Here is a 191,990-nt window from a genome sequence, read left to right on the forward strand (position 1 = left end):
GGCGCTGGCTCAACTTGTGGAAAGCGGCCCAATTCCGGCCATTCATGGCGTGGTGCGCTGGCGGCGCAAGGACCTGGTCCAGTGGCTGTTCGAGGAGTTCCGCATTTCCATCGACGAGACGACGGTGGGCCGCGAACTCAAGGCCCTCGGCTTTGCCAAGCTTTCGGCCCGTCCTCGTCATTATGCGCAGAACGAACTGGAAGGCGACGTTTTTAAAAAGACTTCCCCGCCGCTCTGGCAGCGATCAGGGAAAAATGCCCGCCCGGCACGGATATCGAAATCTGGTGGGCCGACGAAGCCCGAATAGGACAGAAGAACAAGATCACCCGGCGATGGGCACGGCGAGGAACACGACCATCTGCACCTGCCGATCAGCGGACCATGTGGACCTATATCTTCGGCGCGATCTGCCCGAAGAAAGGCAAAGGCGCAGGTCTTGTTCTTCCCTATTGCGATACCGGGGCCATGCAAGAGCATCTCGCCGAAATCAGCCAGGCCGTCGATCCCGGCGCGCATGCAGTGCTCATCCTCGATCAGGCTGGCTGGCACGTCACGCCGAAGCTCAAGGTTCCCGAAAACATCACATTGATGTTCCTGCCCCCGCGATCTCCGGAGTTGAACCCAGTGGAGAACGTCTGGCAGTTCATGCGTGACAACTGGCTCTCGAACCGGGTCTTCCGGGACTATGACGACATCGTCGATCAATGTTGCCGAGCCTGGAACAGGCTCATCGATCAACCTTGGAAGATTATGTCCATCGGCCTACGAGACTGGGCACACAGGTCATGATCAATGCTCGTTGGTATAACCTCCTTGCCGCCGGCTCGGTTCTTCTTTTCGGCAATCGTGGCGATCTGTCGCCTTCCACGCTTAGAAGTCCCGACGTATGGGTCCTCCCCGAGGTCCTTTGTCGGCTGCGCATTCAATCCCGTGTCGATCAAGATAATATGAAATGCGGCATTGAGCGCTTTGGTCGTGGCTTCAATGAAGGATTGGAGGTGTGCGTGACCGCCCGCCCACGCGACGAGCTTTTGAAATTTTTTCAAGCCAAACACAATATCACGACTATTGTGATATACATCTTTGTAATATCTGATGATAACTGAGAATAAATCGCCGTCACTTAGGCCGATTTCGACGCCAAATATCGGATTTCCAATCCGGTCGCCGGGTCTGCGCAATATTATTGCTTCAAACTTATCGATAGACATCTTAGGCTGCTCGCCCAGGAATACCTGACCACGCTGAAAGTTCTCATATTCGGATAGGAATTCTGCAACGTAGCAACTGCGTAGCTCCGCCAGGGCCTTTGCGTTCGTTGCGATGAACTCATTCGAAGCTTCGAGTTCGGTTTTGTTTGTGAGGTCAAGCCGTCCCGCTTTGTAGAGAAGGCTCGCGAGCGAGTCCGTACCGGATTCAGTACTGAATTTTGACGCTGTTCTCTGCCTCATCTGAACGGCGGGGAGAAACCCTGCATCGACCAGCCAATTGAGCGCACTGCGGGCGGCCTCGACATACTTGTCACGTACCTTGCGTTTCGTGGAGATGGTGAGCGATCGGTCGTCGACATCGCCCATCACACGAAGAAACTCGTTAGTGACGTGTTGCCAGTCTTTTTGTGTCGGCGTCCTGCCGCCCTGAAGGGTTTGAAATACCCGCGTGGCGACCTCGTCCTTTCCTAGCGATCCTGCTGCCCCAAGACCCTGCAGGAGAAGACGGAGCTTCTTGAAGTACCCGTGCGCCGTATCACCGGCCTTAAAGGTGGCGGCCCTGCGCCATGCCGCTTCTAAGCCTCTACAAAACTTTTCACCGAACAGATGCAGCACTGTGGTCAAATTATAGCGCTTGCGATGCCCGCTTATCGAGAAGCTATATTCGGTGATCCCGAAGTCTTCAATTTCAATCAACGACGGCTCCCACCAGTCTGAATAAATAGCGATCTGGCGTCTTGATTTTCCGAAATAATTATTAAGTTGAAGTCTTGCTTTTAAGCGCCTTTTCGCCTATCAATTGAACAACAAGACTTTTAACTTCAGAATAATTCAAGACCCTACGAAGTGTGCCAATGCATTATCCTCTGCCTGTTTGTGAGAACTATTGATTCTCTTACATAAACAGAGTCAATTTGTCGATCGTTAAATTTTTGATCGACGAGATGTACTTGTGTTTAGCGATAGGGCGCTGAAGGCAAGTTGCACCGCTCGAGATTTGGCTGAGGAAGACTTTTCTGATCGACTGTACGGCAACGTCGCGGCTATGAGCTTGCGATTGCGACGTCGCCAATCGGCAGGATGCGCAAATGCTCCCAGCCGGCGTCGAGAGACAGTGCCAACAGGCCGTCGGTTAGTGGCCGGCCGCGCAGCGACCTGATGATGGTGGAAGCATGCAGTACGCCATCGCGCTAGGCAGGCAAGCCGAGGGCCCGCGACTGCAGACGACGACAAATTTGCAAAAACAGCCCTGACGGCGATCCTGCAGGCACCGTTACGGATGGTATCGCAAATGGCATCGATCAGCAGGTTCGAACGCTACGAAGCTCACCGACACAAGAGGCTGATTGCGGTATCGGGATGCGGGTCTATGGACATCCGCGGTTCGACCAGCCTCGCGCATCTTCCGCGCTCGGTTACCAATATCCATATTCGTAAAAACAGTGACGATAACGTGTTGTAAAATTTTCTCGATTTACCACGAATATGATCGCCAATGTGGCTTCCAGACTTCTTCCTTCGGCAGATCCGCCGGAGCGAGATTGACCGTCACGCGCTTCGGCGGCAACGAGAGGCCCGACGCGTGCAGGGCGGCCTGCACCCGCTCGCGGCTTTCGGCAACCGCCTTGTCCGGCAGGCCGACGATCTGCATGCCCACCTTGCCGGGTGCGACCATGACCTGCACATCGACGGGCACACCCTCGATGCCCTGAAATGCAATCGTACCGACCCGCGCCACCATGATTGCCCCCGCCCGCTCCCGCCGCGCCGCGCTTCATTTCGCGCAAGGCACCGCGACACGTTTTCGCCGAAAACGATTGCCGCAACCCCTTCTGGTTGCAGGCGCAAATCTGGCATGGAATCCGGAATGAAACAAGAACAATTATAGAACTTGTGAGGGAATTTTCCGCGCATCGGTTGTACTCGGTTGCAAGGACGGAACGAAGGCGGGACGTTCGCGAACGGAACGCCCCGCAACGGTCCTTGCCGCGGGTGGCAAGCGGCTCACCGCTTGCTTTCGATGGCGTCCCAAAGCAGGGCGGAGATGTCTGCGCCGCCGAACTTCCGCACCTCCCGGATGCCTGTCGGAGAGGTCACGTTGATCTCTGTCATATAGTCGCCGATGACGTCGATGCCGACGAAGAGGAAGCCGCGCTCGCGCAGCGCCGGGCCGATCCGGGCGCAGATCTCCTTTTCGCGCGCCGTCAGCTCCGTCGGCTCCGGCCGGCCGCCGGCATGCATGTTGGAGCGGGCGTCGTGTTCGGCAGGCACGCGGTTGATGGCACCGACCGGCTCGCCATCGACGAGCAGGATGCGCTTGTCGCCCTTGCGTACGTCCGGCAGGTACTGCTGGGCGATGAAGGGTTCGCGGAACATCTGGCCGAACATCTCGAGCAGCGAGGAGAGATTGCGGTCGTCCTTGGTAGAATGGAAGACGCCGGCGCCGCCATTGCCATAGAGCGGCTTCAGGATCATGTCGCCCATCTCTTCACGGAAACGGCGGATTTCGGCGGGATCGCGGGTGATGAGCGTTGCCGGCATGAGGTCGGCGAATTCGGTGACGAAGATCTTTTCCGGCGAGTTGCGCACCCAGGCCGGGTCGTTGACGACCAGCGTCTTCGGGTGGATGCGCTCCAGGAGATGCGTCGAGGTGATGTAGGACATGTCGAAGGGCGGGTCCTGGCGCAGCAGCACCACATCCATCGTCGAGAGGTCGATGCGCTCGGGGTCACCGAGCGTATAGTGGTCGCCCTTGACGTCGCGCAATTCCATCGGCTCGGCGGTGGCGTAGACCTTGCCGTCGCGCAGGCTCAGACGGTCTGGCGTATAGTGAAAAAGCCTGTAGCCGCGGTTCTGCGCCTCAAGGCTCATGGCGAACGTGGAATCGCCGGCGATGTTGATGGTCGACACATGGTCCATCTGGACCGCGACGTTCTTGATCTTTGCCATGGAAAGTCCCCTCAGGAATGCCCGACACATTTAGGGTGCGGGCGGCGCGATGGCAACGGGCCTCGCACGGGGTCAGGCGAAGCCATCGATTTGGCAGGTGATGAGGTCGTGGTCGGAAAGCGGGCGTCCGGAGGGGCAGAGCGAGGAGACGATCTCCGTCTGCGAGACGGCGAGGCCGCGTGCAAGAAACCAGTCGAGCTTCATCGCCCGCTCGGGCCAGCGCGTGATGAGGCTCGGGCGTGTCGTCATCCCGTCCAGCGGGCCGCCGTGGCGAATGAAGCCCCGTTCAGCCGCGCGGGCGAAAAGCCCCTCGGCCTCGAAATCGCCGTCGGCGTGGTTGCCCGTGTTGAGGTCGCCGCCGATGAGGACAGGATGGCCGGGGAAAGCGGCGTCGAGCGCGTCGATCAGGCCGATCATCTGGCGCTCGCGATAGGCGGCCGTCGTGGCGCTTTCGAAATGCGTGGAGGCAAGGACGAGTGGGCCGGCCTCCGTGTTGACGACAGCGCCGATCGCCATGCGCTCGCCAAGACGCGGCTGGTCGACCTCGCCCATGAACCACAACCGTTCACCTTCCAGCCGCAGCAGGAAAGGCTGGTGCAGCGGCACGGTGGCCATGAGGCCGTTGCCGTGCAGACCGCGGCGATTGAACGGATCCTTGCAGAATTCCAGCTCCGTGTCGGAGCCGAGGCCGAGTTCGATGAATTCGACGCCGTAGAGATAGGCCATGCCGAGATCGCCGGCGACCTCGGCCGTGGTGTGACGCTGGCGCGTGCGGGCCATGCCATCGTCCATTTCGGAGAGCAGCACGATCTCGGCACCGGTCGCGCCGAGATGCTCGGCGCTTTCGAGCGGAAAGAGGCAACGCTCGAGGTTCCACGCGGCGACGGTGAAGGGAAAGGGCAACGGTTCGGCGCGCTCGGCACGGCCGCCTTTCTCCACGGCGTTCATGCAGGCAAGCTCCGCCATCCGGGCATCGTGCGCCGGAATGGACTTTTCGAGATCGGCTATCGCCGCACGCTCCGCCGGAGTGGGAGCGGTCAACCTGTCGACGACCGTGCGGATCATGACGCGGGCTCCAGCGCCGGGATGCCGGCGGCATGGGTTTCCGACCGCTCCTCGCCCGACCAGTCGATCCGCCGACCACTGGCACTGTCGAAGAAATGCAGCCGGCAGGGTGCGATGGAGAGCGACGCGGTTTCCGGCAGCAGATTTTCCGAGGAGACCGCGGCGACGAGCGGCTGGTCGCCGACGAAACCATGTACAAGACGCTGGGCGCCCAGTTCCTCGACATAATCGATCCGGAAAGGCAGGCTGCCCTCCCCGCCCGGATGGAGACGCAGGTCCTCGGCACGCAGGCCGACGGTCACAGTGCCCTGTGCCGGGACCGTGGCGCCGAGGTCGATGAGGGCCGGGCCGAGGGCGAGTTTGTTGCCATGGATTTCGCCGGAAACGAGATTCATAGCCGGCGAACCGATGAAGCTGGCGACGAAGGTCGTCGCCGGGCGATGATAGACGTCGAGCGGACGACCGATCTGCTCGATCCTGCCGCCGGAGAGCACGACGAGGCGGTCTGCCAGCGTCATGGCTTCGAGCTGGTCGTGGGTGACGTAGATGGAGGTCGTGCCGACGCGGCGTTGCAGGCGCTTGATCTCGCCGCGCATGGAGACGCGCAGTTTCGCGTCGAGGTTGGAGAGCGGCTCGTCGAAGAGGAAGGCGGAGGGTTTGCGCACGATGGCGCGGCCCATGGCGACGCGCTGGCGCTGGCCGCCGGAGAGCGCGCGGGGCTTTCGCTCCAGATAGGGCTGGAGTTCGAGCATGCGGGCGGCTTCCGCCACGCGCGCGTCGATCTCGGCCTTCGGCGTGCGGCGGTTCTTGAGGCCGTAGGCAAGGTTTTCGTAGACCGTCATATGCGGGTAGAGCGCATAGTTCTGAAAGACCATGGCAATGTCGCGGTCGGCCGGATCGACATCGTTGACGACGCGTGAGCCGATCGTCACTTCACCCTCGCTGATCGTCTCCAGCCCCGCGACCATGCGCAAAAGCGTCGACTTTCCGCAGCCGGAGGGACCGACGAGCACGATGAACTCGCCGTCGGCGATGTCGATCGAGACGGAGCTGACGGCGGTCACGCCGCCATTGTAGATCTTGGACACGTCCTTGATACCGATCGATGCCATGGGACGACCCTCCTATTTGTCGCTTTCGGTGAGGCCCTTGATGAACCACCGCTGGAAGATCAGCACGATCATGACCGGCGGCAGCATGGCGAGGATCGCCAGCGCAAAGGCCTCGTTGTAATCGGGAATGTTGGAGCCGACCCAGACGAGCAGGATCTGCTTGATGCCACGCACCAGCGTGAAGAAGCGTTCGTCGGTCGTCATCAGCGTCGGCCAGAGATACTGGTTCCAGCCATAGACGAACATGATGATGAAGATGGCGGCGATCATGGTGCGCGAGAGCGGCACGAGCACATCGATGAAGAATTTTACCGGCCCCGCCCCGTCGATGCGCGCGGCCTCCAGCAATTCCTCCGGCACGGACTTGAAGAACTGGCGGAAGAAGAAGGTGCCGGTGGCCGATGCCAGGAGCGGCACTATGAGACCGGTATAGGTGTTGGTGAGCGAGAGCTTGTTCATTACCTCGTAGGAGGGGACGATGCGCACTTCGAGCGGCAGCAGCAGCGTCGTGAAGATCATCCAGAAGAACAGCGTGCCGAGCCTGAAGCGGAAATAGACGATGGCATAGGCGGCGAGCATGGACAGAATGATCTTGCCTGCGGCGAAACCGACACCAAGGATCAGCGAATTCCAGATCATGCGCGCACCGGTGATCTCGCCGGTAAAGCCGCCTTCGCGCGTCAAAACGGTGTTGTAGGTCTCGGTGAAATTGCCGCCCCAGGTGATGGAGAGGCCGTTCCTGTGGATGTCGGCGGCATCGTGCGTCGAGGTCATGAAGGCGACCACCACGGGCGCTACCATGACGAAGACGCCGAGCATGAGGATGAGATGATCGAACAGACGGGTACGGTTCATGGCGGGCGGCCTCTCAATTGTAGTGCACGCGCCGCTCGATGAAGCGGAACTGGAAGATGGTGAGCACGAAGACGACGATCATCAGGATGACGGACTGGGCGGAGGAACCGCCGAGGTCGTTGCCGCGGAAGCCGTCCATGTAAACCTTGTAGACCAGCGTGATCGGGTTGTTGGCGGCCTTGTCCTTCACCATCACGTCGATGACGCCGAAGGTGTCGAAGAGGGCGTAGGTCATGTTGATGATGAGCAGGAAGAAGGCAGTGGGTGCGAGCAGCGGCAGCGTCATCGTCCAGAAGCGTCGGAAGCCGGAGCGGCAGTCGATGGCGGCCGCCTCGCGCACGGAGGCCGGAATGCTCTGGAGCCCCGAGAGGATGAAGATGAAGTTGTACGGGATCTGCTTCCACACCGACACGATGATCATGGCGATCGCGGTGTCGGTGTAGTTGAGGCCGACCTTCATGTCCCAGCCGAAGAAGGCCGCGAGCTTGACCAGCGGGCCGATATGCTGGTCGAAGAACATCATGCCCATCAGGCCCGCGACCGGCGGGGCGATGGCGTAGACCCAGATCAGCAGCGTCTTGTACGTCGCGCTTCCCTTCAGCACCGCATCCGCCTTGACGGCGAGCAGCATGCCGATGCCGAGCGACAGGAAGGTGACGAGCGCGGTGAAGACCACGGTGAAGCGGGCAATCGCCTGGTATTGTGTGGAGCCGAGCGCATCCGAATAGTTCGCCAGGCCGACGAAGGTAGAACCGAAGCCGAAGGGATCCTCGAGATAGAAGGACGACTGGATCGCCTGGACGGACGGCCAGTAGAAGAAAACGAAGATGATCGCCATCTGCGGCGCGATAAAGAGATAGGGCAGGTAGGGCGACGAGAACTGGACGCGCTTCATGTCGTGGCCTTTGAAAGAGCGGAGGCGGCGGGCGACTGCCCCTCACCCCAACCCTCTCCCTAGTCAAGCGGGGAGAGGGGGAGGAAACGCCGCGGCTTGGTCCCTTCTCCCCGCCTGCGGGGAGAAGGTGGCCGGCAGGCCGGATGAGGGGCCGGCCGGAGCTGAACCTATCAGCCGGCGGTCTTGGCAAAGCGGGCGAGCAGGTCGTTCGCCTCGGTCTCGATCGTCTTCAGGGCGTCTTCGACCGACGTTTCGCCGGCGAAGATACGACCGTATTCACGCTCCATGATCTCGCGGATCTGCGGGTAGAAGCCGAGGCGGTAGCCCTTCGACCAGTCGCCCGAGGGCAGCATGAGCTGCTTGATGCCGACTTCGGCGACCGGGGTCTTTTCATAGTAGCCTTCGGACTTCGCCAGCTCGTAGGCCGCCTTGGTGATGGCGACGTAGCCGGTGGCCTGGTGGTAGAACTTCTGCACTTCCGGCGAGGTCAGGAACTGGAAGAAATCGGCCGTGCACTTGTTCTCTTCGTCCGACTTGCCAGACATGGCAAACAGCGCAGCACCGCCGATGAAGGAGTTGGTGCCGGCGCCCTCGACGCTCTGCCAATAGGGCAGGAAGGTCGCGGTGAACGGCTTCTGCGCGGTCTTCGTCAGGCCACCGAAGGAACCCGAAGAGCCGATCCAGAAGGCGGCCTTGCCCTCTTCGAAAAGCTTCTGGTTGTCGTTCCAGCCGGCGCCGTAGTAGCCGAAGTAACCCTCGTCGGCCCAGGACTTCAGCTTGGTGAACATCATGACGAGGTTCGGGTCCGTCATGTTGATCTTGGTGTCAACGACCGAGTCGTAGCCGTTGTTGTTCGTTGCGAACTGGATGTTGTGGCGCGAGAAGAAGTTTTCGGTGAACTGCCAGGTCAGCTGCGACTGGACGAGCGGCAGGTAGCCGGCCTCCTTCAGCTTCGGCGCGATCGCCTCGAACTCTTCCCAGGTCTTCGGCGCTTCCACACCGACCTTTTCCAGGGCTTCGGTGTTCACGTACATGATCGGCGCTGAAGAGTTGAACGGCATGCCGACGAACTTGCCATCCGGCGCAGCGTAGAAATAGCGCACGCCCTCGATGAAGGCTTCGCGGTCGAACTTGTGGCCGGCGCCGGTGATCAGGTCTTCGGCCGGGATGACGGCGTTCGGAGCGTTGATGATCGTCGCCGCGCCGGCGTCGAAGACCTGCAGGATGTTCGGCTGCTCGCCCGAGCGGAAGGCGGCTATGCCGGAAGCGAGCGCTTCCTCATAGGTGCCCTTCGAAACCGGCGTCAGCGCGCAGGCCGACTGGGCCTCGTTGAACTTCTTGGCAACTTCATTGATGACTTCGCCGTTGCGACCGGCCATGCCGTGCCACCAGGTGATGTTGGTGGCGGCCATCGACGCCGAGGCGGAAAACGCGAGTGCGAAACCTGCGAGGGAAAGCGGCTTGAACATGGGTTGCTCCTCTTCACCGGATTTGGTGTGAGGGGTGCACTAAGGGGCCACCGTGACGGGCGCGTTACGGTTTCGTGTCAGTTTCGTTACATTTTCCTTTTGATCAAAACGCATCCGGCAGATGCCGGGGAAGCCGCCAGGGGCGTACGGCGACGATGTCATATCTGAGGGAAAGGCGGTGGCCGTCGGGTTGCTGCGACAACCAGATTTCGCTTGCCGCACGGATGCGCCGCTGCGCGGTTCCTGTGACGGCAAAGACAGCGCTGTCGACATCACGGCGGGCCTTCACCTCGACACAGACGACCAGATCGCCCCGTCGCGCGATGATGTCGATTTCGCCGAGCTTCGTGCGGTAGCGGATCGCACGGATGCGAAAACCCCTGGCGACAAGGTAGAGCGCGGCGATGTATTCGGAGACGTGCCCGCGGCGAAAGGCCTTCAGCCGGCCCGGATCCGCCGGCCTATTGCCCATCGCCGCCCTTCAGGTCGATGAGGCGCTGGTAGAGATCGCGCCGCGGCAGGCCGGTCTGCCGCGCGGCCTCGGTCGCCGCCTTGCCGGCCGGCATGTCCCTGACGAGCGCGGCGAGCAACCGGTCGACATCCTCCGCCTCCGGTGCGGCGGCCTCACCGGGCGGGCCGATGACGAAGACGATCTCGCCCTTGACGGTGTGGCCGTCGCCGTAAAATACCGAAAGCTCGCCGAGCGTTCCGCGGCGAAACTCCTCGAAGGTCTTGGTCAGTTCACGACAGACGCAGGCCGCCCGCTCCTCCCCGAGCACCTCGGCCGCCGCCGCCACCGTCGCGGCGATGCGATGCGGGGATTCGAAGAACAGCAACGTCGCCGGCACGCCGGCAAGCTCGGCCAGACGATCCCGCCGCGCCTTGTCCTTGGACGGCAGGAAGCCGGCAAAGAAGAAGGCCTCGTTGGAGAGGCCCGAGCCGACGAGCGCAGCAAGCGGGGCGGAGGCGCCGGGAATGGGCACGACACGGTGACCCGCAGCAATGGCGAGCAATGCCAGCCGGTATCCGGGATCGGAAACAAGCGGCGTGCCGGCATCGGAGACGAGAGCAACGGATTTGCCTTGCTCCAGCGCGGCGATGAGGCGTGGACCCGCCTCGTCTGCATTGTGCTCGTGATAGGCGTAGGGCCGGTTTACAATACCGTAGCGGTCGAGCAGGACGCGGGTGACGCGGGTGTCCTCACAGGCCAGCACATCAGCGCCCGCCAGGGTCTCTAGCGCCCGCAGCGTGATATCGGAGAGGTTGCCGATCGGCGTCGCGACGAGATAAAGCGCCGGCTCCAGCGGCCGGGCGGGTATCACGGCATTGTGCAGGCGAAAGGTCTTCGCGCCTCCGCCACCGCCGTTTGCCGCATCGTCATCCCGCATCGCCCGTCGCCTTTCCAGCCGCTGGGCGGCCGCCTGTCCTCATCCTTATGGGCGAGCGGACAGGCCCTCGCAAGGTCCGGGCGTTGACTATCCTGTGTCCTCTGCCGTTAGCACTTGCAAAGTTCCGCATGTTTCTGCCATTTTGCCCGTCCACATCGTCCGGCGCCCGCCGGGATTTCAAGGCAATGCCGCGCCGGCCTCCGGCGTGCTAGCGGTCGAAAGCGGTACAGTTCCATGCGCATTACTCTCGAGCGGTCCAATCTTCTGAAGTCGCTGAATCACGTCCATCGCGTGGTCGAACGGCGCAACACGATCCCGATCCTCTCGAACGTGCTGCTGCGTGCGGACGGCGCGAGCCTCGACATGAAAGCGACCGACCTCGACCTCGAAATCACCGAAGCGACGCCTGCCCAGATCGAGCAGGCCGGCGCGACGACCGTTCCCGCACATCTGCTGTACGACATCGTGCGCAAGCTCTCGGACGGTTCGGAAGTGCTGCTCGCCACCAGCACCGACGGTTCCTCGATGACGGTCACCTCGGGCCGTTCGAAATTCTCGCTGCAGTGCCTGCCGCAGTCCGATTTCCCGGATCTCACCGCCGGCAGCTTCTCGCACACGTTCCGCCTGAAGGCGACGGACCTCAAGATGTTGATCGATCGCACCCAGTTCGCGATCTCGACGGAGGAGACCCGTTACTACCTCAACGGCATCTTCATCCACACGATCGAAAGCAACGGCCAGCTCAAGCTGCGCGCCGTCGCCACCGACGGCCACCGCCTTGCCCGCGCCGACGTGGAAGCGCCCTCGGGTTCCGAGGGCATGCCCGGCATCATCATCCCGCGCAAGACGGTCGGGGAACTGCAGAAGCTGGTCGACAACCCGGAGCTGACCGTCACCGTCGAGGTCTCGGACGCGAAGATCCGCTTCACCATCGGCTCGATCGTTTTGACCTCCAAGCTGATCGACGGCACCTTCCCGGATTACCAGCGCGTGATCCCGACCAACAACGACAAGGAGCTGAAGATCGACTGCCAGTCCTTCGCCCAGGCCGTCGACCGCGTCTCCACCATTTCTTCCGAGCGCGGCCGCGCCGTCAAGCTGGCGCTTGGCGAGGGCCAGCTGACGCTGACCGTCAACAACCCGGATTCGGGCAGCGCGACGGAAGAACTGCCGGTCGGGTATGACAACGATCCGCTCGAAATCGGCTTCAACGCAAAATACCTTCTCGATATCACGTCGCAGCTTTCCGGCACGGAAGCCGTGTTCATGCTGGCCGATCCCGGTTCGCCGACGCTGGTGCGCGATCTCGCCGGTGACGACGCGCTCTACGTGCTCATGCCGATGCGCGTATAGGCCTCCCGTATTGGGGAAACTGTTCTGGAACCCGCCGGCCCGCCGGCGGGTTCTTTTTTAGGAAGTGCTTTCGCCGGCAGGGGAAACTTGCGGGCGGCGGCGCAATCAGACTTGTTTTTGACGCAAACCGCGTCACATATTTGGCGTGGCCGAACGAAGCGGACGGGAATGAAGCCTGCCGCCGGCCGGAAGCGTACCATGAAGGGGGATGGCATGACGTTGCGTGTGAAGGTCAAGGAACGGCTCGGCAAGAAATTCGACGACGAGATCCGCTTCTTCAAGGGCTGGATGAGCAATACGCGGGCCGTCGGCTCGATCATCCCCACCTCCTCGATCACCGCGCGCCGCATGGCGAGCGTCGTCAATCCCGCTTCCGGCCTTCCCGTGCTGGAGCTCGGTCCGGGCACCGGCGTCATCACCAAGGCGATCCTCGAGACCGGCCTTGCGCCGGAAAAGCTGACCTCGGTCGAATTCTCCACGGATTTCTACAACCACCTTGTCGCCCGTTTCGACGGCGTCAATTTCATCAACGGTGATGCCTTCGACCTCGACAAGACGCTTGGCGACCTCCGCGATGCCACCTTCGACAGCGTCGTCTCCGCCGTGCCGCTGCTCAATTTCCCGATGCACAAGCGCGTGTCGCTGATCGAGGACCTGCTCTCCCGCATTCCGGCCGGACGCCCCGTCGTGCAGATCTCCTACGGCCCGCTCTCTCCCGTCGTCGCCATGCCGGATCGCTACCAGATCACCCATCTCGATTTCGTCGTGCGCAACATTCCGCCGGCGCAGCTCTGGACCTACCGCCGCACCCATTGAGGGGCGGCAATGTTCGCGCTCTACATCACCCATCCGCAGGTCGCCATCGACCCGGCCGTACCGGTGCCCGACTGGGGCTTGTCCGAGCGCGGCCGCGAGCGAGCGCTGCTCGCAGCCTCCGCCGGCTGGGCGCGACAGATCGGCCGCTTCGTGGCAAGCGGCGAGCGCAAGGCAATCGAGACGGCGGAGATTCTTGCCGGCGGCCGCCTTGCCATCGAGACCGACCACGCCATGGGCGAGAACGACCGTTCCGCCACAGGCTACCTCGCGCCCGATGCCTTCGAAGCGGCGGCAGACGCGTTCTTCGCCCATCCAGAGACGAGTTTTCGCGGCTGGGAGCGCGCGGTGGATGCGCAGGCGCGCATCGTTGGCGCCATCGAGCGTGCGCTGGCTGGGCATGATCAGAACGTTCCCATCGCCTTTGTCGGCCATGGCGGCGTCGGCACGCTGCTGAAATGCCACCTCAAAGGCACGCCCATCCGCCGGGATGGCGACCAGCCGGCAGGCGGCGGCAATCTTTTCGCATTCCGGCTTGCGGACCGGGCCGTCGCATGCGAGTGGACGCCAATGGAATCTTGGAAAGGGTTTTGACCATGTCCGCGCGCGACCGCCTGATCGTTGGCCTCGATGTTCCGACCATCGCGGAGGCGGAAAAGGTGGTCCGGACACTCGGCAGCACCACCCTGTTCTACAAGATCGGCTACCAGCTCGTCTTCGCCGGCGGCCTGGAATTCGCCCGCGACCTCGCCAAGGACGGCAAGAAGGTCTTCCTCGACATGAAGCTGCTCGACATCGACAACACGGTGGCCAAGGGCGTCGAGAACATCGTGAAGATGGGCATGTCCATGCTGACGCTGCACGCCTATCCGAAGGCTATGGCCGCCGCCGTTTCCGCGGCGAAGGGTTCCGACCTCTGCCTCCTCGGCGTCACGGTGCTGACCTCGATGGACGCCAAGGATGTCATCGATGCCGGCTATGAATACGATCCGCATACGCTGGTGCTGCGCCGCGCCGAACAGGCCCGTATCGCCGGCATGGGCGGCATTGTCTGTTCTGCGGAAGAGTCCAAAGCCGTGCGCAAGATCGTCGGCCCGGACATGGCGATCGTCACGCCCGGCATCCGCCCGGCGGGGGCCGATCTGGGCGACCAGAAGCGCGTCATGACGCCTTCCGATGCGCTGAAGGCCGGCTCCAGCCATCTCGTCGTCGCCCGTCCGATCGTCAACGCGGTCGATCCGCTCGCCTCAGCCAAGGCGATCCTTGCCGAAATGGACGGCGCGCTCACAGCATAAACACCAAAGAGGGAGAGATACATGCCCAAGGGCTACTGGATCGCACAGGTCGACGTGCGCGACACCGAGCGCTACAAGGACTACGTTGCCGCCGCCAAGCCGGCCTTCGAAAAGTACGGCGCGAATTTCATTGCCCGCGGCGGCGCCTTCGAACGGCTGGAAGGTCGCGTGCGTGCGCGCAACGTGATCATCGAGTTCCCCTCCCTGCAGGCGGCCGTCGACTGTTACAATTCGCCGGAATACCAGATCGCCGCGGCCATCCGCCAGGAAGTGGCGGATGCGGAAATGGTGGTTGTCGAAGGCTTTTGAGCCGACCGATCCAGACCGCGGAAAAACCCGGCGCTAGAGACGCTTCGCCGCGCTTCACCTTGCGAACGGTTTGGGCTATGTAGGCGCTACCTACCTACAATGTTCTTCAGGAGCAGCCTCATGACCTTGTCCAACCTTCCGCCGCTCGTCACCGTTTTCGGCGGCTCGGGCTTCGTCGGACGTCATGTGGTGCGCGCGCTGGCGCGTCGCGGCTACCGCATCCGCGTCGCCGTGCGCCGGCCGGATCTCGCCGGCTTCCTCCAGCCTATCGGCGGCGTCGGCCAGATCTCCTTCGTGCAGGCGAACCTGCGCTATCGCCAGTCGGTCGATCGCGCCGTCGAAGGCTCCGACCACGTCATCAACTGCGTCGGCATCCTCTTTGAGAGCGGCCGCAACAACTTTGACGCCGTGCAGGATTTTGGCGCCCGCGCCGTCGCCGAGGCGACCCGCGCCATCGGCGCCAAGCTGACGCACATTTCCGCGATCGGCGCCGACGAGGCTTCCGGCTCGTCCTATGCCCGCACCAAGGCCCGCGGCGAAGCGGCGGTTCTGCGCACCGTTCCCGACGCCGTCATCCTGCGCCCCTCCATCGTCTTTGGCCCGGAAGACGGCTTCTTCAACAAGTTCGCCACCATGGCGCGCTATGCACCCGTCCTGCCGCTGATCGGCGGCGGCCATACGAAGTTCCAGCCGGTCTATGTCGCCGACGTCGCGGAAGCCGTCGCCCGCTCGGTGGACGGCACGATCGAGCGCGGCCGCGTCTACGAACTCGGTGGCCCGGAAGTGCTGACCTTCCGCCAGTGTCTCGAGCTGATGCTGCGCATCGTCGACCGCAAGAACCCGCTCGTCTCGCTGCCCTTCGGCATCGCATCGCTGATGGGCTCCGTCGCGTCGCTGGTGCCCTTCATCAAGCCGCCGCTGACGGCCGACCAGGTGACGCTGCTGCGATCCGACAACATCGTCTCGGATGCGGCCCGCAATGAAGGCCGCACGCTGGAAGCGATCGGCATCGAGCCCATTCTTGCCGAAGCGATCCTGCCGAGCTACCTCGTGCGCTACCGCCCGCAGGGCCAGTTCACGCGGATCGACCGTACGGCCTGAGCCATTTTTCGTGAACGAAGCCGGCCGCCGCAGGGGCTTTCCCGCGGCGACCGGTCGCGTTTTGTGAAAGCGCTTTGGGCTGGCTGTTGCACTTATGCAGCGGTTAAAAAAATCGCTGCGGCATTTACGCGCGATTCAGCATGTCGCGATATTGATTGTCTTCGGGCCAGCGAATAAACACCGCCCCCGTCGCGTCGTACTGATGACAGTTCTGCGGCGTATTTTCAGGACTTTGAGAGGCTTTCGGCGCAATGGGCAAGGCAATTGCAATCTTCTTCGGATTTTCGGCTCTGATCATCGTGGCCGGATCCTTTGCCGCGCCGTCGACGGTCTCCGCCGGCAAGCATGGCTGTTCGCCGGCCTACGGCGTCGATCCCTGCACGACCGCCTCGGTCAAGTAAGGCCGGCCGGCTCGAGAGCCGGCCAAGAACGTTCATCCAAAGATCAGAAGGCCGATCAGGCCCAGTGTTCCCACGACGATGCGCCAGATGGCGAACAGCGTGAAGCCGCGGCGCGACACGAAATCGAGCAGCGAGCGCACGACGAAGAGACCCGCCACGAAAGCTGCGGCAAAGCCGACACCGATGACGAGAAGATCATCGGACGAGAGCGCATCGCGGTTCTTGTAGAGGTCCAGCGTGAAGGCGCCGACCATGGTCGGCATGGCGAGGAAGAACGAGAATTCTGCCGCCGAACGCTTGTCCGTGCCCATCAGCAAGGCGCCGGCGATCGTCGCGCCCGAGCGCGAGGTGCCGGGGATCATGGCAAGGCACTGGCAGAGGCCGATCTTGAAGGCCAGCGACGGCGGATACTGCATGGCATCCGTATAACGCGGCTGCAGCGGCAGGCGGTCGATTACATAGAGGATGACGCCGCCGACGATCAGCACGATGCAGATCAGCATGGGCGTTTCGAACAGCACCGTCTTGATGAAGTCATGCGCCAGCGCGCCGATGACGGCCGCCGGCAGGAAGGCAATGAGCACGCTGATGACGAAACGGCGCGCCTCCGGGCTCGACGGCAGCGCGAAGGCGATCTTCAGCAGCTTGGCCGCATAAACCGAGAGGATGGCGAGGATCGCACCCAGCTGAATGAGCACGGCGAAGGTGTTGCCCGGCGACTTGAAGCCAAGAAAGTGCCCGGCAAGCAGGATATGACCGGTGGAGGATACCGGGATGAATTCGGTCAGGCCCTCGATCAATCCGAGAATGAGGGCGCTGACAATGGACTGGTCTGCCATGTAGGTTCCTTGGGGAAAAGGGGAAGAAAGCCACGAAATGAAGCGGACATACGGCAAAAAGCCCGATTCGCTTGTGTTTGTACCACCAAATTTCTATAGGTTCGTCAAATCAGCCATGGTCAAATCAGCCCGCATGCGCGCTCGACCCGGCCACAGCCCCTTCCGCAAGACCAGCAAAGCAGCCTGATGCCCACACTCTACCATCACCCGATGTCCGCCGCCTCCCGCTTCGTCCGCCTAATCCTGGCGGAATACGGGTTTCAGACGGAGCTTGCCGAGGAGCAGCCCTGGGAGAACCGGCGTGATTTCCTCGCCCTCAACCCGGCCGGTACGCTGCCCGTCTATGTCGATGACAGCATGCGGGCGCTCTGTGGCGCGAGCATCATCTCCGAATATCTCGACGAGACGCATGGCGTTCTGAAGCGCGACCGCCGGCTGCTCGCCGAAGACCCGTTCCAGCGCGCGGAAATCCGCCGCCTGACGGAGTGGTTCCTGCAGAAGATGGAGCAGGACGTGACGCGCCCGCTGGTGCGCGAGCGCATCTTCAAGCTGCAGATGACACCGGACCAGGGCGGCGGCCCGCCGGACAGCAAGATCCTGCGCAATTCGCGCGCCAATATCCGCCAGCACATGAAGTATCTCTCCTGGCTCGCGGGCTCGCGCACCTATCTTGCCGGCGACCGCCTCTCCTATGCCGACCTTGCCGCGGCGGCCTGTCTTTCCGTGCTCGACTATATGGGCGAGATCAACTGGACGGATGCACCGCAGGCCAAGGAATGGTACCAGCGGCTGAAATCCCGCCCCTCCTTCCGCCCGCTGCTCGCCGAGCGCGTGCGCGGCGTCACCCCGGTTTCGCACTACGCGGACCTCGATTTCTGAGGACGAGACGATGTCGGGCGACGACAGGATCCGGCGCCGCCTGACCGACTTCCTCAAGACGGAAGCGGCGGACAAGGGGTTCGACCTCTGCCGCATCACCGGCCCCGATTCCATTCCGGAGGCGCCGCCCCGGCTCGCTGATTTCCTTGCCGCCGGCTATCACGGCACCATGGATTGGATGGCGGAGACCGAGGCGCGACGGGCCGATCCGCGCGTCCTGTGGAGTGAAGTGCGCTCCGTCGTTCTCTTCGGCATGAACTACGGCCCGGCGCACGATCCGCGCGCCGTGCTCGCCATGCCGGATCGGGCGGCGATCTCCGTCTATGCACAGAACCGCGACTATCACGACCTCATCAAGGGCAAGCTGAAGGAAGTGGCGACACGCTTTGCCGCCCGCGGCGGGGTGGATGTGAAGGTTTTCGTCGATACGGCTCCCGTGATGGAAAAGCCGCTCGCGGCCGCCGCCGGGCTCGGTTGGCAGGGAAAACACACCAATCTCGTCAGCCGCACGCACGGCTCCTGGCTCTTCCTCGGCAGCCTCTTCACCACGGCCGAGCTTGTCCGCGACGAACCGGAGCGCGACCATTGTGGCTCCTGCCGCGCCTGTCTCGACGCCTGTCCGACCGACGCCTTCCCGGCACCGTACAAGCTCGATGCGCGGCGCTGCATCTCCTACCTCACCATCGAGCACAAGGGGCCGATCGACCCGGACATCCGCGAAAGGATCGGCAACCGCATCTATGGCTGTGACGATTGTCTTGCCGCCTGTCCCTGGAACAAGTTCGCCGCTGCCGCTTCGCAGATGAAGCTCATCGCCCGCGAAGACCTGAAGGCCCCGGCGATTGGCGATCTTCTGACCTTCGACGATGCCGCCTTTCGTGCGCATTTCTCCGGCTCGCCGGTCAAGCGCATCGGCCGCGACCGCTTTATCCGCAACGTGCTGATTGCCGCCGGCAATTCCGGCGACCGCAGCCTGATCGCCGAATGCGTTCACCTTGCCGACGATGCGTCAGCCGTGGTGCGTGGCATGGCCGCATGGGCGCTTTCCCGGCTGATGACGGCTTCCGAATTCGGGAAATTTGCGGCAGGAAGGACGGACGACGCGGACACGGATGTGCGCGCGGAATATGAAAGAGCGAAGGCAGACTGTCGATGACGCACCTCCTGATCCTCGGTGCCGGTTTTTCCGGCAAGGCCATCGGCCAGACCTTCAAGGCGGCCGGCTTTTCCGTTTCCGGCACGACGCGCTCGGCGGAGAAGGCGGACGACCTTCGCGCGCTCGGCATCGCACCGATCCTCTATGACGGTGGCCCGGTTCCCGAAGCCCTCGCCGCCGACATGGCACGCGCCACCCATGTCGTGCAGTCCATCGCGCCCGGCAAGGATGGCGATCCGCTGTTCCGCGCGGGCATGCCCTCCCTCTCTGCCCTGATGCCGAAGCTTGCCTGGGCCGGCTATCTTTCCACCGTCGGCGTCTACGGCGACCACAAGGGCGGCTGGGTGGACGAGGACACCGCGCTGAACCCGGTTTCCGCCCGTTCCATCGAGCGGGTGGAGGCGGAGAACCACTGGCTCGACTTCGGCAGGATCTCGGACCTGCCCGTCGCCGTATTGCGCCTTGCCGGCATCTACGGCCCGGGCCGAAATGCGCTGCGCAACATGGACGAGGGCACCGCACGGCGCCTCGTCAAGAAGGACCAGGTGTTCAACCGCATCCGCGTCGAGGATATCGGTCGCTCGGCTCTCTTCCTTGCGGAGAAATCCCTTGGCGGCGTCTGGAACATCACCGACAACGAGCCCGGCCCGCCACAGGACGTGGTGGCGGAAGCTGCCCGGCTGATGGGCCTGCCGGTGCCGCCGGATATTCCTTTCGAGACGGCGGAACTTTCCTCCATGGCACGGTCTTTCTATGGGGAGAACAAGCGCGTCTCGAATGCCAGGCTGCGCGCTGCCGGCTTCGAATTCCGCTTCCCGGACTATCGCCAGTCGCTCGCCGAACTCCACGCGACTGGCCGCTGGCGAGGCTGAGAGGCCGGGCCTTGCCGGCCGGCTTTTGCGATTTTGCACAACCTTGAATTTATCTGCCTCATTTTTGCCGCCGAATTCCTGCGCACAAATTGCTAATATTGAAAGTTTTTTCCGAAAATTTGCGCGATTACCGGATGACTATTCCAGTCCGCAAGTCGATCCAGTTTAGTGACTGATTCGCAAGACTCTTTCCTGTCACGTTAACGAAGATTAAAACTCCATCGCTGGCGATGGACTGTATATCCTGCCGGCCCCCGACAGCAATTGCGGCGGGTTGAGGCACGTTTTTGCCATTTTTGCTTCCTCATACGGCGATCAACACAGTGGAAATTCACAACTTTCCCGGAAGGTCATCCGATACATGATGCTCAAGCTCTCCAGCCTCGCGCTTGCTTCGCTCGTTGCCGCCTCTTCATCCTTCGTTACGTTCTCGGAGGCTCAGGCCGCCGGTTGCGGTCGCGCCTCCTGGTATGCGCTGCACTCGCGCACCGCCTCCGGTGAGCGCATGAACCCGAACCTCATGACGGCCGCCCATCGCAGCCTGCGCTTCGGCACCAAGGTGAAGGTCACCAACGCCAACAACGGCAAGAGTGTCGTGGTACGCATCAATGATCGCGGTCCGTTCATCCGCGGCCGGGTGCTCGACCTCTCCAAGGCTGCCGCCTCCAACATCGGCATGATCCGCTCCGGCCACGCCAAGATCTGTTACGAAGTCATCGGCTGACGACCGCTATTCTGCGGCTCCCGGCTTGCCCTTCGCGCATTCCGCCGCTACCACGACGCAAAACGGAGTATGCGGATGCGATTGGGTGGGCGGCTCTCGGGAGCCATCGAGGTTCTGACGGATATCGAGACGCGGCGGCGCCCCGTCGCCGATGCGCTCAAGGACTGGGGCCTTTCCCACCGGTTCGCCGGTTCCGGCGACCGCGCCGCGATCGGCAATATCGTCTATGACGCGCTGCGCATGAAACTGTCGCATGCCTATCTCATGGACGATGACAGCCCCGCCGCACTCGGCTATGCTGTACTGCTGCGCCAGTGGGGCCTCGCCCCCGAGGCGCTTGCCGCCGAGTTCGACGGCGACCGCTTTGCGCCCGAAGCCTTTTCAGACGAGAAGCTCGCCGCTTTGCGCACCCGCAATCTCGACGACGCCGCGCCGCATGTGCAGGGCGACATTCCCGAATGGATCCAGCCCGCCTTCGAGGCCAATTTCGGCGAAGCATGGCTGGCGGAAGCGAAAGCGCTTGCCGGACGGCCGACGCTGGACCTGCGCGCCAACACGCTGAAGGCCGGCCGCGACAAGGTGCTGAAGGCACTGGAACGCAACGCCGCCGTCGCCTCTACTATCGCCCGCGAGGGCATCCGCATTCCCGCGGGCGAAGGCCCCTCGCGCCTGCCGAACGTCACCGCGGACCTCGCCTTCCAGAAGGGCTGGTTCGAGGTGCAGGACGAAGGTTCGCAGATCGTCGCCGATCTCGTCGTCCCGCAGGAGGGCGAGCAGGTATTGGACTTTTGCGCTGGCGGTGGCGGAAAGACGCTCGCCATGGCGGCCGCCATGCATAACAAGGGCCAGGTCCACGCCTACGACACCGACCGCAAGCGCCTCGCCCCGATCATCGAGCGGCTGAAGCGCGCCGGCACCCGAAACGTGCAGGTCCACGAGAGCATTTCCAGCCTCTCGCCGCTGAACGGCCGCTTCGACCGCGTGCTGGTCGATGCCCCCTGCACGGGCACCGGCACCTGGCGGCGCCGGCCGGACACCAAATGGCGCCTTACCGAAAAGAACCTCGAGGAGCGCCTCACCCAGCAGCAGGAAGCGCTCGCCAATGCCAGCGCCTTCGTGCGCCCGGGTGGCTTCCTGCTCTATGTGACCTGTTCGATCCTGCCGCAGGAGAACGAGGAGCAGGTTCACAGCTTCTGCGCAGCCAATCCGGATTTCGAGATCCTGTCCGCGACCGACACCTGGAAGGCGCTGTTCGGTGCTGAGAAGCCCCAGCCGTGGTCACGCGACGGCAAGACCGTCACCCTGACGCCGGCCTCGACCGATACGGACGGTTTCTTCTTCTGCGCGATGGGCCGTAGGGCCTGAGGCGATTGCGCTCTGTCAAATGTGCCGGAACAGCTTGAAACCATTCTAAACTATACACTTTGACACCAGTTTTTATTTGGTCCATGACAGCAATGCCTGAATAATCCCGGGCCCGGCGGTACGCCGGACCATCCGGGCGGCGGCGGCCAAGGGAGGCAAGCCGTGACGTCCGGTGTCGGGGGACACATCGAACAGGACACCAGGAGACGTCATGACCACTTTCTTCCTCCGCACGGCCGCCTTTGCGCTCGCTGCCGCGACTTCGGGGCTTGCCATTGGCTCCGCCCATGCGGCGGCCGACCCGGCGGCGATCGTCAAGCACTATGCTGAAATCGCGCATGCCAAATTCTCCGACTCGCTCGACGCCGCAAAGGCACTCGACGCGGCGGTCGACGCCCTCATCGCCAAGCCGAGCGACGAAACGCTGAAGGCCGCGCGCGAGGCGTGGCTGAAATCCCGTGTGCCCTACCAGCAGACGGAAGCCTACCGCTTCGGCAACCCACTGGTCGACGACTGGGAAGGCAAGGTCAACGCCTGGCCGCTCGACGAAGGTCTGATCGACTATGTCGATGCCAGCTACGGCACGGAAAGCGACGAGAACGCACTCTTCGTCGGCAATGTCATCGCCAACCCGAAGCTGGAGATCGGCGGCAAGACGATCGACGCCACCACCATCACGCCGGCGGTCCTGCAGGAACTGCACGAGGCGGGCGAAGTGGAAGCCAACGTCGCGACCGGTTACCACGCCATCGAATTCCTGCTGTGGGGCCAGGACCTCAACGGGACCGGCAAGGGGGCCGGCAACCGCCCGGCGACGGACTATGACAAGGCCGCCTGCACCAACGGCAACTGCGACCGCCGCGCCGCTTACCTGAAGGCCGCCTCCTCGCTGCTGGTCACCGACCTCGAAGAAATGGTGAAGGCCTGGGCCGCCGACGGCGACGCCACCAAGAACGTGACGTCAGATCCGAAGGCCGGCATCACCGCCATGCTGACCGGCATGGGCTCGCTTTCCTATGGCGAACTGGCCGGCGAACGCATGAAGCTCGGCCTCCTGCTGCACGATCCGGAAGAAGAGCACGATTGCTTCTCCGACAACACGCACAACTCGCACTACTACGACGTCGTCGGCATCCAGACGGTCTATACGGGCGAATATACCCGCCCGGACGGGTCGAAGCTGACCGGCCCGTCGCTCTCCGAACTCGTCGCCGAGAAGGACGCCGCGCTTGACACCGAGATGAAGGCCAAGCTCGACGCCAGCCATACCGCCTTCAAGGCGCTGGTGGACCGTGCGGAAGGTGGCGAAGCCTATGACCAGATGATCGGCGAAGGCAACGCGGAGGGCAACAAGGTCGTCCAGACCGCCGTCGACAGCCTGATCGACCAGACCAAGACGATCGAGCGCGTCATCGGGTCGCTGGACCTCGGCAAGATCGAGCTTGAAGGCTCAGACAGCCTGGATAATCCTAACGCTGTCTTCCAATGATAGAAGGCGGGCCGCCTCCCCGTGGGACGGCGGCCCGATCCCAGCAATGACAGAACGCCCCGCCCGTCGCCTGCTCGCGGTCTCTGCCGCGATTTCCGTCGCGGCGGGCGTTTTCGTTCTGGGAAATGCGCATTCCACCGACCGCAGGCGCGACGATCTCTCCGAAAAGGATCGCAAGCGCGTCGCCGCGGTGACGGCGCTCGCGACGGATTTTTCCAAGGCCGAGCAATATGAGGCGATGTCCGGCGGGGCGGCGACCTCGCTCGCATCGGTCAACATCAACAGCTTCTCCCACTTTTCCGAGAACATCACCTTCGAGGAAGAAGAGACGTTCAAACTCGGCAACGCGCTCTTCCAGAAACTCTGGGTCTCCTCACCCTCCTCCACCCAGGCCTCCGACGGGCTAGGGCCGCTCTACAATGCGCGCTCCTGCCAGACCTGCCACATCAAGGACGGCCGTGGCCATCCGCCGGAAGGCGCCGCCGAGGCGACATCGATGTTCCTGCGGCTCGCCCGTGCGGCCAGGACGCCGGAGGACGAGACGGCGCTGAAAGATTTGCGCGAGATGAGCCTGCCGGACCCGATCTATGGCCGGCAGCTCCAGGATCTCGCCATACCCGGCCTCAAGGCCGAGGGCCGCATGGTGATCGACTATACCGAGGAGCCGGTAACGCTTGCCGGAGGCGAGGTCGTCACGCTGCGCCGCCCAAGATATTCCGTCGCCGGTCTCGCATATGGCGATCTCGACGCGACGACGACGCTTTCTCCGCGCGTCACCCAGCCGATGCTCGGCCTTGGCCTTATCCAGGCAATCCACGAAGCAGACATCCTCGCCCTTGCCGACCCCGACGACGCGGATGGCGACGGCATCAGTGGCAAGGCCGCCGTCGCCATCAATCCGGCAACGGGCAAGAAGGCGCTCGGCCGCTTCGGCTGGAAGGCGCAATCGGCCACCGTGCGCCAGCAGAGCGCCGACGCCTTCGCCTTCGACATCGGCCTTTCGACGCCGGAAGTGCCGCTGCACCAGGGCGACTGTACGCCTGCCCAGACCGCCTGCCTGGAACGTCCGAATGGCGTGCAGACGCGGCTTGGCGATGCCGAGGCACCGCCACCGGTGATGGACCTCGTCACCTTCTACGCGGAGAACCTTGCCGTGCCGGCCCGGCGCAAGGCGAGTTTCGCCGAAACGCTGAACGGCAAGCGCGTCTTCTACGAGACGGGCTGCACACGCTGCCACCAGCCGAAATTCGTCACCCGGCGCGATGCCGGCAACAAGGCCCATGCCTTCCAGCTCATCTGGCCCTATTCCGATTTCCTGCTGCACGACATGGGCGAAGGCCTTGCGGACGGACAGGCGGTCGGCGTGGCGACCGGGCGGGAATGGCGCACGCCGCCGCTGTGGGGTATCGGCCTTACAAAAACCGTCAACGGTCATACGTTCTTCCTGCATGACGGGCGCGCTCGCAACCTGACCGAGGCCATTCTGTGGCACGGCGGGGAGGCTCAGGCGGCCCGAGACCGCTTCGCCGCGCTGGAAAAACAGGACCGCGACGCCCTTCTGACCTTCCTGGAGAGCCTCTGATGCCAAGCCGGCCCCGTCCCTTCTTTCGCTTTCCCGTCGTTCTCACGGCCTTCGCGATGCTTTCCGCCACCCTGCCGGCGCTGGCACAGGAGGGCGAGGCGCCCGTGCCGCCCGCGCTGACGGACGAGAGCGTGGTCGGCGTCATGACGCGCGCGGTCGACGAGGTCATCCGTCCTGGCTACCGTCGTTTCCAGGCATCCGCCGGCATGCTCGCCGAAACAACCGCCGCCTTCTGCAAGGCGCCCTCCGAAGGCAGCCGGACAGCCGTCGACGATGCCTTCCGGCAGGCGGTCGCCGACTGGGGCCGCATCGAGATCGTCCGTATCGGCCCCGTCATCGACGACAACCGCTTCGAGCGCATCCTCTTCTATCCCGACCGCAAGAGCACCGGCCTGAAACAGGTGCAGGCCCTGCTGCAAAAAGCCGACGAAGCCGATACGAACGCAGCGGCCATGGCCGGCAAGAGCGTTGCGATCCAGGGTTTTGGCGCGCTCGAATTCGCGCTCTACGGCACCGGCGCGGAAACCCTGATGCAAGCACCGAACGGTTTCCGCTGCCGCTATGCCGCCGCCGTCGCCCGCCACATCGAGACGACGGCCGGCCAGCTCGTTGCCGCGTGGGACGCCCCCGGCGGTGTGCAGCAGGACTGGAAACATCCCGGCCCGCGGAACCCGGTGTTCCGCACCGGCAAGGAGGCGGTCACCGCCCTCCTCGGCATTCTCGTGCACGGGGCGGAGGCGGTGCGCGACCAGCGCATCGAGACCTTCTACCGCAATGGCGGCACGGCGCGGCCGAAATCGGCGGTCTTCTGGCGCTCGGGCAACAGCTGGACCTCGATCAACGCCAATATCGAAGGCCTGCAGGCGCTGTTCGACACATCCGGCATGGCCGACCTCATCGATCCCAACTTCATGTCCATCGCCGGCAATATCGATTTCGTGCTGAAATCACTGCACCGCGTTGCACCGACCATCGATCCCGACATCGAAAAGGCCGTCTCGACGCCGGAGGAACAAGAGAAGATCGCTTTCCTCCTCGTCAACACGCGCGACCTCATCCTGCGCCTCAACACCGAATATGGCGGGGCAATCGGGCTCGGCGCCGGCTTCTCCTTCGCGGACGGCGACTGATGCGGGCCGCGGGCGCCGCAAGCACGCTTGTCGACCGTCGCGCCTTCCTGCGCATGGCGGGTGCCGCCTGGGTTGCGGCGCTTGGACCTCGACCGTCCTTCGCACTGTCGCAGACCGACGCCGTTTTCGCCTCCGGCTATATGGAACGCGATGGAAGCTTCGGCATCGCAGTCCTGGCTGAAGACGGCACGCTCATCGACAGGACGCCGCTGCCGGCCCGCAGCCACGGCATGGCCTTTTCACCCGCAACCGGCCATCTCGTCGCCTTTGCGCGGCGCCCCGGAACCTTCGCCCTGATCGCCGACCGCAACGGCCGGGCTGCACCCGTGACCATCGCCGCCGCCGAGGACCGGCACTTCTTCGGCCACGGCTGCTTTTCCCCGGACGGCAGGATCCTTTATGCCAGCGAGAACGACTTCGACGCCAATCGCGGCGTGATCGGCCTCTATGACGCCGGCGACCGCTACCGCCGCATCGGAGAATATTCGACCTACGGTATCGGCACGCACGATCTCTCCGTCAGCGATGACGGCCGCCTGCTGATCGCCGCGAACGGCGGTATCGAAACCCATCCGGATTTCGGCCGCACCAAGCTGAACCTCGACCACATGGAGCCCTCGCTCGCCCTGATCGACGCCACGTCGGGCGCGCTTGTCGAGCGTCATGCGCTGCCGGAAAAGCTGCGCCAGCTTTCCACCCGCCATATCGACCTCGACGTCACGGGACGTATCTGGTTCGCCTGCCAGTATGAGGGGCCGCGTGACGACCTGCCGCCGCTCGTCGGCCATTTCGGCCGAGGGGAAGACCTGACCTTCCTCTCGCTGCCGGAGGAGACCACGATCGGCCTTGCCAATTATGTCGGCGCCATCGCCGTCAACCGGCGCGAAGGCCTTGTCGGCCTCACCTCGCCGAATGGCGGACGTTTTGTCGTTCTGGAGGCCAAAAGCGGCCAGGTGCTGCGGGAGGAAACGGTCGCCGACGCCGCGGGCATCGCCGCAGCGCCGCGGGGCTTTGCTGTCTCCTCCTATGACGGCCGCTTCGCAGGCAGCCGGGAGGCTGTCGCCTGGGACCAGCATATTGCCAGCCTGATGCCGCGCCGCTGAACGTGCCCAGGGCGGTCATGGGCGCCGCAATCTTCCCTGGGAACGGAAAGGCGCTTGCAGTGCAGCATGCCCCGTGCAAACGTTCGGCCATCTTCGCCAATCCCGCCGGCGCGCCGGCAGACCTGTGTGCACCATGACCGATTTTCCACCGGCCGATTTCGCCGATCGCATCACCCGAAGCTTCGCCCGGCAGCCGGCAATGCGGCTCATCGGCGCCGAGCTCACCCGTATCGAGCATGGCACGGTGGAAATCGAGCTGCCCTTCGACGAGAAGCTGACGCAGCAGCACGGCTTCCTCCATGCCGGCGTCATCTCCGCCGCGCTCGACACCGCCTGCGGCTATGCTGCCTATTCGGTGATCGACGCGGATGCCGCGATCCTCACCATCGAGTTCAAGGTCAACCTCATGTCGCCGGGGCGCGGCGAGCGCTTCCTCTTCCGCGGCGAGGTCACCAAGCCGGGCTCCAACATCATCGTCGCCGACGGGCGCGGCTATGCCATCTCGGACGGCCCGGCAAAGCTCATCGCCTCGATGACGGGCACGATGATGGTGGTGCGCGGGCGCGAGGACATTGCCGGATGAGCGTTTCCCTCAAGACCGTCGGCCCGCACCGCATCCTCTATGTGATGGCCGTCGATGCCGAATACGGCCCCCACCTGAAAACCCGCATCACGCCCTTCATGACGGGTGTTGGCCCCGTGGAGGCAGCCGTGCAGCTGACGCTCGCGCTTTGTCGCCTGAAAGCGGAGGGCGATCTTCCTGATCTCGTCGTCTCGCTGGGCTCGGCCGGATCGGCGGTGCTGGAGCAGACCGGGGTCTACCAGGCGACCTCCGTCTCCTATCGTGACATGGATGCCTCGCCGTTGGGCTTCACCCGCGGCGCGACGCCCTTCCTCGACCTGCCGGTGGAGGTGCAGCTTCCCGTACGCATTCCTGGCATATCCGAGGCACGGCTTTCGACCGGCGCCAACATCGTCTCCGGCACCGCCTATGCCGATATCGACGCGGACATGGTGGAGATGGAGACCTTTGCGGAACTGCGCGCCTGCCAGGCCTTCGGCGTCAAGCTGGTCGGCCTGCGCGGCATATCCGACGGCAAGGCCGAACTCAGCCATATCGGCGACTGGACGGAGTATCTCCACGTCATCGACGAGAAGCTCGCCGAGGCCGTCGACCGGCTGGAAGCGGCCATCGCCGACGGGACCGTCGTGCTGAAGGGCTGAAAATCAGGCATTTCCCCGTTGCGCGGCGACAGGATTTTCATTAAAGGCTCGCCATGACCCAGACAGCTCATCCCGACAGCGTTCTCATCATCGATTTCGGCAGCCAGGTGACCCAGCTCATCGGGCGGCGCGTGCGCGAAGCAGGCGTCTATTGCGAGATCATTCCCTTCCAGTCGGCGGAAGAAGCCTTCCACCGCATGCAGCCGAAGGCGATCATCTTCTCCGGTGGCCCGGCATCGGTCCTCGACCAGGGCAGCCCGCGCGCACCGCAGGTCGTCTTCGATTCGGGCCTGCCGATCCTCGGCATCTGCTATGGCCAGCAGACGCTCGCCACCCAGCTCGGCGGCACCGTCGAGGGCGGGCACGCCCGCGAATTCGGCCGCGCCGATGTCGAGATCCTGAAGTCGAGCCCGCTTTTCGAGGGTTTCTGGGAAGTTGGCCAAAAATATCCGGTCTGGATGAGCCACGGCGACCGCGTCACCGTCGCGCCCGAGGGTTTCGAGATCATCGGCGTTTCCGAAAACGCCCCCTTCGCCATCTGCGTCGACGAGGCGAAGCGCTACTACACGACGATGTTCCATCCGGAAGTGGTGCACACGCCCGACGGCGCGAAGCTGCTCTCCAACTTCGTGCACAAAATCGCCGGCATCAAGGGCGACTGGTCGATGTCGGCCTACCGCGCCCGCGCCGTGGAAGCGATCCGCGAGCAGGTCGGCGACAAGCGCGTCATCTGCGCCCTCTCGGGCGGCGTCGACAGTTCCGTCGCGGCGCTCCTCATCCATGAGGCGGTCGGCGCGCAGCTCACCTGCATCCTCGTCGACCACGGCCTGATGCGCAAGAACGAGGCGGCCGATGTCGTCGCCATGTTCCGCGAGCACTACAACCTGCACCTCATCCATGTCGATGCGGTCGATCGGTTCGTCGGAGAGCTGGAAGGCGTCTCCGACCCGGAGACCAAGCGCAAGATCATCGGCCGCCTGTTCATCGAAGTGTTCGAGGACGAAGCCAAGAAGCTCGGCGGCGCGGAATTCCTCGCCCAGGGCACGCTTTACCCCGACGTCATCGAAAGCGTCTCCTTCACCGGCGGTCCTTCGGTCACCATCAAGTCGCACCACAATGTCGGCGGCCTGCCCGACCGTATGAACATGAAGCTCGTCGAGCCGCTGCGCGAACTCTTCAAGGACGAGGTGCGCGTGCTCGGCCGCGAACTGGGCCTGCCCGATAGCTTCATCGGCCGCCACCCCTTCCCGGGGCCGGGCCTTGCCATCCGTTGCCCGGGCGGCATCACCCGCGACAAGCTGGAGATCTTGCGCGAAGCCGACGCCATCTATCTCGACGAGATCCGCAAGGCAGGCCTCTACGACAAGATCTGGCAGGCCTTCGCCGTTCTGCTTCCGGTCCAGACCGTCGGTGTGATGGGCGACGGGCGCACCTACGAGTTCGTCTGCGCGCTGCGCGCCGTCACGTCGGTCGACGGTATGACCGCCGATTTCTACCACTACGACATGAACTTCCTCGGCCGCGCCGCCACCCGTATCATCAACGAGGTGCGTGGCATCAACCGTGTCGTCTACGACGTGACGTCGAAGCCGCCGGGCACGATCGAGTGGGAATAGGAGACCGCATGCGGGGATCCAAGACAGCAGTGAAGTAGGCCGCAACGACACCTTGGTTGTTGCGGCGTTCTGCTGGCGCATCTTTTTCGACAGCGCAGACGCCGCCGAATGTTTTCATTTAGCGGATGAACAGTCATGCGTATTCAAGATCCACGCCCGTGGACCAAAAGCCTTCCGGCGGCACTCCTGCTGCTGGCCCCCTTCAACATTCTTGCCTCGCTCGGCATGGACATCTACCTGCCGGTGGTGCCCGCCATGCCCGCGATCCTGCACACGACGCCGGAAATGGTGCAGCTGACGTTGACGGTCTACATGATCGTGCTCGGCGTCGGGCAGGTGCTCTTCGGCCCGCTTTCCGACCGGATCGGCCGGCGGCCGGTGCTGATTGCGGGGGCGGCAATCTTCGCTGCGGCCTCCTTCGGCCTTGCGGCAACCACCTCCGCGCCTCTCTTCCTGTCGCTCAGGCTGCTGCAGGCGGTGGGCGCTTCGGCGACGCTGGTGGCGCTCTTCGCCACGATTCGCGACGTCTATGCCGAGCGGCCGGAAAACGCCGTCATCTACGGCCTGATGAACGCCATGCTGGCCTTCGTTCCCGCCCTCGGACCGATTGCCGGCGCCCTCATCGCGGGTGCCTTCGGCTGGCGGGCACTCTTCGTCACGCTCGGCATTCCCGCCGTGATCATGCTGCTCTGGGCGTTGCCGCAATGGCATGAAACCCGGCCAGCCGCGGCGATGGCACAGGCACGCACCTTCCGCCCCGTGCTGGCAAGCGGCGCCTTCTGGACTTACACGCTCGCCTTCAGCGCCGCCATGGGAACGTTCTTCGTCTTCTTTTCGACGGCGCCGCGTATCCTGATGGATGAGGCCGGGTTTTCCGAGTTCGGCTTCAGCCTGGCCTTTGCCAGCGCGGCGCTGGTGATGATCGCGACGGCCCGGTTTGCGGAGGGTATTGTCGGCCGCTGGGGTATCCCCGGCTGCATGGTGCGCGGCATGACCTTGCTGCTGGCCGGTGCCGGCCTGCTGGCGCTCGGGCAGATGCTGGCGGCACCGTCCTTCTGGACCGTCCTGCCGCCCGTGTGGGTGATGGCCGTCGGTATCGTGCTGACGGCCTCGGTCGCCGCCAATGGTGCGCTCCGAGCCTTTGGCAAGACGGCGGGCACGGCGGTTGCCCTGCATTTCTGCATCCAGAGCCTGATCACCGGCCTTGCAGGCACCGCCTTCGTCATCCTGCTCGATGGCACGACGGCCTGGCCCCTGGTCGGCTATGCCACCTCAATGGCCACGATCACGCTTGGCGTCCATGCCCGCTTGAAAAACCGGGCGGCCTGACGCCTGAAATGAGCACGGGCGAGCGTTGCTGGCCCGTGCTCAGAACCCGAAGGATTGCTGCGCCGGCTCCGGTGGGGCAAAGGAAACCCCTTCGAGCGCCAGCATCTTCAGCTTGGACACCGAACCGCCCGGTGCAGAAAAGCCACCGACCTTGCCGCCCGCGGCAAGAACGCGGTGGCAGGGGATGATGAGCGCGACCGGGTTCTTCGCCATGGCCTGACCGACCTCACGCGCGGCTTCCGGCCCGGCGCCGAGTTCGCGGGCAAGCGCGCCGTAGGTCGTCGTCTCGCCCCAATGCACCCGGCGGGCGGCATCGTAGACCGCGAGGAAGAAATCGCTCTGGCCGGCAAGATCGAGCGGCACGTCGGAAAAATCCGCTTCCTCGCCGGCAAAATAGTGCCGCGCGGCGGCAATCGCCCCGGCGACGGCCGATGGCGGCTCGGCCGCTTCCGCCTCAGGCAGATGGCGCAGAAGCAAGCGGCGCGTCGTATCCGCATCCGCGCCCGGAAGCTGGAAGCGCACGACGCCGGACGCGGTCCAGGCAATACCACAGGGGCCACCCGCGGTGTCGAAGATCAGATAGTGGGTTTTGCCGGTCATATGCGGCTCCTGTTCCCGTTTGTCACAAGATCGGGCTTTGCCCGACTGCTTTCAACCCGTTTCCTGCGCGACGGCGGGTTTGTCACCGGGGACTTGCGCCCGTCTGCGCCAATTCGCATAACCCGTTCCCAAAAGCGAAGCAGCGAGGAGACGACGTGGAACATTCGCAGATCATCATCGGCGGCGATACGGCAGGCATCGAATGGCGCATTCCCGTTTACCGCTTCAAGGGCAACGATGCCGCGGCGCCCTCCGTCTATATCCAGGCCGCCCTGCATGCCAACGAACTGCCGGGCACCGCGCTCCTGCACTTCCTCCTGGAGCGGCTGCGCAAGGCAGAGGAAGACGGGGCAATCCGCGGCGACATCACCGTCATCCCGCAGGCCAATCCGATCGGTCTTGCGCAATCGCATTTCGGCGAGATGGAAGGCCGGTTCGATCTCGGCACGCGCACCAACTTCAACCGTGACTTTCCGCTGGTGGCGCTTGGCGAGCGGGAGACGCTGCTCGAGGATATCGACCGCCGCAGCGCCGTCGACCGCCTGAAGCGTACGCTGCTGCACACCGCGCTCGACGCAGACCTCGTGCTGGACCTGCACTGCGACGACGAATCCCTGCAATACGCCTATATCGACGAAGCCTTCTGGCCGGAGGCGGCCGATCTCGCGGCGGCGCTCGACATGGCAGCCGTGTTCCTTTCCGATGGCGAGAGCACCGCCTTCGAGGAGGCGGTCGGCTACGCCTTCAAACGCCAGGGCGGAGAAAAGCTGAGCAGCGTGCCCGGCCGCCTCTCGGTGACCGTGGAGCTGCGCGGCAAGCGCGATGTCTTTCCCGACATGGCGAAGGCGGATGCGGCTGGCCTGTGGCGCTTCCTTGCCGGCCGCGGCGTCGTCGCCGACCCCACCCACGCAGCGGAAGCCTATGCCGGCTCCGCCGTGCCGCTCGACAATATCGAGATGGTACGGGCGCCGGAGCCCGGCACCGTGCTCTTCCACCGCGATATCGGCGAGACGGTAAAAGCCGGCGATCTGCTTGCGACGCTGATCACCCGGCCCGGCGCGCCGGATGGCACGCTGGCGGTGACCGCCGGCCACGACGGGCTGATCGCCACCCGCAGCTCCGCCCGCTATGCGCGGCGCGGCGACGACCTGATGAAGATCGCCTGCCACGAGGCGACCCGCAGGAACCGCAAGCCCGGCACGCTGGAGGACTGAACCGCAGGCCCGGAAAGAAACCTGCGAAGGGCGGGTCCCGCCCCTCGCAATCACCTCACCCGAAGCAATATATAGGTGCGAAACCAGCGTGACGCGCAACCGCCGCAAGCGGGTGTGACATCTGCACACGCGAAGACGAAGCCGCCTTGGGATGATCCGCACGCATCATGTTTGAGACGCTCTCCGCCTATTGGCCGCACATCCTCGTCGCCCTGTCGATCGTTCTCGGCGTGCCCGCCGCCATCCATGCCACGATGACGAAGGAAGAGGTACGTGCGGCGATCGGCTGGGTCGGCGTCATCATGCTGTCGCCAGTCGTCGGCCCGCTCATCTACGCCATCGGCGGGGTGAACCGCATCCGGCGCAAGACGCTGAATCTCAGCCGCGAGGGACTGCTTGCCGCCGGCTGGCACCATATGGCGGAATATGACGTTTCCAATGCCTATATGCAGGTGGCCTACGGTCGGGCCCTCGCCGCCATGCAGCACCTTGGCGATACGGTCGGCCGCTGCAAGCTGACATCCGGCAACCGCATCCATCTGCTGTCGACCGGCGACGAGGCCTATGCGGCCATGCTGGCCGCCATCGCCACCGCCGAACGCTCCATCCTGCTCGAAACCTACATCTTCGACCGCGATCCCGCCGGCGAGCGTTTCGTTGCCGCGCTGTCGGGCGCGGTGGCGCGCGGCGTACAGGTGCGCGTGCTGATCGATGCGGTCGGCGCGCGCTATTCGATCCCGTCGATCGTCTCCGATCTGCAGCGGGCGAACGTGCCTGTGGACGTGTTCAACGGCAATATCGTCATGGGCCTGCGGCTGCCCTATGCGAACCTGCGCACCCACCGCAAGATCCTCATCGTCGACGGCAGCGTCGCCTTTACCGGCGGGCTCAACATCCGCGCCGGCTTCTGCGCCGAATTCTCCGGCGAGGCGGCAGCGCTCGACACGCATTTCCGGCTGACCGGCCCCGCCGTCAGCGATCTCTTCCGCATCGCCTACGAGGACTGGCGCTTTTCCGGCGGCGACGAGCTGGCGGGCGAGGCCTGGCAGATCGCCCCGCCGCCGGACGCACCGGAAAGCGGCATGCTCGCCCGCGTCGTGCCGTCAGGCCCGGACAAGAGCCTTGAAACCAACCACCGCATGCTGATGGGCGCACTTTCCATCGCCAAGCGGCACATCCGCATCATGTCGCCCTATTTCCTGCCGGACCGCGAGCTGATCAGCGCGATCGTCACGGCGGCGCGGCGCGGTGTGGAAATCGACATCGTCGTGCCATCGACCAACAACCTGAAGCTCGTCGATCTCGCCATGACGGCGCAATTCGACCAGATGCTGAAACACGGCTGCCGCATCTGGCGGGCCTCCGGCGCGTTCAACCATTCCAAGCTCACGGTCATCGATGGCGCCTGGTCCTATATCGGCTCGTCGAACATCGACCCGCGCTCGCTGCGGCTGAATTTCGAGGTGGATATCGAGGTGATCGATGCGGACTTCGCCGATCTCATCGGCCAGCGCATCGCCGCCGCCCTGTCCGAAGCCGAGGAGGTCAAGCTCGATGAGCTCCGGGCGCGTCCCTTCGCCCAGCGCCTCGTCGAGCGCATCACATGGCTTGGCTCACCCTATCTGTAGGGTCGAACGAGCGCTCCCAGACGACCTTGAGGTCGATATGCGCCTTGATCGGCAGGTGATCGGACGCAACGCGCGCAAGCGGTGTGTCGTGCACCTCGACGGACGTGACGAGATCGTGCGGATGGCCGAGCGCGCGGTCGAGCGCGAGGACCGGAAAACGGGAAGGAAAGCTCGGCACCGCGCCGGACGCGGGGTCGAAGGTCGGCTGCAGGCGCGAGAGCGAGGACCTACGGCCGATGCGCCATTCATTCAGGTCGCCGACGAGCAGGGTTGGCATCTCCTCCTCCTCTGCGACGGACGCGAGGATCGCCATGGCCTGCTGCTCGCGCGAGCGTTTCAGGAGACCGAAATGGGCGGCGACCAACCGCAGCTTGCCCACCGGCAGGTCGAGCGTCACGACCAGCGCACCGCGCGGCTCGACGCCCGGCAGCTTCAGCTGGCGCACCCCGCCGACAGCGCCCTTGCGGATCAGGATCATGTTGCCGTGCCAGCCATGGCCGGTCGACGACAGCGCGGTGATCGGCACCGGAAGGAGACCACAGTCCCGTTCGAGGACATCGAGATTGAGCAGGCCGGAGCGCTCGCCAAAACGCTTGTCCGCCTCCTGGATGGCAATGATGTCGGCGTCGATCTCGGCGATCACGCTTGCCGTGCGCTCCGGATCGAAGCGCCGGTCGACGCCCACGCACTTGTGCACGTTGTAGGACGCGATCACGGTATCGCCGGGGCGATTGTTTTCCGGCGGCCGATGGCCGCGGCGGTTGCGGATAGCCGACAGCAATGCGGTCGACATCATCTTGTCGTTCAGTTTCCTGTCCACGTGTCCTTCCTTGTGGCGCCTCCATCATATGGGCGCTTCGCCCCGATCGGCAACCTTTCACGACCAAGAAGGTTCCGTGAAAATGGCTAGGGAAGCGCACTCACCTGCATTTTCGGGCTGTCGAGCAGGATGGTCGAACGCAGCGTCTTGATCTCGCCGATCCGCTCGAACTCGCTCCAAAGCAGCCGACGATAGTCGGCGACGTCCTTCACGGCGATCTTCAGGAGGAAATCGAAATCGCCGGCGACCGTGTGGCACTCCACCACTTCAGGCATGCGCCGCACGAGATCGATGAAGCGCTCGCCGACGCGCGGGGCCGTGCGCTCCAGCGTCACCTCCAGAAAGGCCTGAAAACCGATGCCGGCGGCGCGCGGATCGACGATCACCGTGTGGCGGATGACGCCGTTCGCCTCCAGCCGCGCCAGCCGTCGCGACAGCGGGGCCGGCGAGAGGCCGACCCTCTCGGCGAGCTGGTTGTTGGAGAGCCCCGCATCTTCGACGAGCAGGCGGATGATGCGCCGATCCGTCTGGTCCAGCGTCAGCTCATCGTCCGGCTTCCTGCCCATGTCCCGCTCCACGCAAAAACCTGCACCAATCTAGCAGCGGAAAGCAAGAAGACAAAAGCTTCTTGCGCTTTCTCCGCAATATCATGGTCGATTTTGCGGCAGCTTTGGCCTACACCGCTTGCAGACCCACCGCACAAGGAACCCGGCCATGTTCGACGCCCTCACCCGCCAGCCCGACGACCCGTTGCTTGCCCTGATCGGCCTTTTCCGGGCAGACGAGCGCGCCGGCAAGGTGGACCTCGGCGTCGGCGTCTATCGCGACGAAACGGGTGCGACGCCGATCTTCCGTGCGGTTAAGGCAGCGGAGCGGCGCCTGGTCGAGACGCAGCCGACCAAGGCCTATGTCGGCCCGGAGGGCGATCCGGTCTTCCTGGAGCGCCTGTGGGCACTGACGACGGGCGAAGCCGGCCGCGGGCGCGCCACCGCCGCGCTGCAGACGCCGGGCGGATCCGGCGCGCTGCGCCTTGCCGCCGACCTGATGGCCCGCATGGGCGTCAAGGGCATCTGGCTCGGCCTGCCGAGCTGGCCGAACCATGCCAGCATCTTCAAGGCGGCCGGCCTCGAGGTCGTCACCTATCCCTTCTTCGACATCCCCTCGCAGACGGTGCTCTTCGACCGCATGATGGAGGCGCTTTCGGGCGCCGCGCCGGGCGATGCGGTGCTGCTGCATGCCAGCTGCCACAACCCGACGGGCGCCAATCTTTCCGCAGAACAGTGGCGCGCCGTCTCCGAGCTCATCGCCGCACGCGGCCTGCTGCCGCTCGTCGACATCGCCTATCAGGGCTATGGCCGCGGCCTTGACGAGGATGCCGCCGGGCTGCGCACGCTGCTTGCCGCCGTGCCGGAAGCGCTGGTCGCAGTCTCCTGCTCGAAGTCCTTCGGCCTCTACCGCGAGCGCACCGGGGCGGTCTATGCCGCCTGCAGCAGCGCGGAGACGGCGCTGTCCGTGCGCACCAACCTCGCGGCCCTCGCCCGCACCAGCTATTCCATGCCGCCGGACCACGGCGCGGCCATCGTCGCGACGATCCTCGGCGACGACGCGCTGAAGGCCGACTGGATGGCGGAAATCGAGACCATGCGGCTGCGCATCACCGCGATCCGCGAACGCCTCGCTGCCGGCCTCTCCGGCCGCTGGCAGGTGCTGACGGCCGTCCGCGAGCAGGAGGGCATGTTCTCCCTGCTGCCGCTGGAGGAGGCGGACGTCCTGAAGCTGCGCGCCGAACACGCGATCTACATGCCGACCTCCGGCCGCATCAACATTGCCGGCCTCAAATCGGCCGAGGTCGATGCAGTGATCGAGAAGTTCCTGAGCCTCTGAGGAAACGATGTCTGTCGAAACAGCAGCCCGGCCCGAGCGCCATTCCGCCTACGAGGATGCCATCGCCATCGTCGTCGGCACGATGTTCATGGCGCTCGGCGTGGTGATTTATACCAAGGCCGTGCTGCTCGCCGGCAGCACGGCGGGCCTCGCCCTGCTCCTGCAATACGCCAGTGGGGTCGGCTTCTGGTGGCTGTTCTTCGCCATCAACCTGCCCTTTTATGTCCTCGCGGTCAAAAAGCTCGGCTGGGCCTTCACGCTGCGCACCTTCGCGGCCGTCACGCTCGTCTCGATCTTTACCCGGCTAACTTCTGACCTCATTTCCTTCTCCCACCTCGACCCGCTCTATGCGGCCGTCATGGGCGGAGCGCTGTCCGGAACAGGCCTGCTCATCCTCTTCCGCCACCGCACCGGCCTCGGCGGCATCAATGTGCTGGCGATCTATCTGCAGGACCGTTTCGGCATCCGGGCCGGCTACTTCCAGCTCGCCGTGGATCTCGCCATCCTTACCACCGCCGCCTTCGTCATCCCGCCCGATCGCCTCGCGCTCTCCGTGCTCGGTGCCGTCGTCGTCAACATGACGCTCGCCATCAACCATCGTCCGGGCCGCTATCTCGGAGTGACGTGACGTCCGGACGCAAAACCGCTGCGCAGTTTTGCCGGAATCGCTCTATGAAGGCGGCGACCATAAAACGAAGGAGACCGGCGTGACCGTCACGATCTACGGCATCAAGAACTGCGACACGATGAAGAAGGCCCGGACCTGGCTCGACACCAAGGGCGTCGCCTATCGCTTCCACGACTACAAGGCGGAAGGCATCGATGCCGCGAGCCTGACGCGCTTCGTCGATGCGCTCGGCTGGGAGACGGTGCTGAACCGTGCCGGCACCACCTTCCGCGCCCTGCCGGATGCCGACAAGCAGGCCCTTGACGCCGGGAAGGCGATCGCACTCATGCTCGCCCAGCCCTCGATGATCAAGCGCCCCATGCTCGACCGCGACGGCGCCCTGACAGCGGGCTTCAAGCCGGAAATCTACGAAACCTTGTTCTGAGATCTACGGCCAGGCGGCATAGGAGGTTTCCGCGCGCACCTGCCGGCTGGCAAGCCCCGCCCGCCGGGCGCGCGGCGAGACCCCGGCCAGTCGCTTGAAGAACCGGCTGAAATAGGCCGCATCGCGAAAGCCGAGTGCTTCGGCGACCTCGGCGATCTGCAGGCTCGACCCATCGAGCAGCATCTCCGCCTCCATCATCAACCGGGCATGGATCAGCTCCATCGGCGAACGCCCCGTGGCGCGCCGCACCGCCGTGTTCAGCCGGTCCGGCGTCACGCCCAGGACGGCGGCATAGTCGGCGAGCGACCATTGCTCGCGCATATGCAGCTCCACGAGATGCAGGAAGCTGCGCACGGTGGCGCGCGGCGAGGGTTTCGGCTTTTCCGTCGCCGGATTGGCGCGGCGCCAGATGGCGATCAGCAAGAGGGCAAGGTGATGACGCACCACCTCCTGCATGCCCGCCGCGTTCTCGCGCAGCTCCGCCTCGATCGTCTCCACCGTCTGGAGCATCTTTCTCGCATCCGCCAGCGCCAGCTTGGCGCCGAGGATCGGCCGGGCGATGGCGTCGCGCACCTCGGCGAAGATCGCTCCCGTCGGCATGGCGGGGCCAAGCGCCAGCTCCGGGATCGCCAGCGCCGCCCCCTCCGCGCCGGCATCGAAGAGCACCGTGCCCCGCTCGCCGGCCGGCGCCCAGACGATGGAGGGACCGGAGAGCCCGAGATCGGCCGGACCGAGCGACACCCGGCCGCTGCCGGAGAGGAGCAGGAAGACGCGGTTGCGCCCGCCGCGGAAGGTCCAGCCGGACTGCGACAGCGCACCACGGAAGAGCCGCGCCTCCGTCGGCAGCGGCGGCATATTGCCGGCGGCGCGATGCTGCTGCGCAAGAGCATCCTGGAAGGGCATGGCGACGGTCTCCTTGCCGTGAAAAGTACAAGTATCTCTTGTAAAAGTCTATTCCGCCCCGCCCCGCGTCCGGCTAACCTTTCATTCGTCAAGAGGCGACAGAAGGCCCGGAGGAGAATGCGGCCGCTGCCCGCCTTGGCGCGACGCCTGCCGGAAGAGCAGGCCTTTTGGGAGGAATCGACGATGAAATCTCTGCAACGCAGGCACGTCCTGCGCGTGATGGCGGCTGCCTCCGCCCTCCTGGCGACGGGCATCGCGCCGGGCGCGCTGGCACAGGACCGCAGCTCGGTGAAGATCGGCTACGCCATTTCCAAGACCGGCCCCAATGCCGGCGGCGCCGGCATCACGACGCTGCCGAACTACCAGCTCTGGGTGAAGGACGTGAACGACGCCGGCGGGCTCGAACTGCCCGACGGCAAGAAACTGCCGATCGAGGTGATCGAATATGACGACCGGTCCACCTCGGAAGAGCTGGTACGCGCCGTCGAACGCCTGGCGACGCAGGACGAAGCGGACTTCATCCTCGCGCCCTGGGGCACCGGCTTCAACCTTGCCGCCGCGCCGCTCTTCGACCGCTACGGCTACCCCCAGCTCGCCGTCTCCTCCGTTACCGACAAGGCGCCGGATTTCGTCAAGCGCTGGAAGAAGAGCTTCTGGATGCTCGGCGGCGGTCACGACTATGCCGGCGCGCTCGCCGGCCTCATCAAGAAGGCCGTCACCGACGGCACGCTCAACAACAAGGTCGCCATGGTCTCGGTCGCCGACGGCTTCGGCATCGATCTCGTGAACGCCGCACGGCCGGCCTTCGCGGAAGCCGGCATCGAACTCGTCTACGACAAGACCTATCCGGTCGGCACGTCGGACTTTTCGCCGATGATCAACGAGGCGAAGGCGAGCGGCGCCGACAGCTTCGTCGCCTTCTCCTACCCGCCGGATACGTTCGCGCTGACCCAGCAGTCGCAGGTCGCCGATTTCAATCCGAAGCTGCTCTATCTCGGCGTCGGCACGGGCTTTCCGGTCTATGGCAAGAACAACGGCGACAATGCCACCGGCATCATGAGCCTGGGCGGCATCGATCCGGCAAACGAGGCGAATGCCGCCTATCGCAAGCGCCACGAGGAGGTGACCGGCCAAGGTCCCGACTATTGGGGCAGCGTCATCACCTATGCCTCGCTGCAGATGCTGCAGGAGGCGATCAAGCGCAAGGGCCTCGACCGCGAGGCCGTGTCCGCGGAGCTGTCGACCGGTACATTCCAGACCGTGCTCGGCGAGACGAAGATGGAAGACAACCAGCTTCGCACGCTCTGGTGGACCGGCCAGTGGCAGAACGGCCAGTTCGTTGGCATCGCCCCTGCAGACCGTACCGGCGCCAGCCAGCCGATCCTGCCGCGGCAAGCGTGGAAGAAGTAGCGGCCTTCGTCACGCGGGATCGAAGGGCGCTTTGGCGGACCGGCGCTTTCCCTCGCTCACGACCGGAACGGGCACGACTGCCCCTCACCCCGGCCCTCTCCCCGCAAGCGGGAGAGGGGGATGGCAACGGTATAGCCAGGTTTCCTTCCCCCCGTTCACGGGGAGAAGGTGGCCGGCAGGCCGGATGAGGGGCATTCTGTCATCGACTGAAAACGGCGCGGTGCATGCCATCGGCCGGCAAATGTAAGGAGCGGCCATGCTCGTCACGGCCTTGTTGTCCGGGCTCATGCTCGGCGGAACCTATGCGCTGGTCGCGATGGGGCTGACGCTCCAGTACGGCATCGCGCGCATCATGAACCTTGCCTATGGCGAGACGATCATCGCGGCAGCCTTCCTTGCCTATGTGCTGTTCAACGGTCTCGGCATCAATCCGGTGCTCGGTCTTCTAGCCGCCGTGCCGCTCGGCTTTGTCTTCGGCTACCTCGTCTACGGCCTGATGATGCGCCCGCTGGTGCGCCGTGCGAAGAACCGGGAGACGCTGGAGATCGACTCCATCCTCGCCACCTTCGGCCTGCTCTTCGTCATCCAGGGCGGCATGCTGGTGCTCTTCGGCAGCAATTATACGAGCTACAGCTATCTCAACATCGGCGTCAGCGTGTTCGGGGCCACCATCGCGGCCAACCGTCTGATCGCCTTCGCGCTCGCCATCGTCCTCGGCAGCGGGCTGTACCTGCTCCTCACCCGCACCCTCTGGGGCACGGCACTGCGCGCCGTCGCCGTCTCGCCGACCTCCGCGCCACTCGTCGGCATCGATGTCGAGCGTGCCGCCCGCACGGCCTTCGCCATCGGCGGAGCGCTGGCGGCCGCCGGCGGTGTGGTCATCTCCATGTACCAGACCTTCACCGCCACGGCCGGTGTCGTCTTCACCATGAAGGCGCTGATCGTCGTCATCATGGGCGGGGTCGGCAATATTCTCGGCGCGCTGTTCTCCGGCCTGCTGCTCGGCCTCGTCGAGACCTTCGTTGCGACCTATGTGGATCCGGGCCTGACGCTCGCCGCCACCTACCTCATCTTCCTCGCCATCCTGCTCTGGCGCCCCGCCGGCCTCTTCGGGAGGAGCGCACGATGACGGCACGCACGCTTTTCGGCCTCCTCGTCGCCGGCCTCGTTCTCGCCGCGCTCGCCGCCCTGCTCTTCTTCGCCGGACCCTATGCGGTGACATTGATGATCGGCATGACCGGCTATGTGGTGCTCGCCACCGCCTGGGGCCTGTTCTCCGGCCCGACGCGCTATGTCTCGCTCGCCACCGTCGCTTTCTTCGGCATCGGCGCCTATACGGTCGGCGTCTTCAGCGAGACCCTGCCCTATCCGCTCGTCCTTTTCGTCGCGGCGATGATCGGCCTTGCGGTGGCGCTGGTCGTCGGTCTCTCGACGCTCCGCCTTGCCGGCGTCTATTTCGTGATCTTCACCTTCGGTCTTGCGGAGCTCATCCGCCAGCTCGTCACCTGGTACGAGGTCAACGTGACGGGCACGCTTGGTCGCTACATCTTCCTGCCCGTGACGCCGGAGGGGATCTACTGGCAACTGCTGGCGCTCGCCGCCGCCACCTTCCTCTTCTCCTGGGGCATCGGCCGCACGCGCTGGGGCCTCGCCTTGAAGGTCATCGGTGACGACGAGGTGGTGGCGAGCCATTGCGGCATCGACATTACCAAGCTCAAGCTCGCGCTCTTTGCCGTCAGTGCCGTGATCATCACGCTCGTCGGGGCCATCCAGGCGCCGCGCTGGACCTATATCGAGCCGAGCATCGTCTTCAACCCGACCATCTCCTTCCTGACGCTGATCATGGCGCTGCTCGGCGGGGCGGACCGACTGTGGGGCCCGCTGCTCGGCGCCATTCCGCTCTTCCTGCTCTTCGAGTGGCTTTCCGCCAACTTTCCGAACCATTATCCGATCATCCTTGGCCTTGTCTTCATCGCCATCGTGTTCCTCCTGCCGAAGGGCGTGCTGGCAGCCGTTGAAAGCCGGCTAAGGAAAGGCGGTGCACGATGAGCGAACTTCTTGCGCTGAGCGGCCTTACCAAGCGCTTCGGCGGGCTTACCGCCGTCAACGCCGTCTCCTTCTCGCTGGAGCGCGGCGAGGTCGTCGGCCTGCTTGGCCCGAACGGCTCCGGCAAGACGACGGTGCTCAACATGATCTCCGGCTTCCTGCCGCCGACCGGCGGGCGGATCGCCCTCAACGGCGAGGCGATTTCCGGCCTTGGCCCGAACCGCATTGCGAGGAAAGGTGTCGCTCGCACCTTCCAGCTGGTGCGCGCGCTTCCCTCGCTGACGGTGGCCGAAAACGTCGTGACCGCACTAGCCTTCGGCCGCCGAACGCTCTGGGGCAAGGCAGCCCACGAGGCAGCCCAGGCCCATCTTGCCGCCGTCGGCCTTGCCGGACGCGCCGACCAGCCGGCCGGCTCTCTCACCTATATCGACCAGAAGCGCATGGAGCTTGCCCGGGCGCTCGCCGCCGAGCCGGAACTGCTTTTGCTCGACGAATGGCTCGCCGGCCTCAATCCGACGGAGCTTCGCACCGGCATCGACCTCATCCTGTCGCTGAGGGAGCGCGGCATCACGGTGCTCCTTGTCGAGCATGTCATGGATGCCATCCGGGCGCTCTGCGGGCGGGCCATCGTGATGAATGCCGGCCGCAAGATCGCCGACGGCCCGACCGCCGAGACGCTGCGGGATCCGGAGGTCGTGCGCGCCTATCTCGGAGACGGCCATGCTTGAGATCCGCGACCTCTCCCTCCACTACGGCCCGCACCTTGCCCTCGACCGGATCTCCGTCACCGTTGGCAAAGGCGAAACCGTCGTCATGCTCGGCGCCAACGGTGCGGGCAAGTCATCGCTGCTCAAGGCCGCCGCCGGCCTCGTCCGGCCCGATCCCGGCGCCGATATCCGCTTTGTCGGCGCGGACATTGCCGGCCGGCCCGCGCATCTGGTGCTCGAAGCCGGCATCGCGCTGGTGCCGGAGGGCCGCGGCGTCTTCGGCGACCTGACGGTCGAGGAGAACCTTGCCCTCGGCGCCTATGCCAGGCGCGCCCGCGCCCATGGCAAGGCGAGCCGCGAGCTGGTCTACGGCCTCTTCCCGAAACTCGCGGACCGGCGCCGGCAGTTCGTCAACACCATGTCGGGCGGCGAGCAGCAGATGGTGGCGATCGGCCGCGCGCTGATGTCGAAGCCCGACCTCCTGATGCTCGACGAGCCGAGCCTCGGCCTTGCCCCCGTCGTCGTCGGCGAGCTCTTCGCCGCGCTCGGCCGGGTGCGCGAGAGCGGGCTGGCGCTCTTGATCGTCGAACAGAACGTCAAGATGAGCCTTTCGATCGCCGACCGCGGCTACCTTCTGGAGGCAGGCCGCATCGTCGGCGAGGATACCGCAACAGGACTGATGAACGACGACGCGGTAAAACGCGCGTTCCTCGGCGCAACCGTCTGAATGTCAAGCAGGGAGCAAACCATGTCCGTCCTTGGACTGAAGATCAACAATCTCGACCAGGCCGCCTCTGACGGGCGCACCTTCACCCGCATCAACCCGATTTCCGGCGAAGTCGCTTCGGAGGTCGCCGCCGCCTCGCTGGAGGATGCACGCCAGGCCGTCAATGCCGCGGCGAAGGCCTTCCCTGCCTGGGCGGCGACCGGGCCCGGCCAGCGCCGAAAGCTGCTTCTTGCCGCCGCCGACAAGCTGCAGGCGAGAACCGCCGATTTCGTCGCCGCCATGGCCGCCGAAACGGGCGCGACGGCCGGCTGGGCAATGTTCAATGTCGGCCTTGCCGCCGACATGCTGCGCGAGGCCGCATCGCTGACGACGCAGATCACCGGCGAGATCATCCCCTCCAACCGCCCCGGCTCGCTCGCCATGGGCGTGCGCCAGGCGGCCGGCGTCGTCCTCTCCATGGCGCCGTGGAACGCGCCGATCATCCTCGGCGTGCGCTCGCTCGCCACCCCGCTTGCCTGCGGCAACACGGTGGTGATGAAGACTTCCGAAATCTGCCCGCGCACCCACCGGCTGATCGTCGACGCGCTGCACGAGGCCGGTCTGCCGGAAGGCGTGCTCAACGCCATCTCCAATGCGCCTGACGATGCCGCCGCCATCGTCGAGGCGATGATCGCCCATCCCGCCGTGCGCCGCGTCAACTTCACCGGCTCCACCCGCGTCGGCCGCATCATCGCCGAGACCGCCGGGCGCTACCTGAAGCCGGCGCTGCTGGAACTCGGCGGCAAGGCGCCCTTCGTGGTGCTCGACGATGCCGATATCGACGCGGCCGTCGCCGCCGCGGCCTTCGGCGCCTACATGAACCAGGGCCAGATCTGCATGTCGACCGAACGCATCGTCGTCGACGAGACGGTCGCCGACCGCTTCGTCGCGGCGCTCGCCGAGAAGGCGGCAACCCTCGTCGCCGGCGATCCGCGCGAGGGCAACACACCGCTTGGCTCGGTCGTCGATGCCCATGCGGCCCAGAGGCTGGAACAGCTCATCCGCGACGCCGTCGGCAAGGGCGCGGCGCTCTCGGCCGGCGGCAGCGTGCGGGGCACGATCGTCGACGCCACCCTGCTTGACCGGGTGACGCCCGCCATGCGCATCTACGGCGAGGAGAGCTTCGGCCCGGTCGTCAGCGTCATCCGCGTCGGCTCGATCGACGAGGCGGTGCGCGTCGCCAACGACACGGAATACGGCCTTTCCGCCGCCGTCTTCGGCAGGGACGTCAACCGCGCCATGCAGGTCGCCCGCCGTATCGAATCCGGCATCTGCCACATCAACGGCCCGACCGTGCATGACGAGGCGCAGATGCCCTTCGGCGGCGTCAAGGAATCCGGCTACGGACGTTTCGGCGGCAAGGCCGGCATTGCCGAATTCACCGAGTTGCGCTGGATCACCGTGCAGGACGGCGCCATCCATTATCCGATCTGACCCATGGCGCTCCTCCACAACAAGACCGCCATCGTGACGGGCGGGGCCGGCAGCATCGGCCTTGCCGTCGCCCGGCTTTTCCTTGCCGAGGGTGCCAATATCGTGCTCGTCGACAACGACCGCGCGGCGCTTGAACGGGCCGTTGCGGGCCTGCCGAAGGAGCGTGTGGCCTGCGCGGCAGCCGATGTCACCGACAGTACTTCGACGCAGGCCTATATCGGCCTTGCCGTCGAGCGCTTCGGCGGCATCGACGTGCTGTTTTCCAATGCCGGCACTTTCGGCACGGTCGCACCCATCGCCGACTATCCGCTCGACATCTTCGACGCCGTGCAGGCGGTGCACGTGCGCGGCGCCTTCCTTGCCGCCAAACACGCCGTGCCGCATATGCGCGATGGCGGCAGCATCATCATCACGTCGAGCGTGGCGGCGACGCGCGGCGATCCCGGCGTCTATGCCTATATCACCGCCAAGCACGCCCAGACCGGCCTGATGCGCTGCCTTGCCAAGGAGCTTGCCCCACGTGGCATCCGCGTCAACACGGTCAATCCCGGGCCTGTCGACAACGGCTTCCAGCTTGCCGTGGAACAGGGCCTCGGCGCCGCGACCGGCATGGACGGCACGGATTTCTTCAACAGGCTCATCCCGATGGGCCGCCATGCCAGCGCCGAGGAAATCGCCCGCTCGGTGCTCTATCTCGCCTCTGACCAGGCAAGCTTCATCACCGGCACGATGCTGATGGTCGATGGCGGCATGAGCATCTGACCGCAGCACGGCAAAAGACCCGGATGCAGGGAACATCCGGGCCTTCGGGGAGGTCAATGGGGAGGTGCTTACTTGCAGACCTTGATCTTCTTGATGATGACGTTGCCGTAGTAGTCGTAGGACTTTACCTTCTTGATGAAGCAATGCGGCTTGTAGCCGTAGCTGTAGTAGCCGGCCTGCGAGGGGGCGGCGAAGGAGACGGCAGCGACGGCGGCGATGGCAGCGGAAACGATGATCTTGCGCATGGGGTCTCTCCTGATTTCTTTGGGATGAGCCTCTCTCATCCGGTGACCAGAAGGTCGCACATCGCCGCGCCCGTCGCTGTTCCGCAGGAAACAGGCCCTTTTACCTGACGCCGAAGCGATTTCGCTTCGGCTGGAGCAGCTCTAGCGAAAAAGCCGCTCCACATAATCCCGCCCGAGCCCGACCTTCTCATAGTGGTCACGACAGAGGGCAATGTAGTTGTGCACGTCGAAGAAGCCGTCGGGCTCTCCCTTGTCGTCGAGCCAGATCAGCGGCCCCTTGACCTGGAAGAACACCTTCATCGGTTGCTCGTGCTCATAGGCGACGAGCGTGTGGCCCTCGCCGGGCGTCTCGTAGACGAAGTCGCCGGCCGTCGCCGTCCAGTCGTGCTCCAGATAGCCCCACTTGCCGGAGATCGTATAGGCGAAGACCTCGTGCGGGTGGTAGTGGCGGTTCACCAGCCCCGCCTTCTTCGCCATCAGGATGTCGCACCACTTGTTCTGCGTCGGGGAGATCCACAGCGGACGGGAGGAGACGGTCTCGGTGAAGGGCACGTAGTAGCGCTCGTCGTCGGTCGGCGCGTTCTGGAGATAGACTTCCGGCAGGGCATCCGGCTGGAACACCTTGTCGATGGGCTTCAGATCCTTCCAGAATTCGTTCTTTGCAAGCTCGGGCATGGATTTCCTCCTCGTATGATGGTTCAGGCGCGGACGGCGATGTCGAGCAGCGCGAGCGTCCGCTTCGTCTCGATATGGTCGATCGCCTCGGCAAGTGCACCGGAAAGGGCGGCGCCGTCGGTGACACGTCTTGCATAGGCCCGGCTCGCCTCGGCGACCTTCACGAAATCCGGCACCGGCGAAAGCGCGGTCAGCGGCATGCGGTTGGTCTTCGCCGCATACCCGTCCGGATAGAGGCCGAGCACCGACTGGCGCACCGCACCCCATTCGGCATTGTTGACGATAAGGACAAGGATCGGCAGTTCCAGCGCCTCGGCGATCTGATGGCAGGCGACGGGATTGGCGAACATGTACGAGCCGTCGCCCATGGTGGCGACGATGAGCCGCTCTCGCCGCGCCAGCTGCATGCCGAGCGCGGCGGGAAAGGACCAGCCGAGGCCGCCGGAATGCGGCTCCTGATACCAGGCCTGATGATGAGAAAGCGTCATCGGTGCCAGCGGGCAGCCGAGTTCGGAAAGCACGGTGGCATTCCGGCCCGCCAGCGCCTCGGAGAGCGTCAGGCTGACGAAATCCTTCGTCATCGGCGAGCCGCCGCCGCGCCGGGCCGCATCAAGAACGCCGGCGCGGGCCATGCGGTTGCGTTCCGCAACCGCCGTGGCACGACGTTCCGCCGTGGCGCGATGGGCGGGCAGCAGCAGGTCCATCGCCGCCTTCAGGGCCAGCAGGCCGGTATCGACATCGCCGGCGAGCGTCACGTCGGAGCGGAAGTAGCGTACCGGCTGGCGCTGGCAGAGCGGATCCTGGGCGAGCTGGATGACCTTGCAGCCGGGCCGGAGCAGATGGACATCCGGCGACCAGGGCGCCAGCGCATCGAGGACGAGCACCACGTCGGCGGCCTCCAGCAGGGGCCCCGGATCGGCCTGTGCGGCCATCGGATGGTCCGTCGCCATGGCAAGCTGCACCGCCCAGTACTGGCAGACGGGAATGCCCCAGTCACCCGCCAGCGCCGCAAGGGCGGCAAACCCCTCGGCCGACCCGGCGCCGTGCTGCGCGAAGATAACCGGGTTCTCCGCCGCTGCCAGAAGACGCGCGGCCTCCGCAACCGCTTCGGCCGATGGCGTGGAGACGGCAGGCATCATGGTTGCCGGCGCCGCAAGGTCCTCTGTCGGGCAAGGCTGGCAGAGCACCTCGCGCGGCAGGCTCATATAGACCGGCCCGCGCGGCGTGGAATTGGCGATGGCATGCGCCCGGTCGACCATCTGCGGGATATGCTCGGGGAAGCGCAGCTCGTCGTCCCACTTGCAGGCCTCGCGCACCAGCGCCGCCTGGTCGCGCATCTCCTGCCCCCAGCCGATCGGCACGGTGCGTGACCCCTTTCTTCCGCGCTCGGTGACCGGCGTGCGGCCAGAGAACAGGAGAACCGGGATATGCTCCATCGCGGCGTTGATGGCGCCGATGGCGCAATTGGCGAGGCCGACATTGGTATGCGCCATCACCGCCTGGGCACGGCCGGTGGCGAGATAATAGCCGTGCGCCATGCCCATCGCCGCCGATTCATGCGGCATGACGAGCGCTTGCGGCAGGGCGATGCCCTTCGCCTCCGCCTCGGCCAGGCCCTCGATGATTGGCGGAAAATCCGTGCCGGAATTGGCGAAGATAAAGTCGATGCCGACCGCCTTCAGTCGGGCGAGCAGCGCACCGCCCGCCGTCATTGCCGGCGCCCCGGCAAGATCGTCTTCGCCCATCGGAACCTCCCCGTCGTGCGGCAGCCTGCCCGCGGCCGCCGGTTTCCTCGAACCGGACGGCACAGGTCTCAGGCAGCACTCTGACAGGCAGGACAGTGATGTAAAATGAAATGCCGGCCGCGATACATAACGAAAGCCGTATGAATTGCTCTCAGTGCAGCCCGCCGACGCCGAGCAGCGCCTCAACCGCGTGCCGGTCGGCAGCGAGCGCCGCCGGAGTGCCGGTCCAGGCGATGCGGCCGCGCTCGAGGATGATCACGTCGTCGGCGAAATCGAGCGCGCTCTGGATGCGCTGTTCGACAAGCAGGATGGTCATCTCGCCGGAGGCCGCAAGCGTACCGAACGCCGCCATCAGTTCCTCGCAGATAACAGGGGCAAGGCCCTCCAGCGGCTCGTCGAGCAGGAGCACGGAGGGTTGGCCGAGAATGGTGCGCGCCGTCGTGAGCATCTGCTGCTCGCCGCCGGAAAGCTGCGAGCCGAGGTTCCTGCGCCGCTCCTTGAGCCGAGGGAACATGGCATAGGCCTCATCGATAGCCGTGCGCGGGCGGCCCTTCAGCCCGACGAAGAGGTTTTCCTCCACCGTCAGCGTCGGGAAGACGTCGCGAGACTGCGGCACGTAGCCGAGCCCCTTCAGCGCGCGGGCGGAGCTGCCCATACCCTCGATCGCCTCTCCGCCGAGGCGGATAGCGCCGCCATAACGCTTCGTCTGGCCGGCGAGCGTGGCGAAGAGCGTGGATTTTCCCATGCCGTTGCGGCCGAGCACGGCGAGCCTGCGGCCGGCATCCGCGGCAAAGGAGATATCCTCCAGAACCCGCGTCGGGCCGTAGCCGGCGGAAAGACCGGCGATTTCAAGCGACGCTGCGGGCATCGGCATAACTCCCGAGATAGGCCTGTCGAACACGGGCGTCCTTCGTCACCGCGTCTGGCGATCCGTCGAAGATGATCTCGCCCGCCGCCAGCACGATGACGCGCTTTGCGAAGCGGAAGACAAGGTCCATGTCGTGCTCGATCATCAGAACGGCAAGATCCGCCGGCAGATCGGCAATCGCCTGCTCGATGCGCGCCGTATCGCTCTGCGGCACGCCGGCGGCGGGCTCGTCGAGCAGCAGGACCCTGGGTTTGAGCGCAAGCGCAAGCGCGAGTTCCAGCAATCTTTGCTGGCCGTAGGCGATCTCGCTGACGCGGCGGCCGGCAAGCTGGGCGATGCCGAGCCGGGCAAGCAGCGCATGCACCTCGTCCATCACGTCAGGCATGGCGCGGTGGCTGGCGAACATGCGGCCGGACCGGCCTTGGCGCTGCAGGATGGCGAGCGCGACATGTTCCTCCGGCGTCATCTCGGAGAAGAGCCGCGTCACCTGGAAGGACCGCACGAGGCCGCGGCGCACGCGCTCCGTCGGCCCGAGGCGGGTGACATCCTCGCCGCCGAGCGTGACCGTGCCGGAATTCGGCAGGAGATTGCCGGTGACGAGGTTGACGAAGGTCGTCTTGCCGGCACCGTTCGGGCCGATCAGCGCAACCCGGTCGCCCGGTGCCATCGACAGGGACACATCGTTGGTGACGGCGAGGCCGCCGAAGCTCCGCTTCAGGTTGCGGACATCGAAAATCGCGTTCATCGGTCCTTCCTCCCGCGGCGTTCGAGGAGGGCGGCGAGCGAGCCGTAGAGCCCCTTCGGCGCGAAGAGCACCACGGCGATCAGCAGCGCGCCGACGATGGTGAGCCAGTGGAACGGATTGGCCGCCGAGACGACGTCCTCGAACCACAGGAAGGAGAGCGTGCCGATCAGCGCGCCATAGAGCGAGCCGGTGCCGCCGAGCACGAGCATGACGAGGGCTTCCGCCGAAAGCGTGAAGGACAGGCTGTCGAGGCCGACGACCTGGGTCGAGATGGCGTTGAGTGCCCCGCCCGCCCCGGCGACGGCGCCCGAGATGGCGTACATCCGGATCAGCGTGCCGTGCACCGAGGCGCCCATGGCGCGCACGCGCAGCGGGTCCTGCTTGATGCCGCGGCAGAGCATGCCGAAGGGCGAGCGCACGATCTGGCGCAGAACGACGAAGACGGCGACCAGCAGCACGATGCCGAAGACATAGGCCGTGCGGCCCCACAGGTCGAATTGCCAGAGGCCGAAGACGGCATCCGGCATGATGCCGGCAAGACCGTCGCTGCCGCCGGTCCAGCCGGACGCCTTGTTGGCCGCCTCGTGGGCCAGATGGACGGTGGCGATGGACAGCACAAGCTGCGGCAGGCCATGCGCCCGCAGAACGACGGCACCGGAGACAAGGCCGGCGAGCGCACCCGCGACCACGCCGACGGCGAGCATGGCGATCGGATCGGTAATGCCGAAATGGGCCGCCGCGATGCCCGCCCCATAGGCCCCTGCACCAAACAGCGCGGCATGGCCGAGCGTTGCCACGCCGCAGTAGCCGGTGACGAGATCGAGCGAGAGGACCAAGAGCGCGATCGCCGTGATGCGTGTCAGCAGCGCGAGGTTGTTGGGAAAGAGGAGATAGCCGAGGACGGCGACCACAAGGATAACGAGGACCCCGATCGCATCGCGCGTCAGGCGGGCGCGGCGGTCGTGGGTGGTGGAGAGGTTGTCGGTGTTCATGGTGAGCGCCATCACTTCATCCTTCCGGCAAGGCCGCGCGGGAAAATCCAGACGATGGCGATGACCGCGAGATAGAAGAAGAATTCGCCGAATTCCGGCATCAGGTAGCGCCCCGTCGTATCGATGGCGCCAAGCAGCAGGCAGGCGGCGAGCGCACCCGGAATGGAGCCCGCCCCACCGACCGAGACGACGACGAGGAAGGTCACCATGTAGCGCAGCGCATAGTAGGGCTCGATCGGCAACAGCTCGGCGCCGACGACGCCCCCGAAGGCGGCAAGGCCGACCGCGACGGCGAAGCTGACGGCATAGACGACCTCGGTCTTCACTCCGAGGGCGGCGGCCATGGCCGCGTTGTCGACGCTCGCGCGCAACTTCACGCCGAAGGCCGTGCGCTCGATGAAATACCAGAGGCCGAGCGCGACCGCGGCACCGCAGGCAATGACGAAGAGGCGATGCGCCGAAACAGTACGGAAGCCAAGGCTGACCGGCTCGCGCAGGCTTTCCGGCGTCGGAATGGTCTTCAGCGTCGGCCCGAAGACATAGTTGGCGATGCCGATGACGCAGAAGGTGATGCCGATGGTCATCAGCACCTGCGTCAGCTCCGGCTGGCCATAGATGCGGCGATAGAGCAGGCGCTCGACGGGAATGGCGATCAGGATGGTGCCGAAGACGGCAAGCATGACGGCAACGGCATAGGCAAGGCCGAGGTCGCGCGCGGCATAGGAGGCGATGTAGCCGCCGATCATCGCGAAGGCGCCATGCGCGAGGTTGACGACCCGCATCAGCCCCATCGTCACCGACAGGCCGATCGAGATGACGAAGAGCACCATGCCGTAGGCGAGGGCGTCGACGCCGATGCTGAAGACCGTTTGCATCCAACTATCCTGCTGTGGTGGAGGAACAGCCCCTCATCCGGCCTGCCGGCCACCTTCTCCCCGCGAGCGGGGCGAAGGGACATGCTGCACCGTTCTCCTCAAATCTACACCGTGGTGCGGGGCACGTCCCCTCTCCCCGTCTGCGGGGAGAGGGTTAGGAACAAGCCATTTGCCAGGCAGCAACGATTGTTATTTCGCCGCCGCAAGGCCGGGGTCGCCCTGCTTTTCGAAGGTCTGCACCTCCTTGTTGTAGTAGGTCCCGTCATCGGCCTTGGCCACTTCGCGCAGGTAGATGTTCTGCGTGATATGACGGCTTGCCGGATCGATCGAAACCGGTCCGCGCGGGCTTTCCCAGGAAAGACCCTTCACGGCCTCGACCGCCTTGGCCGCATCCTGCGCGCCGCCCGTCGCCTCGATCATCTTGTAGATGACATGCATGCCGTCATACGCGCCAACCGCGGGGAAGGAGAGCTCCGCCGGATTGCCGATCGCCTTGCCGGCGGCCTCGACGAATGTCTTGTTCTCCGCTGAATCGTGTGAGACGGCATAGTGGAAGGTGGTCGTGAGACCCAGCGCCGCCTCGCCGAGCGCCGGCAGGTCGGATTCCTGCGTCAGGTCGCCGGGCGCGAAGAACTTGATGCCGCCGGCTTTCAGACCGTTCTCGTTGAAGGCCTTGACGAAGCCGAGCGTCGTCGGACCCGAGGGCAGGAAGGCAAAGACGCCTTCGGCGCCGGAATCCTTGATGCGCTGCATGATCGGCGAGAAGTCGTTGGTCTGGAGCGGCATGCGGATCGCCTCGACAATCTCGCCGCCCGCCGCCTCGAAGCCCGCCTTGAAGGCAGCTTCCGCATCCACGCCCGGACCATAGTCGCTGACGACGGAAATGACCTTCTTGGTGCCACCGTCGAAGGCGACCTTGGCGATCGGCGTCGAAGTCTGCCAGGTGGTGAAAGAGGTGCGCACCACATAGGGGCTCTTGGTGACGATGGCTGACGTCGCCGCGTTCATCACCACCATCGGCACATTGGCCTGTTCGAGCAGCGGGGTCGCGGCCATCGCATCCGGCGTGAAGTAGAATCCGGCCAGGTACTGCACGCCTTCCTTGACGACGAGCTCCTGCGACAGCGCCTTGGACTGGGCCGGATCGGCGGTCGGGATGTCGCGGTAGATCACCTCGATCGTGTCGTCGCCAACCGTGTTGCCGTTCAGCGCCATATAGGCGTCGATGCCTGCCTTGAAGTTCTTGCCCTGGAGCGCGAAGGGGCCGGAGAACGGCCCGACGACGCCGACCTTGATTACATCGGCATGGGCAGCACTTCCCATCAGCACAGCCGCCAGCGCGGCGATCGCGACATGTTTCATGTTTTCCTCCCTGAAAGGCCGGTCTCCCACCGGTGCTCGATCCTGTCCAAAACTGGATTTTTGTCAGATTGACAGATGAAACGGTAATGTAAAATGAAAAAATCTGGCTATTTCATAACTTAGGAATTATGAAAATACATCAGGCCGCACCTAGATGCCGAACGGACGACAGCAGCGTATCGGCCAGGCGAAGGGCGGCGCCGGTGGCGACCACCATCTGTGGCAGGATCATCCATTCCAGCGTCCAGGCCGCCCCGGAACGCTCCTGTTCATGCACCATCGCCTGCGCCAGACCGCCGAGCTGTGCCGCATTGAACCGGGCGAGCGCGACCAGCCCTTCGGCGGCGACCGGGTTCTGCTTGTGCGGCATGGCGGAGGAAGAACCGCCGCCGGCAAGCGCGATCTCGTCGCCACGGTCGGCCATCAGGACGACATCCTGCCCGATCTTTCCAAGGCTGCCGGTGATGCCGGAAAGGAGGGCGGCAAGGTCCATGATGCGGTCCCGCTGGCTATGCCACTGCGGGACATCCACAAGACCGAGATTGCGGGCAAGCGCGGCACGCACGGACGGTGCTTTCTCGCCCAGTTTCTCCAGCGTGCCCGCCGCGCCGCCGAACTGCACGACAAGCCCCTCCTCCATCAGACCCTTCAGGCGCGTATGATGGCGCTCAAGGGGCGCACGCCAGGCGCCGACGCGGTCCGCCACGGCAATGGGGATGGCAGCCTGCATGCGGGTGCGCCCCATCAACACCCGGTCGCCGAAGGTGACGGCGAGACCATCGAGCACGCCGGTCAGCGCTTCCACCCGGTTTTCAAGAACAGGCAAGACGCGTGAGAGGCGCAGCATCAGTCCGCTGTCGACGACATCCTGGCTGGTCGCGCCGACATGTACATGCCGGCCATGCGGCTCGCCGACGGCGGCGCGGAGTTGGCGAACGAAATCGGGCACCACCACACCGTCGCGGGCGGTGGCGGCCCTGAGGCTTGCGACATCCGGCGAGAAGCGGTGCGCGGCAGCCTCGATCGCCCCGGCGGCTTCTGCCGGGATCACACCCGCCTCTACTTCGGCCCTTGCCAGCGCCACCTCGAACGCGAGCATGGCCTCAAGCTCAGCAGCGACGGAAAACAGCGCAGCCACCGCCTCGTCGCCGAGTAGGCCGGAAAGATAGGGATGGTCGAAGGGAGAAACGGTCATGGGTCGCTCTTTTCCGGTCGGAAGCGCGTGGATCCTCCGGTCAAGCCCGAGGATGACGGAGAGGAGGAGAGGTCACGGACCTCATGAACGATGCGGCATGCGGCGCCGTCAATCTGACTGCAAACCTCGCTTCTTTCGTCATCCTCGGGCTTGATCCGAGGATCCATGTAGCCGGTGCCGAGCTTAGCACACAGCCTAGATATCGAAGAACACCGTTTCCTTCTCGCCCTGCAGATGAATGTCGAAGCGGTAGCTGTCCCCGTCCACCGCTGCGATCAACGTCGACACGCGCACCCGGTGTTCGATGCGGGCGAGCACCGGGTCCTCGGCATTGGCCGCCTCTTCATCGGCGAAGTAGAGACGCGTGTTGAGGCCGAGATTGATACCGCGGGCGACGATCCAGAATGAAATGTGCGGCGCCATCGGGCGGCCGTCCTTGAAGGGGGCGCGGCCAGGCTTGATGGTCTCGAAGCGGTACTCGCCGGTCTCTCCGTCGGTGGCGGCACGACCCCAGCCGGTAAAATTGGGATCGGCGCTGCCGCGCAGCTCCGAGGGGCTGTTGTAGAGACCTGCCGCATCCGCCTGCCAGATCTCGATCAGCGCATCCTTCAGTGGCGTGCCGGTGCCGTCAAGCACCCGCCCGGTGATGGTGATGCGTCGCCCGAGCGTCCTGTCGTTCACCATGGTGGCACCGAGATCGCTCTCATAGACGCCGGCAATGCCGGAAAAATTCGGCGTGAGACCGATATGGACATAGGGGCCTGCCGTCTGCGAGGCGCTTTCCTTGAGATAACCGAGCGGCTGCACCATCAGTTGCCCTCCATCCGGTTTTCGAAGAGCGTCGAGCGACGGCCACGCAGCACGATGTCGAACTTGTAGGCGCGCGCATCCATGGGGATCGTGTTGCCCCAATCGAGCGCGGCGACCAGCTGCTCGATGGCCGCCTTGTCCGGAATCGTCTGCACGATGGGACATTTCCAGATCATCGGATCGCCCTCGAAATACATCTGCGTGATCAGCCGCTGGGCGAAACCGTGGCCAAAGACGGAGAAATGAATATGCGCCGGGCGCCAGTCGTTGACGCCGTTCGGCCAGGGATAGGGCCCGGGCTTGACGGTGCGGAAGGCATAATAGCCATCCTCGTCGGTGATGGTGCGCCCGCAGCCGCCGAAATTCGGATCAAGCGGCGCGAGGTAGCTTTCCTTCTTGTGGCGGTAGCGCCCGCCGGCATTGGCCTGCCAGAACTCAAGCAGCGCGCCCGCCACCGGCCGCGCCCGCTCGTCGAGCACCCGGCCGTGCACGATGATGCGCTCGCCGATCGCGCTTTCGCCCGGTTTTGCGAAATTGTGAATCAGGTCGTTGTCGAGCTCGCCCAGCATCGCGTGACCGAAGACCGGGCCGGTGATTTCCGAAACCGTGCCGTCGAGCGACAGAAGGGCCTTCTGCGGCGAGCGCAGCACGGAGGTCTTGTAGCCTGGCGTCAGGCCCGGCGGATGCCACAGGCGATCACGGGAGAAGAAGGCGCCTGTTTCGGGCTTGCGATTGGAAAGGTCCGTCATGGTTTCCTCAGGCCGCCTTTTCGGCGTCCATATCCTCGAAGACGTGCTTGGCGATCTTGATCGCCCGGTTGGCCGCCGGCACGCCGGCATAGATCGCGACATGCAGAAGCGCCTCGGCGATATCCTCGCGGCTGGCGCCGGTGTTGACGGTGGCGCGCACATGCATCGCCACCTCCTCATCGTGACCGAGCGCGGCGAGCAGCGCGATCGTCACCATCGAGCGCTCGCGCATCGTCCAGCCGGGCCGCGACCAGACCGTGCCCCACGCCGCTTCGGTGATCAGCTCCTGGAAGGGCTGGTCGAAGGCGGTGGCGCCGGAGGAGGCGCGGTCGACATGACTGTCGCCGAGCACCGCGCGCCGGGTCACCATGCCCTGGCGGTAGCGGTCGGAAAAGGTATGCGCATCAGCCATGGGGCTCGTCTCCGGCAGGTAGGGTGGCGATGAAGGCGCGGATCATCTCCGACAGCATTTCCGGCTGCTCGACGCAGGGAATGTGCCCGGCATCCTTGATGACCTCGTAGCGGGCGCCGGCAATGAGCTTTGCCATGGACAGCACCACATCCGGCGGGGTCGAGCCGTCCTGGTCTCCGACGACGCAGAGCGTCGGTACGGCAAGGCGTTCCGTCGAACGGGTGAGGTCGGCGTCGCGCAGCGCGGCGCAGGTGGCGGCATAACCGACCGCGGACTGGCGGGTGAGCATGTTGCGGTAGCCGTGATAGGCGGCGTTCTCCGGACGACGGAAGGCCGGCGTGAACCAGCGCTCCATGACGGCGTCGACGAGACCTTCGATACCCTTCGTCTCGACGCTTTCGATACGCGCATTCCACATCTCGGCCGTGCCGATCTTGTGCGCCGTGTCGCAGAGCACCAGCGCCCGGACGAGGTCCGGCCGCTTCGCCGCAAGGCCCTGCGCGATCATGCCCCCGACGGAAAGGCCGCAGATGACGGCGCCCTTCACATCCAGCCGGTCGAGCAGTGCGGCGAGATCAAGGACATGGTCGTCGATCGAATAGGGCACCTGGCCGAGATCGGACAGGCCATGGCCGCGCTTATCATAGGTAACGATGGGGAAGTCGCCAGCAAGGCGCACGACGACGTCACGCCAGATGCGGAAGTCGGTGCCGAGCGAATTGGCAAAGACGATCACCGGGCGGCCCGCCGGCCCGCCGATCAGCTGGTGGTGCAAGATGACGTCGTTGACGGTTGCGAACTGCACTTCTGTCTCCTCCCGGACCCTCAGATTGGCCCCTTGATCTGGTTAGGTAAAATGATATTTCATGCCGTTTCGTTAACTTGAGGGTTATGGAAACCATGGTCGACAGCCGTATCAAGTTCCGCCATCTGCAGACCTTTGTCGAGGTGGCCCGCCAGAGAAGCGTGATGAAGGCAGCGGAAATCCTGCATGTCAGCCAGCCTGCCGTGACGAAGACGATCCGTGAACTGGAGGAGGTTCTCGGCGTCGCCGTCTTCGAGCGCGAGGGGCGCGGCATCAAGATCACCCGGCATGGCGAGGTCTTCCTCAAGCATGCCGGCGCAGTGCTGGCGGCGCTCCGGCAAGGCTTCGATTCGGTCTCACAGGCGCTTTCCGGCGATGCCCCGCCGATCCGAATCGGCGCATTGCCCACCGTCTCGACGCGCATCATGCCGAAGGCGATGGCGCTGTTTCTCGCGGAAGAGACGGGCGCGCGCTTAAAGATCGTCACGGGCGAAAACGCGGTTCTGCTGGAGCAGCTGCGCGTCGGCGACCTCGATCTCGTCGTCGGGCGCCTTGCCGCACCGGAGAAGATGACGGGCTTCTCCTTCGAGCACCTCTATTCGGAAAAGGTGGTCTTCTGCGTGCGCGCCGGCCATCCGCTGCTTGCCGGCGGATCGGCCTTTGCCGGGCTCGACGCCTATCCCGTGCTGATGCCGACGCGCGCCTCGATCATCCGCCCCTTCGTCGAAAGCTTCCTGATCACCAACGGTATTGCCGGCCTTCCGAACCAGATCGAGACCGTGTCCGACGCCTTCGGCCGCGCCTTCGTGCGCGAAAGCGATGCGATCTGGATCATCTCCGAAGGGGTGGTGGCAGCGGATATCGCGGATGGTGCGCTCGCGGCGCTGCCGATCGATACGAGCGGCACGAAGGGGCCCGTCGGCCTCACCATGCGCACCGACGCCGTACCGTCCATGCCACTGTCCATCCTCATCCAGACGATCCGCGAAGTGGCAGGCAAGGTATCGCCCGCGGCTTGAGCCCTTCGCCCCTCAGCCAGAGGGTTCGCCACAATTGCGGGCGCAAAGCCGCTTCGCGCTTTTGCTGGAATTGCTCTAGGAAGGGTGCATGACAAGCGAACTTATCTCTTTCCGCACCGCGATCGTCGCGCTTCATCCCGATCTGGCAGATGCCGCCTTCCGGCTACTGCCGGGCGGTTGGCATTCGCGTGCGGTGGCGGTGGACGAACGTCGCGTCTTCAAGTTCCCACAGGGCGAGGAGGCGGAACAGGCGCTGCGCCGCGAAGCCTCCATCCTCGCGACCATCCGCCCGCATCTTGCGATGCCCGTTCCGGACCTTCACCTCCACGAGGGCGCACCGCTCTTTTCCGAACACGCAATCATCCCCGGCGACCATTTGGAAACCGCTCACTACGAGACGCTGCCGGAGCCGGCGCGAAGGGCCTTGGGTGAGACGCTCGCCCGATTCTACACGCAGCTGCATGCCCTCCCCCGCCCGTTGATGGAGGCCGCCGGCGCGCGGCCCATCGAGCGCTGGCTGGATGCCGATGGCATCGCGGCAAGGGCCCTGCCGCTGCTGCCGGAAGACCTGCATGGCTTTGCGAGCGAAACCCTTTCCGGCTGGCGCACGCTGGCGCCGGATCCTCATGGCGAAACCTACGGGTTCTTCGATGGCCACGGCTGGAACATGGCCTTCGACCATGCCGCCGGGCGGCTCAATGGCATCTACGATTTCGCCGATTCCGGTTTCGGCCCACTGCACCAGGATTTCATCTACACGAACTTCATCAGCCCCGACCTCACCGCGCGGGTTGCGGACAGCTATGAACAGCTGACGGGCCGGGCGCTCGATCGTGCCCGCATCCATCTCCTGACCGGCGTGCACCGGCTCTGGGAACTTGCAGCCCTCGCCGAAGCGTCGGAGCACCACGCGACGATGATCGCCTCCATCGCCGCCTGGGCGGCGCGTCAGTAGGGCAGGCCGACGTAGTTTTCCGCCAACACCATTTCGGCCGCGCGGGAATGGGTGAGATAGTCGAGCTCGGCTTCCTGGATCTTCTGGTCGAAATCGCCGGCCCCGGGAAAACGGTGCAGCATGCTCGTCATCGACCAGGAGAAACGCACAGCCTTCCAGACCCGGGCGAGCGCCCTTGCCGAATAGGCGTCGAGGCCGGCCTCGGAGCGCTCCCGATAGTGTTCCACAAGACCGGAGAAAAGGTAGTGTACATCGCTTGCGGCAAGGTTCAGCCCCTTGGCGCCCGTCGGCGGCACGATATGGGCGGCGTCGCCGACGAGGAACAGCCGGCCGAAGCGCATCGGCTCGGCGACGAAGGAACGCAGCGGCGCGATCGATTTCTCGAAGCTCGGTCCGGTGACCAGTGCCTCGCCATGATGGGCGGGAAGGCGGCGGCGCAGCTCGTCCCAGAAGCGCGCATCGGACCAGGCTTCGATCTTCTCGTCGAGCGCGCACTGGAAATAATACCGGCTGCGGGTGCGCGAGCGCATGGAACAGAGGGCGAAACCGCGCGGATGGTTGGCATAGACCAGCTCGTCGCTGACCGGCGGCACCTCTGCGAGGATACCCAGCCAGCCGAAAGGATAGACCTTTTCGAAGGTGCGGATCGCCTTCTCCGGCACGGCCTTGCGGCTGGCGCCGTGGAAACCGTCGCAGCCGGCGATGAAATCGCAGTCGATCCGGTGCGTGATACCGTCCTTCTCGTAGGTGACGTAGGGCGTGGCGCCGTCGAAGCCATGCGGCGTGACATTTACCGCCTCGTGGATCGTCAGCCGGCCGTCGGCTTCCCGCTGTTCGATGAGATCACGGGTCAGCTCCGTCTGGCCATAGACCATGACGCGCTTGCCGCCGGTGAGATCGAAGAGGTCGATGCGGTGATCGCGACCGTCGAAGGCGAGCGAAAAACCGTCATGCGGCAAGCCTTCGGCATGCATGCGCGCGCCGACGCCGGCCTGGTCGAGCAGTGCAGTCGTACCCTCCTCCAGCACCCCGGCCCGCACGCGGCCAAGGATATGCGCGCGGCTCGACCGGTCGAGGATCACCGTCTCAATGCCGGCATTGCCGAGCAGCTGGCCGAGCAGCAGGCCCGAAGGCCCCGAACCGATGATGACGACCTGAACGCGCATAGTGTCCTCCCGAACTGGCATTTCGCAAATTGTCGGCGGGAAGGGTGGTGCCGAGCAATGGACGGATCGGCCACAAAATTGTACAAATCGAACATCGCGAAATAGTGGCAGAACGATGAAGCGACCGGCCCCGACCTACGATCTCTACGGCGAAAGAGCCGGAAACGGTCCGGATTTCTGGCTGCACTGCGAAACGATCCCTTCGCGCAGCAGCCTGCACCGCTACGAGATCGGCCTGCATCGGCACGAGAGCTTCTTCCAGATCCTGTATATTTCCGCTGGTTCGGGCGATGCGCTGTTCGAAGACCGGCGGTTGACGCTGACCCCGCCCGCCATCGCCACGGTGCCGCCGGCGCTTGAGCACGGCTTCCGGTTTTCCCGCGATGTCGACGGCTATGTTTTCACCCTGCTCGCCTCACATCTGCGCCTTGCCGGCGAGGCAGGACGCTTCGTTTCCGAGCCGCGCGTGACACCGCTCGATCCCGGCGATGCGGACGGCGCCTTCGTGCTTTCGACGCTCGGGCGGCTTGCCGCCGAATGGACGACGCGGCGAAGCGGGCGCACCGACCTGATGCAGGCCTATCTGGTCTCGGTCCTGACGCTTTCCGCGCGGCTCTGGAGCCGGGACGAAACAGCAGGCGACGCCGGTGAGACGGCACGGCGCATGGAACATCTCAACGGTCTGATCCAGCAGCATTTCCGCGGCCAGAAGCCGGCCGGCTTCTACGCCGGCGAGCTCGGCATCTCGCCGACGCATCTCAACCGTATCGTCAAGGCCGCGACGGGCCTGACGGCCCATGCCTATATCGGTCGAAAGCTGATCGACGAGGCGAAACGCGAACTCGTCTTCACCGAGGCGCCAGCGCAGGAGATCTCGCTTGGCCTCGGTTTTGCCGACCCCGCGTATTTTTCCCGCTACTTCCTGCGCCAGACGGGCGAGACACCGCGCGCCTGGCGGCTGCGGGAACGGGAGCGGCTTTCCGCTCAGTCGTCGGAATAGCGCTCCTCGGCCCAGGGGTCCCCGCGCATATGATAGCCGTTACGCTCCCAGAACCCCGCCTGGTCGCCGGGCAGGAAATCGATGCGCGTCAACCATTTGGCGCTTTTCCAGAAATAGAGATGCGGCACGACGAGGCGCATCGGCCCGCCATGCTCCGCCGAGAGCGGCTGGCCCTCCCAATGGGTGGCGAGGATAGCGTCCCCGACAGCGAAATCGGCGAGCGGCAGGTTTGTCGTATAGCCGTCATAGCTCGTCAACATGACGAAACTCGCCTCCGACCGCGGCATGACACGGTCGAGCAGATCACGGGTGGCGACACCCTCCCAGCGGTTGTCGTAGCGCGACCAGGTGGTCACGCAATGGATGTCCGAAAGTCTTTGGCTCTGCGGCAGTGCCAGGAACTCCGTCCAGCTGAAGGATTGCGGGTTTTCCGCGCCACCCTTCACGTCGAGCCGCCAGCTTTCCCGGCGGATGGCCGGCTGCTGGCCGAGATCGAGCACCGGCCAGTTCTTTACGAGATGCTGGCCGGGCGGCAGGCGGTCGGTCTCGGGCCGGGAAATGCGCCCCGTGAGGAACCTGCCCTCGTCCGCCCAGCGGCGTTTCGTGCGGGTGAGCTTGCTGTCGTCGTCGCTCATGGTGGCCTCCTGCTGCGGTGCAAAAGGTGGGGCCGCGACCTTGCTTCTGTCAAGATCGGCACCCGGCGGGGCCGGAATTGCCTTTAGGCGAGCACCGGCCGCAGTGCCGCCTGCACCTCGCGCATCGCCGGCAGGTAGCGGGTCACCATCTCCTCCGCCGAGGCGAGGGCGGCCGGCGCACCGATATTGAGCGCGGCGACAACGCGGCCGCGGGCGTTTTCGAGCGGCACGGCGATGGAGCGAAGCCCGATCTCCAGCTCCTGGTCGATCAGGGCAAAGCCGTTCCGCCTCACGCCGGCCAACTCCTCCATCAGCGCCTCCGGCGCCGTCTTGGTATAAGGGGTGTTCGCCTTGCGATCGGAAGCTTCCACAATCGCCCGCGCCTCCGCTTCCGGGAGAGCGGCCAGGAGAACGCGACCCATCGAGGCGCAGTAGGCCGGCAGGCGCGAACCCGGCGTGAGGTTGATCGACATCACCCGCTTCTGTGCAGCCCGCGCCACATAGACGATTTCGACCCCGTCCAGTACCGAAGCGGACGCGCTCTGGCCGACCCTTTCCGAGAGCTGGTCGAGATAGGGCTGCACCAGCCGCGGCAGGGGTGTCGCCGAGAGATAGGCATGACCGAGGCGCAAAATCTTCGGCGTCAGTTCGAAGAACTTGCCGTCATAGGCGGCATAACCAAGTTCGGCCAGCGTCAGCAGGCAGCGCCGCGAAGTCGCCCGGTCGAGGCCCGTTTCCTTTGAAACATCCGTGATGGTGAGGCGGGGTTTTGCCTCACCGAAGGCCTCGATGACCATCAGCCCCTTGGCAAATCCGCCGATGAAATCCGTTTCCCGCACCTTTGTCTCCTCATCGGCTGGCCGGACGGCATAGTAGCATGCAGGGGCGCCGCCGCCTGCCCCTTCTGTCTCCGCCCTCTCCTTTGTCACTTCGGGTCTGGCCCGAGGATGACGTCGAGAGCGGGGTCGGCGCCGCAGCTGATCCCACCACGGCGTTCAATCCATTTTGTGCGATTATTGAACAAATGTCAAATATCGCACAAAGTGGATTGCCGGTTTACCGGTTTGGATTTACCTCTGTTGGCGACAACGGGAGATTTTGCATGGACAAGACAATTCCCAGCCTTGCGGAGGCCGTATCGGGCATCGGAGACGGCGCGGTTGTGATGATCGGCGGCTTCGGTGGCTCCGGCGCCCCGATCGAACTGATCCACGCCCTCATCGACAAGGGCCCGAAGGGCCTGACAGTCATCAACAACAATGCCGGCAACGGGCGCATCGGCATCGCCGCGATGATCGATGCCGGCATGGTGAAGAAGATGATCTGCTCCTTCCCCCGCTCCACCGATCCGCGCGCCTTCACCGACCGCTATCTCGCCGGCGAGATCGAGCTGGAGCTGGTGCCGCAGGGCACGCTCGCCGAGCGCATCCGGGCCGGCGGCGCCGGCATTCCCGCCTTCTACACACCGACGAGCTACGGCACGGAGCTTGCCAAGGGCAAGCCGGTCGCCGAATTCGACGGCCGCATGTATGTGCAGGAGCGCTGGCTGAAAGCGGACTTCGCGCTGATCAAGGCGCATGTCGGCGATACCAACGGCAACCTCACCTACAACAAAGCCGCCCGCAATTTCAGCCCGCTGATGTGCATGGCGGCGACAAAAACCGTCGTGCAGGTCAGCAAGCTGGTCAAGCCCGGCGGCATCGATCCGGAACAGGTCATCACGCCCGGCATCTTCGTCGACCAGCTCGTCGAGGTTTCCGACCCGAAGCAGGAAGAAGATCTCATCCGTGCAGGAGTGACCTACGCATGACCGTCGATACACGTGAAGACATCAAGCTTTCCAACGCCCAGATCGCCTGGCGCGCCGCGCAGGACATCTTTGACGGCGCTTATGTGAACCTCGGCATCGGCTTTCCCGAAATGGTCGCCCGCTACCAGCCGGAAGGCCGCGCGGCGATCTTCCATACGGAGAACGGCATCCTCGATTTCGGCGAGGCCCCACCCGCCGGAGAAGAGGACTGGGACCTGATCAACGCCGGCAAAAAGGCCGTGACGCTGAAGCCGGGTTCGGCCTTCTTCCATCATGCCGACAGCTTCGCCATGGTGCGCGGCGGCCATCTCGACGTGGCGATCCTCGGCGCCTACCAGGTGGCCGAGAACGGCGACCTCGCCAACTGGCGTGTCGGCTCCAAGGGTGTGCCGGCGGTCGGCGGGGCAATGGACCTCGTGCATGGGGCCAAATCAGTCGTCGTCATCACCGAGCACGTCACCAAGAACGGCGAGCCGAAGCTCGTCGAGCGCTGCACCTTTCCGCTGACGGGCGTCGGCTGCATCACCCGCATCTATACCAGCCATGCCGTCATCGACGTTTCGGGCGGCCGCTTCGTGCTGCGCGAAAAGCTTGCCGGCATGAGCTTTGACGAATTGCAGGCGATGACCGGCGCGAAGCTGCATGTCGATGGCCCCGTCGCCGATCTCGTCGTGCCGGAACTCTAGGGAAAACCCGAAGCCGGTTTCGCCCCGGGATACTGTTTTTGACGCATTCCCCAACACCGAAGGGCGACCCGTTTCGGCCGGGAATGCTTGAGAGGAACATCATGTCTGACGCCTATATCTGCGACTATATCCGCACGCCCATCGGCCGTTTCGGCGGTTCGCTCTCCTCCGTCCGCGCCGACGATCTCGGCGCCATCCCGCTGAAAGCCCTGATGGCGCGGAATGCGGGCATCGACTGGGAAGCGGTCGACGACGTGATCTTCGGCTGCGCCAACCAGGCGGGCGAGGACAACCGCAATGTCGCGCGCATGTCCTCGCTTCTCGCCGGGCTGCCGGTCGCCGCGTCCGGCACGACGATCAACCGGCTCTGCGGCTCGGGCATGGATGCCGTCATCGCCGCCGCCCGCGCCATCAAGTCCGGCGAAGCGGAACTCATCGTCGCCGGCGGCGTCGAGAGCATGAGCCGCGCGCCCTTCGTGATGCCCAAGGCGGAGACGGCCTTTTCCCGCCATGCGGAGATCCACGACACGACGATCGGCTGGCGCTTCGTCAATCCGCTGATGAAGAAACAGTACGGTGTCGATTCCATGCCGGAGACCGGCGAAAACGTCGCCGAGGATTTCAAAGTCTCCCGCGAGGATCAGGATGCCTTCGCCGTGCGCTCGCAGGCCAAGGCCGCCGCGGCGCAGGCGAACGGCCGGCTGGCGAAGGAGATCACGTCCGTCACCATCGCGCAGCGGAAGGGCGATCCGGTCGTGGTGGAGAAGGACGAGCACCCGCGCGCCACGACGCTTGAAGCCCTCGCCAAGCTGGGCACGCCCTTCAGGAAGGACGGCGGCACGGTGACGGCGGGCAATGCCTCCGGCGTCAACGACGGTGCCGCAGCGCTCGTCATCGCCTCGGAGGCGGCGGTCAAGAAATACGGCCTGACGCCCATCGCCCGCATTCTCGGCGGCGCCATGGCTGGCGTTCCACCGCGCATCATGGGGATCGGCCCGGTCTATGCCACGCAGCGCCTGTGCGCCCGGCTCGGCCTAAAGCCTGCCGATTTCGACGTGATCGAACTCAACGAGGCCTTCGCCTCGCAGGGCCTTGCGACGCTGCGCGCGCTCGGCATCGCCGATGATGCGGATCACGTCAATCCGAACGGCGGCGCCATCGCACTCGGCCATCCCCTCGGCATGTCCGGCGCCCGCATCACCGGCACGGCGGCGCTCGAATTGCAGCTCACCGGCAAGAAGCGTTCGCTCTCCACCATGTGCATCGGCGTCGGGCAAGGCATCGCGGTGGCACTCGAGCGCGTCTGAGGCTTCGCCCTGCTCCTCTCCCTGCAAGCGGAGAGAGGGAATGTGCCCCACGCCGCAAACTGGCAGGAAAGCCGTTACGACATCCCCTTCTTCCCGCCCGCGGGGAGAAGGTAGCGAAAACCGGATAAGGGCTGCGCGCAAAAACGGCGCCTCGGAAGTATCGTCGCATCCCGTCGGCACAGCGCTTTGGCGCTGGCAAAGTCCGCCGCCGCCTCTCCCTCGGCAATCGAACGTTGACAGCGCCCCCGCGCTCCTGCACCCATGCGGGTCATCCTTCTCGCATCGATGACGGATCCGCCATGTCCAAGACCACCCGCGCCACCCAGGCCCTTGCCAAAGCCGGCGTTTCCTTCACCGTCCATACCTACGAGTACGATCCGAATGCCGACCGCGTCGGCATCCAGGCAGCCGCGGCGCTGGGAGAGGATCCGGGCCGGGTGCTGAAGACGCTCATGGCGGAGGTGGACGGCAAACCGGTCTGCGTCATCGTGCCCTCGGACCAGGAGGTCAGCATGAAGAAGCTGGCAAGCGCCTTCAGCGGCAAGTCGGCCAACATGATGAAGCCGGCAGATGCCGAACGGCTGACGGGCTTCGTCGTCGGCGGCATCAGCCCCTTCGGCCAGAAGAAGCAGGTACCGACCGCAATCGAGGAGGCGGCGCTGGCCTATGACCTGGTCTATATGAACGGCGGGCAGCGCGGCCTTCAGGTGCGTCTTGCCCCGCGCGACGTTCTGGCGGCGGTGAAGGCGATCGCCGCGCCCGTGATTGCCTGATTGCGCCTTCTCTTTCGGCGCCGGGCACACTAAGTTTCCTTCATCCGAGTAAAACAGACAGGCATGCCATGACCTATCCCGCCAATTCCGCCTCCGCCGTCGATCCGCAAAAGCTCGACAAGCTCGCCGAAGTCGCCGTGCGTGTCGGCCTTCAGCTTCAGAAGGGGCAGGATCTCGTGATGACGGCACCCATCGCCGCCCTGCCGCTTGCCCGGCTCATCACCAAGCACGCCTATATGGCCGGGGCCGGTCTCGTCAGCACCTTCTATGCCGACGAAGAGGCAACGCTCGCCCGCTACCACCACGCGCCGGACGAAAGCTTCGACCGGGCGAGTGACTGGCTCTACGAGGGCATGGCCAAGGCCTATGCCAACGGCGCCGCACGCCTTGCCATTGCCGGCGACAATCCGATGCTGCTCTCGGGTGAAGATCCGGGCAAGGTCGCCCGCGCCAACAAGGCGAATTCCATGGCCTACAAGCCGGCGCTGGAAAAGATCGCCAATTTCGACATCAACTGGAACATCGTCTCCTATCCGAACCCGTCCTGGGCCAAGCAGGTGTTCCCGAACGACCCGGAAGAGGTGGCGGTCGAAAAGCTCGCCAATGCCATCTTCGCCGCCTCGCGCGTCGATGTCGCCGACCCCGTCGCCGCCTGGGCGGCGCACAATGCTGGCCTTGCCAAGCGCTCGGCCTGGCTGAACGGCGAGCGCTTCGCCGCGCTGCACTTCAAGGGGCCGGGCACGGACCTGACCGTGGGACTGGCGGACGGCCACGAATGGCACGGCGGCGCATCGATGGCCAAGAACGGCATCACCTGCAATCCGAACATCCCGACGGAAGAGGTCTTCACCACGCCGCACGCGCTGCGCGTCGAGGGCCATGTCTCCTCCACCAAGCCGCTCTCCCACCAGGGCACGCTGATCGACGATATCCAGGTACGCTTCGAGGGCGGCCGGATCGTCGAGGCGAAGGCGTCGAAGGGCGAGGCAGTGCTGAACAAGGTGCTGGACACCGACGAGGGCGCGCGCCGGCTCGGCGAAGTGGCCCTCGTGCCGCATTCCTCGCCGATCTCGGCGAGCGGCATCCTGTTCTACAACACGCTGTTCGACGAGAACGCCTCCTGCCACATCGCGCTCGGCCAGTGCTATTCGAAGTGCTTCCTCGACGGCGCGAGCCTGACGCCGGATCAGATCCGCGCACAGGGCGGCAATGAAAGCCTCATCCATATCGACTGGATGATCGGCTCGGACAAGGTGGACATCGACGGTATCCGCGCCGATGGCAGCCGTGCGCCCGTCATGCGCGGCGGCGAGTGGGCATGAACCATCTCGGCGTGATCGGCGGCGGCGGATGGCTGGCCGGGGCCTTGCTCCGGCCGGTGCTGACCGACCGCCTCATCAAGCCGGCCGACCTTGTGCTTTCTTCCCGCTCGGGCAACATTTCAGGCTACGAAGCCTGGCCGGGCGTGCATATGACGACGGACAACGCGATCCTCGTCGATGCCTGCGACACCATCGTCCTGTCCGTCCGAGCCGGCGATCTCGACGAGATCGATATCGACCTGCGCGGGCGGTTCGTCATCTCCGTCATGGCGGGGGTGACGGTGGAGGAGATCAGCGACCGCTTCGGCGCGCGGCGTATCGTGCGGGCGATGCCGAATGCCTGCGCCGAGCAGCGGCTGTCCTTCACGCCCTGGTGCATGACCGACGACGTGCGCGACCCGGAAGCGGATTTCGCGCGGCGCTTCTTTGCAGCCTCGGGCCGTCAGCACTTCATCACCGACGAGCACGAGCTCGACTATTTCACAGCACTGACAGGATCGGGCGCGGCCTTTCCGGCGCTGATGGCCGATGCGATGATCCGCCATGCGATCGAAGCGGGCATCGGCCCGGAGACGGCGGTCCTTGCGGTCCGCCAGCTCTTCCTCGGCGCCGCCACGCAGATGGCCAGTGTCAGCGATACGCCGGCCGATATCGTGGAACTGTTCATGGAATACCATGGCACCACGGCGGCCGGCCTTTCCGCGATGATCGACGCCGATCTCGCCCATGCGATCTTCACCGGGTTGACGGCTGCACGCCGGCGGGCGCAGGACGGCGCGGACTGATCCCGTCGGATACCGGACGCGCAGCCTGCGCCCGCTGGCTAAGCCAGACGCTCCCGAGCACCACGAGCATTCCTGCGATCTGCAACAGGCCGAGATCCTGCCCGAGCAGCGCCCATCCGAGCACGACGGCAACGAGCGGGCTGAGGAAACCGAGCGGCGAGATCGTCGCCGGGTCGAGCCGCGCAAGACCGCGGAACCAGACGATGTAGGTGAGCGCAGCGCCGATCACGCCGAGATAGAGGAACCCGAGCAGGTTTTCCGTCGTCGGCACCGGCAGGGCCGGCTCGAACCAGAGCGCGACAGGCACGAGCAGCAGGCCGCCCGCGGTGAGCTGCCAGGCAGTGAAGGTAAGCGGTGGCACCGGCGGCTTCCAGTGGTGCGACAGCACGGTCCCGAAGGCCATGGCAACCGCGCCGGCAAGACCAGCGGCGACACCGACCGGGTCGAGGGCCGCCGAGGGCGTCAGCACCAGCAACGCTACCCCGCCTATACCGGCAAGACCGGCGAAGACGGCGAGTGGCCGCACCGTCGTGCCGATGACGGCGCGCGAAAGCCCGAGCACGATCAGCGGCTGGATGGCGCCGACCGTTGCCGCAACGCCGCCCGGCAGACGATAGGCCGAGACGAACAGCATCGCCCAGAAGAACGAGAAGTTCAGCGCGCCGAGCAGGAAGGTCCGCGGCCACCAGACACCCTGCGGCAGGCGCCGGACGAGGAGCAGAAGAAGGAGCCCCGCGGGCAGCGCGCGCAACATGGCGACGGTGAGCGGATAGCCGGCCGGCAGAAGCTCTGTCGTCACGACATAGGTACTGCCCCAGACGGCCGGAGCGGTTGCAGTGAGGAGGACATCGGTGGTGCGAGACATGATTATCTCCAATAAAAGAATCTTGAAATCAAGATATATCATTTTATCTTGACGTCAAGACGATGGGGCCGCTAAATCCGGCCATGGATCACGTCGACAGAATTCTTATGCAATGGAGGCAGGAGCGGCCCGACCTCGATATCGCGCCGATGGGCCTGCTCGGCCGCCTCGCGCGGCTGCGCACCCATCTTGCGCGGGAAATCGAGAAGGCGATGGCTGCGCACGGGCTGAACTCGGCAAGCTTCGACGTGCTGGCGACCCTGCGCCGTGCCGGCCCGCCCTACCGGCTTTCGCCGGGCGATCTGCTCGCCACCACCATGGTCAGCTCGGGCACGATGACCAACCGGCTCGACCAGCTTGAAAAGGCAGGCCTTATCGAACGCTCGCATAACCCCGAAGACCGGCGCAGCGTCATCATCGCGCTGACGCCGACGGGATTTGCACTGGTCGATGTGGCGGTCACGGCCCATGTGGAAAACCAGCACCGCCTGCTGGAGACGCTGAGCGCGGACGAGCGCGTGGCACTGGACGACCTTTTGCGAAAGTTCCTCGCCGCGTTCGAGTAGAGCATCTCCGCTTTTCCTCGACGCGGAACCGTTTCGCGGTTTTTCCGGATTTCTCCCGATCAGAGACTGCCGGCGAGCCGCTCGACGCGTGCTAAATGCGCCTTGCGTTTCTCCTCGCTCGCACGGTCCATGTCGTGCAGGCTCACCATCCTGAAATCGAGGCCCTTGGCGCAGAAGGCGGCGATGCCGCGCTTCAGGAGCCGCTTCACCGGGTTGCCCATATAGAGATGCACCACCCACCAGGGTGAGCCGGTCGTGGTGAAGGCCCAGAAGAGACGGATATTGCCGAGCCGCGGCTGGATGCGCCCCCCGGCCGGATCGTTCTCGAAGGCGACGCCAGGGGCGAACACCCGGTCGAAGAACCCCTTCAGGATGGCCGGGAAATTGAACCACCATTGCGGAAAGACGAGCACGAGCCCTTCCGCCGCTTTCAGGCGGGAGACGAAGGGTTCGGCATCGGACGGATCATAGCCCGGTTCGAAATAGCGCGACCGCTCGGAGGGCGTCAGACGCGGATCGAAGCCCTCGCGGTAGAGGTCGAGCAGATCGACCACATGGCCGTTTGCCTCCAGCCTCCGCCGCACCGTTCCGGCGATGCCGGCGGCAAAACTCTCTTCCAGCGGATGGGCGAGCACGAGCAGGATGCGCATGCCGGCCTCAGAACAGCGAGCCCTGGCGGGGCGCGGGCTTTTCCTCCACCTCGCCCTTCATGCCCTTCTTGCGTGGCGGCACGCCGCCGCCGGCTCCGGTGACGGCATCCACCGTGCCGTCGGCGAACTCGATGGCAATGGCGCGGCCGGAGCCAAGGCTGGCGGCGCCCTTCACCGGCGCCCCCTCCTCGTCGCGCACCAGCGCATAGCCACGCTTCAGGACATTCCGGTAGGAAAGCGATTGCAGCATGCGGTCCTGCGCCTGCAGAAGGGCGCGGCGGCGGGCAAGGTCGCCGGCAAGCGCGCTTTCGGCACGCAGCGCAAGACCCGACAGGCGGTCACGCGCGCGACCGGTTTGCGCGGCGATACGGGCGGGTGTTGCGCGCAGCGAAACATCGAAAGCGGAAAGGCGCGCACGGACCTGGTCGAGCCGGCGCTCGACGATGCGGTCGGCGCGCTGCAGGCGGTCGGCGACGCGCTGGCGCCGCTCGGCGATGCGCGTCAGCAGCATGTCGGGCCGCAAATGCGCTGCCGTACGCTCGAAGGCGCGGCGCTTGCCCACGGTGTTCATCTGCAGGCCGCGGCCAAGGCCCGCCGCCGCCTCGTCGAACCGGCGGCGCGGCAAGGCGAGAAGCTGGTCGAGCGAGGGCAGCGCCCGGGCGAGTGCGCGAACGCCCTGCCGACGGCTGTCCATCTGGCGCGCCGTGGCGCCGCGCAGGCGCGCGGTGAGCGAAGCGATTTCCGCATCGAGATCGGCCTTGACCGGCACTGCCATTTCGGCCGCCCCCGTCGGCGTCGGGGCACGGCGATCGGCGGCGTGGTCGATCAGCGTCCAGTCCGTCTCGTGGCCAACGGCGGAGATCAGCGGGATTTTCGAGGCCGCGGCAGCGCGCACGACGATCTCGTCGTTGAAGCTCCAGAGGTCTTCGAGACTGCCGCCGCCCCGGGCAACGATCAACACGTCCGGTCGCGGGATCGGGCCGGCCGGCTCGAAGGCGTTGAAGCCCTCGATAGCCGCGGCAACCTCCTGCCCCGACCCTTCGCCCTGGACCTTGACCGGCCAGACGACGACATGGACCGGGAAGCGGTCGGCGATGCGGTGCAGGATATCGCGGATGACGGCGCCAGTCGGCGAGGTGACGACACCGATCACCTTGGGCAGGAACGGCAGCGGCTTCTTGCGTTCGGCATCGAAAAGGCCTTCAGCGGCGAGCTTGCGGCGACGCTCCTCAAGCAATGCCATCAGCGCACCGGCACCGGCCGGCTCCAGTGCCTCGATGACGATCTGGTATTTCGAGGAGCCCGGGAAGGTGGTGATCTTGCCGGTCGCGATCACCTCCATGCCCTCTTCCGGCTTGAAGCGCAGGCGCGAAAAGCTGCCCTTCCAGATCACCGCATCGATGCGCGCGCGATCGTCCTTCAGCGAGAAATAGGCATGGCCCGAAGAATGCGGGCCGCGATAACCCGATATCTCGCCGCGCACGCGCACCTGGTCGAAGGCCTGCTCGACCGTGCGCTTGATGGAGCCGGAAAGCTCCGACACCGAATATTCGGCAAGATTGCTGGGCGAATCAGTCTCGGGGAAAAAGCTCATGCGGCAAAGTGTAGTGCGTTTGCCGGCGGATGACAGGGTGCTGCCGCCAGCATCCCCAGCCCACTTTGCGCTTTCCCACCCTATTCCGGCTTCACCCGGTAGAGGCGCAGCACAGCCCCTCCGGCCCCTTCGACCGGTTCGAGATACGCCGGGACCTCCCCTTTCAGAAGGTCGGCATAGAGCCCTTCCGGCTCCGCATCCGCAAGAAGCAGCGTTTCGGTGTTGCCGGGGCAGAAGGCAAGCAGCGTCACGCCGGCACCGCGCAGGAAAGCCTCGGCCTGGCGGGGATTGGACAGGCCGATATGCAGCTGCGTCAGCATGCCGCCCTGATTGCGATGGTAGGGCGCCGAGAGCACGCGATGACCGCTGAAACGCAAGATCGACGTGCCGATATCCGAAACGGCAGCCACCACACCGGCCGGCTCACGGGCGAGCGGCGCCAGAACGGCCTCGTCGGTGCAGGCCGGCGGCTTCGCTCCGCCTGCAAGCTCGGCGCGCAACACATTGCCGGAATAGCCCGGCACCAGGGCACCGGCGAGCGCCCAGGTTGCGGGCGTCGAGGCAAGCGTCAGACCGGCGAAGGCAAGGCCCAGCCTCAGGTTCTTCGGCTGCGCATTGGCGGCCGTGCGCAGCTCGGCGATCATTCGGCCAAGTGGAATGGCGGCGAGCACATGGACGAAGATCGAGCCACGGACCTGGAGGAGGGAAACGGCAAAGGCGACGGCCAGCAGCGCTAGCAGGATAAGATGCGCCTCGGTGGCCTCGCGGCGATAGACGCTTCTGACGCAGACGGCGATGGCGAGAAGACCCGTCGCATAGAAACTGCCGATCGATGTGGGATCGAGACGGAATTGCGCCAGCGCCGATTGGGCCTCGATGACCATGTCGAGCCAGAAGGTCTTCAGCAACGGATCAAGCGCGGCGAGCGGATTGGCGAGGCACCCGGGCGCGACGAGCAGCACCGCGACGGCAACGATGCCCCCTGCAGCCGCAAGGGCAGCCAATCGGCCGCGGAAAGACCAGGTGCTCGCCAGCGAAGCCGTGAGAAACAGCGTGCCGCCGCCGAACGTCGCCAAGGCATAAAAGCCATAGGAGAGGCTGTCGCAGGTCACCTGCGTGTAGCGCGACGGCGCGACGGTGGCAAAGAAGGCGGCGGTCACCGTCAGGGCGAGCGAGAGGCCGAAGGCGGTGGCCGCATCACGGAAAGCACGGCCATGCCAGACCCAGCGCAAGGCGACGACGAGGCAGACCGCGCCGATGAGCGGCGTCGTCTCCACGCCGATGGCAATGGCAAAACCGGCAAGCACGCCGGCAATGGCGTGATCGCGCGCCCGCATGGCGGGGGCGAGCAGCATCGCGGCAATACCGACGATGAGCGCGACCTGGACGTTGTGGTGGTCGATCGAACCGGGCTGGAAGCGGTTGAGCGAGACGACAAGAATGACCGTCAGGACCAGCGTCGCGTGCATCGCCATGGTGCCGCCGAGCCGATAACCGGCAAGCCCCGCACTGAAAAGCACGGGCAGGACGAGGAACGACGGCCAGACGGCAAGCGCCAGCGCCTCGGCCTGTCGCTGCCCGGCGAAGAGCGAGAAGAAGCTGATCAGGTTGGCGATCGGCAGATCGACGAAGCGCGACCAGTGCATGAGCGTACCGCCGGCAAGACCAAGGCGATACTGGGTCGTATCGAACCAGCTCTGCCCGGCCAGGAGATCCCGCACCACGACGAGGCGCATCCTGTCGTCGTTGTCGACCCCGACGTAATCGGTCGCGAAGGGCAGCGACAGTGCGAGCAGAAGCGCAATCGTCAGGAGACTGTAGAGAGCAAGCACACGCCATGTCATCCCGAAGCGCCCCGTGGACGCATCCCGGGTTGCAAACGACAGGGCAGCAGGCATGGATTTCGACACGTTTCGCCCCTTCGTCCACCATTGGAAGCCTGCCGAAACCTAGCCTTAACCTTCTCAAGAAATAGTAAAACCGTGGGTCGCATGAAGGGGCCCGCGCCGGGAGAACGCACCGCCATGACGGAAAACCTGATGGAAGACCTGGAGATCGCCGTGCTGCTGCCCTGCTACAACGAGGCGCAGACGATCGGCGACGTCGTTCACGGCTTTCGCGCCGCCCTGCCGTCCGCCCGCATCTATGTCTACGACAACAACTCCACCGATTCGACCGCATTGCGCGCGGCGCTGGCCGGTGCGACGGTCGTGCGCGAGCGCCGCCAGGGCAAGGGCAACGTAGTGCGCCGCATGTTCTCCGACATCGAGGCCGACATCTACATCATGGCCGACGGCGACGGCACCTACGCCGCGTCCGATGCGGCCGAACTCATCCGCACACTGATCACCGAAGGCGCCGACATGGTCGTCGGCACGCGCCGCGGTGTGCATGCGGATGCCGGCCGACAGGGCCACGCCTTCGGCAACCGCATCTTCAACACCCTGTTCCGCTCGCTCTTCGGCAACGATTTCTCCGATATCTTCTCCGGCTACCGCGCCTTCTCGCGTCGCTTCGCGAAGAGCTTTCCCGCCGTCTCCGGCGGCTTCGAGATCGAGACCGAAATGTCCGTGCACGCCTCTCGGCTGCGCATGCCGATCGCCGAGCTGGAACTCGACTACGGCCGCCGGCCGGAAGGCTCGCATTCCAAGCTCTCCACCTTCAAGGACGGCGCGAAGATCCTCTGGATGTTCGCCATGCTGATGAAAGAGACACGACCCTTCGTGTTCTTCAGCGCCATCAGCGGCGTCTTCATGGCGGCGAGCCTCACCTTCATGGCGCCGGTTCTGGCCGCCTATTTCCACACCGGCCTCGTCGAGCGCATGCCGACCTGGGTTTTCTCGCTCGCCCTGATGATGATCTCGTTCCTCGTCTTCTCCGCCGGCCTCATCCTCGATTCCCTCGCCCGCGCCCGCGCCGAGCAGTTGCGCATCCACTACATGAACCAGTCCGCAGGCCGGCATATCCGCAGCGTCCGCAAGGCGGACAAGGCCACGCGGCATCTTGCGGCCTGATCGAACGGAAGACGAGCATGAACAGGGAAACCACCAACCGCATTCGTTTCGTCATCGAGGACGTGCTGCCGCCGATCCTGCGCGATTCCGCGCTCTTCCGGCAGGCGGCAAGCCTCGTATGGGGCAAGCACATCGGCAAGCTCGCAAAATTCCGTGAGCGAGCGCCGTTTCTGACTGCCGCGGAATATGAAGACCTCTATCGCGAACATCCACGCGTCCATGCCGGTACGGACAATTCGCAGGCCTGCATCGACCGCATCGTCGGCTCCATCGCCGGGGAAAGCATCTGCGACGTCGGTTGCGGCACCGGCGCGCTGCTCAGCTACATCAAGGCCGGCAACCCTGATCTCAAACGGCTGACCGGCGTCGATTTCGTCGTTGACGACGCAGCCCATATCACAGGCGTCGAATATGTCGCGGCGATGATCGAATCCCTGCCCTTCGCCGATGGCGAGTTCGATACGGTCGTCTGCACCCATGTCATCGAACATGTGCTGGAATACCGCCAGGCGATCGCGGAACTTCGCCGCATCGCGCGCCGGCGTCTGATCATCGTCGTGCCGCGCGAGCGAGAGTACCGCTATAGCTTCAACCCGCATTTCAACTTCTTCCCCTACACGCATTCCTTCCTGCGCGCCGTGCATCCTGTGCCGCCCCGCCACGTCTGCGTCGATATCGGCCGTGACATCTTCTACATGGAAGACCGTGCGGAGGCCGATGCGTGACGGCGAGCGCCTATAGCCCTGCGGTCTGGGCCGGTCTGCTCGGCACGCCGCTCCTGATCGCCACGGGACAGGTGCTGTTCAAGCTGACGAGCGGCACGACCGGCGATTTCGGCCTCAAGGGGCTGGCAGCGCTGGCGTTCAATCCGCTTCTTCTTCTCGCCCTCGCAATCTACGGGGCAGGCACCATCATCTGGATCTTCGTGCTGAAAGCGGTGCCTCTGACGATCGGCTATTCGTTCATGGCGCTGACCTTCTGCTTCGTGCCGCTCTTCGCCAGCCTTTTCCTCGGCGAAGCGCTGACGCTGCGCTACGCGGTTGGGGCCTTCCTCATCATCGGCGGCATGCTCGTCATCAACACCTGACTTTCATCACTCCTCGAAATGTGCCCGCGTCCCGGCATCCGCCGGGAAGAAGCTCTCGATCAGCACGCCCTGGACCAGCGCATCCTGCACGGAGCCGAAGGAGGTAAGCGTGGTGATCCAGTTGAAATGTTTTGTCCCGATCTTCATCTCGATCGGCAGGATCGGCAGCCGGCCCGTCTCCGGAAAGGCTTGCAGCGCGGCCTGGATGTCAGCCGCGGCGGCCAGCCGCTCGATGCGCTTCAGGAGCGGGCTGCGCGGCCCCTGCAGCCAGGCCTCGGCACGGATGCGGTGCACGAGATCGGCGGCCGATTGCGCCCAGTTGACGACGATCGAGCGCAGCGGCGTCGGCCCGAGATAGGCATCGAGGAAGTTGTCGCCCGGCGAGACGGCGATGCCCGCCATGCCGGCAAGGCCAAGAAAGGCCTGGTTGGCAGTCAGCACGTTGTATTCGTGGTCGAAGACAACGCCCGGATAGGGATCGTGGCGGGCGAGGATGAGGCCGATCGCCTCCGCCACGGCAGGCGGGAAGGCGGCAAGGCTCGTGGCCGGCGCCGTTGCGAAGCGTGGGCGAAAGCCGGCGGCGGAAAACAGCAGGCCCTGATCGCGCGCCGGAATATCCAGCACCGCGGAGAGGCGCAGGATCATGCCTTCCGAGGGGCGCGAGCGACCAGTCTCGAGAAAAGACAGGTGGCGGGCGGAAATGCCGGCCTCGCTTGCCAGCTCCAGCTGGCTCATACGGCGATGGCCGCGCCACTCCTTGAGATGCTCACCGAATTCCATGCGGTCCTCCCTTTTCATCTCCCGCACTAAACAGGAGGCCCGGCATGATTTCCATTACCTCCAAGGTAATTGGTTTACATCACCGGCCCCGGCAGGATCAGCACATCGAAACCGAAAGGAGCCCACAATGTTCGCTGCCATCAACCGCAACCTGCTGAAGTCCATCATGCTTGCCGACGGTGTCTTCTCGCTTGCCGCTGCCGTCCTTCTCTTTGCCCTGTCGGGCCCGATCGGCACCCTCGTCGGTCCGCTCGCAACACCGGCTGTCCTCAATGGTTTTGCCGCTTTCTTCGCCCTCTGGGGCGCCTTCCACCTCGCTGTCGGGCGGCAGGAGCAGCCCTCGGTCTCGGCCGTCCGCTTCGCCATTGCGGGTGATGCAGCCTGGATCGTCGGCAGCATCGCCGTCCTCGCCCTCGCCGGCAGCGGGCTGACGCTTGCCGGCATGGGGCTGATTGCGCTTGCCGCCGTGGTCGCCGCCGATGTGCTGCTCCTCAAGAAGATCGGCCTTGGCCGCCGGCAGCGCGCCGCGCTTGCCTGACCGCGCCGATGCCCCCACCACGTGCCCTCGCCATTGGCGGGGGCACGTGCCGTTTCAGGGCCGACACAATGCAGCCGCCTACCGCGCAAGGGAGATTCCCCTTCTCTGGAAAATGCACTACCGTCGCGCCCGAATGAAAACGGGGAACCCTTCATGCGTGTTATTTTTTCCGAGGACCACAAGCTCAGGAACGCTCGTAGCGAGCTTTACGGCGGCGAGCTCGTGCCGCCCTTCGAGGCGCCGTTCCGGGCGGAGTGGATCCTCGCCGCGGTCAAGGATGCCGGTTTCACCGACGTTTCCGCGCCGGTACGCCACGGGCTGGAAACCGCACTGAAGGTGCATGATGCCGGCTACCTTTCCTTCCTGGAAGGCGCCTGGGAGAAATGGAAGGCCGCCGGCTACAAGGGTGAGGCCATTGCGACCTCCTTCCCGGTGCGCCGCACCTCGTCGCGCATCCCGAGCCAGATCGACGGCCTGCTTGGCTACTATTGCAATGCGACAGAAACGGCGATCACCTCCGGCACCTGGCAGGCCGCCGTCTCCTCCATGCAGAGCGCGGTGACAGCGGCCGATATCGTGGCTGACGGCGCGAAGGCGGCCTTCGCGCTTTGCCGCCCGCCGGGCCATCATGCGTGCATCGACAGTTTCGGCGGCTACTGCTTCATCAACAACGCCGCCGTCGCCGCCCAGCGCTTCCTCGACAAGGGCGCCAGGAAGGTTGCCGTGCTCGATGTCGACTTCCATCACGGCAACGGCACGCAGGATATTTTCTACGAGCGCGGCGACGTCTATTTCGCCTCGCTGCATGGCGACCCGACCGAAGCCTTCCCGCATTTCCTCGGCTATGCGGAAGAGACCGGCAAGGGCGCAGGGGAAGGCACGACACAGAACTATCCGATGCCGCCCGGCACTCCCTTCTCCGTCTGGGAGGCGGCACTCGCCGATGCCCTGAAGCGCATTTCAGCCTTCGGCGCTGAGGTGATCGTGCTCTCGCTCGGCGTCGACACCTTCGAGAAGGACCCGATCTCCTTCTTCAAACTGACTTCGCCGGACTACATCACGATGGGGCGGGCGGTCGCGGCCAGCGGCGTGCCTGTCCTCGTCGTCATGGAAGGCGGCTACGGCGTGCCGGAAATCGGCCCCAATGTCGCCAACACGCTGAAGGGCGTTGCCGGCTGAGGCCAGCATCAATTTTCCTGAAGCAAGGCGTCACGATTATCCATTTGCCGCGTGACGCCCCCTCCACTAATGCATGTCCCGCTAAAGTGCGCTGAGGTTCTTCAAACCCGGTGCTTTCAGCGGGCAGCCGGGAGGGCATTTCATGGCCGATCAACAGACAGCGACAGGCGGCGGGCTTTCGGGCTCCGGCAATGCAGGTCTTCTCACCGGGGTCATCCTCTGCCTTGCGTCCATGTCGAGCGTGCAGTTCGGCGCGGCCTTTTCGGCCACCGCGATTGCCGACTACGGGCCCTTTGCCACGACCTTCCTGCGCCTCGTGATGGCAGCGTCCGTGCTGGCGCTGATCGTGCGGCCCCCCATGCGCTCCTACAGCCGCGAACAGTGGAAAAGCGCGCTGGCGCTGGGCACCACGATGGCGGCGATGACGCTCTGCTTCTTCGCGGCCATCGGGCGCATCCCGCTCGGCCTTGCCGTGGCGATCGAGTTCCTCGGGCCGCTCGCCGTGGCGACATGGGGACTCGGCGGCGGCTGGCGGCTGATCTGGCCCCTCGCGGCCTTCCTCGGCGTGGTGCTGCTCTCCCATGACGGCGACGGCTGGGTCGGCGATCCCGTCGGCCTGCTCTTTGCCTGCGGTTCCGGCATCGGCTGGGGCACCTACATCGTGCTGATGAAGAAGGCCGGCCGGGTCTTTCCGGGCCTCGAAGGCCTTGCCATGTCGCTGATCATAGCCGCGGTCGTCGCCGCGCCCTTCGGCCTGGTGCGGGCGCATGAGGCGATGAGCCCGGAAGGCCTCGGCATGATGCTCGGCCTTGCGCTTCTGGTGCCACTCATCCCCTATGCGCTGGAAATGATTGCGCTGCGCCGCATGCCGGTGGCCGCCTTCGGCATTCTGATGAGCCTCGAGCCCGCCCTTGGCGCGCTTGCCGGCTTCCTCGTGCTCAGCCAGCCGATGACGCCTTTGCAGATGCTCGGCACGGGCCTTGTGGTCGCCGCAAGCGCCGGCGTCACCTCCAGCGGGGGCGGCGAAACCTAGGCAAATGCGCGCCTCTTTCATGTTCCTGCCGCAATCGGTAGGTTGAAGCAGAATCATCGAAGTCTCGGGGATGCCTGCATGTACAAGAAATGCGCTGTTGTCGCGGTTGCCGCGGTCTATCTTTCTGCCTGCACGACCACCGACCCCTATACGGGCGAACAGAAGGTTTCCAACACGGCCGGCGGTGCGGCGATCGGCGCGGGTGTCGGCGCGGTCGCCGGTCTCCTGATCGGCAACAACCCGGTGCAACGTCGCAATGCCGCGCTGATCGGTGCCGGCGTCGGGGCACTGGCCGGTGGCGCCATCGGCAACTACATGGACAACCAGGAAGCCGAGCTGCGCGCCCAGCTTCAGGGCACCGGTGTTTCCGTCACGCGCATGGGGGATCGCATCATCCTCAACATGCCGTCGAACGTCACCTTCGCCACGGATCAGGACCAGGTGATCCCGCCGTTCTATCCGACGCTCGATTCGGTCGCGCTCGTCTTGCGCAAGTTCAACAAGACGCTGATCGACGTCGACGGCCACACCGATTCGGTCGGCAATGCCGGCTACAACATGGACCTCTCCAACCGCCGCGCCAATTCGGTCGCCAATTACCTGGCCGGCCGCGGTGTCGACCCGCGCCGCATGTCGGCGATGGGTTACGGCCTGGAACGTCCGATCGCCTCCAACGCCTCGGAAATGGGTCGCGCGCAGAACCGTCGCGTCGAAATCGCGATCTCGCCGCTCAAGCAGTAAGATACCGCAGATTTTCGCGGGGGGCCATCAGGGCCCTTCGCGACCCGGCGCCCATTCCAGCCGCTTGTAATCGAAACCGTATTTCAAGGTCGGCTTGACGATCTCGAAATAGGGCGAGAGATCGAAGTCGCGCGGCGTATAGAGCGAATGATGGCGGATGTGCAGGATTTCTTCGCGCGAATAGGTCGACGTCGCCGCGGCATGGCCGGGCGCTCGCGTGATGTCGGGCAGGATCGGATAGCGGATCGCCTCGAAGGCTTCCGCAATCAGCGTCGAGCAGATCGCCCGCGTCGGATCGCCTGAACCGAAGGCGATCATGCGGCGGCGCCAGCGGACGGGCACCGGCGGCGTGGGCATGAAATAGCGCAGCATGTCCGTGATGTTCTTCAGATCGTATTTCAGCCCGAGGCGCGAGATCATGAAGGCGACGAGCGTGTCGCGATCCTCCGGCGTCAGCCCCACCGGGCGGCAGATGCGCGTATTGTAGGTGCGGTACTTGGTGAGCGGCACGGCAACGCAGCCCTCGCCGAGATTGACCTCGATAAGCTGCGGGCGCTGCGCCGCCGGCAGCGTTGCCTGATCCAACGTCAGCGGCACCTCATCACCGACGAAGAGCGCCGCATGGGACCAGGTGGACTGCGTCAGGTACTTGATCGCGGCCGAGACCTTCTGGTTGCCCTCCACCAGCAATACGTCGCCGGGCCGCAACGTGCGCGCCAGCGTTTCAGGATCGGAAGGCGTGTAGGGCTCATAGCCGGAGGTCTGGCCTTGCAGCTTGTCGGCAAAACGGCGGCCGAGGCGATCGAGCAGCGTGTCGCGGCTTGCGGTAAGCGGCTTCAGTCCGGCGGTCACATCACGTCCTTCGCAGTCTCCACTACGGCCACACTAAAGCATGTCGCGCAAAAGTGTGCAGCGGTTTTACGAGAACGGCGCGCGGAAAATCAGGCCCCCCAGCGGAACGAGCGAGCAAGGATATCGGATGCGCCTTGGCCCGCAGGCGCGACATCCTGTCGAGGTTGACCAAGGCATGCTCGATCCTATATTTAGAATTATTCTAAACTGGATTGTTACCGATGTTCTCCCGCCTTTTCCGCCCCGGCAAACGCAGCCTCGAATCCCTAAGCGAACAGGAGATCCTCGCCCTTGCCATCTCCTCGGAAGAGGACGACGGGCGCATCTACCTTGCCTATGCCGATGCGCTGCGCGACGCCTATCCGCATTCCGCCCGCATCTTCGAGGAGATGGCCGAGGAGGAGAGCCATCACCGCCAGATGCTCATCGATCGCCATGTGGCGCGCTTCGGCGACCGCATCCCGCTGGTGCGGCGCGAACATGTGCGCGACTTCCCGGAACGCAAGCCGGACTGGCTGATCCAGAACATGCCTCTCGAGGCGATCCGCGCGCAGGCCGAGGCGATGGAGGACGCTGCGCACCGCTTCTACCTTGCCGCCGCCTCCCGCACCGAGGACGCCGCAACGCGAAAACTGCTCGGCGACCTGGCGCTCGCGGAGAAATCCCATGAATCGCTCGCCCGCCGGCTTGGCAAACAGCACACACCTGAAGATGTGAAGGCGGAGGAAGACCAGACGGCACAGCGGCAATTCGTGCTGACCTATGTGCAGCCGGGCCTTGCCGGCCTGATGGACGGCTCCGTCTCGACGCTCGCGCCAATCTTCGCCGCCGCCTTCGCCACGCAGGACACCTGGCAGACCTTCCTCGTCGGTCTCTCGGCCTCGGTCGGCGCGGGCATCTCGATGGGTTTCACGGAAGCGGCCCATGACGACGGGAAACTCTCCGGCCGCGGTTCGCCGGTCAAGCGCGGCCTTGCCTCGGGCATCATGACCGCCGTCGGCGGTCTCGGCCATGCCCTGCCCTATCTGATCCCGAACTTCATGCTGGCGACGACCATCGCCGTCTTCGTCGTCTTCGTGGAACTCTGGGCGATCGCCTTCATCCAGAACCGCTACATGGAAACGCCGTTCTTCCGCGCGGTTCTCCAGGTCGTGTTCGGTGGCAGTCTCGTGCTGGCTGCTGGCGTGCTGATCGGCAATGCATAGGGAGACGGAGAGGCCTAGCGGCCTGTCGGGCGGTCCATGTCGCGCACCACCCAGCGGAAGAAGAGATAGACGCCGATACCCATGATGGCGAGCGGCAGGAGATTGGCAGCAGAATCCATTTCGACCTCGATAACCTCCCGGGGAGGGAATTAAGGCCTTGCTAACCAATGTTCAATCCACAAGCCGGCAACGGTCCGTTCACAAAATGCGACCGGTGCTCACGAATTGGAAAGCGGGGCGTGACCGCCCCGCTCCGGTCCCGGTCAGGCGCGCAGCGTGCCGCCCGTGGTCTTGACGACATTGCCGACGATCTTGGCGGTGAGTGCCTCGAAGTCCTCATCCGTCAAGGTCTTGTCGGTCGGCTGGAAGACGACTTCGATGGCGATCGACTTCTTGCCTTCGCCGAGCGATGCGCCCTCGAAGACGTCGAAGACGTTGACGGCGGCGATCAGCTTGCGGTCTGCCCCCGTCGCAGCGCGCACGATGGCGCCGGCTTCCACCGTCTTGTCGACGACGAAGGCGAAGTCGCGCTTGACGGCCTGGAAGGGCGAGAGATCGAGTGCCGGCTTGGTGCGGGTCGCCTTCTTCTTCGGGTCCGGCATGGCATCGACAAAGATCTCGAAACCGCAGAGGGCGCCGGATACGTCGAGCGCGCCGAGCGCCTTCGGGTGGAACTCGCCGAAATATCCAAGCACGATCTTCGGGCCCATCTTGATCGTGCCGGACCGGCCCGGATGATACCAGCCGGGCGCACCGGGCTCGATCTGCACATTGCACATCGGCAAGCCGCAGGCCTCGATCACGGCCAGCGCATCGGCCTTGGCGTCATAGACGTCAACCGGCTTGCCGCCACCCTTGGCGGCATTCGACCAGAGGCGGCCGGAACCGGCAAGCGAGGCCGTGCCGCGGCGCACACCGCCGGCAACGCGGCGCTGGCCCTCGGGCCTGTCGTTCTCATAGGTGCCGGAGACCTCGAAGAGCGCGACATCGCCATAGCCCTTGTCGGCATTGCGCTGTGCGGCGGCAAGCAGGCCCGGCAGCAGCGACGGGCGCATGTCCGACATATCCGATGCAATCGGATTGGAGAGCGCCAGCGAGGCAGCACCGCCGCCGAAGAGTTCGGCATGGGCCTTCGGGATGAAGGACCAGGTGACGGCCTCCAGCATGCCGCGTGAAGCAAGCGCCCGCTTGGCTAGGCGCGAGCGGATCTGCAGCGTGGTCAGGATGCGGCCATTGACGGCACCATGGCTTTCGAGCGGCGCCGGCTTGATGTTGTCGACGCCGTGGATGCGCATGACCTCTTCCACGAGATCCGCCTTGCCATCGACGTCGGGACGCCAGGAGGGGACCGCGACGGAGACCCGCTCGCCCGAGCCGGTGACGGTGAAGCCGAGACGGGTCAGGATATCAACGCTCTCTTGCGACGACACTTCAAGGCCGGTCAGGCGCTTGACCTCGGAGAAGGGGAAATCGACGACCTTGGCGTCAAAACCCTTGTAGCCGACGACATCCGTCTTCGCGGCCACGCCGCCGCAGAGTTCCAGCACCAGCGCTGTGGCGCGCTCGATGCCGGGAACCATGTATTGCGGATCGACGCCGCGCTCGAAGCGGTAGCGCGCATCGGTGATGATACCGTGCGCACGGCCGGACTTGGCGATGTTCATCGGGTCCCAAAGCGCCGATTCGATCAGCACGTCGATCGTGTTCTCGTCGCAGCCTGAATGTTCGCCGCCCATGATGCCGCCGATCGATTCGATGCCGTTGTCATCGGCGATGACGACGTTGGCCGGGTTCAGCGTGTATTCGCGCGTGTCGAGCGCCAGCACCTTTTCCCCCTCGGCCGCGCGGCGCACGACGAGGTTGCCCTTCACCTTGGCCGCGTCGAAGACGTGCAGCGGGCGGCCCTGGTCGAAGGTCATGTAGTTGGTGATGTCGACGAGCGCGTTGATCGGGCGAAGACCTATGGCGAGAAGCCGCTGCTGCATCCAGCGCGGGCTCGGGCCATTCTTCACGCCGCGCACAAGCCGGAGCGCGAAACCGGGGCAGAGATGCTCCTCCCCGCCAAGTTCCAGCTTCACCTTGACCGGCGTCTCGCCCTCGACCGGGAAAGACGGGGCCTTTGGGGCCTTCAGCGTACCGAGGCCGGAGGCGGCAAGATCGCGGGCGATACCGAAAATGCTCGTGCAGTCCGGGCGGTTCGGCGTCAGGTTGATCTCGATGACCGGATCGTCGAGGCCGGCATAGGCCGCATAGCTCGTGCCGACAGGCGCATCGGCCGGCAGATCGATGATGCCGTCATGGTTGTCGGAAATTTCCAGTTCCTTTTCCGAGCACATCATGCCGCGGCTCTCGACGCCGCGGATGGTGCCGACGGCAAGCGTCACGTCGATGCCGGGCACATAGGTGCCGGGCGCGGCGAAGGCGCCGACAAGCCCCGTACGCGCATTGGGCGCGCCGCAGACGACCTGGATCGGGTCGCCCTTGCCGGTATCGACCATCAGCACGCGCAACTTGTCGGCGTTCGGATGCTGCTCGGCGGAAACGACCTTGGCGATGACGAAGGGCTTGAAGGCCGCCTTGTCGTCAACGTCTTCCACTTCAAGGCCGATCGCCGTCAGCTTCACGCAGATCTCTTCGAGCGTGGCGTCGGTCTCAAGGTGATCCTTCAGCCAGGAGAGGGTGAATTTCATGAAAATGTCTCCTTGGATGCCGGTTACGCGCTGAGGCCGCCGAACAATGTGGGCATGTCGAGCGGGCGGAAGCCGTAGTGGCTGAGCCAGCGGACATCGGCGTTGAAGAAGTCGCGCAGGTCAGGCATGCCGTATTTCAGCATGGCGATGCGGTCGAGGCCCATGCCCCAGGCAAAGCCCTGATATTCATCGGGGTCGAGCCCACCGGCGCGCAGGACGTTCGGATGGACCATGCCGCAGCCGAGGATTTCCATCCAGTCGGTGCCTTCGCCGAACTTGACGATCGGGCCCGAGCGATCGCACTGGATATCGACCTCGAAGGACGGCTCGGTGAACGGGAAGAAGGACGGGCGGAAGCGCATCGTGACGCTGTCGACCTCGAAGAAGGCCTTGCAGAACTCTTCCAGCACCCAGCGCATGTTGGCGACATTGGCGGTCTTGTCGACCACGAGGCCTTCGACCTGATGGAACATGGGTGAATGGGTCGCGTCACTGTCCTGACGGTAGGTCTTGCCGGGAATGATGATGCGGATCGGCGGCTTCTGCGCTTCCATGGTGCGGATCTGCACCGGCGAGGTGTGCGTGCGCAGCACCTTGCGCTCGCCGTTCTCGTCCGCGGGGAAGAAGAACGTGTCGTGCATCTCGCGGGCCGGATGGCCTTCCGGGAAGTTCAGCGCCGTGAAGTTGTAGTAGTCCGTCTCGACGTCGGGACCTTCAGCGATGGAAAAGCCCATGTCGCCGAAGATCGCGGTGATCTCGTCGACGATCTGGCTGATCGGATGGATGCGGCCGCGCTCGGCGGGCGAGGAGCGCACCGGCAGGCTGACATCCACCGTCTCGGCGGCAAGGCGCGCCTCGATGGCAGCATCGCGCAGCGCTGTCTTGCGCTCGGTGATCGCATCGGTGACGCGGGTCTTCAACGCGTTGATCGCCGCGCCGCGCGTCTGGCGCTCTTCCGGCGACATGGTGCCGAGCGTCTTGAGGAGTTCGGAGACGGAACCCTTCTTGCCGAGGGCGCCGACGCGCACGGCTTCGATCGCCGCCTCGTCAGAGGCTTCGGCGACGGCGGAAAGGAGGCCATGTTCCAGTGTATCGAGTTCAGTCATCTTTACCTGCTTTGCTTGCGTCGGCCGGGCGGGGCGGCAGGAGAACCTGCGACAGATAGCGGGTTGCGGCGAGGAAACGCCGCAGATCACTACCCATGTGCACGCGCCCGATCAATCGGGTGAGCCATAAAAACTTGGCGAGAAACGCCACGAGAAGACAGAGTTCGGAAAGCGCATCACCGGGCGCGCTCTCCATCCAGGCGGAAAGCGCCCGGCCCGCGGTCGTTTCGCCATCGAGCGCGCTCGGCACGAGCTGGAGAAACAGGAGCCAGAGGTCGCGCGCCTGGGCGGCGGGCAGCGGCATGGCGGCTTCCGGTTCCTCCTCGAAATCCATGTAGCCGACACGGCCGTTTTCGAGAAAGAGATCACGCGGATGCGGGCGTCCGTGACAGAGGTTCAGCGCATGCACGGACCCGAGATCGGCAGCACAGGCAACGAGCAGCGCATCATGGCGCGCCGGATCGGCTGATTTCAGCGTTCCCAGCTGCATGCCGATCGTCGGTCCGGCATCGGACAGGACAAGCGCACTGTCCGAGCGATAGAGCACCTTCGGCACCGGCAAGCCCTCGGCGGCGAAGGCCTCGAGCCGCCGCACCTCGCGATCCACCATAGCCTTGCGGTCCAGACGCGGAGAGGCGCGCAGGAAGGGTTTGCGGAACAGCCGGGCGAGAGCGTTTTGCGCATGCGTCCAGACGATCGGCTTTTCCGTGCCGTAGCGCTTCACCCAGACGGTGCCGAACGACATTTCCACGCGCTCGATACGGCGCGCACCACAGGCAAGAACAGCGAGAAGCGTCTCGATGTCCCTGGGGGTCGCGTCCGGGATCGCGGATAGATCGTTCAGCCTGCCATCCATCTCCAGTCCTCCGATGAGGCCGGTCCACAAAGCAAAAACCCGCACCGGTTCCCCGGCGCGGGTTTCACAACGAAACGATGTTTTGGTTGTGGAAGCGCCGGTTAGTTTACGGCGGCTTCAAACTCATTCTTCGTGCCGGCGTCCTTGAGGTATTCCAGCGCCTTCTTGGCGGCTGCGACGAGCGCGCCGAAAGCTGCGGTCTCATGGATCGCCATGTCGGACAGAACCTTGCGGTCGACTTCGATGCCAGCCTTGTTCAGGCCATCGATGAAGCGGCCATAGGTCAGGCCGTGCTCGCGGACGGCAGCGTTGATGCGCTGGATCCAGAGCGCGCGGAAATTGCGCTTGTTGACCTTGCGGTCGCGGTAGGCGAACTGCTTGGAACGATCAACCGCGGCCTTGGCGGCGCGGATGGTGTTCTTGCGGCGGCCGTAGAAGCCCTTGGCTGCCTTCAGCGTCTTCTTGTGCTTGGCGTGGGAAGTTACGCCGCGTTTTACACGTGCCATGTCATGATCTCCTTAACGTATCAAATCGCGCGACTAGTCTCAGAGACCGTTCGGCAGGTAGTTCTTGATGACCTTCTTGCCATCGGGCTCGGCCAGCACCATGGTGCCGCGCGCGTCGCGAATGAACTTGTTGGTACGCTTGATCATGCCGTGGCGCTTGCCGGCGGCAGCTGCAACGACCTTGCCGGTCGCGGTGATCTTGAACCGCTTCTTGGCAGAGGACTTCGTCTTCATCTTGGGCATTTTGCTACTCCATTCTTCTTGAATTCGAGACACACTGACGAGGTGCATCTCCAGCGTAAAGAACGGCCACGGCATGCCCTGCCGGACCGTTCGGACGGCGGCTTGTAACCGATGTCCCTCAAAAGCGCAACCGGAATCCTCGAACCTCGACATCCGGCAGGCAGAAACGGAAAAGCCGCCCCGAAAGGCGGCTTCAATCCGGTGGTCATGGGGTCGCGATCACCGCGGCGCGAGCACCATCATCATCTGGCGGCCTTCGAGCTTCGGCTCGGCTTCCACCTTGGCGATGGTCTGCGTGTCTTCCTTGACCTGCATCAGGAGCTTCATGCCAAGCTCCTGGTGGGCCATTTCGCGGCCGCGGAACTTCAGGGTCACCTTGACCTTGTCGCCTTCGTCGAAGAAGCGGTTCATCGCCTTCATCTTCACGTCATAATCATGCGTGTCGATGTTCGGGCGCATCTTGATTTCCTTGATCTCGACGATCTTCTGCTTCTTGCGCGCTTCGGCCGCCTTCTTCTGGTTGGCGTATTTCAGCTTGCCCAGGTCAAGGATCTTGCAGACGGGCGGCTCGGAGTTCGGCGAAATCTCCACGAGATCGAGGCCGGCTTCTTCGGCCATGCGGAGTGCCTGATCAGTCGGGACGGTGCCGTGGTTGTTACCGTCGGCATCGATAAGCTGAACCCGGGGAATCCGGATTTCCTTGTTGGAGCGCGGGCCGTCCTTGACGGGGGCTTCCGCTTTAAAGGGTCTGCGAATGGTCGTGTTCTCCTCGAACTGTTTCGATAGATATGGGCCTGCGTCGACCGGGCCGTTTGCCCGCCTGACGGCGTTTTCCGGCAATGTGTTGATCGCGCTTGCGAAGTCAATAGCATGCCGCGTGGAAAAAATCACCACCTGTCCTTGCACGCGCGAATCTGGTCTAGCTCTCGGCAAAAGACCGGCCGGCGAGCGCTTTGCCGCGGTCGGGGCACAGGACAAGGAGATAGGCATGACGGCGTCGAACGGCAACGGGGTCCCTGCGGAATTCATCACCGTGGGCGCGGGTGACGACGCCCGCAAGATCGCGATGGCGCTTCAGCCGGCCGCAGCCGGCAACGATCTGTCGCACGTCATTTGGCTCGGCGGCTACCGGTCCGACATGACCGGCACCAAGGCGGTGGAGCTTGCCGGGCTTGCCGCCCGCCTCGGCACCGGCTGCGTACGCTTCGACTATTCGGGCCACGGCGCCTCCGGCGGCGCCTTCGTCGACGGCACGATCTCACGCTGGCTGGAGGAGACGCTCGCGGTGATCGACCACGCGGCAAAGACGCTCGGCTCGCGCCGCGCGGTGCTCGTCGGCTCCTCGATGGGCGGGTGGATCGCACTGCGTGCCGTGGCCGAACTTGCCGGGCGCGGCGGCATCGACATCGCTGGCCTCGTGCTCATCGCGCCGGCGCCGGATTTCACCTCGGACCTGATCGAGCCGAACCTGACGGAGGCCGAGCGCACGGCGCTGGCCGAGCGCGGCCAGTTCGAGGAGCCGACGCCCTACGGCCCCGACCCGAACATCTATACGCGCAAACTCATCGAGGACGGCCGCGACAACCGCGTTCTGACCGGCGCCATCGAGACCGGCTGCCCCGTGCACATCCTGCAGGGCATGGCCGATCCCGATGTACCCTATGGCCATGCGGTGCGCCTGATGGAGCACCTTTCCGGCGACGACGTCGTGCTGACCATGATCCGTGACGGGGACCATCGCCTGTCGCGCCCGCAGGATATCGCCAAGATCCTCGAGGCAACAGAAGCCCTCGTCCGCGGGCAATGAGGCCCCGGCCCGATCACATTTTAACCATATTCCCGCATCGCCAAATCTCATGATTGACGAAGTGCCCGCCTGACCGTTAACTCTTTGTTAACGATTAGGGGACGTTTCATGGCACGAATGATTGGTGCGAAGGCTGGGGTTGCGGCGGTTCTCGCTCTCCTCGTTTCTTCTTCCTCGGCTTTCACGGCGCCGGCCTCGGCGCTGACCATGCAGACCGGCGGCATCACGTCCCAGCCGATCGGCCATTATGAATTCTGTCAGACCAACGCTTCCGAGTGCCGCACGGGCGTGCGCGGCCAGGCGCCTGCCAAGGTGACAGCCTTCGGCTGGACGGTGGTGCGCGAGATCAACGCCAGCACCAACCGTGCCGTCACGCCGATGACCGACAAGGACCTCTACGGCAAGGACGAAGTCTGGGCCTATCCGGACGGCGCAGGCGACTGCGAGGATTATGTTCTGCTCAAGCGCAAAAAGCTGATCGAAAAGGGCTTTGCTGCCGGCGATCTGCTGATCACCGTCGTGCGCAAGCCGGATGGCGAAGGCCATGCCGTGCTGACGCTGCGCACCACGGAGGGCGACTTCATCCTCGACAACCTCAACAACGAGGTCAAGCTCTGGACGGAAACGCCCTATCGCTACCTGAAGCGCCAGGCTTCCTTCCACGCCGGCCGCTGGGTCTCGATCGAAAACGGCGATGCCGTCATGGTGTCGTCGGTCGGCCAGTAAGACACATTTCGCAGGGGGACTGCGAAGGCCGCGGAGCAATCCGCGGCTTTTGTCTTTTCAGGAACCGGCCCCAACGTTACACCGCCAGGGCCGCCTCGCCGATCCGCTTGTAGAAGAAGGTCGTCGCGCAGAAACGGCCATCCGGGTAGAGCGCATAGTCAGGAATAACCCCGGCGCGTTGCCAGCCGAGGCGTTCGTAGACGGTTTCCGCGGGGCTGCCGGTGGCGGTATCGAGCACCAGCACAGTCTTGCCGCGCTGCGCGGCCTCCGCCTCGGCAGCGGCCATCAGCCTGCGGGCGACGCCGCGGCCGCGCTCGCTCTCCTTGACGAGCAGCTTCTTCACATCCGCCCGGTGCGGCTGGTTCGGCATCTGGCGGATGCCGACCTGCACCGTGCCGACGATTCGCCCTTCCCGTTCGGCGGCAAAGAGCAACGTCGCGCCCTCACCCACCGCCGCCGCCACATCCTGCCAGAAGGGCAGCGCATCGGCCGGCCCATAGGGCGCCATGAAGCCGACGGAGGCCCCGCCGGTCACGCAATCGGTCAGCACATCCGCCAGCTCGCCCAGCCGGGCCCGGGTTTCATCGGCATCGAGCAGCCTGATCTCGCTCATCTCGTCCTCCTGGCTCAGGATCGACCGCGGTCCAGCACCACGGCATAATGCGCCGGCTCCACGCCGGAATTCTCGAAGACATGCCCTTCGGTGATGCTCATATAGAGGCAGTCCCCGGGGTAAAGCTCATGCACGGCCGTGCCGACCGTCATGCGCAGACTGCCGGCAAACAGCCAGACGTGCTGCGTCATGCCGGCCTTGGCCGTTTCCGGCGGATAGGCGATGCGCGCGCCCGGCGGAAACGCCACGTCGATCACCTCGACGCGCGAGGCCGTGTTCGGCGCCGAGACGGCACGGCGCTGGTAGCCCGTTTCGGGATCCCGCCAGACCACCTGGTCCTCAAGCCGCGACAAGGGATCGCCCGCCGCCTCGGAGAAGGCGAAGAAGGCGGAGAGCGTGAGATCGAGCGCCGCACAGAGCCGCGAGAGCAATTGTGCCGTCGGGCTCGCCTCGCCGCGCTCGATGCGCGAGATCATCGCCCGGCTGACGCCGGAGGCGCCTGCAAGGTCTTCCAGCGTCTGGCCGCGCGCCATGCGCAACAGCCGCACGCGCTCGCCGATGGCACTTTCCAGAGGGTCGATTGCTTCTTCCATTATCATGGAATACTTATCTCTTATAGTAGATTCAATAGGCTGAGCCTTTCCAAAAAATATTTTCCGGCGATGCCGCTCCGGCGACAATGCGACATCCGCCCGCCGGATAAGGTGCCGCAGCAAGAATCGGAGGGCGGGCGGATGACAGGTGAAGCACAGCGGGCGTCCTCGCTCTTTTCCATCACCGCCATCGTCGTTTCGATGACCTTCGTCGCCATCGGCAACGGGGTGATGCTGGCCTATGTGCCCTACGTGCTGTCGCGCGCCGATGCGCCCTCCTGGACGCCGGGGGCAGCCGTCACGGCGATCGCCTTCGGCGGGCTTGTCGGCTGCGTCATCGCCGGCCCCGTCATCCGCCGCGTCGGCCATGCCCGCGCCTTTTCCTGCTCGCTGGCGCTGGTCATCATCGCGGCCTTCCTCGTCGCGCTCGGCGTCAACCCGGTCGTCTGGATCCTCGCCCGCGGCATCTACGGCGTGGCCGGCAATGCGAATTTCATCATCGCCCAGAGCTGGCTCAACCATGCCAGCGACAATCGCTGGCGCGGCAAGGCCATGTCCTTCTTCTACATGGCCTATGTGCTGGGGCTCGGCGTTGGCGCCTGGCTGTTCGGCCGCATGCCGGCGGATGGCAACCTCGCACCACTCGTCACCATCTTCGTCACCACGATCGCGCTGCTGCCCATCGGCCTCACCCGACTGCCCACGCCACCGGCACCCGCCCGGGTCAGCGTCGATTTCGCCATGGCCTGGCGCAACTCGCCTGTCGCGCTGATCGGCGTCCTGGCCGCCGGCGGCCTCTCCATGGTCGTACAGGGCTTTACGCCGATCTATGCCGCCACGAACAAGGTCGGCCAGACGGATGTGGCGCTCCTGATGTTCGTCATGCAGTTCGGCCTCATCTTCGTACAGTACCCGCTCGGCACGCTCTCCGACCGTATCGACCGGCGCATCGTGCTGATCGCCACCTGCCTTCTGATCGCAAGCACTGCGGTCGCGGCCCTTTTCGTCTCCTTCCAGGCCTTCGTCATCCTCATGATCGTCTTCGCGCTCTGGGCGGGCGCCGTCGAAAGTGTCTATTCGATCGCCAATGCGCACGCCAACGACCGGACCGACCCCGAGGATTTCGTGCCGCTCGCCTCGACCCTCCTCGTCGCCTGGTCGACGTCTGCGACACTGGTTCCACTGGCCGTGACGGCGCTGACCCCGGTCTTCGGCCCGAAGACTTTCATCTATGCCGCCATGGCCGTGGCGCTGCTCTATGCCGGCTTCGTTGCCCAGCGGCTGCGGCTGCGCGAGACCGTGCCGCCGGAGGCGCGGGAGAACTTCGAGATCAGGAGCGCCCAGCTGCCGAATGCCGGCGCGCTCGTCGAAGGCGAAAAAGCCCCGGAATAGCGGCGTTCGCACGCACGAAACCCTTCATTTACCGCTTTGCGGGAATCTCCCCCGCTGCTATATGGCGCGCATGAGCACCAACAATTCGACGCCCCTCGACCATATCCGCAACTTCTCGATCGTGGCCCATATCGACCACGGCAAGTCGACGCTTGCCGACCGGCTGATCCAGTCGACCGGCGGCCTTGCCGACCGCGAGATGTCGGAGCAGGTCCTCGACAATATGGATATCGAGCGCGAGCGCGGCATCACCATCAAGGCCCAGACCGTACGCCTGCACTACAAGGCGAACGACGGCGAGACCTATGTGCTGAACCTCATCGACACGCCCGGCCACGTCGACTTCGCCTACGAAGTCTCGCGCTCGCTGTCGGCCTGCGAGGGCTCGCTGCTCGTCGTCGATGCCTCCCAGGGGGTCGAGGCCCAGACGCTCGCCAACGTCTACCAGGCGATCGACAACAATCACGAGCTCGTCACCGTGCTCAACAAGATCGACCTGCCGGCCGCCGAGCCCGACCGCATCAAGGAACAGATCGAGGAGGTCATCGGCATCGACGCGTCGGAAGCCGTGCTGATCTCCGCCAAGACCGGCCTCGGCATTCCGGATGTGCTCGAAGCCATCGTCCAGCGATTGCCCGCGCCGAAGAGCGAGGGCGGCGAGAAGGCCCCCCTGAAGGCGCTGCTGGTCGACAGCTGGTACGATACCTATCTTGGCGTCATGGTTCTCGTGCGCGTCATCGAAGGTCGCATCAGCAAGGGCCAGACCATCCGCATGATGGGCACGGATGCGAAATACACGATCGAGCGCGTCGGCGTGCTGACGCCGAAGATGGTGGCGATGGATTCGCTCGGCCCGGGCGAGATTGGCTTTATCACCGCCTCGATCAAGGAAGTGGCCGACACGCGCGTCGGCGACACGATCACCGAAGACAAGCGCCCGACGGCAAAGGCCCTGCCCGGCTTCAAGCCGGCCCAGCCTGTCGTCTTCTGCGGCCTCTTCCCGGTCGATGCCGCCGATTTCGAGGACCTGCGCTCGGCAATGGGCAAGCTGCGTCTCAACGACGCCTCGTTCTCCTTCGAAATGGAAAGCTCGGCCGCGCTCGGCTTCGGCTTCCGTTGCGGCTTCCTCGGCCTTCTGCACCTCGAAATCATCCAGGAACGCCTGGAGCGCGAGTTCGATCTGGACCTGATCGCGACGGCCCCCTCGGTCGTCTACAAGCTGTTCATGACCGACGGGTCCGAACGCGAGCTGCACAACCCGGCAGACATGCCGGACGTCGTGAAGATCTCGGAAATCCATGAACCGTGGATCCGCGCGACGATCCTCACGCCCGACGATTATCTCGGCGGCATCCTGAAGCTCTGCCAGGACCGCCGCGGCATCCAGATCGAGCTGACCTATGTCGGCACCCGCGCCATGCTGACCTACGACCTGCCGCTCAACGAAGTCGTCTTCGACTTCTACGACCGCCTGAAGTCGATCTCCAAGGGCTACGCCTCGTTCGACTACCAGATCACCGACCACAAGGAAGGCCATCTGGTGAAGATGTCGATCCTCGTCAACGGCGAGCCGGTCGATGCGCTGTCCATGATGGTGCACCGCATGGCGGCGGAAAAGCGCGGTCGCGACATGTGCGAGAAGCTCAAGGAGCTGATCCCGAAGCACATGTTCAAGATCCCGATCCAGGCCGCCATCGGCGGCAACGTGATCGCCCGCGAGACGATCTCGGCGCTGCGTAAGGACGTCACCGCCAAGTGCTACGGGGGCGACGCCACCCGCAAGCGCAAGCTGCTCGACAAGCAGAAGGCCGGTAAGAAGCGTATGCGCCAGTTCGGCAAGGTGGAGATTCCGCAGGAAGCCTTCATCGCCGCGCTCAAAATGGGCGACGAATAAGACAAAAAGGGAGGCTCCGGCCTCCCTTTTCTTTTCTCAATCCCGCTTGATCGTCGCCAGGACCTCCCAGAGGTCGGCTCCCGTTTCGAAGACCGCCGCATTGGCACGAAAACCGGTTTCGGCAAAGACAAGGTCCAGCACATCCTGCGCCGGATCGCTCGCGGCCGGAGAAGCGGCGCCCGCGATGTTGCGTGCGGCTCTCTCGATGCGCGCAGTTTCCGTCGCCATGCCCTCGCGGGCCGTGTTCATGATGCCGGCAATCTGCATGAGAGGCGCCCCTTTTAAACCGGTGCTTTTCTACACGACCGCCCTTTCCATACCGTGAATGCAGGAATCGCGGCCCTGTGCCGAAACCGCACAGGGCCGCCGGCCTCAGTGACCGGGATGCAGTGCGTCGTTCAGGTACATGCAGGTCAGCATGGTGAAGACATAGGCCTGGATGACCGCCATCAGCAGTTCCAGTGCGGTCAGGGCGACGGTCATACCGAAGGGCAGGATGGCGCCGATGACGCCGAGCGTGCCGAGGCTGCCCATCGAAACGACGAAGCCGGCGAAGACTTTCAGCGTGATATGGCCGGCGAGCATGACGGCGAACAGACGGACCGAATGGCTGACGGGACGCGAGAGGTAGGAGATCACCTCGATCGGCACGATGATCGGCGTCAGGATCAACGGCACGCCATCAGGCACGAACAGCCGGAAGAAGCGGGTGCCGTGCTTGAAGAGGCCGTAAAGCGTGACCGTGGAGAAGACCAGCATGGCCAGCGCGAAAGTGACGATCAGGTGGCTCGTCACCGTGAAGGCATAGGGGAACATGCCGACGAGGTTGGCGACAAGGATAAACATGAAGAGCGAAAAGACCAGCGGGAAGAAACGCATGCCCTGCTCACCCGCATTGGCCCTGAGTGTCGTCGCGACGAATTCGTAGACCATTTCGGCGCTCGACTGCCAGCGGCCGGGCACCAGGCCGCGCCGGCGCGTGGCGAAAAGCAGGAAGCCGCTCGCGGCGGCAATGGTCAGCACCATATAGGCAGAGGAATTGGTGAAGCTGAGGTCAAGTCCGCCGACCTCGAACGGGACAAGCGGCTTGATCTCGAATTGCTCAATGGGTCCGGCCATCGGATATCCTCGGGAAGGCTTCAGGGCGCACGACAGGCGTGCGCGCCGCGACTGCGGCACGCGAAAACCGCGCGGCTGATTTCGAAAAGGGAGGGTGTGAAGGGTTCACGCGGGGCTTTCTCTCTCGATTGCGAGATGAGGGGCCGTCCCCGGAACGAACAAGGCGCAGGTCGTCCAGCGCGAGAGCTGTTTAGCCGCTCGACCGCATCATGGCAAGGGCCGCGATCGCACCCCACTCCATTCAAAAACCATCCAGGTCCAGTCCACGCCGAGCGCACGGTTGCCCGCCTGGTGTGATTCGGCCTTGCGGCTTCGAAGCAGCGTCAGGTCGCAGCGCGCCGCGGCGTCGATCGTCTCCTCGTCCGAGAGCCGGAAGGCCGGCCTTCCCGGTGCGCCGGGCCCGTGGCGCAAGGCAAATACCAGCCGGCCGCCAGGTCGCAGCATATTGGCCAGAACCGGCAGGGCAACGGCGCGCGCAGGCGCATCGAGATGGTGCCAGACGCCGTTAAGGGTGACGAGATCGAAGAGACCGTGATCCCGCACCCTTGCAAGATGGGGCAAGTCATCGTCGAGAAAGACGATGCCGACATCGCCGTGCCGCGCCAAGCCGGCCTCGCGGAGCGGCTGTACGGGCTCGACCGCCAGAACCGCATGCCCCTGCCGGACGAACCATGCCGCATCCCGCCCCGTTCCCGCACCGATATCGGCGACACGGCCCGGCGCCCGCGGCAGCAGGTCGAGCACGGGCGCATAGAGCGCTGCCGGATCGAAGGCCTCGTAGCGCTCGATCAGCGCCGGCGTCGCCGCGGCGGTGTAGCCTTTCAGAATATCGTTCATCTGCCCTCCGGTGTTCCGCTTCACCGGAGAGCTGTTCGGCGCCGCTGTCAACTGCGTTGACACGCGGTGTGAAAACCTCACACGCCCTCATAGATCCGCTGGCCGGTGAGGAGCGCCGCATCCAGTGGCCCGCCCTCCGGGAAGATCGACAGCGTGTCGGGCATGTCGATGCCCTCGACCAGCCGGTGGCAGGTCTGCACAGGGCCGAGCACCGTCGTGACTGGAATAACACCGGCCCAGATCGGCAGGGCGAAATCCTCCTCGTCGTCACCGACACCCTTGGCACGCACCTTGGCCGCCGCCTCGTCGATCGGCATGGCGATGATCGTCGTCGCCTTGGCTTCCTGTGGCGTGATGGGACGCAACAGCATGCTGCGGTCCGGATAGAAGCGGTCGACGACATCGCGCATCGCCTCGATCTTCTCCTCCGGGTCCTCGACGAGCCGCGCCGTGCCGAAGCACATGGCAGAGCGATAATTGGCCGAATGGTTGAAGCCGGACCGGGCGAGTACCAGCCCGTCGAGATGGGCGACGGTGAGACAGGCGGGCGTCCCGGTCTTCAGGTGGCGCAGCATGCGGCTGGCGGAGGAACCGTGCCAGTAGAGCGTATCGCCCTTGCGCCAGAAAAGCGTCGGCGTCGCGTAGGGCTGGCCTTCGATGACATAGGCGACGTGACAGAGCATGGCCGCATCGAGAATGGCATAGACGCTTTCACGGTCGTAGCGGCCGCGCTCGTGCATGCGCTTGACGCGGTTGCGCGGGGTGACGGGATAGGCGACGGTCTCGGTGCTCATGTGCAGGGCTTGCCTTTCAAAGGAGAGGCCGCCATGGTGCGCCATGGCATTGGATCGAAAAAGCACCAATTCTGATCAAAAAATCAGGACCACTTTACCAGACTGGTCCTCGCTCGTTCCTGTTCTTCCCGCAGCAGGCAGGCGGACGCCGTCGCTTTACCGCGAGCTGCGCCGGCTGATCGAGGCCGGGGACATTCCGCCCGGCAGCAAGCTGCCGCCGACGCGGGATCTCGCGCACCGCCTGAAAACCTCGCGCGGCAGCGTGGTCGCCGCCTTCGAAACGTTGATCGCCGAGGGCTTTGCCGTCGCCCGTACCGGGGCCGGCACCTTCGTTGCCGACCGGGTGCCAACCCTGAAACCCTCGGCCCCCATCGAGCGGGAAAGCAGCGCCCCGAAAATGCCGTTGCCAGGCACGCTCGGCGTCGCCATGGCCGATGCACGCACGCTGAAACAGTTCCGCACGCTGCTCGGGCGCCATCTCGCCCGGCCGGGGCCGGAGCATTTCTATTATGGCGATCCACGTGGCGGCGAGACGCTGCGCCAGGCGGTCGCCGCCTATCTCCGGCAAGCGCGCGGCGTGCGCTGCGAGGCACGTTCGATCATCATCACGACCGGCACGCAGCAAGGCATAGATCTCGTCATCCGCAGCGCGCTGTCGTCGGGCGACCGGGTGATGATCGAGGATCCCTGTTATCCGAGCGCCCGGGCGGCCTTTTCCGGCAACGGTCTGGTCCTCTCCGGCCTTGCCGTGGATGGCGAGGGGGCGGATATCGCGCTGGCTGCACCGGGCGCCCGCGCGATCTACGTCACGCCGTCGCACCAGTTCCCGCTCGGCGTTACCATGAGCATGCGCCGGCGGCTCGCCCTCATCGACTGGGCGCGGGAGACCGGCGGCTGGATCATCGAGGACGACTATGACAGCGAGTTCCGCTTTGCCGGGCCGCCGCTCGCTGCCATGCAGGGCATGGACGACAGCGGACGTGTGATCTATCTTGGCACCTTCTCCAAGGTGCTCTTCCCGGGCCTCCGGCTCGGCTATGCCGTCATTCCCGATCCGCTGCTGGAGACGGTCGTGGCCTTGCGCAGCCGCAGCGACCGCAGTCCGCCGACGCTGGCCGAAGCCGCCCTCACCGACCTTCTTCGCGAAGGCCATTTCGCCGCGCACCTGCGCCGCGCCCGGCGACAGGCGCAGGCGGCGCGCGATGCGCTGGTGGCGGGGCTTTCAGCGACCGGCGCGCTTTCAGTCGGCGTGCCCGACCAGGGCCTGCACCTCGTCGCCGGCCTGCCGGCTGGACTTGCCGATACGGAGGCTGTGGAAATTGCCGCGCGCGCAGGGCTGGGTGCCCGGGCGCTCTCGACCATGGCCGTCACCAATCCGCCACGGCAGGGCCTTGTCATCGGCTTTTCCGGCTTTGCCCCCGAAACCCTTGATGCCGCTGCCGCGCGTTTTGCAGCAGCGATATCCGCGATCTGACGCCCTATCCGAAGCCGCGTCAGGCGACCCGGCGCGTTGCGACGGGGGCAATCGTCGCCACCCAGGCCCGTGCGATGGCAAGGCCCGTCGCGTCGGCGCTCGGGCCGTTCTCATCGGCCAGCGCGGCGCGCTTTTCGAGCCAGCCGGGCTGGAGCGTTTCGATGAGCTGCGGGAAGGTGTCGACCCAACCGTCCACCACGGTGCGGCTCGCCTCGAAATGAAACTGCGTGCCGTAGGTGGCGCGGCCGATACGGAAAGCCTGGTTCTCGGCAGCACCATTGGTGGCGAGGCGCACGGCATTGTCCGGCAGGGTGAACGTATCGCTGTGCCACTGGAAGATCGGAAACGCACCAGCCGCCGCCGATAGAACCGGATCACCGGCACCGTCCTTCGTCAGCGCGACCGTACACCAGCCGAATTCCGGCGTCGCACCGATCAGGTTTTCCGCACCATAGGCCCGGGCGAGAAGCTGGCTGCCGAGGCAGACGCCGAGCACGGACTTGTCCGCATCGCCGAAGCGCCGCATCAGCGCGGCGAGCGCAGGGAGGTAAGCGTGGCGATCGTCGTCGCGGGCGTTCTGCGGACCGCCCATCACGACGATGGCATCGTGGGCCGCATCATCCGCCGGAATGGCATCGCCCGCATGGGGGCGGCAGAGGTCTAGTTCGGCACCCGCCTCTTCCAGCGCGACGCCGATCTGCCCGAGCAGCGTTACCTTATCGTTCTCAACCACCAGAACCCGCATGCCAAACTCCTGCTTCCCGATTCTCGCGCGAGACAAACACGAGCCTCCGCTTCATTCAAGGGCATTGAAGAGCCGAAACAGAAAGAACCCGGCTCCTACGAGCCGGGCAAGTCGGGGAGGATCGGCAGAAGGAAGGGATCAGTGGCAGACGCGGATCTTCTTGATGATGACGTTGCCGTAGTAGTCGTAGGACTTCACCTTCTTGATGAAGCAGGACGGCTCGTAGCCGTAGCTGTAGTAGCCGGCCTGGGAAGGCGCTGCAAAAGAGATGGCGGCAACGAGGGCGACGGTGGCGGAAACGATGATCTTGCGCATGGGGGTCTCTCCTGATCTCTGGTAAGGATGAGCCTCTCTCATCCGGTGATCAGAAGGTCGCACATCGCCCCGCCGCCCGCTGTTCCGCGGGAAACAGGCGTCACGGATAGATGACGCCCTTGCGCAGGATGACGTTGGCGTAGAGCCGCGGCTCGCTGGTCTGCACCAATGTATGGGCAGCGCGCACACGGCCGTAGAAGTCGGCACCGACCAGCGGCACCACCGCGCGATCCGGCTCGTGGCCGGCGCAGCAGTCGATGATTTCGCGGTGCACGGGCTCCAGCGTGTCGCGGTCCTGGCGGAAGGTGGAGCGGAAGATGGCCTCCTCGACGAAATCATCGATCGGCATCACCGAGAGCACGGCATTCAGCACGGGAATGAGCGGCACGCCGTCGAGGCGGATGAGACGACGGGCGTGCTCGACGCCCGGATAGTTGCCGTCGACGATCGCAATCTCGTCGCCGTGGCCCATGGCACGCAGCGTGGCGAGCAGCTCCGGGCTCAGGATGGGATCAAGACCTTTCAGCATTCAGGCAAGCTCCTTGAAGAGGACGTTGTGGTCCGGCAGATAGCGGGAGAAGAGCGGCAGGCTCGCCCCGCCGATCGAGCGCGCGGCACTGCCGACCGCACCCTCGACGATCTCCGGCAGGGTGACGCCCTGGAGATCGAGGCGGGCGACGGCGGCCTGCGTCGCCGCGACCACGCGTTCGCGCACCCAGGCGGGAAAACCGCCGTCGATGATGACGGCAGAGAAGTCGATGACGGAGGCGGAGGCGACGACGGCCTGCGCAAGCGCGGCCGCCATGTCCTCGATCCAGATTGCAAGCGGCGCGCCGAAATCGATCCAGCCATCCGTCGAATACCACAGCGGCTTCGGATCGATGCCGTGCTCGCGCAACAGGTTTTCCAGACGATAGACCGAAGCGATCTTCAGGAGCTGCACCGTCTCGCCGTTGCGACCCTGCACGGGAAGGGGGCCGATGGCGCCCGCCGTGCCGGTGCGGCCGGTGAACAGCGCCGAGTTCAGCACCACACCGCCGCCGATGAAGGAGCCGATGAAGAGATAGAGGAAATCCGGATATTGCGGGCCGAGGCCGAAGACGAGCTCGGCGGCGCAGGCGCTCGTCGCATCGTTCTGGAGCACCACAGGATGGGACACGCGGCTGGCGATCTCCGCCTCGAGGTCGACACCGCGCCACTGGTCCATGTCGGCCTGCGGCGCCCCGACTTCGCTCGCCCAGCTCCAGAGTTCGAACGGCGCGGCGACACCGAAACCGGCAATGCGGGCGCGTTCTTCCGGCGTGATGGCGGCTTCGAGTTCCGCAAGGCCCTCCTCGACGAAGGCGAGCAGCGGACCGGGCATGGGATAGGGATAAGTCCGCCGCGCCTGCCGGCGGATGCCGCCGACGAAATCCATCATGACGAGATCGGCGCTGCGGCGACCGATCTTCAGGCCGAAGGAATAGACGGCATCGGGATTGAGCCGCATCGGCACGGAAGGCTGGCCGACCTTGCCGCGCATCGGCTCGCCGCGCATCAGGAGCCCCTCGGCCTCCAGCGCGCGCATGATGACGGTGACGGTCTGGGCGGAAAGGCCGCTGCGCCGGGCGATCTCGGCCTTGGACAGGCTGCCGTGCCGCCGCACCAGCGACATGACCAGGCGTTCGTTGTAGGCCCGGACGCGCACCTGGTTTGCACCGCCGCTCGGATCGAGGATTTCGGCCGGCACGGCATGTGCCGTCGCGTCCTTTCTGATCATCGTCTCCTCCCGTTCCGGACCGGGCGTCGCGCACCCTTTCCGGTCCTCTTATCGGCTGGCGTTCCGCTCTTCCACCGGAAACGCACAGCGGGGCTTTTCGCCCGATCTTTCCTGCAGCATGCCACAACGAATTAATAATTCAATTCGATTTATTTATTGACAGCCATTTCTTTTGGTGTTCTCTTGAGGACGGAAGCGAGGATCGGCCGGCAGAAGACCTGCCCGCCCACCCTGCGACCGGATCGCCCCAGGAGAGGGGCGCATCCCGTTTCGTCCTTGGGAGGATACCATGAAGAAAACCATCATTTCCGCCGCTCTCGGCGCGCTTGCACTCGGCGTCGCCTTCTCCTCGCCGGCAGCCGCCGAAACCACGGCCTGCCTGATCACCAAGACCGACACCAATCCCTTCTTCGTCAAGATGAAGGAAGGCGCGGAAGCCAAGGCCAAGGAACTCGGCGTGACGCTGAAGGCCTATGCCGGCAAGATCGACGGCGACTCGGAAAGCCAGGTTGCGGCCATCGAGACCTGCATTGCCGACGGCGCAAAGGGCATCCTGATCGCGGCCTCGGACACGAAGGGCATCGTTCCCTCCGTGCAGAAGGCGCGTGAGGCAGGCCTGCTCGTCATCGCGCTCGACACGCCGCTCGAGCCACTCGACAGCGCCGACATGACGTTTGCCACCGACAACCTGCTCGCCGGCGAACTGATCGGAAAATGGGCTGCCGCCACGCTCGGCGACGCCGCAAAGGACGCAAAGATCGCCTTCCTGAACCTCACGCCGTCGCAGCCTTCGGTCGATGTGCTGCGTAACCAGGGCTTCATGAAGGGCTTCGGCATCGACGTGAAGGACATTTCCAAGATCGGCGACGAGGACGATGCCCGCATCGTCGGCCATGACGTGACCAACGGCAACGAGGAAGGCGGCCGCACCGCCATGGAAAACCTTCTCCAGAAGGATCCGTCCATCAACGTCGTGCACACGATCAACGAACCGGCCGCTGCCGGCGCCTATGAAGCGCTGAAGGCCGTTGGCAAGGAGAAGGACGTGCTGATCGTTTCCGTCGACGGCGGTTGCCCGGGCGTGCAGAACGTCGCAGACGGCGTCATCGGCGCGACCTCGCAGCAGTATCCGCTGATGATGGCCGCCCTCGGCATCGAGGCCATCAAAAAGTTTGCCGACACCGGCGAAAAGCCGAAGGCGACCGAAGGCAAGGACTTCTTCGACACGGGCGTGACGCTCGTCACCGACAAGCCGGCAGCAGGCGTCGAATCCATCGACACCAAGGCCGGCAAGGACAAGTGCTGGGGCTAAGGCCCCCGCCGGCCCGGCTTGACCGGGCCGGCTTTCCGCTACGGACGCGGTCTGGGTCGCGGGAAATACCGACCCTGCTTTGACAACAGCAACAAGACATGGGCACCTTTCTTCCCGGGCGACGGCACGAGCCGGTTCACCTTGGGGAGGAGACCGCCCGCAGATGGCGGCAGGTGCGCGAAGCGCCCTACCGATGCGTCCACGCACCATTTCATCCGGCACGCCGCGACGGTCGGCACCGGAAGGGGAGGAAAATCATGAGTGAGACATCGACGGCCTCACAGCCTTCGCAGGAATTCGAGAAGGTGCTATCCGGCAGCGCGACGCAGGTCGCCTCCTTCGATACGCACGACAAGACACCCATCCAGAAATTCCAGCATTTCCTGCACGGCAGCCCCTCCGCGGTGCCGCTGATCGTGCTCGTGATCTCGGTCGCGGTGTTCGGCGCGGTGCTCGGCGGCAAGTTCTTCTCCGCCTTCACGATGACGCTGATCCTTCAACAGGTGGCGATCGTCGGCATCGTCGGCGCGGCGCAGACGCTGGTGATCCTCACCGCCGGCATCGATCTTTCGGTCGGCGCGATCATGGTGCTCTCCTCCGTCGTGATGGGCCAGTTCACCTTCCGCTACGGCCTGCCGCCCTCGCTTGCCGTGCTTTGCGGCCTCGCCTGCGGTGCCCTCTGCGGTTACATCAATGGCCTGCTGGTCGCCCGCATGAAGCTGCCGCCCTTCATTGTCACGCTCGGCATGTGGCAGATCATCCTCGCCTCGAATTTCCTCTATTCGGCCAACGAGACGATCCGCTCGCAGGATATTTCCTCGCAGGCGCCGCTCCTCCAGTTCTTCGGCAACAACATCAAGCTCGGCAGTGCCGTCTTCACCTACGGCGTCATCGCCATGGTGCTACTGGTGGCGCTGCTCTGGTACGTCTTGAACCACACCGCCTGGGGCCGCCATGTCTACGCGGTCGGCGACGACCCCGACGCGGCGGAGCTCGCCGGCGTCAATGTCAAGCGCATGCTGGTCTCGGTCTATACGCTGTCCGGCCTCATCTGCGCGCTGGCTGGCTGGGCCCTCATCGGCCGCATCGGCTCGGTCTCTCCGACCGCCGGCCAGTTCGCCAACATCGAATCGATCACGGCCGTTGTCATCGGCGGCCTCTCGCTCTTCGGCGGACGCGGCTCGATCCTCGGCATGATCTTCGGGGCGCTCATCGTCGGCGTCTTCTCGCTCGGCCTTCGCCTCATCGGCACGGACCCGCAATGGACCTATCTCCTGATCGGCGTCCTCATCATCTCGGCTGTCGCAATCGACCAGTGGATCAGAAAGGTAGCAGGCTGATGGCACTCGAACCCATTCTCACCGCCCGCGGTCTCGTCAAGCGCTACGGCCGCGTCACCGCCCTCGACCATGCCGATTTCGATCTCTATCCCGGCGAGATCCTTGCGGTGATCGGCGACAACGGCGCCGGCAAGTCCTCGATGATCAAGGCGATCTCCGGCGCCGTCACGCCGGACGAGGGTGAAATCCGCCTCGAAGGCAAACCGGTGCATTTCCGCTCGCCGATCGAGGCCCGCGGCGCCGGCATCGAAACGGTCTACCAGAACCTCGCGCTTTCCCCGGCCCTCTCGATCGCCGACAACATGTTCCTCGGCCGCGAGATCCGCAAACCGGGCGTCATGGGCCAGTGGTTCCGCAAGCTTGACCGCACGGCGATGGAGAAGTTCGCCCGCGACAAGCTCTCGGAGCTCGGGCTGATGACCATCCAGAACATCAACCAGGCGGTGGAGACGCTTTCGGGCGGCCAGCGCCAGGGCGTTGCGGTGGCGCGCGCTGCCGCCTTCGGCTCGAAGGTCATCATCCTCGACGAGCCGACGGCGGCGCTCGGCGTCAAGGAAAGCCGGCGCGTGCTGGAACTCATCCTGGACGTCCGCCGTCGTGGCATTCCGATCGTGCTGATCTCGCACAACATGCCGCATGTCTTCGAGGTGGCGGACCGCATCCACATCCACCGGCTCGGCCGGCGGCTCACGGTCATCAACCCGAAGGACTACACCATGTCCGACGCCGTCGCCTTCATGACCGGTGCCAAGCTGCCTGCGGAGGCCATCGCGGCATGACAACGGTCGAAACGATCGTGGACGACCTTCTGCGGCGCGCTGAAAACGCGCGCCGCTTCCTGCTCGGCATTGCCGGTCCGCCGGGTGCCGGAAAGTCGACGCTGGTCGAAGCCGTCAAGGAGCGGCTTCTCGCCCGCGGCGAGACGGCAGAGATCCTGCCGATGGATGGCTTTCATATGGACAATGGCATTCTTTCCGAACGCGGCCTCCTGCCGCGCAAGGGGGCGCCCGAAACCTTCGACGCCCGCGGCTTCATCGATATCGTCACAGCCCTGAAAAGAGCCGAGGACGAAGTGCTCGTGCCGGTCTTCGACCGCACGCGCGAGATCGCCATCAACGCCGCCCGGGCCATTCCGGCCGAAACGCGCTTCGTGCTCGCCGAGGGCAACTATCTGCTGCTGACCGAAACGCCCTGGGATCGGCTGGAAGAAAAATTCGACTTCACCATCTTCGTCGGGCCGCCCTATGCGGTGCTGGAGGAGCGGTTGCGCCGGCGCTGGCTCGGCTACGACCTGCCGGAAGACGAAATCCAGCGCAAGCTCTACGGCAACGACCTGCCGAACGGAAAGCGCATCCTTGAAAATTCCCGCCCGGCGGACCTCACCATCGACATCTTCTGAAACGATTGTCGTTCCGCTCCACGGATGCTATCGCAGCCGCCAGAGAAATCCCGGCAGGAATGCGAGAGCGTTTCACATCCGGGATCGCTGCAAAGCCAAGGGCGGGAGCTACGCCGATGACCACAGAACTCACCATCCGCCGACCGGACGACTGGCATCTGCACCTGCGCGACGGCGCCATGCTCGAAGGCGTGATCGGCGACACCAGCCGCCATTTCGCCCGCGCGATCATCATGCCGAACCTCGTGCCGCCGGTCGTCACCACCGCGGATGCGAGCGCCTATCGCGACCGCATCCTCGCCGCCCTTCCGAAGGGCGACCGGTTCGAACCGCTGATGACGCTCTACCTCACCGAGCACACCGACCCCGACGACGTCGAAGCCGGCTACAGGAGCGGCCTGATCCGTGCCGTCAAACTCTATCCGGCCGGTGCGACGACCAATTCGCATGGCGGCGTGCGCGACATGGACAAGGCCATGCCCGCCCTGGAGCGCATGGCGAAGATCGGTCTGACGCTCTGCGTGCACGGCGAGGTGACGACGCCCGAAGTCGACATCTTCGACCGCGAGGCCGTGTTCATCGAGACCGTGCTTGATTCGCTGCGCACGCGCCTGCCGGAACTGCGTGTCACCATGGAACATGTCACGACGAAGAACGGCATCGACTACATCACGTCCTCCAAGGCAAACCTTGCCGGCTCGATCACCACGCACCACCTGATCATCAACCGCAACGCCATCCTCGTTGGCGGCATCAAGCCGCACTACTACTGCCTGCCCGTCGCAAAACGCGAGGAGCACCGGCTGGCGCTGCGCAAGGCCGCGACGTCGGGCGACAAGCGCTTCTTCCTCGGCACCGATTCGGCGCCGCATGTCGATCCGCTGAAGGAGTGCGCCTGCGGCTGTGCCGGCATCTACACCTCGATCAACACGATGAGCTGCCTTGCCCACGTCTTCGAGGAGGACGGCGCTCTCCCCATGCTCGAAGCCTTCGCCTCGCTGAACGGTCCCGCCTGGTATGGCCTGCCGGTCAACGAGGAGACGATCCGCCTCGTCAAGCGTGCGGAGCCGGTGGCTTTCCCGGCAAAGATCGAAACGGGCGCCGGGCCTGTAACGGTGTTCGACCCGATGTTCCCGCTGCACTGGGACGTCGCCTGAACGGTTCAAAAGGTCGAAGCGGTTCTGCCAGCCGGAACCGCACCGGTCAAAAAGATCAGATGAAGGGGCGGGCCTGCTTGTTCAGTCCCTCCCAGCCGGCCAGCGCCAGAAGACCGTCGCCGTCAAGGATTTCGCATCCCTTGTCCTGCCAGCGCATCAGCTTGCGGTCGGCGAGCTTGCGCAACGTCTTGTTGGTGTGAACGAGCGAGAGGCCGAGCGTATCGGCGACATGCTGCTGGGTGATCGGAATGACCCGCCGCCCGCCGTTGACGCCGGCAGAATGGGCGCGCTGGTGGATGAATGAGAGCAGATAGGCCGTGCGCTCCAGCGCCGAGCGACGGCCGATGCTGAGCAAATGCTCGTCGAGGATGCGCTCCTCATGCGCCGCGATCCAGGTAAGATCATAGGCGAGTGACGCGTGACGCTCGAACAGCCGCTCCAGCTTGGAGCGCTCGAAGACGCAGAGCGTGACCGGCGTGAGCGCCTCGACGGAATGATCCATCTCGCCCATCAGGCTTCCCTGCAGGCCGATGAGATCGCCGGGCAGGAGATAGTTCATGATCTGCCGGCGCCCGTCCGGCAAAAGCTTGTAGCGGAAGGCCCAGCCTGAAAGCACGGTAAAGAGATGGGCGCTGTGCATGCCCTCGACGAGGATCGTGGCGCCGCGCTCGCTGGAAAGCTCGCCGCTCTTGAATTGCGAGACGAAGTCCAGCTCCTTTGCCGAAAAGTCCCGGAAGGTCGAAAGACCGCGCAGGGGACATTGCTGACAGGGCGTGCGCCATCTGGATTGCTGATTGACCGCCGTACCACCCGCCATCACGCCTCCGCCGCGTTTGATCCTGCCCAAACCCATAGGCTGGCCCGGAAAACGTGGCGCATGCGCCGTTGTTCCATCGCACAGGTGCTATGTCTTTTTTAAATGACACTCCCGGGGGGCAAGCCCAAAGTCCGCCTCCCGAACCGCCCCCTCCGGCGGTTTCACATGGACGAGGAGTGCGGCGCCATGAACCATTCACTTCCGCACATCTTGATCGCCGAACGCGAATTCCTGATTGCGCTCGACGCGGAATATCTGATCAAGGCGGCATTGAACTGCCGGACCACCCTGCTGCGGCCGGAACAGCTCGACCAGTGGGATACGGCAGCGCTGGCCGATGTCGACCTCTGCCTGCTCGACATACCGCTGGATGCCACACTGATCACGGAGCGTATCGAACGGCTCGTGGCCAAAGGCGTTCCGCTGCTCTTCACGACCGTCGGTGACATCCATCGCGATGGCGTCGAGGGTTTTGAGGTCATTCCCGTCGTCATGAAGCCGCATGACGCCGAAACGCTGGTCGTCAATGTCAGGAAACGGCTGCGGCCGAGGCCGCAACCATCACAGGAGACAGATCAGAACTGACGGCCAAGTTTGGCATCGACCGAATGGGTGTTGGCACCGCGGATCACGAAATAGAACATGATAAGCGTCCAGAGGATCGATTTTTCCGCACCCATCAGGCCCTCGGCCTGCACGATGCCGTGGAAGTAGACGGTGACGGCGAGCACGATCATTGCCGCGAAGGCGGCAGGACGTGTGAACAGGCCGATCGCGATCAGGATTCCGCCGAAGAATTCAGTCGCGGCGAGCAGCGGCGACCAGAAGGTGCCGGGATAAAAGCCGAGGCTTTCCACCATGCCGCTGGCACCGAAGGGATTGAGGATCTTTCCATAGCCGTGCGTCACGAGAAGCACGCCGGCGGCAACGCGCAGGATCGTTTCCGCGCTTTCGCCGAGCGCGGCATAGATGCTGCCGAGCGAGGGAATGATAAGGCGGGAGCGGGTGGTGGCAAGCTCTGTCATAGGGTCTCCGGTTGATCTGTTGCGGTGCACCACGTCTCCTCCAGGAATCCGGCTGCGACAAGATGTCCGCCAACAAAACATGATAAATTGAGTTGACAATTCTGTGAGGGGACCGCGAGTGGGCGCGTGCCAAGAGGACGCCGCTGCTATATGCTTTTCGCATCGATCAGGAGGTGACCATGACCGGGGAAAAGCCGCGCGTTTCCATTCTCTACTGTACCCAGTGCAACTGGCTGCTGCGCGCCGGCTGGATGGCGCAGGAGCTGCTTTCGACCTTTTCCGATGGACTCGGCGAGGTGGCGCTCATTCCCGGCACCGGCGGCAATTTCGAGATCCGCGTCGGCGAGACCCTGGTCTGGGAGCGCAAGCGCGATGGCGGCTTTCCCGGGCCGAAGGAGCTGAAACAGCGCGTGCGCGACATTATCGAGCCGGGCCGTGACCTTGGCCACACGGACCGTGCCACGAACAGCGGTCAGGGCTGAAACGAAAACGGCGGGCCGAAGCCCGCCGTCCGTGTGACGATCCCCGCCGTGCTCAGCGATAAGGCGAGTAGCACAGACGGTAGACACCGCCGCCGGCATGGTAACGGTTGGTGTAGGGGTCGTAGGTGCGATAGCGATTGGCGCACCAGTTCACATGCGCCCGGCGCCCGCCATAGTAGCGCGGCCGCTCATAGCGTGGTCGTTCATAGCGCGGCCGATAGTAACGGCGCTCGTAACCGCCGTAATAGGGCTCATAGTGGCGGCGATAGTAACGGCGGTCGCAGCCGTCGCCATAGCAGAATTCCACCTGTGCCTTGGTGACGTCGCTTTTCGTCTCCACCTTCATGTCCGGCACGGCAAGCGGAACGGCCTGCGCCGCCCCGATGGGCGCGATCGCGGAGGCAATCCCCATCGCGCAACCGAAAACAAGATTTCGAATCTTCGACATGTGATCCTCACTGTTCTGGCGGGATTTTTCCCTGACACGTCCCTGCTTTGCATTACGTTCACGCATTTTGTTTTATTCATGTCGCGTCCTCCGCAGGATCGGACCGCAAGAAGACATGAGGTGACTGCATGAGCCTGAAATTCGGAACCAGCGGCCTGCGCGGCCTTTCCGCGGATCTCGAAGGGCCGGCCACAGCACTGTATGCCACCGCCTTCGCCCGCCACCTTCTGGCCGCCGGAATCGCCCGGCAGGGCGACGAGATCCTGATCGGCCGTGATTTCCGCGCCTCCAGCCCCGCCATCTCGGCCATCGCCATCGCCGCCCTCGGCAAGGCCGGCTTCTCCCCGCGCGACTGCGGCACGCTACCGACGCCAGCGCTCGCCCTGCTCGGCCTTGCCCGCAAGGCGGCCTGCCTGATGGTGACGGGCTCCCACATTCCCGCCGACCGCAACGGCATCAAGTTCTACCGGCCGGACGGCGAGATCGACAAGGCGGACGAGGCCGCCATCACCGCGGCCGCCGAAACGATTCGCGCCGAGGGGCTCACCTTCGACGCCGCAAGGGAGACCGCCGACGATCTTCATGAGGCCGCGATGGCCCTCTATACCGCACGCAGCCGCACGCTGCTGCCCGAGCAGGCGCTTGCCGGCCTTCGCATCGGGGTCTACCAGCATTCGACGGTCGCACGCGATCTCTTCGTTTCGGTGCTTGCCCATTATGGCGCGGACGTCGTCGCGCTCGGCCGGTCGGAGAGCTTCATTCCCGTCGACACGGAGGCGGTTTCCGCCGAGACGATCGGCCTCCTGCAAGGCTGGGCGGGGGAGCACGGGCTCGCCGCCATCATTTCTGCAGATGGCGATGGGGACCGGCCGCTTGTCACCGACGAGACCGGAACGCCGCTGCGCGGCGACCTCGTCGGCCTCATCGCCTGTCGCTTCCTCGGCGCGACTGCCGTCGCGACACCGGTCACCTCCAATTCTGGAATCGAGGCCGCCGTTTCCGGCACGGTGCTGCGCACCCGGGTCGGCTCGCCCTTCGTGATCGCCGCCATGAACGAGGCAGTCGTGGCCGGTAAAGCCGCTGTCGCCGGCTTCGAGGCCAATGGCGGCACGCTGACGGCAACGCCCCTTGCCGTGAACGGCCACATGCTCAGTGCGCTGCCCACCCGCGACAGCCTGATGCCGGTTCTCGCCGTGCTCGCCCTCGCGGCGGCGGAAAGCCGGCCGCTCTCCGAAATCGCCGCCGGCTTTGCCCTGCCGGCCGCGGCCAGCGACCGGCTGGAAAACATGCCGGTGGAGGCCAGCGCCGCCCTGATGGCGGAACTGCGCGCGGGCGCCGGCCCGCTTGCCGCCTTCCTCGCGCCGATCGGCGTGCCGGCAGCGGTAAGCGACATCGACGGGCTGCGCGTCACCTTGGAGGACGGCAGCGTCATCCACTTCCGCCCCTCCGGCAACGCGCCGGAAATGCGCTGCTATGTCGAAGCGGAGAGCGATGCCGCCGCCGCACGGCTGCTTGCAGCCGGGCTGGAACGGATCCGCGCCTGGGTCACGAACCACTGAGCATTTCGCCTGTCCGGACGTTCTCCACGAAACCGTCGAGGCCATTTGTGGAAAAGACAATTTTTGCCAAGCTGTTGCGAAAACTTCAAAAAGCCTGTTGACACCAGCGAGCGGTCCTTCTACATGCCTCTCCGTCGCCCAGATGGCGGAATTGGTAGACGCGCCAGCTTCAGGTGCTGGTACTCGAAAGGGTGTGGAGGTTCGAGTCCTCTTCTGGGCACCAAATTCCCATTCCGGATTTTCCGGAATATGCAAAAAAGCCCGGCTCCGCCGGGCTTTTTTGTTGTTCGCACCCGGCACCGTTTCGCTTCCTTTCCGGCAAAACAGAATCTTCCGGTTGCGCCCTTGCGTCATGCGCGCGATAGGCACATAAGCCTGCAAAATAATCATCTGCCTTTTTAAGATCAGGATCATCGTGGCCCCGCCTCAACACGATGCCCAAAAACCGGGCAACCTGTCCAAATTTCGGCTGTTCGCACCGATTCTTGCCGGCGCCACCCTCAAGGAGCGCCTGATCGGTTGCGTTGGAGCTCTGGTCGGCATCTGCCTCACCGGCCTCGTCTGCGGCTTCGTGATGGGCCAGGACCCGCATCTGCCCCTGATCGTCGCGCCCATCGGCGCCTCCGCGGTTCTGCTCTTCGCCGTGCCTGCCAGCCCCCTCGCCCAACCCTGGTCGATCGTCGGCGGCAACACGATTTCCGCCTTTGTCGGCGTCACCGTGACCACACTGGTCAGGGATCCGGCCATCGCCATCGGCCTTGCCGTGGCACTGGCGATCCTCGCCATGTCGCTGACCCGCTCGCTGCACCCGCCGGGCGGAGCGGCCGCGCTGACCGCCGTTATCGGCGGGGCGGCGGTCAGCCGGTCGGGCTTCTGGTTTCCGCTCGTGCCGATCGCGATCAACTCTTTGATCCTCGTAGCCCTCGGCATGATCTTCCACCGGCTGGCCGGGCGGCAATATCCACACCGCCAGACTATTGCGCCCGTCAACACGCACAAGACCGCCGATCCGCCCGCCGCCTTCCGCGTCGGCTTCAACAGCGAGGATATCGATACGGCGATCGCCAACCTCAACGAGACGCTGGATGTCAGCCGTGCCGACATCGACACGCTGCTGCGTCAGGTCGAGCTGCAGGCCTTGTTGCGCCAGCGCGGCGAGTTGAGCGCCGCCGACATCATGTCGCGCGATGTGGTGACGGTGACCCGTGATGCCACGGCCGACGAGGCCCGCAGCCTCCTGCTCGACCACGACATCCGCACGCTGCCCGTGCTCGACGCCGACCGGCAGCTTCTCGGCACCGTGGGGCTGCGGGAACTGGCCGCCATGGCGCCGGACGCCCATCTGCCCATTTCCGAGGCGGCGACCGCCCGCCCGTCCGATCCGGCCATCGGCCTGCTGCCGCGGCTGACGGACGGCTCCATCCATGCCGTCGTCGTCGTGGACGACGAGCGCCATGTGGTGGGTATCATTTCCCAGACAGATCTTCTGGCCACACTCGCGAAAAGCCTCTCCCAGACCGGTCCCACGGGCCTGATGGGCGGCCACGGGCAGGGCATCTGACCATGCCCGGACGATGTCAATCGGGCCTGCCGGCACCAGACCGGCGGCCCTTCCAAGAAATGTGAGACCGAGACGAAAGGAGTGTCGCCATGGCGACCGTCGACGAAAAGCTTGAACCGATCCTTGCCCAGGTACTGCAGCGCAATCCTGCCGAACCGGAATTCCACCAGGCTGTGCGCGAGGTCCTGGAAAGCCTCGGGCTCGTCGTCTCCAAACATCCCGGCTACCTGACGGACGCGCTGATCGAGCGCATCTGCGAGCCGGAGCGCCAGATCATCTTCCGCGTACCGTGGGTCGACGACAAGGGTCAGGTACAAATCAACCGCGGCTTCCGCGTGCAGTTCAATTCGGCGCTGGGACCCTACAAGGGAGGCCTGCGCTTCCATCCCTCCGTCAATCTCGGCATCATCAAGTTCCTCGGCTTCGAGCAGATCTTCAAGAACGCGCTGACGGGCCTGCCCATCGGTGGCGGCAAGGGCGGCTCGGACTTCGACCCGAAGGGCCGCTCGGACGGCGAGATCATGCGCTTCTGCCAGTCCTTCATGACGGAACTCTACCGCCATCTCGGCGAGCACACCGACGTGCCGGCAGGCGATATCGGCGTCAGCGGCCGCGAGATCGGCTGGATGTTCGGTCAGTACAAGCGCCTGACCAACCGCTTCGAGGCCGGCGTCTTCACCGGCAAGGGCCTGAGCTACGGCGGCTCGCTGGTGCGCAAGGAGGCGACCGGTTACGGCGCGGTCTATTTCACCCGCGCCATGCTCTCCACCAAGGGTACCGATTTCGAAGGCAAGCGGGTCACCGTCTCGGGCTCGGGCAATGTGGCGATCTACGCCATGGAGCAGGCCATCAAGTATGGCGCCAAGGTCGTGGCCTGCTCGGACAGCAGCGGCTACATCCTCGACGAGGAAGGCATCGACCTCGCACTGGTCAAGGAAATCAAGGAAGTGCGCCGCGAGCGCCTGTCGGAATACGCCCGCGCCAAGACGACCGGCGTGCATTTCATCCCGGCCGGCAAGGGCTCGATCTGGGACGTGCCCTGCGACGTGGCGTTGCCCTGCGCCACGCAGAACGAACTGTCCGGCAAGGACGCCAAGACGCTGATCAAGAACGGTGTCATCGCCGTCGCCGAGGGCGCCAACATGCCCTCGACGCCGGAAGCCGTGCGGGCCTTCCAGGAATCGGGCGTGCTCTTCGGCCCCGGCAAGGCGGCGAATGCCGGCGGCGTTGCCACCTCGGCACTGGAAATGCAGCAGAATGCCAGCCGTGACAGCTGGAGCTTCGAGACGGCCCGCGAGCGCCTCGGCCAGATCATGCAGGGCATCCACGACCGCTGCGCCGAGACGGCGGAAGAATATGGCGCCAAGGGCAACTATGTGCTCGGCGCCAACATTGCCGGCTTCACGCGCGTCGCCGAAGCCATGCGCGCGCAGGGCGTGATCTGATCACCTCTCGCTGAATCTCAGGCAGCCGACGGCCCCGGACCCTGTCCGGGGCCGTTTTCGTTGGCGGGCGTGAAGGCCCGGTCGGCAAGGCCGCCGGCGATGACCCGGAAAGGCGATCGGGCCGCCTCTGCCGGTGCCTCTGGCGCGAGGCCACCGGCTGCCGGCTGGAACAGCACCTTTTCCAGGACGATCCAGTCGCGCCGGCCTTCCGGCCGGTCAAAGGTCATCGCCTGGCCCTCGCGCAGGCCAAGCAGGGCAAGGCCATAGAAGGTCGTGATCGGCAGGAAGGCGCTGCCCGGCGCGTAGGTGCCCGGCAGACACAGGGTTCGGGTATCGGTGAGCCCGCTTTCGCAGCGGAACGTCACCCGTGCATCGATCATCGCGAGATCGGCGGGGATGCACCCGCCGGCAGGCAGGCACCCGCTTGCCAGCTTGCGGTTCAACAGCACCAGCCATTCCTCCGTCAGCGGCGGCCAGTCGCGCAGCATCTTTTCCAGCACATATCCATCTCTTGCCGTGAGCATAGCGGGATTCCGTCCCATAACCATTCTCCATCCTGCCTGCGCGAGCGCGCGGCCTGAAAACCCGTGGTGGAGAAGCCCCCTGGCCGCAGCTGCGGCACAGGGGGTCACGATCCTGCGACGAGGCAGCCTCCGATGCGCCCGGACTGGAGGAAGGACAGGAATTTCACGGCGGAATATCCTCAGGAGGCCTCGGCCGCATCCGGCACCGCGGCATGCACGGCGATGATGCTGAGGCGCCGCACCTTTCCGTCGCGTGCCGCCCATTCGATCGACTGGCCGGCCGAAAGGCCGAGCAAAGCAGCACCGACCGGCGTCAGCACGGAAATGCGATGGCGGGAAATATCGGCGTCCTTCGGAAAGACCAGCTCGGCGGTCTGCGGCGGTTCATCGTCGATACGGAACTCGGCAACCGAGCCCATGCGAATGATGCCGGGCGCCATGCGAGCGTCATCGACGACTTTAGCGCGGTCGAGCTCGGCGGCAAGCTGTTCGGCCGCATGCGGGTCGCGCTCGGCCAGCATGTCGGCAAGGTTCGACAGGCGCGCATGTTCGGAGCGGGCAATGGTGATGGCAGGCGGGCGGATGGCCTTGGTCTTGGCGGTCATGGAAACCTCACGGCACGGGTCTTCGCGGCCCGGCGGGCACGCGGAAAATCGAAGATCTAGGGGGGAATGTCGCGCTTTCCGGTGCAGTTTTCGTGCAGAAACGAAACCGCTATTGCCCCACGGCCGGGGCGCGACGCGACCAAGCCGAGGGGCTAGTGTCCTGCGAGAGGAAACAACCGTTTCAAGAACCGGGCGATGGATTGCGTCATGGTCATGCCACCATGATGGCTTGAGGGCGCGGAGAAAGTCAAGCCGGGCCACGACGGCGCGGCCGAACGCCACCCCTGCGGCGGTCTGCCGGTTTGACAGAAGTCAGGTTCGGGCGGAGAACGCACTATCCCCCACAAGCCGGAGCCATGTCATGATCGAGGACCTTTTCGCCAGGAACAAAGTCTGGTCCGCCGAGCGCAAGGCTGAGAAGGCCGATTATTTCGACCGCCTCGCCAACCTCCAGCAGCCGGACTATCTGTGGATCGGCTGTTCCGACAGCCGCGTGCCGGCCAATGTGATCGCCGGGCTGGAACCGGGCGAGGTCTTCGTGCACCGCAACGTCGCCAACCTTATCCATCCGGCCGACCTCAACATGCTCTCCGTGGTCGAATATGCCGTGCACCAGCTTGGGGTGAAGCACATCATCATCTGCGGGCACTATGGCTGTGGTGGCATCCGCGCTGCCGTCAGCGGCGAGCGTTTCGGCCTGATCGACCATTGGCTTCAACCGATCCGCGATGTGGCGGACCGGCGTTTCGAATGCCGGGAATGTGCGCCCTGGAGAGATGCCGACCTCGACCGGCTCTGCGAGGCCTCGGTCGCTTCGCAGGTGGAGCGGCTGGCCCGCACGCCCACCCTCCAGACGGCCTGGCAGGCCGGCCGCGTGGTTTCCATCCACGGCTGGGTCTACGGCTTGAAGGACGGGCTGCTTTCTGATCTCAAATGTACGATTGGCAGTGGCCAGGGAGGCAAAACCCATGCCGGTGGAGACCAAACGCATCTATGACGACCCCGAACCCACGGACGGGACACGCATCCTCGTCGACCGGCTCTGGCCACGCGGCCTTTCCAAGGAAAAGGCCGGTTTCGACCTCTGGATGAAGGATGTGGCGCCCTCCACGGCGCTGCGCAAATGGTTCGATCACAAGCCGGAGCGCTGGCCGGAATTCCAGGCGCGCTACCGGGAGGAACTGCAGGGCAACCCGGCGCTGGAGGATCTGCGCGAGCGCATTGCGGCTGGCACGGTCACGCTGCTTTACGGCTCGCGCAACCGTGAATTCAACCATGCGGCCGTGCTTGCCGACATTTTGCAGAACGGGATCTAAGGTTCCGCACCGCCCGGCAATGACTGCAAAATTGTTGCTGGCTGACTGCAAGAGAATTCATTTGTCAGAGACCGGTGGGCCGGCCATTTTCTTCTCGTAACATGAGGAGCAGGCATCGATGCCCGAGCGAACGGCGATCGAAGTTCAACCGGAAACCATTGCCGCGGCGCATGGGGTGGCAAGCGATACCGCCTTCGGCGCGGTGGCACCGCCGCTCTACCTTTCCACCACCTACGAGTTTGCGGATTTCGACACCCCGCGCGCCTATGACTACGGCCGCGTCGGCAATCCGACGCGTGATCTGCTGGCGGATGCGATCAGCAAGCTGGAGGGCGGCGCCGGCGCGGTGATGGCGCCGAGCGGCATGGCCGCCGTCGATCTTCTCGTCGGGCGACTTCCCGCCGGCAGCCTGGTCCTTGCACCGCACGACTGCTACGGCGGCACGATGCGCCTGCTCAAGGCGCGCGCCGCGCTCGGCCACCTCTCGCTGCGGTTGGTCGACCAGTCGGATCTCAACGCCTTCAAGGTGACGCTCTGGGACAATCCGGCGCTAGTGCTGATCGAGAGCCCGAGCAACCCGCTGATGCGGGTGGTGGATATCGCCGCCCTCTCCGCGCTGGCGAAGGCCGCCGGTGCGCGCGTCGCCGTCGACAACACCTTCCTCTCGCCCGCCCTGCAAAAACCGCTGTCGCTCGGCGCCGACTATGTGCTGCATTCGACGACGAAGTTCCTCAACGGTCATTCGGACGTCATTGCCGGGGCGGTGATCGCCGCCGATGCGGAGGATGCCCGCGCCCTGAAGCACTGGGCCAACGTGACAGGCGCGACGGCTGCGCCCTTCGATTCCTGGCTGACGCTACGCGGGCTGCGGACCCTCTTTGCCCGTATGGCCGGGCAGGAGCGCAACGCCATGGCGATCGCCGAGCGGCTTTGCGCGCATCCTGCCATTTCCCGGGTGCACTATCCGGGCCTTGCCGACCATCCCGACCATGCGCTCGCCGCCCGCCAGCAACAGGGGTTCGGCGCGATGATGAGCTTCGAGCTTGCCGGCGGCGTCCCGGCGGTACAGGCCTTCGTGAAGAGGGTGCGCTGCTTCACCTTTGCCGAATCGCTCGGCGGCGTCGAAAGCCTCGTCGCCCACCCCGCCACCATGACCCATGTCGACATGGGCGTGGAGGCGCGCGGCAAGGCGGGCATCGGCGACGGGCTGCTCAGGCTTTCCGTCGGGCTCGAACATGTCGATGACCTGCTCACAGGGCTCGAGGCCGGCCTTTCAGGTTGCTGACGCGTTTTCATTCGCAATCGCCCGCGCACACTCTACACTGTCGAAAGGGAGGGCACGATGGAGGCCGATGACGACATTCCCGCGACTTTCGCCTCGCCGGCCTGCTTCATGCACGAAGTCGACCCGACCTATATGGGCCTGCCCGGCCCGCTCGACCGGCAAGCCTGGACGGACGTCAATCGCTGGCGCCGAAACGAACGCGAACGCCTGATCGCCGAGCGCCTCACCGTGCCGGCCGAGCGGCGCGCGCAACAGGGCGAAGCCATCGCTGAAGGCATTCTCGCCGAGATTGGCGATGTCGAGGGGCTCATCGTCAGCGCCTACTGGCCCTTCCGCGGTGAGCCGGACCTGCGGCCGCTGCTTGCCGAGGTCGCAAGACGCGGCGGGCGCACGGCGCTACCCGTCGTCGTCGAGAAGGCGAGGCCGCTGGAATTCCATCTCTGGCAGGCGGGCGATCCGCTTTCCCGTGGCGTCTGGAACATCCCGATACCGGCCGAGCAGAACCGCGTCCTGCCCGATATCGTGCTTTCGCCCGTCGTCGGCTACGATGCCGCCTGCTACCGGCTCGGCTATGGTGGCGGCTTCTTCGACCGGACACTGGCGGCCATGCCGGCACGGCCGCGCGTCATCGGTCTCGGCTACAGCGCGGCACGACTTCCAACGATCTATCCGCAGCTGCACGACATTCCGATGGACCTGATCGTGACGGAAACCGGCATCGTGCGCCCCGCGCCTCAGGCGGGCGTTTCCACCGTGCGTGCATTGACATAGAGCGCCCGGCCGGCAAACCAGCCGTTGACCGCCGCACCGAGGCCGAGCAGCACGAAGAGCACGGCACTCCAGGCAAAGCTGCCGGTCCAGCTGCGGATGAGGCCGACGACCAGTGGGCCGATGGCGGCAAGCAGATAGCCGACGCATTGCGCCATGCCGGACAGATGCGCCGCCACATGCGGATCGCGCGTGCGCAGCACGATGACGGTGAGCGCCACCGCGATCAGCCCGCCCTGCCCGATGCCCTGCAGCACCGCCCAGACCCAGACCGTGGACAGCGGCGCGAAAAGCAGGCCGAGAAGGGCGACGACGGCGAAGCCGCAAAGCACGACGTTGATCAGCCGCTGATCCTTGCCGCGCACGGCGATATGCGGCGCGACGAGGCAGGACGCGGCCTGCACCATGACGGAGACGGACACGATGGCCCCGGCGGTGACGCCATCGAGCCCGCGCTCGCGCAGGATCGGCACCAGCCAGCCGAAGACACAATAGGCGAGCGCCGATTGCAGCCCCATGAAGAGCGTGACCTGCCAGGCGAGCCTGTCGCGCCACAGTCCCTCGACCCGGAAGCCCGAGCGTTTGACTTGCGAGCGCGTCGCCAGCACCTGCGGCAGCCACAGGAAGCCGACGACCAGCGCCGGCAGCGCCCAGACCGCAAGTGCCCCATCGAGCGAACCGCCCAGCGCGTGCTCGATCGGCAAGGTCAGGCCGGCAGCGCTCGCCGCGCCGGCGCAGAGCGCCATCGTGTACCAGCCGGTCATCAGCGCCGCCTTGTCGGGAAAATCGCGCTTGACGAGGCCCGGCAGCAGCACGTTGCCGACTGCGATACAGGCGCCGGCAAGCGCCGTGCCGAGGAAGAGCAGCGGGATCGAGGAGAGGCCGCGCAGCGCCGTGCCGAGCGCCAGCAGGAAGACGACCAGGAGCAGCGTGCGCTCCGTGCCGATGCGCTGGGCAAGGCGCGGCGCCAGCGGCGAGAACAGGCCGAGGCAGACGACCGGCAGCGTCGTCAGGAGGCTGGCACCCGTGGCCGAAAGGCCGAGCGTGTCACGGATTTCCGGCAACAGCGCCGAGGCGCTGGAAAAGACCGGTCGCAGGTTGAAGGCGATGAGCACGAGGCTGGCGCCGAGCAGGAAGCGCGTGACGGCAGCCTTCGGACGCTGCGGCTCGGGCGTCGGCACGCTGTCGGCTTCGGCATCGATCAGGTCGATCGAGCCGGGATCGTTCTTGGCAAGATAGGTCATGACATCAGCAACCGGTCGAGGGCGGAAAGGACGGGTGCCATGAAGCGGCGGACGGCGGCATCGGCAGCGTCCGGACTGCCGCTCTCGATGGCATCGACGATGGCGACATGGGCGGCCATGTCGGGTTCCGGTAACTCCTGGCCAAGGGTCGCATCGATGGTTTCAGCAATCAGCGTCGAGAAGAAATCGTACATGCCGATCAGCACCACGTTCTGCGAGGCGGCGACCACAGCCTGATGGAAGGCGAAATCGCGCGCAATGAAACCGGCCTTGTCACCACTGCCGTAGTCGCCGCGGGCGGCCAGCAAGGCCCGAAGTCCCGCAATGACGGCAGGCGTGTGGCGCAGCGCCGCAAGCCGCGCGGCCTCCGCATCCAGCGCCAGCCGCGCCTCGAACTGGTCGCGTAGCCCCGCGCGCCGGGCCATACCGAGCGGGCGCACGCTATCGGCCGTCGAGAGCACATAAGTTCCCGAGCCCTGCCGGGTTTCGAGATACCCCTGCGAGACGAGCACGCGCACGGCCTCGCGCACCGTGCCGCGGCTGACGGAGAGCATGGCCGAGAGTGCCGCTTCGTTCGGCAGCTTCTCGCCCACCGTCCAGCGATGCTCCAGGATTTCGGTACGGATCGCCTCGACGGCGGTGTCGGCGAGATTGGTCTTGCTGAGGGCACGCATGGATTCAATCACAAAGTCATCAGATGACTTTGTGATTATCTCTCTTTCCTCGGGCCGTCAAAGGGAATCGGCCAGCCCATCTATGAGCCGGCCGATGATGCGTGGCAGATAAAATCCTTAGCCGGCTATAATGGGCGTTGTACGGGCCGCCAGCCAGTCGGCGACCTCCGGCTCCAGCAAGCCATCCATCGCCGCGGCGACCTCGGCGTGGTAGACATCGAGCCAATGGCGCTCGGCCTCCGTCAGGCTGCCGAGATCGGCAAGGCGCAGATCGATCGGCACCAGCGTCAGCGTCCGGAAACGCAGGAAACCGTCCGTATCGGCGACGACTTCCACCTGGTTTTCGATGCGGATGCCGTATTCGCCGGCCTTGTAGTAGCCGGGCTCGATCGTCGTCACCATGCCGGGGGCGAGCACGATCTCGTTGATGCGGCGGTCGAAACGCTGCGGCTGCTCGTGAACCGAAAGGAAATGGCCGACACCGTGGCCGGTCCCATGGTCGTAGTCGAGACCGAGATCCCAGAGCGGACGCCGGGCAAAAGCATCGACCTGATGACCGCAGGTGCCGACGGGGAATTTCAACGACATCATCGAGATGAAACCCTTCAGCACGGCGGTGTAGCTGCGCCGGACATCCTCGCCGACAGGCGCGAATGCGGTGGTGCGCGTGGCGTCTGTCGTGCCGGAAAGATACTGGCCGCCGGAATCGAGCAGATAGACACTCTTGGCGGAGATCGGCGCGCTGCTCACGGCGCTCGCCGCATAGTGGCACATGGCGGCATGGCCGGCGGCCGCCGAGATGGAGCGGAAGCTCGGCTCGACGAAGATCTCGGACATCTGCCGGAAGGCGAGGATGCGCTCTTCCGCCTCCAGCTCGGTTATCGGCCGGCCGCCCGCTTCACGCTCGACTGCATGCCGTTCCAGCCAGGCGAAGAAGCGGATCCAGGCCGCGCCATCGAGGCGGTGGCAGTCGCGGAAGCCGGCAAGCTCGACCGGGTTCTTGACCATCTTGGCGAGCGTGACGGGGCTGCGGGCAAGCCGCACCGTGCCGCCTGCCGACCGCACCGCGTGGGCGACGGCCGATGGCGCGAAGGCCGGATCGAGCAGCAGGGTGCGGCCGGGCGCAGCGGCGCGAGCGCGCTCGATCAACGTTTCCGGCGCAGCCATGGTCACGCCATCGAGCTCGAAATCAGCAAGATCGTTCGGCAGCTTGCGGTGATCGACCAGCCATTCGGCCGTGCCCGCCCGGTCGAAGATCAGGAAGGACTGCGGCATGGGATTGAAGGCGACATCGCTGCCGCGCACGTTGAGGAACCAGGCAATGTTGTCCGGCTGGGTTTCGACGAGGAAGTCCGCGCCCTCCTTCGCCAGCATGGCGGCGATGCGCCCCTTCTTCTCAGCCACCGTCTCACCGGCATGGGAAAGCGGAAAGGCCATGATCTTGCCGAGCGGGCGTTCCGGCTGGTCGGCCCAGATCGCATCGACGAGATCGCCCGAGACCGGCACCCAGTGGCCGCCCGCGGCCTCGACGGAGATACGGCAATCCGCATCCCAGGTGGAGGGCAGCAGCATGGCGTTGAAACCGACGCGCTCGCCGGAGCGCAGGTTCTTCGCCAGCCAGTCCTTCAACGGCGCATCGTAAAAATGCTCGATGGAGAACAGGTCCTGGTCGATCTCCTCGCGCACCTGCACCTGATAGCGGCCATCGACGAAGATCGCCGCGCGGTCGCGCATGACGATGGCAACACCCGCCGAGCCGGAAAAGCCGGTGACATGGGCAAGGCGATTGTCATGGGCGGCGCAATATTCGCCCTGGTGCTCGTCGAAGCGCGGAATGACATAGCCGTCGAGCCCTTCCTCCGCGAGTCTTGCGCGAAGGGCGGCGACGGGGCCGGCGGTCTGCGGCCGGGTTTTCGGGGTCATGGCAGTGTCCTTGGATTGCAACGGAGAGGGATTTCAGGTGCCCGGCAGCGCGTCCGCGAAGTGGCAGGCCGCAAGGCCCGCACCGGCCGGCCGGAGCGCCGGCTTCTCACGCCGGCAGATCTCACCGGCATGCGGGCAGCGCAGATGGAAGGGGCAGCCCGGCGGCACATTGAGCGGCGATGGCAATTCGCCGGCGATGGCAGGCTTGCGCCGGCGTTTTCCGGGATCGAGCGAGGGGGCGGCGGCAAGCAGCGCGCGGGAATAGGGATGCACGGGATTGGCGAAGAGCGGACCGGACGGGCCGATCTCGACGATGGCGCCGAGATAGATGACGGCGACGCGGTGCGAGACGTGGCGGACGAGCCGGAGGTCATGCGCGACGAAGAGCACTGTCAGGCCGAGCGTATCCTGCAGCTCCATCAGAAGGTTGACGACCTGCGCCTGGACGGAGACGTCGAGCGCGGAGACCAGCTCGTCGGCGACGAGGCAGGCGGGCTCCAGCGAAAGCGCGCGGGCAATGCCGATGCGCTGGCGCTGGCCGCCGGAAAACTCGTGCGGGTACTTGTCCGCCGCCCCCTCGGGCAGGCGCACGAGATCCAGCAGCTCCTCGACACGCCGGCCGACCGCCGCGCCGCTGCGCATGCCGTGTACGGTGATCGCCTCCTCCAGCGTGTCGCGCACCGTCATGCGGGGATTGAGCGAGGTATAGGGGTCCTGGAACATCATCTGGACACGGCGGTTGTAGGCGCGCCGCTTTGCGCCCCGGAGGCCGACGACGCTTTCGCCCTCGAAGAGGATGTCGCCCGAGGTCGGCCGGTTGAGGCCGGCGATGCAGCGGGCGAGCGTGGACTTGCCGCACCCCGATTCGCCGACGATGCCGAGCGTCTCGCCGGGCATGACATCGAGCTCGACGCCGTTCAGCGCCGAGACGACCTTTCGCGGCCGGCGCGCGACGGTATCGGCGAGCGAGCGGGGTTTTGCGAATGTCATCGACAGATCGCGGATGGAGAGAAGTGGGGCAAGGCTCATTGGGCTGCCCCCCGTGCCGAGAAAAAGGCCGCGGCTTCGGGGAGCCGGTGGCAGGCGACGAGCCTCCCACCCGAAAGCGCGGCAAGCGGGGGCCGGACATTCCGGCAATCAGGCCCGGCGACCGGGCAACGCGCCGTGAAGGCACAGCCCGCCGGCATGGCGGAGAGCGCAGGCGGCGCGCCGGGAATGGAATAGAGCGGCGTGCGCGGCGGCACGTCGCGCGGGATGGAGCGCAGGAGGCCGAGCGTGTAGGGGTGTCGGGCATGCCCGATCACCGCCGCCGTCTCGCCGGTCTCGCAAAGCCGTCCGCCATACATGACCGCGACGCGGTCGCAGGTCTCCGCCACCACCGCCATGTCATGGGTAACGAGGATCATCGCCATGCCGAGTTCTTCGGCGAGCGACTGGATGAGGCGAAGGATCTGGTCCTGGATCGTCACGTCGAGCGCCGTCGTCGGCTCGTCGGCAAGAAGCAGGCGCGGATTGGAGGCGAGCGCGATGGCGATCATCACCCGCTGGCGCATGCCGCCGGAAAATTCGTGCGGATAGTCGCCGAGCCGGCTGCGCGCGGCAGGAATACCGACCATGTCGAGCAATTCGACGGCGCGGGCCTTGCGGGCACGGGCGTCGAGATCCGTATGGGCGACGAGGTTTTCCTCGATCTGCAGGCCGACCGTCAAAAGCGGGTTGAGCGAGGACATCGGCTCCTGGAAGATCATGGCGATCTCTCGCCCGCGCACGGCCCGCAGACGCGCCTCGTCCAGTGCGGCAAGATCGCGGCCCTTCCAGAGGATTTCCCCGAAGACCCGGCCGCGGGGCTGCACGATGCCGAGGATCGAGCGCAGCGTGATGCTCTTGCCCGAGCCGGATTCGCCGACGAGGCCGAGGATCTCGCCTTCGCGGACCTCGAAGGAAACTCCATCGACGGCGACGAGGGGATGCGCGGCGGGACCGAATTCGGTGCGCAGGTTCCGCACCGCAAGAACGACCGGTTTTTCCATGTCAGCGTCCCTTCGGGCGAAGCAGGTCCGCCAGTGCATCGCCGAGCAGGCTGAAGCCGAGGCCGGTGACGACGATGGCGATGCCGGGCATGAGGCTCATCCACCAGGCGGTCATCAGGAAGTTGCGGCCCTCCGCAATCAGCACGCCCCATTCGGCGGCGGGCGGCTGGGCGCCGAGGCCGAGATAGCCGAGCGAAGAGCCGAGCAGGATGGCGAGCGCCATGTCGGTCATCCAGTAGACGATGACGGGGGAGATGGCGTTGGGCAAAAGATGGCGAAAGATGATGCGGGTATCGGAATAGCCGAGAACGCGGCCGGCGGCGGCATAGTCGTTCGCCTTCTGCGCCATGATTTCCGCCCGCGTCAGCCGGGCATAATAGACCCAGTTCACGGCGGTGATTGCCACATACATGTTGACGAGGCCGGGGCCGAGCACGGCGACGATGGCGATGACCAGAACGAGAAAGGGAAAGGTGATGATGGCATCGACACAGCGGCCGAAGATCATGTCCGCGACACCGCCGTAATAGCCGACGAAGGCGCCGACGGTGACCCCGATGAGAAGTGCGAAAATGGTGGCGAAGAAAGCCATCTGCATATCGACCGAATAGGCCCAGATGACGCGCGAGAGCATGTCGCGGCCGAAATTATCGGTGCCGAAGGGATGGGCAAGGCTCGGCCCCTGCTGGATCGCGTTGAGATCGAAGGCCAGCGGGTCGTAGGGCGCAAGCACCCCGGGGAAGAGGGCGAGCGCCAGCGACAGGACGAGGATGGCAAAGCCGGTAACGAAGGCGGGCTTGGCGAAGGCGCGGGCAAGGAAGGCCTTGAGCCGCGAGGGTCTTGCCGCGGAAAGGGTGACGGTGCTCATGACTGGCGAAGCCTCGGATCGAGCCAGGACTGCACGACATCCGTCAGGAGGAAGACGACGGAGACGAGCACGGCGAAGGTGAGCGTCAGCCCCTGGATCAGCGGATAATCGCGCGCGAAGATCGCCTCCAGCATCAGCCGGCCGACGCCCGGTACGGCAAAGACCGTCTCGGTCACCAGCGTGCCGCTCATCAGGTTGCCGATGGAAAGGCCGAGCAGGGTCACGGTGGAAACCATGGCGTTGCGCAGCACATGGCGCGTCATGATGATGCGCGGGGAAAGACCCTTTGCGCGGGCGAACTGGACGTAGTCGGCATCCAGCACCTCGATCAGCGAGGCGCGCAGGTTTCGAAGGATGACCGCCGACGTGTAGAGCGCAACGGAAAGCGCCGGCAGGATGAGGTGGTAGAGATTGTCGAGGAAGCTCGTGCCGTAGCCGCCGACCGGAAAGAGGCGGAGCTTTGCGGCAAGCACCGTCAGCAGGAGGAGGCCGATATAGAAGACCGGCGTCGACAGGCCCACCTGGAAGATGCTGCGGATCGCGATATCGGTCGCACCGTTGGCACGGGCGGCGGCAAGGAAGGCGAGCGGCCCGGCAAGACAGATGGCGAGCACGATGGAATAGAGCGCCAGGAAGATCGTCGTCGGCAGGCGGGCGAGGATGACCTCGGTGACCGGCGCCTTCAGCATGATCGAGCGGCCGAGATCGCCCGTCAGCGTGTTCTTGACGAACACGCCGAACTGCACCGGCAACGGCTGGTCGAGGCCGAGATTGCGGCGGATCTGCTCGATCTGCGCGTCGGTCGCCTTGGCCTCGGCCATGGCGATGGCCGGATCGCCCGGCAGGAGGCGCACGAGAAGGAAGATGAAGATCATCACCAGGAGGAAGGTGGGGATGATCTGCACCAGCCGCGCCAGAAGATAGGAAAGCGAAGGCATGGATGGAACCTCAATGCCACCTGCCGCAGGCAACAAGGCATACGGCAGGCAACGTTCGAGCTGGTGTCGTCGGGTCTGGCACTACTTGGCGCGCCAGGCCTCGGAGAAGTCGTTCGCACCGAGCGGGGTCTGCACATACCCCTCGATAGAGCGCGAGACGGCAACGGCGAAGGGCGTCTCGAAGAGGAAGAGCAGTGGCGCCTCCTGCGCATAAATCTCCTGCATGCGCTTGTATTCGCCCTTGCGCTTTTCCGGATCGACCTCGGAGTTCGACGCCTCGAAGAGCGTGTTGAATTCCGCATTGTTCCAGCCGGTGCCGACGGCCTGGCGCTGCTTGTAGTAGCCGAGCCAGCCGGTGACCTGCGCCGGGTCGTTCACGTCGTTGGCCCAGCCGTAGGTGTGGATGTCGAAGGCGCCGGAGCGGTTCTTCTCGCCGCGCGTCGGGTTGTCGACCTGCTCGACGGTGAGATTGACGCCGAGCGGCGCCCACATCTGCTGGAGCGCGGTGAAGAGCGTGGCGTCGTCGGCGCTGCCGGCAAGCGTCGTCAGCTTCACCTCGAAGCCGCCGGAAAGGCCGGCTTCGCCGAGCAGGGCCTTGGCCTTCTCCGGATCATAGGGGTAGAGCGGCGCGGGGCCGTCGTGCAGCTGGGTCGCGGCCGACATCAGCGAGGTCATCGGCTTGCCGGTGTCGAAGGTGACGAGCTTGATCAGCACGTCCTTGTTCGTCGCATAGTTCAGCGCCTGGCGCACCTTCACGTCGGCCAGCGGGTTCTTCGCCCCGTCGGCGCGCGTCTCGCGCGTGTTGATCGGCGCATAGACGATGCGCGTCGAGGGGAACAGCTCCATCTTGAGGTTCGGATCGGCACCGAGCTCCCCGACGCGGGCGAAGGGGATGAACTCGGCCGCATCGACCTCGCCGGCCTGCAGCTTCAGGATACGCGTCGCGTCGTCGGGAATGACGGCGAAGGTGACCTCGTCGAGATAGGGCAGCGGCTTGCCGTCCTCGCCGGGGCGCCAATAGTTCGGGTTGCGGGCAAAGCTCATGCTGGCGCCCTGCACGCGGCTCTTCAGCATGAAGGGGCCTGACGTGACAGGGCCGCCCGCGAAGAAGGCCTGCGCCTTCTCCTGGTCCGTCGCGCCCGCCGCCTTCTCGAAGGCCGCTTTCGGCATGATGCCGGTGTTGAAGGTCGCAAGGATCGAGAGAATGGTCGGATCGGGCTGCTTCAGCGCGAGCGTGACGGTGTCGCCCTCGGCCGTCACGTTTTCAACCGAACCGAGCAAGCCGGCCCAAGGGCCGAGATCGGGATTGCGCGCCCGGTCGAGCGAGAAGATGACATCCTCTCCGGTGATCGGCGAGCCATCGGAGAACTTGAGGCCGGACCGCAGGGTCAGCGTGATCGCCTTTCCATCGGCGGAAACCGCATGGCTTTCGGCAAGACCGGGCGCGATGGAGCCGTCAGGACCGTTGCGCAGCAGCGTATCGTAGAAGGCGTTGATCATCCACAGATCGGGATTCCGGTCGGCATAGACGGGGTCGATGATCGCCGAATCGTCATAACGGGCAAAGGCCATCGACCCGCCGCGCTCGATGGCGAGCGCCGAAGTCGCGGCGGTAAGGCCAAGGGCCGCGCCCAGGAAAAGTGGCAGCAAAGGCTTCATGTCATTCCTCCTCGATGGTCCGGCAAGGCCGGCATCTGCCTTTTTGGATATTGGATCCAATTTTTCCGGACAGGGCTTGCCCTTTCCGGCGTGAAAACGCAGACGTTCGTGTTGATCCCCCTTAAAAACCGGCGGCAGGCACGATAGGCTCGCGAGCTTGCGCAACCGACTTTAGTCAAACTAAAGTCCATCACGCGATGCAAGTCAAGCGGAAAGCCACGATGACCCTCGACGACGACAAGATGCCCGCCAGCGACGCCGGAGGAACCGGCAGCGACATGCCCGCGCCCGCCGCCCTCGGCCGGATGCTGCGCCAGCGCCGCAAGGCGATCGGCAAGACGATGAAGCAGGTGGCGCTTGAGGCGGGCCTCACGGAGGGCTTCATCAGCCAGATCGAACGCGGGCTTTCCACGCCCTCGCTGATCTCGCTCTACAACGTCGCCAACGCGCTCGGCACCAGCGTCGATACCTTCCTGTCGCAGCCGCCGCGGCATGAGCACTCGATGGTCTCCCATGCCGGCGAGCGGCCCGGCTACAATGTGGCGACGAAGGACCGGGTCTATGAACTGCTCGAACGCGGCTTTCCCGGCGCCATGCTGAACGGCTGCATCACCCAGATTCCGGAAGGCTATGTCTCCGAGCTGACGAACCATGAGGGCGAGGACTTCATCTACCTGATCGAGGGTGAAATCCTCTACGAGGTGGACGGCAAGGACTATCACCTGAAGGCCGGCGACACGCTGCACTTCCCCTCGAAACTGCCGCACCGGGCCCGCAACATAGGCAAGGGCCCGGCGCGTGAGCTCTGGGTCGGCACGACCCGGATCATCACTGAAGACTGACCGCGTTACTGCTTGCGCGGCCAGGTGTCGGCAAGGCGGTAACCCGCCGGCCACGGGTCATCCGGATCGAGCATGACCTGGCTGGTGCCGGTGACCCAGGCGCGGCCGGAGATTTCCGGCACGATGGCCGGACGGCCACCGACCGTGGTTTCGCCGACGATACGGCAATCGAAGCGCGAATCGAGGATCGAATAGCCGGAAAAGCTCTGGCCGACCTTGATCTGGCCGCGGGCATGCAGCACGGCCATGCGGGCCGAGCAGCCGGTGCCGGTCGGCGAGCGGTCGAGCTTGGCCGGCTGGATGACGACCGTGTTGCGGCCATGCAGCGCCCCGTCGCGCTCTTCCACCGGCAGCGTCAGCTGGCAGAAGGAGATGTGGCTCCATTCCGGGTTTTCGGGATGGGTGAAGCCGAGCTGCTCGTTGGCCGCCTTGGTGATGCGGATACCGGTCTCCGCCAGCTCGCGCGCCTCGTCCGGTGTCACGGCGAAACCGAGCGCGCGCGCATCGGTGAGGACGAAGCTGTCGCCGCCATAGGCAGTGTCGACGGTGAGCGTGCCGAGGCCCTCCACTTCCAGCTTCGCATCCAGCTTGTCGGCGAAGGAGGGGACGTTGGTGACGGTGATGCGCTCGGCCTTGCCGTTGCGGCACGCGGCGACGACATTCACCAGCCCGCCCGGCGCTTCCAGCACCATGTGGGTTTCAGGTTCAACCATCGGCACGATGCCGCTGTCGAGCAGCACGGTGGAGACGCAGATCGAATTGGAGCCGGACATCGGCGGTGTGTCCTCCGGCTCCATGATGATGAAGCCCATCGTGGCGCGCGGATCCTTCGGCGGCACGAGCAGGTTGATGTGGCGGAACACGCCGCCGCGCGGCTCGTTCAGCACGAAATTGCGCAGGGCCTTGTCCTCGGCGATGAACTTGCGCTGCTCCCACAGCGTCTTGCCGGGCGGCGGGGCGACGCCCCCGACGATGACGTCGCCCACCTCGCCCTCGGCGTGGCAGGAAACGATGTGGATGACCTTGCTGCTGCGCATGGCTCTTTCTCCGATTTCAGGCTGTTTCGGCGCGGTCGGCCTTGCCTTGCCGACGCGGTTCCGCTTTCATAGAAAAATTGGATCCAATATACAATCGTGTTTTTCATGGGGCTGCTCCAGCAGGGTTCTGTTGCCCCGCCTCTGGTTTCGACCTATGACCGATCGCTTCATTCCACCGGGGTTCGACGTGATGAAATTTGCTGCCGTCGATGTCAGGCAGGCCGCTTCGGCGGCGGACATCGTCTACGAGGCCCTGCGCAAGGCGATCATCGAGGGCGACCTTGCCGAGGGCGAGAACCTTCGGCAGGACCAGATCGCGCAGATGTTCAACATCAGCCGCATCCCGGTGCGCGAGGCCCTGTCACGGCTGGAGCAGCACGGCCTCATCACGACCCAGCGCTACAAGGGCGCCGTCGTGGCCGGCCTTTCGGTCGAGGAGATCGAGGAGATCTTCGAGTTCCGCGCACTGATCGAGGCGGAGGTCATCCGCCTCGCCGTGCCCAACCTCGACCGGGAGACGCTGGAAAAGGCACGGCGTTACTGCAACGAATTCGATCGGGAGACCGATCCGCACCGCTGGGGCGAGGTCAACCGCAACTTCCACTACAGTCTCTATGAGGCTTCGCGCCGGCCGTATTATCTGCAGAACGTGCGCTCCTCGCTCGACCGCATCGACCGGTATCTGCGTGCCCAGCTGACCTTCACCAACGGGGTGCCGCGTGCCGGACGCGAACATGAGGCGATCCTTGCCGCCTGCGAACAGGGTGATGCGGATCTCGCCTCGCGGCTCACCCGCGCCCACATCCTCGATGCCGGCCGATCTCTGATGACGTTCTTGCGGGAGCAGCGAGGCTGAGCATGGCGCCTCAAGGCCCGAACACAGGTTCGGCCGCCGCGCCGGCTCTGCTGAAGGGATGATCTATCTCGCGAAAGAGCCTGCCGGGTCGAAGCGCCCCGCTGATCACCCGGTTTTCGTCAAAACTCTTCCCAGTCCCCGTCATTCCCCTTGTCCTGCCGCACGCCAAGGGCGCCTGCCAGCTTTTCGCTGAGCGCGAGGGCCGGAGAGGTGACGGGGCGCGATACGCTGTTGGCGGGCTTGACGTTCCATTGGCCGGGCGACTTGCGGGCGAGTTTCGGGGCCGTGGTGGACGCCATGATCGGCGAAACCGGGGGCGATGCCGGCGTGGACGACGGCACGACATGCAGATGCGGGGCATGCACGGTGCGGCCGGCGGCGGCGCTGCCGCCGACATTGAAACGGCCGATCAGCGCGTTGAGCGCCTGCACCTCGGAGGCGAGGCCATGGCTTGCGGCGGTCGTCTCCTCCACCATGGCGGCGTTCTTCTGTGTGCCCTGGTCCATCGCATTGACGGCGGTATTGATCTCCTGAAGGCCGGACGACTGTTCACGCGCCGCCTCGACGATCGCCTGGACGTGGCCGTTGATCTCCTGCACCTCGGTGACGATCGCCTGCAGTGCGCGGCCCGTATCGCCGACGAGGGAGACGCCGGAGCGCACCTGCTCGCCCGAAGTCGTGATCAGTGCCTTGATCTCCTTGGCGGCCTTGGCCGAGCGCTGGGCGAGTTCACGCACTTCCTGCGCAACGACGGCAAAGCCCTTGCCCGCCTCGCCTGCCCGGGCCGCTTCCACACCCGCATTGAGGGCAAGGAGATTGGTCTGGAAGGCGATCTCGTCGATGACACCGATGATGCTGGTGATCTCGCTGGAGGACTTTTCGATCTCCTGCATGGCCGAAACGGCGCGGCGCACAATGTCGCCGGATTTTTCAGCGCCCGTGCGGGTGCGTGCGACGAGCTGGCCCGCCTCCTCCGCCCGCCGGGTGGAATCCTTCACGGTGGTGGTGATCTCTTCGAGCGCGGCGGCGGTTTCCTCGACGGAGGCAGCCTGCTGCTCGGTGCGGCGCGACAGATCGTCAGCGGCGACGCGGATCTGGCTGGCGCCGGCGTCGATCGCGCGGGCATTCTCGCCGACCTCGCGCAGCGCATCGCTGAGGCGCGAGACGGAGGCGTTGAAATCCTCGCGCAGCCGGTCGAGATCGCCGTCGAAGGGTTTTTCGATACGGCAGGTCATGTCGCCGCCCGCAAGCCTGCCGAGCGCTTCGGCAAGGCTGGCGACGACCTCCTGCACACGGCCGCTGTCGCGGGTGCGCTCTGCCTCACGCGCCTGGCGCTCGCCCTCGGCGCGGCGACGATCGTCGTCGCCCTGACGTTCGAGGCGCTGGCGCTCGGCCGCATTGTCGCGGAAGACGGCGACGGTGCCGGCCATCTCGCCGATCTCGTCCCTGCGGTCGGCATGCGGGATGGTGACGGCGGCGTCACCGGCCGCCAGCTTCTTCATTGCGCCGGCAAGACCGTTGAGCGGTCTGACGACGCGGCGGTTGACGAGGACGATCGCGGCAAGCGCCAGGCCCATGGAGATGACAAGCGAAGCCCAGGTGAGCGCGAAGGCCGAGCCTTCCTCGCCGCGCGCCGAAAGGATCGTCTCGTCCATCACCTTCTGGGTGCTGGCGACGAGGTCGTTCAACGAAGCGCTGATCGCATCGGCGCTCGCCTGCATCGGCCCCTTGTAGACTTCCAGCGCCGGACCCTTGGCGGCAATGGCAGAGAACTGGATGAGCTTTGCCGCATCGTCGAGATAGGTTTTCAAGGTCGCCTTGATGCCGTCGATTTCCGCGACGGCGGCCGCATCGCCGCTGTTGGCCGCGCCATAACTATCCACCATGCCGGCAAAGGCATCGGCGCGCTCCTTGATGCGCGCCTCGATACGGCCGATCTCGTCGGGATCCATCGAGAGCAAGTGTTCGGAATAGGTCGCGTTGAGCTCGGAGAAGGCGTGGCTGAGCTGGAGGATGCGGCTCATCTCGGGCATGCGCTCGGCGCCGATACGCTCGATATGGCCGGTCATCGCCGAAAGGGAGCGGAAAGCGACGACGCCTTGCAGGGCGCCCAGCACGACCATGAGGACGAAGAGCGCGGGCAGGAGCCTGCTGATCCGGACATTACGCATGACACTTCCCTGATAGTCTTCGGCGGCACGGCTTCGTGCGGGTGCGCAAAAGTTTAGGAGCGGTCGTTTAACGCAGGCTTAATGGACGGACCCGACCTCCTGCCTTGCCGGCTGCTTTTCCACACCCTACATGCGGGGCGAACAGGAGTTTTCGATGATCCTCGACGCCGCCCGCCTTTCGCTTGCCAATCTCTTCGCTCCCGAGACGCGGGGCGTCTTCTGGAAAGTCATCGGGCTCACCCTGCTCGCGCTCATCGTCCTGTGGTTCGGCCTCAGGGAGACCTTCATCGCCTTCGCCTGGCCCTTTCTGCAGGGCATGATGATGCCCGACCTGCCGGAATGGGCGGGCTGGCTCACCTTCGTCTTCGGCATCCTCGCCAGCATCGGCCTGGCGCTCGGCCTTGCTCTTCTGCTTGCGCCGGTGACGGCGATCATCGCCGGCTTCTTCCTCGACGACGTCGCCGAGGTGATCGAGAAACGCGACTATCCCGGACAGCCGCCCGGGCAGGCACTGCCGCTCGGCCAGGCGATTGCCGGCTCGATCAAGTTCCTCGGCATCGTCATCCTCGGCAACCTTTTCGCGCTTTTCCTGCTGTTCATCCCGGGCATCAACCTCGTCGCCTTCTTCCTGGTCAACGGCTACCTGCTCGGCCGGGAGTTCTTCGAATTCGCGGCCATGCGCCACCGGACACCGGCAGAGGCGCGCCTGTTCCGGGCCAAGCACGCCTCGACGGTGTTGATCGCCGGCCTCCTGATCGCCGCGTTCCTGGCGATCCCGATCGTCAATCTCCTGACGCCCCTCTTTGCCGCCGGCCTCATGGTGCACCTCCACAAGGCGCTGAGCGGCAAGGATCCGGGCTTCTCACTGCGGCAGGGCTGACGTCTCGTACAGCGCGACATAATCGCCCTTCGGCGGGATCGGCTTGATCACGTCGATGAGCATGCCGTTGGGATCGGCAGTGATGAAGTGGCGTTGGCCGAAATCCTCATCGCGAATATCGAGCAGGATGGGCAGCCCGGCGGCGCGCAGGTCCGCATAGACCGCATCGACATCCTCCACTTCGAAGTTCAGCAGCATGCCCGAAACCCTGCCGCGGCCGATGGCCGGGATCGTCTCATGGCTGCCGTCGAGTACCGCAAGCGTAACCTTCTCATCCTCGCGCGACTGGAGATGGACATACCAGCCGCTGTCGAAGAGGGCTTCGAAGCGGAAGTGCTTTTCATAGAAGGCGGCCGTGCCGGCGACGTCGTTGGTCATGATCACCGGATAGTAACTGATCGTTTTCATCGGGCTTCTCCTGGTTCCGTTTTTCGTGTCGCGACGGCCAACCGCCTTATGGATTTCGCTGGATTCACCGTCTAATTAAACATACAATCTGTATGTTTCTGTCAGTTAACATACATTCTGTTTGCATGTAAAGGAGAAAAAATGGCGCGTAGCAACAAAGAGCGCACCGAGGCGACGCGCCTAGCGCTGATCGAAGCAGCCCGGCGGCTTTTCGTGGAGAAGGGTTATGCGGAGACCGCGACGCCCGACATCGTGGCGGAGGCCGGAGTGACGCGCGGCGCGCTCTACCACCATTTCGAGGACAAGAAGGCCCTGCTCCGCGCGACGCTGGAGCGGGAAGCGGAGGCAGTTGCCGCTCATATCGAAAGGGTCTCGCTACCCTCCGGCTCGCCGCGCGACGCGCTGCTATCAGGCGCGACCGCCTATTTCGACGCCATGGCGGAGCCCGGCCGCACGCGCCTTCTGCTGCTCGAGGCGCCCGCCGTACTCGGCTTCGAAAGCACCGGCGCGATCGACAGGGACAATGCGGAGAGCACATTGAGGGTCGGGCTTTCCGACCTGCTCGGCAAGGATGTGGACGCAGCAAGGCTTCAGGCCCTGACCGACCTCATCTCCGCCGCCTTCGACCGGGCGGCGATCGCCATCGAGACGGGTGCCGACCGAAAAACCTATGAGGCGGCGATCGCCAGCCTGCTGGACGGGCTCAGGGCGTAGGACCGAAGAGCTGCGGCGGCAGCTCCACGAGGGGCGCCGGCACGTCGCAGGTCTTTTCTAGCGAGCGACAGAGATCTGCAATCACGCAGTGCTCGCATTCCGGCTTGCGCGCCTTGCAACAGTATCGCCCGTGCAGGATCAGCCAGTGATGCGCGTGGTAGAGATACTCGTCCGGAATGAGGCGGATCAGCTTGTCCTCCACCTCGTCGGGTGTTTTTCCCGGTGCCAGCCGAAGGCGATTGGCGATGCGGAAGATATGCGTATCGACCGCCATCGTCGCCTGGCCGAACGCCATGGACAGCACCACATTCGCCGTCTTGCGCCCGACGCCGGGCAACATGATCAGCTCCTCGCGGGTGCGCGGAACCTCGCTGCCAAACCGGTCGACAAGCATCTGGCTGAGCGCGATGACGTTCTTCGCCTTGTTGCGATAGAGCCCGATCGTCTTGATGTAGTCGCGGACCTTTTCCTCGCCGAGCGCCAGCATCTTTTCCGGCGTGTCGGCGACCTTGAAGAGCGCGCGCGTCGCCTTGTTCACGCCGGCATCCGTCGCCTGGGCGGACAGCGCCACGGCAACGACCAGCGTGAAGGGATTGACGTGCTCCAGCTCACCCTTCGGCTCCGGCCGCTGGATGGAGAAGCGGCGAAAGATCTCCTTCAGCTCATCCTGCGAATAGAGGCTCTTCGGCCGGGCCGGCGTCTTGCGGCGCGGCGCCGCTTTCTTCTTGATCGTTCCGTTTTCCATGGTGCTCCCGCAGGACGCATGCCGTCCGGCAAAACCGCTACACAGTTCCGCGCGACTTGCTTATAGTCATGCCCCATGACGCAAGGCAACGCCGACCTCACGATGAACGACCTGCCGGTCTTTTCCGCCGAACTGCACCCCTACCGGTCGCTCGGGCGCAACGGTCACCGCATCTTCTTCATCATCGCCGGCGCACTCAGCTTCGCCCACATGGCCGTTTTCATGATCTCCGGCGCCTGGCCGGTTGTCCTGTTCTTCGGCCTCGACTTTCTCGTGCTCTTCGGCGCCTTCTGGCTGAACAACCGGGCGGCGAAGGCCCGCGAAGTGGTCTCGCTCTCGCGCACCAACATCTCGATCCGCAAGATAAGCCCGTCAGGCCGCGAGACCGAACATGCCTTCAATCCGCTCTGGGCGCGCTTCCTCGTCTCGCGCAAGGCGAAGATCGGCATCACCGCGATGCATGTGCGCGGCAACGGCCGCGAGACGGACGTCGGCACCTTCCTGCCGCTCGACGACCGCGAGCGTTTTGCCTCGGCCTTTTCCGGCGCGCTCGCCCGCGTCAAGCGCGGCTACTGACCATAACGTTCCAACCGGTTGCGGGCGCAAACCGCCCGCATGTCTTCACTCCAGCCGTCTGGTCGCAGGAATCGGGTGGCGGGCACGCCAAGGGCGTGCTTTTCTGGCGATACAGGAGAAGAACGATGAACATTGCCGCAAGCCTGCAGACCGACATCACGCCCGAGGGCGATGACTATTCGACCGTGCGCCGGGTCATCGAGCTCATTACCGAGGATTACCGCGAACAGCCGGGCCTCGAGGAGATCGCCGGCCGGCTCGACCAGTCGCCGACGCAGCTGCAGAAGACCTTTACCCGCTGGGCCGGCCTTTCGCCAAAGGCCTTCCTGCAAGCGGTGACGCTCGACCATGCCAAGCGACTGCTCCGCCAGGAGGAGCTTCCGCTGCTGGAGACGAGTTTCGAGGTCGGTCTTTCCGGCCCAGGCCGCCTGCACGACCTCTTCGTCACGCATGAGGCGATGTCGCCGGGCGAATGGAAGGCGCGCGGCGCTGGTCTGACAATCCGCTACGGCCTGCACGCCTCGCCCTTCGGCGGAGCGCTCGTCATGATCACCGATCGCGGTCTTGCCGGCCTTGCCTTCACCGACGAGGCCGACGGCATGGACGCCTTCGAGGACATGTCCTCGCGCTGGCCGAATGCGCACTATGTGGAAGACTGCGAAGCGACCGCCGCCTATGCGGAACGCATATTCGATCCGAAGCGCTGGGATCCGAAGGCGCCGCTCCGCGTCGTGCTGATCGGCTCGGATTTCCAGGTGCGCGTCTGGGAAGCCCTGCTGCGCATCCCGATGGGCTGCGCCGTCACCTATTCGTCGATCGCCGAAAAGCTCGGCCAGCCGACCGCCTCACGCGCCGTCGGCGCCGCCGTCGGCCGCAACCCCATCTCCTTCGTCGTGCCCTGCCACCGGGCACTTGGCAAGAGCGGGGCGCTGACGGGCTACCACTGGGGCCTGACGCGCAAGCGCGCAATGCTCGGCTGGGAATCGGGCAAGGCCTGAATGGCGGGGCGACTGCCCCTCATCCCGCTGCCGCGACCTTCTCCCCGCTTGCGGGGAGAAGGTGCCGGTAGGCGGATAAGGGGCTTGGGCCACACCCGCTTAGGTTCGCGCTCAATGCGCGCCGGACATGTCTCCGAGCACGTCCTTCGACTTCACCGTCGAATCCGCGTTCAGCACGTAGACCATCGGCACACCGGTGGCGAGGTTGAGCTTCAGGATCTCTTCCTTGGAAAGCTTGTCGAGCACCATCACCAGCGAACGCAGCGAGTTGCCGTGCGCGGCGACGAGCACCTTTTCACCGCGCAGCACGCGGGGCAGGATTTCCGTGAGGTAGTAAGGCCAGACGCGGGCGCCGGTGTCGCGCAGGCTTTCGCCGCCCGGCGGCGGCACGTCATAGGAACGGCGCCAGATATGCACCTGCTCCTCACCCCATTTTTCGCGCGCATCGTCCTTGTTGAGGCCGGACAGGTCTCCATAGTCGCGCTCGTTCAGCGCCTGGTCGCGAATCGTTTCCAGACCCTGCTGGCCGATCTCGTCGAGGATGAGCGACAGCGTCTTCTGGGCGCGGGTAAGATCGGACGTGAACGCGATATCGAACTTGATGCCCGTCTCGGCAATCGCCTTGCCGCCGGCCTTGGCTTCCTCGATGCCAAGTGCCGTCAGGTCCGGATCGCGCCAGCCGGTGAAGAGGTTCTTCAGGTTCCATTCGCTCTGGCCGTGGCGAACGAGGACAAGGGTTCCGCTCATATGTCTGTCTCCTGAGGGTTAGCAACGCTTCGAAACGTGGATACCGGCGTCCGGAACGATGCGAAAACGAAAGAAAGGATCAGTTGAGCCCGAGCACGTCGAGCATGGAATAGAGGCCGGGCTTTCTGTCACGCGCCCAGAGCGCCGCCTGCACGGCACCGCGTGCGAAGATCGAGCGGTCCGTCGCGCTGTGCGACAGGGTCACGATCTCACCCTCGCCGGCCAGCATCACCGAATGCTCGCCGATGACCGAGCCGCCGCGGAGCGTGGCAAAGCCGATCGAGCCGGCGGGGCGCGGGCCGGTGTGGCCATCGCGCACGCGCACCGAATGGTCGGCAAGCGCGATGCCGCGTCCCTTGGCGGCGGCATCGCCGAGCAGCAGCGCGGTGCCCGAGGGCGCATCGACCTTGTGCTTGTGGTGCATTTCCAGCACCTCGATGTCCCAGTCGGCAGGGCCGAGCGCCCGCGCAGCCGTTTCGGTGAGCACGCCGAGCAGGTTGACGCCGAGGCTCATATTGCCCGACTTGACAATGCGGGCGTGGCGAGCGGCGGCCTTGATCTTCTCGTCGTCGGCCGGCGAGCAACCGGTCGTGCCGACGACATGCACGATGCGCGCCTGCGCGGCGAGGCCGGCAAATTCGATCGTTGCGGCGGGCGCCGTGAAATCCAGCACGCCCTCTGCCGCGACGAAGGCTTCAAGCGGCTTGTCGGTGACGGGAACGCCGATCGGCCCGAGGCCGGCCAGTTCCCCCGCATCACGGCCGACGAAGGGCGAGCCTTCGCGCTCGACCGCCGCAAAGACCTCGGCCCCCTCGATCGCATGGATCGTGCGGATCAGCGTCTGGCCCATGCGGCCCGCAGCCCCCACGACGACCAGCTTCATTGCGTTGCCGCTCATGTCCCGTTCCGTCCCTTCTGCGAAGTGCCGGCGCACTCCGGTTTCCTGTCTTTCCGCACGGTCGCCCGCCGTAGAGCCACCTATTTGCCCGTGCTGCCGGCGGCGGGCGCCTGGAGGCTGTTGAGACGAGCGTAGAGGCCGTTCTCCCGGCTCGCAAGCGCCTCATGCGTGCCCTCTTCGGCAACCGTGCCGGCCTGCATCACGATGATCTTGTCCGCCCGCACGACGGTGGAGAGCCGGTGCGCGATGACGACGACGGTACGTCCGCTCATCGCCTCGTCGAGCGCCTTCTGCACGGCCTGCTCGGATTCCGTATCGAGCGCCGAGGTCGCCTCGTCGAGCAGGAGAATCGGTGCACCCCGCACCAGCGCGCGGGCGATCGACAGCCGCTGGCGCTGGCCGCCGGACAACGTCACGCCGTTCTCGCCGACGGGCGTATCATAGCCGAGCGGCTGGGCGAGGATGAAGTCATGCGCATAGGCATGGCGCGCCGCCTCCTCGATCTCCGCATCCGTCGCATCGGGGCGGCCATAGCGGATATTGTCGCGGATCGTGCCCTCGAAGAGATAGGGCTGCTGCGAGACATAGGCGATGGCGTTGCGCAGCGACTGTTTCGTCACATGGGCGATGTCCTGCCCGTCGATGAGGATCTCACCCACTTCCGGATCGTAGAAGCGCGGAATGAGGTTGATGACCGTCGACTTGCCGGCGCCCGACGGCCCGACAAGCGCCGTCGTGCGGCCGCCCTCGGCGGTGAAGCTGACATCCTTGAGGATCGCCTCGTTTTCCGAATAGCCGAAACGCACGCCCCGGAAGGTGATCGTGGCATTGGAAACGGCGAGCGGCTTTGCATCCGGCCGGTCGGCCTGCCGCGGCTTCAGGTCGAGCACCTCGTAGATCATGCGCGCATTGACGACCGCGCGCTCCAGCGAGACCTGCAGGCGGGCGAGGCGCTTTGCCGGGTCGTAGGCCATCAGCAACGCCGTGACGAAGGAGAAGAAGGCGCCCGGCAGCACGCCGCCGTAGATCGAGCGGTAGGCCGCATAGGCGAGCACGCCGGCAATCGCTGCACCCGCAAAGGTTTCGGTCATCGGCGCGGTGCGCTCGGTCAGCCGCGCGATGCGGTTGGAGCGGCTTTCGGCCCTCTCGATGATGCCCTCGACCTTGGTCTTCAGCTGCGCCTCCATGGTGAAGGCCTTGACGATGGCGATGCCCTGGATGGTCTCCTGCATGGCGCCGAGCACATGGCTGTTGAGCTCGACGGATTCGCGCGTGGCACTGCGCAGGCGCCTGGAAACGTAGCGCAGGCCGATCAGGAGCGGCGGGGCGACGACGAAGACGATCAGCGTCAGCAGCCAGTCCTTGGAGATCATCACGCCGATGAGGGCGACGAGCGTCAGGAAATCACGCGCGACCGAGGTCACCGTCATGTTCAGGACGTCGCGGATGCCGGTAACGTTCTGGCTGATCTGGGCGGCGAGATAGGCCGAGCGCGATTCGTTGAAATAGCCGACGCTCAGCGCCATCAGGTGCGAATAGAGCCGCCGCTGGTAGCGGGCGACGATATTGTTGCCGATCTTCGACAGGATGACGGCCTGGTAGTAGGTGGCAAAGCCGCGCAGCACGAAGGCGATGAAGATCGAGCCGCAGATGAGGGCGACGAGGTCGGCGCGCTTGTTCGCGAAGGCCTCGTTGACCACCGATTCCATGATCCAGGCGGTAAAGCCCGTCGTACCGGCGACGATGGCGAGGCAGAGGATGGCCAGGACATAGCCGCGGACGTGCTCGCGGCCGTTTTCGGCGATGATGCGCTTGAGCACGGTGGCGACGGTGTCGGAGCTGACGTGTGGGCGCTCGGTTCGACTCTTATCGGCCAATAAACTGACTTTCCTGCACGATCCTGCGGCACCGGGAGGATGTGCCGCGCTGGACCCGCTCTATAGGGGCTCGGTCCCTCTTTGGCGAGTCCGCGGCGCAGCGAAGCGCCGGCGGAGGCTTCACCTTTTCCAGTGGCGTCCCTCGGTTGCAACACCAAAGCGGTCGGGCATGCGCGCAAAGGCGGCAAGACCGGCAAGGGCTGCGACCGGATGGGTGACCACATAGGTCGGGATCGTCTTCAGAAGCGCGCTGTGCGGCGCCTTGTCCTCGAAAGCGGCGCGGAACTCCGATCCACGCAGCGCCGGCAGGATCTTCTGCGAGATGCCGCCGGCGAGGAACACGCCGCCCTTGGCCATGAAGATCATCGCCATGTCACCGGCGACGCGGCCGAGATAGGTGGAAAACAGCGAGACGGTCTCGATCGCCGCGCGATCCTCCTGCGCCAGCGCCCTGGACGTGACGTCCGCCGGGGTTTCGAGCGGAGCATCGACGCCGTCGGCCGCCGAGACGGCGCGGTAGATGTTCATGATGCCGCGGCCGCACAGGAGCTGCTCGGCGGAAATGCGGCCTTCGATGGGCTCGAGAAAGGGCCAGATCTGGTGGTCGCGCTCGCTGCGCGGGCCGACATCGACATGGCCACCCTCTCCCGGCACCGGGATCCAGCTGTGGCGCGCATAGACGAGCCCGGCAACGCCGAGCCCCGTGCCGGGACCGAGTACGGCGCGTGAGGCGGCCTGCCGCTCGACGCCGGGGCCGATCTTCTCGCGGTCCCCCTCACCGAGCGAGGCGATGGCAAGCGCCTGCGCCTCGAAATCGTTGACGAGCAGCACGTCGTCGAAGCCGAGATTGGCGATCATGTCGCGCGGGCGCACCACCCAGGGGCAATTGGTCAGCGGCACTTCGTCGCCCTCGATGGGGCCGGCAAGCGCCAGAATGGCCGAACGCGGCTGCACCGAACTCGTGTCGAGGATGCATTGCTGGAGTGCATCATCGATATTCTTGAAATTGGCCGTCTGGACGATCGGAAACTGCTTCGGCTCGGCGAAGGCATCGACCAGCAACGCAAAACGCGCATTGGTGCCGCCGATATCCCCGATCAGGATGGGAAAGGGGAAGTTCGTTTCGGTATCGTTCGGCCGCACCATCAGGCTGTCCCGTTCATTTCGCGTGGAGGTCGTTTCCGGTGAACGTGCCGTCAAACGGCGGCAAAGTCGAGCAGATGTTCCGCCGTCGCACGGTTCAGCGCCATCGGAATGTCGTAGACGATGGCGAGCCGCATCAGCGCCTTGACATCGACGTCGTGCGGCATGGGGGTCAATGGATCGACGAAGAAGATGAGCAGATCGACCTCGCCCGTCGCGATCAGCGCACCGATCTGCTGATCGCCGCCGAGCGGGCCGCTCTTGAGACGGGTGACGTCGAGACCCGGGCAAGCCTCCAGCACCCTGCCGCCCGTCGTACCGGTCGCGACGATTTTCGCCTGCGCCAGCACCCTCTCGTTCTGCAGCGCAAAGGCTGCCATGTCGTCCTTCTTTTCGTCATGCGCGATGAGCGCGATGCATTTCTGGCGCGACATGGGCGTTCCCTGCGATTTTAAATCGATTTGAACGCCTTATACAAAAGCGGCAGCGGATTGAAAAGCCCCGACCAGACACGCCCCTCATCCGCCTGCCGGCACCCTACTGAAGCGGCCGCGGGATCGGGATCGGCACGATGGCCGGAAGCATCGTGTCGGCGGCGATCACCGATTCGATCGTGCGGCCGGCACTCTCGCCACCGCCGGAGAAGGCGAGTGCGGTGGAGGAAACGCCGCCATTGCCTCGATAGGTCACCTCCTGCTCGGAGGTCGGTGAAGCGCTGGCCAGCACCGTGCTGCAGGCATTCGGCAGGTCGGAGAGCTTGACATAGCGTGGCTTGACGGGCTTGGCGTCCTTCTTCGGCGTCGGCTTTGCCCACGGCTCCTTGGTGAACCACCAGGCGAGCGACTGGTCGCAGCCATCGCCGGCCGGAACGCGCGCCTGCGGCTTGCAGCCGGCAGCCCCCTCCGGGCATTTGATGCGGATGTGAAAGTGCTCGTCATGGCCGTAGATCGGCCGCACCTTGCCGAGCAGGGAACGATCGCCCTGCCAGGTCTCGCACAGCTTCTTCTTGATGGCCGGGTTGACGAAGACGCGATCGACCTGCGGGTAGCTTGCCGCCTTCATGACGAGGCGGGCATGGGTCGAGGTCCAGCGACGCGAATCGACCGTCAGGAACTTGCTCTTGTCGAGCATGGAGGTGAAGGGCAGCTTTTCACGCTCTTCGGCCGAAAGCCGTTGGTCCGGCATGGGCGTGAACCAGATGTCGGCATCCAGCCCGACCTGGTGGGAGGCATGGCCCGACAGCATCGGCCCGCCGCGCGGCTGGGAGATATCGCCAAGCAGCAGTCCCGGCCAGCCGAGCTTCTGCGCATCCTGCGAAAACTGCTCGATGAGCGCAATCATGTCGGGATGACCCCAGCGCCGGTTGCGTGACAGGCGCATGGCCTGCCAGGACGGGCCGTCCGTCGGAATCGCCACCGCACCGGCGATGCAGCCCTTGGCATAGGAACCATAGGGGCTCGCCGCCATCTTGGCCGGCAGGCGCTTTGCGCCGAACAGTTCCTTGGCCGGCCGCTCCTCGGCGGCAAGCGGCCCGGCAAGCGCGGTCAGCGCAAGGCCGGCGGCGAGGAGGCAGGTGGTCAATCGGGAAAGCATGGAATGCACAGGCGTCGTCCGGTCTGAAAATCGCAATCGCTGACGAAAGGTTAAAGGATCATCCTTTCGCGGAAGTGAATCGTTGCCCGGAATAGGCACGCCAAAAACCGCCGCTTTCATGGCAGGCCTGTCATTTGCCCGGATTTTGCCTATTCTCTGGTTCACGCTTCGGCAAACGAAACGAAAGGGATTTTGGCATGCAGGCAGCCTCCGGGAAAATCGTGTTCACCATCGCCCTCGCCCTGTCGCTGGCGGCCGCGACCGGTGCAAGGGCCCAGGAGGCAAAGGAGCCCGTCTGGCGCACGGGTATCTCGACGATCGGCGAATTGAAGCGTCCGAACGGCTTTGAACGCTTCGACTATGTCAATCCGGATGCGCCGAAGGGCGGCGAGCTGAAAATGTCCGAAACCGGCACATTCGACACCTTCAATCCCGTTCTCTCGAAGGGCGAGGCCGCGACAGGCGTCACCTCCCTCGTCTTCGACACGTTGCTGAAATCCGCCGACGACGAGATCACCGCCTCCTACGGCCTGCTCGCCGAGGCGGTCTCCTATCCTGACGACATCGCCTACACCACCTTCCGCCTGCGCCCGGAGGCGAAGTGGGCCGATGGCCAGCCGGTAACGCCCGAGGACGTGATCTTCTCCTTCGACAAGTCGAAGGAACACAATCCGCTTCTTTCCAACTACTACCGCCATGTGGTTTCCGCGGAAAAGACCGGCGAGCGCGATGTCACCTTCCGCTTCGACGAGAAGAACAACAAGGAGCTCCCCAACATTCTCGGCCAGTTCCCGATCGTGCCGAAGCACTGGTGGGAAGGAACCGATCCCAAGGGCAACAAGCGCGACATCAGCCGCACGACGCTGGAGCCGGTCATGGGCTCGGGCCCCTACAGGATCGCATCCTTCCAGGCAGGCGGCTCGATCCGCTTCGAACTGCGCGACGACTATTGGGCCAAGGACCTCAACGTGAATGTCGGCCAGAACAATTTCGGCGTGATCAGCTATACGTTCTTCGGCGACCGGAATGTCGAGTTCGAGGCCTTTCGCGCCGGCAATGTCGACTTCTATCGCGACAACAGCTCCAGCCACTGGATGACGGCCTATGATTTTCCGGCCGTGAAGGATGGCCGCATCGTGCGCGAGGAGATCGAAAATCCGCTGCGCGCCGTCGGCATCATGCAGGCCTACGTGCCGAACCTGCGCCGGGAACGGTTCAAGGACCAGCGTGTGCGCGAGGCGCTGAACTACGCCTATGATTTCGAGACGCTCAACCGCAATCTCTCCTTCGGCAGGCTCAACCGCATCGACAGCTACTTTTGGGGCACCGAGCTTGCCTCCTCCGGCCTGCCGGAAGGGCGCGAGAAGGAGATTCTCGAAGAGCTGAAGGACAAGGTCCCCGCTTCCGTCTTCACCACGCCCTACACCAATCCCGTCGCCGGCGACCCGAAGAAAACGCGCGAGAACCTGCGCAAGGCCATGACGCTCTTCAAGGAGGCAGGTTACGAGCTCAAGAACCGGAAGATGACGAACATCAAGACGGGCGAGCCGTTCGGCATCGAGATCCTGCTCTCCAACCCCTCGCAGGAACGCACGGTCCTGCCCTACGTCAAGAGCCTCAACGACATCGGCATCGACGCCCGCATCCGCACGGTGGACGCCTCGCAATACACCAACCGCGTGCGTGCCTTCGACTATGACATGATCTACGGCATCTGGGCGCAGACGCTGGTGCCGGGCAACGAGCAGAGCGACTACTGGGGCTCTGCCTCCGTCGATCAGCAGGGCTCGAAAAACTATGCCGGCATCGCCGATCCCGCGATCGACGAACTGATCCGCCGCATCATCTTCGCACCGAACCGTGCGGAGCTCGTGGCGACGACCCATGCGCTCGACCGCGTCCTGCTCGCCCATCACTATCTGGTGCCGATGTTCTATTCGAAATCCCAACAAGTCGCCTATTGGAACCACCTCGCCCGTCCGGCGGAGCTGCCCTATTACAGCCTTGGTTTCCCGGATGTCTGGTGGTCGAAGAATGCCGTGAAATGAGCCGGGGCTTGCGCCATGCGGCGTCCTCGGCTCCATATAGCGATGACGAATCACCGCCGCGGACAGCGGCGGCAGAACGGAAGGGTTGGGCTTGACCGACTGGACTGCGCCAAAACAAGAAGACGGACGACAGGCTGCGATGGGTAGCTGCTGATGGGCGCGTATATCCTTCGCCGCCTCCTGCTGATGATCCCGACGATCTTCGGCATCATGGCGATTTCCTTCGCGATCGTGCAGTTCGCCCCGGGCGGCCCTGTCGAGCAGGTGATTTCCGACCTCACCAGCCAGAGTTCCGGCGACCGCCTCTCCGGCAGCGGCGGCGACCTGCAGAATATCGGTCAGGACAGCGCCTATCGCGGTGCACGCGGCCTCGATCCGGAATTCATCGCCAAGCTGGAGAAGCAGTTCGGTTTCGACAAGCCGCCGCTCGAACGCTTCTTCACCATGATGTGGGACTATCTGCGCTTCGATTTCGGCGAGAGCTTCTTCCGCAACACCTCGGTGATCGATCTGATCGCCCAGAAGATGCCGGTCTCCATCTCGCTCGGCGTGTGGATCCTCGTCTTCTCCTATGCCATCTCCATTCCGCTCGGCATCCACAAGGCCGTGAAGGACGGTTCGGCCTTCGACGTCTGGACCTCCGGCATTATCATCGTCGGTTACGCCGTGCCGAGCTTCCTCTTCGGCATCCTCCTGATCGTGGTCTTTGCCGGCGGCTCGTTCCTCGACTGGTTTCCGTTGCGCGGCATCGTCTCGGACAATTTCGACAGCCTCGCCTGGTGGCAGAAGCCGCTCGATTACATGTGGCACATGACGCTGCCGCTGATCACGCTGTTGCTCTCCGCCTTCGCCACGACGACGCTTCTGACGAAGAATTCGTTCATCGACGAGATCAAGAAGCAATACGTCACCACTGCGCGCGCCAAGGGCCTGACCGAGCGGCAAGTGCTCTACGGCCACGTCTTCCGCAATGCCATGCTGATCATCATCGCCGGCTTTCCGGGAGCCTTCATCTCGGCCTTCTTCACCGGCTCGCTGCTCATCGAATACATCTTCTCGCTCGATGGCCTCGGTCGCCTCGGCTATGATTCCATCGTCCGGCGCGACTATCCGATCGTCTTCGCAACGCTCTTCATCTTCTCGCTGATGGGTCTCCTCGTCAGCCTCGTCTCCGACCTCATCTATACCTGGGTCGATCCGCGCATCGATTTCGAGCGGAGGGACGTGTGATGAGCGCCGTCACGGAGACAGCACCGGTCGCCCCGCCGAAGAAGGGCCTGTTGAACCCGACGAACCTGCGTCGCTGGGAGAATTTCAAGGCGAACCGCCGCGGCTACTGGTCGCTGTGGATCTTCCTCGTCATCTTCGTGCTCAGCCTGTTCGCCGAGTTCATCGCCAACGACCGGCCGGTCCTCGCCTCCTATAAGGGCGAGATCCTCGTTCCCGTCCTCGTCGACTATCCGGAGGAGAAGTTCGGCGGGTTCCTCGCCGAGACGGACTATCGCTCGGATTTCATCACGGAAGAGATCAACGCCAACGGCTGGATGATCTGGCCGCCGATCCGCTATTCCTACAACACGACGAACTCCAACATCCCCCATTCCGCGCCGACGAAACCCTTCTGGCTGATGTCCGGCGAGGAGCGCTGCGCCGGTTATCCGGGTGGCGCCGGCGACCCGAACTGTACGCTCGCCAACCTCAACTGGCTCGGCACCGACGATCAGGCGCGCGACGTGCTCGCCCGCGTCATCTACGGTTTCCGCATCTCCGTGCTGTTCGGCCTGGCTCTCACCATCGCCTCTGCCATCGTCGGCGTGACGGCCGGTGCGGTGCAGGGCTATTTCGGCGGCTGGACGGACCTTCTGATGCAGCGCTTCATCGAGATCTGGTCCTCGATGCCGGTGCTCTATATCCTGCTCATCATCGCCGCGATCCTGCCGCCCGGCTTCTGGATCCTGCTCGGCATCATGCTGCTCTTCTCCTGGGTCGGCTTCGTCGGCGTGGTGCGCGCGGAGTTCCTGCGCGCCCGCAACTTCGAATATGTGCGGGCCGCCCGCGCGCTCGGCGTCGGCAATGCTACGATCATGTACCGGCACCTCCTGCCGAACGCGATGGTGGCGACGCTGACCTTCCTGCCCTTCATTCTATCGGGGTCGATCACCACGCTCACCTCGCTCGACTTCCTGGGCTTCGGCATGCCGCCGGGTTCACCCTCGCTCGGTGAACTGGTCGCGCAGGGCAAAAACAATCTCCAGGCGCCGTGGCTCGGCCTGACCGCCTTCGTCGTCATGTCCCTCATGCTGTCGCTGCTGATCTTCGTCGGCGAAGCGACGCGTGACGCCTTTGATCCGAGGAAGACCTTCCGGTGAGCGCTCCCGAACCCCTCCTGTCCGTCCGCGACCTCTCCGTCGCCTTCCACCAGGGTGGCAACACTTCGCTTGCCGTCGACCGCGTTTCCTTCGACATCCGTCGCGGCGAGGTCGTGGCGCTTGTCGGCGAGTCCGGCTCCGGCAAGTCCGTGACCGCCAATTCGATCCTGAAGCTGCTGCCCTACCCGGCCGCCAGCCACCCCTCGGGCGAGATCCATTTCAACGGCAAGAACCTGCTAAAGGCCGACGATGCCGCGCTGCGCACGGTGCGCGGCAACGACATCACGATGATCTTCCAGGAGCCGATGACCTCGCTCAATCCGCTGCACTCCATCGAGCGGCAGATCGGCGAGATCCTGAAGCTGCACCAGGAGATCGAAGGCCCGGCCGCCCGCGCAAAAACGCTCGAGCTGCTCAACCAGGTCGGCATCCGCGAGCCGGAAAAGCGCCTCGCCGCCTATCCACATGAGCTTTCCGGCGGCCAGCGCCAGCGCGTGATGATCGCCATGGCGCTCGCCAATCGCCCGGAGCTGCTGATCGCCGACGAGCCGACCACCGCGCTCGACGTCACCGTCCAGGCGCAGATCCTGGAACTCCTGAAATCGCTGAAGGTCGAGCACGGCATGTCCATGCTCTTCATCACCCACGACCTCGGCATCGTCCGAAAATTCGCCGACCGGGTCTGCGTGATGACCAAGGGCAGGATCGTCGAGACCGGCCCCGTCGAGGAGATCTTCTCCAACCCGCAGCACGCCTATACCCGCCACCTGCTCGCCGCCGAGCCGAAGGGCGAGCCCCGCCCGGGCGACGACAGCCAGCCCGTCGTCATCGAGGCGGAGGACGTCAAGGTCTGGTTCCCGATCAAGGCAGGCTTCCTGCGCCGGGTCGTCGATCACGTAAAGGCGGTCGACGGCATCGACGTCACGCTGCGTGCCGGCCACACGCTCGGCGTGGTGGGCGAGTCCGGTTCCGGCAAGACGACGCTTGGCCTCGCCCTGACGCGGCTCATCGCCTCGAAGGGCCGCATCGCCTTTGCCGGACAGGATATTGCCGGACACTCCTTCAGCGAGATGCGCCCCCTGCGCCGCCGCATGCAGATCGTCTTCCAGGATCCTTTCGGCTCGCTCTCGCCGCGCATGTCGGTCGCCGATATCGTTGCAGAGGGCCTGAAGGTTCACGAACCCTCGCTTTCCGAGGCCGAGCGCGACCACCGCGTCGCCTTCGCGCTGGAAGAGACCGGCCTCGACCCGGCCACCCGCTGGCGTTACCCGCACGAATTCTCCGGCGGCCAGCGCCAGCGCATCGCGATCGCCCGCGCCATGGTGCTGAAGCCGGAATTCGTCATGCTCGACGAGCCGACCTCGGCGCTCGACATGAGCGTGCAGGCGCAGGTGGTGGAGCTCCTGCGTGACCTGCAGGCAAAACACAATCTCGCCTATCTCTTCATCAGCCATGACCTCAAGGTCGTGCGCGCGCTCGCCAACGACATCATTGTCATGCGCGGCGGGCAGGTGGTGGAGAAGGGACCGGCGAAGGATATCATCGAACGGCCAAGCGAGGCCTATACCAGGGCGCTGATGGCCGCCGCCTTCAATCTCGAAGCGGTCCGCAACGAAAGCATCCGTCAGTAGAGCCTTTGTTTTTACGCATTGTCCGACGCCGAAGCGATTTTGCTTCGGCTGAAATGCTTCAGCAGGAACCAGCATGCAGACGAAAAGCCCCGTCATCATCGATCTGAAATTCGACCAGGAACAGGTCGCCACTGCGCTGAAAGGCGCCTTTGCGGACCGCGAGGTGATCAACCTCCAGCATCCGGCAAACCGCAACCGCGACCTCTCCGGCATCGACTATGCCGTGGTTTGGAAGCCCGGCGCCGATCTCTTTTCGCGGGCGAAGGACCTGAAGGTGGTGTTTTCCGGCGGCGCGGGCGTCGATCATGTGCTGACGCTGCCAGGCCTGCCCGCGGTGCCGCTCGTGCGCTTCGTCGACGAGACGCTGACGACGCGCATGAGCGAGTGGGTGGTCATGCAATGCCTCCTGCATTTGCGCCAGCACCAGGCCTATGAGGCACAGCGGGAAAAGCGCGTCTGGCGCGAACTCGCCCAGCCGGAAGCTAAGGACATGACGATCGGCATCATGGGCTTCGGCGTTCTCGGGCAGGATTCCGCCGCCAAGCTGAAGACGCTCGGCTTCAACGCCATCGGCTGGTCGAAGAGCGGCCGCAAGATCGACGGCTTCGAGATCTTCGACGAGGCCGGGCTCGACACCTTCCTCGGCAGGACCGACATCCTCGTCGGCCTGCTGCCGCTGACGCCGGAGACGAAGGGCATCTACAATACCGGGCTCTTCACCCGCCTCAGCCGCAAGGGACCGTTCGGCGCGCCGGTCTTCATCAATGCTGGCCGCGGCGGCAGCCAGGTGGAGGCCGATATCGTCGCTTCCCTCAACGACGGCACGCTGCACGGCGCCTCGCTGGATGTCTTCCAGCAGGAGCCGCTGCCGCTCGAAAGCCCATTCTGGGCGATGGACAAGGTGTTCATGACGCCGCACGCCTCGGCGGCATCGGATGTCGCAGCACTCTTCCGCCATGTCGCAACACAGATCGAACGGCTTGAAAGCGGGAAACCGCTGGAGCATCTGGTTGATCGCAGCGCAGGGTATTGAGGCCCGCCGAAGCCGGCCCGATATGCGTCAGGGCCGGCGGTAGCCGGTCGGCTGCTCGTAGAGCCAGCCGATGCGCTCGATGGCTGCATCCAGCCCCTCACGCGCCACGCTCATCGTATGGCCGTTGGCGTGGATGATGGTCGCGTCGTCTTCCATGATCGCGACATGGCCCTTCCAGAAGACGAGGTCGCCACGACGAAGCGCGGCACGCTCGATCGGCGAACCGAGGCCGGCGGCCTGCATGTCGCTGTCGCGCGGCGCGGTGCGGCCCGTCATCATCATCGAAAGCTGCACCAGGGCGGAGCAGTCGAGGCCGAAGCCCGAGCGGCCGCCCCACAGATAGGGCGTCTCAAGGAAACGTCCGGCGATGGCGACATAGTCGTCCCCCGCCCTCTCCCCGACGGCAAGGCAGTGGCTGGCAACGACGGACTGACCGCTTGCGAGCGTGAGATAGCGGGTACCGCGCGTTTCGCTTTCCCCGACAGCCGTTATCCGGCTACCGATCGACAGGGCAAAGGCGGCGGGTGTGCGCAGGTCCGGCCCGGAATAGGCAAAGGTGCGTGGCACGGCGACGACATGGGTCGCCGCAGGCGCGTCCGCATCGAGCGCCATCTCCGGTAAATACCCGACATATCCGTCGAAATCGGATTTCACCCAGGCCCAGCCTTCCGCCCGGTCGAGCACGCGCACGCCTTCACCGAAGAGGAGTTCCGTATCAATGCCGGCGGCGGCATCCGGCCGGGGACGCAGCGCGACGACGGGCTGCACCACGAGGGCCGGCGTACCCGTGACATAGTGTTCGGCCGGAACGGTGCCGCGCAGCGCTTCCTCGGCAAGATCCGGACGGAAGGCGTTGAGGCGGCGGTCGGGAAGGGCGTTCATGGATCTGATCTCGCGGTGCCGGTTCAGGGGGTCTGTGCTCGGCCCCGGGCGATGATGAGGTCGCCGAGGCGTTCGAGATAGAGCGCACCATCCACGGTGCGCTTGATGATGACATTGCGGCGATCGCGGTCGTCGCGCATGCGGGTAACGAGGCCCTGCTCGCCCATCGTGTCGAGCGCGCGGGTAATCACCGGCTTGGTGACGCCAAGCTTCGCCGCCAGCCCCCGCACCGTATGCGGCGGGGGCACCAGATAGATTTCCAGCAGGATCGCCAGCTGGCGCAATGTCAGGTCGCGCCCGTCCTCATGGACCTGTTGCAGCGTCACCTCGTGCCAGAGGCCGAGCGCCTGCGATGGGGTCAGATCTAGCGGCACGGCGTCTCCGGGCACGACGGCATTTTCGTTACGATACCGTATCGTTTCCCGGAAGAAAAGCCGTGGCTCAGGCCGTCGCCTTGCGCAGGTGATGATAGAGCGCGCGGATGGCCTGCGCCTCGCCGCCGACAGGCGAATGCGGCCGCTCGGCCTGTGCCCAGCCATAGATGTCGAAATGCGCCCAATGCTTGTTGCGGGTGACGAAGCGCTTGAGGAACAGTGCCGCGGTGATCGACCCCGCCATGCCGCCGGCGGGAGCGTTGGTGAGATCGGCGATGCGGGCGGAGACGTCCTTGTCGTAGCCCATATAGAGCGGCATGCGCCACATCGGATCATCCACCGTCAGGCTCGCCTCGGTGAGGTCGTGGGCAAGGTCCTCGTCGTCGGTGAAGAAGGGCGGCAGGTCCGGGCCAAGCGCGACACGGGCGGCGCCCGTCAGCGTCGCCATGTCGACGATGAGGTCGGCCTCGGCCTCGTCGGCATAGGCAAGCGCGTCGGCAAGGATCAGCCGGCCCTCGGCATCGGTGTTGTCGATCTGCACGGTGAGGCCCTTGCGGCTCTTGTAGATATCGCCAGGGCGGAAGGCGTTGGCCGAGATCGAGTTCTCGACGACCGGCAGGAGCACGCGCAGGTCCACCTTCAGCTTGGCGTCCATGATCATCAGGGCAAGGCCCATGACATTGGCCGCGCCACCCATGTCCTTCTTCATCAGCAGCATGGACGCGGCCGGCTTGATGTCGAGGCCGCCGGTGTCGAAGCAGACGCCCTTGCCGACCAGCGTCACGCGCTTGTGGCCCTTCTTGCCCCAGGTGAGCTCGAGCAGACGCGGGGCCTGTGCGGAGGCGCGGCCGACCGTGTGGATGAGCGGGAAATTCTCCTTGAGGAGATCATCCCCCGTGATGACAGAGACCTTGGCCTTGTAATGCTCGCCGAGCGCGCGAAAAACGTCTTCCAGCGCTTCCGGGCCCATGTCGTTGGTCGGCGTGTTGATGAGGTCGCGGGCAAGGAAGACACCGGCGAGCTGACGCTTGATGTCTGTCGCATCGGCATCGCTGGGGATGAGCAAGGTCGGGGCTTCCGAGGCGGAGGCCTTGTAGCGCTCGAAACGGTAACTGCCGAGGCCGTAGCCGAGCGCCAGGCGATTGGCCGTCAGCGGAGCGGTCTCGATATGCCAGTCACCGGCCGGCAGCGCACGGGCGAGCTTGCCCGTCAGGAAGGGTGCGTCGGACGGATTCTTGCCGAGGCCGAAAAGTGCGCCGCCGAGATGGCCATCCGCCGTCGGCACCATCAGCAACGCCCCGGACTCCGCCTTGAAACCGGCCTTCTTCGCCCAGTCCAGCGCGATGGGATCGATCGTGCCCGTCTCGATATGGGCCGGGGTGATCGCGAAGATCGGCAGCGTCTTGCCGTTCTTGGTGTTGAAGGGAGAGGGCCGGTCGATGTACTGGAAGGGGGCCATGGCGGAACCTTTGGGCAGGGCTTGAGAATCAGGCGATTAACACTCTGTTAGGGTTAACAGATTATTGCTGGAGCGGAGATTGCGGCGTGATTCCTTGACCGCCGCGACCTGCGGAAATCGCTTCGGGGACTTGTCATGGCCGCTTCGCTCACACGTTTGTCATTCCGTTCCGGGCTTCTGAGAGGCGCAGCCCTCGTCGTCATCGCCACTGCCGTGGCGGGTTGTGCGGGCAAGAGCAACCTCACGACCGGCTCCATTCCGAAAATGTCGAAGCCGGTTTCCGAGATGAATGCGACGGAACTGCGGGGGGCCGCCGAGACGATCGGCCGGGCCTACGAGAAGAACCCGAAGGACCGCACGGTCGGCATAAACTATGCCAATGTACTGCGCATGAACGGGCGCAACGATCAGGCGCTCGCCGTCATGCAGCAAGTCGCCATCAACAATCCGAGCGACCGCGACGTGCTCGCCGCCTACGGCAAGGCACAGGCCGCCGCCGGCCAACTCGAACAGGCGCTGAACACGATCCTGCGCGCGCAGACACCGGACCGGCCGGACTGGCGGCTGAAATCGGCCGAGGGTGCGATCCTCGACCAGCTCGGCCGTGCCGGCGAGGCACGCGGGCGTTATCGCGAGGCGCTCGACATCAATCCGAACGAACCTTCGGTCCTGTCCAATCTCGGCATGTCCTACCTCCTGGCAAAAGACCTGAAGACCGCGGAAACCTACCTGCGCTCCGCCGCCTCGCAGCCCGGTGCCGACAGCGGCGTGCGCCAGAACCTGGCGCTGGCCGTCGGCCTCCAGGGCCGCTTCCAGGAGGCCGAGACCATCGCCCGCCGCGAGCTGACCACCGAACAAGCCGAGGCGAATGTCGCCTATCTGCGCTCGATGATGACCCAGCAGAACGCCTGGAAGAAGCTCGCTGCCGACGACAGCGGCAACACCAACTGATCTCCTCGACCGGGATGCGCCCACGGACGCAAAACCGCCGCACAGTTTTGTTGCAATAGCCTTGATACTTGCTCCCAAGCACGACCTCGCCCCGGCCGACATCTCGACCGGGGCTTTTTTTGATCTGGGCTCCGTCCGTCTTTCTAGAAGCGATCGGCGACCTGGATGCCGGCGGGGCCGAGGATGACGGCGACGAGCACGGGCAGGAAGAACAGGATCATCGGCACAGTGAGCTTCGGCGGCAGGGCAGCGGCCTTCTTTTCCGCCTCGTTCATGCGCTGGTCGCGGCATTCCTGGGCGAGGACACGCAACGCCTGGGCAAGCGGCGTGCCGTAACGCTCGGCCTGGATGAGGGCCTGCGTCACGGATTTCACCGTATCGAGACCAGTGCGTACGCCGAGGTTTTCATAAGCCGCGCGGCGTTCCTGGAGGAAAGAGAGCTCGGCCGTGGTCAGCACCAGTTCCTCGGCCAGTTCCGGCGAGGCCATGGCGATTTCATCGGCCACGCGCCTGAAGGCGACCTCGATGGAAATACCGGACTCGACGCAGATCAGCATGAGGTCGAGCGCATCCGGCCAGGCCCGCTTGATGGACAGCTGGCGCTTCGACACGCGGTTGGAGATGTAGAGATTGGGCAGGTAGAAGCCGATATAGGCGGCGACGACTGTCGCCAGGATACGCATCGGCAACGGCTTTTCGCCAAGGAAGCCGAGGAAGAAAATGTAGAAGATGGCGACAGCGGCGACGACGAAGGGCAGCACGAAGCGCGCAAAAAGGAAGACATTGAGCGCATTCTGCGAGCGGTAGCCGGCCTGACGCAGGCGGTTCATCGTGTTGGCGTCGACCAGCGCCTCACGCAGGTTGAGCCGCTCGACGACCTGGCGGACGGGAGCATTGTGCTGGGCGCGCAGCGAGGCCTTGCTCTGGCTGGCTTCAGCGCTCATGCGGACACGTTCGCGCGCGCGCATCTGCTCGCGCTCCAGTGCCACGGACTTCATGCGCTTGTCGAGGTCGCCGCGGTCGAGATAGGGCGCGGCAAGCGTGTAGACGGTCGCGAGCACCGCAATCATCACGAAGGCCGGCAGCAGCACGGCCGGATCGGTAAGGGTGGTGACTAATCCCGACATGCCCCTGCCCCTCAGATATCGAAGTTGATCATGTTGCGCATCACGAAAATGCCGATGGACATCCAGACGGCCGAAATGCCGAGAATGAGATGGCCGCGCGAATCCTGGAACAGGATCATGATGTAGTCGGGTGAGGTCAGGTAGACGAGGAAGGCGACGATGAACGGCAGGGCGCCGATGATGGCGGCCGAGGCCTTCGCCTCCATCGACAGCGCGCTCACCTTGGCTTTCATCTTGCGCCGTTCGCGCAGGACGCGGGAGAGGTTGCCGAGCGCTTCGGACAGGTTGCCGCCGGCCTGGCTCTGGATCGCGATGACGATGGCGAAGAAGTTGACTTCCTGCAGCGGAATATTGGTGAACATGCGCGCGCAGGCTTCCGACACGCTGAGGCCCACCTGCTGCGCTTCGACCAGCCGGCGGAATTCGGTGCGCACCGGCTCCTGGCCTTCGGCCGCGATCAGGCGCAGCGCGTCGGTCAGCGGCAGGCCGGACTTGATCGAACGCGTCATCACGTCGAGCGAATTGGGAAACTCCTCTAGGAATTTGTTGAGGCGCCGCTTGACGAGATAGCCGACGACCCAGCGCGGCAGGCCGGCACCGGCGATGAAGGCCGCACCCAGGCTGAGGAGCAGGCCGGAGCCCGCAATGAAGGCGAGCAGGAAGATGAAGATGCCGGCGGCGACGCTGAGAAGGTAGAACTGCGTCATGCTGATCGAAAGCCCAGCCTGGACCAGCTTGGCCTTGAGGGTGGTGGCAATGCGCTTGGTCTGCTCCTGCTGCTTCTTTTCCAGGTCCTTCAGCGAATCCTGCACCGACTTGCGGCGCTTGGACAGTTCCTGCATGCGGTCGCGCGCCGCCTTGGCCTTGCCCTGGTCGGTTTCGGCAGCCTGGACGCGGCGCACGCGGCTTTCCGTCTTCTTCGCCGCCTCGATGCGCGAGAAGAGCAGGCCATAGGCAAGCCCCGCGGTGGAAAGGGCCGCAAGGGCGAAGATCGCAACGATGGTGATATCCAGTCCGAACATCCCTGCCCCTTACGGCTTTTCCATCGCGTCGAGCGTTGCCGCCAGGCGCTTGTCCTCGTTGAAATAGCGGGCGCGATCCCAGAAATGCGGCTTGCCGATGCCGGTGCCGGTGTGCTTGCCGATCAGGCGGCCATTGGCATCCTCGCCCTGGATATCGAAGCGCATCAGGTCCTGCGTGACGATGACGTCGCCTTCCATGCCCACCACCTCGGTGATGTGGGTGATGCGGCGCGAACCGTCGCGCAGGCGCGAGGCCTGGATGATGATATCGATCGAACCGGCGATAATCTCGCGCACGGTCTTGGCTGGCAGCGTGTAACCGCCCATGGCGATCATCGATTCCATACGGGAGAGGCATTCGCGCGGCGTGTTGGCGTGGATCGTGCCCATCGAACCATCGTGGCCGGTGTTCATGGCCTGGAGGAGATCGAAGACCTCCGGGCCACGCACTTCGCCGACGATGATGCGTTCAGGCCGCATGCGCAGGCAGTTCTTGATGAGGTCGCGCATGGTGATCTCGCCCTCGCCCTCGATGTTCGGCGGGCGGGTTTCGAGACGCACCACATGCGGCTGCTGGAGCTGGAGTTCGGCCGAGTCCTCGCAGGTGATGACGCGTTCGTCGCGGTCGATGTAGTTCGTCAGGCAGTTGAGCAGCGTCGTCTTGCCCGAGCCGGTACCACCGGAGATGACAAGGTTGCAGCGCACGCGACCGATGATCTGCAGCAACGTCGCGCCTTCGAGCGTGATCGAGCCGAACTTGACGAGCTGGTCGAGCGTCAGCTTGTCCTTCTTGAACTTACGGATGGTGAGCGCGGTGCCGTCGATGGCAAGGGGCGGGGCGATGACGTTGACGCGCGAACCGTCCGGCAGGCGCGCGTCGCAAATCGGGCTCGATTCGTCGACACGACGGCCGACCTGGCTGACGATGCGCTGGCAGATCGACAGGAGCTGGGCATTGTCGCGGAAGCGGATCTCCGATTCCTGCACCTTGCCGGCGACTTCGATATAGGTCTTGCCCGCGCCGTTGACCATGATGTCGGCAATGTCGTCACGCGCGAGCAGCGGCTCCAGCGGACCATAGCCCAGAACGTCGTTGCAGATGTCGTCGAGCAGTTCCTCCTGCTCGGAGATCGACATCGCGAAATTCTTGATGGTGATGATGTCGTTGACGATGTCGCGAATTTCCTCGCGCGCGCTCTCGGTATCGAGCTTGGCGAGCTGCGACAGGTCGATCGTGTCGATGAGCGCGGAGAAAACCTGGCTCTTCGTGTCGTAGTAGTCTTCCGTGCGCGGCGCGCGGCGGCGGGCGGCAGCAGCCGGCGCAGGCACCGGGGCGGGGGCCGGCTCGAAGACGGGTTGCGGCGGCGCGGCCATGGCCGGGCGCTCTGCCGTCACCGTCGTGACGGCAGCCGGCGTGGCCTGGACCGCCTGGCCCGCCGCCCCGCTCTTGCCGAAACCTTCATTGCCGCGTTTGCCGAACATGCCACTTCATCCAGTCTGTTGCGCCGCCCGTCGGGCCTATTTCTTGCCGAGCAGGCCGAGCAGATTGCCAAGGCCTGCCTTCTTGGGTTTCTTGATCGTCGCGCGGCCCGTCACGAGATGGGCGATCTGCGAGAATGTCTCCGCCGTCGGTGACTTGCGGTCCATCTCCGCGATCATGCGGCCGCTGTTGGCGGCAGTGCCGAAGAGCTGCGCATCGAAGGGAATGACCGCGACCGGCTGGATGCCGAGCGGCTCGCAGAAATCGGCCGTGGCGATCTCCGGCCGCTTCGGCAGACCGACCTGGTTGAGGATCAGGTGCGGCGGCTTGTCGTTCGGCCGAAGCTTCTTCAAGGCATCGAGCATGTTCTTGGTGTTGCGCAGGTTGGCGAGATCCGGCACCGCCGTGATCACCAGCTCGTCGACCTCCGAGAGCAGCGTGCGTGTCCATTCCGACCAGGCATGCGGCACGTCGAGCACGGTTACCGGGGCACTGCGCTGCAACACCTCGATGATCGGCTGGAAAGAGCCGCGCTCCAGGTCATAGGCACGGTCGAGCATGGAGGGAGCGGCGAGCAGCGACAGGCGCTCCGAGCATTTCGTCAACAGGCGATCGAGGAACACTTCATCCAGCCGGTCCGGTGCGTAGATCGCTTCGGAAATGCCCTGCGGCGGATCCTGATCGAAATCGATATTGGCCGTCCCATAGGGCAGGTCGAGATCGGCGAGGATCACTTCCGTCTGGAAGAGGCTCGAAATGTCGAAGGCGCAATTGTGCGCGATCGTCGACGCCCCCACCCCGCCCTTGGCGCCGATGAAGGCGATGGTGCGACCGAGCGGCTCGGCGTCCGGATCGACGAAGATTGCCGACATGGCGTTGAGGATGTCGGCCATGCCGACCGGGCCGACCATATACTCGGAAATACCGTTGCGGATGAGGTCGCGATAAAGCGGAATATCGTTGTAGCTGCCGACGATGATGACCTTGGTGCTGGGATCGCAGACCTCGGCAAGCGGGGCGAGCTCGTCCATGATGCCGCGCGGTTCCGTCGAGGTCTCGAGGATAAGCAGGTTCGGCGTCGGGGCCGAGCCGAACATATTGGCCGCCGCCGCAATGCTGGCGCTGGAAACCTTGAGGCTCACCTTGGCCATACGCCGGTCCTGGCCGCACCGCTCCATGGTGCGCAGCATGGCCTCGCTTTCGCAGAAGGCATGAACCGAGATGCGCGGCAGCGGGCGAACGCCCTCCAGTTCGGTGGAGCGGACCGTCTCTTCCGCCTCAAATGCGTCCGCGCGCTCGATGGTGTAGTCTACTGTGCTCATCGTCATGCCCGTTCCTGGTGTCCGGCGGACCGGATGGATATGTGCCTGGCCCTAGCCGGCGATTACAGCAGCGGCTGGCCGAACTCGCGATAGTCCTGAATCACCACGTTGCGCTGCTCGGCGTCGATCGGGGTCATGCCACGCGGCTGCACGAGATCCATCGGATTGGCGATCTGGGCGGCCAGATTGGCCTGCGATGCACAGCCGAAGTTCTGGTAGTTCTTGTTTTCCATCGTGTTGACGACAAGGTCTTCCGGCCATTGGCCGCAGGGGCCCGTCTGCGCGGTGATGGCGAAGAAGGCAAGCCGGATCGGCGCGTTGGCGCCGTAGCCGCTCGCATCGTAGCTCGTCTCGATCAGCTGGTCGCGCTTCAGGCCCGCTCCCGTCAGCGTGGTGCGGATATCCTTGCGCAGATAGTTGGCCGTTGCCGCATTGGCCGAGCCGCGCGGCAGCATGATCTGCACGGCACTGCGTGACTTCGCGGCATGGTCGGCGGCAAAACCGCGGATGTTGTCGCGCATGGCCATCGTCAGCGAACGGTCGCCGGTGGCGATCGGGATGTCCATCGTCTGCGCGGATTCAGCCAGCACGATCGGGTGGCGCGTGCGGTAGTCGTCCGGGATCGACGCCGTCGTGGAGCGATCCGGTCGCGCACCGCAGCTGGCGAGCACGGTGGCGGACAGGATGAGGGTCGCCGCGAACACGGCGCGCATCGGCAGGGGCTGGTGCATGGTGCGGTTCCTCGCGGAAAGCCAAGTCTTGCTGGTCGTGTCGCGCATGTCCCGTCCCGTCACTTGTAGATGAAGCCGATGGAGCCGTGGTAGTTGCCCGCCGGCATGGCGTCTTCCTTGCGGCCGTAGACCTTGTTCACCTTGCCGAGGAAGAAGCTCGCCGCATCGTTGGTCGCGTTGAAATTGTCATCAGGACGCTGGAGCGCGCTGCGCGCGACAGGCCGCACGAGATAAGGCGTGGCGATGATGACCATTTCCGTCTCGTTGCGCACGAAGTCCTTGGAGCGGAACAGCGTGCCGAAAATCGGAATCTTCGAAAGACCCGGCAGGCCGGAAACCGCCTGGCGGATATCGTCCTTGACGAGGCCGGCAATGACGATCGAGCCGCCAGACGGCAGTTCGACGCTCGTCGTGGCCTCGCGGCGCCGGATGCCGAGCACCGTCATGCCGGGAATGCTGTGGACGCCGCCATAGGTTGCCGAGCCCTCGAAGGTCGGTTCGGATACCTCCGTCTCGACACGCAGGCTGATACGGCCGGGCGAGAGCACGACCGGGCGGAAGTTCAAGCGGATGCCGTATTCGACCTCGGTGAGGCTGCGGGTGACCGTAGGGGGTTTGCTTTCGTCGCCACCGTCGATCGTCTGTTCCGTCGGGAGACGGAAATCACCGCCGACATAGAAGCGCGCCTCTTCGCCCGAGATCGCCGTCAGGCTCGGTTCGGCAAGGGTTCTCATCACGCCGGCCTGTTCCATGGCGCTCATGCTGCTGGCAAGAGCAAGGCCGCCGATCGTGCCGGAGGCTGCGCCGTTGGAAACCCAGTCCGCCGCACCACCGAGATTGGTCGGGTTGCGGAAGGAGATACCGCCGTTCGATCCCTTGACAGAACCGTTGAAACCAAGCTGCTTGAGCACCTGGCGGCTGACTTCCGCCACGGTGATCTTCAGCGTCACCTGGTCCTCGCCGTCGATCTTGAGCATGTTGACGACCTGCGAACGCTGGCGCACTTCGCCGAAGATCGCTGCATCGCCGTTGTTGCCCTGAGCCGTGATGTTGCGGGTCGTTGCTTCACCGCCCCTCAGGAAGATCTCGGCAAGACGCGTCGCCTGGGCGGCGTCCTGCGGGGTCCGCACCGTGCCGTTGAGCACGATGTTGTCCGAGATGATCTCGACCTGGATGTCGGAGTCCGGGATGAAGCGGCGCAGGTTCGCCTGCAGGCCATCGATGTCACGCTCGACGGTAAGATCGATGCTGACAATCTCCTCGCCGCCCGGTCCGAAGATGAAGATGTTGGTCTGGCCCACTTCCTTGCCGAACAGATAGATGCGGCGTGACGTACGCGTGACGGCATCCGCCTTGCCGGGGTCGGCGACGAGGATGTCGTGCGCGTCTGTCGGAAGGTCGACCACGATCGCCTTGTTGAGGCCCAGCTTGACAGCCTTGCGAGCACCGGGCCCGGCATCGTTGATGCGGATGACGGAGGCCGTCGCCGCCTCGGCGACACGTGCCGGCGTGCCGGTCAACACGATCTCCGGCAGGCCGGAAAGCGCCAGGCAGAGGCTCATTCCACCGGCGACAGAAGCCCGAAAAGTCCTTGTGATTCCAAACACGGGTCAGCTCCTGGTCACTTCTGGGCTGCGGGCTCGCCGCCGTTTACGATTTCACCGGTCTTGATCACCTGTATGATCGGCATGCCATCGCCACCGCTGAGAAGGTAGTCGGCCGCGCCGGTATCGGATTCCTGGGCATCGGCGATGCTGCGCAGCGCCAGCGACAGACGCTCGGCCATCTGCTGGGCGACGGCGATCACCTTGGTCTGGTCGGGTGTAAGCTCCAGTGTCGCAGTGGTGCCGACGGCGGATTTCGAACCGTCCTCGTTTTCCTGGATCTGCTGGTCGATGGCGAGCACGCGCACATTCGACAGGACAGTCTCGGTTATGTAGGAGCCTTCCGAGCTCTTGCGCACCATGATGACGTCAACGCGGTCGTTCGGAAGGATGAAACCACCGGCGCCCGTCGCGACCGAGATTTCGGTCGCGACCGCCCGTTTGCCCGACGGCAGCAGCGACGACATGATGCGGTTGCTCGAATCGGCGATCTTCTCCTGGCGGATCGGCTCGCCGTTGAAGATCGGCATGCGGGCAATGGCACCGTTGAGGTTTTCCATCGCGTCCGGCTGGTTCTGGTCGGTAATGAAACCCTCGGCGACCGAGCCTTCCGGCCAGGCCGTCCAGGCGATCGTTTCCGGATTGAGCCGCGCACCGACCGGCAGGCTTTCCCTTGCAACCAGCACGTTGACGGTCGGCTCCCGTTCGACGACAGCCTCCGGCTGGACAGGCGTGCCCCCACCGGCGACCTTCAGGGCCAGAAGCCCTGCGACGCCGGCCGAAACGACGGCCACTGCCAGAATGATGATTCGCGCCGGTCTCATGTGGTTTCCCTGGGCTGCGGACTTTTCTATCCGCCCACATTGACCGGCAATGGTGTAATTATGGTTAATGGCTGACTTACGGGTATGGTTAACCGTAGCCTAACGACCCGTCACTGGCCGAGCGCCGCCAGCATCAGCGGCGAGGAGGGATAGGCCGCGAAGGCGCCGATACCGATGGCGATACCATAGGGCACCTTCTTGGCTTTCAGCAGATGATCGGGCACCGGCAGACCGGTGGCGAGGATCAGGTCGGAGCTGGCGCGCAAAGACAGGATCGCCATGGTGAGCAGACCGCCGAAGAAAGAGACGTAGACGAGGTATTCAACGAGAGAATGGGTGAGCCCGAACCAGACCGCGCTGGCCGTCAGGAGTTTCGCATCGCCGCCGCCCATCACGTTAAGAGCAAAGAGCGTGAAGCAGACAGCAAAGACCACGAGGCCGGCAGCAAAGTGCGTGGCGATCTCCGCCGGGCTGAGGCCGGCCAAAGGCGCCACGACGACGAATGAGGCGAGCAGGATCGCCGAGACCCGGTTGGGTATCAGCATCGTCAGGAAATCCGAGAAGGCCGCGACCGCAAGGCAGAGCGGGAAAACCACGAAGATGATGGCCTGGGTCATGTGCTTCGTCTCTTTGGCAACGCAAAACCGCTTCATGCTTTTGCTAGAATTACCCCGGGGCAGGATGCGCCCGATCCCTTTAGGAAAGGATAATGCCGCAAAAACAGAAAGCCGCCTCTGCAGGCGGCTTTCCGTATAAGGGCGATGCCCATCTACCAATCAGGGGCCGACGGCGGTCGTCAGCTTGCCGCCCAGCTTGCTGAACGTCGTGTCCAACGAGTTGCCGAGGGCGGTTGCGCCGGTGATGAGGGCAACGGAAATCAGGGCAGCGATCAGGCCGTATTCGATGGCGGTGGCGCCCGATTCATCCTTCATAAGGCGAGCGAAAATCTTGGTCATGGTATTCTCCTAGCTCCACGATGTTGGTTCAGCACGTCCGCCAACTGTTTCCGTTGTTCGGATGACTGCAACCTACAGGCAAGCCATTTCCATCGACTTAAGGAAACCGGTTAACAAGACCTTGCCGATCGATTGCCGAATTTATGGTAACCATTTGGTAAAACTCCCTACGCGCGCGAATCTTTGTCTACTGTTAAACCCGCTTGCGGAGCAGAGCAGTCAAAATGTGCGACAGATAATTCTACAAGGTTAGCGAGTAGCTTAAAGCTTCATTCACCATTCACGGCGATGCTGTCGGTGTTTTATCGCCGGGATGACTGTTTATGGGACGCGACTGGATTTTCACGGCGGTAGCCGCAAGGCTTGCAACAGCCGCCTTTGTCATGGTGGCGGCGGTTTTCCCCGCTCTTGCCGAAGAGCCGCTGATGCGCGTCTACATGGACCACGCCCGCGTGCTTAAACTCGACCGCCCCGTCAGCAAGGTGATCATCGGCAATGCCGACGTCGCCGATGCGACCGTGGCCGATGCCCAGACGATCGTGTTGACTGGTCGTAATTTCGGAACCACCAACCTGGTTCTGCTCGATGCGGACGGCAATGCTATCGTTGATGAGCGTATTCTCGTGTCGATCGACGAAGGCAACACGGTGCGCGTCTTCCGGCAGACGGACCGCTCTGTCCTCTCCTGCACGCCCAATTGCGAAGAGCATGTCGCCCGCAACAAGAGCGGAGGCTGACACCACGTCCCGCTTCGGGCGTCCGAATGCGGGAAACCCTTCAACTCTTCCGCATCACGCATACGAAATATAAACGTTCCCTGGCCTATTGTCGCCCGTGTCCAGCATTTGGGAACGGATCGCGATGTCGCTCGATCATGATGCACCTGTACGCCGGAGGCCAATGAAGGGTCTTTTCGGTCGCCTTCTTGCCCGGCGCGACGGCGCGACGGCTATTGAGGTTGCGCTTCTCAGCCTGCCCTTCTTCCTGATCGTCTTCGCTTCGATCGAGACCTTCGTCGCCTTTTCCGCAGAGCAGCTTCTCGCCAACGCCACGGAAACCATCGCACGCAAGATCAGGACAGGGGAAATCCGTTCCAACATCAAGGAAGAGGATTTCCGGAAGGCCTTCTGCGACGAGATTGCCATTCTGATGCCATGCTCCCCCGAAGAAATCAAAAAGGCCAACAAACTGTTTCTCGACGTTCGAAGCTTCGCAAAGTTCTCGGATATCCCCAAAACCATTCCGCTCGTCGGCACAGATCTCGATACCGCGTCCTTCACGATCGCCCCGGGCGGCAAGCGAACCATCAATATCGTACGCGCCTACTATCGTTGGGACATCGTGACGGACCTCGTCCGCCCCTACATCTCCAACATCCGCGCAGCCGACGGTTCCCGGCAGAACTATCTGATGATGGCGACGACCGTGGTCCAGAATGAGGACTATCCGTGATGCGAATGGTTCTTTCCCCTTCGGATGCCGTGAAAACCTTGCAGGCCACCGGACACGGCGTACTGCTGCGCCTGCGCCATTTTATCCAGGATCGCCGCGGCGTCGGCGCCATCGAGTTCGCGATTGTCGCACCGCTGCTGATAATGGCCTATGTAAGCGCCTTCGAGGTGACCGTCGCCATCACGGCCTCGCGCAAGGTGAGCCGCGCGTCGGCAACCGTTTCCGACCTCCTGACGCAGAGCGAAACGACCAACAAGGCGACGCTCGACACGATGAAGGATCTTGTCGCCAAGATCGTGGCGCCGTTCCCCGTCAACAGCGCTTATACGCTGAAGATCACCGGTGTCGCGGTTGCAGCTGACGGCAAGGCAACAGTGGCCTGGTCCCGCGACCAGGCCGGAAACGTCCCCTATGCCAAGGGTAGTGCGGTTCCGCTGCCAAGCGACATCGGCGCCATGGAGACCTTCATCGTGCGCACGGAACTGTCCGTGCCCTATTCGATCCTGCTGCTCGCGCCGAATCTCGATTCGAATCTCAACAAGATCAATCTCGGCCGGACAAGCTACTTCCGCCTGCGTGTCGGCAAGAAGATCGATTGCTCCGACTGCTGAGCCAACGTCTCGTTCATCCGGCGATTTCGCTTGAACCGCGTACAAGCGCCATGCCATGTCTGGCGGTTCATCCACCCATCCGACCGGCAGGCCGGATACGGGCAGACGGCAGGTGATCCATGGCACGAGCCTTTCTCTTCGTTCTCGATTCCTTCGGCATCGGCGGCGGCCCGGATGCGGCCGCCTTCGGGGATCTCGGTGCCGATACGCTCGGCCATATCGCGGAATTCTGCGCGGCTGGCGTCGCCGACCGGCCGGGTCTCCGCCAGGGACCACTGAAACTTCCGAACATGTCGGCACTCGGCCTCCTGCACGCCGCCCGTGCCGCGACCGGCCGTTTCCCGCAGGGCATGGACGTGCCGCAGCGCGTCTTCGGCTACCACGGCGCCGCCAGCGAGGTTTCCAACGGCAAGGACACACCTTCCGGCCACTGGGAGATCGCCGGCACGCCCGTCACCTTCGACTGGGGGTATTTTCCGACCGAAGGGGACGCCTTCGAGCCTGAACTCGTCGAGGCCATCTGCAGTGCCGGCAAGGTCTCCGGCATTCTCGGCAATTGCCACGCCTCGGGCACCGACATCATCGCCCGCCACGGGCTGGAACATATCCGCAGCGGCAAGCCGATCTGCTACACCTCCTCAGACTCCGTCTTCCAGATCGCCGCACACGAGCGCATCTTCGGCCTCGACCGGCTGCTCGCCTTCTGCGAAACGGTGCGGCAGATTCTCGATGAGCGGCCGGGCGGGCGCATCGGCCGGGTCATTGCACGGCCTTTCGTCGGCGAAACGCCGGAAACCTTCGAGCGCACCGGCAACCGCCGCGACTATTCCGTGCTGCCGCCCGAACCGACCCTGCTCGACCGGCTGACCGAGGCCGGCCGCACCGTACATGCCGTCGGCAAGATCGGCGACATCTTCGCCCATCAGGGCATCGGCAGGCTGACCAAGGCAAACGGCAACATGGCGCTGTTCGACGCGACGCTCCACGTCATGGACGAAGCCGCGGACGGCGATCTCGTTTTCACCAATTTCGTCGATTTCGACATGCTTTACGGCCATCGCCGCGACGTGGCGGGATACGCCGCCGCACTCGAAGCCTTCGACCGGCGCCTGCCGGAGGTGGACCGCAAGCTGAAGCCCGGTGATATCGTCATCCTCACTGCCGATCATGGCTGCGACCCGACCTGGCGCGGCACGGACCACACGCGCGAACGCGTGCCGATCATGAGCTTCGGCCCGGGCCTGCGCTCACGCCTGCTTGAAACCCGCACCACCTTCGCCGATATCGGCGAAAGCATCGCCCGCCATCTCGGCATTCCGCCGGGCCCGCATGGAAGGAGCTTTCTGTGACCAGACGCATGCCCAAGGCGGAACTGCACTGCCATATCGAGGGCGCGACCCCGCCGTCCCTCGCCCTTTCCCAGGCGAAACGCTACGGCATCGACACCTCGGCCTTCATCCGCGACGGCGAATATGCCTGGCAGGATTTCACCAGCTTCGTTGCAAGCTACGATGCGACGGCAAACCTCTTCCGCACGGAGGAGGATTACGCGCTGCTCGCCGAGACCTATCTCATCGAGATCGCCGAAGCCGGCGCCATCTACAGCGAGCTGATCGTCTCGCCCGACCAGGGTGACACCATCGGTATCGGCGCCGATGCCTATATACGCGGCCTGGCCGAAGGGGCCGAGCGGGCCAGGGCGAAGACCGGCATCGAAACGCGCCTCCTCATCGTCGGAATCCGCCATTTCGGCCCGGAACGGGTGGTGAAGGCGGCGGAATATGCCGCCCGCCGGCCGCACCCGCTGATTTCCGGCTTCAACCTTGCCGGCGAGGAGCGCATGCATCACGTCGCCGATTTCACCCGCGCCTTCGACATCGCCCGCGATGCCGACCTCGGCATCACCATCCATGCCGGCGAGCTTTCGGGTGCCTTCAGCGTGCGCGATGCGCTCGACCATGTTCGCCCCACCCGCATCAGCCACGGCGTGCGCGCCATCGAGGACGGCGACCTTGTAAAGCGGCTGGCAGACGAGGGCGTGGTGCTGGAAGTCTGCCCCGGCTCGAACGTGGCGCTGAAAGTCTTCCCGGACTTTGAGCGCCACCCGCTGCGCGCCCTCCACGAGGCTGGCGTGCGCGTCACGCTCAATTCCGACGACCCGCCTTTCTTCCACACCTCGCTTGCCCGGGAATACGAGATCGCGTCCTCCGTCATGGGTTTCAGTGATGGTGAACTTCTCGGCATGACGCGAACCGCAATCGAGGCTGCCTTCGTCGATGAACCGACGCGCCAGCTGCTGCTTTCCCGGCTTTGAGGGGTAAGCCGGCTGGGGATGTTTCCGGCCGGGTGTTCTCCACTCTTGCGGCCTTGCGCCGTTCCGTGGAAAAAGAAGCGTTTACTCATTCTCGGAAGGTTGGCCATGGACGGCGTCACAGTCATCGATCACCCGCTCGTGCAGCACAAGCTGACCATCATGCGCAAGAAGGAGACCTCGACCGGGAGCTTCCGCCGCTTGCTGCGCGAAATCTCCACCCTGCTCTGCTACGAGGTCACGCGCGACCTGGAGCTGACCACGCAGCGCATCGAGACGCCGCTCGAAGAGATCGACGCACCGGTGCTCGAAGGCAAGAAGCTGGTCTTCGCCTCGATCCTTCGCGCCGGCAACGGACTGCTCGAAGGCATGCTGGAACTGGTGCCGTCCGCCCGCGTCTCCCATATCGGCGTTTACCGCGACCACGAGACGCTTGAAGCGGTCGAGTATTTCTTCAAGGCGCCCGACAGCATCGACGAGCGCCTCGTGATCGTCGTTGACCCAATGCTGGCGACGGGAAATTCGGCAATTGCCGCCATCGACACGCTGAAGAGCCGTGGCGCGACGAACATCCGCTTCCTCTGCCTGCTCGCCGCACCAGAGGGCATCAAGAGCTTCCGCGCGCACCATCCGGATGTACCGGTCTACACCGCCTCCATCGACCGCCAGCTCAACGAGAAGGGCTACATCGTGCCCGGCCTCGGCGATGCCGGCGACCGCATGTACGGCACGAAGTGAGCGGTTAACCCATCCTTTACCAAGCCCATCGAAGTTCGTGGAGAGGGGCGCCGACGGGTGCCCCTTTTGCCGTCCGTTAGCCGGATGCGTGCTATTTCGGGACAGATCCTCCCGGAGACTGTCCCATGTTCGTTCGCAGCCTTGTCTTTCTCGTCGGTTCCGTCGTCGCAGCCGCGGCCTTCGTGCCCGGCGTCGCGACCCGTTATCTCGACGCGACCGCCAAGGCGCCCGAAGCGAAGGTGGAACAGGCGGCCCTGGAGACCGGAAAGAATGCGGCGCGCTACACCGGCAACCGCAGTGCCGTCATCAGCGCCGATCCGAGCGGCCATTTCACCGGCCTCTTCGCCATCAACGGTCGCAAGGAAGAGGGCATGGTCGATACCGGCGCCAGCATGGTCGCCATCAACATCTCGACGGCGCAACGCCTCGGCATCGCCAAGGCGGATCTTGATTTCCGCTATGCCGTCGATACGGCGAACGGCAAGGCGCGCGCCGCCTATGTCCGCCTCGACCGCGTCGAGATCGGCCCGGTGCGCATGGAGAATGTCGGCGCCATGGTGCTCGACGACAAGGCGTTGTCGGGCACGCTGATCGGCATGAGCTTCCTGAAGGGGCTGTCGTCCTACCGTGTCGAGGACGGCCGGATGCACCTCACCCGCTGATGCGGGTCAGGATATCCGGCGACGGCAGGGGTGCATCCGGTGCGATCCGGTAGAGCCCGGCAAGCCGCGCCACGCCATGCGCAGCGCTCTCCGCATCCGACGCATGCACGCGGCCGATCTCCTCGCCCTTCTCCACCTTCGTGCCGAGCGGCAGCAGCCGGTCGAAACCGACGCGATGGTCGATCCCCTCGTCCGGGCGGCTGCGCCCGCCGCCGAGCTCGATGACGGCAAGGCCGACGCCGCGTGTGTCGCAGGCCGCAAGATAACCGGATTGCCGGGCGAGGACCGGCCGTGTGACCGGGGCCGGCACAAGATAGGCCTCCGGCCGCTCCATGAGGTCGGCCGGGCCGCCGAGCGCCTGCACCATGCGCCCGAACGCCTCGGCCGCCGCGCCGCCGGCTAGAGCCGCGGCAGCCCGGCCTTCGGCCGCGGCGATATCCTGTTCCAGCCCCGACAGAACCAGCATTTCCGCTGCGAAGGCGAGCACGATGCGTTCGAGCCGCGTCCCGGCCTTCCCACCCTTCAGGAAGGCGATGCAGTTGGCGATCTCGACGGCATTGCCGGCGGCATCCGCGAGCGGCTGGTTCATGTCCGTAATGAGGGCGGCGGTCGTGACTCCGGCCCCGTTCGCGACCGCGACCAGCGAGCGCGCCAGCGTCTCCGCCTCGCCCGTATCCGCCATGAAGGCGCCGTTGCCGACCTTCACGTCGAGCACCAGCGACTGGAGGCCGGCGGCGAGTTTCTTCGACAGGATGGAGGCCGTGATCAGCGGTACCGAATCGACCGTCGCGGTGACGTCGCGGATGGCATAGAGGCGCTTGTCGGCCGGCGCGAGATCGGCTGTCTGGCCGATGATGGCGCAGCCGACCTCTCGGACCGTGCGGCGGAAGCGGTCGGCGGAGGGCATGATCGTATAGCCGGGGATCGCTTCCAGCTTGTCGAGCGTGCCGCCGGTATGGCCGAGCCCGCGGCCGGAAATCATCGGCACGGCAAGCCCGCACGCGGCAGCGATCGGCGCCAGCATGAGGGAGACATTGTCGCCCACCCCGCCGGTCGAATGTTTGTCGGCGACCGGCCGGTCGATATCCGACCAGTCGAGCACATCGCCCGAATCGCGCATGGCGAGCGTCAGCGCCACGGTCTCCTCACGCGCCATGCCGTTGAACCAGACCGCCATGGCGAAGGCCGCCACCTGCCCTTCCGAGACGGTGCCATCCGTGAGGCCGGCGATGAAGCGGGCGAGCTCCTCCGCGGTGAGAGCCTCGCCGTTCCGCTTGCGGCGGATCGTCTCCTGCGGGAGCATGCTAGTAGCTCGCGGGCGGCGGGGGCGGTGCGGACTGCCCGCCGAGCACGGAGAGGATGTCGCCGAGAAGGCCGGAGGCGCCGAAGCGGAAGGTTTGCGGTGTCGCCCAGTCCGCGCCGAGGATCGAGGCGGCGAGCGCGAGATATGCGTCGGCATCCGCAACAGTGCGCACGCCGCCCGCCGGCTTGAAGCCGGCCGGCTTGCCGCTGTCCTTTATCGCCGTCAGCATGATTTCGGCGGCCGACAGTGTCGCGTTGACGGAGACCTTGCCGGTCGATGTCTTGATGAAATCGCTGCCGGCGGCAATGGCAAGGTCCGACGCCTTGCGGATGAGCGCCGCATCCTTGATCTCGCCGGTTTCCAGGATCGTCTTGAGGCGCACCGGCGGCGTGCAGGCGGCCTTGATCGCCGTCACCATCTCGCTCACCGCCGCCTCGTTGCCTGAAAGGAAGGGGCGGTAGGGGATGACAAGGTCGATCTCGTCGGCGCCATCAGCGATCGCCTGTTTCGTCTCCGCCAGCACGTCGGCAACAGCAAGGTCGCCGGAGGGGAAGTTGACGACGGTCGCGATCTTCACCGCATGGCCCGCGCCGAGGATGCCCCGTGCCTGCGCCACGAACCGCGGCCAGATGCAGATTGCGGCCGTGTTTCCAAAGCGCGTCTGCGCCTGGGCGCAGAGCTTGTCGATGGCGGCGGCATCGCAGGTGTCGCTGAGGTCCGTCAAGTCGAGCAGCGAGAGCGCCTTTTGCGCAGTGGCCTTGATACTGTCTTCATGCATGGTCTTCATCTCCACCCGCGATCATTTCGGCAAGGATCGCGGCAAGCCGCTTCCCACCGACCGGGGCCATGTCCTTGGTTTCGTGGTGGCTGAGCTCGCCGCCCGTCATGCCGGCACCGAAATTGGTGATGACCGAGGCGGCGGCGACGTCAAGGCCAAGATGGCGGGCGATCAATACTTCCGGCACCGTCGACATGCCGACGGCATCGGCACCGAGGACGCGCGCCATGCGGATCTCCGCCGGCGTTTCGAAATTCGGGCCGGAGAACCACATGTAGACGCCTGAGGACAGCGGGATCCCCAGTTTCCCGGCCGCCCTCTCCATGCGCGCGGCAAGCGCCGTGTCATAGGCATTGGTCATGCCGACGAAGCGATCGTCGCTGTCGATGCCGATCAGCGGATTGGCGCCGGAAAAATTGATGTGGTCGGAAATCCGCATCACCGAGCCGGGCGGCATGTCCTCACGCAGCGAGCCTGCCGAATTGGTGAGAATCAGCGACGTGACGCCGAGCCCCTTCAGCACCTCGATGGGCGGGCGCATGGCGTTGGCATCGCCACGCTCGTAATAGTGCACGCGGCCGGAGAGCATGATGACCGGCACCGCGCCGAGCGTGCCGATGACCATTTCGCCGGCATGGCCGGAAACGGAACTGACGGGAAAGCTCGGCAGGTCCGAGTACGCGATGCGCAGGGGGTTCTCGACTGCTTCGACGAGCGATCCGAGGCCGGAGCCGAGCACGATGCCGTAACGCGGCAGCACGCCGCCGAGGCGGGCGCGCAGCAGTTCCGTGGTTTCGGCGCTCATCCGATTACATCCGTCGCAAAGCTGTACGGCAGAAGCTCGTCCATGGTCATGGTCTTCTTCACACCCGCCTCGTCACAGAGATAGATCGGTGTCCTGGCGGTGGCGAACTCCGCGATCTTCTGCCGGCAGCCGCCACAGGGCGGGCAGAGCGGCAGCTTTTCGGCGATGACGGCCATTTCGACGATCTTCTTGTTGCCGGCCATGATCATGTGGCTGATCGCGGTCGGCTCGGCGCACCACCCCTGGGGGAAGGAAAGGTTCTCGATATTGGCGCCGGCGTAGATCTTTCCGTCCTCGGCGCGGATCGCCGCGCCGACGGGGAATTTCGAATAGGGCGCATGGGCGAAGGCCATCGCGGCGCGCGCCGCCTCGAAGAGGTCGTGGGACATTTTTTATCGCTCCTTGACGTAGGGCACCCCGCCGGCCTTCGGCGGAATGGCCTTGCCGATGAAGCCTGCGAGCAGGATCACGGTCAGGATATAGGGCAGCGCCTGCATGAACTGTACCGGCACCTTGCCGATCAGCGGGAAGGCATAGCCCTGGTAGCGGATGGCGAAGGCATCCAGAAAACCGAAGAGCAAGCAGGCGAAGAGGATGCTCTTCGGCCGCCACTTGGCGAAGATGAGGGCGGCAAGCGCGATATAGCCCTTGCCCGCCGTCATGCCCTTGGTGAAGCCGGCATTGGCGGAAAGCGAGAGATAGGCCCCGGCGATGCCGCACAGGATGCCGCAGCAGATGACGGCACGGTAGCGCAGCCAGATCACCGAGATACCGGCCGTATCGACCGCACCCGGGTTTTCGCCGACAGCGCGAAGGCGAAGGCCGAAGCGCGTGCGGTAAAGGATCCACCAGCTGGCCGGCACCATCAGGAAGGCGAAATAGGTCAGCGGCGAATGGCCGGAAAGCAGGCCCGAATAGATCTGCCCGAGGACCGGCACGTCGCGCACCGCATCCGCGAAGGGCAGCGTGATCCGCCCGAAGCGCCCGTCCTCCGTCAAAGCCGGCGTACGCCCGCCCTGGCGGAACCAGGCTTCGCCGAGGATGACTGTGGAGCCGGCGACGACGAAATTGATCGCGACGCCCGAGACGATCTGGCTGCCGCGCTGGGTGATCGAGGCATAGCCATGGACCAGCGAGAGCAGCACGGAGACGAGCACGGCGGCAAGAAGCCCCATCGTCACGGACTGCGTGATGTAGGCAACGGAGCCCGCCGCGAAGGCGGCGCCCAGCATCTTGCCTTCGAGGCCGATGTCGAAGATGCCCGCCCGTTCGGTGAAAAGACCGGCAAGCGCGGCAAGGATCAGTGGCGTGGAGACGCGGACGGTCGACTGGGCCAGCTCGATGAAGACCTGAAAGAAGTCCATGGCTCAGGCTCCCTTGGTGGCGGCGACATCGCGGGTCTTCGGCGAGAACCCGAGGACGATGCGCGTGATGGCGGGACGGAACATGTGCTCGAGCGCGCCGGCGAAGAGGATGACGAGACCCTGGATGATGACGATCATGTCGCGCGAGATGGAGGGCATCTCGAAGGAGATTTCCGCCCCGCCCTGGTAGAGCATGCCGAAGAGCAGCGCGGCGGGAATGATGCCTGCCGGATGGGACCGGCCCATCAGCGCCACCGCGATGCCGACGAAGCCCGCGCCCTGCACGAAGTCGAGCTGCATGCGGAACTGCTCGCCCATGATCGGGTTCAGTGCCATCATGCCAGCAAGCCCGCCCGAGATCATCATGGTGATGACGATGATCTTCGCCTCCTTGATGCCGGCATAGCGCGCAGCGGCGGGGCTGTGGCCCATCGTGCGCATCTCGTAGCCGAGCTTCGTGCGCCAGATCAGCACCCAGACGCCGAAAGCCGCAAGAAGCGCCAGCAGGAAGGAAATGTTGAACGGCGCCGTGCCGACGGAAAGGCCGAAGATCGACATCAGCCAGTCGAGCTTGGGCAGCTGGCCGCCGGCATCGAAGGTGCGGGTTTCCAGCGACATCGAGCCGAGCGGCTTGAACACCTTGTTGAGCAGGTAGTTCATCAGGCTGGCGGCGATGAAATTGAACATGATCGTCGTGATGACGATATGGCTGCCGCGCTTGGCCAGCAGCCAGCCGGGGATCAGCGCCCAGAGCGCGCCGAAGAAGGCGGCGCCGAGGATGGCGATCGGGAAGACGAGATACCAGGGCAGCGTCTGGTCGAAGGACAGGCAGGCGAGCGCCACACCGATGCCGCCGATATAGGCCTGCCCTTCGCCGCCGATGTTGAACAGGCCGCAATGGAAGGCGACGGCCACGGCAAGGCCGGTGAAGATGAAGGTCGTGGTATAATAGAGTGTGAAGCCGATATATTCGCCGCGGCCGAAGGCGCCATTGATCATGTGGTAGGCGGCTTCCAGCGGGCTTTCGCCGACGATGAGAACGACGAGACCGGAAATCAGGAAGGCGACGGCGAGGTTGACGAGCGGGATCAGGCCATATTCGGCCCAGGCCGGCAGTTTCGCATGGGGAACACTCATTCCGCGGCCTCCTTCCGGCCTTCCACCCCGGCCATCAGCAGGCCAAGCTCTCCTTCGGTGGCATCCGGCGTACGCTCGCCGACGACACGACCGGCGAACATGACCAGGATACGGTCGGACAAGGCACGGATCTCGTCGAGCTCGACCGAGACGAGCAGCACCGCCTTGCCTTGGTCGCGCATCTCGATGATACGCTTGTGAATGAACTCGATGGCCCCGACATCGACGCCGCGCGTCGGCTGGCCGATGACCAGCACGTCCGGTCCGCGCTCCATCTCGCGCGCCAGCACGATCTTCTGCTGGTTACCACCGGAGAAATTGGCAGTCTTCAGCCGCGGGTTCGGCGGGCGGATGTCGTAGGCGGCAATCTTCTCCTCCGCATCGGCGCGGATGGCGTCGATGTCGAGCAGCATGCCCTTCCGGTATTTCGGATCGTCGTGATAGCCGAGGATGGCGTTTTCACTTTCCTCGAACTTCAGGACCAGGCCGACATGGTGCCGGTCTTCAGGCACATGGGCGAGACCGCGCTTGCGCAGGTCTGCCGGGTCGGCATGGCCGGTGACGTCGATGGGGCTGCCCTTGAGCAGCACGGTGCCAGATTTGGCGCGGCGGATGCCGGAGATCGCCTCCAGCAGTTCCGACTGGCCGTTGCCGGCAACACCGGCGATACCGACGATCTCGCCGGCGCGGATGTCGAAGGAGACGTCATCGACCATCGTCACGCCCCGGCTGTCGCACACGGTGAGGTTCTTCACCGAAAGCTTGACGTCGGCAGGCTTCGCCTCGCCCTTTTCGACGCGCAGCAGCACGCGGCGGCCGACCATCAGCTCGGCCAGCTCCTCCACCGAGGTATCCTTCGTCATGCGTGTCGCCACCATCTCGCCGCGGCGCATGACGGAGACCTCGTCGGTGATCGCCATGATCTCGCGCAGCTTGTGCGTGATGAGCAGCACCGTCTTGCCCTCGGCCTTCAGCTGCTCGAGGATGCGGAAGAGGTGATCGGCTTCCGCCGGTGTCAGAACGCCCGTCGGCTCGTCGAGGATGAGGATGTCGGCCCTGCGGTAGAGCGCTTTGAGGATTTCCACGCGCTGCTGGATACCGACGGGCAACTCCTCGATGACGGCATCCGGATCGACCTCCAGCGCATATTCCTTTTCCAGCCGCTTCAGCTCGGCACGGGCCTTGGTGATGCCGGCATTGAGGATCTGGCTCTCTTCCGCGCCGAGCATGATGTTTTCCAGCACGGTGAAATTCTCGACCAGCATGAAATGCTGGTGCACCATGCCGATGCCGGCGGCGATCGCCGCATTCGGGTCACGGATACTGACCTTGCGGCCACCGACCAGGATGTCGCCATGGTCGGCCTGGTAGAAGCCGTAGAGGATCGACATGAGGGTGGATTTTCCGGCACCGTTTTCACCGATAATGCCGTGAATGGTACCCTTGCGGACCTTCAGGTTGATGTTCCGGTTGGCGTGGACGAGGCCGAAGCTCTTGTCGATGCCCTGCAGTTCGATTGCCAATTCGCTCATGACGATCCACTCTTACGGGGATTTGAGGCCAACGGGCCTTTCGGCCGATCGGTCTTAGTCTTGTTGCTTCCGCCGTGCTTGTCCAGCCTGATTGCGGGTTGATGCGGCCCTCGCTATAGCTCGTGCCGCCGGCAGCGAGCGACGAGGACCGCCCCATGACACCGCCTGAGATCACGCCCGACCTTCCCGAAGATGACCGCATCGCCCGCCTGGAAGAGCATATCGCCCACCAGGCGAAAACGATCGAGGAGCTTTCCGACCAGCTCGCCGAACAATGGCGCGTGATCGAACAGCTGCGGTCGAAGCTCGACCGGCTGACGGAGCGGTTCCTCGTGCTGGAAGAGGGCTCTCTCGATGCCCCGGCCATCACCCGCCCGCCGCATTATTGAGATCCAGGACGGGGAGACGGAATCGGCCCGTCCGCCTTCCGGCAAACGGGCCGTCACTGCCGCTTAGTAGGGGCAGGTCTCGTCCGACATGTAGTCGTGCGGCTTCACCGTACCGGCGATGATATCGGCGCGCGCCTTGTCGACGGCAGCCTTCATTTCGGGGGTGATGAGCGGCGCATTGTTCTCGTCCATGGCGACGTCGACGCCATTTTCCTTGAGGCCGAGCACGTTGACGCCAGGCTTGAACGTGTCGTTCTTGGCGGTGATGAAGGCGTCATAGACGGCCACGTCCACACGCTTGACCATCGAGGTCAGAACCTTGCCCGGATGCAGGCCGTTCTGGTTGGAATCGACGCCGATGCCGAGCTTGCCGGCATCGACTGCCGCCTGGAGAACGCCCACGCCCGTGCCGCCGGCCGCATGGTAGACCACGTCGGAGCCCTGGTCGAACTGGGACTTGGCGATTTCACCGCCCTTGACCGGGTCGTTCCAGGCATCCGGCGTCGTGCCCGTATAGGCTTCAAGCACCTTCATGTCCGGGCCGAGCGACTTGGCACCGCCGATGTAACCGCAGGCAAACTTGTGGATGAGCGGGATATCCATGCCGCCGACGAACGAGACGGTCTTCGTCTTGGACGCCATGCCGGCGAGGATGCCGGCGAGCCAGCCGCCTTCCTCTTCCTTGAAGACGACCGAGCGGACGTTCGGCTTGTCCACGACCATGTCGATGATGGCGAACTTGGTGTCCGGATATTCGGCAGCGACCTTCTCGAGCTGGGCCGCCCAGGAGAAGCCTGCCATGACGATCGGGTTGTTGCCGTCGCTGGCGAAGCGGCGGAGCGCCTGCTCACGCTGCGCGTCGTTGGCGATTTCGAAGTCGCGATATTCGATGCCGGTCTCGGCCTTGAACTTTTCCGCGCCGTTATAGGCTGCCTCGTTGAACGACTTGTCGAACTTGCCGCCGAGGTCGTAGATGATCGCCGGCTTGATGTCCGCGGCAAGCGCGCTTGCCGACATGGCGGCCGTGGCAAGAAGAGTGAGAAGGGTTTTTTTCATTGTGCAGCCCTGTTCGCTATTGATCTTATAGGGACCTTCCGCGTGGGCGCCCGAAAGGCGCGCAACGGAGCCACCGACCCGTTCCCTTGGGTCAGGCTGGCGGCATCCTTGCATGGCTCAAGGAAAAATTCACCAGAAATTTTTCAACTGGTAAAAAATAGAAGCCGCCACGAAAGTCTTTTCGCAGCGGCTCGCATGCTTCTGAAAATTTTACGAAATCAGCCGATGGCGCAGGAGACGCCCGTGCCCCGCAGGCCGCAATAGCCGCCCGGATTCTTGGCAAGATATTGCTGGTGTACATCCTCGGCAAAGTAGAACGGCCCTGCCTCGGCGATCTCCGTGGTGATCTTGTCCGTGCGCCCGGCCGCGATCAGCACCGCCTGGTAGAGGTCGCGTGCGCGGCGCGCGATCGCAAGGTCCGCCGGGTCGTCGAGATAGATCGCCGAGCGATAGGTCGTGCCGATATCGTTGCCCTGCCGCATGCCCTGCGTCGGGTCATGGGCTTCGAAGAACGCCTTCAGCAGCGTCTCGAGGCTCACCACGGCCGGATCATAGACCACCCGCACGACCTCGGTATGGCCGGTCAGGCCCGTCGTCGTCTCGTGATAGGTCGGGTTGGGCGTGAGACCGCCGGAATAGCCTGCCGCCGTCACATGGACGCCCGGGATCTTCCACAGCAGCCGCTCGGCACCCCAGAAGCACCCCATGCCAAGCAGCACGGTCTTGAAACCATCGGGATAAGGCCCCTTCAGCGGACGCCCGCTCACGAAGTGGGTCTCGGATGTGGGAATGGGCTCGGCGCGCCCGGGCAGAGCTGCGCCGGGGGCGGGCATGACGGTCTTCTTGTTGAACATGTCGATCAGGAACATTTTTGGCCTCCTGGCCGGTTGGGCGATTCCAGCAACGGTGCCCGGCGACCTGCCTGGCGAGAGTTGCGTGAAAAGGCATCTTTCAGGCGGTAAAGCGACCCGCGACGGGCGGACGCCGGTAGGCGATCAGCCAGAAGAACAGCGAGACGGCGAGCAGGACGGCAAAGGCCGGCTGCGAGAGCACCCACATGGCCGCCGGATCCCAGACATAAGGATGGAGGTTGCGCATGATGCCGTCGGCAACGAGTGCAATCGTGTCCGGGCTTGCCGTGCTCCAGGCCACGGCGAGTGGCGTCAACACCGGCTCGGAGGCCGAAACCGACTGGATCGCATCGATCGTGCCCGCCATGACGGCGACGACCAGCGCGAGAAGGCTGATGGCCTTCAGGATGAACCGTATCATCGCACACCCTCCATGTACCGCCTGCGCAAGCCTAAATCCGCTCCGCTTCCTTCGTGCCTATAGATAGGAAGACGGCCGGCATTTCGCAATCCTTCGCCCGAAGCCGAACATCCTTCAAAAATCTGTCAGAAAGCGGTTGATCCCGCCGCAAACCTCGGTATATATCGCGCCGTCCCGCCGAAATGGAAACAGGAAAGCGGTCCGCGCCGGATTGACCATCGGCTGCGAGCGGACGGACAGGTGGCCGAGTGGTTGAAGGCGCACGCCTGGAACGCGTGTATAGGGGAAACTCTATCGAGGGTTCGAATCCCTCTCTGTCCGCCATTTTCTCAAATCGCCTCCTCATGCTAGATTTCCGTTCATCTGGTGCCCGGCGCCTTTCGTCGTCGGATCATTGCAAACGCTGCCTGCGTATTCGGGCGCAATGCCTGGCACGCCCTTGAAGACTTTTGCCGAACCCGGGGTTCGACAACACCCCCTCACGAAGAGGCGCCACAGCAACGCTGCAGTTTTCGAACTGGCCAGCCTTGGCAGAAATGGTTTAACGGCTTCCACCTGCGGGCAAAATGCTGAGTATCCGCTCGATCCTGTTTCGCTGTACTGGCTCTGAGATAGCCGGAAAACTTCAACTTATCGCTTCCTCAGAAAATTTATCCCACAAGTCAACATCTGTTCTTCGACAAGAAACCAGCCATTTCACCCGACCGAGCAAGGGTTTGATTGGCCGGCGCATTTGTCGAGCGTATTGATTTCAAAATTTCCATCCTGAGTGGAACCATTGTCGACCTACAACAGTTTACCGAAGAACAACCGGTGATGGTGGGGTCCGGCATGCACGATATTGTTGTTCGGGTCTTCAGCAGGAATGGCCATGAGCTTCTCGCCATGATTCCTCTAAACAGCATGGCCTTCGTTCGTCAGGACGGCATTCCCGGCTCGGACAGTGAAATCATAGCGGGCGCCATGCTGTTGCTTCGCGACCAGAGGCGGTTTTCAGATACGGAGATCGAGTCCTTTCGCTACCGGGTGGAGCACCCGCGACGCCCTGACGTCTCGGCCTTCAACGCTGACGGCGCCTAGCTTCGTTTGACATCTGAATTTCCGGACATCCAGGACCATTGATGGCGGGGCGCAAGACGTCACGCGACGCGTTTTGAACCTGCCGACCTCGACCCGCGCCACACGGTGCTGCACGCAGGCGTTCTGGGTGGATTCGGCATGCCCATCTGACGGCCGCTCCTTGGCACGCGCCCCGCTTCAGGAGCCGATCCTTGCCAGTGCGATCGGCATCGCATGAAACGCGCCGTTTCCCATTCGCTCTCCTGCACGTCCCCGGCGCGGCCTTTGCAAGCACCGCCAAGATTTTAGATTGAATTTTCCACGAACCCCATCCATCACGAAAAGTTTTCATGGGATTTCTGGATATATCGAAAGAGCCGCCCTACAATCCTTTGAATCAATAGAAAGGTTGCATAGATCGCTCCGCACAATCTTCAAAAATGAGCGGTCAGATATACCACAAACCGGGAAAAGCTCGTTGGTCGTTACGATAGAAAAACTAAAGGTTGCATATTTTCCGGTGCCGAAGGCTGCGAATACCTCGATGAAGCATCTGCTTCACGGCATCAAGACTGGGAAGAGATTTACAACGACTACGGATCAGGCAACCGGCGCTGTCCGCCACATCCACAGGGAGTACAGAACGCCGAAATTTTCGTCCATCAAATCCGAGGATTATCGCGGGTTCTTCAAAATCGCGATCGTCCGGGACCCGGTCGAAAGAGTGGTTTCCGCCTGGCGGAACAGGGTCATGCATCACAAGGAGCTGGAAGATGGAAGTACAGCGGAAAAAATCCATCATGTCGGCCTCCCCCAAAAGCCGACACTGCCGCAGTTTGTCGAGTGCCTGGAAGAATACCGGGGAGTGAACAAGTCCATTGCCGTTCATACGGCACCGCTTGTTGATTTTCTGGGCCCGTCCCGAAATTACTACGACTTGATCTTCGACATTTCCGAATCCCGCCAGATCGAAGTTTTCTTCTCGACCCTCACCGGTGAAGACAGGAAGCTGCCGGTCAAGCAGATTGGCGGGCCACCGGCGAACCGGGATCAACTGCCTGACGAACTCGTTCAAAAACTGGAAGGCATCTACAAGGACGACTACCGGCTTTTTGGAGATGTTTTCGGCAGGCAGACCGATCTGCAGCTGATCGCCAAGCGCGCCAAAAGGCACAAGGCTTCCCTGAATGGTTTTCTTGCCCGCCTGAAATCAAGGCTGCTGAAATAGAAACACACACCGGGTGGGCCGCTTGCTTCATGCGAGAACACCCGAGATGCGGTCCACACATACTCTCCTTGCCGACGCCCGCCGGGGCATTGTTTTCCGGTCAGGAGAGCCAGGATGGCAGGCGAGGCGGCACGCGGGCGGTCAGAGCCGCCTCGATACAGTCGGAAAGATTGCCGAAGCGAACGGTGCGGCCGGAAAGGCCCGGGCCGTAATGGGCGTACTTGCCGGAATTGGTGAGAAGTGTGCGGGTCCTCGGCGGGAAGACCGGCTCAGAGATCGAGCACCAGCAGAGGTCGGGCAGGACCTGGGCGCCGCTTTCCCTTAGCCGGGCAACAATCGGGCCGGCTTCCGCCATGACATCACAGCCGGCGGTGACGATCACGGCGACGTCCGCGTGGCAGCTGCGGCCGGCAAGGGCATCGGCAAGGGCCTGGCATTCCGAGAGCGAGGCATGCGGGCTGCCGATGGCGACGAGCTCGACCTCGGCTGGCCCCTCGTTGAACATCGTCCAGACCTCGGCCATCTCGGCGCGGGTGATCGTCACGAAGTCGGCGGCAAGCGATGCCGCACCGTGCGCTTCGGGCGTGACACCCTCGATATGCAGCATGGGGGCGGCGGAGGTGGTGCCGAAGGCGGCGCAGAGGGCCTTGAGATCGTCCCGCGTCGGCTTTGCGGCGGCAAGGCCGCGCAGGAGCGGGATGCGGTCGGGCGCGGCACGGCCGGCGAGATAGCCGATGAGCGGCCAGAAGGCATCGTCGATCCCATCGGGCAGATCGACATCGACAATCCGCCTGGGTTTGCGGTGTTCGTCGAGATAGACGCCGGACAGCGGCGCGCGGCCGGTGAGCGCGATGCAGAGGTCGAGGAAATCGGGGTGCTTTGCCGTGCGGGCGCCGAGCACGGTGTTGGCGAAGATCACCGCATTGGATTCGGCCCAGGCGATGGCTTCGCCGGCCTTCGGCGCGCTGTCGAGCAGGTAGGGCGAACAGGTAAAGGTTGGGCGACAGCCCATGCGGACATAGGCATCGGCGAGGCGAGCGGCAGGGTCGCCGAAGGACGGCGGCACGCCCTGGGCCTGCCAGTTGGCACGGTCGACGGAGATGGCGTTCATCGTGGTCGGCACGCGGACCGTCGCACCCATCTCGGCCATCTTTTCCGCAAAGGTAAGATTGGCGGGGCTGGCATAGATGCAGCCGTCGATATGGCCCTGCACGACATCGACGAGTTTCAGGGCACCCTGCTGGGCCGCCATGGCGGTGGTGATGCGCATGGCGAGCGCAACGGCGATGCCGTCGCGGCCCTCAAGCATGGCGCGATCGTCTTCCGTAAGGTCGAGCGCGGCGGTGGCGGGCGGAGCGACGGGGATGGTGAGACCGTCGGCCTCGATCATGGTTTCACCGATCCGGGCGCTCTTGGCACGACAGAGTGCCTCAAAGGCCGCTGGGGAGAGGCGCAGGACCGGCAGGGATTTGCCGAACATTTCCGCAGCGATCAGCGCGCCAAGGGTCAGAACGTCCTCCGCCTCGCTGAAGACGAGGGCTGCGGGGGCACGGCCTGTGAGGGCGAGATCGAGCAGCACGCCGGAGCCGGTGCACGAGCCGCGGCTCGACGGCATCATCAGGATGCCGCCGGTGATCGTCACGCCATGCAGCGGGTGGTGCACGTCGATGACGCTTCCGGTGGCGGGATCGACACCGCCCCAGAAGCTCAAGGCCTCGCCGGTTGCGATGACCGGACCGGAGGCGGTGCCGGAAAGGATGCTGCGGGCAGAAAGGTCGGCCATGGGACGGTTCCTCTATTGCTGGGGCTACTCCATCAAAGCGACGATGCAGCGCTACCGGAAACCCGGAGAATGCAGCCTGCCCGCGCCCCGAGGAGCGCGGGCGTGGCCTAGAAGCGCTGCGGCGAAAAGGACACGATGTCGATCGCCGGCGGATGGCCGGCCACGAGATCGGCGACGAGCCGCGCCGTGCCGGCGGACTGGGTGAGACCGAGATGGCCGTGGCCGAAGGCATAGACGACATTGGGGGTGGCGCGGGCGCGGCCGATGGCGGGCAGGCTGTCGGGCAGCGAAGGGCGGAAACCCATCCACTGCACGCCGCCCGCCGGCTTCAGGCCGGGCAGGAAGGCTTTTGCCTTCTCCAGCATCGCCTCGGACCTGCGGAAATTCGGCGGCAACTTCAGCCCGCCGAGCTCCACCGCACCCCCGACGCGGATGCCGGTCGATAGCCGGGTAACGACAAAGCCATGGCCACCGAAGGTGACCTGTGTCTTGAGGTCGAAGGCGTCGGCTGGCAGGGTCGTGTTGTAGCCGCGTTCGGTTTCGAGCGGGATGGCTTCGCCAAGCGTACGGGCGACCTGGTGCGAGAAGGCGCCGGCCGCGAGCACGACCTTTTCCACCCGGCGCGTGCGGCCGTCCGTCGTCGTGATCTCGACACCGCCTTCGACGGGCCTGAGGCCGGACACCTCGGCCCGCTCGATCCTGCCGCCCCTGGCACAAAAATGATCGGCAAGCGCCAGCGTATAGAGCTTCGGGTCGGCGATGGAATACCAGCCGGGCGTGAAGGTGCCGTGCGTGAAGCGCGGTGCGAGGCCGGGTTGGATCGCGGCCATCTCGGCCGCGTTCATGTGGCGGAACTCGATGCCGTGCGCCTCGCGCGCCTTCCAGCCGGGCAGCGATGCATTGAGTTCGGCCTGGCTTTCATAGACTTGGAGGTTGCCCTCCTTGCGCAGCATGGGAAGCGTGCCGGTCTCGGCGAGGAAGGGTTCCAGCTCGGCCCTCGAAAGGTCCATCAGCGCAGTCTGCGCGGTCGTGGAATGGGCGACGCGGCCTGCCGAGCAGGCGCGCCAGAAGCGGAACATCCAGGGCGCGATCTGCAGCGCGTAGGACGGCGGCACGCTGAGCGGCCCGAGCGGGTCGAGCAGCCATTTCGGCGCTTTCTTCAGGATGCCGGGCGAGGCCAGCGGCAGGATGTCGGTGAAGGCGAAGGCGCCGGCATTGCCCGCAGAGGCGCCGGCGGCGGGGGCTTCACGCTCGATGACGGTAACGGCAAGGCCACGGGCCTGGGCGGCAATCGCCGCGGAAAGGCCGACCACGCCGGCGCCGATGACGACGACGCCGGGTTCGATTCCAATCTGCATCATGGCCTCAGTGCGTCGCGGCGAGGAAGGTCTTGAGGTCGGCATCCTTCGGGGCGCCGAACAGCTCTTCCGGCGGCGCGATTTCGGCCATCACACCCTTGTGGAAGAAGGCGACGCGATCGGAGACCTCGCGGGCGAACTTCATTTCGTGCGTGACGCAGATCATCGTCATGCCCTCGGAGGCGAGCATGCGCAGCGTGTCGAGCACTTCGCCGACGAGCTGCGGGTCGAGTGCCGAGGTCACCTCGTCGAACAGCATGTAGGCCGGCGACATGGCAAGCGCGCGGGCGATCGCCATGCGCTGCTGCTGGCCGCCCGACATGCGGCTCGGATAGACCTTCAGCTTGTCGCCGAGGCCGACATGGGTGAGCTGCTTGACGGCCATGGCCTCGGCCTCGGCCTTGGACTGGCCGAGCACCTTGACCGGCGCCAGCATGACGTTTTCGAGCACGGTGAGGTGCGGGAAGGCGTTGAACTGCTGGAAGACGATGCCCAGCTTGCGGCGCAGCTTGTTGAGATCCGTGCCCTTGGCATGCACGTCCGTGCCGTCGACGACGATGCGGCCGCCGTCGATGGTCTCAAGGCCGTTGATGCAGGTGAGCAGCGTGGATTTTCCCGAGCCCGAGCCGCCGATGATGGTCAGGACCTCGCCCTTCTGGACGGTCAGGTTGATCCCCTTCAGGACTTCCAGCGAGCCGAAGGATTTGCGGACGTTTTCGATCTCAATCATTGGACCACCGTCTTTCGAGATAACCGCCGAGCCGGGCGATGGGGAAGCTGATGATGAAGTAGATGGCGCCGCAGATGAGCAAGATGAACAGCGGCTCCTGCAGGCGCGTGACGAGGATCTGCGAGGCGCGCAGAAGCTCGATGAGGCCGAGCCAGAGCACGAGGGCCGAATCCTTCATGACGCCGAGCGTCAGGCCGATCCAGGCGGGCAGCGAGACGCGGGTGGCGAGCGGGGCGACGATGTAGCGCATGTCCTGCCACCAGGTCATGCCGAGCGACCGCGCCGCGCGGCGCGTGGTGGCCGGTACGGAGGAAATGCCGCCGCGCACGATCTCGGTGCAATAGGCCGCCGTATAGAGCGACAGCACAACGCAGGAGGTGGTGAAGGGCGCCCAGCCGAGCTTCATGATCGATTGCAGCGCATTGCCGAGCACGAGCTGGATGAGCAGCGGAACGGAACGGAAGATATCGAGCACGAAGGTGAGCGGCATCGACCAATAGGGACCGGCCTGGTTGCGGATGACGCCGCACAGGATGCCGAGAACCGTGCCGGCAAGGACGGAGACGGCGGTGACGGCAAGCGTCATGGCCGCGCCCTTGGCGAGGAAGCCGAGATCAGCGAGGGTGAGAGCGGTGTCGAACATGGTGTTTCCCCCTCTCAGTAGCGGAACATGCGCGCGGCAGCGAGGCGTGCTGCCAGCGTCACAGCCTTGGCGATCAGGTAGTAGATGACCGCGGCAAGGGCGAAGAATTCGAATGTGCGGAAGGAGACCGCGTTCAGCGCCTGGGTGATGCCGGCCAGATCCGTGTTCATGCCGACGGTGACGCCGAGCGAGGTCATCAGGATCGCCCAGACCATCTGGTTTGTGGCGGGCAGGAAAGCGATGCGCAGCATCTGCGGCATGACGATATAGCGGAAGGCCTGCAGCGGCGTCATGCCGAGCGAGCGGCCGGCGCGGGTCTGCGTCTCCGGGATCGCCTTCAGGGCGCCGCGGAAGTTTTCCGCGAGATAACCGGCATTGTTGAAGGCGATGCCGACGAGCAGCGCCGTATAGGGGCTGAGGTGGATGCCGAAGCTGCCGAGGCCGAAATGCGCCATGTAGATCTGGAAGAGGGCTGGCGTGTTGCGCGCGATCTCGACCCAGGCCGTGGCGAAGCCGCTGAGAATGCGATTGCCGGACAGCCGGAAGAGCGTCAGTGCCAAAGCGACCACGAGGCCGATGGCCATGGAGAGAAGCGCGATCTGAAGCGTGACCAGCGCGCCGTCCAGCATCTGGGGCAACGCCTTCAGCGCCTGGTTCCAATGGAAAGTGTAACTGAACATTGCCGTCTCACCCTTCGGAAACGATGAACGGCGCGGGACGCATGTCCCGCGCCGCCAGGGAAGCGGCAGATTAGCGATAAACGCCGTTCACGGACAGGTCCGGCACGTCGCCGCCGACCCACTTTTCGTAGAGTTCGTTGTAGCGGCCGGTGCGAACCTGCTGGTTGACGAAGAGGTTCAGGTAATTGATCAGGCCATATTCTTCGCGGTTGGTGAAGAGCGCGACATAGTCGATGTCATAGGGCGCCTTGCCGACGACGGAGATGCCGGCGAACTTGCCGCTCTTGACGTTGGACTGGGCGACCGTCGAGGTGGAGACCGTGGCGTCGATCTGGCCCTGGCTCAGTGCCAGGAAGACGTCGGCCTGGGTCTGGTACGGGCGGAATTCACCGGCGCCCCATTCCTTGACCGACTTTTCGAGCGCGATGGCCTCGAACGTGCCGGCGGTAGCGCCGACCGTTTTGCCCTTCATGTCCTCGAAGGACTTGACGCCCGACTTGTCATTGGCCGTGACGGCCATTTCGAAGGCGAAGTAGGGGATCGACATGCCGACAGTCTTGGCGCGCTCCAGCGTGTCGGAGGTCGAGGCGACGCCGACGTCGACGCGGCCGGACATCAGGGCCGGGATGCGCTCCGGGAAGGGCGTTTCAACGATCTCGGCGGTGACACCGAGGGCCTTGGCCAGATCGTTGCAATAGTCGACGTCGAAACCGATCGGGTTGTTGCTCTCGTCGCGCGCGCCCATCGGCGGGAAGTCGAGAACGACGGCGCAGCGCAGCGTGCCGGACGAGATGATGTCGTCCAGCTTGTCGGCCTTGGCCGGGCTGGTCAGAGCGGTGGCGGCCACGAGGCCGAAGGCGAGGACCGAGGTCTTCTTCATAACTCTCTCCCTGGGTTGGTCTGTCGATTCACGCGGCGAAGGTCCGTCCTGCGCCAGAACTGTAAACCGCCACTAAAATACAACTAATATACAAAAAGTATATACCCGGAAGGAGAAAATATGCGGGCCGGGCTTCCCTCACGGAAAACCCGGCCCACAGGACGCATACGCTATTGAATCAGTTGATAAAATCTTCCGGCAGAAGACCTTCCGGCATGTTCTGGTAGGAGACCGGGCGCAGGAATCGGCGGATTGCCATCGTGCCGACGCTGGTGGCACCGAAATTCGTGGAGGCCGGATACGGGCCGCCATGCACCATGGAATCCACCACCTCGACGCCCGTCGGGAAGCCGTTGACGAGCACGCGACCAGCCTTGCGCTCGAGCGCCGGGCGCAGGCGCTTTGCGTCTGCAAGATCGCCGTCATCCATGTGGATGGTCGCCGTCAGCTGGCCTTCGAAATTGCGGGCGAGCTTTTCCATCTCGTCGACCGAAGAGACGCGCACGACGAGGCCGAGCGGACCGAAGACTTCTTCCGACAGAGCATGGTCGGCGAGGAACTGTTCGCCCGAGATTTCGAAGAGGTTCGGCAGCACCGTGCGGCCGGTGGATGCGGTCGTCAACAGCGGCTTGACGGTGTTGCGGCTTTCAAAGCGCGCCTGACCGTCCTGATAGGCCTTGGCGATGCCGTCGGTCAGCATGGTCTGCGGAGCGACCTTGCCGAGGGCCTCCACGGCGGCTGCCGTGAAGCGATCGGCATCTGCGCCGTCCTGGACGATGGCAATGCCCGGATTGGTGCAAAACTGGCCGGCGCCCATGGTGAGCGAACCCGCCCACCCCTGGCCGAGGCCTTCCGCCCGGGCCTTCATGGCCTCCGGGAGCAGGAACATCGGGTTGACCGAGCCGAGTTCACCGAAGAACGGGATCGGCTCCGGGCGCGCGGCGCACAGGTTAAAGAGGGCGCGGCCGCCGGCGAGCGAACCGGTGAAGCCGACAGCCTTGATCAGCGGATGCTGTACCAGAGCCTCGCCGACCTGGCGGTTGCCGCCCTGGATGAGCGAGAAGACGCCCGGATGCACACCGGTCTTGCGGATGGCGGCCTCAATCGCCTCGGCGATGATCTCGCCCGTACCCGGATGGGCGGAATGCCCCTTGACGACAACGGGGCAACCGGCGGCCAGCGCGGCCGCCGTGTCGCCGCCGGCCGTGGAGAAGGCGAGCGGGAAGTTGGAGGCACCGAAGACGGCAACCGGGCCGATCGGCCGCTGGATCAGGCGGATCTCCGGGCGCGGCGCCGGCTGGCGATCGGGAAGAGCCGCATCGAAGCGGCGGTCGAGATAGTCGCCCTTCTCGATATGGTCGGCGAAGAGGCGGAGCTGGCCGGTGGTGCGGCCGCGCTCGCCCTGAAGGCGGGCGACCGGCAGGCCGGTTTCCTGCGTGCCGATCTCGGTGATGGCCTCTGCACGCGCCTCGATCTCGTCGGCGATGGCGCGCAGGAACGCGGCCCGCTCGGCGCGCGAGGAGTAGCCGTAGCTGAGGAAGGCCACTTCCGCGGCTTCCGCGGCCTTGTTCACCAGCTCCACCGTGCCGACGGCGAAATCATGCGCCGGGCCATGGGCGGGCGAGGAGGTGAAGGCGCCGTTTCCGTCAAGCCATTGCCCGGCGACGAGATGTTTACCGTTGGGGGTGAAAGCCATTAGACGTACCTTTCTCACGGGAAGAGGGATTCGCCCCCGACATAGACTCTTGCGGGGTGAATTGCACTTGTCGAAATCTTGTATACTCTATGTATGCAAATGATCAATCGCCAACCTGACCCGGTCGGCAAAAGTGGAAGAGACCAGAGATGACGCAGACCTCCACCCTGACGATTGCCGCCCTTCACGAACGGGTAGAAGCGATCTTCCGCAAGGCCGGCCTCAACGCCGTGCAGGCCGGCGCGCTTGCCCGCGTCATCGTCGCCGGGGAGCGGGATGCCTGCAAGTCGCACGGCATCTACCGGATCGAGGGTGCACTGCGCACCGTCAAGGCCGGCAAGGTGAAGCCGGACGCCGTGCCGGTGCTGGACGCCAACGAGGGCTCGGCGATCGTCAAGGTCAATGCCAGCGGCGGCTTCGCCAACCCGGCCTTCGAACTCGGCGTGCCGGTACTTGCCGAGCGCGCCCGCAAGCTCGGGATTGCCGCGCTCGTCATCAACGACTGCACGCATTTCTCCGCCCTCTGGCCGGAGGTCGAGGCTGTCACCAATGAAGGGCTTGCTGGCCTCGTCATGTGCCCGAGCTATGCCACCGTCGCGCCTACCGGCGGCAACAAGCCGCTGCTCGGCACCAATCCCTTCGCCTTCGGCTGGCCGCGCAAGGGCGATGCGCCCTATGTCTTCGACTTCGCCACCTCGGTCGCCGCCCGCGGCGAGATCGAGCTGCACCGCCGCGCCGGCAAACAGCTGCCCGAAGGCTGGGCGATCGACGCAGACGGCAACCCGACCACCGATCCGGAAGCCGCGCTCGCCGGCGCCATGCTGCCCTTCGGCGGCCACAAGGGGTCGGCCATCGGCACGATGATCGAACTGCTCGCCGGCATCATGATTGGCGACCTCACGAGCCCTGAGGTTCTCGACTATCTCGGTACCACGACGCTTGCTCCCTTCCACGGCGAGCTGATCATCGCCATGTCGCCGGAAGCCTTCTCCGCCGGTCGCCCTGGCGATCCCTTCGCCCGCGCCGAAGTGCTGTTCGAGGCCATCGTCGGCCAGGGTGCCCGCCTGCCCTCGCAGCGCCGCTTCGTGGCGCGCAGGACGTCCGAAACGGACGGCGTCACGCTCACGGCTGCCGAACTGGAACAGCTCGACCGCCTGCTGGAAAAGGGCCTCGACGCCATCGCATAAGGGGTTCAGCCCCGCCGCCGCGGCAAGACATTGCCGCGGCTTCAGCCCTTCTGCAGGGCGAGATGGGCACCGAGGCCGATGAGGATCGTCCCGCCTGCCCGGCGCACCAGCGCCTGCACCCCGCTCGACCGCTTCAGCCGCGCCAGGATGACATCAGCCAGGAGCACGGTGACGATATCGGCGAAGGTGAAGATGAGGTTCACCATCGTTCCGAGAATGGCAAGCTGTACCCAGACCGGCAGGCTGGCGCCGCTGTCGACGAACTGCGGCAGGAAGGCGAGGAAGAAGATCGCCGTCTTGGGATTGGGGTCCGGACTCACTAGCCGCCTTAATGCATAGCACCGGACGTTTTGGCGACGAGAGGCAGGCTTTTGCTGGCTGCGCGACACCGCAGGCAAGT

Annotated in this window: 197 protein-coding genes, 2 tRNA genes and 2 pseudogenes; 94 read left to right on the forward strand and 107 right to left on the reverse strand. The window is 64.7% G+C overall.

From position 1 onward, the window contains the following. Nucleotides 1-789 (forward strand): annotated as a pseudogene (locus EXZ48_RS19955) (IS630 family transposase); the annotation flags it as partial. Here EXZ48_RS19955 and EXZ48_RS19960 read toward each other — a convergent pair. From EXZ48_RS19960 to rsmI, 10 genes and pseudogenes are all read right to left on the reverse strand, one after another. Next, entirely contained in the window at nt 735-1,907 is a 1,173-nt protein-coding gene (locus EXZ48_RS19960; RefSeq protein WP_130517804.1) for a hypothetical protein, read from the reverse strand. The pseudogene EXZ48_RS19955 and the gene EXZ48_RS19960 overlap by 55 nt on opposite strands. Nucleotides 1,908-2,724: 817 nt before the next feature. Continuing rightward, nucleotides 2,725-2,952 (reverse strand): annotated as a pseudogene (locus tag EXZ48_RS19965) (magnesium chelatase domain-containing protein); the annotation flags it as partial. 263 nt (nt 2,953-3,215) lie between these two features. Then, nucleotides 3,216-4,160, reverse strand: a complete 945-nt coding sequence (gshB, locus tag EXZ48_RS19970) for a glutathione synthase (RefSeq protein WP_023511937.1) — start codon at nt 4,158-4,160, stop codon at nt 3,216-3,218. Nucleotides 4,161-4,232: 72 nt separating this feature from the next. Next, a complete protein-coding gene (locus tag EXZ48_RS19975) occupies nt 4,233-5,225 on the reverse strand; it encodes an endonuclease/exonuclease/phosphatase family protein (RefSeq protein ID WP_130517806.1) in 993 nt (330 codons plus the stop codon). Beyond that, complete coding sequence (locus tag EXZ48_RS19980) at nt 5,222-6,337, reverse strand: sn-glycerol-3-phosphate import ATP-binding protein UgpC (RefSeq protein ID WP_130517807.1); 1,116 nt, start codon at nt 6,335-6,337, stop codon at nt 5,222-5,224. Before EXZ48_RS19980 ends, EXZ48_RS19975 begins: the two co-directional genes overlap by 4 nt. 12 nt (nt 6,338-6,349) lie before the next feature. After that, a complete protein-coding gene (gene ugpE / locus EXZ48_RS19985) occupies nt 6,350-7,192 on the reverse strand; it encodes a sn-glycerol-3-phosphate ABC transporter permease UgpE (protein WP_130517809.1) in 843 nt (280 codons plus the stop codon). Nucleotides 7,193-7,205: 13 nt separating this feature from the next. Further along, nucleotides 7,206-8,087, reverse strand: a complete 882-nt coding sequence (locus EXZ48_RS19990; RefSeq protein WP_130517812.1) for an ABC transporter permease subunit — start codon at nt 8,085-8,087, stop codon at nt 7,206-7,208. A 170-nt stretch (nt 8,088-8,257) separates the two neighbouring features. Further along, nucleotides 8,258-9,556, reverse strand: a complete 1,299-nt coding sequence (locus EXZ48_RS19995; protein WP_050742676.1) for an extracellular solute-binding protein — start codon at nt 9,554-9,556, stop codon at nt 8,258-8,260. Nucleotides 9,557-9,659: 103 nt separating this feature from the next. Further along, a complete protein-coding gene (locus tag EXZ48_RS20000; RefSeq protein WP_050742677.1) occupies nt 9,660-10,028 on the reverse strand; it encodes a YraN family protein in 369 nt (122 codons plus the stop codon). Then, nucleotides 10,018-10,944, reverse strand: coding sequence for a 16S rRNA (cytidine(1402)-2'-O)-methyltransferase (gene rsmI, locus EXZ48_RS20005; protein ID WP_130517814.1), 927 nt, complete (start codon nt 10,942-10,944; stop codon nt 10,018-10,020). The genes EXZ48_RS20000 and rsmI overlap by 11 nt, the downstream gene beginning before the upstream one ends. A 234-nt stretch (nt 10,945-11,178) precedes the next feature. Between rsmI and dnaN the strand changes: the two genes are divergently transcribed. From dnaN to EXZ48_RS20035, 6 genes are all read left to right on the forward strand, one after another. Then, the gene (gene dnaN, locus EXZ48_RS20010) at nt 11,179-12,297 is read left to right on the forward strand and encodes a DNA polymerase III subunit beta (RefSeq protein WP_130517816.1); all 1,119 of its coding nucleotides are present in this window, start codon (nt 11,179-11,181) and stop codon (nt 12,295-12,297) included. Between the two features lie 213 nt (nt 12,298-12,510). Further along, entirely contained in the window at nt 12,511-13,113 is a 603-nt protein-coding gene (pmtA, locus tag EXZ48_RS20015; protein ID WP_037405986.1) for a phospholipid N-methyltransferase PmtA, read from the forward strand. A 9-nt stretch (nt 13,114-13,122) separates the two neighbouring features. Then, on the forward strand, nt 13,123-13,704 hold the full coding sequence (locus EXZ48_RS20020; protein ID WP_130517818.1) for a histidine phosphatase family protein: 582 nt from the start codon (nt 13,123-13,125) through the stop codon (nt 13,702-13,704). A 2-nt stretch (nt 13,705-13,706) separates the two neighbouring features. Further along, nucleotides 13,707-14,405, forward strand: coding sequence for an orotidine-5'-phosphate decarboxylase (gene pyrF, locus EXZ48_RS20025; protein WP_165909379.1), 699 nt, complete (start codon nt 13,707-13,709; stop codon nt 14,403-14,405). Between the two features lie 21 nt (nt 14,406-14,426). Next, nucleotides 14,427-14,714 (forward strand): DUF1330 domain-containing protein, encoded by a 288-nt coding sequence (locus tag EXZ48_RS20030; protein ID WP_023512752.1) that lies wholly within the window; start codon nt 14,427-14,429, stop codon nt 14,712-14,714. A 120-nt stretch (nt 14,715-14,834) separates the two neighbouring features. After that, nucleotides 14,835-15,815, forward strand: coding sequence for a complex I NDUFA9 subunit family protein (locus EXZ48_RS20035; protein ID WP_023512751.1), 981 nt, complete (start codon nt 14,835-14,837; stop codon nt 15,813-15,815). 124 nt (nt 15,816-15,939) lie between these two features. Here the strand turns inward: EXZ48_RS20035 and EXZ48_RS34945 are convergent, their stop codons facing one another. Next, entirely contained in the window at nt 15,940-16,113 is a 174-nt protein-coding gene (locus EXZ48_RS34945) for a hypothetical protein (protein ID WP_156334046.1), read from the reverse strand. A 135-nt stretch (nt 16,114-16,248) separates the two neighbouring features. After that, on the reverse strand, nt 16,249-17,055 hold the full coding sequence (locus EXZ48_RS20040; protein ID WP_023515689.1) for an undecaprenyl-diphosphate phosphatase: 807 nt from the start codon (nt 17,053-17,055) through the stop codon (nt 16,249-16,251). Nucleotides 17,056-17,241: 186 nt separating this feature from the next. Between EXZ48_RS20040 and EXZ48_RS20045 the strand changes: the two genes are divergently transcribed. From EXZ48_RS20045 to cml, 13 genes are all read left to right on the forward strand, one after another. Then, nucleotides 17,242-17,934 carry a glutathione S-transferase family protein gene (locus EXZ48_RS20045; protein WP_023516760.1) on the forward strand — a complete coding sequence of 231 codons (693 nt, stop codon included), beginning with the start codon at nt 17,242-17,244 and terminating at the stop codon, nt 17,932-17,934. Between the two features lie 10 nt (nt 17,935-17,944). Then, nucleotides 17,945-19,090, forward strand: a complete 1,146-nt coding sequence (gene queG, locus EXZ48_RS20050) for a tRNA epoxyqueuosine(34) reductase QueG (RefSeq protein WP_130517822.1) — start codon at nt 17,945-17,947, stop codon at nt 19,088-19,090. Further along, the gene (locus EXZ48_RS20055) at nt 19,087-19,962 is read left to right on the forward strand and encodes an SDR family NAD(P)-dependent oxidoreductase (RefSeq protein WP_130517824.1); all 876 of its coding nucleotides are present in this window, start codon (nt 19,087-19,089) and stop codon (nt 19,960-19,962) included. The genes queG and EXZ48_RS20055 overlap by 4 nt, the downstream gene beginning before the upstream one ends. A 364-nt stretch (nt 19,963-20,326) precedes the next feature. Then, nucleotides 20,327-20,686: a septal ring lytic transglycosylase RlpA family protein gene (locus EXZ48_RS20060; RefSeq protein ID WP_037405988.1), complete on the forward strand. Its 360-nt coding sequence runs from the start codon at nt 20,327-20,329 to the stop codon at nt 20,684-20,686. Nucleotides 20,687-20,761: 75 nt separating this feature from the next. After that, a complete protein-coding gene (locus tag EXZ48_RS20065) occupies nt 20,762-22,051 on the forward strand; it encodes an RsmB/NOP family class I SAM-dependent RNA methyltransferase (protein ID WP_130517826.1) in 1,290 nt (429 codons plus the stop codon). A gap of 211 nt (nt 22,052-22,262) precedes the next feature. Beyond that, on the forward strand, nt 22,263-23,540 hold the full coding sequence (locus EXZ48_RS20070) for an imelysin family protein (RefSeq protein WP_050742684.1): 1,278 nt from the start codon (nt 22,263-22,265) through the stop codon (nt 23,538-23,540). Nucleotides 23,541-23,586: 46 nt separating this feature from the next. Continuing rightward, nucleotides 23,587-25,122 carry a di-heme oxidoredictase family protein gene (locus tag EXZ48_RS20075; RefSeq protein ID WP_130517828.1) on the forward strand — a complete coding sequence of 512 codons (1,536 nt, stop codon included), beginning with the start codon at nt 23,587-23,589 and terminating at the stop codon, nt 25,120-25,122. Next, nucleotides 25,122-26,252 carry an imelysin family protein gene (locus EXZ48_RS20080; protein ID WP_371687667.1) on the forward strand — a complete coding sequence of 377 codons (1,131 nt, stop codon included), beginning with the start codon at nt 25,122-25,124 and terminating at the stop codon, nt 26,250-26,252. The genes EXZ48_RS20075 and EXZ48_RS20080 overlap by 1 nt, the downstream gene beginning before the upstream one ends. Further along, a complete protein-coding gene (locus tag EXZ48_RS20085) occupies nt 26,252-27,355 on the forward strand; it encodes a DUF1513 domain-containing protein (protein WP_130517830.1) in 1,104 nt (367 codons plus the stop codon). The genes EXZ48_RS20080 and EXZ48_RS20085 overlap by 1 nt, the downstream gene beginning before the upstream one ends. 133 nt (nt 27,356-27,488) lie before the next feature. After that, a complete protein-coding gene (locus tag EXZ48_RS20090; RefSeq protein ID WP_023512217.1) occupies nt 27,489-27,938 on the forward strand; it encodes a PaaI family thioesterase in 450 nt (149 codons plus the stop codon). Continuing rightward, nucleotides 27,935-28,579 (forward strand): 5'-methylthioadenosine/S-adenosylhomocysteine nucleosidase, encoded by a 645-nt coding sequence (locus EXZ48_RS20095; RefSeq protein WP_130517832.1) that lies wholly within the window; start codon nt 27,935-27,937, stop codon nt 28,577-28,579. Before EXZ48_RS20090 ends, EXZ48_RS20095 begins: the two co-directional genes overlap by 4 nt. A gap of 53 nt (nt 28,580-28,632) precedes the next feature. Then, nucleotides 28,633-30,195, forward strand: a complete 1,563-nt coding sequence (gene guaA, locus EXZ48_RS20100; RefSeq protein ID WP_023512219.1) for a glutamine-hydrolyzing GMP synthase — start codon at nt 28,633-28,635, stop codon at nt 30,193-30,195. A gap of 141 nt (nt 30,196-30,336) precedes the next feature. Further along, the gene (gene cml / locus EXZ48_RS20105; RefSeq protein WP_371687668.1) at nt 30,337-31,524 is read left to right on the forward strand and encodes a CmlA/FloR family chloramphenicol efflux MFS transporter; all 1,188 of its coding nucleotides are present in this window, start codon (nt 30,337-30,339) and stop codon (nt 31,522-31,524) included. 39 nt (nt 31,525-31,563) lie between these two features. On the opposite strand, the gene EXZ48_RS20110 is transcribed toward cml, so the two are convergent. Continuing rightward, nucleotides 31,564-32,124 carry a methylated-DNA--[protein]-cysteine S-methyltransferase gene (locus tag EXZ48_RS20110; RefSeq protein ID WP_023513949.1) on the reverse strand — a complete coding sequence of 187 codons (561 nt, stop codon included), beginning with the start codon at nt 32,122-32,124 and terminating at the stop codon, nt 31,564-31,566. A gap of 155 nt (nt 32,125-32,279) precedes the next feature. On the opposite strand from EXZ48_RS20110, the gene EXZ48_RS20115 reads away from it, so the two are divergent. Next, complete coding sequence (locus tag EXZ48_RS20115; protein ID WP_130517836.1) at nt 32,280-33,338, forward strand: succinylglutamate desuccinylase/aspartoacylase family protein; 1,059 nt, start codon at nt 32,280-32,282, stop codon at nt 33,336-33,338. A 167-nt stretch (nt 33,339-33,505) separates the two neighbouring features. Further along, complete coding sequence (locus EXZ48_RS20120) at nt 33,506-34,966, forward strand: phosphatidylserine/phosphatidylglycerophosphate/cardiolipin synthase family protein (protein WP_130517838.1); 1,461 nt, start codon at nt 33,506-33,508, stop codon at nt 34,964-34,966. Here EXZ48_RS20120 and EXZ48_RS20125 read toward each other — a convergent pair. Then, nucleotides 34,938-35,762, reverse strand: coding sequence for an endonuclease/exonuclease/phosphatase family protein (locus tag EXZ48_RS20125; protein ID WP_037405651.1), 825 nt, complete (start codon nt 35,760-35,762; stop codon nt 34,938-34,940). The genes EXZ48_RS20120 and EXZ48_RS20125 overlap by 29 nt on opposite strands. 110 nt (nt 35,763-35,872) lie before the next feature. Further along, nucleotides 35,873-36,352, reverse strand: coding sequence for an Lrp/AsnC family transcriptional regulator (locus EXZ48_RS20130; RefSeq protein ID WP_130517840.1), 480 nt, complete (start codon nt 36,350-36,352; stop codon nt 35,873-35,875). A 148-nt stretch (nt 36,353-36,500) separates the two neighbouring features. On the opposite strand from EXZ48_RS20130, the gene EXZ48_RS20135 reads away from it, so the two are divergent. From EXZ48_RS20135 to EXZ48_RS20145, 3 genes are all read left to right on the forward strand, one after another. Continuing rightward, nucleotides 36,501-37,670, forward strand: a complete 1,170-nt coding sequence (locus EXZ48_RS20135; RefSeq protein ID WP_130517842.1) for an amino acid aminotransferase — start codon at nt 36,501-36,503, stop codon at nt 37,668-37,670. 7 nt (nt 37,671-37,677) lie between these two features. Then, nucleotides 37,678-38,298, forward strand: a complete 621-nt coding sequence (locus EXZ48_RS20140; RefSeq protein WP_130517844.1) for a YitT family protein — start codon at nt 37,678-37,680, stop codon at nt 38,296-38,298. Between the two features lie 79 nt (nt 38,299-38,377). Beyond that, nucleotides 38,378-38,722 (forward strand): ArsC family reductase, encoded by a 345-nt coding sequence (locus tag EXZ48_RS20145; protein WP_023513942.1) that lies wholly within the window; start codon nt 38,378-38,380, stop codon nt 38,720-38,722. 3 nt (nt 38,723-38,725) lie between these two features. Here the strand turns inward: EXZ48_RS20145 and EXZ48_RS20150 are convergent, their stop codons facing one another. Further along, entirely contained in the window at nt 38,726-39,625 is a 900-nt protein-coding gene (locus tag EXZ48_RS20150) for a helix-turn-helix domain-containing protein (RefSeq protein ID WP_130517846.1), read from the reverse strand. Between the two features lie 183 nt (nt 39,626-39,808). Here EXZ48_RS20150 and EXZ48_RS20155 point away from each other — a divergent pair, with 183 nt between their 5' ends. From EXZ48_RS20155 to EXZ48_RS20185, 7 genes are all read left to right on the forward strand, one after another. Beyond that, nucleotides 39,809-41,035 (forward strand): amino acid ABC transporter substrate-binding protein, encoded by a 1,227-nt coding sequence (locus EXZ48_RS20155; protein WP_130517848.1) that lies wholly within the window; start codon nt 39,809-39,811, stop codon nt 41,033-41,035. Nucleotides 41,036-41,291: 256 nt separating this feature from the next. Further along, a complete protein-coding gene (locus tag EXZ48_RS20160) occupies nt 41,292-42,164 on the forward strand; it encodes a branched-chain amino acid ABC transporter permease (RefSeq protein WP_130517850.1) in 873 nt (290 codons plus the stop codon). Continuing rightward, the gene (locus EXZ48_RS20165; protein WP_130517852.1) at nt 42,161-43,084 is read left to right on the forward strand and encodes a branched-chain amino acid ABC transporter permease; all 924 of its coding nucleotides are present in this window, start codon (nt 42,161-42,163) and stop codon (nt 43,082-43,084) included. The genes EXZ48_RS20160 and EXZ48_RS20165 overlap by 4 nt, the downstream gene beginning before the upstream one ends. Further along, on the forward strand, nt 43,081-43,809 hold the full coding sequence (locus EXZ48_RS20170; protein WP_130517854.1) for an ABC transporter ATP-binding protein: 729 nt from the start codon (nt 43,081-43,083) through the stop codon (nt 43,807-43,809). Before EXZ48_RS20165 ends, EXZ48_RS20170 begins: the two co-directional genes overlap by 4 nt. Beyond that, nucleotides 43,802-44,515 carry an ABC transporter ATP-binding protein gene (locus EXZ48_RS20175; protein ID WP_050742699.1) on the forward strand — a complete coding sequence of 238 codons (714 nt, stop codon included), beginning with the start codon at nt 43,802-43,804 and terminating at the stop codon, nt 44,513-44,515. The genes EXZ48_RS20170 and EXZ48_RS20175 overlap by 8 nt, the downstream gene beginning before the upstream one ends. A gap of 21 nt (nt 44,516-44,536) precedes the next feature. Beyond that, entirely contained in the window at nt 44,537-45,988 is a 1,452-nt protein-coding gene (locus tag EXZ48_RS20180; RefSeq protein ID WP_130517855.1) for an aldehyde dehydrogenase, read from the forward strand. Nucleotides 45,989-45,991: 3 nt separating this feature from the next. Then, the gene (locus tag EXZ48_RS20185; protein WP_130517857.1) at nt 45,992-46,750 is read left to right on the forward strand and encodes an SDR family NAD(P)-dependent oxidoreductase; all 759 of its coding nucleotides are present in this window, start codon (nt 45,992-45,994) and stop codon (nt 46,748-46,750) included. Nucleotides 46,751-46,818: 68 nt separating this feature from the next. Here EXZ48_RS20185 and EXZ48_RS34950 read toward each other — a convergent pair whose 3' ends face one another. The 13 genes from EXZ48_RS34950 to pcaD all read right to left on the reverse strand — a co-directional run bounded on the left by EXZ48_RS34950 (nt 46,819) and on the right by pcaD (nt 58,228). Beyond that, nucleotides 46,819-46,995 (reverse strand): hypothetical protein, encoded by a 177-nt coding sequence (locus EXZ48_RS34950; protein WP_156334047.1) that lies wholly within the window; start codon nt 46,993-46,995, stop codon nt 46,819-46,821. Between the two features lie 141 nt (nt 46,996-47,136). Further along, nucleotides 47,137-47,670, reverse strand: a complete 534-nt coding sequence (locus tag EXZ48_RS20190) for a 2,4'-dihydroxyacetophenone dioxygenase family protein (RefSeq protein ID WP_130517859.1) — start codon at nt 47,668-47,670, stop codon at nt 47,137-47,139. A 23-nt stretch (nt 47,671-47,693) separates the two neighbouring features. Continuing rightward, on the reverse strand, nt 47,694-49,415 hold the full coding sequence (locus tag EXZ48_RS20195) for a thiamine pyrophosphate-requiring protein (protein WP_130517861.1): 1,722 nt from the start codon (nt 49,413-49,415) through the stop codon (nt 47,694-47,696). 151 nt (nt 49,416-49,566) lie between these two features. After that, the gene (locus EXZ48_RS20200) at nt 49,567-50,283 is read right to left on the reverse strand and encodes an ABC transporter ATP-binding protein (protein ID WP_130517863.1); all 717 of its coding nucleotides are present in this window, start codon (nt 50,281-50,283) and stop codon (nt 49,567-49,569) included. Then, nucleotides 50,264-51,028: an ABC transporter ATP-binding protein gene (locus tag EXZ48_RS20205; RefSeq protein WP_130517865.1), complete on the reverse strand. Its 765-nt coding sequence runs from the start codon at nt 51,026-51,028 to the stop codon at nt 50,264-50,266. Before EXZ48_RS20205 ends, EXZ48_RS20200 begins: the two co-directional genes overlap by 20 nt. Next, nucleotides 51,025-52,032, reverse strand: a complete 1,008-nt coding sequence (locus tag EXZ48_RS20210; RefSeq protein WP_165909380.1) for a branched-chain amino acid ABC transporter permease — start codon at nt 52,030-52,032, stop codon at nt 51,025-51,027. Before EXZ48_RS20210 ends, EXZ48_RS20205 begins: the two co-directional genes overlap by 4 nt. Continuing rightward, the gene (locus EXZ48_RS20215) at nt 52,032-52,895 is read right to left on the reverse strand and encodes a branched-chain amino acid ABC transporter permease (protein WP_130517867.1); all 864 of its coding nucleotides are present in this window, start codon (nt 52,893-52,895) and stop codon (nt 52,032-52,034) included. The genes EXZ48_RS20210 and EXZ48_RS20215 overlap by 1 nt, the downstream gene beginning before the upstream one ends. Before the next feature lie 189 nt (nt 52,896-53,084). Further along, entirely contained in the window at nt 53,085-54,257 is a 1,173-nt protein-coding gene (locus EXZ48_RS20220; RefSeq protein WP_130517869.1) for an ABC transporter substrate-binding protein, read from the reverse strand. A gap of 139 nt (nt 54,258-54,396) precedes the next feature. Then, nucleotides 54,397-55,452 carry a 3-carboxy-cis,cis-muconate cycloisomerase gene (locus EXZ48_RS20225; protein ID WP_130517871.1) on the reverse strand — a complete coding sequence of 352 codons (1,056 nt, stop codon included), beginning with the start codon at nt 55,450-55,452 and terminating at the stop codon, nt 54,397-54,399. Nucleotides 55,453-55,647: 195 nt separating this feature from the next. Continuing rightward, a complete protein-coding gene (pcaG, locus tag EXZ48_RS20230; protein WP_130517872.1) occupies nt 55,648-56,262 on the reverse strand; it encodes a protocatechuate 3,4-dioxygenase subunit alpha in 615 nt (204 codons plus the stop codon). Further along, entirely contained in the window at nt 56,262-57,011 is a 750-nt protein-coding gene (pcaH, locus tag EXZ48_RS20235; RefSeq protein ID WP_023516212.1) for a protocatechuate 3,4-dioxygenase subunit beta, read from the reverse strand. Before pcaH ends, pcaG begins: the two co-directional genes overlap by 1 nt. Before the next feature lie 7 nt (nt 57,012-57,018). Further along, nucleotides 57,019-57,423: a 4-carboxymuconolactone decarboxylase gene (gene pcaC, locus EXZ48_RS20240; protein ID WP_023516211.1), complete on the reverse strand. Its 405-nt coding sequence runs from the start codon at nt 57,421-57,423 to the stop codon at nt 57,019-57,021. Further along, complete coding sequence (gene pcaD, locus EXZ48_RS20245) at nt 57,416-58,228, reverse strand: 3-oxoadipate enol-lactonase (protein WP_130517874.1); 813 nt, start codon at nt 58,226-58,228, stop codon at nt 57,416-57,418. Before pcaD ends, pcaC begins: the two co-directional genes overlap by 8 nt. A 95-nt stretch (nt 58,229-58,323) precedes the next feature. Between pcaD and pcaQ the strand changes: the two genes are divergently transcribed. Together pcaQ and EXZ48_RS20255 are read left to right on the forward strand one after the other, a co-directional pair. Next, nucleotides 58,324-59,247, forward strand: coding sequence for a pca operon transcription factor PcaQ (gene pcaQ, locus EXZ48_RS20250; protein ID WP_023512545.1), 924 nt, complete (start codon nt 58,324-58,326; stop codon nt 59,245-59,247). Nucleotides 59,248-59,335: 88 nt separating this feature from the next. Then, entirely contained in the window at nt 59,336-60,202 is an 867-nt protein-coding gene (locus EXZ48_RS20255; RefSeq protein ID WP_130517875.1) for a phosphotransferase family protein, read from the forward strand. Here the strand turns inward: EXZ48_RS20255 and pobA are convergent. After that, a complete protein-coding gene (gene pobA / locus EXZ48_RS20260; RefSeq protein WP_130517877.1) occupies nt 60,196-61,368 on the reverse strand; it encodes a 4-hydroxybenzoate 3-monooxygenase in 1,173 nt (390 codons plus the stop codon). The two genes, EXZ48_RS20255 and pobA, sit on opposite strands and share 7 nt — an antisense overlap. A 115-nt stretch (nt 61,369-61,483) precedes the next feature. Between pobA and EXZ48_RS20265 the strand changes: the two genes are divergently transcribed. Next, nucleotides 61,484-62,368: a helix-turn-helix domain-containing protein gene (locus EXZ48_RS20265; protein ID WP_130517880.1), complete on the forward strand. Its 885-nt coding sequence runs from the start codon at nt 61,484-61,486 to the stop codon at nt 62,366-62,368. On the opposite strand, the gene EXZ48_RS20270 is transcribed toward EXZ48_RS20265, so the two are convergent. Together EXZ48_RS20270 and EXZ48_RS20275 are read right to left on the reverse strand one after the other, a co-directional pair. Then, nucleotides 62,353-63,003, reverse strand: a complete 651-nt coding sequence (locus EXZ48_RS20270; protein ID WP_130517882.1) for a sulfite oxidase-like oxidoreductase — start codon at nt 63,001-63,003, stop codon at nt 62,353-62,355. The two genes, EXZ48_RS20265 and EXZ48_RS20270, sit on opposite strands and share 16 nt — an antisense overlap. Nucleotides 63,004-63,086: 83 nt before the next feature. Beyond that, nucleotides 63,087-63,842 carry an IclR family transcriptional regulator gene (locus EXZ48_RS20275; RefSeq protein WP_130517884.1) on the reverse strand — a complete coding sequence of 252 codons (756 nt, stop codon included), beginning with the start codon at nt 63,840-63,842 and terminating at the stop codon, nt 63,087-63,089. Nucleotides 63,843-64,105: 263 nt separating this feature from the next. Between EXZ48_RS20275 and EXZ48_RS20280 the strand changes: the two genes are divergently transcribed. The 6 genes from EXZ48_RS20280 to EXZ48_RS20305 all read left to right on the forward strand — a co-directional run bounded on the left by EXZ48_RS20280 (nt 64,106) and on the right by EXZ48_RS20305 (nt 69,686). After that, nucleotides 64,106-64,813, forward strand: coding sequence for a 3-oxoacid CoA-transferase subunit A (locus EXZ48_RS20280; protein WP_130517886.1), 708 nt, complete (start codon nt 64,106-64,108; stop codon nt 64,811-64,813). Beyond that, complete coding sequence (locus EXZ48_RS20285) at nt 64,810-65,499, forward strand: CoA transferase subunit B (protein WP_130517888.1); 690 nt, start codon at nt 64,810-64,812, stop codon at nt 65,497-65,499. The genes EXZ48_RS20280 and EXZ48_RS20285 overlap by 4 nt, the downstream gene beginning before the upstream one ends. A 101-nt stretch (nt 65,500-65,600) precedes the next feature. After that, entirely contained in the window at nt 65,601-66,806 is a 1,206-nt protein-coding gene (gene pcaF, locus EXZ48_RS20290; protein WP_130517890.1) for a 3-oxoadipyl-CoA thiolase, read from the forward strand. A gap of 299 nt (nt 66,807-67,105) precedes the next feature. Continuing rightward, nucleotides 67,106-67,579 carry a Cys-tRNA(Pro) deacylase gene (gene ybaK / locus EXZ48_RS20295; protein WP_130517892.1) on the forward strand — a complete coding sequence of 158 codons (474 nt, stop codon included), beginning with the start codon at nt 67,106-67,108 and terminating at the stop codon, nt 67,577-67,579. Nucleotides 67,580-67,647: 68 nt separating this feature from the next. After that, nucleotides 67,648-68,901: an aminopeptidase gene (locus EXZ48_RS20300; RefSeq protein WP_130517894.1), complete on the forward strand. Its 1,254-nt coding sequence runs from the start codon at nt 67,648-67,650 to the stop codon at nt 68,899-68,901. After that, nucleotides 68,898-69,686 carry a pyrroline-5-carboxylate reductase gene (locus EXZ48_RS20305; protein WP_130517897.1) on the forward strand — a complete coding sequence of 263 codons (789 nt, stop codon included), beginning with the start codon at nt 68,898-68,900 and terminating at the stop codon, nt 69,684-69,686. The genes EXZ48_RS20300 and EXZ48_RS20305 overlap by 4 nt, the downstream gene beginning before the upstream one ends. Here EXZ48_RS20305 and EXZ48_RS20310 read toward each other — a convergent pair. Continuing rightward, nucleotides 69,637-70,551 carry an EamA family transporter gene (locus EXZ48_RS20310; protein ID WP_130517899.1) on the reverse strand — a complete coding sequence of 305 codons (915 nt, stop codon included), beginning with the start codon at nt 70,549-70,551 and terminating at the stop codon, nt 69,637-69,639. The genes EXZ48_RS20305 and EXZ48_RS20310 overlap by 50 nt on opposite strands. Before the next feature lie 83 nt (nt 70,552-70,634). Here EXZ48_RS20310 and EXZ48_RS20315 point away from each other — a divergent pair, with 83 nt between their 5' ends. Then, complete coding sequence (locus EXZ48_RS20315; RefSeq protein WP_037405637.1) at nt 70,635-71,117, forward strand: MarR family winged helix-turn-helix transcriptional regulator; 483 nt, start codon at nt 70,635-70,637, stop codon at nt 71,115-71,117. Between the two features lie 59 nt (nt 71,118-71,176). On the opposite strand, the gene EXZ48_RS20320 is transcribed toward EXZ48_RS20315, so the two are convergent. The 3 genes from EXZ48_RS20320 to EXZ48_RS20330 all read right to left on the reverse strand — a co-directional run bounded on the left by EXZ48_RS20320 (nt 71,177) and on the right by EXZ48_RS20330 (nt 75,205). After that, the gene (locus EXZ48_RS20320; RefSeq protein ID WP_130517901.1) at nt 71,177-71,767 is read right to left on the reverse strand and encodes an NAD(P)H-dependent oxidoreductase; all 591 of its coding nucleotides are present in this window, start codon (nt 71,765-71,767) and stop codon (nt 71,177-71,179) included. Between the two features lie 7 nt (nt 71,768-71,774). Next, a complete protein-coding gene (gene xseA, locus EXZ48_RS20325; protein WP_130517903.1) occupies nt 71,775-73,361 on the reverse strand; it encodes an exodeoxyribonuclease VII large subunit in 1,587 nt (528 codons plus the stop codon). Nucleotides 73,362-73,441: 80 nt separating this feature from the next. Continuing rightward, nucleotides 73,442-75,205: a hypothetical protein gene (locus EXZ48_RS20330; RefSeq protein WP_130517906.1), complete on the reverse strand. Its 1,764-nt coding sequence runs from the start codon at nt 75,203-75,205 to the stop codon at nt 73,442-73,444. A gap of 180 nt (nt 75,206-75,385) precedes the next feature. Here EXZ48_RS20330 and EXZ48_RS20335 point away from each other — a divergent pair, with 180 nt between their 5' ends. Genes EXZ48_RS20335 through EXZ48_RS20345 form a run of 3 tightly spaced genes read left to right on the forward strand, consistent with a single transcriptional unit; the run spans nt 75,386 to nt 77,462 of the window. Beyond that, nucleotides 75,386-76,375 (forward strand): glycosyltransferase, encoded by a 990-nt coding sequence (locus tag EXZ48_RS20335; RefSeq protein WP_050742721.1) that lies wholly within the window; start codon nt 75,386-75,388, stop codon nt 76,373-76,375. Nucleotides 76,376-76,392: 17 nt separating this feature from the next. Beyond that, complete coding sequence (locus EXZ48_RS20340) at nt 76,393-77,100, forward strand: bifunctional 2-polyprenyl-6-hydroxyphenol methylase/3-demethylubiquinol 3-O-methyltransferase UbiG (RefSeq protein ID WP_130517908.1); 708 nt, start codon at nt 76,393-76,395, stop codon at nt 77,098-77,100. Further along, nucleotides 77,097-77,462, forward strand: a complete 366-nt coding sequence (locus EXZ48_RS20345) for a transporter (protein WP_050742723.1) — start codon at nt 77,097-77,099, stop codon at nt 77,460-77,462. Before EXZ48_RS20340 ends, EXZ48_RS20345 begins: the two co-directional genes overlap by 4 nt. 6 nt (nt 77,463-77,468) lie before the next feature. Here EXZ48_RS20345 and EXZ48_RS20350 read toward each other — a convergent pair whose 3' ends face one another. Beyond that, nucleotides 77,469-78,242, reverse strand: coding sequence for a helix-turn-helix domain-containing protein (locus EXZ48_RS20350; protein ID WP_037405661.1), 774 nt, complete (start codon nt 78,240-78,242; stop codon nt 77,469-77,471). A gap of 127 nt (nt 78,243-78,369) precedes the next feature. On the opposite strand from EXZ48_RS20350, the gene EXZ48_RS20355 reads away from it, so the two are divergent. From EXZ48_RS20355 to EXZ48_RS20370, 4 genes are all read left to right on the forward strand, one after another. Then, nucleotides 78,370-78,780: a hypothetical protein gene (locus EXZ48_RS20355; RefSeq protein WP_130517910.1), complete on the forward strand. Its 411-nt coding sequence runs from the start codon at nt 78,370-78,372 to the stop codon at nt 78,778-78,780. A gap of 153 nt (nt 78,781-78,933) precedes the next feature. Beyond that, entirely contained in the window at nt 78,934-79,959 is a 1,026-nt protein-coding gene (locus EXZ48_RS20360) for a histone deacetylase family protein (protein ID WP_050742725.1), read from the forward strand. A gap of 142 nt (nt 79,960-80,101) precedes the next feature. Further along, entirely contained in the window at nt 80,102-80,992 is an 891-nt protein-coding gene (locus tag EXZ48_RS20365; RefSeq protein ID WP_023512456.1) for a DMT family transporter, read from the forward strand. A gap of 78 nt (nt 80,993-81,070) precedes the next feature. After that, nucleotides 81,071-81,733 (forward strand): OmpA family protein, encoded by a 663-nt coding sequence (locus tag EXZ48_RS20370; protein WP_023512457.1) that lies wholly within the window; start codon nt 81,071-81,073, stop codon nt 81,731-81,733. Nucleotides 81,734-81,760: 27 nt separating this feature from the next. On the opposite strand, the gene EXZ48_RS20375 is transcribed toward EXZ48_RS20370, so the two are convergent. Beyond that, nucleotides 81,761-82,585 carry a hypothetical protein gene (locus EXZ48_RS20375; protein WP_023512458.1) on the reverse strand — a complete coding sequence of 275 codons (825 nt, stop codon included), beginning with the start codon at nt 82,583-82,585 and terminating at the stop codon, nt 81,761-81,763. A gap of 221 nt (nt 82,586-82,806) precedes the next feature. On the opposite strand from EXZ48_RS20375, the gene mbfA reads away from it, so the two are divergent. Next, nucleotides 82,807-83,790 carry an iron exporter MbfA gene (mbfA, locus tag EXZ48_RS20380; protein WP_130517912.1) on the forward strand — a complete coding sequence of 328 codons (984 nt, stop codon included), beginning with the start codon at nt 82,807-82,809 and terminating at the stop codon, nt 83,788-83,790. 263 nt (nt 83,791-84,053) lie between these two features. On the opposite strand, the gene pheT is transcribed toward mbfA, so the two are convergent. The 6 genes from pheT to infC form a co-directional block, all read right to left on the reverse strand. After that, nucleotides 84,054-86,480, reverse strand: coding sequence for a phenylalanine--tRNA ligase subunit beta (gene pheT, locus EXZ48_RS20385; protein WP_130517914.1), 2,427 nt, complete (start codon nt 86,478-86,480; stop codon nt 84,054-84,056). A 23-nt stretch (nt 86,481-86,503) separates the two neighbouring features. After that, nucleotides 86,504-87,586 carry a phenylalanine--tRNA ligase subunit alpha gene (gene pheS / locus EXZ48_RS20390; protein ID WP_023513680.1) on the reverse strand — a complete coding sequence of 361 codons (1,083 nt, stop codon included), beginning with the start codon at nt 87,584-87,586 and terminating at the stop codon, nt 86,504-86,506. Further along, complete coding sequence (locus EXZ48_RS20395) at nt 87,579-88,442, reverse strand: serine/threonine protein phosphatase (RefSeq protein WP_130517916.1); 864 nt, start codon at nt 88,440-88,442, stop codon at nt 87,579-87,581. The genes pheS and EXZ48_RS20395 overlap by 8 nt, the downstream gene beginning before the upstream one ends. Nucleotides 88,443-88,543: 101 nt before the next feature. Beyond that, complete coding sequence (rplT, locus tag EXZ48_RS20400; protein ID WP_064332218.1) at nt 88,544-88,948, reverse strand: 50S ribosomal protein L20; 405 nt, start codon at nt 88,946-88,948, stop codon at nt 88,544-88,546. 39 nt (nt 88,949-88,987) lie between these two features. Continuing rightward, entirely contained in the window at nt 88,988-89,191 is a 204-nt protein-coding gene (rpmI, locus tag EXZ48_RS20405; protein WP_024270153.1) for a 50S ribosomal protein L35, read from the reverse strand. A 219-nt stretch (nt 89,192-89,410) separates the two neighbouring features. Next, complete coding sequence (gene infC / locus EXZ48_RS20410; RefSeq protein ID WP_037405667.1) at nt 89,411-89,947, reverse strand: translation initiation factor IF-3; 537 nt, start codon at nt 89,945-89,947, stop codon at nt 89,411-89,413. A 232-nt stretch (nt 89,948-90,179) separates the two neighbouring features. On the opposite strand from infC, the gene EXZ48_RS20415 reads away from it, so the two are divergent. Both EXZ48_RS20415 and EXZ48_RS20420 read left to right on the forward strand, forming a co-directional pair. Then, the gene (locus tag EXZ48_RS20415) at nt 90,180-90,998 is read left to right on the forward strand and encodes a carboxylesterase (protein ID WP_130517918.1); all 819 of its coding nucleotides are present in this window, start codon (nt 90,180-90,182) and stop codon (nt 90,996-90,998) included. A 108-nt stretch (nt 90,999-91,106) separates the two neighbouring features. Then, entirely contained in the window at nt 91,107-91,724 is a 618-nt protein-coding gene (locus EXZ48_RS20420) for a transglutaminase-like cysteine peptidase (RefSeq protein WP_130517920.1), read from the forward strand. 76 nt (nt 91,725-91,800) lie between these two features. On the opposite strand, the gene EXZ48_RS20425 is transcribed toward EXZ48_RS20420, so the two are convergent. Beyond that, on the reverse strand, nt 91,801-92,337 hold the full coding sequence (locus tag EXZ48_RS20425) for a GNAT family N-acetyltransferase (RefSeq protein WP_130517922.1): 537 nt from the start codon (nt 92,335-92,337) through the stop codon (nt 91,801-91,803). A gap of 14 nt (nt 92,338-92,351) precedes the next feature. Continuing rightward, complete coding sequence (locus EXZ48_RS20430; protein WP_371260022.1) at nt 92,352-92,936, reverse strand: helix-turn-helix domain-containing protein; 585 nt, start codon at nt 92,934-92,936, stop codon at nt 92,352-92,354. A gap of 135 nt (nt 92,937-93,071) precedes the next feature. Between EXZ48_RS20430 and EXZ48_RS20435 the strand changes: the two genes are divergently transcribed. Beyond that, nucleotides 93,072-94,322 carry an MFS transporter gene (locus EXZ48_RS20435; RefSeq protein ID WP_130517924.1) on the forward strand — a complete coding sequence of 417 codons (1,251 nt, stop codon included), beginning with the start codon at nt 93,072-93,074 and terminating at the stop codon, nt 94,320-94,322. A gap of 61 nt (nt 94,323-94,383) precedes the next feature. Next, complete coding sequence (gene lepA, locus EXZ48_RS20440; RefSeq protein WP_024270155.1) at nt 94,384-96,216, forward strand: translation elongation factor 4; 1,833 nt, start codon at nt 94,384-94,386, stop codon at nt 96,214-96,216. 36 nt (nt 96,217-96,252) lie between these two features. Here the strand turns inward: lepA and EXZ48_RS20445 are convergent, their stop codons facing one another. From EXZ48_RS20445 to EXZ48_RS20460, 4 genes are all read right to left on the reverse strand, one after another. After that, complete coding sequence (locus EXZ48_RS20445) at nt 96,253-96,483, reverse strand: flagellar basal body rod protein (RefSeq protein WP_130517926.1); 231 nt, start codon at nt 96,481-96,483, stop codon at nt 96,253-96,255. A 105-nt stretch (nt 96,484-96,588) separates the two neighbouring features. After that, a complete protein-coding gene (locus tag EXZ48_RS20450) occupies nt 96,589-97,335 on the reverse strand; it encodes a F0F1 ATP synthase subunit A (RefSeq protein WP_023514915.1) in 747 nt (248 codons plus the stop codon). A gap of 207 nt (nt 97,336-97,542) precedes the next feature. Next, a complete protein-coding gene (locus EXZ48_RS20455; RefSeq protein ID WP_130517928.1) occupies nt 97,543-98,172 on the reverse strand; it encodes a bifunctional 2-polyprenyl-6-hydroxyphenol methylase/3-demethylubiquinol 3-O-methyltransferase UbiG in 630 nt (209 codons plus the stop codon). A gap of 77 nt (nt 98,173-98,249) precedes the next feature. After that, entirely contained in the window at nt 98,250-98,966 is a 717-nt protein-coding gene (locus tag EXZ48_RS20460; protein WP_130517931.1) for a pyridoxamine 5'-phosphate oxidase family protein, read from the reverse strand. 43 nt (nt 98,967-99,009) lie between these two features. Between EXZ48_RS20460 and EXZ48_RS20465 the strand changes: the two genes are divergently transcribed. Then, a complete protein-coding gene (locus tag EXZ48_RS20465; protein WP_130517933.1) occupies nt 99,010-100,440 on the forward strand; it encodes a PLP-dependent aminotransferase family protein in 1,431 nt (476 codons plus the stop codon). Nucleotides 100,441-100,459: 19 nt separating this feature from the next. On the opposite strand, the gene EXZ48_RS20470 is transcribed toward EXZ48_RS20465, so the two are convergent. The 4 genes from EXZ48_RS20470 to EXZ48_RS20480 form a co-directional block, all read right to left on the reverse strand. Beyond that, nucleotides 100,460-101,185: a type 1 glutamine amidotransferase gene (locus EXZ48_RS20470; protein ID WP_023514911.1), complete on the reverse strand. Its 726-nt coding sequence runs from the start codon at nt 101,183-101,185 to the stop codon at nt 100,460-100,462. A 138-nt stretch (nt 101,186-101,323) separates the two neighbouring features. Then, nucleotides 101,324-101,500, reverse strand: a complete 177-nt coding sequence (locus tag EXZ48_RS34955) for a hypothetical protein (protein ID WP_023514910.1) — start codon at nt 101,498-101,500, stop codon at nt 101,324-101,326. Between the two features lie 100 nt (nt 101,501-101,600). Next, complete coding sequence (locus EXZ48_RS20475; RefSeq protein ID WP_023514909.1) at nt 101,601-102,029, reverse strand: RbsD/FucU family protein; 429 nt, start codon at nt 102,027-102,029, stop codon at nt 101,601-101,603. Then, nucleotides 102,030-103,259, reverse strand: a complete 1,230-nt coding sequence (locus EXZ48_RS20480) for an ROK family transcriptional regulator (protein ID WP_130517935.1) — start codon at nt 103,257-103,259, stop codon at nt 102,030-102,032. A 289-nt stretch (nt 103,260-103,548) separates the two neighbouring features. Between EXZ48_RS20480 and EXZ48_RS20485 the strand changes: the two genes are divergently transcribed. The 5 genes from EXZ48_RS20485 (at nt 103,549) to pyrC (ending at nt 108,467) form a co-directional block, all read left to right on the forward strand. Then, the gene (locus EXZ48_RS20485; protein ID WP_023514907.1) at nt 103,549-104,571 is read left to right on the forward strand and encodes a sugar ABC transporter substrate-binding protein; all 1,023 of its coding nucleotides are present in this window, start codon (nt 103,549-103,551) and stop codon (nt 104,569-104,571) included. Nucleotides 104,572-104,828: 257 nt separating this feature from the next. Further along, the gene (locus EXZ48_RS20490) at nt 104,829-105,911 is read left to right on the forward strand and encodes an ABC transporter permease (RefSeq protein ID WP_023512746.1); all 1,083 of its coding nucleotides are present in this window, start codon (nt 104,829-104,831) and stop codon (nt 105,909-105,911) included. After that, complete coding sequence (locus EXZ48_RS20495) at nt 105,911-106,690, forward strand: ATP-binding cassette domain-containing protein (RefSeq protein WP_023512747.1); 780 nt, start codon at nt 105,911-105,913, stop codon at nt 106,688-106,690. The genes EXZ48_RS20490 and EXZ48_RS20495 overlap by 1 nt, the downstream gene beginning before the upstream one ends. Then, entirely contained in the window at nt 106,687-107,310 is a 624-nt protein-coding gene (locus EXZ48_RS20500) for a nucleoside triphosphate hydrolase (RefSeq protein ID WP_050742738.1), read from the forward strand. Before EXZ48_RS20495 ends, EXZ48_RS20500 begins: the two co-directional genes overlap by 4 nt. Nucleotides 107,311-107,426: 116 nt before the next feature. After that, nucleotides 107,427-108,467, forward strand: a complete 1,041-nt coding sequence (gene pyrC / locus EXZ48_RS20505) for a dihydroorotase (protein ID WP_130517937.1) — start codon at nt 107,427-107,429, stop codon at nt 108,465-108,467. A 55-nt stretch (nt 108,468-108,522) separates the two neighbouring features. Here pyrC and EXZ48_RS20510 read toward each other — a convergent pair whose 3' ends face one another. Further along, on the reverse strand, nt 108,523-109,284 hold the full coding sequence (locus EXZ48_RS20510; RefSeq protein WP_023512750.1) for a Crp/Fnr family transcriptional regulator: 762 nt from the start codon (nt 109,282-109,284) through the stop codon (nt 108,523-108,525). Between the two features lie 186 nt (nt 109,285-109,470). Between EXZ48_RS20510 and EXZ48_RS20515 the strand changes: the two genes are divergently transcribed. Then, nucleotides 109,471-109,869: a hypothetical protein gene (locus tag EXZ48_RS20515; protein WP_130517939.1), complete on the forward strand. Its 399-nt coding sequence runs from the start codon at nt 109,471-109,473 to the stop codon at nt 109,867-109,869. Here EXZ48_RS20515 and EXZ48_RS20520 read toward each other — a convergent pair. After that, nucleotides 109,860-110,309: a DoxX family protein gene (locus EXZ48_RS20520; RefSeq protein WP_130517941.1), complete on the reverse strand. Its 450-nt coding sequence runs from the start codon at nt 110,307-110,309 to the stop codon at nt 109,860-109,862. The two genes, EXZ48_RS20515 and EXZ48_RS20520, sit on opposite strands and share 10 nt — an antisense overlap. 179 nt (nt 110,310-110,488) lie before the next feature. Here EXZ48_RS20520 and EXZ48_RS20525 point away from each other — a divergent pair, with 179 nt between their 5' ends. Further along, on the forward strand, nt 110,489-110,791 hold the full coding sequence (locus EXZ48_RS20525) for a SelT/SelW/SelH family protein (protein WP_130517943.1): 303 nt from the start codon (nt 110,489-110,491) through the stop codon (nt 110,789-110,791). Nucleotides 110,792-110,843: 52 nt separating this feature from the next. Here EXZ48_RS20525 and EXZ48_RS20530 read toward each other — a convergent pair whose 3' ends face one another. Next, nucleotides 110,844-111,239, reverse strand: coding sequence for a BA14K family protein (locus tag EXZ48_RS20530; RefSeq protein WP_023513980.1), 396 nt, complete (start codon nt 111,237-111,239; stop codon nt 110,844-110,846). Nucleotides 111,240-111,367: 128 nt separating this feature from the next. Here EXZ48_RS20530 and EXZ48_RS20535 point away from each other — a divergent pair, with 128 nt between their 5' ends. From EXZ48_RS20535 to gdhA, 4 genes are all read left to right on the forward strand, one after another. Further along, a complete protein-coding gene (locus EXZ48_RS20535; RefSeq protein WP_130517945.1) occupies nt 111,368-112,798 on the forward strand; it encodes a phosphomannomutase in 1,431 nt (476 codons plus the stop codon). A 136-nt stretch (nt 112,799-112,934) separates the two neighbouring features. After that, a tRNA-Leu gene (locus tag EXZ48_RS20540) sits at nt 112,935-113,021 on the forward strand. 186 nt (nt 113,022-113,207) lie between these two features. Further along, nucleotides 113,208-114,359 carry an HPP family protein gene (locus tag EXZ48_RS20545; protein ID WP_081870497.1) on the forward strand — a complete coding sequence of 384 codons (1,152 nt, stop codon included), beginning with the start codon at nt 113,208-113,210 and terminating at the stop codon, nt 114,357-114,359. Nucleotides 114,360-114,448: 89 nt separating this feature from the next. Beyond that, complete coding sequence (gdhA, locus tag EXZ48_RS20550) at nt 114,449-115,804, forward strand: NADP-specific glutamate dehydrogenase (protein WP_023514799.1); 1,356 nt, start codon at nt 114,449-114,451, stop codon at nt 115,802-115,804. Between the two features lie 17 nt (nt 115,805-115,821). Here the strand turns inward: gdhA and EXZ48_RS20555 are convergent, their stop codons facing one another. Together EXZ48_RS20555 and rnk are read right to left on the reverse strand one after the other, a co-directional pair. Continuing rightward, a complete protein-coding gene (locus EXZ48_RS20555; protein WP_130517947.1) occupies nt 115,822-116,328 on the reverse strand; it encodes a hypothetical protein in 507 nt (168 codons plus the stop codon). A 179-nt stretch (nt 116,329-116,507) separates the two neighbouring features. Then, nucleotides 116,508-116,933, reverse strand: coding sequence for a nucleoside diphosphate kinase regulator (gene rnk / locus EXZ48_RS20560; RefSeq protein ID WP_130517949.1), 426 nt, complete (start codon nt 116,931-116,933; stop codon nt 116,508-116,510). A gap of 361 nt (nt 116,934-117,294) precedes the next feature. On the opposite strand from rnk, the gene EXZ48_RS20565 reads away from it, so the two are divergent. The 4 genes from EXZ48_RS20565 to EXZ48_RS20580 all read left to right on the forward strand — a co-directional run bounded on the left by EXZ48_RS20565 (nt 117,295) and on the right by EXZ48_RS20580 (nt 120,305). Next, entirely contained in the window at nt 117,295-117,930 is a 636-nt protein-coding gene (locus EXZ48_RS20565) for a carbonic anhydrase (RefSeq protein ID WP_130517951.1), read from the forward strand. After that, a complete protein-coding gene (locus EXZ48_RS20570) occupies nt 117,902-118,249 on the forward strand; it encodes a DUF488 domain-containing protein (protein WP_130517953.1) in 348 nt (115 codons plus the stop codon). The genes EXZ48_RS20565 and EXZ48_RS20570 overlap by 29 nt, the downstream gene beginning before the upstream one ends. 118 nt (nt 118,250-118,367) lie before the next feature. Continuing rightward, nucleotides 118,368-119,534: a cystathionine gamma-synthase gene (metB, locus tag EXZ48_RS20575; RefSeq protein WP_130517955.1), complete on the forward strand. Its 1,167-nt coding sequence runs from the start codon at nt 118,368-118,370 to the stop codon at nt 119,532-119,534. A 57-nt stretch (nt 119,535-119,591) separates the two neighbouring features. Further along, nucleotides 119,592-120,305, forward strand: coding sequence for a 5-formyltetrahydrofolate cyclo-ligase (locus tag EXZ48_RS20580; protein WP_130517957.1), 714 nt, complete (start codon nt 119,592-119,594; stop codon nt 120,303-120,305). Here the strand turns inward: EXZ48_RS20580 and EXZ48_RS20585 are convergent. The 8 genes from EXZ48_RS20585 to EXZ48_RS20620 form a co-directional block, all read right to left on the reverse strand. Then, complete coding sequence (locus tag EXZ48_RS20585) at nt 120,269-121,546, reverse strand: MFS transporter (protein WP_130517959.1); 1,278 nt, start codon at nt 121,544-121,546, stop codon at nt 120,269-120,271. The two genes, EXZ48_RS20580 and EXZ48_RS20585, sit on opposite strands and share 37 nt — an antisense overlap. Next, nucleotides 121,543-122,220 carry a FadR/GntR family transcriptional regulator gene (locus tag EXZ48_RS20590; RefSeq protein WP_130517961.1) on the reverse strand — a complete coding sequence of 226 codons (678 nt, stop codon included), beginning with the start codon at nt 122,218-122,220 and terminating at the stop codon, nt 121,543-121,545. The genes EXZ48_RS20585 and EXZ48_RS20590 overlap by 4 nt, the downstream gene beginning before the upstream one ends. Nucleotides 122,221-122,337: 117 nt before the next feature. Beyond that, nucleotides 122,338-124,143, reverse strand: a complete 1,806-nt coding sequence (locus EXZ48_RS20595; RefSeq protein WP_130517963.1) for an aminopeptidase P family protein — start codon at nt 124,141-124,143, stop codon at nt 122,338-122,340. A 33-nt stretch (nt 124,144-124,176) separates the two neighbouring features. Continuing rightward, nucleotides 124,177-125,172, reverse strand: coding sequence for an ABC transporter ATP-binding protein (locus EXZ48_RS20600; protein WP_130517965.1), 996 nt, complete (start codon nt 125,170-125,172; stop codon nt 124,177-124,179). Next, nucleotides 125,169-126,173, reverse strand: coding sequence for an ABC transporter ATP-binding protein (locus tag EXZ48_RS20605; protein WP_245462232.1), 1,005 nt, complete (start codon nt 126,171-126,173; stop codon nt 125,169-125,171). The genes EXZ48_RS20600 and EXZ48_RS20605 overlap by 4 nt, the downstream gene beginning before the upstream one ends. Nucleotide 126,174: 1 nt before the next feature. Continuing rightward, nucleotides 126,175-127,041 carry an ABC transporter permease gene (locus EXZ48_RS20610; RefSeq protein ID WP_050742752.1) on the reverse strand — a complete coding sequence of 289 codons (867 nt, stop codon included), beginning with the start codon at nt 127,039-127,041 and terminating at the stop codon, nt 126,175-126,177. After that, nucleotides 127,038-127,979, reverse strand: a complete 942-nt coding sequence (locus EXZ48_RS20615; RefSeq protein ID WP_130517969.1) for an ABC transporter permease — start codon at nt 127,977-127,979, stop codon at nt 127,038-127,040. The genes EXZ48_RS20610 and EXZ48_RS20615 overlap by 4 nt, the downstream gene beginning before the upstream one ends. Before the next feature lie 81 nt (nt 127,980-128,060). Then, entirely contained in the window at nt 128,061-129,638 is a 1,578-nt protein-coding gene (locus EXZ48_RS20620) for an ABC transporter substrate-binding protein (RefSeq protein ID WP_130517971.1), read from the reverse strand. Nucleotides 129,639-129,859: 221 nt separating this feature from the next. Between EXZ48_RS20620 and EXZ48_RS20625 the strand changes: the two genes are divergently transcribed. Next, nucleotides 129,860-130,480, forward strand: a complete 621-nt coding sequence (locus tag EXZ48_RS20625) for a cupin domain-containing protein (protein WP_023513075.1) — start codon at nt 129,860-129,862, stop codon at nt 130,478-130,480. A gap of 5 nt (nt 130,481-130,485) precedes the next feature. On the opposite strand, the gene EXZ48_RS20630 is transcribed toward EXZ48_RS20625, so the two are convergent. Then, complete coding sequence (locus EXZ48_RS20630) at nt 130,486-131,517, reverse strand: proline racemase family protein (RefSeq protein ID WP_130517973.1); 1,032 nt, start codon at nt 131,515-131,517, stop codon at nt 130,486-130,488. Nucleotides 131,518-131,671: 154 nt separating this feature from the next. On the opposite strand from EXZ48_RS20630, the gene EXZ48_RS20635 reads away from it, so the two are divergent. Further along, complete coding sequence (locus tag EXZ48_RS20635) at nt 131,672-132,373, forward strand: GntR family transcriptional regulator (protein WP_023513073.1); 702 nt, start codon at nt 131,672-131,674, stop codon at nt 132,371-132,373. Nucleotides 132,374-132,492: 119 nt separating this feature from the next. Here EXZ48_RS20635 and EXZ48_RS20640 read toward each other — a convergent pair whose 3' ends face one another. Further along, a complete protein-coding gene (locus tag EXZ48_RS20640) occupies nt 132,493-134,544 on the reverse strand; it encodes a methyl-accepting chemotaxis protein (RefSeq protein WP_130517975.1) in 2,052 nt (683 codons plus the stop codon). Nucleotides 134,545-134,698: 154 nt separating this feature from the next. Here EXZ48_RS20640 and EXZ48_RS20645 point away from each other — a divergent pair, with 154 nt between their 5' ends. Then, nucleotides 134,699-135,424: a sulfate transporter family protein gene (locus tag EXZ48_RS20645; RefSeq protein ID WP_050742826.1), complete on the forward strand. Its 726-nt coding sequence runs from the start codon at nt 134,699-134,701 to the stop codon at nt 135,422-135,424. Here EXZ48_RS20645 and EXZ48_RS20650 read toward each other — a convergent pair. Then, a complete protein-coding gene (locus EXZ48_RS20650; protein ID WP_050742755.1) occupies nt 135,407-135,832 on the reverse strand; it encodes a VOC family protein in 426 nt (141 codons plus the stop codon). The two genes, EXZ48_RS20645 and EXZ48_RS20650, sit on opposite strands and share 18 nt — an antisense overlap. Nucleotides 135,833-135,973: 141 nt before the next feature. On the opposite strand from EXZ48_RS20650, the gene EXZ48_RS20655 reads away from it, so the two are divergent. Then, nucleotides 135,974-136,546: a TetR/AcrR family transcriptional regulator gene (locus tag EXZ48_RS20655; RefSeq protein ID WP_050742756.1), complete on the forward strand. Its 573-nt coding sequence runs from the start codon at nt 135,974-135,976 to the stop codon at nt 136,544-136,546. On the opposite strand, the gene nth is transcribed toward EXZ48_RS20655, so the two are convergent. Beyond that, nucleotides 136,536-137,291 (reverse strand): endonuclease III, encoded by a 756-nt coding sequence (gene nth / locus EXZ48_RS20660; RefSeq protein ID WP_130517977.1) that lies wholly within the window; start codon nt 137,289-137,291, stop codon nt 136,536-136,538. The two genes, EXZ48_RS20655 and nth, sit on opposite strands and share 11 nt — an antisense overlap. A gap of 75 nt (nt 137,292-137,366) precedes the next feature. On the opposite strand from nth, the gene EXZ48_RS20665 reads away from it, so the two are divergent. Both EXZ48_RS20665 and EXZ48_RS20670 read left to right on the forward strand, forming a co-directional pair. Continuing rightward, nucleotides 137,367-137,867: a DUF2244 domain-containing protein gene (locus tag EXZ48_RS20665; protein ID WP_050742757.1), complete on the forward strand. Its 501-nt coding sequence runs from the start codon at nt 137,367-137,369 to the stop codon at nt 137,865-137,867. Nucleotides 137,868-137,992: 125 nt separating this feature from the next. Further along, a complete protein-coding gene (locus tag EXZ48_RS20670; RefSeq protein WP_050742758.1) occupies nt 137,993-138,865 on the forward strand; it encodes a bifunctional helix-turn-helix domain-containing protein/methylated-DNA--[protein]-cysteine S-methyltransferase in 873 nt (290 codons plus the stop codon). Between the two features lie 111 nt (nt 138,866-138,976). On the opposite strand, the gene EXZ48_RS20675 is transcribed toward EXZ48_RS20670, so the two are convergent. From EXZ48_RS20675 to mepA, 6 genes are all read right to left on the reverse strand, one after another. Then, entirely contained in the window at nt 138,977-139,612 is a 636-nt protein-coding gene (locus EXZ48_RS20675) for a 2,3-bisphosphoglycerate-dependent phosphoglycerate mutase (RefSeq protein ID WP_023514165.1), read from the reverse strand. A gap of 79 nt (nt 139,613-139,691) precedes the next feature. Further along, on the reverse strand, nt 139,692-140,510 hold the full coding sequence (gene dapB / locus EXZ48_RS20680) for a 4-hydroxy-tetrahydrodipicolinate reductase (RefSeq protein WP_130517979.1): 819 nt from the start codon (nt 140,508-140,510) through the stop codon (nt 139,692-139,694). Between the two features lie 80 nt (nt 140,511-140,590). Beyond that, nucleotides 140,591-142,387, reverse strand: coding sequence for an ABC transporter ATP-binding protein (locus tag EXZ48_RS20685; RefSeq protein ID WP_023514163.1), 1,797 nt, complete (start codon nt 142,385-142,387; stop codon nt 140,591-140,593). Between the two features lie 120 nt (nt 142,388-142,507). Beyond that, nucleotides 142,508-143,533, reverse strand: a complete 1,026-nt coding sequence (locus EXZ48_RS20690) for a glucokinase (protein ID WP_130517981.1) — start codon at nt 143,531-143,533, stop codon at nt 142,508-142,510. 50 nt (nt 143,534-143,583) lie between these two features. Continuing rightward, nucleotides 143,584-143,964: a methylglyoxal synthase gene (locus EXZ48_RS20695; RefSeq protein WP_130517983.1), complete on the reverse strand. Its 381-nt coding sequence runs from the start codon at nt 143,962-143,964 to the stop codon at nt 143,584-143,586. Between the two features lie 103 nt (nt 143,965-144,067). Further along, nucleotides 144,068-145,123 (reverse strand): penicillin-insensitive murein endopeptidase, encoded by a 1,056-nt coding sequence (mepA, locus tag EXZ48_RS20700; protein WP_050742762.1) that lies wholly within the window; start codon nt 145,121-145,123, stop codon nt 144,068-144,070. A 197-nt stretch (nt 145,124-145,320) separates the two neighbouring features. Between mepA and EXZ48_RS20705 the strand changes: the two genes are divergently transcribed. The 5 genes from EXZ48_RS20705 (at nt 145,321) to EXZ48_RS20725 (ending at nt 152,204) form a co-directional block, all read left to right on the forward strand. Further along, nucleotides 145,321-147,171, forward strand: a complete 1,851-nt coding sequence (locus EXZ48_RS20705) for an extracellular solute-binding protein (protein WP_130517985.1) — start codon at nt 145,321-145,323, stop codon at nt 147,169-147,171. 153 nt (nt 147,172-147,324) lie between these two features. Continuing rightward, nucleotides 147,325-148,401, forward strand: coding sequence for a microcin C ABC transporter permease YejB (locus EXZ48_RS20710; RefSeq protein WP_024270981.1), 1,077 nt, complete (start codon nt 147,325-147,327; stop codon nt 148,399-148,401). Next, nucleotides 148,401-149,540, forward strand: a complete 1,140-nt coding sequence (locus tag EXZ48_RS20715) for an ABC transporter permease (RefSeq protein WP_023515701.1) — start codon at nt 148,401-148,403, stop codon at nt 149,538-149,540. Before EXZ48_RS20710 ends, EXZ48_RS20715 begins: the two co-directional genes overlap by 1 nt. Then, the gene (locus EXZ48_RS20720; RefSeq protein ID WP_130517987.1) at nt 149,537-151,171 is read left to right on the forward strand and encodes an ABC transporter ATP-binding protein; all 1,635 of its coding nucleotides are present in this window, start codon (nt 149,537-149,539) and stop codon (nt 151,169-151,171) included. The genes EXZ48_RS20715 and EXZ48_RS20720 overlap by 4 nt, the downstream gene beginning before the upstream one ends. Nucleotides 151,172-151,244: 73 nt before the next feature. Then, complete coding sequence (locus EXZ48_RS20725) at nt 151,245-152,204, forward strand: glyoxylate/hydroxypyruvate reductase A (protein ID WP_130517989.1); 960 nt, start codon at nt 151,245-151,247, stop codon at nt 152,202-152,204. A gap of 27 nt (nt 152,205-152,231) precedes the next feature. On the opposite strand, the gene EXZ48_RS20730 is transcribed toward EXZ48_RS20725, so the two are convergent. From EXZ48_RS20730 to EXZ48_RS20740, 3 genes are all read right to left on the reverse strand, one after another. Beyond that, nucleotides 152,232-153,086, reverse strand: coding sequence for an NlpC/P60 family protein (locus EXZ48_RS20730; RefSeq protein ID WP_023515698.1), 855 nt, complete (start codon nt 153,084-153,086; stop codon nt 152,232-152,234). A 23-nt stretch (nt 153,087-153,109) separates the two neighbouring features. Beyond that, complete coding sequence (locus EXZ48_RS20735; RefSeq protein WP_023515697.1) at nt 153,110-153,460, reverse strand: helix-turn-helix domain-containing protein; 351 nt, start codon at nt 153,458-153,460, stop codon at nt 153,110-153,112. A gap of 67 nt (nt 153,461-153,527) precedes the next feature. Next, a complete protein-coding gene (locus tag EXZ48_RS20740; RefSeq protein ID WP_023515696.1) occupies nt 153,528-154,919 on the reverse strand; it encodes a M17 family metallopeptidase in 1,392 nt (463 codons plus the stop codon). 135 nt (nt 154,920-155,054) lie between these two features. Here EXZ48_RS20740 and EXZ48_RS20745 point away from each other — a divergent pair, with 135 nt between their 5' ends. Then, nucleotides 155,055-155,870, forward strand: coding sequence for a tetratricopeptide repeat protein (locus tag EXZ48_RS20745; protein WP_130517990.1), 816 nt, complete (start codon nt 155,055-155,057; stop codon nt 155,868-155,870). A 143-nt stretch (nt 155,871-156,013) separates the two neighbouring features. On the opposite strand, the gene EXZ48_RS20750 is transcribed toward EXZ48_RS20745, so the two are convergent. From EXZ48_RS20750 to EXZ48_RS20790, 9 genes are all read right to left on the reverse strand, one after another. Beyond that, entirely contained in the window at nt 156,014-156,997 is a 984-nt protein-coding gene (locus EXZ48_RS20750) for a type II secretion system F family protein (RefSeq protein WP_130517992.1), read from the reverse strand. Nucleotides 156,998-157,008: 11 nt separating this feature from the next. Then, nucleotides 157,009-158,019, reverse strand: a complete 1,011-nt coding sequence (locus EXZ48_RS20755) for a type II secretion system F family protein (protein WP_024270980.1) — start codon at nt 158,017-158,019, stop codon at nt 157,009-157,011. Between the two features lie 9 nt (nt 158,020-158,028). Then, nucleotides 158,029-159,501, reverse strand: coding sequence for a CpaF family protein (locus EXZ48_RS20760; protein ID WP_023514250.1), 1,473 nt, complete (start codon nt 159,499-159,501; stop codon nt 158,029-158,031). 36 nt (nt 159,502-159,537) lie between these two features. Then, a complete protein-coding gene (locus tag EXZ48_RS20765; protein WP_037408222.1) occupies nt 159,538-160,821 on the reverse strand; it encodes a CpaE family protein in 1,284 nt (427 codons plus the stop codon). 62 nt (nt 160,822-160,883) lie between these two features. Continuing rightward, complete coding sequence (locus EXZ48_RS20770) at nt 160,884-161,600, reverse strand: CpaD family pilus assembly protein (protein WP_023514252.1); 717 nt, start codon at nt 161,598-161,600, stop codon at nt 160,884-160,886. Between the two features lie 11 nt (nt 161,601-161,611). Further along, complete coding sequence (locus EXZ48_RS20775; protein ID WP_081870667.1) at nt 161,612-163,114, reverse strand: type II and III secretion system protein family protein; 1,503 nt, start codon at nt 163,112-163,114, stop codon at nt 161,612-161,614. 59 nt (nt 163,115-163,173) lie between these two features. Then, nucleotides 163,174-163,980, reverse strand: coding sequence for a Flp pilus assembly protein CpaB (gene cpaB / locus EXZ48_RS20780; protein ID WP_130517995.1), 807 nt, complete (start codon nt 163,978-163,980; stop codon nt 163,174-163,176). 110 nt (nt 163,981-164,090) lie between these two features. Next, nucleotides 164,091-164,597 (reverse strand): prepilin peptidase, encoded by a 507-nt coding sequence (locus tag EXZ48_RS20785; RefSeq protein WP_130517997.1) that lies wholly within the window; start codon nt 164,595-164,597, stop codon nt 164,091-164,093. Nucleotides 164,598-164,756: 159 nt separating this feature from the next. Then, nucleotides 164,757-164,936, reverse strand: coding sequence for a Flp family type IVb pilin (locus tag EXZ48_RS20790; protein ID WP_050742768.1), 180 nt, complete (start codon nt 164,934-164,936; stop codon nt 164,757-164,759). 323 nt (nt 164,937-165,259) lie between these two features. Between EXZ48_RS20790 and EXZ48_RS20795 the strand changes: the two genes are divergently transcribed. The 7 genes from EXZ48_RS20795 (at nt 165,260) to EXZ48_RS20825 (ending at nt 170,710) form a co-directional block, all read left to right on the forward strand. Next, complete coding sequence (locus EXZ48_RS20795; RefSeq protein WP_130518000.1) at nt 165,260-165,673, forward strand: pilus assembly protein N-terminal domain-containing protein; 414 nt, start codon at nt 165,260-165,262, stop codon at nt 165,671-165,673. 124 nt (nt 165,674-165,797) lie between these two features. Then, the gene (locus tag EXZ48_RS20800) at nt 165,798-166,388 is read left to right on the forward strand and encodes a TadE/TadG family type IV pilus assembly protein (RefSeq protein ID WP_037408207.1); all 591 of its coding nucleotides are present in this window, start codon (nt 165,798-165,800) and stop codon (nt 166,386-166,388) included. Beyond that, nucleotides 166,388-166,999, forward strand: coding sequence for a TadE/TadG family type IV pilus assembly protein (locus EXZ48_RS20805; RefSeq protein WP_245462234.1), 612 nt, complete (start codon nt 166,388-166,390; stop codon nt 166,997-166,999). Before EXZ48_RS20800 ends, EXZ48_RS20805 begins: the two co-directional genes overlap by 1 nt. 119 nt (nt 167,000-167,118) lie before the next feature. Further along, nucleotides 167,119-168,348, forward strand: coding sequence for a phosphopentomutase (locus EXZ48_RS20810; RefSeq protein ID WP_130518001.1), 1,230 nt, complete (start codon nt 167,119-167,121; stop codon nt 168,346-168,348). Nucleotides 168,349-168,356: 8 nt separating this feature from the next. Next, nucleotides 168,357-169,313, forward strand: coding sequence for an adenosine deaminase (locus EXZ48_RS20815; RefSeq protein WP_371687669.1), 957 nt, complete (start codon nt 168,357-168,359; stop codon nt 169,311-169,313). 105 nt (nt 169,314-169,418) lie between these two features. Next, a complete protein-coding gene (gene upp, locus EXZ48_RS20820) occupies nt 169,419-170,048 on the forward strand; it encodes a uracil phosphoribosyltransferase (protein ID WP_023515052.1) in 630 nt (209 codons plus the stop codon). A gap of 125 nt (nt 170,049-170,173) precedes the next feature. Then, a complete protein-coding gene (locus EXZ48_RS20825) occupies nt 170,174-170,710 on the forward strand; it encodes a TIGR02281 family clan AA aspartic protease (protein ID WP_023515051.1) in 537 nt (178 codons plus the stop codon). Here the strand turns inward: EXZ48_RS20825 and deoA are convergent. The 7 genes from deoA to EXZ48_RS20860 are packed head-to-tail and all read right to left on the reverse strand — an operon-like array spanning nt 170,700 to nt 177,629. Beyond that, a complete protein-coding gene (gene deoA / locus EXZ48_RS20830; protein WP_130518005.1) occupies nt 170,700-172,013 on the reverse strand; it encodes a thymidine phosphorylase in 1,314 nt (437 codons plus the stop codon). The genes EXZ48_RS20825 and deoA overlap by 11 nt on opposite strands. 1 nt (nt 172,014) lies before the next feature. Next, on the reverse strand, nt 172,015-172,791 hold the full coding sequence (deoC, locus tag EXZ48_RS20835) for a deoxyribose-phosphate aldolase (protein WP_130518007.1): 777 nt from the start codon (nt 172,789-172,791) through the stop codon (nt 172,015-172,017). Next, the gene (locus tag EXZ48_RS20840; protein WP_023515048.1) at nt 172,784-173,596 is read right to left on the reverse strand and encodes a purine-nucleoside phosphorylase; all 813 of its coding nucleotides are present in this window, start codon (nt 173,594-173,596) and stop codon (nt 172,784-172,786) included. Before EXZ48_RS20840 ends, deoC begins: the two co-directional genes overlap by 8 nt. Beyond that, on the reverse strand, nt 173,593-173,985 hold the full coding sequence (locus EXZ48_RS20845; protein ID WP_130518008.1) for a cytidine deaminase: 393 nt from the start codon (nt 173,983-173,985) through the stop codon (nt 173,593-173,595). The genes EXZ48_RS20840 and EXZ48_RS20845 overlap by 4 nt, the downstream gene beginning before the upstream one ends. A 3-nt stretch (nt 173,986-173,988) precedes the next feature. After that, nucleotides 173,989-174,960, reverse strand: a complete 972-nt coding sequence (locus tag EXZ48_RS20850) for an ABC transporter permease (protein ID WP_023515046.1) — start codon at nt 174,958-174,960, stop codon at nt 173,989-173,991. 3 nt (nt 174,961-174,963) lie between these two features. After that, complete coding sequence (locus tag EXZ48_RS20855) at nt 174,964-176,097, reverse strand: ABC transporter permease (RefSeq protein ID WP_130518010.1); 1,134 nt, start codon at nt 176,095-176,097, stop codon at nt 174,964-174,966. Then, nucleotides 176,094-177,629: an ABC transporter ATP-binding protein gene (locus tag EXZ48_RS20860; protein ID WP_130518012.1), complete on the reverse strand. Its 1,536-nt coding sequence runs from the start codon at nt 177,627-177,629 to the stop codon at nt 176,094-176,096. Before EXZ48_RS20860 ends, EXZ48_RS20855 begins: the two co-directional genes overlap by 4 nt. A gap of 155 nt (nt 177,630-177,784) precedes the next feature. On the opposite strand from EXZ48_RS20860, the gene EXZ48_RS20865 reads away from it, so the two are divergent. Further along, the gene (locus EXZ48_RS20865; RefSeq protein WP_023516381.1) at nt 177,785-178,018 is read left to right on the forward strand and encodes a SlyX family protein; all 234 of its coding nucleotides are present in this window, start codon (nt 177,785-177,787) and stop codon (nt 178,016-178,018) included. Between the two features lie 63 nt (nt 178,019-178,081). On the opposite strand, the gene EXZ48_RS20870 is transcribed toward EXZ48_RS20865, so the two are convergent. The 3 genes from EXZ48_RS20870 to EXZ48_RS20880 form a co-directional block, all read right to left on the reverse strand. Beyond that, the gene (locus EXZ48_RS20870; protein ID WP_023516382.1) at nt 178,082-179,074 is read right to left on the reverse strand and encodes a BMP family protein; all 993 of its coding nucleotides are present in this window, start codon (nt 179,072-179,074) and stop codon (nt 178,082-178,084) included. 218 nt (nt 179,075-179,292) lie between these two features. Further along, on the reverse strand, nt 179,293-179,943 hold the full coding sequence (gene msrA, locus EXZ48_RS20875; protein ID WP_130518014.1) for a peptide-methionine (S)-S-oxide reductase MsrA: 651 nt from the start codon (nt 179,941-179,943) through the stop codon (nt 179,293-179,295). Nucleotides 179,944-180,025: 82 nt separating this feature from the next. Continuing rightward, nucleotides 180,026-180,346, reverse strand: coding sequence for a hypothetical protein (locus EXZ48_RS20880; RefSeq protein WP_023516384.1), 321 nt, complete (start codon nt 180,344-180,346; stop codon nt 180,026-180,028). 234 nt (nt 180,347-180,580) lie between these two features. On the opposite strand from EXZ48_RS20880, the gene EXZ48_RS20885 reads away from it, so the two are divergent. The 3 genes from EXZ48_RS20885 to EXZ48_RS20895 all read left to right on the forward strand — a co-directional run bounded on the left by EXZ48_RS20885 (nt 180,581) and on the right by EXZ48_RS20895 (nt 182,633). Then, nucleotides 180,581-180,670, forward strand: a tRNA-Ser gene (locus EXZ48_RS20885). A gap of 396 nt (nt 180,671-181,066) precedes the next feature. Then, nucleotides 181,067-181,426, forward strand: coding sequence for a hypothetical protein (locus EXZ48_RS20890; RefSeq protein WP_130518016.1), 360 nt, complete (start codon nt 181,067-181,069; stop codon nt 181,424-181,426). A 457-nt stretch (nt 181,427-181,883) separates the two neighbouring features. Continuing rightward, nucleotides 181,884-182,633, forward strand: coding sequence for a sulfotransferase family 2 domain-containing protein (locus EXZ48_RS20895; protein ID WP_165909381.1), 750 nt, complete (start codon nt 181,884-181,886; stop codon nt 182,631-182,633). A 100-nt stretch (nt 182,634-182,733) separates the two neighbouring features. Here EXZ48_RS20895 and EXZ48_RS20900 read toward each other — a convergent pair whose 3' ends face one another. From EXZ48_RS20900 to EXZ48_RS20930, 7 genes are all read right to left on the reverse strand, one after another. Further along, nucleotides 182,734-184,416 (reverse strand): aconitase X, encoded by a 1,683-nt coding sequence (locus EXZ48_RS20900; RefSeq protein ID WP_130518020.1) that lies wholly within the window; start codon nt 184,414-184,416, stop codon nt 182,734-182,736. A 107-nt stretch (nt 184,417-184,523) separates the two neighbouring features. After that, a complete protein-coding gene (locus tag EXZ48_RS20905) occupies nt 184,524-185,774 on the reverse strand; it encodes an FAD-binding oxidoreductase (protein WP_130518030.1) in 1,251 nt (416 codons plus the stop codon). 7 nt (nt 185,775-185,781) lie between these two features. Continuing rightward, nucleotides 185,782-186,504: an amino acid ABC transporter ATP-binding protein gene (locus tag EXZ48_RS20910; RefSeq protein ID WP_023514921.1), complete on the reverse strand. Its 723-nt coding sequence runs from the start codon at nt 186,502-186,504 to the stop codon at nt 185,782-185,784. Continuing rightward, nucleotides 186,497-187,147 carry an amino acid ABC transporter permease gene (locus EXZ48_RS20915; RefSeq protein ID WP_023514922.1) on the reverse strand — a complete coding sequence of 217 codons (651 nt, stop codon included), beginning with the start codon at nt 187,145-187,147 and terminating at the stop codon, nt 186,497-186,499. Before EXZ48_RS20915 ends, EXZ48_RS20910 begins: the two co-directional genes overlap by 8 nt. Before the next feature lie 14 nt (nt 187,148-187,161). Then, nucleotides 187,162-187,827, reverse strand: coding sequence for an amino acid ABC transporter permease (locus EXZ48_RS20920; RefSeq protein ID WP_023514923.1), 666 nt, complete (start codon nt 187,825-187,827; stop codon nt 187,162-187,164). A gap of 70 nt (nt 187,828-187,897) precedes the next feature. Next, complete coding sequence (locus tag EXZ48_RS20925; protein WP_023514924.1) at nt 187,898-188,707, reverse strand: transporter substrate-binding domain-containing protein; 810 nt, start codon at nt 188,705-188,707, stop codon at nt 187,898-187,900. A 178-nt stretch (nt 188,708-188,885) separates the two neighbouring features. Beyond that, on the reverse strand, nt 188,886-190,403 hold the full coding sequence (locus EXZ48_RS20930; RefSeq protein WP_130518022.1) for an aldehyde dehydrogenase (NADP(+)): 1,518 nt from the start codon (nt 190,401-190,403) through the stop codon (nt 188,886-188,888). 149 nt (nt 190,404-190,552) lie between these two features. Between EXZ48_RS20930 and EXZ48_RS20935 the strand changes: the two genes are divergently transcribed. Then, entirely contained in the window at nt 190,553-191,590 is a 1,038-nt protein-coding gene (locus EXZ48_RS20935; RefSeq protein WP_023514926.1) for an Ldh family oxidoreductase, read from the forward strand. Between the two features lie 41 nt (nt 191,591-191,631). Here EXZ48_RS20935 and EXZ48_RS20940 read toward each other — a convergent pair whose 3' ends face one another. Further along, on the reverse strand, nt 191,632-191,910 hold the full coding sequence (locus EXZ48_RS20940) for a hypothetical protein (RefSeq protein WP_207900457.1): 279 nt from the start codon (nt 191,908-191,910) through the stop codon (nt 191,632-191,634). Between the last annotated feature and the right edge of the window lie 80 nt (nt 191,911-191,990).

The organism is Shinella sp. JR1-6 (genome assembly GCF_004284735.1).
GTDB lineage: Bacteria > Pseudomonadota > Alphaproteobacteria > Rhizobiales > Rhizobiaceae > Shinella.

Coding starts and splice junctions, on each gene's coding strand:
- gshB (WP_023511937.1), bottom strand. CDS start 4,160: ATGGCAAAGATCAAGAACGTCGCGGTCCAGATGGACCATGTGTCGACC.
- EXZ48_RS19975 (WP_130517806.1), bottom strand. CDS start 5,225: ATGATCCGCACGGTCGTCGACAGGTTGACCGCTCCCACTCCGGCGGAG.
- EXZ48_RS19980 (WP_130517807.1), bottom strand. CDS start 6,337: ATGGCATCGATCGGTATCAAGGACGTGTCCAAGATCTACAATGGCGGC.
- ugpE (WP_130517809.1), bottom strand. CDS start 7,192: ATGAACCGTACCCGTCTGTTCGATCATCTCATCCTCATGCTCGGCGTC.
- EXZ48_RS19990 (WP_130517812.1), bottom strand. CDS start 8,087: ATGAAGCGCGTCCAGTTCTCGTCGCCCTACCTGCCCTATCTCTTTATC.
- EXZ48_RS19995 (WP_050742676.1), bottom strand. CDS start 9,556: ATGTTCAAGCCGCTTTCCCTCGCAGGTTTCGCACTCGCGTTTTCCGCC.
- EXZ48_RS20000 (WP_050742677.1), bottom strand. CDS start 10,028: ATGGGCAATAGGCCGGCGGATCCGGGCCGGCTGAAGGCCTTTCGCCGC.
- rsmI (WP_130517814.1), bottom strand. CDS start 10,944: ATGCGGGATGACGATGCGGCAAACGGCGGTGGCGGAGGCGCGAAGACC.
- dnaN (WP_130517816.1), top strand. CDS start 11,179: ATGCGCATTACTCTCGAGCGGTCCAATCTTCTGAAGTCGCTGAATCAC.
- pmtA (WP_037405986.1), top strand. CDS start 12,511: ATGACGTTGCGTGTGAAGGTCAAGGAACGGCTCGGCAAGAAATTCGAC.
- EXZ48_RS20020 (WP_130517818.1), top strand. CDS start 13,123: ATGTTCGCGCTCTACATCACCCATCCGCAGGTCGCCATCGACCCGGCC.
- pyrF (WP_165909379.1), top strand. CDS start 13,707: ATGTCCGCGCGCGACCGCCTGATCGTTGGCCTCGATGTTCCGACCATC.
- EXZ48_RS20030 (WP_023512752.1), top strand. CDS start 14,427: ATGCCCAAGGGCTACTGGATCGCACAGGTCGACGTGCGCGACACCGAG.
- EXZ48_RS20035 (WP_023512751.1), top strand. CDS start 14,835: ATGACCTTGTCCAACCTTCCGCCGCTCGTCACCGTTTTCGGCGGCTCG.
- EXZ48_RS34945 (WP_156334046.1), bottom strand. CDS start 16,113: ATGATCAGAGCCGAAAATCCGAAGAAGATTGCAATTGCCTTGCCCATT.
- EXZ48_RS20040 (WP_023515689.1), bottom strand. CDS start 17,055: ATGGCAGACCAGTCCATTGTCAGCGCCCTCATTCTCGGATTGATCGAG.
- EXZ48_RS20045 (WP_023516760.1), top strand. CDS start 17,242: ATGCCCACACTCTACCATCACCCGATGTCCGCCGCCTCCCGCTTCGTC.
- queG (WP_130517822.1), top strand. CDS start 17,945: ATGTCGGGCGACGACAGGATCCGGCGCCGCCTGACCGACTTCCTCAAG.
- EXZ48_RS20055 (WP_130517824.1), top strand. CDS start 19,087: ATGACGCACCTCCTGATCCTCGGTGCCGGTTTTTCCGGCAAGGCCATC.
- EXZ48_RS20060 (WP_037405988.1), top strand. CDS start 20,327: ATGCTCAAGCTCTCCAGCCTCGCGCTTGCTTCGCTCGTTGCCGCCTCT.
- EXZ48_RS20065 (WP_130517826.1), top strand. CDS start 20,762: ATGCGATTGGGTGGGCGGCTCTCGGGAGCCATCGAGGTTCTGACGGAT.
- EXZ48_RS20070 (WP_050742684.1), top strand. CDS start 22,263: ATGACCACTTTCTTCCTCCGCACGGCCGCCTTTGCGCTCGCTGCCGCG.
- EXZ48_RS20075 (WP_130517828.1), top strand. CDS start 23,587: ATGACAGAACGCCCCGCCCGTCGCCTGCTCGCGGTCTCTGCCGCGATT.
- EXZ48_RS20080 (WP_371687667.1), top strand. CDS start 25,122: ATGCCAAGCCGGCCCCGTCCCTTCTTTCGCTTTCCCGTCGTTCTCACG.
- EXZ48_RS20085 (WP_130517830.1), top strand. CDS start 26,252: ATGCGGGCCGCGGGCGCCGCAAGCACGCTTGTCGACCGTCGCGCCTTC.
- EXZ48_RS20090 (WP_023512217.1), top strand. CDS start 27,489: ATGACCGATTTTCCACCGGCCGATTTCGCCGATCGCATCACCCGAAGC.
- EXZ48_RS20095 (WP_130517832.1), top strand. CDS start 27,935: ATGAGCGTTTCCCTCAAGACCGTCGGCCCGCACCGCATCCTCTATGTG.
- guaA (WP_023512219.1), top strand. CDS start 28,633: ATGACCCAGACAGCTCATCCCGACAGCGTTCTCATCATCGATTTCGGC.
- EXZ48_RS20110 (WP_023513949.1), bottom strand. CDS start 32,124: ATGACCGGCAAAACCCACTATCTGATCTTCGACACCGCGGGTGGCCCC.
- EXZ48_RS20120 (WP_130517838.1), top strand. CDS start 33,506: ATGTTTGAGACGCTCTCCGCCTATTGGCCGCACATCCTCGTCGCCCTG.
- EXZ48_RS20125 (WP_037405651.1), bottom strand. CDS start 35,762: ATGATGTCGACCGCATTGCTGTCGGCTATCCGCAACCGCCGCGGCCAT.
- EXZ48_RS20130 (WP_130517840.1), bottom strand. CDS start 36,352: ATGGGCAGGAAGCCGGACGATGAGCTGACGCTGGACCAGACGGATCGG.
- EXZ48_RS20135 (WP_130517842.1), top strand. CDS start 36,501: ATGTTCGACGCCCTCACCCGCCAGCCCGACGACCCGTTGCTTGCCCTG.
- EXZ48_RS20140 (WP_130517844.1), top strand. CDS start 37,678: ATGTCTGTCGAAACAGCAGCCCGGCCCGAGCGCCATTCCGCCTACGAG.
- EXZ48_RS20150 (WP_130517846.1), bottom strand. CDS start 39,625: ATGCCCTTCCAGGATGCTCTTGCGCAGCAGCATCGCGCCGCCGGCAAT.
- EXZ48_RS20155 (WP_130517848.1), top strand. CDS start 39,809: ATGAAATCTCTGCAACGCAGGCACGTCCTGCGCGTGATGGCGGCTGCC.
- EXZ48_RS20160 (WP_130517850.1), top strand. CDS start 41,292: ATGCTCGTCACGGCCTTGTTGTCCGGGCTCATGCTCGGCGGAACCTAT.
- EXZ48_RS20165 (WP_130517852.1), top strand. CDS start 42,161: ATGACGGCACGCACGCTTTTCGGCCTCCTCGTCGCCGGCCTCGTTCTC.
- EXZ48_RS20170 (WP_130517854.1), top strand. CDS start 43,081: ATGAGCGAACTTCTTGCGCTGAGCGGCCTTACCAAGCGCTTCGGCGGG.
- EXZ48_RS20175 (WP_050742699.1), top strand. CDS start 43,802: ATGCTTGAGATCCGCGACCTCTCCCTCCACTACGGCCCGCACCTTGCC.
- EXZ48_RS20180 (WP_130517855.1), top strand. CDS start 44,537: ATGTCCGTCCTTGGACTGAAGATCAACAATCTCGACCAGGCCGCCTCT.
- EXZ48_RS20185 (WP_130517857.1), top strand. CDS start 45,992: ATGGCGCTCCTCCACAACAAGACCGCCATCGTGACGGGCGGGGCCGGC.
- EXZ48_RS34950 (WP_156334047.1), bottom strand. CDS start 46,995: ATGCGCAAGATCATCGTTTCCGCTGCCATCGCCGCCGTCGCTGCCGTC.
- EXZ48_RS20190 (WP_130517859.1), bottom strand. CDS start 47,670: ATGCCCGAGCTTGCAAAGAACGAATTCTGGAAGGATCTGAAGCCCATC.
- EXZ48_RS20195 (WP_130517861.1), bottom strand. CDS start 49,415: ATGGGCGAAGACGATCTTGCCGGGGCGCCGGCAATGACGGCGGGCGGT.
- EXZ48_RS20200 (WP_130517863.1), bottom strand. CDS start 50,283: ATGCCCGCAGCGTCGCTTGAAATCGCCGGTCTTTCCGCCGGCTACGGC.
- EXZ48_RS20205 (WP_130517865.1), bottom strand. CDS start 51,028: ATGAACGCGATTTTCGATGTCCGCAACCTGAAGCGGAGCTTCGGCGGC.
- EXZ48_RS20210 (WP_165909380.1), bottom strand. CDS start 52,032: ATGGCGCTCACCATGAACACCGACAACCTCTCCACCACCCACGACCGC.
- EXZ48_RS20215 (WP_130517867.1), bottom strand. CDS start 52,895: ATGCAAACGGTCTTCAGCATCGGCGTCGACGCCCTCGCCTACGGCATG.
- EXZ48_RS20220 (WP_130517869.1), bottom strand. CDS start 54,257: ATGAAACATGTCGCGATCGCCGCGCTGGCGGCTGTGCTGATGGGAAGT.
- EXZ48_RS20225 (WP_130517871.1), bottom strand. CDS start 55,452: ATGACCGTTTCTCCCTTCGACCATCCCTATCTTTCCGGCCTACTCGGC.
- pcaG (WP_130517872.1), bottom strand. CDS start 56,262: ATGGTGCAGCCGCTCGGTTATCTCAAGGAAAGCGCCTCGCAGACGGCA.
- pcaH (WP_023516212.1), bottom strand. CDS start 57,011: ATGACGGACCTTTCCAATCGCAAGCCCGAAACAGGCGCCTTCTTCTCC.
- pcaC (WP_023516211.1), bottom strand. CDS start 57,423: ATGGCTGATGCGCATACCTTTTCCGACCGCTACCGCCAGGGCATGGTG.
- pcaQ (WP_023512545.1), top strand. CDS start 58,324: ATGGTCGACAGCCGTATCAAGTTCCGCCATCTGCAGACCTTTGTCGAG.
- EXZ48_RS20255 (WP_130517875.1), top strand. CDS start 59,336: ATGACAAGCGAACTTATCTCTTTCCGCACCGCGATCGTCGCGCTTCAT.
- pobA (WP_130517877.1), bottom strand. CDS start 61,368: ATGCGCGTTCAGGTCGTCATCATCGGTTCGGGGCCTTCGGGCCTGCTG.
- EXZ48_RS20265 (WP_130517880.1), top strand. CDS start 61,484: ATGAAGCGACCGGCCCCGACCTACGATCTCTACGGCGAAAGAGCCGGA.
- EXZ48_RS20270 (WP_130517882.1), bottom strand. CDS start 63,003: ATGAGCGACGACGACAGCAAGCTCACCCGCACGAAACGCCGCTGGGCG.
- EXZ48_RS20280 (WP_130517886.1), top strand. CDS start 64,106: ATGGACAAGACAATTCCCAGCCTTGCGGAGGCCGTATCGGGCATCGGA.
- EXZ48_RS20285 (WP_130517888.1), top strand. CDS start 64,810: ATGACCGTCGATACACGTGAAGACATCAAGCTTTCCAACGCCCAGATC.
- pcaF (WP_130517890.1), top strand. CDS start 65,601: ATGTCTGACGCCTATATCTGCGACTATATCCGCACGCCCATCGGCCGT.
- ybaK (WP_130517892.1), top strand. CDS start 67,106: ATGTCCAAGACCACCCGCGCCACCCAGGCCCTTGCCAAAGCCGGCGTT.
- EXZ48_RS20300 (WP_130517894.1), top strand. CDS start 67,648: ATGACCTATCCCGCCAATTCCGCCTCCGCCGTCGATCCGCAAAAGCTC.
- EXZ48_RS20305 (WP_130517897.1), top strand. CDS start 68,898: ATGAACCATCTCGGCGTGATCGGCGGCGGCGGATGGCTGGCCGGGGCC.
- EXZ48_RS20310 (WP_130517899.1), bottom strand. CDS start 70,551: ATGTCTCGCACCACCGATGTCCTCCTCACTGCAACCGCTCCGGCCGTC.
- EXZ48_RS20315 (WP_037405637.1), top strand. CDS start 70,635: ATGGATCACGTCGACAGAATTCTTATGCAATGGAGGCAGGAGCGGCCC.
- EXZ48_RS20320 (WP_130517901.1), bottom strand. CDS start 71,767: ATGCGCATCCTGCTCGTGCTCGCCCATCCGCTGGAAGAGAGTTTTGCC.
- xseA (WP_130517903.1), bottom strand. CDS start 73,361: ATGAGCTTTTTCCCCGAGACTGATTCGCCCAGCAATCTTGCCGAATAT.
- EXZ48_RS20330 (WP_130517906.1), bottom strand. CDS start 75,205: ATGACATGGCGTGTGCTTGCTCTCTACAGTCTCCTGACGATTGCGCTT.
- EXZ48_RS20335 (WP_050742721.1), top strand. CDS start 75,386: ATGACGGAAAACCTGATGGAAGACCTGGAGATCGCCGTGCTGCTGCCC.
- EXZ48_RS20340 (WP_130517908.1), top strand. CDS start 76,393: ATGAACAGGGAAACCACCAACCGCATTCGTTTCGTCATCGAGGACGTG.
- EXZ48_RS20350 (WP_037405661.1), bottom strand. CDS start 78,242: ATGGAATTCGGTGAGCATCTCAAGGAGTGGCGCGGCCATCGCCGTATG.
- EXZ48_RS20355 (WP_130517910.1), top strand. CDS start 78,370: ATGTTCGCTGCCATCAACCGCAACCTGCTGAAGTCCATCATGCTTGCC.
- EXZ48_RS20360 (WP_050742725.1), top strand. CDS start 78,934: ATGCGTGTTATTTTTTCCGAGGACCACAAGCTCAGGAACGCTCGTAGC.
- EXZ48_RS20365 (WP_023512456.1), top strand. CDS start 80,102: ATGGCCGATCAACAGACAGCGACAGGCGGCGGGCTTTCGGGCTCCGGC.
- EXZ48_RS20370 (WP_023512457.1), top strand. CDS start 81,071: ATGTACAAGAAATGCGCTGTTGTCGCGGTTGCCGCGGTCTATCTTTCT.
- mbfA (WP_130517912.1), top strand. CDS start 82,807: ATGTTCTCCCGCCTTTTCCGCCCCGGCAAACGCAGCCTCGAATCCCTA.
- pheT (WP_130517914.1), bottom strand. CDS start 86,480: ATGAAATTCACCCTCTCCTGGCTGAAGGATCACCTTGAGACCGACGCC.
- pheS (WP_023513680.1), bottom strand. CDS start 87,586: ATGACTGAACTCGATACACTGGAACATGGCCTCCTTTCCGCCGTCGCC.
- EXZ48_RS20395 (WP_130517916.1), bottom strand. CDS start 88,442: ATGGATGGCAGGCTGAACGATCTATCCGCGATCCCGGACGCGACCCCC.
- rplT (WP_064332218.1), bottom strand. CDS start 88,948: ATGGCACGTGTAAAACGCGGCGTAACTTCCCACGCCAAGCACAAGAAG.
- rpmI (WP_024270153.1), bottom strand. CDS start 89,191: ATGCCCAAGATGAAGACGAAGTCCTCTGCCAAGAAGCGGTTCAAGATC.
- EXZ48_RS20415 (WP_130517918.1), top strand. CDS start 90,180: ATGACGGCGTCGAACGGCAACGGGGTCCCTGCGGAATTCATCACCGTG.
- EXZ48_RS20420 (WP_130517920.1), top strand. CDS start 91,107: ATGGCACGAATGATTGGTGCGAAGGCTGGGGTTGCGGCGGTTCTCGCT.
- EXZ48_RS20425 (WP_130517922.1), bottom strand. CDS start 92,337: ATGAGCGAGATCAGGCTGCTCGATGCCGATGAAACCCGGGCCCGGCTG.
- EXZ48_RS20430 (WP_371260022.1), bottom strand. CDS start 92,936: ATGATAATGGAAGAAGCAATCGACCCTCTGGAAAGTGCCATCGGCGAG.
- EXZ48_RS20435 (WP_130517924.1), top strand. CDS start 93,072: ATGACAGGTGAAGCACAGCGGGCGTCCTCGCTCTTTTCCATCACCGCC.
- lepA (WP_024270155.1), top strand. CDS start 94,384: ATGGCGCGCATGAGCACCAACAATTCGACGCCCCTCGACCATATCCGC.
- EXZ48_RS20445 (WP_130517926.1), bottom strand. CDS start 96,483: ATGCAGATTGCCGGCATCATGAACACGGCCCGCGAGGGCATGGCGACG.
- EXZ48_RS20450 (WP_023514915.1), bottom strand. CDS start 97,335: ATGGCCGGACCCATTGAGCAATTCGAGATCAAGCCGCTTGTCCCGTTC.
- EXZ48_RS20455 (WP_130517928.1), bottom strand. CDS start 98,172: ATGAACGATATTCTGAAAGGCTACACCGCCGCGGCGACGCCGGCGCTG.
- EXZ48_RS20460 (WP_130517931.1), bottom strand. CDS start 98,966: ATGAGCACCGAGACCGTCGCCTATCCCGTCACCCCGCGCAACCGCGTC.
- EXZ48_RS20465 (WP_130517933.1), top strand. CDS start 99,010: ATGGCATTGGATCGAAAAAGCACCAATTCTGATCAAAAAATCAGGACC.
- EXZ48_RS20470 (WP_023514911.1), bottom strand. CDS start 101,185: ATGCGGGTTCTGGTGGTTGAGAACGATAAGGTAACGCTGCTCGGGCAG.
- EXZ48_RS34955 (WP_023514910.1), bottom strand. CDS start 101,500: ATGCGCAAGATCATCGTTTCCGCCACCGTCGCCCTCGTTGCCGCCATC.
- EXZ48_RS20475 (WP_023514909.1), bottom strand. CDS start 102,029: ATGCTGAAAGGTCTTGATCCCATCCTGAGCCCGGAGCTGCTCGCCACG.
- EXZ48_RS20480 (WP_130517935.1), bottom strand. CDS start 103,259: ATGATCAGAAAGGACGCGACGGCACATGCCGTGCCGGCCGAAATCCTC.
- EXZ48_RS20485 (WP_023514907.1), top strand. CDS start 103,549: ATGAAGAAAACCATCATTTCCGCCGCTCTCGGCGCGCTTGCACTCGGC.
- EXZ48_RS20490 (WP_023512746.1), top strand. CDS start 104,829: ATGAGTGAGACATCGACGGCCTCACAGCCTTCGCAGGAATTCGAGAAG.
- EXZ48_RS20495 (WP_023512747.1), top strand. CDS start 105,911: ATGGCACTCGAACCCATTCTCACCGCCCGCGGTCTCGTCAAGCGCTAC.
- EXZ48_RS20500 (WP_050742738.1), top strand. CDS start 106,687: ATGACAACGGTCGAAACGATCGTGGACGACCTTCTGCGGCGCGCTGAA.
- pyrC (WP_130517937.1), top strand. CDS start 107,427: ATGACCACAGAACTCACCATCCGCCGACCGGACGACTGGCATCTGCAC.
- EXZ48_RS20510 (WP_023512750.1), bottom strand. CDS start 109,284: ATGGCGGGTGGTACGGCGGTCAATCAGCAATCCAGATGGCGCACGCCC.
- EXZ48_RS20515 (WP_130517939.1), top strand. CDS start 109,471: ATGAACCATTCACTTCCGCACATCTTGATCGCCGAACGCGAATTCCTG.
- EXZ48_RS20520 (WP_130517941.1), bottom strand. CDS start 110,309: ATGACAGAGCTTGCCACCACCCGCTCCCGCCTTATCATTCCCTCGCTC.
- EXZ48_RS20525 (WP_130517943.1), top strand. CDS start 110,489: ATGACCGGGGAAAAGCCGCGCGTTTCCATTCTCTACTGTACCCAGTGC.
- EXZ48_RS20530 (WP_023513980.1), bottom strand. CDS start 111,239: ATGTCGAAGATTCGAAATCTTGTTTTCGGTTGCGCGATGGGGATTGCC.
- EXZ48_RS20535 (WP_130517945.1), top strand. CDS start 111,368: ATGAGCCTGAAATTCGGAACCAGCGGCCTGCGCGGCCTTTCCGCGGAT.
- gdhA (WP_023514799.1), top strand. CDS start 114,449: ATGGCGACCGTCGACGAAAAGCTTGAACCGATCCTTGCCCAGGTACTG.
- EXZ48_RS20555 (WP_130517947.1), bottom strand. CDS start 116,328: ATGCTCACGGCAAGAGATGGATATGTGCTGGAAAAGATGCTGCGCGAC.
- rnk (WP_130517949.1), bottom strand. CDS start 116,933: ATGACCGCCAAGACCAAGGCCATCCGCCCGCCTGCCATCACCATTGCC.
- EXZ48_RS20565 (WP_130517951.1), top strand. CDS start 117,295: ATGATCGAGGACCTTTTCGCCAGGAACAAAGTCTGGTCCGCCGAGCGC.
- EXZ48_RS20570 (WP_130517953.1), top strand. CDS start 117,902: ATGCCGGTGGAGACCAAACGCATCTATGACGACCCCGAACCCACGGAC.
- metB (WP_130517955.1), top strand. CDS start 118,368: ATGCCCGAGCGAACGGCGATCGAAGTTCAACCGGAAACCATTGCCGCG.
- EXZ48_RS20580 (WP_130517957.1), top strand. CDS start 119,592: ATGGAGGCCGATGACGACATTCCCGCGACTTTCGCCTCGCCGGCCTGC.
- EXZ48_RS20585 (WP_130517959.1), bottom strand. CDS start 121,546: ATGACCTATCTTGCCAAGAACGATCCCGGCTCGATCGACCTGATCGAT.
- EXZ48_RS20590 (WP_130517961.1), bottom strand. CDS start 122,220: ATGCGTGCCCTCAGCAAGACCAATCTCGCCGACACCGCCGTCGAGGCG.
- EXZ48_RS20595 (WP_130517963.1), bottom strand. CDS start 124,143: ATGACCCCGAAAACCCGGCCGCAGACCGCCGGCCCCGTCGCCGCCCTT.
- EXZ48_RS20600 (WP_130517965.1), bottom strand. CDS start 125,172: ATGAGCCTTGCCCCACTTCTCTCCATCCGCGATCTGTCGATGACATTC.
- EXZ48_RS20605 (WP_245462232.1), bottom strand. CDS start 126,173: ATGGAAAAACCGGTCGTTCTTGCGGTGCGGAACCTGCGCACCGAATTC.
- EXZ48_RS20610 (WP_050742752.1), bottom strand. CDS start 127,041: ATGAGCACCGTCACCCTTTCCGCGGCAAGACCCTCGCGGCTCAAGGCC.
- EXZ48_RS20615 (WP_130517969.1), bottom strand. CDS start 127,979: ATGCCTTCGCTTTCCTATCTTCTGGCGCGGCTGGTGCAGATCATCCCC.
- EXZ48_RS20620 (WP_130517971.1), bottom strand. CDS start 129,638: ATGAAGCCTTTGCTGCCACTTTTCCTGGGCGCGGCCCTTGGCCTTACC.
- EXZ48_RS20625 (WP_023513075.1), top strand. CDS start 129,860: ATGACCCTCGACGACGACAAGATGCCCGCCAGCGACGCCGGAGGAACC.
- EXZ48_RS20630 (WP_130517973.1), bottom strand. CDS start 131,517: ATGCGCAGCAGCAAGGTCATCCACATCGTTTCCTGCCACGCCGAGGGC.
- EXZ48_RS20635 (WP_023513073.1), top strand. CDS start 131,672: ATGACCGATCGCTTCATTCCACCGGGGTTCGACGTGATGAAATTTGCT.
- EXZ48_RS20640 (WP_130517975.1), bottom strand. CDS start 134,544: ATGCGTAATGTCCGGATCAGCAGGCTCCTGCCCGCGCTCTTCGTCCTC.
- EXZ48_RS20645 (WP_050742826.1), top strand. CDS start 134,699: ATGATCCTCGACGCCGCCCGCCTTTCGCTTGCCAATCTCTTCGCTCCC.
- EXZ48_RS20650 (WP_050742755.1), bottom strand. CDS start 135,832: ATGAAAACGATCAGTTACTATCCGGTGATCATGACCAACGACGTCGCC.
- EXZ48_RS20655 (WP_050742756.1), top strand. CDS start 135,974: ATGGCGCGTAGCAACAAAGAGCGCACCGAGGCGACGCGCCTAGCGCTG.
- nth (WP_130517977.1), bottom strand. CDS start 137,291: ATGGAAAACGGAACGATCAAGAAGAAAGCGGCGCCGCGCCGCAAGACG.
- EXZ48_RS20665 (WP_050742757.1), top strand. CDS start 137,367: ATGACGCAAGGCAACGCCGACCTCACGATGAACGACCTGCCGGTCTTT.
- EXZ48_RS20670 (WP_050742758.1), top strand. CDS start 137,993: ATGAACATTGCCGCAAGCCTGCAGACCGACATCACGCCCGAGGGCGAT.
- EXZ48_RS20675 (WP_023514165.1), bottom strand. CDS start 139,612: ATGAGCGGAACCCTTGTCCTCGTTCGCCACGGCCAGAGCGAATGGAAC.
- dapB (WP_130517979.1), bottom strand. CDS start 140,510: ATGAGCGGCAACGCAATGAAGCTGGTCGTCGTGGGGGCTGCGGGCCGC.
- EXZ48_RS20690 (WP_130517981.1), bottom strand. CDS start 143,533: ATGGTGCGGCCGAACGATACCGAAACGAACTTCCCCTTTCCCATCCTG.
- EXZ48_RS20695 (WP_130517983.1), bottom strand. CDS start 143,964: ATGTCGCGCCAGAAATGCATCGCGCTCATCGCGCATGACGAAAAGAAG.
- mepA (WP_050742762.1), bottom strand. CDS start 145,123: ATGCTTTCCCGATTGACCACCTGCCTCCTCGCCGCCGGCCTTGCGCTG.
- EXZ48_RS20705 (WP_130517985.1), top strand. CDS start 145,321: ATGCAGGCAGCCTCCGGGAAAATCGTGTTCACCATCGCCCTCGCCCTG.
- EXZ48_RS20710 (WP_024270981.1), top strand. CDS start 147,325: ATGGGCGCGTATATCCTTCGCCGCCTCCTGCTGATGATCCCGACGATC.
- EXZ48_RS20715 (WP_023515701.1), top strand. CDS start 148,401: ATGAGCGCCGTCACGGAGACAGCACCGGTCGCCCCGCCGAAGAAGGGC.
- EXZ48_RS20725 (WP_130517989.1), top strand. CDS start 151,245: ATGCAGACGAAAAGCCCCGTCATCATCGATCTGAAATTCGACCAGGAA.
- EXZ48_RS20730 (WP_023515698.1), bottom strand. CDS start 153,086: ATGAACGCCCTTCCCGACCGCCGCCTCAACGCCTTCCGTCCGGATCTT.
- EXZ48_RS20740 (WP_023515696.1), bottom strand. CDS start 154,919: ATGGCCCCCTTCCAGTACATCGACCGGCCCTCTCCCTTCAACACCAAG.
- EXZ48_RS20745 (WP_130517990.1), top strand. CDS start 155,055: ATGGCCGCTTCGCTCACACGTTTGTCATTCCGTTCCGGGCTTCTGAGA.
- EXZ48_RS20750 (WP_130517992.1), bottom strand. CDS start 156,997: ATGTCGGGATTAGTCACCACCCTTACCGATCCGGCCGTGCTGCTGCCG.
- EXZ48_RS20755 (WP_024270980.1), bottom strand. CDS start 158,019: ATGTTCGGACTGGATATCACCATCGTTGCGATCTTCGCCCTTGCGGCC.
- EXZ48_RS20760 (WP_023514250.1), bottom strand. CDS start 159,501: ATGTTCGGCAAACGCGGCAATGAAGGTTTCGGCAAGAGCGGGGCGGCG.
- EXZ48_RS20765 (WP_037408222.1), bottom strand. CDS start 160,821: ATGAGCACAGTAGACTACACCATCGAGCGCGCGGACGCATTTGAGGCG.
- EXZ48_RS20770 (WP_023514252.1), bottom strand. CDS start 161,600: ATGCGCGACACGACCAGCAAGACTTGGCTTTCCGCGAGGAACCGCACC.
- EXZ48_RS20775 (WP_081870667.1), bottom strand. CDS start 163,114: ATGAGCCTCTGCCTGGCGCTTTCCGGCCTGCCGGAGATCGTGTTGACC.
- cpaB (WP_130517995.1), bottom strand. CDS start 163,980: ATGAGACCGGCGCGAATCATCATTCTGGCAGTGGCCGTCGTTTCGGCC.
- EXZ48_RS20785 (WP_130517997.1), bottom strand. CDS start 164,597: ATGACCCAGGCCATCATCTTCGTGGTTTTCCCGCTCTGCCTTGCGGTC.
- EXZ48_RS20790 (WP_050742768.1), bottom strand. CDS start 164,936: ATGACCAAGATTTTCGCTCGCCTTATGAAGGATGAATCGGGCGCCACC.
- EXZ48_RS20795 (WP_130518000.1), top strand. CDS start 165,260: ATGGGACGCGACTGGATTTTCACGGCGGTAGCCGCAAGGCTTGCAACA.
- EXZ48_RS20800 (WP_037408207.1), top strand. CDS start 165,798: ATGTCGCTCGATCATGATGCACCTGTACGCCGGAGGCCAATGAAGGGT.
- EXZ48_RS20805 (WP_245462234.1), top strand. CDS start 166,388: ATGCGAATGGTTCTTTCCCCTTCGGATGCCGTGAAAACCTTGCAGGCC.
- EXZ48_RS20810 (WP_130518001.1), top strand. CDS start 167,119: ATGGCACGAGCCTTTCTCTTCGTTCTCGATTCCTTCGGCATCGGCGGC.
- EXZ48_RS20815 (WP_371687669.1), top strand. CDS start 168,357: ATGCCCAAGGCGGAACTGCACTGCCATATCGAGGGCGCGACCCCGCCG.
- upp (WP_023515052.1), top strand. CDS start 169,419: ATGGACGGCGTCACAGTCATCGATCACCCGCTCGTGCAGCACAAGCTG.
- EXZ48_RS20825 (WP_023515051.1), top strand. CDS start 170,174: ATGTTCGTTCGCAGCCTTGTCTTTCTCGTCGGTTCCGTCGTCGCAGCC.
- deoA (WP_130518005.1), bottom strand. CDS start 172,013: ATGCTCCCGCAGGAGACGATCCGCCGCAAGCGGAACGGCGAGGCTCTC.
- deoC (WP_130518007.1), bottom strand. CDS start 172,791: ATGCATGAAGACAGTATCAAGGCCACTGCGCAAAAGGCGCTCTCGCTG.
- EXZ48_RS20840 (WP_023515048.1), bottom strand. CDS start 173,596: ATGAGCGCCGAAACCACGGAACTGCTGCGCGCCCGCCTCGGCGGCGTG.
- EXZ48_RS20845 (WP_130518008.1), bottom strand. CDS start 173,985: ATGTCCCACGACCTCTTCGAGGCGGCGCGCGCCGCGATGGCCTTCGCC.
- EXZ48_RS20850 (WP_023515046.1), bottom strand. CDS start 174,960: ATGGACTTCTTTCAGGTCTTCATCGAGCTGGCCCAGTCGACCGTCCGC.
- EXZ48_RS20855 (WP_130518010.1), bottom strand. CDS start 176,097: ATGAGTGTTCCCCATGCGAAACTGCCGGCCTGGGCCGAATATGGCCTG.
- EXZ48_RS20860 (WP_130518012.1), bottom strand. CDS start 177,629: ATGAGCGAATTGGCAATCGAACTGCAGGGCATCGACAAGAGCTTCGGC.
- EXZ48_RS20865 (WP_023516381.1), top strand. CDS start 177,785: ATGACACCGCCTGAGATCACGCCCGACCTTCCCGAAGATGACCGCATC.
- EXZ48_RS20870 (WP_023516382.1), bottom strand. CDS start 179,074: ATGAAAAAAACCCTTCTCACTCTTCTTGCCACGGCCGCCATGTCGGCA.
- msrA (WP_130518014.1), bottom strand. CDS start 179,943: ATGTTCCTGATCGACATGTTCAACAAGAAGACCGTCATGCCCGCCCCC.
- EXZ48_RS20880 (WP_023516384.1), bottom strand. CDS start 180,346: ATGATACGGTTCATCCTGAAGGCCATCAGCCTTCTCGCGCTGGTCGTC.
- EXZ48_RS20900 (WP_130518020.1), bottom strand. CDS start 184,416: ATGGCCGACCTTTCTGCCCGCAGCATCCTTTCCGGCACCGCCTCCGGT.
- EXZ48_RS20905 (WP_130518030.1), bottom strand. CDS start 185,774: ATGCAGATTGGAATCGAACCCGGCGTCGTCGTCATCGGCGCCGGCGTG.
- EXZ48_RS20910 (WP_023514921.1), bottom strand. CDS start 186,504: ATGATTGAGATCGAAAACGTCCGCAAATCCTTCGGCTCGCTGGAAGTC.
- EXZ48_RS20915 (WP_023514922.1), bottom strand. CDS start 187,147: ATGTTCGACACCGCTCTCACCCTCGCTGATCTCGGCTTCCTCGCCAAG.
- EXZ48_RS20920 (WP_023514923.1), bottom strand. CDS start 187,827: ATGTTCAGTTACACTTTCCATTGGAACCAGGCGCTGAAGGCGTTGCCC.
- EXZ48_RS20925 (WP_023514924.1), bottom strand. CDS start 188,707: ATGAAGAAGACCTCGGTCCTCGCCTTCGGCCTCGTGGCCGCCACCGCT.
- EXZ48_RS20930 (WP_130518022.1), bottom strand. CDS start 190,403: ATGGCTTTCACCCCCAACGGTAAACATCTCGTCGCCGGGCAATGGCTT.
- EXZ48_RS20935 (WP_023514926.1), top strand. CDS start 190,553: ATGACGCAGACCTCCACCCTGACGATTGCCGCCCTTCACGAACGGGTA.